Annotated in this window: 222 protein-coding genes and 1 other annotated feature (1 of these 223 cut by a window edge); of the genes, 31 read left to right on the top strand and 191 right to left on the bottom strand. The window is 38.0% G+C overall.

Annotated features, from left to right (window positions below):
- Positions 1–147 precede the first annotated feature (147 nt).
- From tsf to recG, 67 genes are all read right to left on the bottom strand, one after another.
- Positions 148–1,035 carry a translation elongation factor Ts gene (tsf, locus tag JNUCC52_RS08315; protein ID WP_173477735.1) on the bottom strand — a complete coding sequence of 296 codons (888 nt, stop codon included), beginning with the start codon at positions 1,033–1,035 and terminating at the stop codon, positions 148–150.
- A gap of 100 nt (positions 1,036–1,135) precedes the next feature.
- Positions 1,136–1,855 (bottom strand): 30S ribosomal protein S2, encoded by a 720-nt coding sequence (rpsB, locus tag JNUCC52_RS08320; protein WP_024362006.1) that lies wholly within the window; start codon positions 1,853–1,855, stop codon positions 1,136–1,138.
- A gap of 157 nt (positions 1,856–2,012) precedes the next feature.
- Positions 2,013–2,579, bottom strand: a complete 567-nt coding sequence (locus tag JNUCC52_RS08325; RefSeq protein ID WP_173477736.1) for a hypothetical protein — start codon at positions 2,577–2,579, stop codon at positions 2,013–2,015.
- 9 nt (positions 2,580–2,588) lie between these two features.
- A complete protein-coding gene (locus tag JNUCC52_RS08330) occupies positions 2,589–2,897 on the bottom strand; it encodes an RNA polymerase subunit sigma (RefSeq protein WP_337981904.1) in 309 nt (102 codons plus the stop codon).
- Between the two features lie 35 nt (positions 2,898–2,932).
- A complete protein-coding gene (locus JNUCC52_RS08335; RefSeq protein WP_173477738.1) occupies positions 2,933–3,703 on the bottom strand; it encodes a FliA/WhiG family RNA polymerase sigma factor in 771 nt (256 codons plus the stop codon).
- A gap of 363 nt (positions 3,704–4,066) precedes the next feature.
- Positions 4,067–4,438 (bottom strand): hypothetical protein, encoded by a 372-nt coding sequence (locus JNUCC52_RS08340; protein ID WP_173477739.1) that lies wholly within the window; start codon positions 4,436–4,438, stop codon positions 4,067–4,069.
- Complete coding sequence (locus JNUCC52_RS08345) at positions 4,438–4,944, bottom strand: chemotaxis protein CheD (RefSeq protein WP_173477740.1); 507 nt, start codon at positions 4,942–4,944, stop codon at positions 4,438–4,440. The genes JNUCC52_RS08340 and JNUCC52_RS08345 overlap by 1 nt, the downstream gene beginning before the upstream one ends.
- A 3-nt stretch (positions 4,945–4,947) precedes the next feature.
- Positions 4,948–5,580 carry a chemotaxis protein CheC gene (locus JNUCC52_RS08350; protein WP_173477741.1) on the bottom strand — a complete coding sequence of 211 codons (633 nt, stop codon included), beginning with the start codon at positions 5,578–5,580 and terminating at the stop codon, positions 4,948–4,950.
- A 10-nt stretch (positions 5,581–5,590) separates the two neighbouring features.
- Positions 5,591–6,037 (bottom strand): chemotaxis protein CheW, encoded by a 447-nt coding sequence (locus JNUCC52_RS08355; protein ID WP_173477742.1) that lies wholly within the window; start codon positions 6,035–6,037, stop codon positions 5,591–5,593.
- A gap of 27 nt (positions 6,038–6,064) precedes the next feature.
- Positions 6,065–8,134, bottom strand: a complete 2,070-nt coding sequence (locus tag JNUCC52_RS08360) for a chemotaxis protein CheA (protein WP_173477743.1) — start codon at positions 8,132–8,134, stop codon at positions 6,065–6,067.
- 16 nt (positions 8,135–8,150) lie between these two features.
- Positions 8,151–9,305 (bottom strand): protein-glutamate methylesterase/protein-glutamine glutaminase, encoded by a 1,155-nt coding sequence (locus JNUCC52_RS08365; protein WP_337981905.1) that lies wholly within the window; start codon positions 9,303–9,305, stop codon positions 8,151–8,153.
- Positions 9,306–10,181, bottom strand: a complete 876-nt coding sequence (locus JNUCC52_RS08370; protein WP_173477745.1) for a MinD/ParA family protein — start codon at positions 10,179–10,181, stop codon at positions 9,306–9,308.
- Entirely contained in the window at positions 10,178–11,374 is a 1,197-nt protein-coding gene (gene flhF / locus JNUCC52_RS08375) for a flagellar biosynthesis GTPase FlhF (protein ID WP_173477746.1), read from the bottom strand. Before flhF ends, JNUCC52_RS08370 begins: the two co-directional genes overlap by 4 nt.
- Positions 11,371–13,404: a flagellar biosynthesis protein FlhA gene (gene flhA, locus JNUCC52_RS08380; protein WP_173477747.1), complete on the bottom strand. Its 2,034-nt coding sequence runs from the start codon at positions 13,402–13,404 to the stop codon at positions 11,371–11,373. The genes flhF and flhA overlap by 4 nt, the downstream gene beginning before the upstream one ends.
- Positions 13,405–13,428: 24 nt before the next feature.
- Positions 13,429–14,517 (bottom strand): flagellar biosynthesis protein FlhB, encoded by a 1,089-nt coding sequence (gene flhB / locus JNUCC52_RS08385; RefSeq protein ID WP_173477748.1) that lies wholly within the window; start codon positions 14,515–14,517, stop codon positions 13,429–13,431.
- Between the two features lies 1 nt (position 14,518).
- The gene (gene fliR, locus JNUCC52_RS08390; protein ID WP_337981906.1) at positions 14,519–15,295 is read right to left on the bottom strand and encodes a flagellar biosynthetic protein FliR; all 777 of its coding nucleotides are present in this window, start codon (positions 15,293–15,295) and stop codon (positions 14,519–14,521) included.
- 4 nt (positions 15,296–15,299) lie between these two features.
- Positions 15,300–15,569 (bottom strand): flagellar biosynthesis protein FliQ, encoded by a 270-nt coding sequence (gene fliQ / locus JNUCC52_RS08395; RefSeq protein WP_173477750.1) that lies wholly within the window; start codon positions 15,567–15,569, stop codon positions 15,300–15,302.
- A 13-nt stretch (positions 15,570–15,582) separates the two neighbouring features.
- A complete protein-coding gene (gene fliP, locus JNUCC52_RS08400; protein ID WP_173477751.1) occupies positions 15,583–16,248 on the bottom strand; it encodes a flagellar type III secretion system pore protein FliP in 666 nt (221 codons plus the stop codon).
- Positions 16,245–16,916 (bottom strand): flagellar biosynthetic protein FliO, encoded by a 672-nt coding sequence (locus tag JNUCC52_RS08405; protein ID WP_228134387.1) that lies wholly within the window; start codon positions 16,914–16,916, stop codon positions 16,245–16,247. Before JNUCC52_RS08405 ends, fliP begins: the two co-directional genes overlap by 4 nt.
- A 10-nt stretch (positions 16,917–16,926) precedes the next feature.
- Positions 16,927–17,289 carry a response regulator gene (locus JNUCC52_RS08410; protein WP_004269288.1) on the bottom strand — a complete coding sequence of 121 codons (363 nt, stop codon included), beginning with the start codon at positions 17,287–17,289 and terminating at the stop codon, positions 16,927–16,929.
- A gap of 21 nt (positions 17,290–17,310) precedes the next feature.
- Positions 17,311–18,549: a flagellar motor switch phosphatase FliY gene (fliY, locus tag JNUCC52_RS08415; protein ID WP_337981907.1), complete on the bottom strand. Its 1,239-nt coding sequence runs from the start codon at positions 18,547–18,549 to the stop codon at positions 17,311–17,313.
- Positions 18,542–19,537, bottom strand: a complete 996-nt coding sequence (fliM, locus tag JNUCC52_RS08420) for a flagellar motor switch protein FliM (RefSeq protein WP_173477754.1) — start codon at positions 19,535–19,537, stop codon at positions 18,542–18,544. Before fliM ends, fliY begins: the two co-directional genes overlap by 8 nt.
- Positions 19,538–19,570: 33 nt before the next feature.
- Positions 19,571–19,999, bottom strand: coding sequence for a flagellar basal body-associated protein FliL (gene fliL / locus JNUCC52_RS08425; RefSeq protein WP_173477755.1), 429 nt, complete (start codon positions 19,997–19,999; stop codon positions 19,571–19,573).
- The gene (locus tag JNUCC52_RS08430) at positions 19,989–20,210 is read right to left on the bottom strand and encodes a flagellar FlbD family protein (protein ID WP_173477756.1); all 222 of its coding nucleotides are present in this window, start codon (positions 20,208–20,210) and stop codon (positions 19,989–19,991) included. The genes fliL and JNUCC52_RS08430 overlap by 11 nt, the downstream gene beginning before the upstream one ends.
- Before the next feature lie 178 nt (positions 20,211–20,388).
- Complete coding sequence (locus tag JNUCC52_RS08435; protein WP_173477757.1) at positions 20,389–21,336, bottom strand: flagellar hook-basal body complex protein; 948 nt, start codon at positions 21,334–21,336, stop codon at positions 20,389–20,391.
- Positions 21,337–21,423: 87 nt separating this feature from the next.
- Positions 21,424–21,795, bottom strand: coding sequence for a TIGR02530 family flagellar biosynthesis protein (locus JNUCC52_RS08440; RefSeq protein WP_173477758.1), 372 nt, complete (start codon positions 21,793–21,795; stop codon positions 21,424–21,426).
- A gap of 15 nt (positions 21,796–21,810) precedes the next feature.
- Entirely contained in the window at positions 21,811–22,476 is a 666-nt protein-coding gene (gene flgD, locus JNUCC52_RS08445; RefSeq protein WP_337981908.1) for a flagellar hook assembly protein FlgD, read from the bottom strand.
- 2 nt (positions 22,477–22,478) lie between these two features.
- Entirely contained in the window at positions 22,479–23,774 is a 1,296-nt protein-coding gene (locus JNUCC52_RS08450; RefSeq protein WP_337981909.1) for a flagellar hook-length control protein FliK, read from the bottom strand.
- Positions 23,775–23,803: 29 nt separating this feature from the next.
- Positions 23,804–24,412: a MotE family protein gene (locus JNUCC52_RS08455; protein WP_337981910.1), complete on the bottom strand. Its 609-nt coding sequence runs from the start codon at positions 24,410–24,412 to the stop codon at positions 23,804–23,806.
- A gap of 4 nt (positions 24,413–24,416) precedes the next feature.
- Complete coding sequence (fliJ, locus tag JNUCC52_RS08460; protein WP_173477761.1) at positions 24,417–24,866, bottom strand: flagellar export protein FliJ; 450 nt, start codon at positions 24,864–24,866, stop codon at positions 24,417–24,419.
- A gap of 1 nt (position 24,867) precedes the next feature.
- A complete protein-coding gene (gene fliI, locus JNUCC52_RS08465; protein WP_173477762.1) occupies positions 24,868–26,193 on the bottom strand; it encodes a flagellar protein export ATPase FliI in 1,326 nt (441 codons plus the stop codon).
- A 5-nt stretch (positions 26,194–26,198) separates the two neighbouring features.
- Positions 26,199–26,984 (bottom strand): flagellar assembly protein FliH, encoded by a 786-nt coding sequence (fliH, locus tag JNUCC52_RS08470; protein WP_443136912.1) that lies wholly within the window; start codon positions 26,982–26,984, stop codon positions 26,199–26,201.
- Positions 26,977–27,990 (bottom strand): flagellar motor switch protein FliG, encoded by a 1,014-nt coding sequence (gene fliG, locus JNUCC52_RS08475; protein ID WP_173477764.1) that lies wholly within the window; start codon positions 27,988–27,990, stop codon positions 26,977–26,979. The genes fliH and fliG overlap by 8 nt, the downstream gene beginning before the upstream one ends.
- Positions 27,991–28,005: 15 nt before the next feature.
- On the bottom strand, positions 28,006–29,598 hold the full coding sequence (fliF, locus tag JNUCC52_RS08480) for a flagellar basal-body MS-ring/collar protein FliF (RefSeq protein ID WP_173477765.1): 1,593 nt from the start codon (positions 29,596–29,598) through the stop codon (positions 28,006–28,008).
- A 149-nt stretch (positions 29,599–29,747) separates the two neighbouring features.
- Positions 29,748–30,053: a flagellar hook-basal body complex protein FliE gene (gene fliE / locus JNUCC52_RS08485; protein WP_173477766.1), complete on the bottom strand. Its 306-nt coding sequence runs from the start codon at positions 30,051–30,053 to the stop codon at positions 29,748–29,750.
- A 24-nt stretch (positions 30,054–30,077) separates the two neighbouring features.
- Entirely contained in the window at positions 30,078–30,539 is a 462-nt protein-coding gene (gene flgC, locus JNUCC52_RS08490) for a flagellar basal body rod protein FlgC (RefSeq protein ID WP_337981912.1), read from the bottom strand.
- 3 nt (positions 30,540–30,542) lie between these two features.
- Positions 30,543–30,935, bottom strand: a complete 393-nt coding sequence (flgB, locus tag JNUCC52_RS08495; protein ID WP_173477768.1) for a flagellar basal body rod protein FlgB — start codon at positions 30,933–30,935, stop codon at positions 30,543–30,545.
- A gap of 823 nt (positions 30,936–31,758) precedes the next feature.
- Positions 31,759–32,538, bottom strand: a complete 780-nt coding sequence (gene codY, locus JNUCC52_RS08500; RefSeq protein ID WP_024362040.1) for a GTP-sensing pleiotropic transcriptional regulator CodY — start codon at positions 32,536–32,538, stop codon at positions 31,759–31,761.
- Positions 32,539–32,624: 86 nt separating this feature from the next.
- A complete protein-coding gene (hslU, locus tag JNUCC52_RS08505; RefSeq protein ID WP_173477769.1) occupies positions 32,625–34,025 on the bottom strand; it encodes an ATP-dependent protease ATPase subunit HslU in 1,401 nt (466 codons plus the stop codon).
- Positions 34,025–34,570 carry an ATP-dependent protease subunit HslV gene (gene hslV / locus JNUCC52_RS08510; protein WP_024362042.1) on the bottom strand — a complete coding sequence of 182 codons (546 nt, stop codon included), beginning with the start codon at positions 34,568–34,570 and terminating at the stop codon, positions 34,025–34,027. Before hslV ends, hslU begins: the two co-directional genes overlap by 1 nt.
- Positions 34,571–34,592: 22 nt before the next feature.
- Positions 34,593–35,492, bottom strand: coding sequence for a tyrosine recombinase XerC (gene xerC / locus JNUCC52_RS08515; protein ID WP_173477770.1), 900 nt, complete (start codon positions 35,490–35,492; stop codon positions 34,593–34,595).
- 285 nt (positions 35,493–35,777) lie between these two features.
- Complete coding sequence (gene trmFO / locus JNUCC52_RS08520) at positions 35,778–37,091, bottom strand: FADH(2)-oxidizing methylenetetrahydrofolate--tRNA-(uracil(54)-C(5))-methyltransferase TrmFO (protein WP_337981913.1); 1,314 nt, start codon at positions 37,089–37,091, stop codon at positions 35,778–35,780.
- 18 nt (positions 37,092–37,109) lie between these two features.
- Positions 37,110–39,188: a type I DNA topoisomerase gene (topA, locus tag JNUCC52_RS08525; RefSeq protein ID WP_173477772.1), complete on the bottom strand. Its 2,079-nt coding sequence runs from the start codon at positions 39,186–39,188 to the stop codon at positions 37,110–37,112.
- A gap of 91 nt (positions 39,189–39,279) precedes the next feature.
- Positions 39,280–40,176 carry a DNA-processing protein DprA gene (gene dprA / locus JNUCC52_RS08530; protein ID WP_337981914.1) on the bottom strand — a complete coding sequence of 299 codons (897 nt, stop codon included), beginning with the start codon at positions 40,174–40,176 and terminating at the stop codon, positions 39,280–39,282.
- A 253-nt stretch (positions 40,177–40,429) separates the two neighbouring features.
- A complete protein-coding gene (gene sucD / locus JNUCC52_RS08535; RefSeq protein ID WP_173477774.1) occupies positions 40,430–41,332 on the bottom strand; it encodes a succinate--CoA ligase subunit alpha in 903 nt (300 codons plus the stop codon).
- A 17-nt stretch (positions 41,333–41,349) separates the two neighbouring features.
- On the bottom strand, positions 41,350–42,510 hold the full coding sequence (sucC, locus tag JNUCC52_RS08540) for an ADP-forming succinate--CoA ligase subunit beta (protein ID WP_173477775.1): 1,161 nt from the start codon (positions 42,508–42,510) through the stop codon (positions 41,350–41,352).
- 155 nt (positions 42,511–42,665) lie between these two features.
- The gene (locus JNUCC52_RS08545; RefSeq protein WP_173477776.1) at positions 42,666–42,974 is read right to left on the bottom strand and encodes an EscU/YscU/HrcU family type III secretion system export apparatus switch protein; all 309 of its coding nucleotides are present in this window, start codon (positions 42,972–42,974) and stop codon (positions 42,666–42,668) included.
- Positions 42,971–44,866 (bottom strand): TP0910 N-terminal domain-containing protein, encoded by a 1,896-nt coding sequence (locus tag JNUCC52_RS08550; RefSeq protein WP_337981915.1) that lies wholly within the window; start codon positions 44,864–44,866, stop codon positions 42,971–42,973. Before JNUCC52_RS08550 ends, JNUCC52_RS08545 begins: the two co-directional genes overlap by 4 nt.
- Positions 44,867–44,881: 15 nt before the next feature.
- The gene (gene rnhB, locus JNUCC52_RS08555; protein ID WP_337982205.1) at positions 44,882–45,637 is read right to left on the bottom strand and encodes a ribonuclease HII; all 756 of its coding nucleotides are present in this window, start codon (positions 45,635–45,637) and stop codon (positions 44,882–44,884) included.
- Positions 45,638–45,752: 115 nt separating this feature from the next.
- The gene (gene ylqF / locus JNUCC52_RS08560; protein WP_173477779.1) at positions 45,753–46,628 is read right to left on the bottom strand and encodes a ribosome biogenesis GTPase YlqF; all 876 of its coding nucleotides are present in this window, start codon (positions 46,626–46,628) and stop codon (positions 45,753–45,755) included.
- A 137-nt stretch (positions 46,629–46,765) separates the two neighbouring features.
- On the bottom strand, positions 46,766–47,332 hold the full coding sequence (lepB, locus tag JNUCC52_RS08565) for a signal peptidase I (protein WP_173477780.1): 567 nt from the start codon (positions 47,330–47,332) through the stop codon (positions 46,766–46,768).
- A gap of 112 nt (positions 47,333–47,444) precedes the next feature.
- The gene (gene rplS, locus JNUCC52_RS08570; protein WP_139860434.1) at positions 47,445–47,789 is read right to left on the bottom strand and encodes a 50S ribosomal protein L19; all 345 of its coding nucleotides are present in this window, start codon (positions 47,787–47,789) and stop codon (positions 47,445–47,447) included.
- Positions 47,790–47,915: 126 nt separating this feature from the next.
- Positions 47,916–48,644, bottom strand: a complete 729-nt coding sequence (gene trmD, locus JNUCC52_RS08575; RefSeq protein WP_139860438.1) for a tRNA (guanosine(37)-N1)-methyltransferase TrmD — start codon at positions 48,642–48,644, stop codon at positions 47,916–47,918.
- A complete protein-coding gene (rimM, locus tag JNUCC52_RS08580) occupies positions 48,644–49,159 on the bottom strand; it encodes a ribosome maturation factor RimM (RefSeq protein ID WP_139860436.1) in 516 nt (171 codons plus the stop codon). The genes trmD and rimM overlap by 1 nt, the downstream gene beginning before the upstream one ends.
- Before the next feature lie 230 nt (positions 49,160–49,389).
- Positions 49,390–49,623, bottom strand: a complete 234-nt coding sequence (locus JNUCC52_RS08585; protein ID WP_004269410.1) for a KH domain-containing protein — start codon at positions 49,621–49,623, stop codon at positions 49,390–49,392.
- Positions 49,624–49,638: 15 nt separating this feature from the next.
- Positions 49,639–49,911, bottom strand: coding sequence for a 30S ribosomal protein S16 (gene rpsP, locus JNUCC52_RS08590; RefSeq protein WP_024362057.1), 273 nt, complete (start codon positions 49,909–49,911; stop codon positions 49,639–49,641).
- A gap of 94 nt (positions 49,912–50,005) precedes the next feature.
- The gene (gene ffh / locus JNUCC52_RS08595; RefSeq protein ID WP_173477781.1) at positions 50,006–51,364 is read right to left on the bottom strand and encodes a signal recognition particle protein; all 1,359 of its coding nucleotides are present in this window, start codon (positions 51,362–51,364) and stop codon (positions 50,006–50,008) included.
- Between the two features lie 12 nt (positions 51,365–51,376).
- Positions 51,377–51,712, bottom strand: a complete 336-nt coding sequence (locus JNUCC52_RS08600; RefSeq protein WP_173477782.1) for a putative DNA-binding protein — start codon at positions 51,710–51,712, stop codon at positions 51,377–51,379.
- A 197-nt stretch (positions 51,713–51,909) separates the two neighbouring features.
- Positions 51,910–53,157 (bottom strand): signal recognition particle-docking protein FtsY, encoded by a 1,248-nt coding sequence (gene ftsY, locus JNUCC52_RS08605; protein ID WP_337981916.1) that lies wholly within the window; start codon positions 53,155–53,157, stop codon positions 51,910–51,912.
- A complete protein-coding gene (gene smc, locus JNUCC52_RS08610; RefSeq protein WP_337981917.1) occupies positions 53,154–56,735 on the bottom strand; it encodes a chromosome segregation protein SMC in 3,582 nt (1,193 codons plus the stop codon). The genes ftsY and smc overlap by 4 nt, the downstream gene beginning before the upstream one ends.
- 3 nt (positions 56,736–56,738) lie before the next feature.
- Positions 56,739–57,503 (bottom strand): ribonuclease III, encoded by a 765-nt coding sequence (gene rnc / locus JNUCC52_RS08615; protein ID WP_370635700.1) that lies wholly within the window; start codon positions 57,501–57,503, stop codon positions 56,739–56,741.
- Between the two features lie 288 nt (positions 57,504–57,791).
- Positions 57,792–58,028, bottom strand: coding sequence for an acyl carrier protein (acpP, locus tag JNUCC52_RS08620; RefSeq protein WP_024362063.1), 237 nt, complete (start codon positions 58,026–58,028; stop codon positions 57,792–57,794).
- Positions 58,029–58,088: 60 nt separating this feature from the next.
- Positions 58,089–58,835: a 3-oxoacyl-[acyl-carrier-protein] reductase gene (gene fabG / locus JNUCC52_RS08625; RefSeq protein ID WP_173477785.1), complete on the bottom strand. Its 747-nt coding sequence runs from the start codon at positions 58,833–58,835 to the stop codon at positions 58,089–58,091.
- The gene (gene fabD / locus JNUCC52_RS08630; RefSeq protein WP_173477786.1) at positions 58,828–59,781 is read right to left on the bottom strand and encodes an ACP S-malonyltransferase; all 954 of its coding nucleotides are present in this window, start codon (positions 59,779–59,781) and stop codon (positions 58,828–58,830) included. The genes fabG and fabD overlap by 8 nt, the downstream gene beginning before the upstream one ends.
- Before the next feature lie 19 nt (positions 59,782–59,800).
- Positions 59,801–60,793, bottom strand: coding sequence for a phosphate acyltransferase PlsX (plsX, locus tag JNUCC52_RS08635; RefSeq protein WP_173477787.1), 993 nt, complete (start codon positions 60,791–60,793; stop codon positions 59,801–59,803).
- Between the two features lie 2 nt (positions 60,794–60,795).
- A complete protein-coding gene (gene fapR / locus JNUCC52_RS08640) occupies positions 60,796–61,368 on the bottom strand; it encodes a transcription factor FapR (protein ID WP_173477788.1) in 573 nt (190 codons plus the stop codon).
- A 132-nt stretch (positions 61,369–61,500) separates the two neighbouring features.
- Positions 61,501–63,546 carry an ATP-dependent DNA helicase RecG gene (recG, locus tag JNUCC52_RS08645; protein ID WP_337981918.1) on the bottom strand — a complete coding sequence of 682 codons (2,046 nt, stop codon included), beginning with the start codon at positions 63,544–63,546 and terminating at the stop codon, positions 61,501–61,503.
- A 322-nt stretch (positions 63,547–63,868) separates the two neighbouring features.
- Here recG and JNUCC52_RS08650 point away from each other — a divergent pair, with 322 nt between their 5' ends.
- Complete coding sequence (locus JNUCC52_RS08650) at positions 63,869–64,084, top strand: hypothetical protein (protein WP_337981919.1); 216 nt, start codon at positions 63,869–63,871, stop codon at positions 64,082–64,084.
- Between the two features lie 313 nt (positions 64,085–64,397).
- Here JNUCC52_RS08650 and sdaAA read toward each other — a convergent pair whose 3' ends face one another.
- The 8 genes from sdaAA to JNUCC52_RS08690 all read right to left on the bottom strand — a co-directional run bounded on the left by sdaAA (position 64,398) and on the right by JNUCC52_RS08690 (position 73,563).
- A complete protein-coding gene (sdaAA, locus tag JNUCC52_RS08655) occupies positions 64,398–65,318 on the bottom strand; it encodes an L-serine ammonia-lyase, iron-sulfur-dependent, subunit alpha (protein ID WP_173477791.1) in 921 nt (306 codons plus the stop codon).
- 12 nt (positions 65,319–65,330) lie between these two features.
- Entirely contained in the window at positions 65,331–65,993 is a 663-nt protein-coding gene (gene sdaAB / locus JNUCC52_RS08660) for an L-serine ammonia-lyase, iron-sulfur-dependent subunit beta (protein WP_173477792.1), read from the bottom strand.
- Between the two features lie 351 nt (positions 65,994–66,344).
- Positions 66,345–67,994 carry a DAK2 domain-containing protein gene (locus JNUCC52_RS08665; protein WP_173477793.1) on the bottom strand — a complete coding sequence of 550 codons (1,650 nt, stop codon included), beginning with the start codon at positions 67,992–67,994 and terminating at the stop codon, positions 66,345–66,347.
- An 18-nt stretch (positions 67,995–68,012) separates the two neighbouring features.
- Positions 68,013–68,375 carry an Asp23/Gls24 family envelope stress response protein gene (locus JNUCC52_RS08670; protein WP_024362072.1) on the bottom strand — a complete coding sequence of 121 codons (363 nt, stop codon included), beginning with the start codon at positions 68,373–68,375 and terminating at the stop codon, positions 68,013–68,015.
- A 342-nt stretch (positions 68,376–68,717) separates the two neighbouring features.
- Complete coding sequence (locus JNUCC52_RS08675; protein ID WP_337981920.1) at positions 68,718–70,322, bottom strand: M20/M25/M40 family metallo-hydrolase; 1,605 nt, start codon at positions 70,320–70,322, stop codon at positions 68,718–68,720.
- Positions 70,323–70,375: 53 nt separating this feature from the next.
- On the bottom strand, positions 70,376–71,752 hold the full coding sequence (locus JNUCC52_RS08680; protein WP_173477795.1) for an amino acid permease: 1,377 nt from the start codon (positions 71,750–71,752) through the stop codon (positions 70,376–70,378).
- Between the two features lie 158 nt (positions 71,753–71,910).
- A complete protein-coding gene (locus JNUCC52_RS08685) occupies positions 71,911–72,672 on the bottom strand; it encodes a dimethylarginine dimethylaminohydrolase family protein (RefSeq protein ID WP_173477796.1) in 762 nt (253 codons plus the stop codon).
- A gap of 18 nt (positions 72,673–72,690) precedes the next feature.
- Positions 72,691–73,563, bottom strand: a complete 873-nt coding sequence (locus JNUCC52_RS08690; RefSeq protein ID WP_173477797.1) for a dimethylarginine dimethylaminohydrolase family protein — start codon at positions 73,561–73,563, stop codon at positions 72,691–72,693.
- A 203-nt stretch (positions 73,564–73,766) separates the two neighbouring features.
- Between JNUCC52_RS08690 and JNUCC52_RS08695 the strand changes: the two genes are divergently transcribed.
- Together JNUCC52_RS08695 and rpmB are read left to right on the top strand one after the other, a co-directional pair.
- Positions 73,767–74,507 (top strand): IclR family transcriptional regulator, encoded by a 741-nt coding sequence (locus tag JNUCC52_RS08695; protein ID WP_173477798.1) that lies wholly within the window; start codon positions 73,767–73,769, stop codon positions 74,505–74,507.
- A 206-nt stretch (positions 74,508–74,713) separates the two neighbouring features.
- On the top strand, positions 74,714–74,902 hold the full coding sequence (gene rpmB / locus JNUCC52_RS08700; protein ID WP_173477799.1) for a 50S ribosomal protein L28: 189 nt from the start codon (positions 74,714–74,716) through the stop codon (positions 74,900–74,902).
- Between the two features lie 120 nt (positions 74,903–75,022).
- Here the strand turns inward: rpmB and spoVM are convergent, their stop codons facing one another.
- The 15 genes from spoVM to JNUCC52_RS08770 all read right to left on the bottom strand — a co-directional run bounded on the left by spoVM (position 75,023) and on the right by JNUCC52_RS08770 (position 89,455).
- Positions 75,023–75,127: a stage V sporulation protein SpoVM gene (gene spoVM, locus JNUCC52_RS23180; protein WP_103977638.1), complete on the bottom strand. Its 105-nt coding sequence runs from the start codon at positions 75,125–75,127 to the stop codon at positions 75,023–75,025.
- A gap of 18 nt (positions 75,128–75,145) precedes the next feature.
- Complete coding sequence (locus tag JNUCC52_RS08705; RefSeq protein WP_173477800.1) at positions 75,146–75,799, bottom strand: thiamine diphosphokinase; 654 nt, start codon at positions 75,797–75,799, stop codon at positions 75,146–75,148.
- The gene (gene rpe / locus JNUCC52_RS08710) at positions 75,796–76,464 is read right to left on the bottom strand and encodes a ribulose-phosphate 3-epimerase (protein ID WP_337981921.1); all 669 of its coding nucleotides are present in this window, start codon (positions 76,462–76,464) and stop codon (positions 75,796–75,798) included. Before rpe ends, JNUCC52_RS08705 begins: the two co-directional genes overlap by 4 nt.
- Before the next feature lie 2 nt (positions 76,465–76,466).
- Positions 76,467–77,351 (bottom strand): ribosome small subunit-dependent GTPase A, encoded by an 885-nt coding sequence (rsgA, locus tag JNUCC52_RS08715; RefSeq protein ID WP_173477802.1) that lies wholly within the window; start codon positions 77,349–77,351, stop codon positions 76,467–76,469.
- Between the two features lie 11 nt (positions 77,352–77,362).
- On the bottom strand, positions 77,363–79,333 hold the full coding sequence (gene pknB / locus JNUCC52_RS08720) for a Stk1 family PASTA domain-containing Ser/Thr kinase (RefSeq protein ID WP_173477803.1): 1,971 nt from the start codon (positions 79,331–79,333) through the stop codon (positions 77,363–77,365).
- A 2-nt stretch (positions 79,334–79,335) separates the two neighbouring features.
- Positions 79,336–80,085 carry a Stp1/IreP family PP2C-type Ser/Thr phosphatase gene (locus tag JNUCC52_RS08725; protein WP_173477804.1) on the bottom strand — a complete coding sequence of 250 codons (750 nt, stop codon included), beginning with the start codon at positions 80,083–80,085 and terminating at the stop codon, positions 79,336–79,338.
- 6 nt (positions 80,086–80,091) lie between these two features.
- Complete coding sequence (rlmN, locus tag JNUCC52_RS08730; protein WP_173477805.1) at positions 80,092–81,234, bottom strand: dual-specificity RNA methyltransferase RlmN; 1,143 nt, start codon at positions 81,232–81,234, stop codon at positions 80,092–80,094.
- The gene (rsmB, locus tag JNUCC52_RS08735; RefSeq protein WP_173477806.1) at positions 81,234–82,595 is read right to left on the bottom strand and encodes a 16S rRNA (cytosine(967)-C(5))-methyltransferase RsmB; all 1,362 of its coding nucleotides are present in this window, start codon (positions 82,593–82,595) and stop codon (positions 81,234–81,236) included. The genes rlmN and rsmB overlap by 1 nt, the downstream gene beginning before the upstream one ends.
- Positions 82,592–83,533, bottom strand: a complete 942-nt coding sequence (gene fmt, locus JNUCC52_RS08740; RefSeq protein WP_337981922.1) for a methionyl-tRNA formyltransferase — start codon at positions 83,531–83,533, stop codon at positions 82,592–82,594. Before fmt ends, rsmB begins: the two co-directional genes overlap by 4 nt.
- Before the next feature lies 1 nt (position 83,534).
- The gene (def, locus tag JNUCC52_RS08745) at positions 83,535–84,029 is read right to left on the bottom strand and encodes a peptide deformylase (protein ID WP_173477808.1); all 495 of its coding nucleotides are present in this window, start codon (positions 84,027–84,029) and stop codon (positions 83,535–83,537) included.
- A 105-nt stretch (positions 84,030–84,134) separates the two neighbouring features.
- Positions 84,135–86,546 (bottom strand): primosomal protein N', encoded by a 2,412-nt coding sequence (priA, locus tag JNUCC52_RS08750; protein WP_173477809.1) that lies wholly within the window; start codon positions 86,544–86,546, stop codon positions 84,135–84,137.
- Positions 86,543–87,556, bottom strand: coding sequence for a bifunctional phosphopantothenoylcysteine decarboxylase/phosphopantothenate--cysteine ligase CoaBC (gene coaBC / locus JNUCC52_RS08755; protein ID WP_337981923.1), 1,014 nt, complete (start codon positions 87,554–87,556; stop codon positions 86,543–86,545). The genes priA and coaBC overlap by 4 nt, the downstream gene beginning before the upstream one ends.
- 130 nt (positions 87,557–87,686) lie before the next feature.
- A complete protein-coding gene (gene rpoZ, locus JNUCC52_RS08760) occupies positions 87,687–87,914 on the bottom strand; it encodes a DNA-directed RNA polymerase subunit omega (protein WP_173477811.1) in 228 nt (75 codons plus the stop codon).
- Between the two features lie 4 nt (positions 87,915–87,918).
- Positions 87,919–88,536 (bottom strand): guanylate kinase, encoded by a 618-nt coding sequence (gmk, locus tag JNUCC52_RS08765; protein ID WP_173477812.1) that lies wholly within the window; start codon positions 88,534–88,536, stop codon positions 87,919–87,921.
- A 43-nt stretch (positions 88,537–88,579) separates the two neighbouring features.
- On the bottom strand, positions 88,580–89,455 hold the full coding sequence (locus JNUCC52_RS08770) for a YicC/YloC family endoribonuclease (protein ID WP_173477813.1): 876 nt from the start codon (positions 89,453–89,455) through the stop codon (positions 88,580–88,582).
- Between the two features lie 316 nt (positions 89,456–89,771).
- On the opposite strand from JNUCC52_RS08770, the gene JNUCC52_RS08775 reads away from it, so the two are divergent.
- The 7 genes from JNUCC52_RS08775 to JNUCC52_RS08805 all read left to right on the top strand — a co-directional run bounded on the left by JNUCC52_RS08775 (position 89,772) and on the right by JNUCC52_RS08805 (position 99,869).
- Positions 89,772–91,466: an Rqc2 family fibronectin-binding protein gene (locus tag JNUCC52_RS08775; protein WP_337981924.1), complete on the top strand. Its 1,695-nt coding sequence runs from the start codon at positions 89,772–89,774 to the stop codon at positions 91,464–91,466.
- A 251-nt stretch (positions 91,467–91,717) separates the two neighbouring features.
- A complete protein-coding gene (locus JNUCC52_RS08780; protein ID WP_337981925.1) occupies positions 91,718–93,403 on the top strand; it encodes a methyl-accepting chemotaxis protein in 1,686 nt (561 codons plus the stop codon).
- An 833-nt stretch (positions 93,404–94,236) separates the two neighbouring features.
- On the top strand, positions 94,237–95,892 hold the full coding sequence (locus tag JNUCC52_RS08785; protein ID WP_337981926.1) for a peptide ABC transporter substrate-binding protein: 1,656 nt from the start codon (positions 94,237–94,239) through the stop codon (positions 95,890–95,892).
- Positions 95,893–96,031: 139 nt separating this feature from the next.
- Positions 96,032–96,961, top strand: a complete 930-nt coding sequence (locus tag JNUCC52_RS08790) for an ABC transporter permease (protein WP_337981927.1) — start codon at positions 96,032–96,034, stop codon at positions 96,959–96,961.
- Positions 96,961–97,881, top strand: coding sequence for an ABC transporter permease (locus tag JNUCC52_RS08795; RefSeq protein WP_337981928.1), 921 nt, complete (start codon positions 96,961–96,963; stop codon positions 97,879–97,881). Before JNUCC52_RS08790 ends, JNUCC52_RS08795 begins: the two co-directional genes overlap by 1 nt.
- A 13-nt stretch (positions 97,882–97,894) precedes the next feature.
- Positions 97,895–98,950, top strand: a complete 1,056-nt coding sequence (locus JNUCC52_RS08800; RefSeq protein WP_173477818.1) for an ABC transporter ATP-binding protein — start codon at positions 97,895–97,897, stop codon at positions 98,948–98,950.
- On the top strand, positions 98,943–99,869 hold the full coding sequence (locus tag JNUCC52_RS08805; RefSeq protein WP_173477819.1) for an ABC transporter ATP-binding protein: 927 nt from the start codon (positions 98,943–98,945) through the stop codon (positions 99,867–99,869). Before JNUCC52_RS08800 ends, JNUCC52_RS08805 begins: the two co-directional genes overlap by 8 nt.
- Before the next feature lie 97 nt (positions 99,870–99,966).
- Here the strand turns inward: JNUCC52_RS08805 and JNUCC52_RS08810 are convergent, their stop codons facing one another.
- The 25 genes from JNUCC52_RS08810 to JNUCC52_RS08930 form a co-directional block, all read right to left on the bottom strand.
- Complete coding sequence (locus JNUCC52_RS08810; RefSeq protein WP_337981929.1) at positions 99,967–101,772, bottom strand: oligopeptide ABC transporter substrate-binding protein; 1,806 nt, start codon at positions 101,770–101,772, stop codon at positions 99,967–99,969.
- A gap of 69 nt (positions 101,773–101,841) precedes the next feature.
- Positions 101,842–103,653, bottom strand: a complete 1,812-nt coding sequence (locus JNUCC52_RS08815; protein ID WP_337981930.1) for an oligopeptide ABC transporter substrate-binding protein — start codon at positions 103,651–103,653, stop codon at positions 101,842–101,844.
- 17 nt (positions 103,654–103,670) lie between these two features.
- Entirely contained in the window at positions 103,671–104,573 is a 903-nt protein-coding gene (locus JNUCC52_RS08820) for an ABC transporter permease (protein ID WP_173477822.1), read from the bottom strand.
- A 35-nt stretch (positions 104,574–104,608) separates the two neighbouring features.
- Positions 104,609–105,571, bottom strand: coding sequence for an oligopeptide ABC transporter permease (opp4B, locus tag JNUCC52_RS08825; protein WP_173477823.1), 963 nt, complete (start codon positions 105,569–105,571; stop codon positions 104,609–104,611).
- A gap of 1 nt (position 105,572) precedes the next feature.
- Positions 105,573–106,520, bottom strand: coding sequence for an ATP-binding cassette domain-containing protein (locus tag JNUCC52_RS08830; RefSeq protein WP_173477824.1), 948 nt, complete (start codon positions 106,518–106,520; stop codon positions 105,573–105,575).
- The gene (locus tag JNUCC52_RS08835; protein WP_337981931.1) at positions 106,517–107,527 is read right to left on the bottom strand and encodes an ABC transporter ATP-binding protein; all 1,011 of its coding nucleotides are present in this window, start codon (positions 107,525–107,527) and stop codon (positions 106,517–106,519) included. Before JNUCC52_RS08835 ends, JNUCC52_RS08830 begins: the two co-directional genes overlap by 4 nt.
- Positions 107,528–108,999: 1,472 nt before the next feature.
- Positions 109,000–109,908, bottom strand: a complete 909-nt coding sequence (opp4C, locus tag JNUCC52_RS08840; protein ID WP_173477826.1) for an oligopeptide ABC transporter permease — start codon at positions 109,906–109,908, stop codon at positions 109,000–109,002.
- Between the two features lie 13 nt (positions 109,909–109,921).
- On the bottom strand, positions 109,922–110,887 hold the full coding sequence (gene opp4B / locus JNUCC52_RS08845) for an oligopeptide ABC transporter permease (protein WP_173477827.1): 966 nt from the start codon (positions 110,885–110,887) through the stop codon (positions 109,922–109,924).
- A gap of 94 nt (positions 110,888–110,981) precedes the next feature.
- The gene (gene opp4A / locus JNUCC52_RS08850; protein WP_337981932.1) at positions 110,982–112,715 is read right to left on the bottom strand and encodes an oligopeptide ABC transporter substrate-binding protein; all 1,734 of its coding nucleotides are present in this window, start codon (positions 112,713–112,715) and stop codon (positions 110,982–110,984) included.
- Between the two features lie 61 nt (positions 112,716–112,776).
- On the bottom strand, positions 112,777–113,766 hold the full coding sequence (locus JNUCC52_RS08855; protein WP_173477829.1) for an ABC transporter ATP-binding protein: 990 nt from the start codon (positions 113,764–113,766) through the stop codon (positions 112,777–112,779).
- A 9-nt stretch (positions 113,767–113,775) separates the two neighbouring features.
- Positions 113,776–114,774, bottom strand: coding sequence for an ABC transporter ATP-binding protein (locus JNUCC52_RS08860; RefSeq protein ID WP_337981933.1), 999 nt, complete (start codon positions 114,772–114,774; stop codon positions 113,776–113,778).
- Between the two features lie 720 nt (positions 114,775–115,494).
- A complete protein-coding gene (gene pyrE, locus JNUCC52_RS08865; RefSeq protein ID WP_139860207.1) occupies positions 115,495–116,124 on the bottom strand; it encodes an orotate phosphoribosyltransferase in 630 nt (209 codons plus the stop codon).
- Positions 116,121–116,831, bottom strand: coding sequence for an orotidine-5'-phosphate decarboxylase (gene pyrF, locus JNUCC52_RS08870; RefSeq protein WP_337981934.1), 711 nt, complete (start codon positions 116,829–116,831; stop codon positions 116,121–116,123). Before pyrF ends, pyrE begins: the two co-directional genes overlap by 4 nt.
- Complete coding sequence (locus tag JNUCC52_RS08875) at positions 116,831–117,742, bottom strand: dihydroorotate dehydrogenase (RefSeq protein ID WP_139860211.1); 912 nt, start codon at positions 117,740–117,742, stop codon at positions 116,831–116,833. Before JNUCC52_RS08875 ends, pyrF begins: the two co-directional genes overlap by 1 nt.
- Positions 117,739–118,512 (bottom strand): dihydroorotate dehydrogenase electron transfer subunit, encoded by a 774-nt coding sequence (locus tag JNUCC52_RS08880; RefSeq protein WP_139860213.1) that lies wholly within the window; start codon positions 118,510–118,512, stop codon positions 117,739–117,741. The genes JNUCC52_RS08875 and JNUCC52_RS08880 overlap by 4 nt, the downstream gene beginning before the upstream one ends.
- Before the next feature lies 1 nt (position 118,513).
- Complete coding sequence (carB, locus tag JNUCC52_RS08885; RefSeq protein ID WP_173477831.1) at positions 118,514–121,711, bottom strand: carbamoyl-phosphate synthase large subunit; 3,198 nt, start codon at positions 121,709–121,711, stop codon at positions 118,514–118,516.
- Positions 121,704–122,804: a carbamoyl phosphate synthase small subunit gene (locus JNUCC52_RS08890; protein ID WP_337981935.1), complete on the bottom strand. Its 1,101-nt coding sequence runs from the start codon at positions 122,802–122,804 to the stop codon at positions 121,704–121,706. The genes carB and JNUCC52_RS08890 overlap by 8 nt, the downstream gene beginning before the upstream one ends.
- Positions 122,804–124,081, bottom strand: a complete 1,278-nt coding sequence (gene pyrC, locus JNUCC52_RS08895; protein ID WP_337981936.1) for a dihydroorotase — start codon at positions 124,079–124,081, stop codon at positions 122,804–122,806. Before pyrC ends, JNUCC52_RS08890 begins: the two co-directional genes overlap by 1 nt.
- Position 124,082: 1 nt before the next feature.
- A complete protein-coding gene (locus tag JNUCC52_RS08900) occupies positions 124,083–124,961 on the bottom strand; it encodes an aspartate carbamoyltransferase catalytic subunit (protein ID WP_173477834.1) in 879 nt (292 codons plus the stop codon).
- A 207-nt stretch (positions 124,962–125,168) separates the two neighbouring features.
- Positions 125,169–126,479, bottom strand: coding sequence for a solute carrier family 23 protein (locus JNUCC52_RS08905; RefSeq protein ID WP_173477835.1), 1,311 nt, complete (start codon positions 126,477–126,479; stop codon positions 125,169–125,171).
- Between the two features lie 20 nt (positions 126,480–126,499).
- Positions 126,500–127,042 (bottom strand): bifunctional pyr operon transcriptional regulator/uracil phosphoribosyltransferase PyrR, encoded by a 543-nt coding sequence (pyrR, locus tag JNUCC52_RS08910; protein WP_337981937.1) that lies wholly within the window; start codon positions 127,040–127,042, stop codon positions 126,500–126,502.
- A 342-nt stretch (positions 127,043–127,384) separates the two neighbouring features.
- Positions 127,385–128,296: an RluA family pseudouridine synthase gene (locus JNUCC52_RS08915; protein WP_173477837.1), complete on the bottom strand. Its 912-nt coding sequence runs from the start codon at positions 128,294–128,296 to the stop codon at positions 127,385–127,387.
- Positions 128,293–128,772 carry a signal peptidase II gene (gene lspA / locus JNUCC52_RS08920; protein WP_173477838.1) on the bottom strand — a complete coding sequence of 160 codons (480 nt, stop codon included), beginning with the start codon at positions 128,770–128,772 and terminating at the stop codon, positions 128,293–128,295. The genes JNUCC52_RS08915 and lspA overlap by 4 nt, the downstream gene beginning before the upstream one ends.
- A 644-nt stretch (positions 128,773–129,416) precedes the next feature.
- Positions 129,417–130,985, bottom strand: coding sequence for a sodium/solute symporter (locus JNUCC52_RS08925; RefSeq protein WP_173477839.1), 1,569 nt, complete (start codon positions 130,983–130,985; stop codon positions 129,417–129,419).
- 21 nt (positions 130,986–131,006) lie between these two features.
- Positions 131,007–131,336: a DUF485 domain-containing protein gene (locus JNUCC52_RS08930; protein ID WP_337981938.1), complete on the bottom strand. Its 330-nt coding sequence runs from the start codon at positions 131,334–131,336 to the stop codon at positions 131,007–131,009.
- A gap of 245 nt (positions 131,337–131,581) precedes the next feature.
- Here JNUCC52_RS08930 and JNUCC52_RS08935 point away from each other — a divergent pair, with 245 nt between their 5' ends.
- Complete coding sequence (locus JNUCC52_RS08935) at positions 131,582–132,760, top strand: AraC family transcriptional regulator (RefSeq protein ID WP_337981939.1); 1,179 nt, start codon at positions 131,582–131,584, stop codon at positions 132,758–132,760.
- Positions 132,761–132,933: 173 nt separating this feature from the next.
- On the opposite strand, the gene ileS is transcribed toward JNUCC52_RS08935, so the two are convergent.
- From ileS to JNUCC52_RS09090, 31 genes are all read right to left on the bottom strand, one after another.
- Entirely contained in the window at positions 132,934–135,702 is a 2,769-nt protein-coding gene (gene ileS, locus JNUCC52_RS08940; protein ID WP_337981940.1) for an isoleucine--tRNA ligase, read from the bottom strand.
- 198 nt (positions 135,703–135,900) lie between these two features.
- Positions 135,901–136,123, bottom strand: a binding site (T-box leader).
- Between the two features lie 107 nt (positions 136,124–136,230).
- Positions 136,231–136,755 carry a DivIVA domain-containing protein gene (locus JNUCC52_RS08945; RefSeq protein ID WP_173477842.1) on the bottom strand — a complete coding sequence of 175 codons (525 nt, stop codon included), beginning with the start codon at positions 136,753–136,755 and terminating at the stop codon, positions 136,231–136,233.
- A gap of 95 nt (positions 136,756–136,850) precedes the next feature.
- Positions 136,851–137,639 carry a YlmH family RNA-binding protein gene (locus JNUCC52_RS08950; RefSeq protein WP_173477843.1) on the bottom strand — a complete coding sequence of 263 codons (789 nt, stop codon included), beginning with the start codon at positions 137,637–137,639 and terminating at the stop codon, positions 136,851–136,853.
- A gap of 104 nt (positions 137,640–137,743) precedes the next feature.
- Positions 137,744–138,022, bottom strand: coding sequence for a YggT family protein (locus JNUCC52_RS08955; RefSeq protein WP_173477844.1), 279 nt, complete (start codon positions 138,020–138,022; stop codon positions 137,744–137,746).
- A 20-nt stretch (positions 138,023–138,042) separates the two neighbouring features.
- Positions 138,043–138,540, bottom strand: coding sequence for a cell division protein SepF (locus JNUCC52_RS08960; RefSeq protein ID WP_173477845.1), 498 nt, complete (start codon positions 138,538–138,540; stop codon positions 138,043–138,045).
- Positions 138,524–139,228, bottom strand: coding sequence for a YggS family pyridoxal phosphate-dependent enzyme (locus tag JNUCC52_RS08965; protein WP_173477846.1), 705 nt, complete (start codon positions 139,226–139,228; stop codon positions 138,524–138,526). The genes JNUCC52_RS08960 and JNUCC52_RS08965 overlap by 17 nt, the downstream gene beginning before the upstream one ends.
- Positions 139,229–139,398: 170 nt before the next feature.
- The gene (locus tag JNUCC52_RS08970) at positions 139,399–139,635 is read right to left on the bottom strand and encodes a YlmC/YmxH family sporulation protein (protein WP_173477847.1); all 237 of its coding nucleotides are present in this window, start codon (positions 139,633–139,635) and stop codon (positions 139,399–139,401) included.
- 175 nt (positions 139,636–139,810) lie between these two features.
- On the bottom strand, positions 139,811–140,584 hold the full coding sequence (sigG, locus tag JNUCC52_RS08975; RefSeq protein WP_173477848.1) for an RNA polymerase sporulation sigma factor SigG: 774 nt from the start codon (positions 140,582–140,584) through the stop codon (positions 139,811–139,813).
- 114 nt (positions 140,585–140,698) lie between these two features.
- The gene (gene sigE / locus JNUCC52_RS08980; protein ID WP_024362133.1) at positions 140,699–141,406 is read right to left on the bottom strand and encodes an RNA polymerase sporulation sigma factor SigE; all 708 of its coding nucleotides are present in this window, start codon (positions 141,404–141,406) and stop codon (positions 140,699–140,701) included.
- A 13-nt stretch (positions 141,407–141,419) separates the two neighbouring features.
- Positions 141,420–142,253 (bottom strand): sigma-E processing peptidase SpoIIGA, encoded by an 834-nt coding sequence (locus JNUCC52_RS08985; RefSeq protein ID WP_173477849.1) that lies wholly within the window; start codon positions 142,251–142,253, stop codon positions 141,420–141,422.
- 201 nt (positions 142,254–142,454) lie between these two features.
- A complete protein-coding gene (ftsZ, locus tag JNUCC52_RS08990; RefSeq protein WP_173477850.1) occupies positions 142,455–143,624 on the bottom strand; it encodes a cell division protein FtsZ in 1,170 nt (389 codons plus the stop codon).
- 53 nt (positions 143,625–143,677) lie between these two features.
- Positions 143,678–144,961, bottom strand: a complete 1,284-nt coding sequence (gene ftsA / locus JNUCC52_RS08995) for a cell division protein FtsA (RefSeq protein ID WP_173477851.1) — start codon at positions 144,959–144,961, stop codon at positions 143,678–143,680.
- A gap of 95 nt (positions 144,962–145,056) precedes the next feature.
- A complete protein-coding gene (locus JNUCC52_RS09000; RefSeq protein WP_173477852.1) occupies positions 145,057–145,428 on the bottom strand; it encodes a small basic family protein in 372 nt (123 codons plus the stop codon).
- Between the two features lie 3 nt (positions 145,429–145,431).
- A complete protein-coding gene (locus JNUCC52_RS09005) occupies positions 145,432–146,151 on the bottom strand; it encodes a DUF881 domain-containing protein (RefSeq protein WP_337981941.1) in 720 nt (239 codons plus the stop codon).
- 149 nt (positions 146,152–146,300) lie between these two features.
- Positions 146,301–147,029 (bottom strand): DUF881 domain-containing protein, encoded by a 729-nt coding sequence (locus JNUCC52_RS09010; protein WP_173477854.1) that lies wholly within the window; start codon positions 147,027–147,029, stop codon positions 146,301–146,303.
- Positions 147,007–147,861, bottom strand: a complete 855-nt coding sequence (locus JNUCC52_RS09015; protein WP_173477855.1) for a cell division protein FtsQ/DivIB — start codon at positions 147,859–147,861, stop codon at positions 147,007–147,009. Before JNUCC52_RS09015 ends, JNUCC52_RS09010 begins: the two co-directional genes overlap by 23 nt.
- Before the next feature lie 22 nt (positions 147,862–147,883).
- Positions 147,884–148,963, bottom strand: coding sequence for a putative lipid II flippase FtsW (ftsW, locus tag JNUCC52_RS09020; protein ID WP_173477856.1), 1,080 nt, complete (start codon positions 148,961–148,963; stop codon positions 147,884–147,886).
- 40 nt (positions 148,964–149,003) lie between these two features.
- On the bottom strand, positions 149,004–150,353 hold the full coding sequence (gene murD, locus JNUCC52_RS09025) for a UDP-N-acetylmuramoyl-L-alanine--D-glutamate ligase (RefSeq protein WP_173477857.1): 1,350 nt from the start codon (positions 150,351–150,353) through the stop codon (positions 149,004–149,006).
- On the bottom strand, positions 150,350–151,324 hold the full coding sequence (gene mraY, locus JNUCC52_RS09030; protein ID WP_173477858.1) for a phospho-N-acetylmuramoyl-pentapeptide-transferase: 975 nt from the start codon (positions 151,322–151,324) through the stop codon (positions 150,350–150,352). The genes murD and mraY overlap by 4 nt, the downstream gene beginning before the upstream one ends.
- Positions 151,325–151,449: 125 nt before the next feature.
- Positions 151,450–153,366 (bottom strand): stage V sporulation protein D, encoded by a 1,917-nt coding sequence (locus JNUCC52_RS09035; RefSeq protein ID WP_173477859.1) that lies wholly within the window; start codon positions 153,364–153,366, stop codon positions 151,450–151,452.
- A gap of 58 nt (positions 153,367–153,424) precedes the next feature.
- Positions 153,425–155,635 carry a penicillin-binding protein gene (locus tag JNUCC52_RS09040; RefSeq protein WP_337981942.1) on the bottom strand — a complete coding sequence of 737 codons (2,211 nt, stop codon included), beginning with the start codon at positions 155,633–155,635 and terminating at the stop codon, positions 153,425–153,427.
- Positions 155,632–156,000, bottom strand: coding sequence for a cell division protein FtsL (gene ftsL, locus JNUCC52_RS09045; protein ID WP_173477861.1), 369 nt, complete (start codon positions 155,998–156,000; stop codon positions 155,632–155,634). The genes JNUCC52_RS09040 and ftsL overlap by 4 nt, the downstream gene beginning before the upstream one ends.
- Positions 156,001–156,951, bottom strand: a complete 951-nt coding sequence (gene rsmH, locus JNUCC52_RS09050; protein WP_173477862.1) for a 16S rRNA (cytosine(1402)-N(4))-methyltransferase RsmH — start codon at positions 156,949–156,951, stop codon at positions 156,001–156,003.
- A 60-nt stretch (positions 156,952–157,011) separates the two neighbouring features.
- On the bottom strand, positions 157,012–157,443 hold the full coding sequence (mraZ, locus tag JNUCC52_RS09055) for a division/cell wall cluster transcriptional repressor MraZ (RefSeq protein ID WP_139860193.1): 432 nt from the start codon (positions 157,441–157,443) through the stop codon (positions 157,012–157,014).
- Positions 157,444–157,696: 253 nt separating this feature from the next.
- The gene (bshC, locus tag JNUCC52_RS09060) at positions 157,697–159,313 is read right to left on the bottom strand and encodes a bacillithiol biosynthesis cysteine-adding enzyme BshC (protein ID WP_337981943.1); all 1,617 of its coding nucleotides are present in this window, start codon (positions 159,311–159,313) and stop codon (positions 157,697–157,699) included.
- Positions 159,314–159,412: 99 nt separating this feature from the next.
- Complete coding sequence (locus tag JNUCC52_RS09065; RefSeq protein ID WP_139860190.1) at positions 159,413–159,808, bottom strand: DUF3397 domain-containing protein; 396 nt, start codon at positions 159,806–159,808, stop codon at positions 159,413–159,415.
- Complete coding sequence (locus JNUCC52_RS09070; RefSeq protein ID WP_337981944.1) at positions 159,805–160,707, bottom strand: ketopantoate reductase family protein; 903 nt, start codon at positions 160,705–160,707, stop codon at positions 159,805–159,807. The genes JNUCC52_RS09065 and JNUCC52_RS09070 overlap by 4 nt, the downstream gene beginning before the upstream one ends.
- 388 nt (positions 160,708–161,095) lie before the next feature.
- Positions 161,096–161,473 carry a transcriptional regulator gene (locus tag JNUCC52_RS09075; protein ID WP_173477864.1) on the bottom strand — a complete coding sequence of 126 codons (378 nt, stop codon included), beginning with the start codon at positions 161,471–161,473 and terminating at the stop codon, positions 161,096–161,098.
- Positions 161,474–161,583: 110 nt separating this feature from the next.
- On the bottom strand, positions 161,584–162,351 hold the full coding sequence (locus tag JNUCC52_RS09080) for an enoyl-CoA hydratase/isomerase family protein (protein ID WP_337981945.1): 768 nt from the start codon (positions 162,349–162,351) through the stop codon (positions 161,584–161,586).
- A gap of 225 nt (positions 162,352–162,576) precedes the next feature.
- Positions 162,577–162,750 (bottom strand): 50S ribosomal protein L32, encoded by a 174-nt coding sequence (gene rpmF / locus JNUCC52_RS09085; RefSeq protein ID WP_010858320.1) that lies wholly within the window; start codon positions 162,748–162,750, stop codon positions 162,577–162,579.
- 24 nt (positions 162,751–162,774) lie between these two features.
- On the bottom strand, positions 162,775–163,308 hold the full coding sequence (locus JNUCC52_RS09090; protein WP_337981946.1) for a YceD family protein: 534 nt from the start codon (positions 163,306–163,308) through the stop codon (positions 162,775–162,777).
- Between the two features lie 259 nt (positions 163,309–163,567).
- Here JNUCC52_RS09090 and JNUCC52_RS09095 point away from each other — a divergent pair, with 259 nt between their 5' ends.
- Positions 163,568–164,779, top strand: coding sequence for a nucleotidyltransferase (locus tag JNUCC52_RS09095; protein WP_139860424.1), 1,212 nt, complete (start codon positions 163,568–163,570; stop codon positions 164,777–164,779).
- A 145-nt stretch (positions 164,780–164,924) separates the two neighbouring features.
- Here the strand turns inward: JNUCC52_RS09095 and JNUCC52_RS09100 are convergent, their stop codons facing one another.
- The gene (locus JNUCC52_RS09100; RefSeq protein WP_173477866.1) at positions 164,925–165,971 is read right to left on the bottom strand and encodes a SepM family pheromone-processing serine protease; all 1,047 of its coding nucleotides are present in this window, start codon (positions 165,969–165,971) and stop codon (positions 164,925–164,927) included.
- A gap of 42 nt (positions 165,972–166,013) precedes the next feature.
- Here JNUCC52_RS09100 and JNUCC52_RS09105 point away from each other — a divergent pair, with 42 nt between their 5' ends.
- The gene (locus JNUCC52_RS09105; protein WP_173477867.1) at positions 166,014–166,991 is read left to right on the top strand and encodes a hypothetical protein; all 978 of its coding nucleotides are present in this window, start codon (positions 166,014–166,016) and stop codon (positions 166,989–166,991) included.
- Positions 166,992–167,182: 191 nt separating this feature from the next.
- On the opposite strand, the gene coaD is transcribed toward JNUCC52_RS09105, so the two are convergent.
- From coaD to JNUCC52_RS09120, 3 genes are all read right to left on the bottom strand, one after another.
- Positions 167,183–167,671 carry a pantetheine-phosphate adenylyltransferase gene (gene coaD, locus JNUCC52_RS09110; RefSeq protein ID WP_173477868.1) on the bottom strand — a complete coding sequence of 163 codons (489 nt, stop codon included), beginning with the start codon at positions 167,669–167,671 and terminating at the stop codon, positions 167,183–167,185.
- Position 167,672: 1 nt separating this feature from the next.
- Positions 167,673–168,239 carry a 16S rRNA (guanine(966)-N(2))-methyltransferase RsmD gene (rsmD, locus tag JNUCC52_RS09115; RefSeq protein WP_337981947.1) on the bottom strand — a complete coding sequence of 189 codons (567 nt, stop codon included), beginning with the start codon at positions 168,237–168,239 and terminating at the stop codon, positions 167,673–167,675.
- 75 nt (positions 168,240–168,314) lie between these two features.
- Positions 168,315–169,736, bottom strand: coding sequence for an RNA polymerase II (locus JNUCC52_RS09120; protein WP_173477870.1), 1,422 nt, complete (start codon positions 169,734–169,736; stop codon positions 168,315–168,317).
- Between the two features lie 57 nt (positions 169,737–169,793).
- On the opposite strand from JNUCC52_RS09120, the gene JNUCC52_RS09125 reads away from it, so the two are divergent.
- The gene (locus JNUCC52_RS09125) at positions 169,794–170,183 is read left to right on the top strand and encodes a DUF7147 family protein (protein ID WP_173477871.1); all 390 of its coding nucleotides are present in this window, start codon (positions 169,794–169,796) and stop codon (positions 170,181–170,183) included.
- A gap of 2 nt (positions 170,184–170,185) precedes the next feature.
- On the opposite strand, the gene JNUCC52_RS09130 is transcribed toward JNUCC52_RS09125, so the two are convergent.
- Entirely contained in the window at positions 170,186–170,458 is a 273-nt protein-coding gene (locus JNUCC52_RS09130; RefSeq protein WP_173477872.1) for a YlbG family protein, read from the bottom strand.
- A gap of 225 nt (positions 170,459–170,683) precedes the next feature.
- On the opposite strand from JNUCC52_RS09130, the gene JNUCC52_RS09135 reads away from it, so the two are divergent.
- Positions 170,684–171,589 (top strand): glycerophosphodiester phosphodiesterase family protein, encoded by a 906-nt coding sequence (locus tag JNUCC52_RS09135; protein WP_173477873.1) that lies wholly within the window; start codon positions 170,684–170,686, stop codon positions 171,587–171,589.
- A gap of 57 nt (positions 171,590–171,646) precedes the next feature.
- On the opposite strand, the gene JNUCC52_RS09140 is transcribed toward JNUCC52_RS09135, so the two are convergent.
- Together JNUCC52_RS09140 and JNUCC52_RS09145 are read right to left on the bottom strand one after the other, a co-directional pair.
- Entirely contained in the window at positions 171,647–172,702 is a 1,056-nt protein-coding gene (locus JNUCC52_RS09140; RefSeq protein WP_173477874.1) for a tartrate dehydrogenase, read from the bottom strand.
- A gap of 356 nt (positions 172,703–173,058) precedes the next feature.
- Positions 173,059–173,505: a YlbF/YmcA family competence regulator gene (locus tag JNUCC52_RS09145; RefSeq protein ID WP_173477875.1), complete on the bottom strand. Its 447-nt coding sequence runs from the start codon at positions 173,503–173,505 to the stop codon at positions 173,059–173,061.
- An 86-nt stretch (positions 173,506–173,591) separates the two neighbouring features.
- Here JNUCC52_RS09145 and JNUCC52_RS09150 point away from each other — a divergent pair, with 86 nt between their 5' ends.
- The gene (locus JNUCC52_RS09150; protein WP_173477876.1) at positions 173,592–174,095 is read left to right on the top strand and encodes a PaaI family thioesterase; all 504 of its coding nucleotides are present in this window, start codon (positions 173,592–173,594) and stop codon (positions 174,093–174,095) included.
- Here JNUCC52_RS09150 and JNUCC52_RS09155 read toward each other — a convergent pair.
- Positions 174,073–175,542: a UDP-N-acetylmuramoyl-L-alanyl-D-glutamate--2,6-diaminopimelate ligase gene (locus JNUCC52_RS09155; protein ID WP_173477877.1), complete on the bottom strand. Its 1,470-nt coding sequence runs from the start codon at positions 175,540–175,542 to the stop codon at positions 174,073–174,075. The two genes, JNUCC52_RS09150 and JNUCC52_RS09155, sit on opposite strands and share 23 nt — an antisense overlap.
- 378 nt (positions 175,543–175,920) lie before the next feature.
- Positions 175,921–177,045 (bottom strand): CAP domain-containing protein, encoded by a 1,125-nt coding sequence (locus JNUCC52_RS09160; RefSeq protein WP_337981948.1) that lies wholly within the window; start codon positions 177,043–177,045, stop codon positions 175,921–175,923.
- 147 nt (positions 177,046–177,192) lie between these two features.
- Here JNUCC52_RS09160 and JNUCC52_RS09165 point away from each other — a divergent pair, with 147 nt between their 5' ends.
- A complete protein-coding gene (locus tag JNUCC52_RS09165) occupies positions 177,193–177,594 on the top strand; it encodes a YugN family protein (protein ID WP_173477879.1) in 402 nt (133 codons plus the stop codon).
- Positions 177,595–177,794: 200 nt separating this feature from the next.
- On the top strand, positions 177,795–178,868 hold the full coding sequence (gene ytvI, locus JNUCC52_RS09170; protein ID WP_337981949.1) for a sporulation integral membrane protein YtvI: 1,074 nt from the start codon (positions 177,795–177,797) through the stop codon (positions 178,866–178,868).
- Between the two features lie 17 nt (positions 178,869–178,885).
- Here the strand turns inward: ytvI and JNUCC52_RS09175 are convergent, their stop codons facing one another.
- From JNUCC52_RS09175 to cyoE, 7 genes are all read right to left on the bottom strand, one after another.
- Positions 178,886–179,347 (bottom strand): DUF420 domain-containing protein, encoded by a 462-nt coding sequence (locus JNUCC52_RS09175; protein ID WP_173477881.1) that lies wholly within the window; start codon positions 179,345–179,347, stop codon positions 178,886–178,888.
- Positions 179,348–179,382: 35 nt separating this feature from the next.
- Positions 179,383–180,312 carry a cytochrome c oxidase assembly factor CtaG gene (gene ctaG / locus JNUCC52_RS09180; RefSeq protein ID WP_173477882.1) on the bottom strand — a complete coding sequence of 310 codons (930 nt, stop codon included), beginning with the start codon at positions 180,310–180,312 and terminating at the stop codon, positions 179,383–179,385.
- 328 nt (positions 180,313–180,640) lie between these two features.
- Entirely contained in the window at positions 180,641–180,985 is a 345-nt protein-coding gene (locus tag JNUCC52_RS09185; RefSeq protein ID WP_173477883.1) for a cytochrome C oxidase subunit IV family protein, read from the bottom strand.
- Entirely contained in the window at positions 180,985–181,611 is a 627-nt protein-coding gene (locus JNUCC52_RS09190) for a cytochrome c oxidase subunit 3 (RefSeq protein WP_173477884.1), read from the bottom strand. Before JNUCC52_RS09190 ends, JNUCC52_RS09185 begins: the two co-directional genes overlap by 1 nt.
- Complete coding sequence (gene ctaD / locus JNUCC52_RS09195) at positions 181,611–183,494, bottom strand: cytochrome c oxidase subunit I (protein ID WP_173477885.1); 1,884 nt, start codon at positions 183,492–183,494, stop codon at positions 181,611–181,613. The genes JNUCC52_RS09190 and ctaD overlap by 1 nt, the downstream gene beginning before the upstream one ends.
- Before the next feature lie 40 nt (positions 183,495–183,534).
- On the bottom strand, positions 183,535–184,623 hold the full coding sequence (gene coxB / locus JNUCC52_RS09200; protein ID WP_173477886.1) for a cytochrome c oxidase subunit II: 1,089 nt from the start codon (positions 184,621–184,623) through the stop codon (positions 183,535–183,537).
- Between the two features lie 96 nt (positions 184,624–184,719).
- Positions 184,720–185,637 carry a heme o synthase gene (cyoE, locus tag JNUCC52_RS09205; RefSeq protein WP_337981950.1) on the bottom strand — a complete coding sequence of 306 codons (918 nt, stop codon included), beginning with the start codon at positions 185,635–185,637 and terminating at the stop codon, positions 184,720–184,722.
- 336 nt (positions 185,638–185,973) lie between these two features.
- On the opposite strand from cyoE, the gene JNUCC52_RS09210 reads away from it, so the two are divergent.
- Complete coding sequence (locus tag JNUCC52_RS09210) at positions 185,974–186,897, top strand: COX15/CtaA family protein (protein ID WP_173477888.1); 924 nt, start codon at positions 185,974–185,976, stop codon at positions 186,895–186,897.
- Positions 186,898–187,306: 409 nt separating this feature from the next.
- On the opposite strand, the gene pyc is transcribed toward JNUCC52_RS09210, so the two are convergent.
- From pyc to JNUCC52_RS09225, 3 genes are read right to left on the bottom strand one after another with little or no spacing between them, the layout of a single operon-like run.
- Positions 187,307–190,741 carry a pyruvate carboxylase gene (pyc, locus tag JNUCC52_RS09215; RefSeq protein WP_173477889.1) on the bottom strand — a complete coding sequence of 1,145 codons (3,435 nt, stop codon included), beginning with the start codon at positions 190,739–190,741 and terminating at the stop codon, positions 187,307–187,309.
- 16 nt (positions 190,742–190,757) lie between these two features.
- Complete coding sequence (locus JNUCC52_RS09220) at positions 190,758–191,939, bottom strand: FtsW/RodA/SpoVE family cell cycle protein (RefSeq protein WP_173477890.1); 1,182 nt, start codon at positions 191,937–191,939, stop codon at positions 190,758–190,760.
- A gap of 59 nt (positions 191,940–191,998) precedes the next feature.
- Positions 191,999–192,280 carry an Fpa/YlaN family protein gene (locus tag JNUCC52_RS09225; RefSeq protein ID WP_173477891.1) on the bottom strand — a complete coding sequence of 94 codons (282 nt, stop codon included), beginning with the start codon at positions 192,278–192,280 and terminating at the stop codon, positions 191,999–192,001.
- Between the two features lie 182 nt (positions 192,281–192,462).
- On the opposite strand from JNUCC52_RS09225, the gene JNUCC52_RS09230 reads away from it, so the two are divergent.
- The gene (locus tag JNUCC52_RS09230) at positions 192,463–192,963 is read left to right on the top strand and encodes a molybdopterin-binding protein (RefSeq protein ID WP_337981951.1); all 501 of its coding nucleotides are present in this window, start codon (positions 192,463–192,465) and stop codon (positions 192,961–192,963) included.
- 12 nt (positions 192,964–192,975) lie between these two features.
- Positions 192,976–193,179, top strand: a complete 204-nt coding sequence (locus JNUCC52_RS09235; RefSeq protein ID WP_173477893.1) for a YlaI family protein — start codon at positions 192,976–192,978, stop codon at positions 193,177–193,179.
- A 215-nt stretch (positions 193,180–193,394) separates the two neighbouring features.
- On the opposite strand, the gene JNUCC52_RS09240 is transcribed toward JNUCC52_RS09235, so the two are convergent.
- The 5 genes from JNUCC52_RS09240 to typA all read right to left on the bottom strand — a co-directional run bounded on the left by JNUCC52_RS09240 (position 193,395) and on the right by typA (position 198,483).
- Positions 193,395–194,189, bottom strand: a complete 795-nt coding sequence (locus tag JNUCC52_RS09240; protein WP_173477894.1) for an ABC transporter permease — start codon at positions 194,187–194,189, stop codon at positions 193,395–193,397.
- Positions 194,182–194,949 carry an ABC transporter ATP-binding protein gene (locus JNUCC52_RS09245; RefSeq protein ID WP_173477895.1) on the bottom strand — a complete coding sequence of 256 codons (768 nt, stop codon included), beginning with the start codon at positions 194,947–194,949 and terminating at the stop codon, positions 194,182–194,184. Before JNUCC52_RS09245 ends, JNUCC52_RS09240 begins: the two co-directional genes overlap by 8 nt.
- A complete protein-coding gene (locus tag JNUCC52_RS09250; protein WP_173477896.1) occupies positions 194,950–195,942 on the bottom strand; it encodes an ABC transporter substrate-binding protein in 993 nt (330 codons plus the stop codon).
- A 267-nt stretch (positions 195,943–196,209) separates the two neighbouring features.
- On the bottom strand, positions 196,210–196,608 hold the full coding sequence (locus tag JNUCC52_RS09255; RefSeq protein WP_228134385.1) for a YlaH-like family protein: 399 nt from the start codon (positions 196,606–196,608) through the stop codon (positions 196,210–196,212).
- Positions 196,609–196,638: 30 nt separating this feature from the next.
- Positions 196,639–198,483: a translational GTPase TypA gene (gene typA / locus JNUCC52_RS09260; protein WP_173477898.1), complete on the bottom strand. Its 1,845-nt coding sequence runs from the start codon at positions 198,481–198,483 to the stop codon at positions 196,639–196,641.
- Positions 198,484–198,624: 141 nt separating this feature from the next.
- On the opposite strand from typA, the gene JNUCC52_RS09265 reads away from it, so the two are divergent.
- On the top strand, positions 198,625–198,810 hold the full coding sequence (locus JNUCC52_RS09265) for a DUF5325 family protein (protein ID WP_173477899.1): 186 nt from the start codon (positions 198,625–198,627) through the stop codon (positions 198,808–198,810).
- 414 nt (positions 198,811–199,224) lie between these two features.
- On the opposite strand, the gene JNUCC52_RS09270 is transcribed toward JNUCC52_RS09265, so the two are convergent.
- Positions 199,225–200,412, bottom strand: coding sequence for a M20 metallopeptidase family protein (locus tag JNUCC52_RS09270; RefSeq protein ID WP_337981952.1), 1,188 nt, complete (start codon positions 200,410–200,412; stop codon positions 199,225–199,227).
- A gap of 13 nt (positions 200,413–200,425) precedes the next feature.
- A complete protein-coding gene (locus JNUCC52_RS09275; RefSeq protein ID WP_173477901.1) occupies positions 200,426–201,952 on the bottom strand; it encodes an AbgT family transporter in 1,527 nt (508 codons plus the stop codon).
- A 149-nt stretch (positions 201,953–202,101) separates the two neighbouring features.
- On the opposite strand from JNUCC52_RS09275, the gene JNUCC52_RS09280 reads away from it, so the two are divergent.
- Positions 202,102–203,400 (top strand): hypothetical protein, encoded by a 1,299-nt coding sequence (locus tag JNUCC52_RS09280; protein ID WP_337981953.1) that lies wholly within the window; start codon positions 202,102–202,104, stop codon positions 203,398–203,400.
- Positions 203,401–203,453: 53 nt separating this feature from the next.
- Here the strand turns inward: JNUCC52_RS09280 and JNUCC52_RS09285 are convergent, their stop codons facing one another.
- Together JNUCC52_RS09285 and JNUCC52_RS09290 are read right to left on the bottom strand one after the other, a co-directional pair.
- Positions 203,454–204,251 carry an inositol monophosphatase family protein gene (locus tag JNUCC52_RS09285; RefSeq protein WP_173477903.1) on the bottom strand — a complete coding sequence of 266 codons (798 nt, stop codon included), beginning with the start codon at positions 204,249–204,251 and terminating at the stop codon, positions 203,454–203,456.
- A 335-nt stretch (positions 204,252–204,586) separates the two neighbouring features.
- Positions 204,587–204,784, bottom strand: coding sequence for a YkzI domain-containing protein (locus JNUCC52_RS09290; RefSeq protein WP_173477904.1), 198 nt, complete (start codon positions 204,782–204,784; stop codon positions 204,587–204,589).
- Between the two features lie 123 nt (positions 204,785–204,907).
- On the opposite strand from JNUCC52_RS09290, the gene JNUCC52_RS09295 reads away from it, so the two are divergent.
- Positions 204,908–205,534 (top strand): YktB family protein, encoded by a 627-nt coding sequence (locus JNUCC52_RS09295; protein ID WP_173477905.1) that lies wholly within the window; start codon positions 204,908–204,910, stop codon positions 205,532–205,534.
- A gap of 525 nt (positions 205,535–206,059) precedes the next feature.
- Here JNUCC52_RS09295 and JNUCC52_RS09300 read toward each other — a convergent pair.
- Positions 206,060–206,347 (bottom strand): UPF0223 family protein, encoded by a 288-nt coding sequence (locus tag JNUCC52_RS09300; RefSeq protein ID WP_173477906.1) that lies wholly within the window; start codon positions 206,345–206,347, stop codon positions 206,060–206,062.
- Positions 206,348–206,368: 21 nt separating this feature from the next.
- Complete coding sequence (locus JNUCC52_RS09305; protein WP_337981954.1) at positions 206,369–207,328, bottom strand: NAD(P)H-dependent flavin oxidoreductase; 960 nt, start codon at positions 207,326–207,328, stop codon at positions 206,369–206,371.
- A 146-nt stretch (positions 207,329–207,474) separates the two neighbouring features.
- Here JNUCC52_RS09305 and JNUCC52_RS09310 point away from each other — a divergent pair, with 146 nt between their 5' ends.
- Complete coding sequence (locus JNUCC52_RS09310; protein ID WP_173477908.1) at positions 207,475–208,944, top strand: aminotransferase class I/II-fold pyridoxal phosphate-dependent enzyme; 1,470 nt, start codon at positions 207,475–207,477, stop codon at positions 208,942–208,944.
- A 217-nt stretch (positions 208,945–209,161) separates the two neighbouring features.
- On the opposite strand, the gene JNUCC52_RS09315 is transcribed toward JNUCC52_RS09310, so the two are convergent.
- Positions 209,162–209,950, bottom strand: coding sequence for a helix-turn-helix domain-containing protein (locus JNUCC52_RS09315; protein ID WP_337981955.1), 789 nt, complete (start codon positions 209,948–209,950; stop codon positions 209,162–209,164).
- Between the two features lie 190 nt (positions 209,951–210,140).
- On the opposite strand from JNUCC52_RS09315, the gene JNUCC52_RS09320 reads away from it, so the two are divergent.
- Positions 210,141–210,737, top strand: coding sequence for a class I SAM-dependent methyltransferase (locus JNUCC52_RS09320; RefSeq protein ID WP_337981956.1), 597 nt, complete (start codon positions 210,141–210,143; stop codon positions 210,735–210,737).
- Positions 210,738–210,803: 66 nt separating this feature from the next.
- On the opposite strand, the gene JNUCC52_RS09325 is transcribed toward JNUCC52_RS09320, so the two are convergent.
- The 7 genes from JNUCC52_RS09325 to pdhA all read right to left on the bottom strand — a co-directional run bounded on the left by JNUCC52_RS09325 (position 210,804) and on the right by pdhA (position 217,966).
- Positions 210,804–211,481 (bottom strand): LrgB family protein, encoded by a 678-nt coding sequence (locus tag JNUCC52_RS09325; RefSeq protein WP_337981957.1) that lies wholly within the window; start codon positions 211,479–211,481, stop codon positions 210,804–210,806.
- The gene (locus JNUCC52_RS09330; RefSeq protein WP_228134384.1) at positions 211,474–211,917 is read right to left on the bottom strand and encodes a CidA/LrgA family protein; all 444 of its coding nucleotides are present in this window, start codon (positions 211,915–211,917) and stop codon (positions 211,474–211,476) included. The genes JNUCC52_RS09325 and JNUCC52_RS09330 overlap by 8 nt, the downstream gene beginning before the upstream one ends.
- A gap of 232 nt (positions 211,918–212,149) precedes the next feature.
- A complete protein-coding gene (locus JNUCC52_RS09335; protein WP_173477912.1) occupies positions 212,150–212,932 on the bottom strand; it encodes an SDR family NAD(P)-dependent oxidoreductase in 783 nt (260 codons plus the stop codon).
- Positions 212,933–213,055: 123 nt separating this feature from the next.
- A complete protein-coding gene (gene lpdA, locus JNUCC52_RS09340; RefSeq protein WP_337981958.1) occupies positions 213,056–214,471 on the bottom strand; it encodes a dihydrolipoyl dehydrogenase in 1,416 nt (471 codons plus the stop codon).
- A gap of 4 nt (positions 214,472–214,475) precedes the next feature.
- On the bottom strand, positions 214,476–215,822 hold the full coding sequence (locus JNUCC52_RS09345) for a dihydrolipoamide acetyltransferase family protein (protein ID WP_173477914.1): 1,347 nt from the start codon (positions 215,820–215,822) through the stop codon (positions 214,476–214,478).
- A gap of 47 nt (positions 215,823–215,869) precedes the next feature.
- A complete protein-coding gene (locus JNUCC52_RS09350) occupies positions 215,870–216,847 on the bottom strand; it encodes an alpha-ketoacid dehydrogenase subunit beta (RefSeq protein WP_173477915.1) in 978 nt (325 codons plus the stop codon).
- 3 nt (positions 216,848–216,850) lie between these two features.
- Complete coding sequence (pdhA, locus tag JNUCC52_RS09355) at positions 216,851–217,966, bottom strand: pyruvate dehydrogenase (acetyl-transferring) E1 component subunit alpha (RefSeq protein ID WP_173477916.1); 1,116 nt, start codon at positions 217,964–217,966, stop codon at positions 216,851–216,853.
- 395 nt (positions 217,967–218,361) lie between these two features.
- Between pdhA and def (JNUCC52_RS09360) the strand changes: the two genes are divergently transcribed.
- Complete coding sequence (gene def / locus JNUCC52_RS09360; RefSeq protein ID WP_173477917.1) at positions 218,362–218,919, top strand: peptide deformylase; 558 nt, start codon at positions 218,362–218,364, stop codon at positions 218,917–218,919.
- A 232-nt stretch (positions 218,920–219,151) separates the two neighbouring features.
- Here the strand turns inward: def (JNUCC52_RS09360) and phnX are convergent, their stop codons facing one another.
- Genes phnX through JNUCC52_RS09385 form a run of 5 tightly spaced genes read right to left on the bottom strand, consistent with a single transcriptional unit; the run spans position 219,152 to position 224,404 of the window.
- The gene (phnX, locus tag JNUCC52_RS09365; RefSeq protein ID WP_337981959.1) at positions 219,152–219,940 is read right to left on the bottom strand and encodes a phosphonoacetaldehyde hydrolase; all 789 of its coding nucleotides are present in this window, start codon (positions 219,938–219,940) and stop codon (positions 219,152–219,154) included.
- Positions 219,930–221,030 carry a 2-aminoethylphosphonate--pyruvate transaminase gene (locus tag JNUCC52_RS09370; protein WP_337981960.1) on the bottom strand — a complete coding sequence of 367 codons (1,101 nt, stop codon included), beginning with the start codon at positions 221,028–221,030 and terminating at the stop codon, positions 219,930–219,932. Before JNUCC52_RS09370 ends, phnX begins: the two co-directional genes overlap by 11 nt.
- Before the next feature lie 14 nt (positions 221,031–221,044).
- Positions 221,045–222,031 (bottom strand): extracellular solute-binding protein, encoded by a 987-nt coding sequence (locus JNUCC52_RS09375; protein ID WP_337982206.1) that lies wholly within the window; start codon positions 222,029–222,031, stop codon positions 221,045–221,047.
- The gene (locus tag JNUCC52_RS09380; protein WP_337981961.1) at positions 222,031–223,659 is read right to left on the bottom strand and encodes an ABC transporter permease subunit; all 1,629 of its coding nucleotides are present in this window, start codon (positions 223,657–223,659) and stop codon (positions 222,031–222,033) included. Before JNUCC52_RS09380 ends, JNUCC52_RS09375 begins: the two co-directional genes overlap by 1 nt.
- Complete coding sequence (locus tag JNUCC52_RS09385; RefSeq protein WP_337981962.1) at positions 223,652–224,404, bottom strand: ABC transporter ATP-binding protein; 753 nt, start codon at positions 224,402–224,404, stop codon at positions 223,652–223,654. Before JNUCC52_RS09385 ends, JNUCC52_RS09380 begins: the two co-directional genes overlap by 8 nt.
- A gap of 147 nt (positions 224,405–224,551) precedes the next feature.
- Between JNUCC52_RS09385 and JNUCC52_RS09390 the strand changes: the two genes are divergently transcribed.
- The gene (locus tag JNUCC52_RS09390) at positions 224,552–225,310 is read left to right on the top strand and encodes a DeoR/GlpR family DNA-binding transcription regulator (protein ID WP_173477923.1); all 759 of its coding nucleotides are present in this window, start codon (positions 224,552–224,554) and stop codon (positions 225,308–225,310) included.
- A gap of 189 nt (positions 225,311–225,499) precedes the next feature.
- Here the strand turns inward: JNUCC52_RS09390 and JNUCC52_RS09395 are convergent, their stop codons facing one another.
- The gene (locus JNUCC52_RS09395; protein ID WP_337981963.1) at positions 225,500–226,270 is read right to left on the bottom strand and encodes a Cof-type HAD-IIB family hydrolase; all 771 of its coding nucleotides are present in this window, start codon (positions 226,268–226,270) and stop codon (positions 225,500–225,502) included.
- A 437-nt stretch (positions 226,271–226,707) separates the two neighbouring features.
- Here JNUCC52_RS09395 and JNUCC52_RS09400 point away from each other — a divergent pair, with 437 nt between their 5' ends.
- A complete protein-coding gene (locus JNUCC52_RS09400) occupies positions 226,708–226,917 on the top strand; it encodes a DNA-dependent RNA polymerase subunit epsilon (RefSeq protein WP_173477924.1) in 210 nt (69 codons plus the stop codon).
- A gap of 5 nt (positions 226,918–226,922) precedes the next feature.
- Positions 226,923–228,590, top strand: coding sequence for a ribonuclease J1 (gene rnjA / locus JNUCC52_RS09405; RefSeq protein WP_173477925.1), 1,668 nt, complete (start codon positions 226,923–226,925; stop codon positions 228,588–228,590).
- Between the two features lie 350 nt (positions 228,591–228,940).
- Here rnjA and JNUCC52_RS09410 read toward each other — a convergent pair whose 3' ends face one another.
- Complete coding sequence (locus JNUCC52_RS09410) at positions 228,941–229,768, bottom strand: TetR/AcrR family transcriptional regulator (protein ID WP_173477926.1); 828 nt, start codon at positions 229,766–229,768, stop codon at positions 228,941–228,943.
- Between the two features lie 99 nt (positions 229,769–229,867).
- On the opposite strand from JNUCC52_RS09410, the gene JNUCC52_RS09415 reads away from it, so the two are divergent.
- Positions 229,868–230,686: the beginning of an efflux RND transporter permease subunit gene (locus tag JNUCC52_RS09415; protein ID WP_337981964.1), read on the top strand. Its footprint extends 2,271 nt past the window's final position; 819 of the gene's 3,090 nt are visible here — the first part of the coding sequence; it begins with the start codon at positions 229,868–229,870; the stop codon falls past the right edge of the window.

Raw genomic sequence — 230,686 nt, forward strand, 5'->3', positions numbered from 1 at the left:
GTAATAGAAAATTCTTGCGTTTTCTCGCTCTTTTCGGAAAAATAGGGAACACGTTATGTTGTGTTCCCCATTTTTGTCTAGAAAATCTAGTTATTATTTGATTAGGATCAAATGTAAGCCAATCCATCAAGTGAACTAGTCTACAAATTAGTTACCTTTAACTTGGTTCATTACTTCTTCAGCGAAGTTATCTTCACGTTTTTCAATACCTTCACCAACAGCATAACGTACGAAGCCAGTTACAGTACCACCAGTTGTAGCAACGAAGTCACGTACTTTTTGGTCTGAGTTTTTAACGAATGATTGGTCAAGTAAGCAAACGTCTTCGAAGTATTTACCAAGACGACCTTCAACCATTTTTGCAACGATGTTTTCTGGTTTACCTTCGTTAAGAGCTTGTTCAGTTAACACTTTACGCTCACGTTCAACTTCTTCAGCAGAAACTTCTTCACGAGAAACGTAAGTTGGGTTAATAGCTGCGATATGCATAGCGATATCTTTTGCAGCTGCTGCATCTGTAGAACCTTCTAAAGATACTAATACACCAATACGTCCACCCATGTGTAGGTAAGAACCGAATGCATCTGCATCTGTTTTTGTTTTAATTTCGTAACGACGAAGTGTAATTTTTTCACCGATAGTTGCAACTGCTGTTGAAATTTGGTCAGAGATTTTTACACCTTCTGCATTTTCAAGCTCTAAAGCTGCTTCTACTGATGCTGGTTTAGCAGCAAGTAATTGCTCAGCTAAAGAAGAAACTAACACTTGGAATTTATCGTTTTTCGCAACGAAGTCAGTTTCAGCGTTTACTTCAAGAATAATTGCTTCGTTACCTTTTTCTAAAATATAAGTAGTACCTTCTGCAGCGATACGGTCAGCTTTTTTAGCAGCTGAAGAAAGACCTTTTTCACGTAGGAAATCGATTGCAGCTTCTAAGTCACCATCAGTTTGTACTAACGCTTTTTTACAATCCATCATACCAGCGCCAGTTTTTTCGCGTAATTCTTTTACTAATTGTGCAGTAATGTTTGCCATTTAGTGTTGCCTCCTCAAATTGGTTAAACTATTTTAGTGATAGGTTCTAAAAAAGGTGATAAGGGTTCTGAGCCACTTATCACCTTTTTGTAAACGTGAATTACTCAGCAGCAGCTTCTGTAGCTGGAGCTTCTTCTTCACCTTGTTTTGACTCGATTAAAGCGTCAGCCATTTTAGCAGTTAAAAGTTTAACAGCACGAATAGCATCGTCATTAGCAGGGATAACATAGTCGATTTCATCTGGATCACAGTTTGTATCAACAATACCTACTAGAGGGATGTTTAATTTACGAGCTTCTGCAACAGCGATACGTTCTTTGCGTGGGTCAACCACGAACATAACGTCTGGAAGATCGTGCATATCACGGATACCGCCTAAGAATTTAACTAGACGTTCGTGTTCTTTTTTAAGTTGGATTACTTCTTTTTTAGGAAGAACTTCGAAAGTTCCTTCTTCTTCCATTTTTTCGATAGCTTTCATACGTGCAACACGTTTTTGGATTGTACCGAAGTTTGTAAGAGTACCACCTAACCAACGTTGGTTGATGTAGTAGTTGCCTGAACGTTCAGCTTCGTCTTTGATCGCTTCTTGTGCTTGTTTTTTCGTACCAACGAAAAGAACTTTACCACCGTCTTGACCAACTTGACGCATGAAGTCATAAGCTTCCTCTAATTTTTTAACAGTTTTTTGTAAGTCGATGATGTAGATCCCGTTACGTTCAACGAAGATAAATTTCTTCATTTTTGGGTTCCAACGACGAGTTTGGTGACCGAAATGTACACCAGCTTCAAGTAATTGTTTCATAGAAATTACTGACATGTGAATTTCCTCCTAGAATGTTTGGTTTTTTTCCTCCGCATTTATCGTTTGCAACAAGCTACCCTAATCTTAGAGCACCACTTACTACATCAAAATGCGTGTGTAGTAATAACACCATTTGCAACTATATCACAGCTTTATAGCATTCGCAACTGTTTTAACTATGAAATTTCAATAATAGCTCGATTTCTGTCTTCCCTTTTTGAAGCTTTTTCGCAATTTCCTCCGCTGTTTTCCCTTGCTTTGCCATTTGCACAATTTGTTGTTCCAATGTTATCGGTTTTTGTTCTTCCTTTTGTACCGCAACTGGCGTCGAGGCAGTGGCTTGCATCGGTGTCCCTGCTCCTTGTTGTTGGCGTGAGTAAGCGTTTGCTACAATAGTTTTCGGCATTAAAATGCGTGGCTCGCTAACATCCTTTTGTACACTTTCCGCCTGTGTCAAAGGCTGTCCTTGATCTTTTTGCACAGTAAGCGGCTTTTGGTGTTGTCCTGTACCATTTGTTCTTTCGGGCTTTGGTACGACTTGTAACGCTTGAATAAGACGGTTATTTTCATCCTTCATTTCGGTTAAATATAGACTGATGGAGTCATCCATTTCCCGCATTAAACGTTCCTGCTTTTTTTCTAAATCTTTGAATTTCGCTAATTTCGTATTTAATATAATAATGAAATAAAATGATAGTAGCTGCAATACAAAGAGAACGACTATTAGTATGGTTGTCATAGTAAACTCCTATCCACTAAAATCTACGAAATTACCTTTGAAAGGATGCTGAGCTTGTTTTTCTAGTTTTTCGTTAGGATGATTTTTCTTTTTGCGAGTGCCTTTTATATATTCGCCACCCGCTTCTTCCTCTTCACTAATCTCAGCCATCCCTTCTGAAGTATTTACAGCTTTTTGCTTGCGCTCTATTTCCTTTTTTAGCGCTTCATTTGCGTGTGCTTGTTGAGCTAAAGTTTGTTGTTGTGCCTGATCTGCCATTTTACCCGCTTCAAACGTTTTTGGTAGAGCAATTTGTAATTCGACACCTTTTAAACTCATATTATTTCCTCCCTCAACAATACTTTCTAGAATGCTTACGCATTGATAATTTCACTAGATAATAGCTTACGTAACTTAAATAATGCCTTTGAGTGAATTTGTGAAATACGCGATGTCGACAATTCGAGCATTTCTCCAATTTCAGTTAAAGTTAATTCCTCCGTATAAAACAAACTCAGTACGAGCTGTTCTTTGTCGTTTAGCTTTTGTATATTTACCGCTAAATCATCGAGTAATTCTGATTTTATTACGACCTGCTCAGGGGTCTTTGTCGTATCGTCACGAATTACAAAGGACTTTCCCTCAGCTTCCTCCTGGTCTTGTTGCTCATTTATCGATAGTACATTCGAGAAGAAATGCTCCTGTACAGTTTGGTAAATATCATCCACAGGGAGCTCCATATGTTCTGCAAGCTCCTCAGGAGTCACATGACGCATAAATTGTTGCTCTAATTGTTCAATTTTGGCATCCAACTTTTTTGCCTTTTCTCGCGCAGAGCGTGGTAACCAATCTTCTTTCCGTAAGCCATCAATTATTGCGCCTCTCACTCTAAAAGAAGCATATGTATCAAATTTTAAGTCTCGATTTATATCAAATTTATTTAATGCATCAAAAAGACCTAACATACCTAAGCTTGTTAAATCGTCTCGAGATACACTCTTAGGTACACCTGCACCGATGCGTTGTACATGGTAGGTTACAAGAGATGTATATTTTTTTATTAGTAAATCGCCCGCATCTGGATCCCGTTCATTAATCCATCGATTCCACAGCTTTTGTTCATCGTTTAGATTTGGTTGTGTCATAAAATCCACCTCTCTTTTAAAAGCATGTTGCACCTGTTTGAACGGACTTTTGTGGCCCCTGAATGCTCCAAGGCGTGTTTATTGCCGTCGCTGTAGTAAGTGCTTTGCATTATGAAAAAACAGCATGTATATCAAAAGAATCATACTTATCCTATTTTGAGTAGTCTGCTTACAATGACTGACAAACGTAGATACAAACCTATACCATTCTTTCCTTTTATTATAACAAGATTCGACTATAATTTCATATGATTCTCTAACACTATTCTATTATTAACAGCTCTATCATTTTTGGGCATAAGAAAACTGCCCCTAATCATTAGTCTATTGCTAACGTTAGAGGCAGTTCAAAGTGTTTTTGCTTTATGCATTTACTTGTTGTTCATCTTCACGATTCAGCATCGTTCGGACAACTTGTGCAATATCTTCCGTGCTTTCATCTTGAAACTCAACCGTCGAGCTTGTAGAAGCCGTTTCTTCACTTTCCTCGTCCGAGTGGGTAGAACTTTTTTCTTCAAGATCGCTATCCGCTAGTGATTGATCAGCATTGGGCGTAAATAGCACATACGCAATTATAAACCTAACAATGTACATAACAAAAAATACGATAATTGCTACTACAGATGAACCTATGATGATACGCAATGGCGTTAATGGTTGTTGCAACGTCAAAAAGAAATAAATAGAAAAGGCAATTAACGCCCCCCACAGGTTATAAAAGATAGAACCAAACATTATATTTCACTCACTCCTTGGTTAACTGTTCGAATATGTAATATCGACGTAGCAGGATTAAACTCAATAGTTCGACCGCTATTACCGCCTGTATTTTCGGCAATTAAAGGAATTCCATGACGCTTTAATTCAAACTTGACTGCCTCTACATTCCGAGGGCCAATGCGCATTGAATCTTTGTCTGATGTAAATTGAAACATTTGCGCACCCCCAGCTATTTTAGCTTTTAGTTTAAATTTTTGAACACCCTCTAGTTTTAATAAATCTATCATGGCTGCAATGCCTGTATCCGCAAATTTCGCTACGTTTATCGACTCTGATCTCCCAAGACTAGAGTCAGGTAGCATCACATGTATTAAACCAGCTATTTTCTTTGACTCATCGTATAAAATAACGCCTACACAAGAACCAAGCCCTGAGGTTCTAATTGTGTTTGGCAATTTTGCTACATCCATTTGAGCAATTCCCACTTTTATAACTTGACCATTCGTGTTTGTGTTTAGCATAGGCTATGAAACTCCTAATGCTTTAAAAATAGCATCAAAAGAATCAGGATCAGGTAATAAGAAGAAGTGTCCTCTTACGGTTTCATGATCCTCTACACCGTCTTCAAAAATGGATGTATTTATTACGATAACATTATCACTGACATGTGATAATTCAATTAAGCCAATACTGATAATAGCCCCAAACATATCTACACTTAGACCTGGTACAGTAGGATAAATTTTTAAATTTGTAAAATCTGATAAAGCTGATAAATAAGAACCAGATAAAATATTCCCCATTTCCTGCATAGCAGATAAACCTAATTCAGAAACAGGTGTTTTTTTAAAGTCGAATGATTCATCCTGTATTAGACGACGGATAAAACGATTAGCTTGTTCGATAGGAAGAATGAAAAACATGCTCCCTTCAGCATCACCTTCGATGCGTAAAAAAATCCCAACAACGACGTTTTCAGAGCCACCAGCTAGTTCCATCATGTCGTTAAACGACACCATTTCAACCTTTGGTACACGCATATCGATTTTTTTACCAAGCAAATTGGAAAGTGCCGTTGCAGCATGTGCTGCACCAATATTTCCAATTTCTTTTAATACGTCTAAATGTAGTGATGTAATCTTTTGATTAAATGTCATAATCGTATCCCTACTTTAGTGGATTTAATACTTTCTCTAAATGCAATAAAATTAATAATCGCTTGTCGATTTTCGCTACACCTGAAATAAACTCTTCTTCTAGAGATCCTACTACTTCTGGTTGTGGCTCAATAGAGCTCGCTGGAATATCTAACACATCATTAGCTGAATCTACAACAAAGCCTACTTCCATGTCTTCTAATGAAATAATAATAATACGAGTCGTTTCTTCATGGTCAGAAATTGGTAACTCAAAACGTTCCCGTAAATCAATAATCGGCGTTACGACTCCTCGTAAGTTAATAACGCCTTTTACATATTTTTCTGTTTTAGGTACTCGTGTAATATGCATAAGTTTCTCGATACCTTGAACATGTGATACAGGAATCGCATATTCCTTATCTGCTAATTGGAAAACAATCACTTTTATATTTTCTTGTTCAACTGCATTTGTCATGGTTAACACCTCTCTTATTCATTCACCTTATTTAATTAGTGCATTGCAATCTACAATTAAGGCTACTTTACCGTTACCTAAAATTGTTGCACCTGAAATTGCAAAGATATTCGTTAAGTAGTTTCCTAAAGATTTCAGTACAATTTCTTGTTGGCCAATGAATGAATCTACAACTAAACCAGCAAGTTTCTCGCCTTTACGAACAATTACTACTGAATGGAATTCATCATCTTGTAGCTCTTTACGAGGAACCTCAAAGATTTCCTCTAAGAATACAAGTGGTACCACTTTGCCACGGAAGTCGATTACCTTTTGGTTATGAGCATTCATAATATCCGATGAACGGATAATTGAAGTTTCAATGATTGATGAAAGTGGTATTGCATAAATTTCCTTTTCGATTTCTACAAGCATTACCGAAATAATTGATAATGTTAGCGGCAATTGAATAGAGAAAATAGAGCCTACATCTTGTGTAGATTCAATCGAAATGTTTCCACCTAAAGATTCAATCGTTGTTTTTACAACATCCAATCCTACACCACGACCAGATACATCAGAAATAACATCTGCTGTAGAGAAACCTGAGGCTAAAATGAGCTCATTAATTTGATTATCTGTCATTGCAAGTGATTGTTCATGCGTAACGATTCCTTTTGAAATCGCTTTTGACAGCACTTTATCACGATTAATGCCCGCACCGTCATCCTCAATTTCGATAAAGACATAGTTACCGCTATGATAAGCACGTAATACTACTGTACCTTCTTCTGGTTTCCCCTTCGCACGGCGTGCAGTAGGGTTTTCTATACCATGATCGACAGAGTTACGGATTAAGTGCACAAGTGGATCTCCGATTTCGTCGATTACTGTACGATCAAGCTCTGTTTCGGCACCAATAATTTCAAGGTTAATTTTCTTATTAAGGTCACGAGATAGCTGACGAATCATTTTAGGGAAGCGATTGAATACCGTTTCAACAGGTACCATGCGCATCGTTAAAATGATTGTTTGTAAGTCACCCATAACTCGACTCATTCGTTCTACTGTTTCGTTTAGCTCACCATGATTTACTTCTGTCGAAATGGATTGTAGGCGTCCACGATCAATTACGAGCTCTTCAAATAAATTCATTAAAATATCAAGACGTTCGATATTCACACGAATTGTTTTGTTTCCTACAGGTGCATGACTTTTATCAGCTTTTGCAGGTGCTGTAGATTTTGCTGATGCAGGTTTTGCTGTTGTTGCATCTGTTGTTTCGACTGCTTCAACCGTCGCTATGGCAGTAGCTGCAGCTTCTTGGCTTGCCTCATATTGTTGTTTTTCACTGAATTGTATTTGATTAATTGTAGCAACGTTAACTTCCTCAACCTCAGAAACCTTCAGTAACTTCTTCTGCATATCTTCTGCTGATTCTTTTGTTACGAATGCTACATAAAACTGCTGATCGAATTGTTCATCTTCCAGCTTCTCAACGGATGGCGTTGATTTAATTACATCACCATCTTTTTCAAGTATCTCAAACACCATAAATACACGCGCTGCTTTTAATAGACAATCTTCGCGTAGGCTTACTGAAATTTCAAATGCATTAAATCCTTGTTCCGCAGATTGTGTAATAACCGTTTGCTCAAAACTGTCGTATTCTAGCACACTTGATACTTGTTGTTTATCTTCAGTTGCAACAGTTGCTACAACCTCAGGAGCTGCTTCCTCACCAGATTCAATACGCTTCAATTGCGCTACTGTGGAGGATACATCACGTTTACCATCTCCACCATTCGCAATATCCATTACCATTTCTTCTAAATGATCAACAGATTCAAATACGATATCTAAAATTTCTGGTGAAACATGGATCTTTTCATTTCGAATTGCATCTAGCACATTTTCCATTTTATGTGTCAAGTCTGCTAAGTCTTCAAAGCCCATAGTCGCTGACATCCCTTTTAATGTATGCGCTGAACGGAAAATTTCTCCTACGATTGCCAAATCATCAGGGTTTTTTTCTAGTTCTAATAAATGCTCACTACATGCTTGTAAATGCTCTTTACTTTCTTCGATAAACATCTCTAAATATTGATTGACTTCCATTAAGAGGACACCCCTTTTAAGGCAAATATTTCATAATTGTTTGTGCAATATCATCTACATCAGCGACTTCATCGACAAGCTGCGTTTCCACCGCAGCTTTCGGCATACCATACACTATGCAAGTTTCAGCTGACTCTGCAATAGCAATCACATTTCCAGTATTTTTTAAAGCTTTCAGTCCATTTGAACCGTCATAGCCCATACCCGTCATAATGACCGCTACCTTATCAAAATCTTTAAATTGACTTACATCTTCAAACATCACATCTACAGATGGGCGATGGCCAGAACGTGGTGGTTCTTGATTATCTAGAACGATGCCATACGAGATACCTACTTTTCTTAACCTTAAATGGTATCCTCCAGGAGCGATATACGCCACGCCATTTTGTAAAATATCGCCTTGCTCTGCTTCCTTAACTGTAATCTCGCTCAATTGATTTAGACGAGAAGCTAATGATTTAGTAAAACCAGCTGGCATATGTTGGACAATTAAAATCGGCGCTTGAATAGATTTTGGAATTTTTGTAATAACTTCCTGTAGCGCACGTGGTCCACCAGTAGATGTACCAATTAACACTATTTTTTTGCTTACTTTACTCCATTCACTATGAGGCTTCGTCACATGTGTTGCTGTTGAAGTCCCATTAAATGATGGCAATACTTTTCGTTCATTCAATAAATCTTTTCTTATAGTAGACGGTGATACATTTGGTTCTGGTTGTCTTTTACTACTCGAATGTTTTTTAAGTTTAGCAATAGGTACCAACGATGCTTGTTCCACTTTATGGACAAGTTCAGATTGGATTTTATGTAAATCAAGTGAAATTGTGCCGCTAGGCTTTGCAACAAAATCAACTGCTCCATACTCGATTGCAGTTAGTGCATTTTCAGCACCTCTTTGGGTTGTACTTGAAAGCATGACGACAGGCACGGGACAAATTGTCATAATTTCATTTAATGCATCGAGTCCATTCATTTCAGGCATTTCAATATCCATTGTTACGACTGTTGGTTTTAATGTTTGGATTTTCTTTATCGCATCTTTTCCGTTTCTTGCTGTTCCAACTACTTCAACCTTCGAGCTACCAACAAAAAAGTCACTAATTAGCTTTCTCATAAAAGCAGAATCATCGACAACTAACAGCTTGCTTTTATGTAAAAAGTCCAATTAATCACGCCCTTTCGAAAAAATATTTCTAAGTTTTGTTAAGAATTTACTTGCTGACTGTTCATGTGCATGCACTTCCTCCATACGTTGTTCCATAAAACGAGCCACTATCAGTTGAAGTGTCTTAGAAATAAGTGCTTCTGGATATGCGATTGAAAAAGGCACTTGCTCGCGTACAGCTTTACGCACAACAGGATCCTCTGGTAACGAGCCCAATATTGTAACCTCTTTATCAAGAAAACGTTTCATCGTAAGCCTTAAACGTTCAATCGTTTCGACTCCTTCTTCTTTAGAAAAAGCACGATTACAAAGTATATAGAATTGCTTCTCCATATCTCGTACATGAATATATTTCATCATCGAATAGGCATCTGTAATAGAAGTTGGCTCAGCTGTGGTAATGACAATAATTTCATCAATGGATGTCAGTAATTCTAATGACCAACTAGTTGCCCCCGCGCCCATATCAAACAAAATATAGTCGAAGTTTTTTTGGAGTTGTTCAAATGCATGAATTAATCTTTCAAACATCTCATCCGTCCACTCCAGTACACTCGACATACCAGAGCCCCCTGAAATACATTGTAAACCATGTGGACCTTCAAAAATTACCTCATCTAGTAATTTGTTTCCTTCTAAGTAATCTTTTAAACTATAAGAAACATTTTTTCCAATTAGAATATTAATATTTCCCATACCAATATCCATATCTACAATCGCTACTTTTTTGTCCTTACTCGCTAAACTAATTGCAAAGTTCATAGAAAAATTGCTTTTACCAACTCCACCCTTACCGCTCACTACAGCAATGGTTTTGCCTAATTCACCTTGCCGCTTAAGCATTTTCAAGCGTAATGTTTCTGCTTGGTCCCTCATTTTTCTTCACCTTGGAAAAACAAATTAAGCACTGCTTCTAACTCAGCTTCTTCAATATCTTCTGGTACTTCTTGACCATTCGTATAGTAAGCAAGTCCTTTATTATATTTAATCATTAAATTAATCATTGTGCCAATAGAATTTGTTTCATCGATCTTCGTAAAAATAAATTTTTCGATTGGTACGCTTTTAAATTGCTCAATAATATTGGTCATATCCTTCTCTTTTGCTGTCATAGCAAGCACTAGGAAAGATTCCGCCTGATCATCAAACTTAATAAGGCGCTGTAAATCATCTACATACTTTACTTCTTTATAATTGCGTCCAGCGGTATCGATAAAGACTAAATCTAAATGGGACAATCGTTGCACAGCTTGTTCAAAATCCGTCGAGTTATAGGCTATTTCGACAGGTGCTTGCAAAAGACCAGCATACGTTTTTAACTGCTCAATGGCAGCTATTCTGTAAGTATCTGTTGTTATAAAGCCAATTTTTTTCTTTTTTTCTAAAACCGCTCTTGCTGCCATTTTAGCAATTGTCGTTGTTTTGCCGACACCAGTTGGTCCGAGAACATTAATAAATTTACGTTCATACGATAGACCACCAATCGGCAATTCCTCTAGCTCTTTTCGTAACAAGTTTTTTGTAATTAACTTGCATTGTGAAAAATTAATATCTGAGGCTTCTCTAAAATGCGTAAAAAGCTCATCACCAATCGTTGTGATGAGCTCCTCATTTAGCTCTTGCTGTCTTAAGTATTCAATGAAGGGTAAGAGTTCATCCGGATATTGAGCTTGGCTAGCCTTCTTGTGCATTAATTGCATTAACGATTTTAAATCTGCAATTTCCTTCCGCAGTTCTTCAGACATACCTGTCTCATCTTTGGAAGATGGTTCATACTTAGGCTGAGCATGTTGAATTTTAGCTTGCACAGCATTTGTAATCTCTTGTAAACTAGCATTTTCTTTTTTAGCAGGTATTGTAGGCACATTAGCAGGAGCGGGAGCCGTATAACTCGGCTCCATGGAGTCAATCCCTGCAACTACCTCAAAATTTTTCTTCTTTACAAGCCCAAAAAGTTTCTTTGTAACTACTACTTTTGAATTCAAAATGACAGCGTCCTCGCCTAAATCAGCTCGTACTAGCTTCATTGCTTCAGGTATGGAAGATGCATAATATTTTTTCATTTTCACTCAACATTCACCACCCCAACACTTTGAATTTCAATAGAAGCATCTAGTTCATTATAAGATAGCACAGGAATCTGCGGGAAATAACGTTCTGTCAGTTGGCGTAAATACATACGAACGGCTGGAGAACATAGAATAATAGCAGATTGTTCCATAAAGGACACGCGTTCTACCTCAGATGCAATGGTCTCTAAAACAATTTGAGAATCTTGTGGATCCATCGCTAAATAATTTCCATGATCCGTTTGCTGAATACTATCAGCAATCATTTTCTCTACTTTACCCGATACAGTAATGACTTTCAATGACGAGCTGCCACCTACATATTGTGATGTAATCTGACGTGCTAATGATTGACGAACATACTCTGTTAATATATCGGTATCGCTAGTTAATTTTGCATAGTCTGCTAATGTTTCAAAAATAATTGGTAAATTACGTACTGAAACATTTTCTCGAAGAAGCTTGCCCAATACTTTTTGGATTTCACCTGTAGACAATGGAGCAGGTGTCAACTCCTCGACTAAAATTGGATGTGTTTCTCGTAAATGGTCGATTAATTGTTTTGTTTCTTGGCGTCCTAAAAGTTCATGCGCATTCGCTCGAATAATTTCAGTTAAATGAGTTGATACAACACTTGGTGGGTCAACAACTGTATAGCCCGACATTTCAGCGTCTTCTTTTACTTGTTCCGTAATCCATTTTGCAGGTAGACCAAATGATGGCTCAACAGTATCAATACCTTCTATTGAATCGTCATCTCCAGGGCTCATTGCTAAATAATGATCGAGTAAAAGCTCTCCCCGAGCCATTTCATTACCTTTAATTTTAATACGGTATTCATTTGGCTGTAATTGAATATTATCGCGAATACGAACAACTGGTATGACAATACCTAGCTCCAATGCTAGTTGACGACGAATCATAATAACGCGATCCAATAAGTCCCCACCTTGAGCAGCATCTACTAACGGTATTAACCCGTAGCCAAATTCAAATTCAATTGGGTCCACATTTAATAAATTCACAACATTTTCAGGGCTCTTCATGCCGTCTGTTGCCACTTCTTCCTCAATTTCAAGTAACTCTTCCTCATCCTCTGGTTTTTTACGATCCATCATGTAAGCACCTGCAATTAGTGAAATACCGATTGGTAACGTTACCCAGTTAGGAATTGGCGTGAATAAACCTAGTAAAATAATAGTACCCCCAGCAACATAAAGAAGCTTTGCTTGGGCGAATAATTGTCCTGTAATATCTTCTCCTAGACTTCCCTTTGAAGATGCACGCGTTACAACAATCCCTGTTGCTGTTGAAATAAGAAGTGCAGGGATTTGCGATACAATACCATCACCAACAGTAAGCTTAGAGAAATGGGTTGCCGCTTCTGCAAATGGTAAGCCCATTTGTACAACACCAATGATAATACCAAATAATAAGTTGATGATAACCATCACCATAGAGGCGATTGCATCCCCTTTTACGAATTTCGTAGCACCATCCATCGCTCCATAGAAATCCGCTTCACCCGCAACTTTATCACGTCGTTCACGCGCTTCTCGTTCAGAAATAACACCTGCATTTAAGTCTGCATCAATACTCATTTGTTTACCTGGCATCGCATCTAGAGTGAATCGAGCAGCTACCTCTGCAACACGTTCCGCCCCTTTAGTAATAACGATAAACTGAATTAATACAAGAATTAAAAACACTACTAAACCTACGAGAACATTCCCGCCAACTACGAAATCCCCAAAGGTTTCAACAACTGAACCAGCATCTCCATTCGCTAAAATTGCACGCGTTGTGGAAACACTCAATCCAAGTCGAAACAGGGTCAACAGTAATATAACGGAAGGGAATATAGAGAAATCTAATGCTTCCTTCATACTCATTGCTGTTAAAAGTACTATTAATCCTAATGTAATATTAATGACGATTAAGAAACTTAGCATCCACGGAGGAAGAGGGATGATGAGCATCGCAACGATTAAAATAACCGCACCTAAAACCCCTATATCGCGAACCTTCATTTGTGTCCCTCCTACAAAAAAGCTTTAAATTTTCCGCTTAATACGATAAACATAAGCGAGTACTTCTGCTATTGCTTTGAAAAACTCTTCTGGTACTTGATCGCCTATTTCTACCTGATCATACATGGCGCGGGCTAATGGTCTATTTTCTACCATTACGACATCATGTTCTTTAGCAATCAGTTTAATTTTTTGAGCTACAAAGTCTGTTCCCTTTGCCACTATACGTGGGGCATCCATACTTTCCTCATCATACTTCAGAGCGATTGCATAGTGCGTTGGGTTGGTAATAACGACATCTGCGTTCGGAACCTCTGACATCATTCGACGCATCGCCATTTCACGCTGACGTTGTTTGATTTTTGATTTAATGAGCGGATCGCCCTCACTATTTTTATATTCATCTTTAATGTCCTGCTTAGACATTTTAAGATTTTTTTCATACTCATGTTTTTGATACATCCAGTCCAATAAGGATACACATAGTAACACAAGAGAAGCCGCAATTCCCATAATGCCGACTAGTTTGCCAACTGTAATAAGGGTCATCCACGGACTTTTAAAGGATAATGCTAATACTTCATGTAAATTTGACCATATGATAATTGTTGTTACCCCACCAATAAAGGTGATTTTTAATACTGATTTTAAAAGCTCTACTATGGCTTTTACTGAAAAAATTTTCTTTAATCCTTTAATAGGATCCATCTTTTTTAAATCGAATTTCATCGGCTCTAATGTGAATAAAAAACCAAATTGTAGAAAGTTACCCGCCAATGCTCCTACGAAAGCAATCGCCATTATCGGTACGATAACATAAGCCATTTCTACTAATGTTTCGGTAAAGAGATGCATTACACTGTCTATCGTAAGTGTTTCTACACGTATGTTATGGATAAATGTTTGCCTAAAAAAAGATAAAAGCTCGTCTCGCAATGATCCCGCGAAGAAAAAAAGAAAGATAAACACCATGAGCATAACAATCGCACTAGATATGTCCTGACTCTTTACGACCTGCCCTTTTTTTCTAGCATCTTGTCGTTTTTTAGGTGTCGCCTTTTCCGTTTTTTCACCTGCAAAAAACTGTAAATCTAAGTCCAGTAGTAGCAACATGTTATCCACCACCTAATATTGCCATTAAATCGCGCATACCGTAAATCATAATCGTAATCAACTTTTGTATGACTTGTATCATAACCGCCATCATCGTGAATAACACTAAAAAACTAACTCCAATTTTAATGGGAAAACCGACAACAAAGATGTTAAGCTGTGGGACAGTTTTCGCCGTAATCCCTAGTGCTAAATCAACTAAAAACAACGTTGCTACAACAGGTGCTGCCATTTGAAAAGCTATGGCGAAGACTGCAGTAAAGGTTGTTATAACAAACTGGATATAGTCATCTTTCGCGAAATCTGGAAATCCTTGATCTATAGGTAAAAATTGATAACTATAGTAAATTCCATCTAGAATCATATGATGGCCATCTATTGCTAATAGAAATAGTAACGCCAATGTATTAAAAAATTGACCAATAAGTGGACTTTGTGCCCCTGTTTGCGGATCAATAATATTGGCGATGGCAAATCCCATTTGGAAATCGATAAAGCTTCCGGCAATTTGAATTGCCGACATGATGATATAGCCTACTAGACCTAGTAACAATCCAATAAGGGCTTCTTTCATCACTAAAAGTATGTAATCACCATTAAAAAGAAATGGCTCTACGTCGATTGTATAATACATCATCCAAGCTAAAACGAATGCGAGGGCAATACGTACTTGCTGCGGAATCGTTTTATATGAAAAGAAAGGTACTGTAACGAAAAAAGCCGTTACACGCACAAGTACTAATAAGAATACCGTTATTTGGGGGACTAGTTCATTCATGCACTCACCCTATATAACGCGTTAAATTCTCAAAAATATCTCTCGCATAGCTTGTTACTTGAGATAACATCCATGGACCAAAGAAAACGATGCCCACTAATACTGCGACGATTTTTGGAACGAATGCTAATGTTTGCTCTTGAATTGATGTTGTTGCTTGAAATATACTTACCGCTAGACCTGAGATTAAAGCAATTAATAATAGCGGTCCGCTTGTTAGAAGGATAATCATAATGGCACGCTCTGCAATTGAAATAACCATTTCACCTGTCATACTGTATCATCCCCTAAAAACTTTGTAGTAATGATTTCATTACGAGGTACCAGCCATCGACGAGTACAAATAATAAAATCTTAAACGGTAATGAGATCATAACCGGTGGTAACATCATCATCCCCATCGACATCAATGTACTTGCGACAATCATATCGATTACTAGGAATGGAATAAAAATCATAAAACCAATTTGGAAAGCTGTTTTAATTTCGCTTAATGCAAAGGCAGGTACAAGCATAGTTAGAGGAATTTCCTCCACCGATGCTGGTTTTTCTGCTTGATTGTATTGTAAAAACAAATCTAAATCTTTTTGCCTCGTTTGTTTACTCATAAATTCTTTAAAGGGCACACTAGCTTTCTCGTATGCTTCTTCTAGCCCTATTTCTTCAGCGAATAATGGCTGTAATGCCTCTTTATTGACCTCTTGAAAAGTAGGAGCCATGATAAAAAACGTTAAAAACAAAGCAAGACCAACAATAACCTGATTTGGTGGCATTTGTTGTGTCGCTAAAGCTGTACGTACAAACGAGAGCACAATGACAATCCTTGCAAAGGACGTCATTAAAATTAATATGCTCGGTGCAAGTGACAGAACGGTTAATAATAATAGGAGCTTAACAGAGGTTGAGACATTTGTCGGATCGCTGTTGGAAAAATAATTGACTATATCATTCATTTATCATCATTCTCCTTTTGCTTCCATCTCTCTAGTTCTTCACTGCGCTCCTGTTTAATTTCGGAAATTTTCTTTTCAAAAAGTTCACCAAATGAATCTTGGTTTTGAACTTTTGAAGCATTTTGGTTATTTTTTCTCTTAAACTTTGAAAATACTTCTGCTATATAAGGTGATGTTGCCGCATATTCCTGTTTTTCGTTATATAGTGAAAGGAGTGCTTCAACTTCCTGCGGATCGGTAATCTCACGTAAAAGTTGGACATCATCACCGACACCAACTAAATAAAGTGATTTTCCTATTTGCAAAAGTTGAACAGACTTTTGTGCACCTAACGATAAACCGCCTAAATTTTGTACCATTTGATTTCGTTGAAAAGTTAAATTTCTTTTATTAAGAAATTTCATCAACCCATAAAATAAAGCTACAACAAAAATAAGCGCCAAAACCATTTTTATGTATTCCCATGCAGAAACATCTCCAGCTGCTGAAACAACCGTATCTTCCTTCGCAGCTGGATCTGTATTATCCTTACATTCCTCTGGTTTTTTCATACAATACTCAATACTATTTGTATCAGAGTCAGCATAAACAGAAACTGTTGGCGGGTACACAAATAGGAAGGTTAATAGAAATGCGAAAATCATCGTTACACGAAATGATTTTAACATTTGCATGAAATCATCCTAGTGCTTTTTGAATCGCTTCAATTACACGATCTGCTTGGAAAGGCTTAACAATAAAGTCCTTCGCACCAGCTTGAATTGCATCGATTACCATCGCTTGTTGTCCCATTGCTGAACACATGATTACAGTTGCACTTGGATCAGTACCTTTAATAGCTTTAAGAGCTGCAATACCATCCATTTCAGGCATTGTAATATCCATTGTTACTAAATCTGGCTTTAACTCGTTGTATTTTTCAACAGCCTGTAGACCATCGGCAGCTTCTCCTACAACTTCAAATCCGTTTTTCGACAAAATATCCTTGATCATCATGCGCATAAATGCAGCATCGTCTACAATCAAAATTCTTTTAGACATGGTTAACTCCTCCAATTGAAACTATCTTAAATTATTTAAACGCTCTGCTTGACTTAAAACATCTGTAATGCGTACGCCGAAGTTTTCATCGATAACAACAACTTCGCCCTTTGCAATTAAACGACTATTTACTAGAATATCAACTGGTTCCCCTGCTAACTTATCTAATTCAATAATCGATCCACTAGCTAGTTCTAAAATCTCTTTAACAGAACGTTTCGTACGTCCTAACTCTACAGTAACTTGCAATGGAATATCAAGTAGCATATTTAAATTTCTAGCCTCAGATTGAGAGATTACATTTGGATCAAAGCTAGCAAACTGTGCCTGTTGAACATTTACAGGTTGTACTGGTCTTTGTTGCGTATGAATTTGTTGCTGCTCTTGATACATTGGTTGTTGCTGTTCTTGATACATCGGCTGTTGTTGCACTGGCACTGCTGGCTGTTGATATACAGGTTGCTGTGCTGGTGGCGGTGTAGGTTGAACAGGCGGTGGTGCGATAGGCGCTTCTGGAGCAATTGTTGCTGCAACTGGCTCTTCAATCGCCTCTGTTTCTCCTAATAATGACTTAACAATGTTTTGACTAAACTTAAGCGGTAATAATTGCATTAAGTTTGAATCGATTAAATTACCAATTCGAAGTCGGAAAGAAACTTTTACAAGTAAATCATCTTCTGGAATATTATCTCGACCTTCATTTTGAGAAATATTCATTAAGTCAATCGTCGGTGGCGAAATATCCACCTTTTTGTTGAATACTGTCGACATCGATGTAGCAGCTGAACCCATCATTTGGTTCATTGCTTCTTGCACTGCGCTTAGCTGAATTTCGCCTAAGTCAGGTTTAGGATTTAAGCCGTCCCCACCTAACATTAAATCAGCAATAATGGCAGCATCTGATTGTTTAATAACAAGTAAATTCATACCTGTTAAACCGATTGTATATTCAACTTGTACCGCTACATATGGATGAGGAAATTCCTCTTCTAATTTATTGCGGTTAATCATTGAAATACTAGGAGTAGTAATATCTACTTTTTGGCCTAATAATGCAGATAGAGCAGTAGCTGAACTTCCGAAAGATATATTTCCTACTTCACCTAGTGCGTCTTGAGCAAACGAATCAAGGTAATCCTCTACTCGTATTTCATTTGTTTCTTCTTTTGTAGAAGCTTCGCTGTCGTTTATTCTATCCTCCAACGTTTCGCCCCTTAATAACGCTTCAATTTCTTCTTGGGAGAGCATTTCATCACTCATCTTCGTCTCCTCCTTTCAAAGGGTCGATAATCTGGATTGCTAATTTTTTACCCTGTTTACCAGGTTGTACTGTGAATTTAGGCAATGTACCTACTTTCAGCAGTAATGGATCATCAATTTTTTGTTCTAATTGAATAACATCACCAATTTGCATCATTAGGAAGTCTTCAATAGTAATGTCTGTAATACCTAACTCTACTGAAAGAGGTAATCTTGCTTGTTTCACACGTGTTTCGAGCATTTTTGTTTGCTCAGGTGACATCTCTTTCGTATTTGTTTGCATCCAATAACGTACAGATAGATTCGGTACGATTGGCTCCAATACAACATGCGGGATACAAATATTAATCATACCGCTTGTCTCACCAATAATTGTATTCAATGAAATAACGACTACCGTTTCATTTGGTGAAATCATTTGTAAAAATTGAGGATTTACCTCAAGTTCTACTAGAATTGGGTCAATTTCAGCAACATTTTCCCATGCTTCGCGTAAATTGTCGAATGAACGTTCGAAGAGGTTTGTCATAATTTTTGTTTCAATCTCAGTTAAGTTATCAACATTACTATGACTCGCTCCACTACCGCCCATTAAACGATCCAACATCGAATAGGCAATGTTTGGGTTTATTTCCATCAATATATTACCATCAAGTGGTGGCACTTCAAACACATTAATGAGCGTCATATTCGGAATTGAACGAACAAACTCTTCAAAGGGTATTTGGTCTACTGATGCTACTGTAATTTGCACGTAGCTTCTTAACTGTGCAGAAAAGAAGGTCGTTAGTAATCGCGCAAAATTTTCATGTATTCGGGTCAAACTTCGGATTTGATCTTTAGAGAAGCGCAACGCTCGCTTAAAGTCATAAACTTTAACCTTTCGTACCTCGTCCTCTTTCTTCATGTCATCCGCTGACATTTCTCCGGTCGAGATTGCGGAAAGTAGCGCATCTATCTCCGATTGGGATAACACATCTCCTGCCATTTGCCCACCTCCGTTTCAAGCAGTTTCTAATTTTTATTGAAAGATGTAGGAGGTAATATATACTTGTTGAATTTCTCCCTCTTGCATCAATTCATTTAACTGTGTTTTTAATGCCTTTTCAAACATTACTTTTCCTGCCTTGCCATCTAAATCTTTCTGTTCCATTTCTGAAAGCTCTTGAATAATTAAATTATTCGTTTGGAAATCACGCTTCTTTAACTCTTCGGCAGCGTCCTTGCTAGAAGTTTGGATTTTCAGCGTCATGCGCACTACCCTTTTATCAGCAAGATTAGTCATAATTTCAGGAACATCAACAGATGCTTCGACAATATCGTCTATTGATGGTTCAAGTGATGCTGCAGGCTTATTGAATTGGGTAAATAATACAAACGCAATAACTCCAATAAGTATAATCGCCACTAGTACGATGATGATCATCGTTAACACTTTATTATTCTTCATCTTCTTCACCTCGTAGATGCGGGTTTGATAGTACTTGTATATTGTTATAAAAGGCAGTTACCTTTTGTCGCACCTCATCTTCACTCTGTAACACAATAATTTTTGTTCCAGTTGTTAAAGTAATTGTCGTATCTGGAAAAGATTCAACTGTTTCTATGTATAAAGCATTCAGTGTAAATGCTTTGCCATTTAGTCTTGTTAGTTCAATCATTGAAATAGGGCCGGTCTAGCGTGAGAGCCGGCCCGACCCTCCCTCATATTGAAAATTATGTTTTAGAACGCATCCATTGTGGATTCGCTATAATCACACTAGCATACATTGAGAAGTTACATATATTAGCGTGTAAAACTTATATATTCTTGCTTTTATAACTAGAAGAAACTTATTACTAGCGTTTTAAGTTTACTAGTTCTTGTAGTACTTCATCTGAAGTCGTAATAATACGCGTATTCGCTTGGAAACCACGCTGTGCAACAATCATCTCAGTAAATTCTTCTGAAAGATCGACATTGGACATTTCAAGCGCCCCTGCCGTAATTGAACCCATACCAGCAACTGTCGCTACTTGGCCATATGGTTGACCTGAGTTTGCTGTTGCTTGGAAGTAGTTACTTCCTACTTTTTCAAGTCCACCAGCATTCGGGAACTTAACCATGACAATTTGACCTGCATATTGTCTATATCCGTTTGCATCTACATATTCAACCGTTCCGTCTTGACCGATACTTATAGATTTAGCTGTTGTTGGGATTTTGATTGGGTTATTATCTTCAAAAGTAAATGTATCATTTTCCCCTAATAAATCCTCAGTTTCACCATTCAGCGGACTTGCTTCTTTATCTCCCTCAGCATTACTTTCAGTAGAATCTGTTTCATACAATGTATCATTTGCATGACCTACTAAATACTTCCCTTCTGCATTGACTAAATAACCTTCGCTGTCCATGTAGAAATTACCTGCACGTGTATATACAACGTTTGTATAGCCTTCTGCAACGCCATCAGTATTTGATACAGAGTCAGCTACCATAAAGAAGCCTTCACCTTGAACAGCAAGGTCCAATGGGCGATCTGTCGTTTGACGTGAACCAGAACCGTGAACCGTATCAATTGCAGCAAGTGTAGAACCAAGACCTACTTGCAATGGGTTTGTACCACCACGAGTAGTAGTTGCAGCTGAAGCACCTGCGCTTGTTTGAGATAGGATGTCTTTGAAAATAACACGTCCTTTTTTAAATCCATACGTGTTAACATTGGCAATATTATTCCCAATAACATCTAGCTTTGTTTGGAAGTTTTTAAGACCTGAAATACCTGAATACATAGAACGTAACATAAGTTGTCGTTCTCCCTTCATTTTTTGAATTGTGTGCCTCTATCAGTCAGCAACACATAGGCTTCCTTACATAAAGAAGGTCCAGCCTTAAAGCACGATTGTGCCATCAATATTAGTAAACAGTTGTTGTTTTGCTTCCGTGCGATCCATTGCTGTAATGACAGTAGCATTTTTAGCACTGACAATTAGAGCCGCTTGATCCATCAAGACTAATGGTTGTTTGACACCTTTTGAATGTGCCTCAAATACCTTGTCAGATACAACCCGCCATTCCTGTTCAGAAATCGCAATATTACGCTCTTTAATGCGTTCATTTGCATGCTTACTTACTTTTAGCTCCTGTTGATTCGTTGCTTCCTGTAAATGAGCACTAAACGATTGCTGTGTATTAATAGGTGTAGGCTGCGTTTGGCGAATAGTTGGATACAATGGGACACGATGAATCGAAAATTTATCCATCTTTCTCCACCACCTTTATTCGCTTATTACTGTAAATTCTTTCCCTGCAAGTTTTTTACCATTATCTAATTCGTAATAAATATTGCCATCTTTGTTTGATACAGAGACAATTCGTCCTTGCACATCTTGCTCTCCGTCATTGTAAGTGACATTTTTGCCGATTAACTTACTTGCTTGTACAAGAGGCGATTCAGTTGATGTATTACTTTCACCCGTGCTTGTTTCTTTATTACCTAAAATTGCAGAAATGTTTCCAGGATAGATTTCCTTACCATCAGCTAAAATGAATACGGCTTCTCCATCAACAAATTTTAATGATTGGATAACACCCGTACCTTCATTTATAACTGGCTTATTATCTGCATCTACTTCCTCTGTCAGTTCATGCCATTTTACTTCTTTTCCAACAAATGATGTATAGTTCATAAGCTGCGTTTGCTGTTGAGACATCAGTAATGACTCCATAGCCTTCGTCATATTTTGCATTTGCTCTAAAGATGAGAACTGCGCCATTTGTGCAATGAAATCACGGTCATCCATAGGATTTGTTGGATCCTGATGTTGTAATTGTGTAATCAGTAATTTTAAGAATGCATCTTTACCAAGTTCACTATTGCCAGTTTGTTTTGTTGGTGCAGAGTAGTTGGAATAGTAAAGGTCATTTGTAATTTTATCTGCCACGTTTACACCTCCTCATTTTCTAAAAAATCATTAAAGGACAATCCGTCTTCGCTGTCCTCATTTGCTTGTTCTTGCTCTTCTTGCTGTTGTTGTCTAAAGAAGTTATTAAAGAAGTTTTGATCACGTTGTTGTCTATCAGCATCTTGCAATGATTGCGCAATATCTAGTCGATCAACTTGGATGTTTTGCTGGACAAAAGCTTGTTTTAATTGATGCGCTTGACTGTCAAGAAGCTCTCGCCCATGGGCAGTCGAAGCAAGTAAACGAGCTGTTAAAACACCGTCATTTTGTACAAGTTCGATTCGAATGGTACCTAGATTTTCAGGATACAATTTTAACGTTAAACGCGTAATCCCTTGTGCATTTGAAATTTGAGCTTTATTGATGATAGCTTGCATTTCTTTTAGTAAAGCTTCTGATTGTGCGGGTTTAGCCGCCGGTAAAGTAACTTGGAATGTGTCGGCTTTTGTTTGTACTGTATTAGCAGTCACCATTTCATTTGCACTTGTATCCGATTGTTTTGTCACTTGCACTTGCTGAATTACTTGCTGGAAGCCTTGCAACGGTAATGTAACGGTCGTTTTTGTAGTAACTTGCTGTGCAGTTTGAATAGTTTCAACTTGTGTTTGTAACGCTGTTAAAAAATTATTTACGTTTGACAGTGCGTTTTCTTGAGACATCGTTAAATCCGATTTTTGACCAACTAACTGTGCTAATTTTAATACTTGCAGTAGCTTCGTAGCATCTTCTGAAGGTACTTGTCCTTCACCTTGCAACGCCGATACTAACTGCGTCTGTAACAATGGTGCTTGAGCGTCTACTAAAGCTAAAAGCTCCCATACATCGCTCGCTTGCTGCTGATCTTCATCCAACAGTTGCTGAACCAATTTTTGTATTTGCTCTTGATCTACATTCAAAGCAGCCATTAAATGCTCTAAATTTAACATTTCATCCATAGCTACTGCCTTGCCATCTTCCCCCACTTGAAGCATTAATAAGCCTTCATCATGTGGAATTTCTAATAAATCTAGTAATTCTTCAATAGATTGACTATTTAAAACTTTATCTAGCTCAGCTAGCTTATCGTCACCTTGAGAATTATTAGTTTGAGCTGTTTTGTTTTGTTGATTTGTTGAAGCAACAGCTTGTCCAAATACAGAGCCAAATTTAGATATTTTATCATTTGCAGCCCCACTATTTGTTTTCATATCAGACTGACTAGTTGATACAGCTTTTGAAGTATTAGTACTAGCCTTTGGAGCACTTGGAGCACCTATATTCATCATAGCAATGTTCATGTTTTCACCTCCTTTTTAAAAAATGTTTATTATTGTTTCGCCATCATTTCTGTATATTTTGCAGCATCTTGCGGATCCATTTTTTCTAAAATCGCCGCTAACTTATCTGGTTTTAAGCTTGATAAAATACGAAGTGCCTGTGCATCACTCATTTTTATAAGTACAGGCGCTGCCGCTTTCGGAGACATCTTATCAAAAGTAGACAAAATATCATTAAAGTCACGTTTGACCTCATCTTGCTCTCTTTTTAATTTTTCAATTTCAAAGAGTAATCGCTCTTGCTCCGTCAGTAACTTTTCTTTTTCATTTGTAGTTGTATCTAACTTACTTTGCAATTGTGCTATTTCGGCTTCTTTTTCTTGTATTTCTGCCTGTAAGCCTACTACCTTGGAATCATCCATAACAATGGCATCTTTTGCTTGCTGCTCTTCCGATTCAACAAAAGGTAAATTACTTACTGCCTTTTTTCCTAAATCAAAGACGTTCGTATCCATTAACGTTGCCACAACTAGCAATACCGCTACCACGAACATAATAGGTATCAATATCCATATGAAAAACTTTTGGAAACCTCCTGATTTACGTGTTGGCTGTTGTACTTCTAATTCAGTTTTAATACGGCTTTCTCTTTTCGCCATGAAATCACCTGATTTCTTTCTTGAAATACGTAAGTGAAGAAATTTCATCTAAAAATATGCTTTCAATGCGATCTTGTTCTTGTTGAAAAGACTTATAATCATTTTCACGCATTTTTTCAAATTTACGTACTTCCAAGTTTTTTTCTAATAGTTTTTCTTCGTGCCAATTCATTTTCGAACGTGCCTGCACAACCTTTTGTTGCACATCTGCAATTGTTTTTTCAAGGCTATCAATAAAACGAGCATAGTGATGAATTTCCTCTATTGATGACCCTACAACTAAACGTTTCTGCTGAAATTCTATTAAATCTTCTTTCTTTTTCAGCAAGTCATAGAGCTTTGTTGCAACCTCTTCAAAAGAACGAACAGATTCCTTATAGGCAATTTCAGTCTCGTTTTTTTCTTGCTCTCGAATGGTTAATACCTTTTCAAAACGATACATATAACTGACCATCCTACCTGCCACCACCGTTCGATAATGTAATTAACTCATTCTTACTTTCCTCAAGCGTCACCTTATCTAAATATCCTTGCTTTAAATAAGCTGTAATGAGCGGTTCATAATAAATTGCTTCATCAATTTCTTTAGAAGTGCCTCGTTTATATGCTCCGATATTAATTAAATCCTCTGATTTGTCATAAGTATAATAGAGTTCTCGTAAACGCTCAGCAGCCCTTTTGTGCTCTGGCTCTGCCACATGATTCATCAAACGACTGACGCTTTTCAACACATTAATAGCTGGATATTGGCCTTTGTTTGCAAGGTTTCGATCAAGTACAATATGACCATCTAAAATACCGCGAACAGTATCAGCAATAGGCTCGTTCATATCGTCACCATCAACTAATACTGTATAAAAGGCTGTAATTGAGCCTTTTTCATTTGTCCCAGTCCGTTCTAATAACTTTGGTAAAATTGCAAATACAGAAGGTGTATAACCCTTCTGAGCAGGTGGTTCTCCTGTTGCAAGTCCGATTTCACGTTGAGCCATTGCAACACGTGTTACGGAGTCCATCATCAACATCACATTTAAGCCGCGATTTCTAAAGTATTCTGCTATCGCTGTTGCTGTAAATGCTCCTTTAATACGCATAAGTGCAGGTTGATCTGAGGTCGCTGCGACGACAATGGAACGGCTTAAACCTTCAGGTCCTAAATCACGTTCAATAAATTCACGTACCTCACGACCACGCTCTCCGACTAATGCAATAACATTTAAGTCAGCTTGTGTATTACGCGCAATCATACCAAGTAGTGTACTTTTACCGACACCAGAGCCCGCGAAAATACCTACACGCTGTCCATTGCCGACAGTTAGCATCCCATCAATTGCTTTTACACCAACCTCAAGTCTTTCATTTATCGGCGGACGAGTAAGTGGGTTAGGCGGATCTTGCTCAGTCGGTACTGACATTAATCCTTTCGGTAACAAAGTACCATCGATTGGATTCCCCATTGAATCAAGTACTTTACCAATTAGCTCTGGTCCGACTTTGATTTCAAGAGGTGCCCCTGTTCCTTCCACTAAACAGCCAATTGATATTTCACGGAGCGAGGTGAAGGGCATTAGAACTACAATTTCATCTTTAAACCCTACAACCTCTGCTAAAATGATTTGATGTCCGTTTTTCGACGTTTCAACATGAATTTTACATACATCACCGATGGAACTATCAGGACCTTGCGACTCAATCATTAAGCCGACAACTCTCGTTACTCTACCAAACTTTTTAAAAGTTGGTATATTAGGAATTTGTTCGATTAATTGAGCCGTTTTCATCTAGATCATTCCTTACTTTCTAATATTTCATGTAGCTTTATTCTCAATTCATTTAATTGCTCGTCAATACTAACAACAATCCGACCGTGATTTGTTTCTATATAACAATCTGTTTCTTTTTCAAAATCCTCATCTACAAAAATCATAAATGGTACATCTGTTGGGAACATTTCAGCCAATTCATCGCGATTCGATGTAATTAAACCATAATATGTAGGAGAAACGTAGATTTTTATTTCCTTCATCTCTCTCGCTTCTTTAAGCCCTCTTTGAACTATTGATAAAAACAGTTCGTCATTTTGCTCTAATGAAGTCCCAATAATACGTTGTGCAGCAGTTAAGCCTAATTCCAAAATAATCGCTTCTTGGTCATCGATATATTTTTTTGCATTTTCCCCTGCTTGCACGATAATTTCATTCGCTGTTTGAAGGGATTGTGCCATTGCTTCAGTGGCTCTATTTGTACCATCCTCATAACCTTGACCATACCCTTCATCATACGCTTCTTGTACGCGATTAGGGCGTTCTTCTTCCCAGCTTTGTTTCAAATGCTCAATTTCTTGAAAATGCATTTGCTTCTCTTGTTCAAAAGCTTCCCGTTCTGCCTGAATCTTGGCTCTTGCCTCTTCAAGCAATCGATCGCGTTCTGTAAAAACATCTTCCATCGTCATATGATGATGGGATGTTTCATCTGTCTCCATTTCGGGTAATTCAAACATATCACGAATTTGTATCTTCTTTACATTATCGCCATTGGACTGTGTATATACAGAACGGATGATTCTAGACAATGACGTCATCTCCTCCACCACGTGCAATAATAATCTCACCAGCATCTTCTAAGCGGCGAATAACAGCGACAATTCGTGATTGAGCTTCTTCTACGTCACGCAAGCGAACAGGTCCCATAATTTCCATCTCTTCTTTGAAAGTATCGGCCATACGTTGTGACATATTTCGGAAGATAATATCTTTTACTTCTTCGCTGGAAACTTTCATTGAAAGAAGTAAATCTTCGTTTTCGCAATCACGAATAACACGCTGAATTGAACGATTGTCGAGCGTCACGATATCTTCGAATACAAACATGCGTTTTTTGATTTCTTCTGCAAGCTCTGGATCTTGAATTTCGAGCGCATCGAGAATCGTTTTTTCTGTTTGTCGATCAACACCATTTAATACTTCAACGACTGCATCAATACCACCAGTTTCTGTGTAATCTTGCGTAACAGTTGATGATAGTTTGCGTTCCAATACAGATTCAATTTCACTAATTACTTCTGGTGAAGTTGATTCCATCATTGCAATACGTTTAGCAATATCCGCTTGTACTTCTTGCGGTAATGAAGATAAAATAACACCCGCTTGCCCTGCTTCTAAATAAGAAAGAATAAGGGCAATTGTTTGTGGATGTTCATTTTGAATAAAGTTAAATATTTGAGCAGGATCTGCTCTACGTGCAAAATCGAACGGTCGCACTTGTAACGAAGAAGTCAAACGATTAATAATTGTTTGTGCTTGCTCCATACCTAATGCTTTTTCTAAAACCGTCTTCGCGTAACCAATACCACCTTGTGTAATATAATCTTGCGCAAGAGCAATATTGTGGAATTCTTCAATAATTTCTTCTTTAACATTTGCTTCTACTTTTTTAACACTTGAAATTTCTAACGTTAACCGTTCGATTTCTTCCTCAGTTAAATGTTTATAGACAGAAGCTGAAACCTCAGGCCCTAGTGAAATTAACAAGAGAGCGGCCTTTTGTTTTCCGGTTAATTCCTTATCTTTCTTGGACACAGCAGAACCTCCTAGTTAGTCTTCCGCAATCCAACTACGCAGTAACTTTGCAAAATCATCAGGCTTATCTTTCGCCATTTTTTCAAGTTGTTTACGACGCATTGTAGCTTCCGTTTCAATTTCTTCATTAATATCATCGATAATCAATTCTTCTTGTTCTTCTAGGATACTAAGCTCTTCTTCTTCTTTCGCACGTTTACGTGAACGGATGATGAAGAATGCAAGTAATAGAATAACAGCCAGTAAAATGCCTCCGACTACCCAAACCCACCATGGAATGACAGGTGTCTCAGGAGCAGTATCTGCTACTTTACCATTTAAAGGTTGGACTGAAACAGCCACTTTTTCATCAATTTGATCTTGTGTAAGTTCAGCAGCTACATCTTTTGAGATCGTTGTACGAACAATAGTACTTAAAATTTTCTCGATGTCTTGACGAACGCCATCTGGTAGAGATGCTGCGTCTGTAGCCGTTGGTGGCTCTACAATTACTTGGATACCGATATCTTGTATTTTATAAGGTGCCTCTTGAATGTCTTTACGAATGCGGTTGACGTCATTGTTGATTGTTTCTTCCGTACGTTCGTAATCTCCGTCCCCTGAAGTACCTTCATTGTACGTAGTAAAGTTATCTGTTGTTGTTTCAGCTTCAGGTGTGCCTGTTGCTGGGTTGCCAGTACCAGAATATTGCTCTGTAATACGTTGGGCGCTAATCGCAATCCCTTCCATATTCTCTTCATCAACTGGTGTCACTAAATTCTCTTCACGATTTTCCTTTTTAAAGTCAATATCTGTCGTAACAGAAACGATGACTTTATCTTGTCCCATCAAAGTACCTAGCATATTTTGCACTTGACGTTGCAAGTCACGTTCTACCAATTTCTTCATCTGCAATTGGCCTTCAGCTGTTGTTGTAGAAGTGCCATCTGTTGTTGCAGCATTTAAATCAAAGTACTCGGAGTATTGATTAGAGATAACAATGTTATCTGTATTTAAGTTCGGGATACTTTTTGCTACTAAGTTGTACATAGTGGCTATTTGTTGCTCTGTAAATTTATAGCCAGGATCTGTGTTCAATACAATGGATGCAGTTGCATCTTCTTTTACATCCTTTATGAAGACTCCTTCTTCTGGAAGAGTAATCATAACTTTTGCATCTTTAACGCCTTCAAGATTTTTTATTAGCTTAGCAATTTCTGTTTCAGTCGCAGCTTTTTTCAATAAATTAAATTCGTTGTCTGTCATACCGAAACCAGAGCTATTAGCAAATGAGTAATCGATCGTTCCAGTTTGAGGATAACCATCGGATGCTAGCTGCACCAATAATGAATCGACTTGTTCTTCGGGTACTAATATGGACGTTCCTCCTGGAGCAATCTCATATTTTACGCCTTGCGAATCCAAAGCTTCTTTAACTTGGCCGATTTCTCTTGTCGATAAATCTTTATAAAGCGGAACATATGTAGTTTTTGTTGCAAAAAATGTAATGAGCGCTGCAAGTACTATTACACCTACTAAAGAACCTATCATTACTATTTTTTGTGTTTTACTCCGACTTGTCCAAAAATGGCTGGTGTCGTTTTTTATTTTCGTCAATCGTTCATTCATTATGAATCCTCCGGTTATAGTGAATAACCTAGCAATCAATAATTCGCGATAATAGTGGAATCCAATGAAAACAAAAAGTCATAAATATTTTGTCTTCATTGGAAGCCTAACGAAATGAATTGGTGTCTTTCTTCACCAATTCACTCTAATTAGACACTCATTCGCATTATTTCTTGGTAAGCTTCAATCACCTTATTGCGAACTTCAATTGTTGCGTTTAATGTAATGCTCGCCTTTTGAGATGCAATCATTACTTCGTGCAACTCCACATCTTCACCAGTTATTAGCTTTTGTGTAAGATTATCAGAAGTGATTTGCTGATCATTCACTTTCGCTATTGCCTCTTTTAATGAATTCGCAAAGCTTTGCTGGGCTTCGTAAGGTGTTGTATTTAGTTTGTTTGTTTCATTTACAACCTGAGTAGGTGTCATTAGTGAAACGGACGAAATTGCCATTATGTATCATCCTTTCTATTTTTATTATTTACCGATTTCTAACGCTTTTGTCAGCATCGACTTATTTGCATTTAAAACAGTTATGTTCGCCTCATACGAACGAGTGGCAGACATTAAATCTACCATTTCTTTTAATGGGTCAACATTTGGCATGTTGACATAGCCATCTGCATTTGCATCTGGATGTGTAGGATCATACACTAGTTTGAAAGGTGTATCAGTATCTTCTTTAATTTGCGTAACTTTCACACCATTCCCAACACCGCTTTTCGCATTTTTACCAATAGCCACATTTAAAAAGTTTGAAAAGCGTCCTTCTTGCGCAGAAAAAGTAACAGACTTCCGTCGGTATGGCTCCCACTCTCCATTTACTTGTTTACCGCGAGTAGTATCTACGTTTGCCATATTCGAAGAAATAACATCCATTCGTAAACGCTGTGCCGTTAATGCAGAGGCTGTAGTATTCATTCCATGAAAAATAGACATTTATTACTTACCTCCTTTAATAACAGTATTTAGCGTATTTAACTTGCCGTTAACACGATCAATTAACGCATTGTAGTAGATTTGATTTTCTGCCAATTTCGTTTGTTCTGCATCCATATCTACAGCGTTACCGTTATTTCGATATCGTAAGTTTGTAACGTTATTGACACCTGGTGTCGATTGTTTAATTTCGAAATCATAATGTCTATTATCTGTTCGATATGCTGATATAGAAATTTGTTTTTCATTTTCCAACATATCCTTAAAACTTACATTTTTCGCCTTATAATTTGGTGTATCGACATTCGCAATGTTATTTGCGATTGTTTTATGATTCAAAGTTGCATAGGAAAGTCCATTTTCCAGGCTACTAATAGTTCCTCCAAATAAGTTCAAAACCATTCACCTCATTTAATTTCAATCTATGTACTTCTTAATTTATCCAATAATACAATTGTAATTAAGATGATACGTAGTGTCTATTGTCTTTTGTCATTTTTTAATAGTATATACGCCCTATTTTTCATGTTAAACAACCAGGACAAATATGCCCCATCCCTACAGCCACGTGAATTCGTAACGTTTCGTCTTTTTTCTAGTTATTTTACACTATTTCGACAGTGTTTACTGTATTAGTATCAAATATATCCCTTTTTATTACTTCAGAGGGTTGGATTTAAATGACAAATAGGGGTTTTTTGGTAAAATAAAGTTCCTTTTTACTATTCTAGACGTGACAATATAATAAAACTCCCTTTATTTTAGTTGAAGCGTCTATCCCTTTCGACAAAAGGGCTAATCATTTGGATATTTCTTAATGGCAATGATTTTCACTCCAAGTGGACGCATTTTTAAAGGTTTAGTTTCAATCTTGTCTAAAAGCTTTTAGCTTTAGTACCTAAGGGCGTGTGCTTTACACGCAGCATATATAAGCATTTCTCGCTCGTCATAGGTCAATTTTCTAAAGTTTATAGCCCTCAAGTAATAAGAAGTACTTTTTAAAGATTAATTATGTATCATTTTAACTACAAAGCAAGCCCTACCACTTAGTATTTTGTAGAAACAAGACATTGGATATTCACAGAAATGACACAAGTGCCAGTAATGAATAACCTACGCTCGCTCGCACAAAGCAGAGTGGTAGGGCTTGCTATATGAAAAATTTACATCGTATATGCTCACAGAAAAAAAGCTCCCTTAAACAGGGAGCCTTTGTTCATTATTTCATTTTAATTTCAGCAAGTGCGTTTAAGAATTTATCGTTTAATACTTTAATGTAAGTCCCCTTCATACCTAGAGAACGCGATTCAATTACACCTGCAGATTCAAGTTTACGTAATGCATTTACGATCACTGAACGTGTAATTCCTACGCGGTCTGCAATTTTTGAAGCAACTAATAAGCCTTCGTTTCCATCTAGTTCTTCAAAGATGTGTTCAATTGCTTCTAATTCACTATAAGAGAGTGAGTTAATTGCCATTTGTACAACAGCTTTGCTACGTGCTTCTTCTTCAATTTCTTCAGATTTTTCACGTAAAATTTCCATACCTACTACTGTAGCACCATACTCAGCTAAAATTAAATCATCATCCTCAAATTGAGCTGATAAACGAGCTAAAATTAATGTACCTAAACGTTCACCACCACCAACGATTGGTACGATAGTTGTTAAAGCACTTTGGAATAAGTCTTTATTTTCAACAGGGAATGCAGTATGTTCATTGTTAATGTCTAAATTTGAAGACGTTTCAGAAATTGTAAACAAGCTATGTGTATATTCTTCTGGGAATTGACGCTCTTCGAACATTTTTTTCATACGTTCGTTTTCAATTTGTTGGTGAATTGAAATACCTAAAAGTTTCCCTTTACGGCTTACAATATATACGTTGCTATCAATTATATCCCCTAAAGTGTCAGCCATTTCTTTAAAGTTTACTGGCTTACCTGCAGATGCCTGGAGCATTGAGTTAATTTTTCTTGTTTTTTCTAATAAATTCATTATATGTTCCTCCTATAAATTATCCATACCGTATTTAATTAATATTCTAAAGTTTTTTACAATTGAATGGTACTATCAAGCCTTGCCTACAAGATAAACTGTGACAAATCTTTGTTCTTTACAATACCCGCCAATTTTTGGTCAACATAAGCAGCTGTAATTTCAATTTGAGCTGGCGCAATTTCAGACGCTTCAAACGATAATTCTTCTAGCAAGCGTTCTAAAATTGTGTGTAATCGACGTGCCCCGATATTATCTGTTTCTTGATTGACCTCTGTAGCGATTTCTGCAATTCGTTCAATTGAATCTTCTGCAAAATTGATTGCTACACCCTCTGTTTCTAATAACGCTTTATATTGCAAAATAAGCGATTGATCTGGTTCTTTTAAAATACGAACAAAATCTTGCTTCGTTAATTTTTCAAGTTCTACACGAATCGGGAATCGTCCTTGTAACTCTGGAATTAAATCTGACGGTTTAGACATATGGAAAGCTCCAGCAGCAATAAAAAGCATATAGTCTGTTTTAACTGCACCATATTTTGTCGTAACAGTTGAACCTTCTACGATTGGTAAAATATCGCGTTGGACACCCTCACGTGAAACACTAGCAGACGTATTCGTATCTTTGCTCGCGACTTTATCTATTTCATCAATGAAAATAATTCCAGACTGTTCTGCTCTAGCAATAGCTTCTTGTGACACTTCATCTGCGTCAATAAGCTTATTCGCTTCCTCAATGATTAAAATACGACGTGCATCTTTTACTTGGACACGACGCTTTTTCTGCTTTTTAGGCATTAAGCTCGATAACATATCTTGCATACCGTTATTGGCAGACATATCCATTCCCGTACCTTGTAAGGCATCAAAAATCGAAGGATTTTGCTCAGTAACTTCAACAGTAACCCATTCATTTTCTAATTTGCCATTGCGTAAATCAATGGCGATTTGCGCACGCTTTGAGCGTACTTCCGTTTCCTCAGAAGATGTATCATCATGCGTTTGTTGTTCTTTGCCTCCAAATAACATTTCAAACGGATTTTGCATAGCTTGTTTTTTACGTAAAGAAGGGACAAGTAATTTTACAATGGCTTCATTTGCCAACTCTTCCGCTTGTTCCTTCACAGACTCCATCATTTCTTCCTTCACGAGGCGATGAGAAGCCTCCACAACATCGCGGACCATTGACTCAACATCACGTCCAACATAGCCCACTTCTGTAAATTTCGTTGCTTCAACCTTTACGAACGGCGCATTCGTTAGTTTTGCAATTCTCCTTGCAATTTCAGTTTTCCCAACTCCCGTTGGTCCAATCATTAAAATATTTTTAGGAATAACTTCAGCCTTCATTTCATCCGCTAGCAGAGAACGACGATAGCGATTTCGTAGTGCAATAGCTACCGCTCTTTTCGCCTCATTTTGCCCTACGATAAAACGATCCAAATGCTCAGTAATTTGTCTTGGGGTTAAGTTTTGTGGTGTCATTAGTTAAGTGCCTCCACGATAATATTATGGTTTGTAAATACACAAATTTCAGCGGCTGTTTCTAATGCTGCCTCCGCAATCTCACGGGCAGTCATTGTTTCACCTGCATATTTTTTTAGAGCACGACCTGCTGATAATGCATAATTTCCACCAGAACCAATCGCTAATATACCGTCATCAGGTTCTATAACTTCTCCTGTACCAGACACAAGGAGTAGTGTACTTTTATCCATCACAAGTAACATCGCCTCTAATTGACGTAGCATTTTATCACCACGCCATTGTTTTGCTACTTCTACAGCAGCTCGCTGTAAATTCCCATTATATTCGTTTAATTTCGCTTCAAACATTTCAAAAAGTGTAAAAGCATCGGCTACAGAGCCTGCAAAGCCAGCTAGCACCTGCCCATTAAACAGACGTCTGACCTTCCTTGCAGTGCCTTTCATGACAACCGCATTCCCAAGTGTCACTTGACCATCGCCAGCCATAGCGCACCCGCCATTGTGATGTACCGCAAATATCGTAGTCGCATGGATTTGTCCCATTTGCCTTCCTCCTTAGCCTCTATTATGCCCTTGGATGGGCATTCATATATGTTTGACGAAGATGCTCATTTGTTACATGCGTATAAACCTGTGTTGAAGTTAAATGCGCGTGCCCTAGTAACTCCTGCACAGTCCGTAAATCCGCGCCATGATTCAGTAAGTGTGTAGCAAAAGTATGGCGAAGCATATGTGGGTATATTTTCGTATGGAGTGAGGTATTATTAATCATTTCATTTAAAATATGACGTACCCCACGTGGCGTAAGTTCCCCGCCGCGCATATTGACAAATAATTGCTGATGATTTGTTTGTTTCATCAAACGTGGACGAGCCTGCTCTATGTAGTGCTGTATAGCCACACTCGCAAATTGACCAAATGGTATAATGCGTTCTTTTCTTCCTTTACCCATTACTCGAACAATAGAATAACGGAAATCGATATCCGCTACCATAATGGATGTAAGCTCACTCACCCGAATGCCCGTTGCATATAATAACTCTAAAATAGCCATATTGCGCAACGATTTCAAATCATCTCCTACATTCGCTTCAAAAAGCTGCATCAATTCTTCTTCATAGAAAAAACTTGGTAAACGAGATTCTTTTTTCGGATGATAAAGCGATCGAAAAGCACTATCATCCATGCCGTGCTGTTTATTTAGAAAGCGAAAAAAGGAGCGGATTGATGAAATTTTTCTTGATACAGAAGTTCTTGCTTTCTTTTCATCATACAACTTCGTTACATATAGTCGTGCATGTATATACTCAACACTGGCTAAATCATTAACGCCTTCTGCCTGTAAAAACGCTAAAAAATCTAGTAGGTCTGATTCATATTCTCGCACAGTATGAACAGAGAAGTTTTTTTCTACCTGGATGTAAAGCATAAACTGTTCAAGTGCTTCTTGGGACGAAACTAACATGAAAGATTCACCACCAATGAATTATTCGTAACCTTCTCTCATTACTATTACCAACAAATTCAAATGGTAAAACAACTGTTGCCATTTAATTAAATTTGTCGTTAAAGTAATCCTTAAAAAACATACATATTGACACTATACCTATCTTCGTAATATAGCAAGTGAAAATGGTTATATTTTGAGAAAATCACTATACAAAATAATAAAATACGTGTAATCAAGCATTTTGTCTACACAAAAGAAAAAGCCTCTAAGAGTATATCAACTTTTAGAGGCCTTTGGCAATTAAATTGTTTGTGAATTCACAAAATTTCGAATTGTGCTCATTGCACGATTTGCATGCATTTCCGCACGCTCGGGTTTTGAACGACGTCCAGGTGGTAATTCAGGGAATATACCAAAGTTAACGTTCATCGGTTGGAAATTTTTCGATTGTGCTTCTGTTATATAACGCGCCATACTACCTAATGCAGTTTCAAATGGGAAAATAATTGGCTCTTGTCCTAATGCTAAACGTGCCGCATTAATCCCTGCAATTAACCCACTACCTGCAGATTCAACATATCCTTCTACACCAGTCATTTGGCCAGCAAAGAATACATTTTTTTGTTCACGTAACTGATATGTTTTTTCTAGCACTTTCGGTGAATTAATGAAAGTATTTCGGTGCATTACGCCATATCGTACGATTTCAACATTTTCTAGGCCTGGTATTAGTTGCAGCACTTCTTTTTGTGGTCCCCATTTTAAATGAGTTTGGAAGCCGACAATATTATAAAGTGTACCTGCAGCGTCATCTTGGCGCAGTTGTACAACAGCATAAGGTCGTTTTCCTGTTTTCGGATCTTCAAGACCTACTGGCTTCATCGGTCCAAATAACATCGTTTTTTCACCGCGTGCTGCCATTACTTCAATTGGCATACAGCCTTCGAAATAAATTTCTTTTTCAAATTCTTTTAATGGTACAACTTCTGCCTCGATTAATGCTTGGCGGAAACGATCAAATTCTTCCTTTGTCATAGGACAGTTTAGATAAGCAGCTTCCCCTTTGTCATAACGAGATTTTAAATAAACTTTATCCATATCGATGCTATCTTTTTCAATAATTGGAGCTGCTGCATCATAGAAATACAAATAGTCTAGACCTGTTAAACCTTGAATTTTTTCAGCTAATGCTTTTGAAGTTAGTGGACCAGTTGCAATAACTGTAATACCTTCTGGAATTTCAGTAACTTCTTCATGAATTACTTCCACTAAAGGATGATTTTTCACTGCTTCCGTTACATAGCCAGCAAATTCGTGGCGGTCTACTGCAAGTGCTCCACCTGCTGGTACGGAGCAAGCATCCGCCGCTTTTAAAATAACAGAATCCAATAGACGCATTTCTTCTTTAATAACACCAACAGCATTTGTTAATGTATTTGCACGTAGCGAGTTTGAACAAACAAGCTCTGCAAATTTATCAGTATGGTGGGCAGGTGTTTGCTTTACTGGACGCATTTCATAAAGTTTAACTTTTACACCACGCTTAGCGATTTGCCAAGCAGCTTCACTTCCCGCAAGGCCTGCTCCTATTACATTTACAACTTGTTCAGTCATGTTCTTACCATCTTCCTATCATTGAGTTGGTGTCTCTTCATAGTCACATTTCGTACACTGAATTTGCACACCTTTTTTTAATTTTTTCTCTACTAATAATGCACTACATTTCGGACATGGTCTACTAATCGGCTTGTCCCATGAAACAAATTCGCACTCTGGATATTGATTACATCCATAAAACAAGCGCTTAGTTTTACTTTTGCGTTCCACAATTTCGCCCGTTTCACAAGAAGGACATTTAACCCCAATTGGCTTCATAATGGCTTTTGTGTTACGGCAATCTGGGAAGTTCGAGCAAGCCATAAATTTCCCATAACGACCTAGCTTGAATACCATTGGTGAACCACATTTCTCACAATCCTCACCAGCTGGCTCATCTTTAATGACTACTTTCTCCATTTCAGCATCTGCATGCTTAACATGAACCTCGAAGTCTTTATAAAAATCATCGATTACTTCAACCCATTTACGACTACCTTCTTCAACATCATCCAGATCTTGTTCCATTTTTGCTGTAAATTCGATATTTATTATATCAGGGAAAAATTCCAGCATTTGTTGATGGACGATTTCACCAAGCTCTGTCGGCATAAATCTTTTGGCATCGAGCACAACATAGCCACGGCGTTGAATCGTATCAAGAGTCGGTGCGTATGTCGATGGTCGCCCTATTCCTAACTCTTCCATCGTTTTCACAAGTCGCGCCTCAGAATAACGTGGTGGTGGCTGCGTAAAGTGTTGCTTTGGCTCAATTTCAAGTGATTTCACCTGATCGCCAATTTCCATTTCAGGTAGAAGTTTCGTCGTTTCCTCTGTTTGATCATCCGTACCTTCTATATATAGTTTCATAAATCCAGCAAATTTGACTTGTGAGCCATTTGCTCGGAATAAAACATCACCATGTTGAAGGTCTACTGCAACTGTATCTAATACAGCAGGTGCCATTTGACTTGCAATAAAGCGCTCCCAAATCAAACGGTATAAACGTAGTTGATCGCGACTAAGTACTGTTTTTAACTCTTCTGGTGATCTCATCGTACTTGTAGGACGAATTGCTTCATGGGCATCTTGTGCATTGGACGCCTTTTTAACCTGCTTTGTTTCTGTCGAAATATATTCTTTTCCGTACTTTGTCTCAATATACGAAACCGCTTCCGCCTTAGCAGTTTCTGATATACGCGTTGAATCTGTACGCATGTAGGTAATTAAACCGACAGTACCTTCTTTTTTACCAATATCAATACCTTCATACAATTGCTGCGCAAGCATCATCGTTTTTTTCGCACGGAAATTTAGCTTACGCGCTGCTTCTTGTTGTAAAGAAGATGTAGTAAAAGCAGGTGCGGCATTTCGTTTACGCTCTTTTTTCGTCACATTTACGACTTCAAATGCTGTTCCTTTAACATTTTTTAAAATGGACTTTACTTGCTCTTCATTCGTTAATTTTATTTTATCTTTGCCGTTACCGTAGTATAGTGCATCAAATGTCTTCTTGCCCTTTTCAAAAGAACCTTCAATTGTCCAATACTCTTCTGGCTGGAAGTTTTTAATTTCGTTTTCACGGTCAATAATCATACGTAATGCTACGGATTGCACACGCCCCGCAGATAAGCCCTTTTTAACCTTTTTCCAAAGAATTGGGCTTATATTATAGCCTACAAGTCGATCGAGCATACGACGAGTTTGCTGTGCATCTACTAAATCCATATTTATAGCACGAGGATTTTTAAAGGATTCTAAAATTGCATCCTTTGTAATTTCATTGAAAACTACTCGACAATCCGAGTTAATATCAATATTTAATGCAGTCGCAAGGTGCCAAGCAATCGCTTCTCCCTCGCGGTCTGGATCGGCCGCTAGATAGACTTTCTTCACTTTTTTAGCCGCAGACTTAAGTTCCTGTAATACAGGTCCTTTACCACGAATTGTAATATATTTAGGTTCATAATTATTTTCAGTATCTACGCCCATTTGGCTACGTGGTAAGTCACGCACATGCCCGACTGATGCTTTTACTTTGTATTTTTTTCCTAAATAACGTTCAATTGTTTTTGCTTTTGCTGGTGATTCTACAATCACTAAATAATCCGCCATCTATGTCTCCCCCTTAGCGAGGTCTATTGCTAATTTTTTAAGTTACCTGTTGCAAAATGTATAACAGATTTTAAGATAATGCAACTTTTTTTCAATTTTTGCTAGAAAAGAGCGAAAGTGTTTCAACGATTTGGTGACCATCGCACACGGGAATAGCTCCTTCTAAAAGTAATTTATTTGTCCCTTTTGACTGCTCTGCATGAATTGGTCCAGGTACAACAAATACATCTTTTCCTTGCTCTAATGCACATTCTGTCGTAATTAATGTTCCACTTTTTAGTGCCGCTTCCGTAACAACTAAAGCTTGAGACAGCCCACTTATTAATCGGTTACGCATCGGAAATTGCCATTTTGTCGGTTTCATGTAAGGTGGATACTCTGTAATAAGTAAATGGCTCTCTGCCATTTTATTAGCAAGCGCTCGGTTTTCTTTTGGGTATAGAAAATTAAATCCATGCCCAAGCACTGCGATTGTATGGCCTCCAAACTTAATTGCTGCCTCATGAGCCATTGTATCTGCACCTCGTGCAAGCCCACTCACGACCGTGTACTCGTTTTCAACAAGCGAAGGGACGATTATGTCTATTGCAACTTTAGTATAGGCTGTAGCCTTTCTTGAGCCTATAATAGCTATCCGCTTATCTCTTTCCAGCAGGGCGCGTTGACCTTTCACATACAATACAGTAGGTGGACTAGGTATTTCAAATAATTGCGCCGGGAAATATGGGTGATTAAAAGGTATGGGGAAAATATTTGCTTGTGCGTACACCTCTTTGAGTGGCAAGTTCATTACGCGCTGGAAATTTTGAGAAATTTGCAAAGCTTTTTGCCTCGTTATTTGCAAAGTGCTTGCAATCTCGTTAGGGTGTGCTTCTTCTAAATAACTTAATACATCCACCGGGGACAATAACTGTTGAAGTTTTTGGAGTGGTAATGGATATACATAATGCATAGCTAGCAGTCTCTGAGTATCTACTGAGAAAATCATTTAAAAACCTCCTTTATAATAGAAGAAATTAAATGACCGCAAATTCATTTCATCACAAAAAAGTAGAAAACAATGTGTGTATACACTCATATGCACACGAGAGAGCGCCCTGTCTTGCCGCTTCATCTACTCGAATTTTCACACCCGAGTTTCTAGTGTTAAATATTCCAAAAGGGAGGGAACAATTCAAACACTATCATTTAAACAGAGAAAAAGAGAAAAGATGTAGCCACAATGTGCTACATCTTCCATTTTAATGGGTTTTACATTTTTCGTATAGCCCTTTTTCTTTAATTACTTTAATAAGTGTTTCACCGATAACAGATGGCGTTTCAGCTACTTCAATACCAGCTTCGTTCATCGCCTTAATTTTTTCAGCTGCTGTTCCTTTACCACCAGAAATAATGGCACCTGCATGTCCCATACGTTTTCCTGGAGGTGCAGTTTGTCCACCGATAAAGCCAACGACTGGTTTTGTCATATTCGCTTTAATCCATTCCGCTGCTTCTTCTTCAGCCGTACCACCAATTTCCCCAATCATGACAACTGCATATGTGTCAGGGTCATTGTTGAATGCTTCAAGTGCGTCGATAAAGTTAGTCCCATTCACAGGGTCTCCACCGATACCTACAGCTGTTGTTTGGCCAATTCCAGCTTGCGTCAATTGGTGAACCGCTTCATATGTTAATGTTCCTGAACGAGAAACAACCCCAACATGACCTTTCGTATGAATATAACCAGGCATAATACCAATCTTACATTCATCTGCTGTAATAACACCTGGACAGTTTGGTCCAACTAGGCGTGTTTTTTTGCCTTCCATAAAGCGTTTTACCTTAACCATATCAAGGACAGGAATATGCTCTGTAATACAAATTGTTAATTCTAGTTCAGCATCTACAGCTTCTAAAATTGCATCTGCTGCAAAAGGTGCAGGTACATAAATAACTGAAGTCGTCGCACCTGTTGCCGCTACAGCCTCAGCTACAGTATTGAATACAGGTACGCCTTCAATTTCAAGACCTCCCTTTCCAGGTGTTACGCCTGCTACGATTTTTGTACCATAATCAAGCATTTGCTTCGTATGAAATAGCGCCGTTTCGCCTGTAATCCCTTGTACAATTACCTTTGTATCTTTATTAATAAATACAGCCATTGTTCTCCCTGCCTTCCTTAGCCTACTAGTTCCACAATTTTTTGTGCACCGTCAGCCATTGAATCTGCTGCTACGATGTTTAATCCAGATGCATTTAAAATTTCTTTACCAAGCTCTACGTTCGTACCTTCTAAGCGTACTACTAATGGTACAGATAAACCAATTTCTTTGGCTGCAGTTACTACACCATCAGCTATAATGTTACATTTCATAATTCCACCGAAAATATTAACGAAAATACCTTTTACATGTGGATCTGAAAGAATAATTTTGAAAGCTTCCGTTACTTTTTCAGCTGTTGCACCGCCCCCAACATCAAGGAAGTTAGCGGGACTGCCGCCGTAGTAACTAATTGTATCCATCGTTGCCATTGCTAGACCTGCACCATTTACCATACAGCCAATGTTGCCATCTAGAGAGATATAGCTAAGATCGTATTTAGATGCTTCGATTTCTTTTGGATCTTCTTCATCAAAATCGCGTAATTCGACAATATCTTTATGACGGTATAATGCATTTGCGTCAAAATTGAATTTAGCATCTAGTGCCACCACTTCCCCTTGTCCAGTAACAACAAGTGGGTTAATTTCTACAATAGAAGCATCTTTATCGATAAATGCTTGATATAAACCTAACATTAATTTAACAGCTTTACCTACTAGGTTCGCTGGAATATTCATATTAAACGCCATGCGACGTGCTTGGAAGCTTGTTAGTCCGATTACTGGATCTACAACTTCTTTGAAGATTTTTTCAGGATTTGTTTCTGCTACTTCTTCAATATCCATGCCACCTTCTTCTGAACCCATTACAGTTACACGAGATGTAGCGCGGTCTAATACTAAACTTAAATAATACTCTTTTTGAATATCAGAGCCCTCTTCAATATACAAGCGCTTTACTTCTTTTCCTTCTGGACCTGTTTGATGAGTTACTAAAACTTTACCTAATAACTCTTTTGCGTACGTACGCACCTCATCAAGGTTTTTTGCGATTTTGACACCACCCGCTTTACCGCGTCCACCTGCATGAATTTGCGCCTTGACTACAGTAACATTTGAGCCAAGTTCCTTCGCTACCTTCACTGCTTCATCAGGGGAAAAAGCAACTTTTCCATTTGGTACTGCTACACCATATTTTCTCAGAATTTCTTTCCCTTGATATTCATGGATATTCATAATACATCCTCCCATCAAACATTTGCATAAAATTGTTTTACTAACATAATCTATTCTAACGAAAGATTCTGATAAAGTCTACACTTTGTCTTTCGTTCAAAAATTCTCTAATCTTATGACGTTTTCTTCTACTTCGTGTACTAAAACAGAGAATTCTAAATATCAGAATACTTTATTTTTTCTATATTTTTGCTATGTTCTTGGTCTAAATGATATATAAATGCAAAAACTTCTGCCACAGCTTGGTATAATTCTTCAGGTATGGACTCATTTAAATCTAATTGTCCAAGTAATTGGACAAGGTTTGGATCCTCATAAATAGGCACATTATGCTCATTTGCCCGTGCCAATATATTCTCCGCCACCTTGCCTTTACCTTTTGCCACGACAGAGGGGCTATCTAATTGTCCTAGCTTATAAGTTAGAGCAATTGCTTCTTTACGAGTCTTTTTTTCTTCACTCATATGCGGAAATCCACCCCACTATTTTCCTCCTGCTGTTGTACTACAGGGGGTGTTTTTTCTAGTTGGGCTTTTTCAAATTTTTTAATAAAGACTCCTGAAAGCTGATAATTTTTTTTAGCTAGACCTATTTTTAATGCATCTTTTAGTGGATCAGCAAGCGGAATAATATTTGTTTGCTCATTAAATACAGTGACCGTTACGACACGATTTTGAACTTGCATATCAATAACGGTTTCCTTCATTGATTCCATTTGTAAATAAAATAATATACGCGCATAGTTAGCATCAATCTTTCCATCTTCTTTCATTCGCCCATTCCACTGTAATGTCGCATCCATTTTCTTACCGAAAAACTCAAGTGGTACTTGCATCACAAGTTGATGTTGATGACCATTTTCTCCAGACACAAGCTGCATGCCATTCATACGTGTCATTAACATTTCAGCAGCTTCTTTTAGCTGTGGTGTAATTTGCGCCTCCTGAAGCAATGTATGGAGCTGAGGCTTTAATTGGTGTGCAATCGTTTGTAAATCTGCAGATTTACTACTAAGTGCAGCCTCATAGCTAATACCCAGACTTTTCAAAACCGTTTTGAGCGCATGTTCCATTGCCTTACTATCCATCGAATTGCGGACATGTGCATCAGCTTCTGTCAGCAGTTGCTGAATCCCTGGCTGTGGCGTTTCAATACTAGTCTTCACAAGATTGCGCAATAGTGCTTCATTTTGTGCTGGTAAAGTTGTTTGTTGCTTTACCAACGATAATAAATGTTCCTTTACAGAAAGACCATTCGCATCTTGTGTAAATAATCGCTCGGGTATATTTTGAGTAAAAGCTTTGATTAATTGCTCCTGCATTTGCTTTGCAAATATGTCTAATGTTTGTTTATTAATTGGTAGTTGGTTCAATCTATCAATCATTTGGTTAAGTTGTAACTTTTGCTCATTCGTCAATAAACCTTGACTCGCTGTCCAAGCTTTTAGCTGGTCAATAAGCTGGGCTTTATTTTCTGGGTTTGTCGCTAAAATCGTTTGAATTACTTGGCCAGCCTGTTGTTGTTGGCCTTGTTGCACAGATTTTGTATCACTTAATGACGCCCAATTTTGTAAAGTTGCCTGTTGCGGTAAAATCCCTGCTTCCTTTAACAAATTTAATGCTTGTAATCGCTCGCTCACAGATGCAGCATTATTCGTTAAAAGTTGTATTGACTTTGATAGCACTAACGCTCCCGTTTCTGCTTCAAACGGCTTTGCAATCGCTGTCACTTGTTGCATCAAATTTTGCTTCATATTTTCTTGCAATACCGTATCCTTCGCTAATAACTGTGTAAAGGTATCCATAATAGCCGTCATGCCTGATGTTTTTTGCCCACTAACGAGCGCTTGGAACACATCTTGAAGCATCGGCATTTTCAGTTCGACCATTTTTTGTAATGCTTGCAAAGCATCCATCTTTGTCACACCTTCGGGTAATGCCTTCATCCACATCTCTGCCTGTAGGAGCTGCTCCTTAGATATCGGGATTTGCGCCTTTATAAAATGCGCTAATACTTGCTGCATTTCCGTCGTTTTTGGCAAATTCATCGAATCAAGTAGCTGATTTATTTGCTGACTCGCGGAAGTTTCTTGTCCCATTGGTCCTGTAACAACCTTTAACTCTGTTTGTGGACTTGTCCCTGTTACTTGAAAGAAATGTGCATCCCCTGCTTTAAGTGGTACTTCAAGTTTAGCAATGAGTTTTTGATTACCAATCTGAATTTCTGCTGTTTGATCTGGATATAGTTGTTTAATTGTGCCATGAAATACTTGTCCTTGCTTTAACGCAAGTGGTTGATTCGCTTGCATTAAAGTAGTTGATTGCGCTTGTATCGGATTAAACGATGTAGCTGTCATCTAAATACTCCTTTCTCACATGGATTTTATAGGCTCAAATGACTTTCGATGGTGTATTGTTGGTCCGAATGTTTCAAGTGCCTCTAAATGTTGTTTCGTACCGTAACCAGCATGCTGTGCAAAGCCATACATAGGGAAATCTTTATCCAATTGTTCCATATAATCATCCCTAGCCGTTTTTGCTAAAATAGAAGCCGCTGCAATCGCTAAGCTTTTAGCATCTCCTTTAATAATGGAATCCTGAGGAATTGCTATTGGTAATGTCATTGCATCAACTAATACATAATCAGGCATAATAGACAATGATTCCACGCTTGTTTTCATCGATTGCTTCGTCGCTTCGTAAATGTTCAGTTCATCAATGGTTTTTGCTGATTGAAAATGAATAAAATAACTAATAGCATGCTCTTTTACCAATGTTGCAAAGGCATTACGTTTTTCCTTTGTTAATTGCTTCGAATCATTTAATCCAACAAGAGCATCACAGTTTTTTGGCAAAATAACAGCCGCCGTTACAACTGGTCCAGCTAATGGCCCACGTCCAGCTTCATCCACACCTGCAATCAATGCATCTTTGCCACCGTAGCGCTGATCGAAATCTATTTTAGCTTGATGTTCGTCAATTAGTTGTTGTTTTTTGTCCTGACGTTTTTTCCAACTAAGCCACGCTTTCTGCACGCCTGCACGTTCATCATCTGCAACTGCTGTCATCCATTCTTGCCAATCCTCAGCTATTTTTAATGCTGCTGTAATCTCTTTAATCGTTTTCATCATTTTACTCCCTTTTTCTCACTCTATATCCTTTATCGGCAACAACTATTATTTCCTAAAAGAAAAACTGCCATGCTCACGTTTTATTGCGTGAGCATGGCAGTTTTTTTGCACATTATTGCTGTGTTGCTTCTTTTTCAAGCTGTTCGTCAACAAAGTCAAATGTTAGCTTCCCTAAAAGTAACCCACGAATATCTCGAACGATAAGTTGTGCTACTTGATCATAATCGATTTCTCCACCTGCGCCAAAAACACGACGAAGCTTGCCGATATGGTCAAAAGTTTCTACTAAATCCTCATGCATAAATCGGAAACCATAACGTTCCTCCATGCGTGTTGGATAATGCGTCGATAAAAACCGCAATCCGTAAACAGCTAAATCTTCCATATTTGTAATAGTATCTTTAATAGCGCCTGTTAATGCTAGCTTGTAGCCGACTTCTTGATCTTCAAACTTTGGCCATAAAATTCCTGGAGTATCAAGCAATTCTAGTTCCTTGCCGACCTTGATCCACTGTTGGGCCTTCGTTACACCTGGCATATTGCCTGTTTTCGCTATATTTTTCTTCGCTAATCGATTTATAAGTGTTGATTTGCCAACGTTCGGAATCCCTACTATCATTGCACGGATTGCTCTTGGTTTCATTCCACGAGACTTCATGCGGTCAAATTTTTCTTTTAAAATTTCCTGAGCTGCCTTTGTAACGAGTTGCAACCCTTTCCCTTCAAGAGAATTAATGGCCACCGCCTTATGACCATGCTGCGCAAAGTACTCTACCCATTTGCGTGTTTCCTGTTCATCTGCCATATCTGATTTATTTAAAATAAGCAATCGTGGCTTTTGATTGATAACTTCATCAATCATTGGATTTCTAGAAGATAGAGGCAAACGTGCATCAATCAATTCAAAAATAATATCTACTAGCTTTAATTTTTCTGTTACTTCACGGCGGGCCTTCGCCATATGCCCTGGAAACCATTGTATAGTCATTTCTATACCTCCTAAATAAGAAAAGCGCATTCGCCTCCTGTACACGTAATTAACGCGCAGTGCAAATGCTAAAATCGAATAAGATAACTTATGTTCATAGACGTTAAGAAAGGGAGGGTTCGCCTCCCTTTCAAACATTACTTCACAATTTTTATATCGCTATACGGCCAGAAAATAAGGCTCGTATTACCTATTATTTCTTTCTGATCGACGATTCCAATATGACGGCTGTCCTTACTATAACGACGATTATCGCCCATGACAAAAACATAGCCCTCTGGGATTACATCATTAAGTGATACATCAATGTCATTTAACGTAAAATCTTCTGTTAATGTACCCTCTGTAATTTTGGCTTTGTAGGCATCTAAATAAGGCTCGTCTATCGGTTCACCGTTAATGTATAACTGATCATCTTTATATTCTAACGTTTCACCTGGTAACCCAATAACACGTTTAATGTAGTTTTTTTGTTCTGGTGCATGGAACACAACAATATCAAAGCGCTTTGGTTCACCAATTTTATAACCAATTTTATTAACAATCATTCTGTCGCCATCTTCAAGGGTTGGCATCATGGACTCTCCATCAACTGCAATCGGTGTAAATAAAAAATAACGAATAACTGCTGCAATCGCAAATGCAATTAATAGCGCCTTTGTCCATTCCCATAATTCATTCTTTTCTTTCACTTGTTTTTCCATTATGAATTGCCCCCTTGTCTATCCTCATCCTCATTTTAGATGATTATTATTTAAGATGACAAGCAAAAAGAAAAGGAGCTTGCAATACAAGCCCCTCACTTTTAAGTCATAATTATCGAATTTCTTTAATACGAGCAGCTTTACCACGTAGGTTACGTAGGTAGTAAAGTTTAGCACGACGTACTTTACCACGACGTACAACTTCTAAGTTAGCGATTTTTGGTGTGTGTACAGGGAATGTACGTTCAACACCTACACCGTAAGAAATTTTACGAACTGTGAAAGTTTCGCTAATACCGCCACCACGACGTTTGATAACTACACCTTCGTATACTTGGACACGTTCACGTGTACCCTCTACTACTTTCACGTGTACCTTAACAGTATCACCAGGACGGAAAGCAGGTAGATCAGTACGAAGCTGAGCTTTAGTAATTTCTGTAATAATGTTTGACATTGTTTTCTCTCCTTAGACAGATGCTCTTGCACGCAATCTATGCCACAGCGGAACACCGTAATTCAGCACTTCACATAGAAGTACAGAATAGATGTTATCACATATACTGCATGCAAGCAAGTATCTTTATAGTTCTTTTTTAAGTTTTTCTAAATACAATTTTTGCTTGTCTGTTAATGGATAATGCTCGAGTAGATCAGGGCGACGCTCGAATGTTCTTTTTAACGATTGTTCTTCACGCCATTGCTCAATTTTTGCATGATTGCCTGATAATAATACTTCAGGTACTTGCATACCTCGAAATTCAGCAGGTCGCGTATAATGTGGGTGTTCTAACAAACCAGTTGAAAAGGAATCTTGTATATGAGAATCTGCTTGTCCTAAAACACCTGGTAAAAGTCGTACAACGCTATCAATAACCGTCATCGCACCTAACTCTCCACCTGTTAATACAAAGTCTCCAATAGAAATTTCATCGGTCACTAGGTGCTCACGAATGCGTTCATCGTAGCCTTCGTAATGCCCACATAAAAATACTAATTCGCTTTCTTGCGCAAGTTCCTCCGCTTTTTTTTGAGTGAATCGTTCACCTTGCGGACACATTAAAATGATGCGTGGTTTTCTGTCTGCTGTAATCGCCTCCACAGCGCTAAACATCGGTTCTGGCTTCAACACCATCCCTGCACCACCACCATATGGATAATCATCTACTTGTTTATGCTTGTTGCCTGAAAATGCACGAATATCGGAAACTTCTAGCTTTACCGCACCTTTTTCCTGCGCTTTTTTCAGAATCGATGCACCAAACACACCCGAAAACATATCAGGAAATAGACTTAACACATGAATATTCATCATAGCAAGCCTTCCATCACATGAATGACAATTTTCTTTTCTTCCACATCAATATTTTTTACGATGTCTTCGATATAAGGAATGTAGTGTTCTTTTTTAGCACCTTTCACTACCCATACATCGTTTGCGCCTGTTTGTAGAATATCTTTCACTTCACCAATTGTTTCGCCTTCTTCAGATACAACTGTACAGCCAATAATTTCATGGAAGAAAAATTCATTTTCTTGCAATAAATCATCAGTCATTTGATCTTTCGTTATTTTCAGCATGCCTTCTTTGAACGGTTCGACAAAGTTAATATTATCCATGCCCTCAAATGTTAATAAAATAAAGTTTTTATGGCGGCGTACTGATTGAATTGTTACCCACGTTGGCTTTTTATCGTCTTTTTTAAACGCTGCAAGCTTATTTCCAACCGCAAAGCGCTTTTCTTCAAAATCTGTAGTCGATAATATACGTACTTCCCCACGGATACCGTGCGTGTTGACAATACGACCTACATTAAACCATTCCATCCATTTCACCTCTATACCGTTATATATCCGTACTATATAAAAAAAGGAAGGAACCAGCAAGCTCCCCCCTCTTCTATCCAGATTTTACGCTACACATTTACTGACCCCGTCGAATTCTAGCAACGTATGTATGCATACTTGTTAGAATTGTTCAGTGCAAAACGGCGACAAGTTGCATAGTTGCTACATTGTTACCTTCTCGCGTGTAAACGAGCGTGAAAATCTTTTTATTAATCCAATATATCGACGTAAGTCTTTTTTTGATGGTGACTACCTGCCGCTGAATAAACAATTGTACGAATCGCTTTCGCCACTCGCCCTTGTTTGCCTATGACTTTCCCTCGATCCTCTGGATGAACAAAAAGTTTATAAACAATTCGATTTGCATTTTCGTCCGTCTCAATACGAACTTCTTCTGGATAATCGACTAACGGTAAAACGATTGCTTCAATCAGCTGCTTCAAAGACGTCTCCCCCGATTATTTACTGAATTTTTGGTTATGGAATTTTTCCATGATACCTTGTTCTGAGAACAAGTTACGTACTGTATCTGATGGTTTTGCACCGTCAGCTAACCATTTAAGAGCTTTCTCTTCATCAATGTTTACAGTAGCTGGTTGAGTAAGTGGGTTGTAAGTACCAACTGTTTCGATTGAACGACCGTCACGTGGTGAACGAGCGTCTGCAACTACGATACGATAGAAAGGAGATTTTTTAGCTCCCATACGTTTTAAGCGAATTTTAACTGCCATTTTAATAGCACCTCCGAATAAGTTTCACACAAGATAGTATATTATCAATGTTTATGTTGTTTGTAAAGTGTTTTTTCTTAACACCTATAAAATATTATTTAAACAATGAATCAAAGCCTGGTAATTTCATCTTTTTCTTACCTTTACCAGTCGCCATACCTGTCATTTGTTTCATCATTTTTTTCATTTCATCAAATTGTTTTAATAAACGATTTACCTCTTGAATAGACGTACCTGAACCTTTTGCAATACGTTTTTTACGGTTGCCGTTAATAATTTCAGGATTTGTCTTTTCAGCCTTTGTCATCGAGTAAATAATGGCTTCTACACGACCCATTTGCTTATCATCCACTTTGACATTGTCTAAGCCTTTAATTTTGCCTGCACCTGGTAGCATTTTTAATATTTCGTCGAGTGGGCCCATTTTTTTCACTTGCTGTAATTGCTCAACAAAATCATCGAGTGTAAAGCTTTGCGTTTTGAACTTTTCTTCTAGTTCTTTCGCTTTTGCTTCGTCGACGTTTGCCTGCGCCTTTTCAATTAGTGATAAAACATCACCCATTCCTAAAATACGAGATGCCATACGCTCTGGATGGAATGGTTCAAGAGCGTCCATTTTTTCACCCATACCGACAAATTTAATCGGCTTCTGTGTTACAGAACGGATAGATAATGCCGCACCACCACGTGTATCCCCATCAAGCTTAGTTAATACAACACCTGTGATGCCGACTGCCTCATTAAAGCTTTCCGCCACGTTTACGGCGTCCTGACCAGTCATAGCATCTACTACTAGGAATACTTCGTCTGGCTCTTTAAGCGCACGAATATCCTTTAATTCTTGCATTAAATCCTCATCGATATGCAAGCGACCTGCAGTATCAATAATTACGACATCATGATGCTCTTCTTTTGCTAGTTCAATTGCCTGGCGAGCGATTTCAACTGGTGATACGTCTGTGCCTAAAGCAAAAACAGGTAAAGATAGTTGCTTTCCTAATGTTTGTAATTGTTGAACCGCAGCTGGGCGGTAAACGTCAGCAGCAACTAATAATGGTTTACGATTATATTTTTTACGTAAAATATTTGCTAATTTCCCAGAAGTTGTTGTTTTACCCGCACCTTGCAAACCGACCATCATAATGACAGTTGGGGGCTTTGTATTAAATTTAATCGGGCTTTGTTCGCCGCCCATCAGCTCTGTTAATTCGTCTTGAACGATTTTAATGACTTGTTGCCCTGGTGTTAAGCTTTGCATAACATCTACACCGACAGCACGTTCACTTACCTTTTTAACGAATTCTTTGACTACTTTTAAGTTAACATCCGCCTCGATTAAAGCAAATCGGACTTCACGCATCATTTCTTTTACGTCTTGTTCCGATACTTTTCCTTTACCTTTAATCTTTTGGATCGTTCCTTGGAGTCGTTCCGCTAATCCTTCAAAAGCCACTGCTTTCGCCTCCTAATCCCATTCTTTCAACTGCTCAATAAGCGCCAACTGCTCCTCAACCGTCATACTTTTTTCCGTAATCCCAGCTGTAAGTCGCGCAAGCATTTGCGTGCGTTGTTGAAATTTTTCCAGTAAACATAGTTTTTCTTCATATTCTTCAAGCATCGCTTCAGTTCGACGAATATTATCATAAACAGCTTGACGTGAAACCCCATATGATTCAGCGATTTCTCCAAGTGAGTGATCATCTAAATAATAGAGTTCCATATAACTTCTTTGCTTATCTGTTAATAATGCTTGATAAAAGTCGAAGAGAAAGTTCATGCGTGTTGTTTTTTCAAGTAGCATCGAGTTTCTCCCCCCGTTGTTTGTCATTTGTATCATAACGAAAAGCGCCCGTCTGTGTCAAGGTAATCTCCTTGTCTAAAAGCCTTCTATTAGCCGATTTAAGTATTCTTCCATCATTAGCTAGTATTTCTCTTTTAAACACGCATTTCACCTTTATACAGTCGAGCGCTCGTTCTATCCACTACAAATTGCTATTATTATTCTTCGCTATTTTCTAGCTCTTTATCTAAGCCTTCTGCAAACAAGCCATATACATAACGTTCTGCATCAAATGGCTGTAGATCGTCCATCTTTTCACCTAGACCAACGAATTTCACAGGAATATGCAATTTATTTCGAATGGCTAGCACAATACCACCTTTTGCAGTCCCATCAAGTTTCGTCAAGACAATACCCGTTACGTTTGTTACTTCTTTAAACGTTTGTGCCTGCACAAGCGCATTTTGACCAGTAGTCGCATCTAATGCTAACAATACCTCATGTGGCGCATCTGGTATTTCCCGCGAAATAACACGATGTACTTTTTCTAACTCGTTCATTAAGTTCACTTTGTTTTGTAGGCGACCCGCAGTATCACAAATTAAAACGTCCGCTTTACGATTTTTCGCTGCGCGTATTGCATCATACATGACTGCTGCTGGATCCGAGCCTTCAGACTGCTTAATCACTTCACAGCCAACACGGTCTCCCCACACTTGTAATTGATCAATCGCACCTGCACGGAACGTATCTCCCGCTGCTAATACGACCGTTTTTCCTTCTGATTTAAGACGACGTGCCAATTTGCCAATTGTTGTTGTTTTCCCAACACCGTTTACGCCAACAAATAAAATAACAGTTAGCTCACCATTAGGTTGCATATTTAGTTCAATTAAATCTTCTTCACCTTGCTCATAAATTTCCACAAGTTTCTCAGAAATAATGGTTTGGATACCGTTTGTATCTTTAATATTTTTACGTTGAACCTCGAAGCGTAGTTTATCCATAAGTTCCATCACTGTTTCAAAGCCAACGTCTGCTTGTAATAATAAATCTTCTAGCTCTTCAAAGAAATCTTCGTCTACTTTACGATAACGTGCAACTAAATCATTGACCTTAGAAGTAAATGAATTACGTGTTTTTTCAAGACCTGCTTTAAATTTTTGTGTAATGGACCACGCAGAAGGTTTTTTTTCAGATACTACTTCCTCTACAACAGCAATTTCCTGCACTTCTTCCACTTTTTCTTCCTCTACTACATTGGTAGTCTCTACAACAGCAATGTCTTCATTTGTTGATTGCTCTTGCTTTTCTTCTACTTCTACGTTAGATGTTTCAAGTAGAGCAGGTTCTGCTGTGTCTTCATGCTGTAAATCGGCTGATTGCTCTTCGCCTATCGATTCTACTTTTTCTTCTTCTGTTGGATTTCCAACCAACTTATCTTTTAAACGTTTAAAAAAACTCATGCTTGTTCGCTCCTTTGCTCCGCAAGTACGGGTTCATCTTCTAATTTTACTGATACAAGTTTTGATACACCTGATTCCTGCATCGTAATACCATACAGTACGTCAGCCCCCTCCATTGTACCTTTACGATGTGTAATGACAATAAATTGGGTATTGCGACTAAACTTCTTCAAGTATTCGCTGTATCGAACAACATTTGCCTCGTCTAATGCCGCTTCTACTTCATCGAGAATACAGAACGGCACAGGTCTTATATTTAAAATCGAGAATAGTAAAGCAATTGCAGTAAGTGCACGTTCACCACCAGAAAGCAAGCTTAAGTTTTGCAGCTTCTTCCCAGGAGGTTGGGCAACAATTTCAATGCCCGTTTCAAGCATATTGTTTGGATCTAATAATACTAAATCCGCCTGACCACCACCAAATAATTCGCGGAAAACAAGTTTGAATTGCTCTCGAATGGCAAAAAACGTCTCACTAAAGCGCAGTGTCATTTCTTCATCCATTTCTTTAATCGCTTCGTGTAACGTGTCTTGCGCTGCAAGTAAATCTTCACGCTGCTCTGTTAAAAAAGAATGACGCTCTTGGACACGCTCAAATTCATCAATCGCACTTAAATTCACAGGACCTAATTCTTCAATAGATTTTTTCAATAGCTTGACACGACGTCTCATATGCTCTTCATCTTCAATTGATAAAGCGACTTCCATTGCTTCCTCAAACGTTAGTTGATAGTTTTCTTCGAGCTGATCATTATAATTATTCATCTCAAATTCTACGCGGCTTCGCTTCAATTCATTCGCACGTATTGCTTCTATGAAGCCTTTATGTATACGTTGCAATTCCTTTAGCTGCTCTTCTAACGTTGCTAGCTCTTGTTGTTGGGCTGCTTTTTCATCTTTTTTCTGTGAAATTGTAACTTGTAATGTTTCTCTTCTAGCCTTCCACGTAGCAACTTGTGCCTCTACCTCTTCATCACTCAACAATTTTGTCGATTCATCAGATTGAAGCCATATTATTTCCTGAGAAATATTGTCGACTTTTTGTCGAGCTTTGTTTAACTGTAGCGCAAGTTCTGCAGTTGCAATTTGTACTTGGGACATTTGTTCCTGCATTACCGCCAATTGTGAACGTTTTTCAGCAGTTTGTTCACGAAGAACATCCTTTTCCGTTTCACTTTGTAATTTCACTTTACCTAGTTGCTCTACCGTTTCATTAATCTCCACTAACTCTAATGCAAGAGCTGCTAAACGTAGCGTTGCTGCTTCCTTTTGAGCAAGCAGTGATTCTTCACGTGTCTTAACATCCAGCGTTTCATTGGAGGCAAATGACACTCGGGCTGACAAGCTTTTTTCAACAACTTCTAATTCCCGAATACGACTTGCCTGTTGCATCTCTTCTTTACGTAACTGATCGCCTTCAAGTTTTAATTGTTCCAATGTTTCTCGCAACGATGACAATGTTTCCTTTTCCGTTGCTACAGCCTGCTCTGCGCTATAAATCGATGTCTCTAGCGCTTCGAGTTTGGCAATTAAACCATCTAACTCCGCTTTTCTCGTAAATAACGAAGATTGTTGTTTTGCAGCACCACCTGTTAAAGAACCGCCAGCATTAACAATATCTCCTTCGAGTGTTACTACACGATAACGGAAACCACATAAACGTGCTATTTGACTAGCACCTTCTAAATTTGATGCCACGATCACATTGCCAAGTAAATTTTCTACGATAGAGCGATAATTTTCATCAAATGTCACAAGTGCATCTGCCATTTGCACGAATGCAGGATGCTCCGTTGCAAGCTGAATCGAAGATAAATTTATTTTGCGTGATTTCATGACCGTTTTCGGTAAAAATGTCGCTCGGCCAGCTCTTTTTTGTTTTAACCACTTGATGGCCTGTTGAGCGTTCTGTTCATTCGACGTCACAATATGCTGTGATGCAGCACCTAAAGCTGTTTCAATCGCTTGTGAATACTTCCCATCGACCTGAATTAATTCTGCCACTGCACCTTCAATGCCAAATAATTCACCTTTGTCACGAGCTAATAATACTTCTTTAACGCCGTGGAAGAAGCCTGAAAAGTCTGCTTCTAGCTCTGCTAATGTGTCTTTTCTAGCTTTTAACTGTTGCTGATGCTGATAAGCTTTGTATAGCATTTCCTGCTTTTCGTTAAAAGAACTATTCACATTTTTAAATTGAATTTGTAACGCTTCATATTGCTCTAGCTTTTTTTGCAGCTCCGTTGTCGTTGCTATATGTGTACCAACAAGTGACTCTTTCTCTGTGACAACTTCAATAAGCTCTTGCCCAATTTCATCCGTTTGGTCTGTCATACGCGCGGCCATTGCTTTTTGTTGCGATAGTTGTTGATCAATATTTTTTAGTTCATTTTTTACTGTTGCTTCTTCATTTAACGAATCGATATAACGGTTTTTATGCCCTTCAATTTCTTGTTCTATTTCTGTAACCGAACGATTTAATGATTGTTCTAATTGTTTAATAATTTGCTTTAAAGTTGAGACTTCCTGTTGCTTTTCAGTAAACAACTGTTTTTTCTCAAGCTCCTGTGCCGTTAGATCTTCTACTTCACTTTTCGCTTCTTGCAATGATGCATTCAACTGCTGTAATTGATTCGTTGCATTTTGTCGCTTCTCAGCCATTAAAGCTTTACGACCATCCCAACGCTCCATTTCCATTGTGGCATCGACAAGCTCTGATTGTGCCGCATCCAATACAACATCAAGCTCTTTTAAATGTTTACGAATTGCAGCAGATTGGGTTTCAAAAGCTTGAATATTACTAGCATGTTTTTGCTCTGTTTCAGCTAACTGCGTATATTCTTCTTTCAATGCATGCAAAGATTGTGCACAATTTTTTAAATCGTGCACAAGAATCGCAATATCAAAATCTTTTAGCTCCGTGGACATTTGCACATAATCTCTTGCACTAGAAGCTTGTATTTGCAAAGGCTCCAAACGGCTATCTAACTCATGCAAAATATCTAAAACACGGTATAAGTTTTCATCTGTTTCTACAAGTTTATGCTCAGCTTTTTTCTTTCGTAGCTTGTATTTTAATACACCAGCCGCCTCTTCAAATATAGAGCGACGGTCGTCAGGACGGCTATTTAAAATTTCATCGACACGGCCTTGGGAAATTATCGAGAAAGCCTCTTTCCCAAGTCCTGAGTCCATAAACAAGTCCGTAATATCCTTCAGGCGACACTGCTGGTTATTTAATAAATATTCACTATCACCTGAACGGTATACGCGTCTTGTTACGCTTACCTCTGTGTACGAAAAAGCAAGCTGTTCATCAGTATTATCTAAAATTAATGTTACCTCTGCAAAGTTTAGTGGCTTTCGAGAGTCACTCCCAGCAAAAATAACATCTTCCATTTTTGCCCCACGCAACGACTTTGCCGATTGCTCCCCGAGTACCCAACGAATAGCATCAGTTACATTACTTTTCCCACTGCCATTAGGTCCAACAACAGCTGTAACACCTGGTACAAAATCAATACCAATGCGCTCCGCAAAAGATTTAAAGCCAATCACTTCGAGTCGTTTTAGGAACATCTATTAAGCCTCCTCTTTAGCAGAATGCTCACGCATCATACGCATAGCGCATTGTGCTGCTTGTTGTTCAGCTTCTTTTTTCGATTTCCCTCGACCGATACCAAGCTCTTGTCCATTTAATAATACGCTCGATACAAAGGTACGGTTATGCGCTGGGCCCTTTTCATCGATAATCTCATAATGAAGAAGACCGTTGTTTGTTTGCTGTACCATTTCTTGTAACTGGCTTTTAAAATCCATCACATGCGAAAAAGCACCGACTTCTACTTTTGGGAACACGATTCGTTCTAAAAATGTCACGACCGTTTGCAAATCCTGATCTAAATAAAGGGCACCTACAAATGATTCAAAAACATCTGCAAGTAGCGCTGGGCGTTCCCGTCCTCCTGTTAACTCCTCACCTTTTCCAAGCAATACAAAGCGACCAAAGCCCAACTCATTTGCAAAAATAACAAGTGATGGCTCACAAACGATCGATGCGCGGAGTTTTGTTAATTCACCCTCGCTCATATGCGGGTATTTCTCAAAAAGGTATTTAGAAACAGATAGTTCAAGTACTGCGTCACCTAAAAATTCGAGACGCTCATTATCCGTAAACAATTTACGGCGATGCTCATTCACATAAGATGAATGCGTGAATGCTTGATACAATAAATTTTTATTAATAAATGTGATATTTAATTCATGCTGTAACAGCTCGAATTGATTGCGTACCTTTTCAGGAAGTACGCCTGATTTCTGCATATTTCCTTTTCTTCTCATAGCCATTGAACAATCTGCCTTCCTAATAGTTTCTACCGTCTTAGTGTACCTTTTTCAAGGCATTTATGCAAAAGTATTTCGGCTAAAATACAATGTTTTGGAAGTTTTAACGTAATTTTTTTACAAAAATAAAAAAAGGCACGCAAATCGTTCGAAAAACGAACCATTTCGTACCTTTAAAATACATCAAAGCATAAACGATTATGCTTTGATGAAAGTATTCAATGAAATCAGATTTTTATTATGCAATCTTAAAAGGTTGCAATCGAAATCTGTAACATCTGCCAGAGGCGATTAGTTAATTTTACCTTCGATGTATGAAATAGCAGAACCTACTGTTGAGATTTTTTCAGCATCTTCATCAGAAATTTCCATATCGAATTCGTCTTCAAGCTCCATAACAAGCTCAACAACGTCTAATGAGTCAGCACCTAAATCATCACGGAAAGAAGCTTCTAATGTTACTTCACTTTCTTCAACACCTAAACGGTCCACGATTACTTTTGTTACGCGTTCTAATACTGTAGTCAAAACTTTCACCTCCCCTCAAATGATTATACAAAAATTTTATATTTATGCTATAGCATAATATTACATCACCATGCCGCCGTCAATATGTAGCGTTTGACCCGTCATATAGTTTGCTTCATCCGAAGCTAAAAACGCAACGGCTTTTGCAATATCCTCTGGTTGCCCAAGTTTAGCAAGTGGAATTTGCGTAAGCATACCTTGTTTTATCTCTTCTGGAAGCTGTTCAGTCATTTCTGTTTCAATAAAGCCTGGTGCAATTGCATTCACTAAAATATTACGTGATGCAAGTTCCTTAGCAGTTGTTTTTGTTAAGCCAATTACGCCCGCTTTTGCTGCTACATAGTTAGCTTGCCCAGCATTACCTGCTACACCAACGATAGAAGAAATATTAATAATACGTCCTGCACGTTGCTTCATCATTTGACGAGTAACAGCTTTTGTACAAAGGAATACACCTTTTAAGTTAGTATTAAGAACATCGTCCCATTCTTCTTCCTTCATTCGCATTAATAAATTATCGCGTGTAATACCTGCATTATTCACTAAAATATCAAGTGAGCCAAATGTTTTAACTGCAGCATCCATCAGAGCAGTAACTTCTTCTGTTTTTGAAACACTTGCCTGTACTGCAAGCGCCTCACCACCATTTGCTTGAATTGCCGCCACAACTTCTTCCGCTTTTGCTTGTGAGCCACTATAGTTTACAACTACCTTTGCACCTTCATCAGCAAGCTTTAACGCAATTGCACGTCCAATTCCTCGTGAAGCACCTGTTACAACTGCAACTTTCCCTTCTAATTTACGCATTGATTGTCCACTCCTTCGACGCTTCTAATACTGCTTCTAATGAAGCTTCATCATATACACAATACGTTGCCACTGAACGATCTACTTTCTTTACTAAGCCACTTAGCACTTTGCCAGGTCCACACTCGATAAATACATCGACACCTTGCGCAATCATTTCACGTACTGATGCTTCCCATTGTACTGCACTATATACCTGTTCCACTAATTCTTGTTGAATAGCTGGCACATCTGACAATTCTTTAGCTTTAACGTTGCCGATTACTGGAATTTGCGGTGCCGATAAAGTAATATCTGCTAATGTTTCCTGTAATTTACTAGATGAAGGTCGCATTAATTCTGAATGGAAAGGTCCACTTACAACTAATGGAATAGCACGTTTAGCGCCCGCTTCTTTAGCGGCAACTGAAGCCTTGTCAACGCCTTCTTTTGTTCCAGAAATAACGATTTGTCCTGGACAGTTGACGTTTGCAACTTGTACTACATCGCCATCAGCTGTTACTTTTTCAGTCACTTCATGCAATGCATCTAGCTCCATACCAAGAATAGCAGCCATAGCCCCTTGCCCTGCTGGCACAGCTTCGTTCATAAATAAACCTCGTTTATGAACAATTGCAACAGCATCCTCAAACGATAAAACCCCTGCAATAACTAATGCACCATATTCTCCAAGTGAGTGACCAGCTGCAAAATTCGGTGTAATACCTGCAGCGCGTAATTTCTCAGCGACCATAACACCTGTCGTTAATAACGCTGGCTGTGCATGATATGTTAGTGTTAATTCTTCAGCAGGTCCCTCTAGCATTAATTTAGATAAGTCAAAACCAAGTGTTTTATTAGCACTTTCGTAAAAGGCTTTACTTTCTTGTGAGTTGCTTACAAATTCTTGGCCCATACCAACCGCTTGAGAGCCTTGGCCTGGAAATATAAATGCGATTTTCGTCATTTCTTATTAATCCCCTTTGTTAGTCAATTTCTAAGTGACGTACTGTATCTGTTATCGTTGAAATAACCGTATGCTCTACCATCGTATTCGCTTGACGTATTGCACTAAAGATTGCTTTTGCATTCGATGATCCATGCGCTTTAATAACAGGCGCTTGCAAACCAAACAAACCTGCCCCGCCATACTCTGTGTAGTCCATTTTATTTTTCAAGTCACGTAAATTATTCTTCATAAGTGCTGCTGAAATTTTTGTTTTTGTAGAAGACATAAATGCCTCTTTTAACATCTTAAATAATGCGCCTGCTGTTCCCTCAATCGACTTTAGCACCATATTGCCCGTAAATCCATCTGTTACAACAACATCAGCGACCCCATCGAGTAAATCACGCGCTTCGACATTGCCGACAAAATTTAAGTCGGCTTCTTTTAGTAATTCAAAAGCAGCCTTCGTTAAATCATTTCCTTTTTTATCTTCAGTCCCGATATTTAACAATCCAATACGAGGCTTTTGTAGACCGCCTACTTTTTTAGCGTAAATATCACCCATAATTGCATATTGCAGTAAATGCTCTGGTCGTGCGTCCGCATTGGCACCTAGGTCGAGCATTAAAAAGCCTTTACCATCAAGCGTCGGTAATGTCGTTGCTAAAGCTGGTCGCGCAATTCCTTCGATACGACCTACTTTAAACAAACCGCCTGCCATTAGTGCGCCTGTATTGCCAGCTGAAAGGCAAGCGTCTGCTGTACCTTCTTCAACCGCATCCATCATTTTCGCCATTGATGAATCCTTTTTACGTCGTACAGCACGTGCAGGATCATCTGTCCCTTCAACCACTTCTTCACAATGGATAACTGTTAAGCGATCGTGCATTTTTAAAAATGGGTCGAGCTTTTCTTGCTGTCCATATAATTGTATTTCCAAATTTGGAATTTGTTCTAATGCTAATAATGCACCTTCCACTACTGATTTCGGTGCATTGTCGCCACCCATTCCATCAAGTGCTAATTTCATACTTATTCACCCTTACCTTTCGTGCGGTACATATCAAATTCACCAACAAAAACAGTTTCACCATTCACAGTCGATATAATCTCAACTTTTGTACGATGGCGTTCATCATCTCTTCCGACAACGACCGCCTTAGTTATAACACGATTTCCTGCTTTAACAGGTTTCACAAATGTAATATTGGAGTGCACTGTTAAAGCAAGCTCATCATCTATAACCGCTACAGCTAATGAGTTTGCCTGGGCAAATAAATGATGTCCACGCGCGATGCCATTGCGCTGAAATACATGCTCTTCTTTTACATCAAATATAGATATTGCACGATTATCTAGTTCTATATCAATAATTTCACCGATGACTTCATCAATCGGTAATGATTTTACTTCATTTTCATATGTTTTCGAAGCTACATCTTTAATTCGTTCTCGCAATTCTGGAATTGCTAGTTCCATGCGATCTAAACGAATTGTTTGTACACTTACCTGAAACTCCGACGCTAATTGTTCATCTGTGACGAATGGGTTTTCCGCAATCGTTTCAGATAATAATCGCTGTCGCTCTTTTTTCGTTCGTCTCAACGTCATTCGCCACCTTTTGAGTTGTTATTAGCACTTGGTACTAATATCAGTATATAGAGTATAAAAAAAGAATGCAAGACTTGTTTTCAAAAACAAGCACTCGCATTCCTTGTCGTACAACACGTAATTATACTAATCAAAACGTTCACCTTGTAGAACACCAGACTTCTCAAGCATATCACGTAAAAATTGATACGTTTCATCATGCCAAAATGCCTCTGTTTCAATCATTTCAGTTGCATCTTTTCGAGCCGTCTCAAGCGTCCTATAATCATGTACTAAATCCGCAACTTTAAAATCAGGTAAGCCACTTTGCTTCCGTCCAAAGAAATCACCTGGTCCACGTAGCTCTAAATCTTTTTCTGCAAGTCGGAAGCCATCATTTGTTTCAGTCATAGACTGCATCCGCTCTTTACCTTCATCAGATTTAGGATCAGCGATTAACACACAGTAAGATTGGTGCTCACCACGCCCTACACGACCTCGCAGCTGATGTAGCTGTGCTAGTCCAAATCGTTCTGCATCATATACAACCATAAACGTTGCATTCGGCACATTTACTCCGACTTCAACAACAGTCGTAGATACTAAAACTTGTATTTCTCCTTCACTAAAGTCACGCATCACAGCATCTTTTTCATCCGCTGGTAAGCGACCATGCATTAAACCAACTTTATAACGTCCATTAAAATACGATGCGAGCTGCTCATAAATTTCCACTGCGTTTTGGACATCCAATTTATCCGATTCTTCGATTAATGGACAAATAGCATAGGCCTGTCTACCCTCTTGAAGCTCTAGCTCTAATTTGGACAACACAGAACCAAGTTGTTCTTTTTTCATCCAATGTGTTTCAATTTCCTTACGCCCTGCTGGCATTTCATCAATCAACGAAACATCCATTTCGCCAAAGGCTGTAATCGAAAGTGTTCGAGGGATAGGCGTAGCGGTCATAAAGAGCACATCAGGATTTTCCCCTTTATCACGTAAAATTCTCCGTTGTTCTACGCCAAAGCGATGCTGTTCGTCCGTTATAACAAAGCCTAGTCTATTAAAAATTACATCTGGCTGTATAAGTGCATGCGTTCCTATTACAATATCTATTTCACCAGCTGCAAGTGCAGCTAATAATAGACGTCGCTCCTTTGTTTTTGTTGAGCCCGACAATAACGCTACACGGACTCCAAATGGCTCGAACCAAGCAAGTAAGTTTTCCGCATGTTGTTCGGCTAAAATTTCAGTTGGTGCCATTAACGCTCCTTGAAACCCTGCAGTCACAGCGGCATATAAACAAATTGCCGCAACTACCGTTTTTCCCGAACCAACATCCCCTTGTAGCAAACGATTCATCCGATGCGGTTCTTTTAAATCCTTACAAATTTCATTGACAACTCGCTTTTGTGCTCCTGTTAATTCGTATGGAAGTGAAGCGATAAATGCCCGTACCTTTTGCAAGTCAAATTGTATAACTGTCCCCCGTTCATTATCCTTACGTATTTTTCGTAACGCTTGAATACGAAGTTGAAAGTTTAATAATTCTTCATAAGCAAATCGTCTTCTTGCTTGTTTAGCGTGTTCAGCATCTTGCGGAAAATGAATACCTTCAAGACCATCGCGAATTGAGACAAGCTTATAAGCTGCTTGCAAATGTTGCGGAATTGCATCAGGTAATTCTGCGCCAAAATCATCTAACACTTGTCGCATATATTTGCGAAAACGTTTTTGCGGAATTAAACCTTTGAGACTATAAACAGGTTCAAAATCTACTTGGTCTATTTTCGGACCAAATGTGACCGTCGTACCATTAATTACTTGTCTACCTCTATCCCATTTCCCCGTCACTGTCACAATAGTACCTGGTATTAGCTTTTGCTTTAAATAGTTTTGATTGAAAAACACTACCTTCACAAGATGACGGCCAGCGAGTACAGTCACTTGCAAGCGAGATTTATTTCGTCCTAAAAATAACACTGTCGGCTCACGTTCTACTTTACATTCAACAGTAACACGCTCATTATGAGGTGTTTGTGCTAAATCCTTTAAGCGAAAATCCTCATGTCGATGCGGGAAAGTCCACAACAAATCTTGTATCGTCTCAATACCTAATGTTTCTAAATGCGCAGCAGTTTCTTTCCCAACTCCTTTTAATTCAGAGACAGGACTGGTTAATTCAGTCACCTTTCATATCAGCCCCTTCAAATAACGTCCATTCGCATACTGTTGCTGTCATCGAGTACATTCTTAAACTTTTGTTACTCAAAAGAGCCTACCTCCCTTCTATTCAAATCCTCGTTATCTTTTATAGATTGTTAGTATTATATTGCCTATATACAGCACTTCTCTTGTCAACTTTATCATAAAACTTTTAATTCGTGTCGTCCCAATGACTAGGAAATGGCGGTACACTGTCGTTTATTTGAAAATTAAATCATAAATAGTTAATATTGGAAATATAATTAAAAATAGTGCAGGAAATAATTCTAACTACAGGGAGGTTCATATGACTTTGACTATAAAAACGCATCTTAATAGCATTATGTGGCTAGTCGCTATACTTTTGCTCGGCATTTCCTTTTTAGTACATGCAACAAGTTACTTTCATACGAAAGAAATAAATACAGCAAGTTCTCGATGTTATGAAATCGGTGGCGAAGTCATTTTAAAAATTTACAACAATGTCACAAATACATATTATTTTGAATGCAAACGAAAATAACTGTCGATAGCGAACTAAAAAGTCGATTGACTAGGCTTCTATTCGGAGAATTCTTCAGGGTAACCGGCGATTCACGGGCTTCTATCGGCGGTTTCTTCGGGGTTACCGGCGATTCACGGACCTCTATCGGCGGTTTCTTCGGGGTTACCGGCGATTCACGGGCTTCTATCGGCGAATTCTTCGGGGTTACCGGCGATTCACGATGTCCGCCACCAACAGAGTACTCTCTGTTAAATTTTATCTATAACAAAAAAGTGTTAGATTGATTATTGCAATCAATCTAACACTTCCTCTTTTCAATCATTTTTGAGCCTTACTCTACTGCTAATTTTGCTTTTAGTATACTTTGTAGATCACCATTATTAAGAATAGCATTGCTGATTGCTTTACCTGTCGGTGTTGCTGCTAAGCCACCACGTGCTGTTTCCTTTAAATTCGGGCTCATCGACTGACCAATACGATACATCGCACCAATAACTTCATCGCACGGAATACGACTCGTTACACCTGCTAGCGCCATATCTGCTGCAACAAGTGAGTTTGCTGCACCCATCGCATTTCGTTTAACACAAGGCACCTCAACTAATCCAGCTACTGGATCACAAACAAGGCCAAGCATATTTTTCAATGTAATAGCGAATGCTTCTGAACATTGCTGTGGCGTACCACCTGCCATCTCCACGATTGCAGCCGCAGCCATACCAGCAGCTGACCCAACTTCCGCCTGACATCCACCAGCGGCACCTGAAATGGAAGCATTATTTGCTACAACAAAGCCAAATGCACCTGAAGTAAATAAATATCGAATCATTTGTTCACGCGTTGGATTTAGCTTATTTTTCACCGCAAATAAAGTACCTGGCACGACTCCCGCTGAACCCGCTGTAGGCGTTGCACAAATTGTACCCATTGCAGCGTTTACTTCATTCGTTGCTACGGCTTTACTAACAGCATCTAATAATAAATCGCCTGATAGCGATTTACCTTGTGCAATATAATTTTGTATTAGTACGGCGTCTCCACCCGTTAAGCCGGTTACAGACTGCACACCTTTTAAGCCTCGCTCAACCGCTTCCTCCATCACCGTTAAGTTTTGGTCCATCTGTTGCATAATTTCTTCTCGAGTTCGTCCACTTATTAACATTTCCTGCTCAATCATAAGCTCAGAAATTAGCTTTTCTTCCTGTTCTGCTCGTTCCACAAGCTCACGTACATTATGGAATAACACTTCCATAGAGACACCCCCCTAGTTATTAATTCTCGACACTTTCGTAATATGTGGTATTAATGAAATTTGCTGAAGTACTTTTTCCTCAATATTTTGATCAATCTCAATGACCATGAGTGCCGTTAAACCACGTTCAATACGGGAAACCTCCATATGCCCAATATTGACATTGTGCATCGCTAAGCAATTCGCAACATTAGCAATACAGCCAGCACGATCATCGTGAACAACAAGAATGGCTGGCATACCACCTGTTAAACGAAGTTTGAAGCCATTGACCTCGCTTACTTCAATTTTTCCGCCACCAATTGAAATGCCGACAATAGACATTTCTCCTTCATCATCACCAAACACTAGTCTAGCTGTGTTCGGATGCTCTGTATTCGCTGTTTCTGGAATAAACTCATATTCCAATCCAGCTTTTTCTGCATGTTCAAATGCCGTTTTTATTCGTTCATCAAATGTATCAAAATCTAATAAACCACCAATTATCGCTACATCTGTCCCATGCCCTCTATACGTTTCAGCAAATGATCCATAAAGATGAATTTTCACCCATTTCGGTTGTCTACCAAATAAATCTCTTGCTACACGTCCAATACGCGCTGCACCTGCTGTATGAGAAGAAGATGGACCAATCATAACGGGTCCAATAATATCAAAAACCGATGTAAACTTCATACAAGCACACCCCTCTATTCTATTCGTATAATAATTTATAATTTACTTATATCATGCTTGATAGTTACTATAAAAGTAAAGCACTACTTTATCAACTTTCAGAAAATTAACACGACTATAATTTATAACGTATTTATATTATTTCTTCTTTGTCCATTCTATAAACACACTCTTTCCAACATGCTGATATTCCAGTATTTTCAAAACATCTGTCCTCTGTAGAAATACACAAAACTATCTATTTTGTTTCATTCAAGTAATTTTCTACACGTTGTATTCCTTTTACCATAAACAAAAGCAGTACACACATTGTGCACTGCTTCGCCTACTTGTTAACTCAATCACCTTACATTATTCTACCGAAATAATATATGGGTATAATCCTTGTTTACCGTTAAATAACTCCACTTCTACATCTGGATAGTTGTTTTCGATAAATTGGATTAATTCAGAGGCATTTTCTTCAGAAGTATCTGCTCCATAAATAACCGTAACGATTTCAGTATTCGCATCTACTAAATCCGTAATTACTTTCTCAGCAGCATCTTTTAATGCTGGTGTAGATAGCACAATTTTCCCTTCAGCAAGTGCCATAAAATCGTCTTTATGAATTTCTACGCCATCGATAGACGTATCACGCACTGCATAAGTTACTTGGCCTGTTTTTACATGAGCAAATGCTTCTGTCATTGTTGCTTGGTTATTCTCAACAGTCGCTTCTGGATTAAATGAAAGAATGGCTGCCATCCCTTGAGGAATAGTTTTTGTTGCTACAACTGCTGCTTCAATATCCAATAGCTCTACAGCTTGTTCTGCTGCCATTACAATATTTTTATTGTTCGGTAAAATGAGTACTTTTTCTGCGCCAATTTCCTGAACAGCTTTCACAATGTCTTCAGTTGAAGGATTCATCGTTTGGCCGCCTTCAATAACATAAGAAGCGCCGATTGAGCGTAACAATTCAGCTACACCTTCTCCCATTGCAATCGTTACAATGGCATATGGATGCTTCTCAGCTTTTTTCGCTGGAGTAGATGCTTTGTGATCTTCACCCACAATAGCTGAATGTTGCTCGCGCATATTATCAACTTTAATTTTAATAAGACTTCCGTATTTTTGCCCCATCGCTAAAACTGCACCTGGTTGCTCTGAATGAATATGCACTTTAGCAATTTCTTCATCTGAAATAACAAGTAAAGAATCGCCTAGTGGATTTAATTCATTACGGAATTGCTCCTCACTAAATGGCTCTTTTCCTTCTTCCAAACGAACCATAATTTCCGTACAATAGCCAAATTCAATATCAGCTGTATTCATAAAATCTTGTGCTCTATGATGTTCTGCATTAATTAAATCGTCTAATGTTGCATCATTTTTTTTCGGTAAAGGCTCTCCCTTTAAAGAAGCTAAAAAACCTTCATAAACAAATAGCAATCCTTGACCGCCACTATCTACTACACCCACTTCTTTTAAGACAGGTAAAAGGTCAGGTGTACGCTGTAGTGAAGCCTTTGCTTCTTCAGTAAATGCTTCCATTACAGCGATGATATCGTTTTCACTTTCAGCAACTTCAACACCTTTTTTTGCTGCTTCACGCGCAACCGTTAAGATTGTTCCTTCAACTGGCTTCATCACCGCTTTATAAGCAGTATCTACACCAGCTTGAAATGCACCAGCGAAAGCTTTTGCATCAACCGCTGCATCTTTTTCCACAAATTTTCCAAAACCTCGGAAAAGTTGTGATAAAATTACACCCGAATTCCCACGTGCGCCCATTAGTAACCCTTTAGATAAAGCTTGTGCCGTTTTACCAATATGTTCTGATGCTTGTAGTTCCGTTTCTTTTGCACCAGATGTCATCGATAAGTTCATGTTTGTCCCTGTATCCCCATCTGGTACTGGAAATACATTTAAAGAATCTACATAATTTGCATTTTGATATAGGTGATGGGCACCCATTTGCACCATTTCAGCAAATTTTAATCCGTCTAAAGACTGCATTCGATTTTGTTCCTCCTCTTACTCATTCGCTACACGAACGCCCTGCACAAAGATATTGACAGATTTTACGCTCATACCTAATGTTTTATCTACTGTATATTTCACTTTCGATTGTACTTGATAAGCAACTTCCGAAATTTTAGTCCCGTAACTAACAATAATGTACATATCAATATGTAAATCTTCTTCTTGTTGTCGAATTACAACACCTTTTGCAAAGTTCTCTTTACGTAAAATATCAGTTAGACCATCACGAATTTGATGTTTTGATGCCATGCCAACAATACCGTAGCATTCTATAGCAGCGCCACCAGCAATCTGTGCTAGTACATCAGTTGAAATATCAATTTGGCCGAATTCGTTATTTAATTCAATTGACATAGAAATGCCCCCTTGGCTCTTTTTGACTAAATTCTATTGTACCACTTTGGGTATACATTAGGCAACCTAAGTTGCCTTGAAAGCGCTTTGTGTCAACGTTTTTAGCGATTCATTCCAATCTTCATCGTTCACACTATTTGTTTTGAACTTATGTTTATCTACTCTTACCTCTAGCTTTGCCTGAAGTTATTCTGTCGAAACCTATTCAAACTACTATTCATCGAATATCTTTTCCAAGCATAAAAAAAGCTGATGTAATTATACATCAGCTTCAGGCGTAAATTGTTTGAGTGCCTGGCACTGCCATAGGACACCGCCATCTCCGTTTTGTGGATCAAATTATCAATATAAGCTTTTAATTAATGTTTCAATCATAACAGGCATTTCTTTAAATGCGCTATCCACATGTAACCGTTCCGTCTTTTGATGTGCGTCTTTGCCGAATGGGCCAACATTTAGCACGGGTCCTTGCAAGTCAGCCATCGCTTCAAATGGAATACTATACGTCTCACCATAAACAGGCGTGTTTCGCTCAAATGCAGTCCAACCGTTTGAGTCATCTGTGTAATTTACATAACTTAAATCACAAATACCATTGAAATAATGAATTTGCTCAATTTCAATATCAAACGTTTTAGCTGTTTTCTTCATTAATTCGATAGATTCCTTTACTAGCGGATGATCTGATGAATTGATTGCAGGATAATATGGTGGTGCATACAACAGCACAGTTGCTGGTGTTAGCTCCTGACATCGAATCATTAATTGATCGACAATACGAATCGATTTTTCACGATCATCCCACGATGTATTTTCTATAACTTGCTTTTTAATGTGGTTCACTTCTTCAGCACCAAGTTTATTTATGGCATGCTCTAACACTGTTTCGTATCGAAGTACTCTTACTTCACCAACACCTTGCACTTTTTCACGCGCACAAATTTTATTATATTGCGTGTTACAAGCGGCCATTGCCTCCAATGCGACTTGTTCAAAAATTTCCATTACCTCTGTTGCTGTACGCTTCAACAAAAATACATTGTAAAGCGCAGCTGCACGATATGGTGTTTGTGTCGAATACTCCATTTTTAAATCTTTTAATTGTAATGATACAGGGAGTGGTGTGCTTTCGCCTAAATCCGTTTCACTGAACACTGGATTCCATTCCATATGCTGCGTCATATAGGATGCAATATAGTTGGCTGTCATGCCTTTTAACGGTTCACCTACATGCGTTTCTTTCCCATAAAATAAAGCTGCTGGCATAATTTTCCCTATTGTACCCGAATAAATATATTCATTTATATCCGAAGGTCCTTGCGAGAACGATGGCTCACTATTTAAAAATAACTTATAGGTTAACCCATATTGTTCACGTAGTCTGACTAGCTCAACTACTGCTGCACGCATACCAGCTGAGTTCACTTCTTCATCTGGTACCGCTGTTAAAATAAGATTGATAGGCCATTGTTCAATACTTGCTTTCTCTATCAATTGCATATGCAATGCAAGTCCCATTTTCATATCCATTGTTCCACGACCAAATAAATAATTGCCCGATTCTAAATCTATTCTTGCCGCTTCTGGTAAATCTTTTTTATATTTTGGCTCCATTAGTTTGCTCGTTAATTCTTCTGGGCGACAAGCAAATGGCTCAAGCTCTCCATATTCCTCCGTATGAACAGTATCAAAGTGACTAATAAGCACTACCGTTTCTGTTGCCGTCGGATGCTTGTACAATGCTGTTACCGCATGGCGACCTAGCCCTGCATCATGTAGTTCTATATAGTTAGGATTGTCTTGAAAATAAGAAAGCGTTTGCAATGTGTCTCTTAATTTATAGGCAAATTCATTTTCGCCTGGTGTTAATGTTCTGCTTTCCCAGCTAACAATTTCACATAATAATGCCCGAAGATTTTTCGGCGTATTCCATAAATATTTACTCATATTTAAAATCTCCTTTATTCGATAAATGCTTTTCCTATATCAGGAGCATTTCATTATGAATTTATTTTTGCCGTCTCCTCAATTTCTGAAGAAACTGTACTTACTTTACTCAATTTCAGTTTATAAAATAGCAGACAAGCTATAAAGAACCCTATACCGTATAGTAAACCGATTCGTTGAGTTGGATCGAACGCTAAAAACACGAGAATAATGATACAAAAGACAATACAAAATAGTGGAATTAACGGGTATAGTGGCGTTTTAAATTTCAAATCTGCCACATTGCCTCCCCCTTTAACATAACGATATCGGAACATTAATTGGGACATCGCAATACCCATCCAAGAAATCGTTACCGAAATTCCCGCAATCGACATGAGCAACACAAATACTGCATCTGCTTCCATGACACTTGTTAATAAAGATAGCAGCGAGAATAGCATAGTGAAAATAAGCGCATTTAATGGCACCTTGTTTTTTGTTAAACGTCCAAAGTATTTTGGAGCCATTCCTTCTTTTGACATCGACCATAGTAATCGTGTTGATGCATAAAGGCATGAATTTCCTACAGATAATATTGCTGTCAAAATAACGAAGTTCATTATGCCAGCTGCATATGGTACACCAGCAATTTTCATCAATGTTACAAATGGACTTTCCAGTAGCCCAAGCTCAGATGATGGGAAAATCGCAGAAAGCACAATAATTGAAGCAATATAAAATACTATGATTCTAAAAAGGATTGTCCGTATTGCTCTTGGAATGTTTTTCTCTGGATTTTCTGTTTCACCAGCAGCTATACCTACCAGCTCGGAGCCTTGATAAGAGAAAATAACATTCATCATCGTTACAAAAATAATCGCGATACCAGCAGGGAATAATCCTGTCGGTGCTAAATTTGTTAAATGCGGAGCTGGACGATCAGCCAGAGGGATCCAGCCAAATATTGCAGCGGCACCAATAATAATAAAGGCAATTACGGCAACTACTTTAATGCTCGCAAACCAGAACTCTGCCTCTGCAAAACCTTTCGTTGTTAAGGCGTTTAATGTAAACAAAAGCACCATGAAGACCGCACACCATATCCAAATAGGTACATTTGGGAACCAATGTTGCATTAATATCCCTGCTGCGGTAAACTCCACCCCTGCGGTGGCGGCAGAACCTACAAAGTACATCCATCCTAAAGAAAAGCCTGCTGAGGGACTAATAAAACGTGTTGCATATGTTTGGAAAGAGCCTGTTACAGGCATATACACTGCCAATTCTCCTAAACAGTTCATTACCATATATAAAATAAAACCGCCAAACAAATAGCCAATTAATGCGCCACCAGGGCCTGCTTGATTGATTGTATAACCTACATTTAAAAATAACCCTGTCCCAATCACTCCACCTAGTGATAGCATCAATAAATGTCGACTCTTCATAGAGCGTTTCAATACATTATTATGCTGTTGTTCCCCTTTGCTCAAAGTGTTTCCCCATTTCCATATGTTGTCATTATATTAAATATTCAGATATTTAGAGGATTAAAACACCCAATCAATTTTTCCCCTACAAATTGATTGGGCATATATACATTTAATTAAAAACGAAGGGATAAGCAGCTCAAGCCGCCGTCATGTTTTCTAAACTCAGACATTTCAAGTTCAATTGTTTTATAACCTAAATCATTTAATTTACGATTTGTGTCAGGGTAACCTGCTGGAATAATGATATAATCATTTACTTGAATACAGTTCGCTGAATATTCATCTTCTTGTGGAATAACAATTTTCTCATATGATGCAAAAGTAGGGTGATCGATAAACTCTCCTGCAACGACCATACGATTTTGTCCAACGTAAGCGATTCCCGTTTTTAAATGGAAGAATTCTTTTAATGGAATAATCGTAGCTTCATAACCTTCTTTTTCTACGATTTCTTTGAATTGTCGTGCACCTTCCTCGTTTGTACGATCAGAAATACCTACATAAAATTTCTTTTCTGCTTGTAAAACATCCCCACCATCAAGAGTTCCTGGTGCTTCGATATAATAAAGTTTGTCATAGAATTTTTTAACTGCAGGTTCGATATCTTCAATTTCGCGATTGCGTGCATCTGCTCCTGGATTTGTAATAATAGCAAATTCAGAAGTTAGTACTGCCGTATCTTCTACAAAAGTAGCGTCAGGGAATGCTTCATCTGCAGCTAGTTGTGTAACTTCTACGCCACATTTTTTTAAAGCTTCTACATACTGTACGTGCTGTTCAAATAATTTTTCTAAAATAGGTTTTCCTAGATCACTCGTTGTTAAACCGTTTACAAAGCTGTTACCTGGATTTTTCACAATGACATTTTTAAACATTTTTATTCGTCTCCTTTTTTATCCTCTGATTACTGGACAAGTTAGACATGTTGGTCCACCTGTTCCTTTTACTGTGATTTCTTCACCTTTATATTCATAAACAGTTGCGCCTGCATCTAATAACTGTTGTTTTGTAGCTGGATTCCCTTCAGGAATAACGCATACTCTTGGAGCGAGTGCCAAAACATTACAGCCTAGCGTGTCGTATTCATCTTTAGGTACTTCAACGAACTGAATCCCGCGTGCAATAAGAAGCTGACGGAAAAATACGGGCATTAAACGAGAGTGTACTACAGCCAAATCCTTGTCCACCATACTAATAAAGGACATTAAATGTAAGCACTCCGCTTCACCTAAGTCATGCGGTAGCTGTACAACGATAAATTCATCGACAACATCCGCTGTCATCTCTTTAATTTGACGAATGGCTTCATCATTCGTACGGTACCCTCGGCCGACAACAAGTGTACGGTCGTCAAGCCAAACAATATCCCCACCATCTGAAACAGCATCTCCAGTCAATTCTCCAATGATAGGAATCCCTTTACTCTGTAAAAACTCCTTATATACAGTTGCTTCAGGTTGTCTTAATTTCTTTCCAGATTTCAATATGATTGCACCGTGTGGTGTGAATTTAACAGGATCATGTGCATAAAGAGAATCTAACCCTACATCATTTGAAGCTGGTAAATAATCAATTTGTTCAACGTATTTTTCTAGAATTGCTATAAACTCAGCATATTCTGTAAGAGCCACATTATAGTTAGGTTCTGATAAATAGTTGAAAGTTTTCCATTCATCCGTAAGATGCTCTTGGCTTATAAAAGCTTCTTTTGGATGTTTGACAATTACGTGTTTTAAAGGTGCATACATGGATGAACAATAATGCATACCTTTCACCCCTTTTCCGTGTAGTGGAAAACGTTTCCGTTAAGAGGAAAGTTTATATAAAAAATATATGCGTTTTATGTTATACTGTCAATATATTTAGAAAATTTTAATATTAAACTATTTAAAAAGTTCTTACTCACCCAGAAGGAACTAGACGTAAACTGAGAATAAAAATACAATAAGATTAGAGGAGGTGGGACAAAATGCAGTTATTAGAACGAGCAATGACCATTGCTAAAGTGTTAGCTTCAGAAGCAGCAGAAGGCAGTTTGTCTATTTCAGAGCTATCCACCAAATGCGATTTACCACTAAGTACATTACATAGAATTTTAAAAGCGATGATTGCACAAGGAATGATTGAACAAGATGAGCAAACGAAACATTACCGCCTAGGAACGATATGGATGGAATTAGGCTTACAAGTGTATGATACGATGGATTATATAAGCAAAATCAGACCTGAATTAGAGCGCCTAGCTAGAGAAGTCGAGGAAAGTGTTTATTTAAGCAAGCCTGCTGGGTTAGATACTATAATTATCGAAAGAATAGATAGTGCAGCAAATCCAATTCGAATTTATGATCAACTCGGTATTCGCATTCCAATGCATATTGGAGCTGCCAATAAAGCATTGCTAGCCTCCATACCTACTGAACAAGCTAAGGAAATAATAAATCAACTAGTCCCTATTGAAGAGATGGCTGATTTAGAAGGTCAGTTAGAACAAATACGGTTACAAGGCTATGCTATAAGCCACGGTGAACGAACTGCTGGTACTTCCTCAGTCGCTGTAGCTGTTATTAATGGGTTCGGAGAAACTATAGGCGCTGTTAGTATAGGCTTTGTTAGCTTTAACGTTAGCGACGATCATATCAACTTCCTTATCGAAAGTCTTAAAGAAACGGGAAAACGTGTTTCAACGAAGCTTGGCTACCGAGGGAAGTAGTTTATAAAAATGCACTGCACAATGTATCTAGTGACCATTGTCCAGTGTTTTTTCATAGCAGTTTTTTGCCTGTAAAGGTTTTTTTCTTGAAAGGTTATGTGAAAACTGTTGCACTGAACGATTTCGTATGTTAAATTATTATGGTATGTGAAATACCGAACTGAAATAATAATCTTTCAGCATCAACTGTAAGGAGGGAATACAACATGCCAAAACAATGTGTAATCACTGGACGTAAAGCTCGTACTGGTAACAACCGTTCCCACGCTATGAACGCTAACAAACGTACTTGGGGCGCTAACCTTCAAAAAGTTCGTATCCTAGTTAACGGTAAACCAAAACGTGTATGGGTATCTACTCGTGCTTTAAAATCAGGTAAAATCGAGCGCGTTTAATAGCCGCTTCTAAAAAATCGATTTCGCATTAAGCGTAAATCGATTTTTTTCTTTCATTTCTCAAGGCAAACTACCAACCGCCTTTATATAGCTATGAAAAAGTAAAAAATCCGACTGGCATCAGTCGGATTTTTTAGCTTCTTTCTTATCTTTTTTAAATAGGTTAATACACGTACGCGTAATGCTACTAACAAATTTCGGCAGTTGGAACGTATATACTTTCAGGACTCTCTCCCCCTTACGCTAATCTATGCTTCTTATCATTAAACATATGCCTTGCGTGAAGGATATAGACCCTAAAGTGCCTATTATTTCATTACTTGTAAAACGGGTTGAACCTAATGAAATTTCTTCATTCGTCGTTTCATATTTAACATGCCTTAATGTCACACCTTGTATAGGTTGCTCATGCGCAAAAAAGGACAAATAGCGATAGCGATCATCCGCTAGAATTGTGTGAGTGCCTGGCACTAAAAATTGTAACATATTAGCATGATTTATAATTTTCAACACAAGTTGAGGATGTTCTAGCTGCAAACGATATATCGAACGAACAGCTGCCTCATAGTGATCTAAACGACCACCTGTCACACCTGTTAACACAATTTCGTTAGGGGCATAGGTTAATGCCTTTAATAGTGCTAAATCCGTATCCGTTTCATTCTTCTCTTCTTGAAAACGCTGAGCATCATCTGCATGCTCCATAACATATTTGTATTCCTCTTGTGATAACGAGTCAAAATCGCCAACAATGGCATGTGGTGTCATTCCTTGTTCAATTAAATACAGCGCTCCTCGGTCCGCACCGATAAATAAAACATCATTGCGCTTATTATACGGTTCAAAGGAACAAAGCTCCTCTTTCGGACCGCCTGCACAAACGACAACAGTGGTCATTCTTTAATCGCAGCCTCACCAGCAGCTAAAATCTCTTGCAATGCAGCTGTTCGGTCTTCTTTGCTGTATATCGCTGAGCCTGCAACAAATATTGTTGCTCCTGCTTTTGCACAAGGAACGATTGTTTCCGCATTAATACCACCATCGATTTCAATCGCAACGTCTAAGTTTCGTTCTTTAATAATTGTTGATAACGCTTCAATTTTTGGCACAACAGAATGAATGAACTTTTGACCACCAAATCCAGGATTCACTGTCATAAATAACACCATATCAATATCCTCTAAAATATGTTGAATAGATTCACTTGGTGTATGCGGGTTTAAAACGACACCTGGCTTTACACCATAAGAACGAATCAATTGAATAGTACGGTGTAGATGGCGACAAGCTTCTACATGTACTGTAATATAGTCTGCTCCCGCTTTTGCAAATTGTTCAATATATTGATCAGGGTTTTCAATCATTAAATGAACATCTAACGGTAAATCAGTTAAAGGACGAATGGCATCCAACACAATAGAGCCAAATGAAATATTCGGTACAAAATGACCGTCCATCACGTCGATATGAATAAGCTTTGCACCTGCTCGTTCTACGTCCTTCACTTCTTCTCCTAGTTTTGCAAAGTTTGCTGCTAAAATTGATGGTGCTATTTGTATCATGATCAATACCTCGGCTTTCGATCCATAATTTCTTGCATAAATTGTTCGTAATGCTTGTAGCGGTACTCGCGAATTTCTCCCGTTTCGACCGCTGCCTTAACCGCGCATTTAGGTTCCTTCAAGTGCAAGCAGGCTCTGAATTTACAATCTTCAGCAATTCGTGAGATTTCTGGGAAACATGCACCTAGCTCTTCTTTTTCAATTTCATCAAAATCAAATGAGCTAAATCCTGGTGTATCTGCCAATAAACCGTCACAAACTTCTATTAACTCAACATGACGAGTCGTATGCTTGCCTCGTCCTAGGCTTTGCGAGATAATGCCCGTTTTTAAATTTAAATCAGGGATTAACGTATTAAGTAATGTCGACTTGCCAACACCCGATTGCCCAGCAAGCACCGATGTTTTTCCTTTTAAAATTGGCTGAAGTCGGTCCATTAGCTCTTCCTCATCTTTATAAGTTTGAAGCACTGTATAACCCATGTTTTCATAATCTTCGATATAGCCCTGTAATTCCTCACGCTCATTGTCTTCTAATAAATCCATCTTTGTCAGACAAATGATTGGGTGGACATGAAATGACTCTAAAACGACTAGGAAACGATCCAGTAAAATCGTATTAAAGTTAGGCTCCTTGACAGAAAATACTAGAATGCCTTGGTCGATATTGGCAATCGGTGGACGAACAAGTTCATTTTGGCGTTCAAGTATTTTTTGTATTGTACCGTCGGAGCCTTCTGTTTCAAGTGTATACTCAACAAAGTCACCCACAAGTGGGGATTCCCCGCGATTACGAAATACCCCACGTCCTCGACATTGTATGAGCTCTTCGCCATTATAAACATAATAATAGCCACTTAATGCTTTACGAATTTGGCCTTGCGCCATCCAATTCCCCCTTATTTAACATCATCATAATTAAAGCTTTCTGACTCAATAATTTCTGAGTCACGGATTATTTTATAAGCCGCTTCTTCACCTTCTACGATGACAAGCTGTATTTTATATTGTCGGTCACTCGTAATAGTAAATTCATCAAAGGCTTTTACCATTGTATGGGTTTTATCTTGAATTTCAATGCGAATAACTTGCTCGTCGCCTTCTTCTGCAGGCTCATATGGAATTAAAACATTTTTAATAAATGTTTTTACAGGTTTTTCGGCAGGTCCTTTACTTAAAACAACTGCAATTGTATCGCCTTCCATTAAGCTAGTACCAGGTTTTGGCGTTTGTGAAATAACACTACCCGCTGGTACGGTATCGTTGTAATCTTCTCGAACAGTACGCCATTTTAATCCTACTCGATTTACGTAATCATCCATTTGCGCTTTCGTGTAATTTGCCACGCTATCTACTGTAATCATTTTTACACCTTGGCTTATCGTAAATGTAATCGTCGCATCTTTAGCGATGATTTCCGCACCCTCTGCAGGATCTTGTTCAATAATTTGACCTTCAGGCTGTTTGGAATGCACATAATTTTTTTGGATTAAAAGTTTATCTTTTAACAAAGACTCTACTTGACTAATTTGTTGCCCCGTATAGTCTTCGATTTTAATCGTTTCTACACCAATACTGACAATTAGCTCTACTTCAGTTCCTTTTACTCGCTTCGAACCTTTTGCTGGGTCTGTCTCAATAACTTTGTCTTTTTCAACTTCTTCAGAGTTACGCTCTTGTTTTTGTTCAGCTACAACAAAGCCTTGTTCTTGTAATTTTTTTGTCGCTTCTTCAACCGTTAAATTCGCAACACTAGGCACCTCAATTTTTTTCGGGCTAAATAAATCTGTTGCAAATAAAAAGAATAGGAACATGGCAATAACGACTACTAATAGCCCTGCCACATAAACTGGCCACTTTTTCTTTTGTTTAACAGGCGCCGCTTTTTCAACAGGTTTCTTCGCTTCCACTTTAGATGGGGTAATAGCTTCCATTGACCTTGTTTGCGTTAAATCCTCATCTTTGCGTTTTGGCTGTTCCTTTATAATTGGAATGGCTCTTGTGGCATCATTATCAATAGGAATCGTAAACTTTGGTTCATTAATACGTGTTGATGATAACACCGTATCTAAGTCCTCTTGCATTTCTTCTACGGTCGCATATCGATGGGATGCATCTTTGGCAGTAGCCTTTAATACCACATTTTCTAGACTTTGTGGAATTGTACCGTCAAATGCTCGCACAGATGGTGTCTCTGTTTGCAAATGCTTAAGTGCAATGGAAACAGCTGATTCACCTGAAAACGGCAATTCTCCTGTTAGTAATTCATACAACACAATGCCTAGTGCATAAATATCTGATTTATATGTTGCTGTTCCACCACGCGCTTGCTCTGGTGATAAATAATGTACAGTTCCTAGCACAGAATTAGTTTGCGTAAATGATGTTGCACTTAGCGTCATAGCTATTCCAAAATCCGTTATTTTCACATTCCCATCCGCATCCATTAAAATATTTTGCGGTTTAATGTCACGGTGAATAATATGATTTTCATGGGCATTGGCAATTGCTGACGTTAACTGCTTCATAATATGCACACTTCTCGCAGGCGAAATTGGTGCATATTCCTGTATGTACTGCTTTAACGTCTTTCCTTGAACATATTCCATCACAATATAATGCAGATCTCCATCATCACCTACATCATAAATACTTACAATATTCGGATGTGTAAGGCTTGTAACTGAAAGTGCCTCACGTTGAAAACGTCGATGTAATTCATCCTCATTGGTAAAATCATAACGTAATATTTTTATCGCTACGTCCCTATTTAATATCATATCATGCGCCAAGTATACATTGGACATGCCTCCGCCACCAATGAGATCTAAAATTTTATAGCGGTCACTAATTCGTTTTCCTACAAGCATACTTACACCTCCTCATCTTGCCTTGTGAGTAACACGAGGGAGATATTATCTTCTCCCCCGCTTGCATTGGCTAATTCCACAAGTTTTCGTCCTTTTTCTTCAATTAAATCTGGATAGGTAATGATAGATGCCATTTCGTACACTGACAGTTTATTGCTTAAACCGTCTGAGCAAATGAGTAAATACGATTCTGGCGCTAGCTCTACTTCATAAAAGTCTGGCTCAATAGTTTCCTCTGTTCCAACAGCTTTTAAAATGAAATTTTTCTTCGGATGCGTCATTGCTTCCTCTTCGCTAATTTCACCATTTTCAAGTAGAACATTAACATAAGAATGATCTCTTGTTATTTGTTGTGCGCCATCATCAAAGAAATAATACACACGACTATCACCAACATGCGCAATGAAGCAATAATTCCCTTCAATTAACACGGCAATAAACGTCGTACCCATTCCTTTACAGTCTTCGTGTGATAAAGAATAGTCGAATATATTTTTATTCAATTGCTTAACTGCTTGTCGTAACCATTCTTTTTTTGATGTCATAGTTGCAAAATGATGTGTCTCTGCTTGTAAAAAAACGGTCTCCATTTGTTTCATTGCCATATCACTCGCCACATCGCCAGCATTATGTCCACCCATGCCATCCGCTACAAGTGCTAGTGCAAGTCCATCTGGACGTTTAAAAAATGCAGCTCGATCTTCATTAATTGCTCGTTTTAAACCAATATCACTTTCGACTGTGTATTCCATCACTGGTCACCTCGTTTCTTCAGATCTCTCTTTCGCACGTAATTGTCCGCATGCCGCATCGATATCAGACCCTTGCTCTCTACGGATTGTTACGTTTATACCATTTTTCTTTAATGTTTTTTCAAAAGCAAAAATTTTACTACGAGAGGTGCGGATATAATCGCGTTCTGGTACGTAGTTTACAGGAATTAAGTTTACGTGGCATTTAATTCCTTTTATTAGTGCAGAAAGTTCTTCTGCCACTTCTACTGAATCATTTTCACCTGACATTAAACCATACTCAAAACTTACACGTCGGCCCGTTTTTTTCGTATAGTAACGAACTGCTTCCATTAATTCTTCCAATTTGTATGCGCGTGCAATAGGCATCAGTTTTTGACGTGCCTCCTGGTTTGGCGCGTGCAATGATACAGCAAAGTTAATTTGAAGCTGTTCATCTGCAAATTGATAGATTTTAGGTACAATACCCGAAGTTGAGACAGTAATGTGACGTGCCCCAATATTTAAACCTTTTTCATGATTTATGACTTTTAAGAAGCTCATCATGGCATCATAGTTATCGAAAGGCTCACCAATACCCATAATAACGATATGTGACACACGTTGATTTACTTCATCTAAAGCTTGCTGTACTTTTACAACTTGCTCTACAATTTCACCTGCTAATAGATGGCGCTTTAAGCCCCCTAAAGTTGACGCACAAAACGTACAACCAATTCGACAGCCCACTTGTGTCGTGACACATACTGAATTGCCATATTCATGGCGCATTAACACCGTTTCAATTGAGTAACCATCTTGTAGCTGGAATAAAAATTTAATCGTACCATCTTTTGATTCCTGTTTAATGATCGTTGATAGTGTTGTTAATGCAAAACTTGCCTCTAACTTGTCACGCAATGCTTTTGAAAGGTTAGACATGTCTTCAAATGTTTTAACACGTTTATTGTATAACCAGTCAAAAATTTGTGCTGCGCGGAATGGTTTTTCACCATTTTCTTTTAGCCACTCTTCTAATTGATGTGGTTGTAGTGAGTAGATTGATTCTTTTAAATTCGGCTTTTCTTTTTTCGCTCGTCGTACGGGCTTTTCTTCAGCTTCCTCGACTAAGTCATTAATACGTTCATTAAATTGCTCTTGATCCACCATTAGTTGGATTCTCCTTTTTTACGAAAGGCTGCGACGAAGAAACCATCACTGCCGAAGTCTTGTGGAAAGACTTGAAGCATGCCATTTGCTTGCTTTTCCGCTAATTTTGTTGGTAAAGATTCTAGTTGTATCGCTTCCATTTCTGGATGCTCTCTTAAAAAGGCATCAACAGTGCCTTCGTTTTCTTGTTTATCGACTGTACATGTACTATATACAAGCTTGCCTTCTTTTTTCAGTACTTTAGTTGCTGCATCGAGTAGTGCTAATTGGATTTTTTGAAGGTTTTCTAAATCTTCTTCACGCTTCGTATATTTAATATCCGGTTTACGACGCATTACACCTAAACCACTACAAGGCGCATCGACTAACACCGCGTCAAACGATTCTGGTTGTAAAAACTCTGGAGCTTTACGTCCATCAATTGGAGCGGTTTCTACAATATCAAGTCCTAGACGTTCTGTATTATGGTCGATTAAATCTAATTTATGTGGATGCAAATCCGTTGCCAAAATGGAACCTGTATTGTTCATTTTTTCGGCTAAATGTGTTGTTTTGCCACCAGGTGCCGCACACATATCTAAGACGCGCATTCCTGCGGAAGGATTCAAAACATTTGCAGGAATCATAGAACTTTCATCCTGAATAGTAATAAGTCCATCTTGAAATGCCTTTGTACGGGCAGGTTGTCCATTTGTCACATGTAGACATTCTGGCATTAAATCACTTTGCTGTGCAGTTAAGCCTTCAGCTTGTAAGCTTGCAATCGCTTGTTCTATAGTTGCCACTGTCGTATTGACACGAACCGTTTGTACTGGTGGAACGTTATTTTCATGAAGCATTGCAGTAGCTACTTCTACGCCATAATTATTAACAAAACGATCTACCAACCATTGTGGATGACTTGTTTCAATAGCAAGACGTTCTACAGGATTTTTTATTTCCTCTAAAGATCGTACACCCTGACGCAATATAGAACGTAAAATACCATTGACTGTAGAGGCAATTCCTTGGTGTCCACGGCGCTTGGCAATTTCTACCGCCTCGTTCACTGCTGCATGAGGTGGAATACGCGTTAAATAATGCATTTGATATAGTGACAAACGCAACAGCCAACGCACCCAATGATCTAGTTTACCACGAATAAATGGCTCTAAATAGTAGTCGAGGGTCATTTTATATTGAAGCGTACCATACGTAATTTCAGTTAAAAGTGCACGATCCTTCGCTTCAATTTTATGGCGTTTTATCGTTTCATGTAAAAGTAAATTACTATACGCTTGGTTTTTATCTACTGCTAATAGGATAGATAGTGCGGCATCTCGTACATTACCATCCCAAATTACTACGCTTTTTTTACTCATTTAAACTGATCCCCGATCTGTAATTTTGAACCTGTACCTCGCAAATAATCCTCTGCTGTCATACGTTTTTTCCCAGCTGGTTGAATGTCATATAATGAAAGTGCTGTGCCATTTCCAGCCGCAACTTCAAAATGGTCCTTTGCAATTGCTACGACTGTACCAGGTGCAGCATTATGTTTTGCTTGTCCTACTTGTGCCCACCAAATTTTAAAGTTTCCATCTTCAAAAGTTGTATAAGCTACTGGCCAAGGATGAAGTCCTCGCACTTGATTGTATAAAGTCGTTGCATCCTTTGTCCAATCAATTCGTTCTTGCTCGCGCGATATATTGCTCGCAAATGTCACTTGCGTTTCATCTTGTACAGTGCGGTTATTTGTTCTATTTATAATAGAAGGTAGTGTTTCTTTTAACAGATCACAGCCTACAACACTTAGTTTATCAAAGAGGCCACCTGTATGGTCGTCTTCTTCAATAGCTATTGCCTTTTGAGATATAATATCGCCTGCATCTAACTTCTCTGCCATATACATAATCGTTACGCCAGTCTCTTTTTCACCATCTATAATTGCCTGGTGAATAGGAGCTCCTCCACGGTATTTCGGTAAAAGTGATGCATGGACATTAATACAACCAAGTGGTGGGGCATCTAGCAAGTCTTTCGGTAAAATTTGTCCAAATGCTGCTGTAATAACGATATCTGGCTGTAAATCAAGTATTTGCTGTAATTCTTCAGAGCCACGTAGCTTTTCAGGTTGAATAACTGGTAAGCCTAATTCCAAAGCCGCTGCCTTTACAGGTGGCGGTGTTAGTACCCGCTTGCGTCCTACTGGTCGATCTGGTTGTGTCACAACTGCTTTAATATCATAGCCCTCATTGTGAAGCATACGCAAAATTGGCGCGGAGAAATCAGGTGTTCCCATAAAAATAATCGACGTCATTTTATTCCTCCTCTTCTGCGTACATTTCTTCAAGCTCTTCTTCTGTAAGAATACGTTTAATTTTAGAGTCAAACAATATACCATCTAAATGATCAATTTCATGTAAAATTGCTCGTGCTTCAAAGCCACCTGCCTCAAGCTCATAAACACGCCCTTCACGGTCACATGCTTCAATTTTTACATAGTCAGGACGTTCAACTTCTCCATATAGACCTGGGAAACTTAAACACCCTTCGACATCAACTTCTGCACCGTCCGTTTTAATAACAGTAGGATTAATCATCTCTAAAATATCTCTTTCCTCGCCAAGCTCGACAATCGCCACACGCAACCCTACATTTATTTGTGGTGCTGCAATACCTACACCATCATATTCCACCATCGTGTCATATAAATCATCTAGTAATGTAATAATATCTTCATTAATTTCTGTAACTTCCGCACATGGTGTTGATAAAACTTTTGCTGGATGTTCAATCACTTTTTTAATCGCCATTTCTCGTTCCTCATTTCTAATATTTAAGACGTCTACGCCTTTATTGTTATGTCAGGCCAATAACTAATAAACTGAACTTGCATGCAAGCATATCTCATCGCATTCCTATATAGTAGACGGGTCTAAATCAACCGTCATTAATATGCCCTGTTTTATCCATTCTGCTCGATACATTGCAAGCAATCGTTGCAATACAGGTATCAGATTTGGTTCAATTTTATATTTTATCAAACATTGATAGCGATATCTATTTTGGAGACGGCTAATACTTGCAACTGTTGGGCCTATAATAGACACTTGATTTGATAAATTCCCTCGAAGCCAATCCCCAGCTCGCCCAGCATACTCGGCTGCCATCATTACATCTTCATGCGATACTTGTATAAGCGCAACGAAATAGTAAGGTGGGTAGCCTGAACGACGACGTAAAAACATTTCCCGTTCATAAAATGGCTCGTAATCTTGTACTTTAGCTAATTCAATTGCATAATGCTCTGGCGTATACGTTTGAATAACGACCTCACCTGGTTTATCATGGCGTCCTGCCCTACCACTTACCTGTGTAAGTAACTGAAACGTCCGTTCCGCCGCGCGGTAATCTGGTAGATGCAGAGATGTATCAGCACTAAGCACACCAACAAGTGTAATATTAGGAAAATCAAGTCCCTTTGCAATCATTTGCGTACCGAGTAAAATGTCGGCTTGCCCCTCACCAAATGCTTGCAAAATCTCTTCATGTGCCCCTTTGTGCTTTGTAGTGTCCACATCCATTCTTAGCACCCTAGCCTCTGGAAATAGCTTAAAAATTTCTTCTTCCACTTTTTGCGTCCCTGTTCCAAAATACCGTATATGATCACTTTGACATTGCGGACAAATTTGTGGTACATGCTCTTCATACCCACAGTAATGACACTTCAGTTTTTCAGTAGTGCGATGGTAGGTTAGTGAAATATCACAGTTCGGACATTGTACGACAGTACCACAATCACGACATAGCACAAATGACGAATACCCTCTTCGATTTAAAAATAACACCATCTGTTCCCGTCGTTCAAGTCGAGTACGAATCCCTTCAATAAGCAGTTCAGAAAACATAGAGCGGTTTCCTTTTTGAAGTTCTTCTCGCATATCTGCTACATAGACAGTCGGCATCGCCTGGTGTAGTGCACGTTGTTTTAATGTAAGTAGTGTGTAGACACCTTTTTTTGCACGGGCATATGACTCAAGGGCAGGTGTCGCACTACCTAAAATGACAGGACATTGATAATATTGGCTACGCCAAATTGCTACATCTCGCGCATGATAGCGTGGAGAGTCCTCCTGCTTGTAGGTAGATTCATGCTCCTCATCTAAAATGATAAGTCCCAAATTTGTAAAAGGTGCAAAAATAGCTGAACGAGCACCAACTACTACTCTTACTTTACCCTGTTGAATTTTTCGCCATTCATCATACTTCTCACCTACAGATAACCCACTATGCATGACCGCAACCATCTCACCGAAGCGGCTACGGAAGCGTTCTGTCATTTGCGGTGTTAAAGAAATTTCAGGTACTAGCATGATCGCTTCTTTACCTTCATTTAAAACTTTTTGAATCGCCTGTAAGTAGACTTCCGTTTTACCACTGCCTGTTACACCTTGCAATAAAAAAGTTGTAGCGGCATGTGTTTCAAGAGCGTGTGAAATTGCATTTAATGCAACAGCCTGCTCGTCTGTTAATTGTAGTGATTGTGTACGCGCAACTTCATTTGTAAAAGGATCTCGATACACTTCTTCTTGTATAAAGCACGCAGCTCCTTTATCAATGACCGCTTGTAATACAGCAGCAGATACTGCTGTTGCCTCATAAATTTGCTGGGGCGTGAATATTTCTCCAAGATGTGAAGTCATCCATTCAATTAAAGACCGTTGCTTTGCAGCTCTCGATGCTTCTATCAGTGCTTTACTAAGAGCTTGTTCGTCTTCCGCAATTTTGACCATGCGCACTTCTTTCACGTTGCCTTGTTGCTTTACAACATTTTCTATCTTTACGATTTTATCTGCAATCAGTTGTTTTAATAACGGCAATAAGCCCGCACGTTCAAATTCTTTAAAGTTTGCCTTATGGCGTTTTCCAAAAATCTCCTGAACTTCTAATGGCAACGAAGCTTGCTCTACTTGTAATGTCACTATTTTTTCATACTTTGCCCGAAGTGCAGAAGGTAGCATTACTTGTAAAGCATCAATTTCATAACAAATTGTTTCGTTTTTTAACCACTTTGCCATCAACAGCATTTCTTCAGTGAAAACAGGCTCAATATCTAAAATTTGTGCGATTGGCTTTATTTTGTTTTCAGGAACATCTGTATCGTTTTTTAAACCTACAACAAATCCTAGTACATTTCTCGGTCCAAAAGGTACTTTCACACGACAACCTTTTTCTATTACAGCTAACCACTCTTCAGGAACAGCATAGTCAAATGTGCGATCTACATGGTATGTCGAAACATCCACTATAATCTCAGCATATAAACTCATTGCGTCTCACCTTGTAATACAAGCTGCCATAGCTCTTTCGCAAATTGTGCGGCGTCTGAGACATCCAATTCTTCACCATTTACGTTCGCTACATGACTAAAATCAATCCATTCGTTTGATATAACTTGTACAATCGGCTCCCCAACCACTTTTTGTCCAAAAGTTACTGCAGTCGTACCATCAACAGACATGATAGGGGCACTTTCTATAGTTGGTATATTAGCCGCGTGAAGTAAAAATGCCTGTGGATATTGTTTTTTTAATTGTTCGACTTGCGCTATCAGTTCATTAGCATTTGATGCTTCTCCACCTAATAGAATCGCATGTGCTCCAAGTGTTTGTGCCTCGTTCACTAACGCATGTCCAATCCTACCATTTGCATTTGTACTAATGACATGTTGTTGATCGTCCATAGGGATATACCATGCACCCGCTGTAACAAGCACCGTTTTGCCTGCAAGTGGTTTAACCTTGGATGAAAAATAATCTTGCACAAGAGCTGTAATCTTTTCTGGTTCCTCTAAACGACCTTTGCCAACATAGCCACACGCTAAAAAGCCTTCAGACGGTTCAATAAACTGATAGCCATCAGCTGCTAGCTGTGCCAAATTTCGCTTTACTGCTGGATGATCATACATATGAACATTCATCGCTGGCGCAATCCAAACAGGCGCAGTTGCGGCAAGTAAAGTCGTTGTCACCATATCATCAGCAATTCCGTTTGCGAGTTTACCAATGACATTAGCAGTTGCTGGTGCAACTATAATTAAATCTGCCCAATCTGCTAAATCTATATGGGCAATTACCTTTGAATCCTTTTCATCAAAGGTATCGAAATAGACATCATTTTTTGACATGACTTGAAAGCTTAACGGATTAACAAACTGTCGCGCCGATGCTGTCATAATGACCTTTACGTTGGCACCTGCCTGAGATAGTTTACTCACTAGTGCTACAGCTTTATAAACAGCAATACCACCTGATACACAAAGTAAAATATTTTTGTTCATCTACAATGTCGTCCTTTCAAACGATAAGCTCCCAAAGGACAATTCCTCGGGAGCTCTCGGCATTCTTGTATAATCAAAAAATCACTGCAGATTTTAACATTAACTTGGCAAAAGCTTTATACCATCAATGTTAGATTTCGTCTTCGTACACAGCTGACTCATCTTGTGATACTTTCGTAAGTACGCCTGCTGCTACCTCTTCAAGCGCTTTTCCTACATATTTATAGGAAACATATTTGTGCAAGCGCTCAGTACCTTCGATTTCTTGCATTTGACGAGCACGTTTTGATGCTAAACTTACTAAAGAATATTTAGAATCGATCTCTTTTTTTAAGGCATCTACTGATGGGTATAACATTGGTTTATTCTCCTCTCAACATTGACAAATATCTTTTTTCAACACGTTCTCTACGACAATGCTCGGCTTTAATAATCGCATTTATACGATCACAGGCATTCGTCACTTCATCATTTTCAACTACATAATCATATAAGCTCATCATTTCAAGCTCTTCACTTGCAGTTGCGATGCGCTTTGCAATAACATCTGCTGTTTCCGTCCCACGACCAACTAAACGATCTTTTAATTCCGTTAAACTCGGAGGGGCTAAGAAAATAAATAAGGCATCCGGTGCTTTTTTACGAATTTGTGCTGCTCCTTGTACTTCAATCTCCAAAAATACATCACGACCAGCATCAAGTGTTTCATTTACATACGTTATCGGAGTGCCGTAGTAATTTCCTACAAATTCAGCATGTTCTAATAAGCCACCTTGTTCAATTAACGTTTCAAACTCTTCACGCGACTTAAAAAAATAGTCTACACCATCTACTTCACCTTCGCGAGGATTTCGTGTTGTCATTGAGATGGAATACTCATAATTCGTATTCGGTTGAGAAAATAATTCTTTTCGCACTGTCCCTTTTCCTACACCAGATGGGCCAGACAGAACAATTAATAATCCACGTTCTTTTATCATTTATTCTCTATATCTCCCTTAATTTATAACAGATGCAAGCATGTTATTCGATATTTTGAACTTGCTCTCGCATCTTTTCTAAAATTGTTTTTGCCTGAACTACTGCAACGGCTGCTTCTGTCGATTGATTTTTTGAACCTATTGTATTAATTTCGCGATGAATCTCCTGCATTAAAAAGTCTAATTTACGTCCGATTGAAACTGTTTCTAATAGTGTTTCTTCCAGCTGGTTAAAATGACTATCTAATCGATCTAACTCTTCTGTTATGTCCACTCGCTCTGCAAATATTGCTACTTCCGCGAGCAAACGATCTTCTAAGAGCGCTCCATCTGCTATTTCAGCAATTCGTTCTAATAATCGTGTACGATATTTTTCAACAGCAAGTGAGGAATAAGAGCGAATTTGATTCACTTGTTCCATTAACTGTTCTTTATATTGTACAACAACATCTTGCAATTCTTGCCCTTCACGCTCACGCATTTGGATCAACTGTCGAGTAGCTTCTGCTACCGCATGTTCAACTGCCCCCAATAAATCCTCTGGCATTAGTTGCGGTTTTTTCTGTACTAACGCTTGCTCTAGCGCTAGTAGCTCCTGCATTGTCCATTTTTCTTCTAGTGGTACTTTACTTGCTAATTGCTCTTTTGCCTTACGATACGCTTCAATTAATGACCAATTAATTTCAATAGATTGCTCGACGTTTTCTAAATCCTTCACATATACCATCACATCAATTTTCCCACGTGATAAAGCTTGTGAAATCAATTTCTTAGCAAAAATTTCTGCTTCTAGCCATTCTTTTGGAAACTTTGCATGAATTTCTAAAAAACGATGGTTGACCGAGCGTATTTCTACGGTTAACTGAAAGTCTCTTGTTGTTGTGACACCTCTGCCAAAACCAGTCATACTACGCACCAAGGTTCGTCACACCTTTCTTTGCATACTGGGATTATTATAACATAAGCTCCGTCATTTATGACGTCTCTCCACAAAAAATTCGCTAGTGCAAAAATTAATTCTACCACATCTGAAGCTATATTTTAATATTCACCTAAAAAATGCTATGATAAACATACAAAAAATGCATTCATGCGTAAGATGGCTATTTGAACACACCTTAAAATAGGAGAATTCCATCCTATCTGTTCATATACACTGCCAATGCATGTGCAAAGATTACTATTTATATACGAATACACAATGATGCAATAAATCGTTGGAAAGAGGAACTAAAATGGCATTCGATGGCTTATTTACTTATTCAATGACAACAGACCTGCAACAATTAGTAACAGGTCGTATTACTAAAATACATCAACCTAACGCTCAAGAAGTTGTTTTACAAATTCGTGCAAATGGTGGCAACCATAAATTATTGTTTTCTATCCACCCTTCCTATGCACGTGTACATCTTACTGAGCAAACAATAGAAAATCCCTCAGAACCTCCTATGTTTTGTATGTTATTACGTAAACATATAGAAGGTGGTTTTATTTCTTCTATTAAACAGCATGACCTAGATCGCATTATTATAGTAGAAATCCAAAGCAAAAATGAAATTGGCGATCCAATTGTACGAGAATTACACGCAGAGATTATGGGTCGACATAGTAACCTGCTATTAATAGATAAGGAACAAACTAAAATTATCGATAGTTTAAAACATTTATCACCATCGATGAATAGTTTCCGCACTATATTACCAGGGCAGCCTTATATCGCACCACCTGCACAAAATAAATGGCAACCACTAACGGTAACAGATGAGCAGCTAACTGTATTTTTTAATGAGCCGAAAACAGCAAAGGAAGTAGTTTCACAATTTGTTGGCTTTTCGCCATTACATGCCGAGGAGTTATTATTCCGTTTAGCATCTACAGCTAATAAAGTTATATGTTTCAGAGACTTTATGGCTGCCTTTCGTGATGGTGGCACAGAACCGATGTATGTATTTGCTAATAACAAAACCTATTTCTCCCCTATCGCTTTAACCCATTTACAAGGAGAAAAAACCGTTTATCCGAATTTACATGAGCTGCTTGATCGCGTATTTTTCGCGCGCGCGGAGCGAGATCGAGTGAAGCAACAGGCAGGAGATTTAGAACGCTGGCTACAAAATGAAATTGATAAATTGTCATTAAAAATAAAAAAACTGACAAAAGACTATGAACGTGCATCCAAACTAGATCAATTCCAATTGTTTGGGGAACTGCTTATGGCCAATATTTACGCTTTCGAAAAAGGTGTGAAGGAAGTAACAGTAACTAACTATTATAGTGAGTCCGCTGAAGAAATTACGATTCCTGTAAGCGAACGTAAAACACCTATTGAAAATGCGCAAAGTTATTACACAAAATACACAAAAGCTAAAAACGCCCTTATTATGGTACAAGAGCAGCTTGAAAAAACAAAAGAGGAAATAACATATTTTGAAATGCTAGCGCAACAGGTTCAACAGGCATCCCCAGGTGATATAGAAGAAATTCGTGAGGAATTAGCCGAACAAGGCTATTTAAAATTACGTCACGCTAAGAAAAAGAAAAAACAACTAAAGCCTGAGCCAGAACGTTATATATCATCTACAGGGACACCGATTTCAGTAGGAAAAAACAATAAACAAAATGACATGCTAACATTTAAAATTGCGAAGCGGACAGATACATGGCTACATACAAAGGACATACCAGGTTCGCATGTAGTCATTCACGCTACTGAGCCAGATGAAACGACATTGAGAGAAGCCGCAACACTTGCCGCGTATTTCTCCAAAGCTCGCGACTCTTCCTCAGTTCCAGTAGACTATACAGAAATACGTCAAGTCAAAAAGCCAAATGGTGCTAAACCTGGATTTGTTATCTATTTCGAACAAAAAACATTATTTATCGATCCAGAAGAAACTGTCATTTTACAGTTAAAAAAACAGTCTTAAAGATAGGAATACGATGCATTTTGCATCGTATTTTTCTTTTTCTAAAATCCTCCTCCGTAATGTGTACTATAAATAGATAAAAATCCATGACATTTGTGATTTTCACAGACTATGTTCCCTATATCGGTATTTTAAGATTACCACAATGAACATTCTGCACTGTTTCTACCTTCTGTTATTGACTTCTAGCCTCCACGATGTCTTAATTTAACTATAAAAATTTTTCTCAATTCGGAAAGGGCGTATTCACTATGTCTGTAGGCAAAAAGTTAAGCTTCGGTTTTTTCTCGATAATCTTTACCTTATTCCTGTCTTTGCTTATTTTATTTATCCAATTTACTAAAATTGAAAATAAAGTAGAAGAAGCTTTAGAAAAACGTGTCTCTTTAGTTGAACTATCAGATAATATTAAAATTGAATTGGCAATGCAAGGTCTTTTTATTCGTGCAATATTTATAGAAGATACTCCATATAATAAGGAGAGTTTTGAAAAATATGCATTAATGCTTGATGAGCATGTTGACGAAATTACAGAAAAAGCAGATTCACCTGATATGATTGAGTACGCTAAAGAGCTTAATACATATAACAATGATTTTAACAAAGCAGCTGATGCTGTTTTGGCTTTACACGAAGAAGGTAATATAGAAGAAGCTTTAAAAAAAGTAAATGGTGAAGCCCAACAAGCGAACAGAGGACTATCAGATGTCTCTGATAAAATTGTAGACTATCAAAAGAATCAATTAGAAATTATTACCAAGGAATCGAAACAGGCAGTAAAAAATTCTCAAATTATTTCTGTCATTGCAATTATTATCGGTGTAACACTCGGTATCTTCCTTATGTTCTATGTACAACGCAAAATTACTCGTCCTTTAAAATCCGTTGTAGCCGCAGCTAATAATATTGCAAACGGTGAATTATATCACCAAGATATCGCGAATCAATCGAAAGATGAAATTGGCCAACTGGCAATATCTTTTAACACGATGAAAAGCAACGTCCGTAATTTAATGACACATATACAAGAAAACTCTGAACATTTAACAGGTGCAGCTGAGGAGTTAACAGCCTCTACCGAAGAAGTTTCAGCTACAACCGAAGAGGTAACTTCCCGTATTAATGAAACCGCTACTTCAGCCGCAGCTGCAACAATCGCTGCAAAGGAAAGTGCTGCTGCTATGGATGAAACTGCTACAGGTGTACAACGTATTGCTGAAGCAACACAACAACTTCACCAAAATGCTATTGCTACATCGGAAACAGCCAACAGTGGTAACAACATAATAGAAGAAGCTCAACAACAAATGAATGTTATCAATGATTCAACACAACTAATTAACACGCTCGTTCAAAAACTGAGTAAACAATCAGTAGAAATAAGCAATATTACAGAAGTCATAACAACAATTACCGATCAAACAAATTTACTTGCACTTAATGCCGCAATCGAAGCAGCCCGTGCTGGTGAACACGGTAAAGGCTTCGCTGTAGTAGCTGATGAGGTCCGCAAGCTAGCGGAAGAATCAAAACAATCTGCCAATCAAATTGTCGCTTTAACACAAGACATCCAGCAAGATACTAAAAATGTTGAAAAGGCAGTATTTGATGGCCTTCATTCTGTAACAGATGGTGTTAAAATGATAGGAAATGCAGGGCTAGCCTTTGAATCCATCGTACAAGCAATTAATACAATGTCAGATCAAATTGAAGATATTTCTGCAACTTCTGAAGAAATATCCGCTAGCGCTGAACAAGTTGCTGCATCGGTTGCTGAAATTGCTTACGGTGCTTCTGCAAGTGCTGACAATACACAAATTATCGCTGATGCGATGATAGAACAAGCAGCGACAATCCAACAAGTAAACTTAGTTGCAACAGATTTAAGTGAAAAGGCTCTCGATTTACAAGATCAGATTCATCAGTTTAAGTTATAAACTTTAAAGAAGCACTCCAGGCATGAAGTTTGCCTGGGGTGTTTTTATATCTATATATTTATCAATCATTCAGTTATGTAGACGAACATTAAATAAAAAGTTAGTAAAACATCTTTTTTATACAAATTACATATGGCTTTGTAAATTTTTGCTGAAAAATAGAAAAATAAACTTAATATTGATTTCTAAAAGTTCCAAAATCACTCCTTTTCATGTCTGCAGCATCTTTCTAAAGCGTCGTTGTATTATTTTAAAAAAATATTAGACTACTATTTTGCACTCCAATGGTTCTATTTTATCTATTAAATTGCATGCTATTTCATACATATTTCTCTCCTTTTCCCTTTTTTTCTCTCTTAAAGCTAAATACTAGATAAATACAAAACAAAATTTTTATATATCATTTATAGATAGTATTATTCATATTTTTAGATTAGAAATTACAAGAAATTCCCTTATAAAAAATCATATTCACTTAGTTTTACGATGATTTTCTACAAAACTATGTAAATTTCTTAATGTATAACAACCGTGACTTTTGAATCATTTTTTATTCGGTCGTAATATTATCAAAAAAATAGGAATTTTCCGTATAGTAAATCATTTTTTCGATTTTGTTTTATTTTTGATATTTTTAGCTGTTTTAAATCAAATTCTCATTATTTAAACACTTTTTTACACTAAAGTGATAGACCGAAGAAAATTATTATTCTTGTAAATGTCAGATAATACTATATAAATTTGAATCTTTTTTATTTTGTGCACAATGACTTTTTTGGTATATTAAATAGGAGCTTCACAAAAGGCTTAAAAATTGTATAAGGGGGATTCACATGAATAAGAACAAAAAGTTTTTATTACTAACAGTCCTTGCAGTATTTTCACTAGTACTTGCTGCATGTGGCTTCGGTGGAGATTCGTCTGACAAAGCAAAAGACGATAAAAAAGATTCTGGTTCTTCAGAAACAGCTTCTTCAAAAGAGTTGAATGTAGTTGTAGCTTCTGAGCCGCCATCTTTACATCCACAACTTGCAACAGATACAACTTCTGGAGCAATTCTTCAAAATGTATTTGAAGGTTTAATGGTTTTAGACCTTGATGGAAAACCAGCTCCTGGTATGGCAGAAAGCTATACAGAGAGTGAAGATTTATTAACTTACACTTTCAAATTACGTGATGCAAAATGGACAAACGGAGATCCAGTAGTTGCTGGCGACTTCGAATATGCTTGGAAATGGGCTTTAAATCCTGAAAACTTATCAGAGTACGCATCTTTACTTTACCCAATTAAAGGCGCTGAAGCTTATAACTTAGGCGAAGGTTCTGCTGATGATGTTGGTGTTAAAGCTGAAGATGACAAAACTTTAGTTGTAACTTTACAACAACCAACTGCTTACTTCTTAGAGTTAGTTGCATTTAAAACATATGCTCCTTTAAATCAAAAAGTAGTTGAAGGCAATGATAACTGGTACACTGATGCTGGTGAAAACTTCGTAACGAACGGACCATTCACATTAGATACTTGGAAACACAATGATTCAGTAGTATTAAAGAAAAACCCTGAGTATTGGGATGCTTCTAGTGTAGCTCTAGATACTGTAAACATTGGTATGGTTGAAAATGAAGCAACTGCTTCAACAATGTTCAAAACTGGAGAAATCGATTATTTAGGTTCTCCTTATCAAACAGTTTCACTTGATGAAATTGATGGCTTTAAAGCAGACGGTTCATTACAAATCGCTGACTATGCTGGTGTATACTGGTATAAATTCAATACAACAGACAAAATTACTGGAAACGCTAACATCCGTAAAGCGTTAACTTTAGCAATCGATCGTCAAGGCTTAATTGACAACATTACTAAAGGTGAACAAAAACCTGCTTTAGGTATGGTTCCATCTGCAATTAGCGGTTTTGAAGAAGACCGTGGTTACTTCAAAGATAACGATATCGAAGGTGCTAAAGCAGCACTTGAAGCTGGTATGAAAGAACTTGGTATTAAAGATCCAAAAGATCTTAAAATTAATGTTTCATTCAATACAAGTGAAGGACATGCTTCTATTGCTCAATTCATCCAAGAAGGCTGGAGCAAAAACCTTGGTATTACTGTAGGTCTTGATAACTCTGAATGGCAAGTGTATTTAGAAAAACTTAACGTTCTTGACTACCAAGTAGGACGTATGGGTTGGATTGCTGACTACAACGATGCTTATTCATTCCTTGAAATGTATGATACAGCAGCAAATGGTAACAACGATACAGGCTGGGAAAACCCTAAATACAAAGAATTGTTAAAACAATCTATTGCTGAAGGTGATTCTGCTAAACGTTTAGACCTATTAAAACAAGCTGAATCTATCGCAGTTTCTGAATTCCCTGTTGCGCCAATCTACTACTACACTAACCTTTCAGTAGTTGATAAAAAAGTTAAAAACATGGTTCCAGATATTTTAGGTAACATTAAACTTAAATATGTTGATGTGGAATAATTTTCACTACTGAATCTTTTATCTTTTAAGCTCTACAGCGAAGAGCTGCCTCGTGGCCACTTCGGCGCGAGTCAGCTCTTTTTAAAATACGAAGGCATTTATTTGTCAGAAAATTGACAAATAGAAGGAGGAGTTTTATGTGATTAAATATATTTTGAAAAGGCTGATGTATATACTTCTCGCGCTTTTCGTCATCGTAACGGCTACGTTTTTCTTAATGCGTCTTGCTCCAGGTAGTCCTTTTGCAAGTGAACGTAATTTCCCTCCTCAAATTGAGGAAAAGTTAAACGAAACGTATGGATTAAATAACCCTTGGTATATTCAATATAAAGATTATTTAATCGATACGGCCTCATTTAATTTCGGTGAGTCTATGAAGTATAAAGCGCGTTCTACAAATGATATGATTAATGAGAGCTTCCCAGTTTCGTTAACACTTGGGATTGAAGCTATGCTACTGGCGATTGGATTCGGTGTATTAATAGGCGTAGTTTCAGCGCTTTATCATAATAAATGGCCGGATTATTTGGCAACGACCTTTGCGGTGCTCGGTATTTCAGTACCATCATTTATTTTGGCAGGCTTAATGCAGTATTTCTTAGCATTTAAATTAGGCTGGTTCCCTGTTAGTGGATGGAAGGGCTTCATCTATAGTGTTTTACCTGCCCTTGCTATCGCATTCTCACACATGGGCTTTATCGCAAAATTAACACGTTCAAGTATGCTTGAGCAAAATAGCAGTGATTATGTAAAAATGGCACGTGCTAAAGGAATTGGCAAATGGACAATCGTTTTCCGCCATACTTTACGAAATTCCTTACTGCCAGTTCTTACTTACCTTGGACCATTAACAGCTGGTGTTGTAACAGGTAGTTTCATCGTTGAACAAATATTCGCAATCCCTGGTCTAGGTAAACACTTTGTACAAAGTATTACAAACCGTGATTACACAGTTATCATGGGAACGACAGTGTTCTATTCAATCATCCTTTTATTTGCGGTATTAATTGTCGATATTCTATATAGCATTGTTGATCCGCGAATTAAGTTGAAGGGAGCGAAAAAGTAATGACACAGCAACCGATTAACAAAGATATGTTTAAAATTGTCGGTGGAAATCATGAAGCAACAGATAAATTAGCTGATAAATCCGTTTCCTTCTGGAAGGAAGTATTTATTCGCTTTTCACATAATAAAATGGCAATTTTCGGTTTAATTACACTGATTATCGTTATTATCATGGCGATTACTGTTCCAATGCTTTCACAATATAAATATAGCGATCAACTTGGTGTTTACAACAGTCCCCCATCTGCTGATTTTTGGTTTGGGACAGATGATTTAGGTCGTGATATTTTCGTACGTATTTGGGCAGGTGCTCGTATTTCCCTATTCATCGGGATTACAGCGGCTATTATTGACTTAGTGATTGGTGTTCTTTGGGGAAGTATTTCAGGTTTAGCAGGTGGTCGTGTTGATAATATTATGATGCGTATTGCCGACGTATTAACAGCTGTGCCTTACCTTTTAGTTGTAATCGTTTTATTAGTAGTTTTACAACCAGGTTTATTCCCTATGATTATCGCTCTTTCGATTACAGGCTGGATTAGCATGGCTCGTATCGTTCGTGGTGAAGTATTATCCATTAAAAATCAAGAATATGTACTAGCTGCACGTACTTTAGGTGCGAGCACAATGCATTTAATCTTAAAACATTTAATTCCAAATGCACTTGGTGCTATTTTAGTAACAATGACTCTAACAATTCCGTCTGCTATTTTCACTGAGTCATTCTTAAGTTATTTAGGACTTGGTGTTCCTGCTCCGCATGCTTCATGGGGTACAATGGCATCTGAAGGGAATAAAGCTATTACAAATGCTCCTTGGCGTTTAATTTTCCCAGCAGTATTTATCTCGCTAACAATCTTTGCGTTTAACGCTGTTGGTGACGGCTTACGTGATGCACTAGATCCAAAACTACGTAAATAAGGAGGTGGCCGAAATGAGTAAAACAATTTTAGAAGTAAAAGATTTAAAAATTAACTTTAAAACATATGCAGGACTTGTCCATGCTGTGCGTGGTGTAAACTTTGATTTAAAAGAAGGTGAAACACTAGCAATCGTTGGTGAATCTGGCTCTGGTAAGAGTGTTACGAGTAATGCCTTAATGAAATTAATTCCACAGCCACCTGGTATTTATGAGTCAGGACAAATTTTATTTAACGGTCGTGATTTAATTCCACTTACTGATAAAGAAATGTCAAAAGTACGCGGAAATGATATTGCTATGATCTTCCAGGATCCAATGACAAGTTTGAATCCAACTATGAAGGTCGGACGTCAAATAACTGAAGTAATTTTGCAACATAAGAAAGTTTCGAAGGCTGATGCTAAAAATCGCGCAATCGAACTTTTAACGCAAGTAGGTATTCCATTCCCTGAAAAACGTTACAATCAATATCCACATGAGTTTTCAGGCGGGATGCGTCAACGTGTTGTAATCGCTATCGCACTTGCTGCTGATCCTAAGCTGTTAATTGCCGATGAGCCAACAACAGCATTGGACGTAACAATCCAAGCACAAATTTTAGAATTAATGAAAGAAATTCAAAAAAGTTCTAAAACTTCTATCATTTTCATTACGCATGACTTAGGCGTTGTAGCTAACGTGGCAGACCGCGTAGCCGTTATGTATGCTGGTCAAATCGTCGAGTATGGTACAGTAAATGATATTTTCTATAATCCAAAACATCCTTATACATGGGGATTACTTGGTTCTATGCCTGATTTAGATAGTAATGAGGACGAGCTATTACGTACGATTCCTGGTTCACCTCCAGATCTTACTAACCCTCCAAAGGGAGATGCTTTTGCTGCTCGTAACGAATTTGCAATGGCGATTGACTATGAGCAAGAGCCGCCAATGTTCCAAGTAAGCGATACTCACTTTGCAAAAACTTGGTTGTTACATCCTGATGCGCCAAAAATTCCACTTCCAGATGCGGTTGCTAAACGTATTGAGGGCTTTTTAGCGAAGGAGGCAGAATTCAATGACTAAAACAGGTGCAAAAAAAATTCTTGAAATTAAAAACGTAAAGCAATATTTCGGTTCATCAAACAACCCTATTAAAGCTGTTGATGGTATTAGCTTTGATGTTTATGAAGGTGAAACACTTGGACTTGTTGGAGAATCAGGCTGTGGTAAATCGACGACTGGTCGCTCAATCATTCGCCTATATGATATTACAGAGGGTGAAATTATTTTCGACGGTGAAAATGTCCATGGTAAAAAATCGAAGAGCGATTTAAAGAAATTTAATCGTCAAATGCAAATGATTTTCCAAGATCCATACGCATCGTTAAACCCTCGTATGACAGCTGGAGAAATCATTGCAGAAGCTTTCGATATTCATGGTTTATATACGGATAAGAAAGAACGTCGCGAAAAAATCAACCAATTGCTTGAAGCTGTAGGTTTAAACAAAGAGCACGCAAATCGTTACGCACATGAATTCTCAGGTGGTCAACGTCAACGTATTGGTATCGCTCGTGCGCTTAGCTTAGATCCTAAGTTCATCATTGCCGATGAACCAATCTCTGCACTTGACGTATCGATTCAAGCGCAAGTTGTTAACTTATTAAAACAACTACAAAAAGAACGTGGCTTAACATACCTTTTCATTGCCCATGACCTTTCAATGGTTAAATACATCAGTGATCGTATCGCTGTTATGTACCGTGGTAAAATTATGGAAATTGGTAAAGCTGATGATATTTACAATCATCCTGTTCATCCTTATACAAAATCATTATTATCAGCAATTCCGCTTCCAGACCCAATGTCAGAAAAACGCCGTCAACGTATTCCTTACAAGCATACAGAAGTTGATGAAAGCGCAACATATCATGAAGTTGGCGAACAACATTATGTATATGGCACTGCTGACCTTGTGAAAACTTGGGTTGCCAATAAATAATATATGATCCATCCATTGAAAATATGCAATGGATGGATCTTTTTTTGTTGATTCCATTACTTAAATTGTAATATATACTATTTTTACCATTATACACTTATTTTATCGGCGCATCAGCTATTAGTTCAAGATCTTGAATCTCTGTACCCGTTTCACGATCAATATTATAGCTTTTTATGCGTTTATTGATTGCAATCGTTGATGTACTGAATAACATCGGAACAACCATTGCCTTGTCAGCCATATACTCTTGCCAAGCACGGAATGCTTTTGCACGATAAGTTACATCTAATGCTTCTTCTGAATCTATATCATTTAATAGCTTTGTTAAATCATCAGAAACAAAGCGACTAAAGTTAAATGCGGCACCTTTACTATACAATCCCGCTGGCGATGGGTTTGTCCCTGTACTCCACGCACCAATAAACATATCAATTTCAGGATCATCTGCTTGTACTTTATCGTAGAAGTTGTTGAATTCAATTAAACGCCCTGTCGTTAATTGCACATCTAAGCCAACCTCTTTCCAGTTTTGACGATAGTACTCAATGATTGCTTCAGCCGTATCAGAGCCTGACATCGCCGCTAAACGAATGGTAAACTTATTGCCATCTCTATCTTCACGAATACCGTCACCATCTATATCTTTATAGCCTGCTGCATCTAATAATTCTTTCGCTTTTTCAGGATTGTAGTGATAGCCCTCAAGCGCATCATCATAGTATGTTTTAAATGCTGGTGGAATTAATGAATTGGCACGCACGCGTAACCCTTGATAAAATCGATCTGTTACGGTTTCAATATCCATTGCATAGGCAATCGCTTTACGTAAATCAATATCATTCATTTTTGCCTTGTCATCATAAATATTTTCGCCTTTTTCTTTGTCATATTTCCCTAATTTAAAGCCTAAATAGCTGTATGATAATTCTGGACGTCCTAATATCGAAATATTCGATAAATTTTTTATAGAATCATATTGAGTGGCTGGGACTGAAGCGATATCAAATTGTCCTGCTTTCAATGCTTCACTAATAGTTGAAGTTGAAACGACTTGTACAACAAGCTTCTCTATTTTCGGTTTCCCTTTAAAATAGTGCTCATTTGCTACAAACTGCACGGATTCACCATTTACGATTTGGTCAAATTTAAATGGCCCAAGTGTAATCGGATTTTTTCTGACGGCATCCGAAGAAATCAAATCTTTTACGGCAATCGAAGCTAGTTGATGCTTCGGTGCTGCATAGCCCCATAAACCATCACCACCAGAATAAATAGCTGGTGACACTTTCTTTAACGAAATTTCTATCGTTTTATCATCAATCTTTTTAATACCAGAAATTGTAGTAGCTTTGCCATCATGGTATTCTTCTGCGCCTATAATATTTTTGAAGTCATCATCATAACGCACACCTTCATAATCGGGATGACCAATAATTTCATACGGGTAGATTAAATCCTCTGCCGTTAATGGTGTGCCATCCGACCATTTCACATCGCTTTGAATGGTGATTGTTGCCTTTTTATTATCAGTATCCACGTCCAATTTAGCTATTCCTTCATCCGTAAGCAAAAAGTCTCCATCGACCTCAAATAGACCATTTGAAGCATAACCTGTAATGGACCCGTCTGTGGCATCCGCAGATAGCTCAGCAAGGAAAATCCCTTTGAATGGTGAATCTGAGACAAGCCCTACGTGTAATGTACCTCCTTGAATAGCATCTCCCTCATTTGTTACTTCAGTAGGTAGTAAACTTGTATCTATTTTAGTATCTTCTGTTTGAGCTGGCTTATCATCGCTGTCTTTAGAACTGTTGGTCTGCTCTTTATCGGTAGAGTTGCAAGCAGCCAATAGCAACACGAATGCTATCATTACGGATAGTATTGTCCACTCTTTTCTCATCGATATTTCCTCCTCATTTCATCCACTGAATCTCACATCACTTTTAATAGTTTCATCATAAACATGGCTCTATTTAATAGCTGTATCTGCAATAAATTCAACGTTTTGTAGCTCTGTAACATTTCCGTATTGAATAGCATAGTTTTTTATGCGTTTATTGACAGGAATAATTTCAGTACGGAAATACATTGGTATTATCGCTGCCTTTTCATGCATATATTCTTGCCATGCACGGAAAGCTTGGGCACGATAATCTGCATCTAGTGCTTCCTCCGAGTCAATATTATTTAATAATTTTGTCAGCTCTTCTGAGACATAGCGACTGAAGTTAAATGCTGCGCCTTTACTATATAATCCTGCTGGAGATGGGTTTGTTCCAGTTCCCCAAGCCCCCATATACATATCAATTTCAGGATCATCTGCTTCTACCTTATCGTAGAAGTTATTGAATTCAAGTAGACGCCCTGTCGTTAATTGCACATCTAAACCAACCTCTTTCCAGTTTTGACGATAGTACTCAACGATCGCTTCATCCGTATCAGAACCCGCTATCGCCGCTAAACGAATGGTAAACTTATTGCCATCTTTATCTTCACGAATACCGTCACCATCTGTATCTTTATAGCCTGCTGTATCGAGTATTTCTTTCGCTTTTTGCGGATTATAATGATAGCCCTCTAGCGTTTCATCGTAGTAGGACTTAAAAGCTGGCGGGATTAGAGAATTTGCACGCACACGTAGCCCTTGATAAAATTTATCTGTTACAGTTTCAATATCCATTGCATAGGCAATCGCTTTACGTAAGTCAACATCATTCATTTTTGCCTTTTCATCATAAATATTTTCGCCTTTTTCTTTGTCATATTTCCCTAACTTAAAGCCTAGATAGCTATAAGATAATTCAGGTCGCCCTAATATCGAAATATTTGATAAATTTTTTATACTATCATATTGATTGGCTCTGAATTCTGACGTTAAATCAAATTTCCCTGTTTTTAATGCCTCCCCTACTGATGTCGAGGGTACAACTTGCACAACGACTTTATCAATTTTTGGTTTGCCCTTATAGTAGTGTTCGTTTGCTACAAACTGTACAGACTCACCATTGACTATATTGTCAAATTTAAATGGCCCAAGAGTAATTGGATTTTTACGCACGACATCAGAGGAAATTAAATCTTTTACAGCAATCGCTGCAAGTTGATGCTTCGGTGCTGCATAGCCCCATAAACCATCACCACCTGAATAAATAGCAGGTGATACTTTCTTTAACGAAATTTCTATCGTTTTGTCATCAATCTTGTTAATACCAGAAATTGTAGTAGCTTTACCTTCATGGTATTCTTCTGCCCCTACAATATTTTTAAAGTCATCATCATAGCGCACACCTTCATAATCGGGGTGACCGATTATTTCATACGGATAGATTAAATCATCCGCAGTTAGAGGCATGCCGTCCGACCACTTCACATCCCCTTGAATCGTAATCATTACTTTATTATTGTTCGCATCAACATCCAACTTGGCGATGCCTTTATCAGTTATTAAAAAGTCTTCATCTACGACAAATAAACTATTTGTTGCGTAGCCCATAATTTCTGCATCATAAACATCTGCATAAAGCTCCCAGGAGAAAACACCTTTGAATGGCGAATCTGCTACAAGTCCTACTTGTAATGTGCCTCCTTGAATAGTATCCCCATCGTGTGTGACTTCAAATGGAAGAGTATTTGTATCTACTTTGTTATCTTCTGTTTGTGCTGGCTTATCGTTGCTGCCCTCAACTTCATTTGACTGCTCTTTATCATTGCGATTGCAGGCGGTAGCTAATAGCAATATGATTGCCAACGTAATAACATTCATCAACCACTTTTTCCTCATTGTTATTGCCTCCTCTGTTATCCCAATCTTTGTTTTGCATCAGCGGCACGACGGAATGCTTGTCCTATATAATTAATACCGAGCATTAAAACTAAAATTAATAAAGATGCTGGTAGCCAAACCCACCATTTGTCTGCTAAGACGAGCGGATTTCTTGCATAGCTTACTAAAGTTCCTAAACTTGGCGTCGAAGGTGGTAGCCCAAATCCTAAAAATGATAGCCCTGTTTCAATCCCAATATTACCCGCAAGACTTAATGTAAACTCTACTATTAAGATCGAACTTAAATTTGGTAATAGCCCCTTAAACATAATGGCTATATCACTCGTCCCCATTGTTTTAGATGCACTTACATAATCCCGTCGCCCTTCTGATAAAGCTTTACTTCGAATTAACCGTGCAATTCCTATCCATTGAAATGCACTGATAATAATAACGAGCTCAAGAACGCCATATTCTGGAATGATAGAAACAAGGACAATAAAAATCATAAGTGTCGGTAATGTAATAATAAAATCAATTATTCGCATCATCACATTATCCACAATACCGCTGTAATAGCCCATAATAATTCCCATAGCTATGCCTATAATATTGGCTATCACCGTTACCCATATAGCAATTAAAAGCGAATTTTTCGCCCCAATAATTAACTGACCTAGCACATCACGTCCTGCTTCATCTGCTCCAAGAATGTAACCATTAACACCTGGTTCGGTATAGCGTTCTAGCAAATTAATTTTCAATACTTCTTCTTGATTGAGCATCCATGCTGCAATAAAAATCGTTAACATAATAATCGTGACACCAAAAAAGGAAAACATCGCTACTTTATCTTTTTTAAACTCTCGTAAAACGACTTGTATACCTGTCGGCGGAGAGTTTTCCATCATATTCGTCTCGTAAGTTTGTTGCGTCATTCGTATTCACCTCTTCTTACACATTATGTTAGTCGTTAGTCTATACGGATACGAGGATCCACAATGCTCATAATAATGTCCGACAGCAGACTACCTAATAATGCTAAGAAACCATACAGCATGATAAGAGCAGTAATGACACTATAGTCGCGACTCGTTATTGAACTAATAAATAATTCCCCCATACCTGGGTAGCCATAAATAGTTTCTATGAAAATCGAGCCACCTAATAAACCTGTTATTGTAAACCCTAAAAACGCTGCAATAGGAAGAACTGAATTGCGGAAAATATGTCGCGCATATATTCTACGGATTGGAATGCCTTTACTTCGAGCTGTTTTTACATAATCTTGTGTTTTAGCATCAATAATTTCCGAGCGTAAATATTGGATAATCCCTGTAGTACCTAAAATAGCTGCCGTCATAGCAGGCAATAGCAAGTGATATATTTTATTCCAAAAATAGGCCATCGTTCCTGATTCAAGTCCAACATCAACGGTTCCACTCGTTGGGAACCACATGAAGCGATAACCAAAAACGAACAAGAAAACGAGAGATAATACAAAAGTGGGAATTGCGAAGCTAATAAAACTGTATAGGATAATCGATTTATCTAAAAATGTATCTTGCTTACGTCCTGCAAGCATTCCCAATGGTATGGCGAGCAAGTAGACTAGTATGACACTAAGTAATGAAAGCCAAAATGTATTAAGTGCACGCTCACCAATAAGAGTGGACACCGCAATTTTATATGTATAGCTTTGTCCAAAATCACCTTGAAAGGCATTCGTAATCCAGCGATAATATTGAACATACCAAGGATCATAGAAGCCCGCTTGTATGCGTAGTTCCTCAATCCTCGAAGGATCTGTCTCTGGTGTAATTAATCCTGTAAAAGGATCGCCAGGCATTTGTTTTGCCAATATAAATATAATTAAACTTAATATAAACATTTGGGGAATCATTACAATAGTGCGTCTCACAACAGTTTTCCACATTTTAAAATCCCTCCTGCTCAATGTCAGACATCGCTACTTTATGAGTTTCTGAAATGGATTTTAAAGGGTATACTTTACCATTTTCATCATAATAATGATGATGATCTGTGCGATATTTCTCTTCGACTTTTTGCCGAACTTCTTTGCGTGCCATCCTCGTTTCAGGCTCAATATGTGGAATAGCTGACAATAGGCGATTTGTATAAATATGCTGTGGATTTATGTAAATATCCTGACGGGTACCCGTTTCAACAAAGCGCCCTTTGTACATGATTGCAATGTAATCACACATATGTTTTACAACCCCAAGGTCATGAGAAATAAACAAGTAACTTAGCCCATATTCTTGCTGAATATCTTTCATAAAATTTAGCACTTGTGCCTGAACTGATAAATCAAGTGAGGATACAGGCTCATCAGCAATAATCAATTTCGGATTACAAGCAACTGCCCGTGCGATTCCAAGGCGTTGCTTTTGCCCTCCAGAAAATTCATGGGGATACTTTAACAGAACGTCCTCTGACATACCGACAATGGCAAGTAACGCTTTAATGCGCTTGCGTTCCTCCTGATCACTAAGCTTCAAAAAATTACGCATCGGCTCTGCCAGAATATCTAGTACACGCTTTCTTGGATTCATACTTGAGTGAGCGTCTTGGAAAATCATTTGAATATCTCTGTTATATGCCGAATTGCGTTTACGTCTTTTATTGGTAACATCGTGCCCTTCATAAATGATTTGGCCAGACGTTACCTTTTCGAGACCAATGATTGCTTTACCTGTAGTTGATTTACCAGAACCCGATTCACCGACTAAACCATATGTTTTTCCTTTTTCAAACGCCATCGTCACACCGTCAACCGCATACACTTTATCAATGACGGTATTAAAAAAGCCACCTCGTATTGAATAATGGACGTTTAAATCTTTAATGAGCATAAATGTCATACTGTTCCACCCCCTAGTTCCCCTTTAAAACGAAAGTGTTTCCAGCAAGTGCAGCGAACAAAATGCCCAGGTGCAATTTCATGTAATTGGGGGGCACTTTCATGTGCTGATTCATCAATCCACGGTATGCGGGCTGAAAAACGACAGCCTTCACGTGGCAAATGCATGAGCGAAGGCACCATGCCGTGTATTACCTCCAGTCGCTCGTTTTCCTTATGTGTTTGCGGAATGGAATTTAATAAGGAACGGGTATATGGATGTTTGGCATCATTAAACAATACTTGGACGGGCGCCTCTTCAATAACTTGTCCTGCATACATAACAGCTACACGGTCTGCAATTTCTGCAACAACGCCCAAGTCATGTGTAATTAAAATAATGCCCGCTTGTGTCTCATCTTGCAGCGTTTTTAAAAGGTCTAGAATCTGTGCTTGAATCGTTACATCTAAAGCTGTAGTCGGTTCATCAGCAATAATAATGGCTGGTTTACTGGATAGCGCTATCGCAATCATGACACGCTGGCGCATACCACCTGATAATTGATGCGGGAATTGTCTAGCAACCCGTTTAGGATGAGCAATCCCTACTTGCTCAAGCAATTCTAAAACACGTGCTTCACGTTGCTTTTTAGTTAGTGTTGTGTGATAAATAAGACCTTCCGCAATTTGTTCATGAATGCGCATTAATGGGTTTAAAGCTGAAAGAGGATCTTGAAATATAAAGCCAATATCATTGCCTCTTAATTGGTTGAATTGTACTTCACTTAACTTTGTTAAATTTTGTTGATTGTAAAGTATTTCCCCAGTCACTTTTGTATTCCCATCATTATGTAAGCCAACAATAGTTGTGGCTAACGTACTCTTCCCACAGCCCGACTCTCCTACTATCGCTAAAATCTCATTTTTTCTTAGTGAGAGCGAGACATCTTCTACTGCTGCGTGGTATGTGTCTTTAATACGAAAACTCGTTGTTAAATTGTTAATTGTTAATAAGTTATTTGTACACAAACAATCTCCCTCCAACATTCAGTTTTCTGCTAAATGTATTTATCTTTATTTTAAAATTATAATTCCGTTGAATGAACACCTCCCTATTGACACTCACATTATAGATAGAATTATCTGATAATTTATTATAACGCTATTTTATCTAGTACTTATATGCAAAATCAAGCGTTTTTTTCAAATTATTATCATAAAATATAATGTTTCTACCTACTTTTTATCTAGATGAACTTACTATTTCATCTACTAATTTTTATAATTTGTTATATAAATAAAATAAGTGAGTTAATGCCCAATAATTATTTTAAAATAAAATAAAAAAGAGGTTATTAACTTCACATTCAACTTTTTTCAATAATTAATAATAAAATTTGCTCGTAAATAAATTTTATTTATATGTTTTTATTTAAGTATTTTTGCGCTGCTAAATGCTTTGCTTTCATAACTTCTTATTACTTTAAAAAAATTTTGTTTCTACCATTAATTTATATTTATTTTTTTATTTTCCACACAATAATTAGTTTTTTTATTAGCAACCTTTTACATAAAAATAGTTAGTTTCTACGCTTCAAATTCTGCTTCCATGTACAATTTTGATATTTCTTTCTACATGTTGCTTGGTAAAACGGTTTTATTTCTTTTTTCCCAAGGATTACTGCATCGCTGCGGGGGATCAGCTCCTCACCCCGCGGAATTACTCCCTCAACCCGCGGAATCACACCTCGCTCCGCGGTATCAGCACTCGCTTCGCGGGATCAGCCCCTCGCTCTGCGGAATTACTCCCTCAACTCGCGCAATCACACCCTTGCTCTGCGGAATCACACCTCGCTTCGCGGAATCACTCCCTCGTTCCGCGGAATTACTCTCTCGCTTCGCGGAATCAGCCCCTCACTTCGCGGAATTACTTCCTCGCTTCGCGGAATCACATCCTCGCTCCGCGGTATCAGCACTCACCCCATGGAATCAATCCTCTCTTCGCGGAATCACTCTCTCGCTTCGCGGAATCAGCACCTCGTTCCGCGGAATTACACTCTCAACCCGCGGAATTACTCCCTCGCTTCGCGGAATCAACCCCTCGTTTCGCGGAATTAGCCCCTCGCTCCGCGGAATTACACCCTCAACCCGCGGAATCAGCCCCTCGCTCCGCGGAATCACACCCTCAACCCGCGGAATCAGCCCCTCGCTCCGCGGAATCACACCCTCAACCCGCGGAATCACACCTCTTCGCGGAATCAGCTCCTCGCTTCGCGGAATCATTCCCTCGTTCCGCGGAATTACTCCCTCGCTTCGCGGAATCAGCACCTCACCCCGCGGAATTACTCCCTCGCTTCGCGGGATCGCACTCATCCCCTAAAATCAACCTTCGCTTTGCGGGATCATCTCTCGCTCCGCAGAATCCCCCTTCTCCATACCAACAGCAAATGGCACCTATCAAAGTTAAATTGACTTTGATAGGTGCCATTTATTTACCAACATTATCTTCTTGATTTTGGATTCATTGCATCTTTTAGTCCTTCTCCGATAAAATTGATCGATAAAATGACTAATGTAATGGCTGTTGCTGGTGGAATCCAGATCCAAATTTTATCTCTTAGCACGTCTGAGTTTCTAGCCTCGGCTAGCATATTTCCCCAACTTGGTGTATCTGCTGGCACACCGAAGTTTAAGAAGCTTAATGCCGACTCAATAACAATTGTTACCGCCATTAATAATGTAGCTTGTACAATGATTGTAGAAGCGACGTTCGGTAATAAATGTTTCATAATGATTTTCGATGATTTACAGCCGATTGACTGTGCAGCTAAAATGTACTCATTTTCTTTTTCTGCAAGAATTCGACTTCGTACAACACGGGCAACACTACCCCAGCTTAATACGGAAATGACAATGATTAACGTCCATAAGCCTGATACTTTACCAACTAAAATCGTATTTAGCACGATCACAAAAACTAGTAATGGGAACATTAATACAAAGTCAGTGAAACGCATTAAAATTTGATCGATTTTGCCCCCAAAATAACCTGAAATAGACCCTATAGTTGTCCCAATTAAAACAATGAAAAACATACAACCTATACCAACCGTTAAAGAAGATTTACCTGCATAGAGCATTCGTGTAAATACATCACGGCCATTTGTATCGGTTCCAAGCCAATTCTCACTGGAAGGTGGTTGGCTAATTTTCATAAAGTCTACACGCACGATATCTTTTGTCGTAATATATGGTGCTAAAAACGATAGAATAATAACGATTAGTAAAAAAATAAGGCTTATCATAGCTAATTTATTTTTAACGAACTTTCTTCTCGCTATCACCCATGGAGAGGGGCTTTTATTCGGTGTTTTTGATGCAGACGCTTCTTGTTTTGTTATAATCTCCACATTTTTCCCCTCCCTAATCTAGTCTAATTCGCGGATCTACTATACCATACAATAAATCGGCTACTAAATTCCCAAAAAGTGTTAAGAACGAAAGTAACATAGTTATCGACATCATGACCGCATAATCTCTTCTACCAACGGAATCTAAAAATAGTGCGCCTATTCCGGGATAAGTAAAGATGGTTTCTGTTATTACTGCACCGCTTATTAATGTCGCGATGTCAAAACCAAGAAAAGTAATAATCGGAATAATCGAATTTCTTAAAATATGCTTGTTGTAAATTTTTGATTCCTTTGTTCCTTTTGCTCTCGCTGTACGTACGAAATCTTTTCTACTGTTTTCGATAATATCGTTTCGTAAAAATTGCGTATAGGATGCCGTTCCCATTAATCCTAAAACAAGTGCTGGTAATAATACGTGATGGACCCTACTTAAATAGTAAGCAAACGTTCCTTCTTGAAGTCCTACGCCAACTGAGCCGTTGAATGGGAACCACCCTAGTTGGAAAGAGAACACATAAATGGCTACAATACCAGCGACAAACGATGGAATCGCTAAAGCCAAATAATTGTATGAAGCTATTAAATTATCACCAAGTGTATAAGGTTTTCTCCCTGCATACATGCCCATGAAAAAAGCAAATATATACGTAAAAATTAAAGAGGTTACTGCTAAAAATAATGTATTCGGAATTCGTTGTGCAATAACATCTACTGCAGGTTTTTTATAAACTGTTGATTTGCCAAAATCCCCTTGTACAAAATTAGACATCCATCTTCCATATTGCACGATAATTGGATCATTATAGCCTAACTTCTCTCTCATTTCCTCGATGTATTGTGGGTTTGTATTTGAAGGATCAATTTCTCCCGCAAATGGATCTCCTGGCATCATTTTTGCTAAGAAGAACACAACTAACGAAATAAGGAGTAACAATGGAATCATGCCGAGTAATCTTCGAAGTGTGTATTGAAGCATGTGACGTCCCCTTATCAATTAAAATTTACTACTATCAGGCTCCTTAAAAGAGCCCAATAGTAGTAGGTTTCTCAGCCTTTTTTAGGCATTAAATTTACTCGACAATATGCCATTTATAAACGTCTGTTTGGAAACCAACAGCGTTAATATGAACACCTTGTAGTCGGTTGTTAATACCATATAAATCTAGGTTTTCCCATAATGGAAGTGCTGGTAATTCTTCGTTGAAGTACTTTTGCCAATCAACATAAACTTTTTTACGGTAGTCTTTATCAAATGCCGCTTCGCTTAACGCTTCTTTTAATAATTTGTCGTTTTGCTCATCTACATAACGACCGTAGTTCCATTCTGCATCATTTGCCCATAAACCAGATGGATCTGGATCAGAACCCATGCTCCAAGAACCGAAGAATGCCTCTAATGCAGCATCATCATTATCTTTCATTTCATTGTACAAGTTAAACTCTACTAAGCTACCTGTTGCTAATTCCGTTTTTACACCAATATCATTCCAAGATTGGATGATTGCTTGTGAACGACCTTCAAATGCTGCTGGTCCTGCATAGTGTCCAAATGAAATTTTAAATGGTTGGCCTTGTGGATCTTCAACAAATCCATCGCCATCTTTATCCACATAGCCTGCTGTTTTTAATAGTTCTTTTGCTTTATCTACGTTAAAGTCATATGCATTTAAATCTGAAGCATCTGCAGCAGTCCAGAAAGTAACTGGAATAACTGTATTCGCAACTTCAGCTTTTCCTTCTAAGAAAGCATCGATCATTGCTGGACGGTTAAGAGCATATAATAGTGCCTGACGTAATTCTTTTGAATTGAATTTATCAAAATCTGCTACATTTTTAAGAGTAGCTTGATCACGATGACCAAAACGAAGCCCGATATAAGAATAGCTTACACCAGTCGTTTCTTCGATACGTACATTGCTTAATGCTGAAAGCTCTTTCACAGATTGTGGTCTAATATCCATGATGTCGATTTCTCCGTTTTGGAACGCACCCGCAGCTAATGATGGGTCAATAACTTTTACAATAATACCATCAAGCGCTGGTTTCCCTTTCCAGTAATCATCAAAACGCTCTAATTCAGAATACTCGCCGTCCACAACTTTTTTCACTTTAAACGGCCCGTTTCCTACAGGTGTTTCACGCACTTGTTTTGATTCACTTAAATCTTTAACTGCAATGCCTTCATAATGTTTCTTTGGCATTGGATATTGCCAAATGCTCTCTAGATTATTAATTTTCACTTCTTTAAATGTCACTTTAATTGTATAAGGATCAACAACTTCAATTCCTGAAATTGTATCAGCTTTTCCTGCTTTTTTATCTTCTGCCCCTTTTACACCTTCAACATAATTAAAACGAGGACCATCATAATCAGGGTCTGCTAACGTTTCTAATGCAAATACCCAGTCTTCCCCTGTTAATTCATCACCATTGTGCCATTTTACGCCCTTTTCAAAGTTGAATGTATACGTTAATTTATCTTCACTAATATCCCACTTTGCAAGGTTTGGTATATATTCTAACTCATCATTTACATCATAAACGCCATCCATCATGAAGTTTTGAATATATGCATCCACAATACTTCCCGCGAATGCAGGGTCAAATACGCCCTCTGGCGCTTGGTCTGTACCGAATGTTACAACGCCACCTTCTTTAGCATCAGTCGTTGTTGTAACTGGAGTTTCCGTATCCTTTCCTGTATCTTTGTCGTCCGTTTTCGATGAATCATTATTACATGCTGCTAGGAACAATGCCATGACGAGCATAAGTAAAAGTGACCATAATGTTTTAGTCTTTTTCATTTTTTTCCCCCCGATAATTTTTTATTTTGAAAAGCATTTTATCCTTTTTTTTCTTGCCAGCTTAATATAAATGGCAAGCAACTTTGTGATCTGGCTTCACCTCCTTTAATACTGGTTTTGTTAAGGAACATTCCATCATGGCCTTTGGGCATCTTGGATGGAATGGGCATCCTTGCGGAGGATTAGCTGGGCTCGGTACATCGCCCTGTAAAACAATGCGATTGCTTTTTTTCCGAGGATCTGGCACGGGTATTGCTGAAATGAGCGCTTGAGTATATGGATGCAACGGTTCATCATAAATGCTTTCCTTGTTCGCAATTTCAACAATATTGCCTAAATACATCACGCCTATGCGGTCACTCATATGTTTAACAACGCTTAAGTCGTGGGCAATAAATAAAAACGTTAAATCAAACTCATCCTGCAACTCTTTTAGTAGATTCAATACTTGAGATTGTACGGAAACGTCTAAGGCAGAAACTGGTTCATCTGCAATTATTAACTTTGGCTTAAGTGCTAATGCTCTTGCAATACCAATTCGTTGACGTTGACCACCAGAAAATTCATGTGCATATTTATAATACGCGTCCTTCGGCAACCCTACTTTTCTCAATAATTCAATGACTTCTTCTTTTAAAGAATCCAACGATTTGTTGTGGAAATTCATAATAGGCTCAGCTACGATACTGCCAACCATTTGCATTGGATTTAATGAAGCATAAGGATCTTGGAAAACCATTTGGATATCTTTTCTTATTTCTCTTAATGATTTGCCTTGTAATGTCGTAATATCCTGACCATTAAACACGATTTGTCCTTCTGTAGAATCTAACAATCTAATAATCGTTCGGCCAGTTGTTGATTTTCCGCAACCAGACTCACCAACTAACCCTAATGTTTCACCATTTTTAATAGAAAATGATATATTATCTACAGCTTTCACGTGTCCGACTGTTTTTTTGAGAAATCCACCTTTAATCGGGTAATAGGTTTTTAAGTTGTTCACTTCAAGCAAAGTTTCTTTATGTTGTTTGATTGTCGTATCAGTCATGTTGTTACCTCACACCTTCTCTAGGATAGAACCTTCATATAGTAAGCACGAAACCTCATGACCCTCGCCAATATTGACAAGCTGAGGCGTTACCGTACTACATTCTGGTTTCACTGACGGGCATCTATCGGCAAATCGACAGCCGACTGTCGGCATATTTTTTAAAGATGGCACAATACCTTGAATTGTTGTTAGCTCACTAACCTCAATATCAATACGTGGAATGGATGCCATTAATAGCTTTGTATAAGGATGCTTCGGATTATAAAAAAGATTGTCCACATTCGTACGCTCTACAATTTTTCCAGCATACATAATGATGACTTCATCACACATTTCTGCCACTACACCTAAATCATGCGTAATTAAAATAATAGACATATCATTTTCCGCTTGAATTTTTCTTAGCAGTTCAAGTATTTGGGCCTGTACAGTTACATCTAATGCAGTAGTAGGTTCATCAGCAATTAAAAGCTTTGGATGACAAGCGATGGCAATTGCAATCATGACCCTTTGTCGCATCCCACCTGATAGTTGATGTGGATATTCATCCACAATTTTATCTGGTCTTGGTATGCCTACACTTTTTAATAATTCAATTGATTGCTTTCTTGCTTCTGTTTTCGAGATTGGTAGATGGTTTAATAAAATCTCCTCAATCTGATTGCCAATTGTAAATACAGGGTTTAAAGATGTCATAGGCTCTTGGAAGATCATACTAATATCTTTGCCTCGTATTTTATTCATCTCATCACTTTTGTAGCCTTCAATATTTTTGCCTTGAAACTTTATTTCTCCTCCAGTAACTTTGCCAATCCCTTGAGGAAGTAATTGCATGATTGATAGTGACATCACACTTTTCCCACAACCAGATTCCCCTACAATACCTACAATTTGGCCTGGCTTAACGGTAAACGAAACGTTATCAACCGCGTGATATATTTCTCCGTCTATATCAAAACCAGTTTTAAGGTTTTTCACTTCAAGTATTAAATTCATTTCACTCATCACACCTTTTTGTATTTTTTCTAAATAGAAATATGTAGTAATAACTTACGATGACAAACTTTTCTGATTCAATATTCAGAAAAAAGATTCAAAAATTGATTAAACTTATTTCAATATTATTTCTACTCAAATTTTTAATAGTTTTCATCTTATTCAATTAAAAAACATATTAATAAATTTTTTACAGAAGAAACAAAAAAGCATCTAACTATATACTTATGGAATTATCTGAAAATTATTCATATTGCTATTTTATATAGAAATAATGCATTTAATCAAGAGTTTTTTTACAACACTCATAATGTTATATACATAATAAACCATACAACTATTACAAAAAATTATATATTTTTTCTATTCTTTACAAACATATATTTGCTAGCCTTCTTATTTTTTCTATTATCCATCATTTATTTATTATTTAGATATAATAATAATCAATACCCTATTTCATGCTCTCCCTACTTAAAGCATTCTTTTATTTGGTAAACTTGAATATTTTAGGAACAAATCTATAATTCTGTTTATTTACAATATTCAATTATTATCTTTATATAGTTTTTCGGTTTAAAGTATTAACAACAAAAAGCACTTTTTGCTACAGTAAAAAACTATTTTTTTATTAATTTTTCAAAACGTACATCTTCATAAAAAAAACGATCATCGGCTAATCTAACCGTGATCGTTTTTTTAAAGTTCTTCTTATTATTCTATTTAACCTTATAGTTCGCCAGCTTTCAGTTTTGCATGCCAATCTTTTAAAAATGGAATATCTTCCTCTTTAATAGCACCTGATTCGTTCGCTGCTTCAATTAAATAATCAAAGTTTGTTAAAGATACATATTGGATGCCAGCTTCTTCAAATGCTTGCTCAGCACGTGGTAAATTATATGTGTAGACACATACGACACCTAGTACCTCACAACCTGCTGCACGTAAAGCTTCTACTGCTGTAATAGAGGAACCACCTGTTGACACAATATCTTCTACTACAACGACTTTTTGACCCGCTGCGTATTTTCCTTCAATTTGATTGCCACGGCCATGCTCTTTTGCCTTTGAACGGACGTACACCATAGGTAAGTCTAAAATGTCACTTACCCACGCAGCATGTGGGATACCTGCTGTAGCAGTACCCGCTACGATTTCTGTAGCCTCGAAATTTTCTTTAATGATTTTTGCTAAGCCGTTTGCCAATTGCTTACGGATCACTGGATCTGAAATAGTTAAGCGAGTATCACAGTATATCGGTGATTGAATGCCTGATGCCCATGTGAAAAGATCTGTTGGATTTAATTCAACTGCGCCTACCTTTAGCATAGCGTGTGCGATTTCGTTTTGTAATGTCATTTTGTTGCCTCCCATAATTCACTTACGATTTTATATGCTGCCACTGGATCTTGGGCGCCTGTAACGGCACGCCCAACTACGATTAACGAAGATCCATCACGTTTTGCGCCGTCTGGCGTAGCGATACGTTTTTGATCGTGTGCGTCACCACCAGCTAAACGAATACCTGGTGTGACACGTAAGAAGTCCTCACCGCACACTTCGGCGATTGCCTGTGCTTCATGAACCGAGCAGACAACACCATTTAAGCCTGCTTGTTTTGTTAAGCTAGCATAATGTAATACAGATTCTTGTAATGTTAATGCAATTTTTTGCTCTGTTTGCATTTGCGCTTCAGTAGTAGATGTTAATTGAGTCACAGCAATTAACGCTGCACACGCTCGACCCGCTGGTGTACCCGCTTCTAGGCCTTCGAGTGCTGCTTCCATCATTGGGCGACCGCCTGCTGCATGTACATTGACTAAATCTACCCCTAATTTTGCTAAACCTTTCATCGCTGAGCCAACAGTATTTGGAATATCATGTAGCTTTAAATCTAGGAAAATATCGTGACCTAAATCCTTCACTTTACGTACAATATCAGGACCTTCCTGCATATAAAGCTCCATACCAATTTTTACGAAAAGAGGCTCTTGAAAATGTGCTAAAAACTTGAAAACTTCCGCCTCACCTGGGAAATCAAGTGCTAGTATTGGTTTTGTATTCATTAACGATGGCTCCTTCCGATTATGTCCGTAATATGCTCTACGCCTAATGCGTCAAGCTTTGCTGGTAACTCCTCAATGATGTTCGGGCAAACGAAATGGTCTACAAAATTGGCTGTCCCAACTGCGACTGCTGATGCACCTGCTGACATAAAGTCAATAACATCTTGCGCTTCGCTCACTCCGCCCATTCCAATAATCGGAATATTAACGGCTTTATATACCTCATATACCATACGAATGGCAACTGGTTTTACTGCTGGGCCAGATAAGCCTCCTGTACCATTTGCAATAACTGGTTTACCTGTACGCTCATGTAAACGCATGCCGATTAAAGTGTTAATCATCGTAATACCATCCGCTCCGCCTGCTTCCACTGCTTGAGCGATTTCTACGATATTCGTTACGTTTGGTGATAATTTTACGTAAACAGGTACTTCTGAAACAGCTTTTACTGCCGCAACGAGCTCTCGTGCTGTTGCTGGGTCTGTACCGAATTGTATACCCCCACATTTTACATTCGGGCAAGAAATATTCAGTTCTAGCGCTTTTACATTCGGTGCTGCAGAGATGCGACGTGCAACTTCCACATAATCTGCTGTTTCAGTTCCAGCTACATTGGCGATGATTGGCACATCATAGCCTTCTAAAAACTTTAATTCTTCATTCATTACTTTTTCAATACCAGGATTTTGTAAGCCAATGGCATTTAGCATCCCTGCTGCTGTTTCCGCTACACGTGGTGTTGGATTGCCAGGTCTTGTTTCCACTGTTGTTGCTTTAATCATAATAGCGCCAAGCTTCGATAAATCGTATAGCTGTGCATATTCACGACCAAAGCCGAAGCAGCCTGAAGCTGGCATAATTGGATTTTTTAAATTTAAGCCAGGTATTTGGATATTTAAACGACTCATAATGCCACCGTACCTTTCGGGAATACTGGACCGTCAGAGCACACTTTGACATAGTCTTTTTCAATTTGATCTGTTGTCTTGCATACACATGCGAAGCAAGCCCCAATGCCACAACCCATGCGCTCTTCAAAAGATAAGTACCCTTCTTTTTCTGGGTAGAAGCCTTCTAACGCTTTTAGCATTGGTAGAGGACCACAAGAATAGAACACATCAAACTCGGGTGCACGCGTTTCTAACACGTTTGTTACAAAGCCCTTCGTTCCTTTCGATCCATCTACTGTTACGTAATGCGTTTCACCAAGTGCATTAAACTGCTCCTCATAGAAGCAAACATCTTCTGATTGGAAGCCTAATACATGGATTGTTTTCACACCACGAGCATGAAGCTGTTTGGAAAGTTCATGTAAAGGTGGTACACCGATGCCGCCACCAACTAACAATGCAGTCCCACCTGCCTTTACAGCGTCGACTGGGAAGCCATTACCAATTGGGCCAAGGACATTGACTAACTGCCCTTCACGATTTGTTGCTAATACTTGCGTTCCTCGACCTTCCGCACGGTAAATCATTGTAAATTCACTGTTGTCTTTATCTATGTTTGCTATACTGATTGGTCGACGTAAAAGCGGCTCCAATGAATCTGACACCTTTACATGGACAAACTGGCCAGGAGTCATATCCTGAACCAGTTCACCACGAAGTGTCAATTCGAAAATGTTTGTCGCAATTTGCTTTTGAGAGACGACCGTCATTTTCTCTTGACGAATCATATTAATGTACTACCTCCGCTTTTGGCATTTGTTCTGCTGTAAATGTCATTGATTCAATTACACGCAGCATTGCTTCTGCTGTATCTAATGAAGTTAAGCAAGGTACGCCATTTTCTACAGATTCACGACGAATTCGGAATCCATCACGAGCTGGTTGTTTGCCTTTTGTTAATGTGTTGACTACTAACTGTGCTTCACCGTTTTGAATTAAGTCTAATAGCGTTTGGCCTTTTGCACCGATTTTACCTACAACATCTGTACGTACGCCTGCTGCTTCAAATGCTTGTGCTGTACCTTCTGTCGCAACGATGCGGTAGCCAACTGTTGAGAAGCGTTTGGCAAGTGCAATTGCTTCTTCTTTATCCTTATCAGATACAGTGAATAATACTGTGCCTTCTGTGCGAATTTCCATGCCAGCTGCAACTAAGCCTTTGTAAAGGGCTTTTTCTAAAGTGGCATCTTTCCCCATTACTTCCCCTGTTGATTTCATTTCAGGCCCTAATGTAATGTCCACGCGGCGTAATTTTGCGAATGAGAATACTGGTACTTTCACAAACACACCTTTTTGCTCTGCTGCTAAGCCTGTTGGATAGCCTTGTTCTACGATTGATTTACCAAGAATGGCTTTTGTTGCAATGTTTGCCATTGGAATGTTCGTAATTTTACTTAAGAACGGTACTGTACGAGATGAGCGAGGGTTTACCTCAATCACATATACTTCACCATGTGAAATTACATACTGGATGTTCATTAAGCCGATGATACCAAGACCTTTTGCTAGACGCGTAGTATAGTCGACTAACGTATCTTTTTGCGTTTGTGTTAATTTTTGTGGTGGGTATACAGAAATCGAGTCACCAGAGTGTACCCCTGCACGTTCGATATGTTCCATAATACCTGGGATTAATACATTTTCACCGTCACAAATCGCATCTACTTCAATTTCTTGACCTGTTAAGTATCGGTCTACTAAAACTGGGTGATCAGGTGAAGCCTCAACAGCGTTTTCCATATAATGTTGTAATTCTTCTTCGTTATAAACAATTTCCATTGCACGTCCACCTAGTACATACGAAGGGCGTACTAGCACTGGGAAGCCTAAGCGTTCACCAATCGCAAGTGCTTCTTCTGTTGATACAGCCGTTTCACCTGGAGGCTGTGGAATGTCTAATGCATGTAATGCTTGTTCGAATTTATCGCGGTTTTCAGCACGATCGATGTCTTCTAACGATGTACCTAAAATTTTCACACCATTTGCAGCCAATTTATCAGCTAGGTTAATAGCTGTTTGACCACCGAATTGCACAACTACGCCAATTGGTTGTTCTAAATCGATAATGTGCATTACGTCCTCGATCGTTAATGGCTCAAAGTATAATTTATCTGAAATTGAGAAGTCAGTTGATACTGTTTCTGGATTTGAGTTAATAATGATTGCTTCATAGCCTGCTTCTTGGATAGCCCAAACTGAGTGCACTGTAGCGTAATCGAACTCTACCCCTTGACCGATACGGATTGGGCCTGACCCTAATACGATGACAGATGGTTTATCAGACTTGATAGATTCATTTTCTTCCTCATAAGTGCCATAGAAATATGGTGTTTCTGATTCGAACTCTGCTGCACATGTATCCACCATTTTATAGACAGGGACAATGCCATTTTCTTTACGATATGCATAGATTGCTTCTTGCGTTGTGTCCCATAGTTCCGCGACTTTTTTATCCGCAAAGCCTAAACGTTTTGCTGTACGTAATACTTTTTTATCGTTTTTATTGTCAGCAAGTGTTTGCTCCATATCTACGATGTTTTTGAATTTATTTAAGAAGAATAAGTCGATTGCAGACCATTCATGAATTTGCTCGATTGTTACTCCGCGGCGCAATGCTTCTCCGATGAAGAATAAACGCTCATCGCCCGCTTTACGGATGCGTTTTTCAATCCAAGAATCAGAGTTATCTTCAGCATGTTTTAGCTCTAGATGAACTTGACCTGTTTCAAGTGAACGTACAGCTTTTAGCATTGCTTCCTCGAACGTACGACCAAGCGCCATTACTTCCCCAGTAGCCTTCATTTGTGTGCCTAGGTTACGTTTTGCTGATTCGAATTTATCGAATGGCCAGCGTGGAATTTTCGCGACGATGTAGTCTAATGCTGGCTCGAAGCAAGCGTAAGTTGAACCAGTAACTGGATTTTTAATTTCATCTAACGTTAAGCCTACTGCAATTTTTGCTGCTAGCTTCGCAATTGGGTAACCCGTTGCTTTTGAAGCTAATGCAGATGAACGAGATACACGTGGGTTTACTTCGATTACATAGTAGTCGAAGCTATATGGATCAAGGGCTAACTGTACGTTACAGCCACCTTCAATTTTTAGTGCGCGAATAATTTTTAGTGAGATATTACGTAACATTTGGTTTTCGCGGTCAGAAAGTGTTTGTGTTGGTGCTACTACGATTGAATCACCTGTATGAATACCGACTGGATCGACATTTTCCATGTTACAAACAACAATTGCATTGTCAGCTGCATCACGCATTACTTCATATTCAATCTCTTTAAAGCCCGCAATTGATTTTTCAAGTAAACATTGTGTCACTGGCGAATATTTCAAACCTGATGTAACGATTTCTTCTAAGTCTTGATCGTTATAACAAATACCGCCACCTGTACCTCCAAGTGTGAATGCAGGGCGCACGATTACTGGATAACCGATTTTTGCGACAAAGTTTTTCGCTTCATCTAAGTTATGGATAATGTCTGACTCAGGTACTGGTGCACCAAGTTCGTACATTAAGTTACGGAATAAGTCACGGTCTTCTGCTTTATGGATAGCATCAAGTTTTGTACCAAGAATTTCGATATTTAGCTCATTTAAAATTCCTGAGTTGTCTAACTCGATTGCCATATTTAAACCTGTTTGACCACCTAGTGTTGGTAGAATTGCATCTGGACGTTCTTTACGTAAAATGCGTGATACAAATTCTAGTGTGATTGGTTCAATGTATACTTTATCTGCAATTTCAGTATCTGTCATAATTGTTGCAGGGTTTGAGTTTATTAAAATAACGCGGTAGCCTTCTTCTTTTAATGAAAGACAAGCTTGTGTGCCTGCATAGTCAAATTCTGCTGCTTGTCCGATGACGATTGGGCCTGACCCGATTACTAAAATAGTTTCTATATCTGTACGTTTAGGCATGTTGTTTCCCCTTCCCTGCTTCTACTTCCATCATTTCAATGAATTCATCAAATAAGTGGTTTGAATCTTCTGGTCCTGGTGATGCTTCTGGGTGATATTGTACCGTGAAAATCGGATATTTCTTATGACGTACGCCTTCACAAGTACCATCATTTAATGCGATATGTGTTAATTCTAAATCTGTATCTTTTAAAGACTCAATATCGATTGCATAGCCATGGTTTTGAGATGTTAAATCTGTACGACCTGTGCGTAAATCTTTTACTGGATGGTTACCACCACGGTGACCGAATGGTAATTTAAATGCCTTTGCGCCACTTGCTAATGAGAATATTTGGTGCCCTAAGCAAATACCGAACATTGGCACTTTTCCGATTAAATCGCGTACAGTTTCGATACCTTCTGCAACGTCTTCAGGATTCCCTGGACCGTTTGACAGCATAATGCCATCTGGATGCCATGCTAAAATTTCTGCTGCTGGTGTGTTGTAAGGAACAACGAGTACATCGCAATCACGTTTATTTAATTCACGAAGAATACCATGCTTCATACCGTAGTCAATTAATACTACTCGTTTGCCACGACCTGGAGATGGGTATGCAGCCTTTGGCGATACTTCGCGCACATGATGTGTAATGGCTGGTGTCGCTTGTAGTTTTGCAACGGTTTCTTCTACATTCACTTCTTCGTCAGCCGCTGTTAATATCGCTTTAACAGATCCTTTGCTACGAATAATGCGTGTTAATTTACGTGTATCAATACCTTCAATCCCTGGGATATCTTTTGATGTTAAATATTCATCAACTGTTAAATCACATCTGAAGTTTGACGGTGTTTTTGCTAGTTCGCGAACTACAAATCCACGAATTGCAGGTGTAATTGATTCGAAATCATCACGGTTAATACCGTAGTTACCGATAAGTGGGTATGTTAACGTTACGATTTGTCCGTAGAATGAAGGATCTGAAATCGTTTCTTGATAACCTGTCATCCCTGTTGTGAATACGACCTCACCTTGTGAAGCTCGCTCGCTACCGAACGCTGTGCCTGTAAATACTGTGCCATCTTCTAAAATAAGTAAACGTTTTTTCATTACTCTGCCTCCTGGTATACGATATTACCTTCAAAAATAGTTACTACTGGCCAACCTTTCGCAACCCAACCATTGAATGGTGTATTGCGACCTTTTGATACAAAACCTTCTGCATCAATTGTTTGTTCTTTCTTTACATCAATTAAAACCATGTCTGCTGATGCACCCACTTCTAACGTTCCGTATGGTAAGTCAAAAATTTGGGCAGCTTTCACAGTCATCCAATCAATTAATTGCTTTAAAGTCCATTTCCCTGTTTCAACAAATTGTGTATATAACAATGGGAAGGCTGTTTCAAAACCGACGATGCCAAATGGTGCGCCCACCATACCGCAACATTTTTCTTCTATTGTATGTGGTGCATGATCTGTTGCGATGCAGTCGATTGTGCCATCAAGAAGTGCTGCATGTAGAGAATCTTTATCGTCCGCACCGCGTAATGGTGGGTTCATTTTCCAGTTCGCATCATCTGATGGAATATTCATCTCTTCAAGTAATAAGTGGTGTGGACAAACTTCTGCAGTGACGCGAATGCCTGCTGCTTTTGCGTCTCGCACTGAGCGTACAGATTCTTTTGTTGATACGTGACACACATGGTAGCGTGCACCTGCAGCTTCGGCAAGAAGAACATCGCGTGCGATTTGAACAGATTCACAAATGGACGGAATGCCTGGTAGCCCTAGCTCCTTGTTGCGCTTGCCCTCATGCATGACACCATCATAAATTAATGAATTATCTTCACAGTGTGCTACAACAACCATGTCATGCTTTGCTGCATCCTGCATTTGTTCGTACATCGTTGAAGCTAATTGGATTCCTACTCCATCGTCTGAGAAAGCGACAGCACCATGTGCTTTTAATTCCGCGATATCCGTACGAACTTCACCAGAAATGTCTTGTGTTAATGAGCCATATGGCAATACACGAATCACTGCACTTTCTTTTATAAGACCGTTAATTAGTTGCATGTTTTCTACAGTGTCAGGCACTGGTTTTGTATTCGGCATTGCACAAATCGTTGTAAAACCACCTTTAGCTGCTGATGCAGAGCCTGTGGCAATTGTTTCTTTATGTTCAAAACCTGGCTCGCGCAAATGTGTGTGTACATCTACAAAGCCTGGAGCAACAACTAAACCATTTCCTTCGATAATTTCCGCACCAGCTACATCGACCTCTTGTCCAATGGCAGTAATTTTGCCATCGACCATGGCGATATTCACTGTATGCAGTTCACCTTGTTCATTTAACATTTGCACATTTTGAAGTACTTTTGTCATGTTATTCTCTCCCTTGTAAAATTGTTTCGATAATTGCCATGCGTGTATATACACCGTTACGTACTTGCTCAAAAATGCGAGAACGTTCGCATTCAACTAGCTCTGATGCAATTTCTACATCACGGTTAACTGGTGCAGGATGCATAATAATTGCTTTTTCCTTCATTTTCTTCTCACGTTCCACTGTCAATCCGTACTCTTCATGATAGCTTTCTTTTGAGAAGCTTTTATTTACTTTATGACGTTCATGTTGTACACGAAGTAACATAATGACATCGCTTATTTCAATTAAATCATCCCAAGAATGATGTGCATTGAAATCTCCTGCCCATTCTTCGGGGCACAGGAAGTGCACATTTGCTCCTAGTCGTTGTAGCGCCGAAGCATTTGATTTCGCGACACGACTATGCGATATATCTCCCGCGATTGTGATATTTAACCCTTCAAAAGAACCAAACTCTTTTTTTATCGTATACAGATCAAGTAATGATTGTGATGGATGTTGACCAGCGCCATCGCCTGCGTTTATAACTGCAACATGAATGCCTTCTAGTAGCTCGTTATAATACTCATCCTCTTTTGCTCGGATAACGACCGCATCCATGCCAATCATTTCTAATGTTTTGACTGTGTCGTACATCGTTTCACCCTTTGTCACACTTGAAAAGCCTGCGTCAAACGGGATTACAGTACAGCCGACTTTCCGCTCTGCCATCTCAAAGCTCGTTTTCGTTCGGGTACTTGGTTCAAAAAATAAGTTTGCAACGTTGTAAGCACGAGATAACGATGATGTTTCGCCATTTTCAAAAGCCTGCGCACGATGTAAAATGCTGTTAATTTCTTCAGTTGTTAAATGTTCCATTGATAATAAGTTCTTCATCATGTACCTCCATTAGATTGTGTGTCATGAACGTCTATGTATGACGTTCTTCATTATTTAAGTGTCTAAATAATGTAAAAGCCCCGCTGATGTCATCAGCGAGGCATAAGGAGGCGTGACAAACTATAGTAAGCTGTATTGCTTACTGATTGCTTGTCCACAACTTCCCTTTTTTTGCCTCTCTGGACAATTCATTAAAAGGTACTACTATGAATTATTATTTTGATTGTAAGGTACTGGTATATCGGCTTCTTTTTTGCCTGGTAAAACCGCGTTTAGCACAACTCCGATAATGGCTGCTAACGCCATACCTTCTAGACTTAGAGATTCTGTGACGATAAATTTCGCACCGCCGATACCTATTACTAGAATAACAGAGGCAATCACTAGATTGCGGCTGTTCCCAAAATCAACATGGTTATCTACTAGCATACGTAAACCGCTTGAAGCGATAATACCGAACAGCAGAATGGAAACCCCGCCAAGAACAGCTGTTGGAATTGTTGCGATTACTGCCATTGCTTTCCCGAAGAATGACAGGACAATCGCTACCACTGCCGCTCCCGCTATTACGTACACACTGTAAACACGTGTGATTGCAAGAACACCGATGTTTTCGCCGTACGTTGTTTTTGGTGGACCTCCAATGAACGCACTCACTAATGTCCCAAAGCCATCACCTAGTAATGAGCGATGTAAGCCTGGTTCTTTAATATAATCTCGATTTACTACTTTTCCTAGTACAAGCTGGTGACCGATATGCTCTGAAATTGTCACAATGACAATCGGTACCATCGCTAGTAAAATCGTAGATGTAATCGTAAAGTCATAATCTATACCTGGAATGATGAAATGTGGTACTGCAAACATCTTCGCTTCTTTAATCGGCTCGAAGTTGACGATACCAATACAGATTGAGTATACATAGCCTACGATCAGGCCGATTAATATCGGCATTGTACTTAAAATCCCCTTAAAAAAGATTGTAAAAATAATGGCCGTAAATAATGTGACAAGTGCTGCTGAGAAATGCAGTAAGTTATACTCTCCATCAACATTCATCGCCATGCCTACCGCTGTTCCTGATAAGCCAAGGCCGATCACCATAATAACTGGACCAACTACAATTGGAGGAAGAATTTTCATAATCCATTTATAACCGCTCTTCCAAATGATGAGTGACACAATGCCGTAGGTAACACCGACGGCCATCGCCCCTATCATAGCGTTACCTGGATTGACACTTAAGCCATTGTCATCTAAACCGCCTGCAGCAAGTAAAATCGGTGCGATAAAGGCAAACGATGAGCCTAAATATGCTGGTACTTGAAACTTCGTAATTAATAAGAAGAACAATGTGGCAATCCCGCTTGTTAGAAGGGCGATTGCTGGGCTAAGTCCTACTAGCTGTGGTACTAAAATCGTTGACCCGAACATGGCAAACATGTGTTGAAAACTTAATGTCACCAATTGGACTGGAGTCGGTTTATCATTTACATCTAACACTGCCTTTGACATAACGTTTCCTCACTTTATAGTTAGTCTTCTTTATAAATAATGACGCAATCTTCACCATCAACTTCAGTTAAATTAACAACGATCCGCTCTGTGCCAGATGTCGGCACATTTTTTCCAACATAGTCCGCTCGAATTGGCAACTCTCGGTGGCCTCGATCAATCAATACTGCCAGTTGAATTTGGGCTGGTCGTCCTAAGTCCATTATGGCATCTAATGCAGCTCGAACTGTGCGGCCAGTATATAGTACATCATCAATTAAAATTATTTTTTGGTTGGCAACAACATAATTGATATCTACTTGCTCGACATGTGCTTGCTCATTTTCATGCTTTGTCGATAAATCATCTCGGTAAAGTGTAATGTCTAGCTCACCAGTACGAATCGCTTTACCTTCTATTTTTTCGATACGCTCCGCTAAGCGTCTCGCTAGAAAGGCACCGCGCGTTTTTATACCGACTAATATACATTCATCAATGCCTTTATTACGTTCAATTATTTCATGTGCAATACGTGTTAATGCTCTTGTCATCGATGGCCCATCTAATAGCTCATTTTTTGACATGTTTTGTCCTCCTCTCTAGAATCTATTTTCAGTGTTGTCCATAATGCGCAACTTTTATCAAAAAGAATTCCTGATGAAAGCTTTGTAGCACATTCGGATTGTTACGCGATGCTCCCTAAGTCGTTAAGCATCATTGTCAACGGCATAAAAAAACCTCTCGAGGCGAATAGCCTGAGAGGGTTGAGTACGTGTTTAAATAGCATGTCGAAAAAATTTGCAGCACAAATTTTTGCAACACGTTCACATGTACCTTCTCAGCCTCTCTGGACTGCCATTAAAGGTGAATATTAAATTAAAGTCGTTCATTCACTTTCGTTAGTATAGACCTTCTTTAAATATTCGTCAATCCTTATTTCGTAATTCCTCTAATAATTGTACATAATCGACAGGAAGTGGTGCTTCAAACTCCATATATTCACCTGTTGTAGGATGATTAAATCCTAAAATTCCTGCATGTAATACTTGTCCACCAAAATCAATTGTCTTTCTCGGTCCATATTTTGGATCACCGACAAGTGGGAAACCAATATAATTCATATGCACGCGAATTTGGTGTGTACGTCCTGTTTCAAGGCGGCATTCTACAAGTGTGTAATCACCGAAACGTTCAATAACTTGGAAGTGTGTTACCGCATGTTTTCCTTTATCAACAACTGCTTGCTTTTGACGATCCTTTTGATCGCGGCCAATCGGTGCGTCAATCGTCCCTTTATCATGTGCAATATGTCCATGAACAAGAGCTGTATATTTACGCGTTACCGTTTTGTTCACAAGTTGATCGACTAACGATTCATGCGCCACATCGTTTTTCGCTACCATCAGTAAACCTGATGTATCTTTATCAATACGATGTACAATACCTGGGCGCATTACACCATTAATGCCCGATAAATCTTTACACTGATACATTAAACCATTCACAAGTGTACCTGTCATATGACCAGGCGCAGGATGGACAACCATACCCTTTGGTTTGTTGACAACGAGCACATCCGCATCTTCATAAACAATATCAAGTGCTAGGTTTTCAGCGATTACATCTAAAGGTTCTGCCTCTGGCACGATGATTTCTACTACATCGCCTGCTTTTACCTTATATTTCGCTTTTACTGTCTCACCATTTACTTTAACAATTCCTTCTGTAATCCAATTGCTAATTTGTGTACGAGACCATTCTGTTTGTATACTTGAAATCGCTTTGTCAATGCGCTCTCCTTGCTGTTGTTCTTCGATTGTGTATGATACTTGCGTCATTGTTTCACCTGTTTCTTTTCTTTTTTATCTTCGGCGATTAAACCAATCATTAATACGACAACGGCAATTGTTAATGCTGCATCCGCAATATTAAAAATTGGGAAATCGTAATTCATAATAGGGATTAATACGTCGACAAAATCTACTACTTCTCCTCTAAATAAACGATCAATAAAGTTACCAACGGCGCCGCCCAATAACAGCATTAAACCCACTTGGAAAAGAGGCTTGCCCTTTGCTTCTTTATGATAAAAGTAAATGATGGCGCCAATAACAGCAATTGTCACAATGGAAAATAACCACATTTGCCCTTCTAGCATTCCCCAAGCTGCACCTCTATTGCGATGCGATAAAATGCCAAACCATGGATCCCATACGGAAATGCGTTCACCAAACTCCATATTTTTCACAATTAGCCATTTTGTCCATTGATCTAAAATAATCACAAAAGCGGCCAATCCATAATATTTATACACAGCTATTCCTCCGATCACTCAACATCTTACCTATTCTACCATAAGAGCTTATATAGCAATAACTAATATAACATGAAAATATGACGGAAACACAAGGCTGTGGCCCAAAAGCAAAAATCGGCGTGCTTAATCAATCGTTCTGTCAAAAAAATCACATAAACGCCATGCCTTGTCCAAAAAAGTTCAATAAGTTGTCCCCTATTTTGGACGACTTCTACGCAAAATAGGAAGCCGTTGATTGCCGTTCCAGACGCTCCCTTTCCGCAGGCACAGCTCCAACTAATTTTTGCGGCAGAAGCCGCAAAAATGGATTTTCTGCTCGTACTGTTCCCACAGGAGTGTCGCGCCTTCCACTCCAATTAACTAGTATCGCCTGCTCATAAAATAGACTGCTCCTAAAAAATACATGAGGTGATGATAACTCTTTTTGCCTTTCCTCCCAAAAGTATCCGTGTTGGGCTTGCCTCGTGAAAAATATCCAACTTTGCATAGCCCAATAGACGATTGCGGACACATAACTTTAAAAGAAGCATTAATTGATTGACTCAAAATAAAAAGACAGTAGACCAACTCCATCTTCTTTGAGTTGGTCTACTGCCTATTTTTTACAATTTATTACCAAATAGTGAAAGTTGTATCAGGACCTATACCGTTTCAGATTCTTTCGAGTGTACGCGCTTCATAAAATCATTTACATCTGCAGGGACTTTCCGATCTAACAATGACACAATAATGACAGACAGGAAACCTACTGGAACTGTTATAATACCTGGAATTTTAAATTGTAAGAAACTTGGAAGTGTTCCTGGTAAAAAAATCATCCACATGGAGACAACAAGGCCAATCACCAATCCTGCAATAGCCCCTTTTTCAGTCATCCCTCGCCACCAAATTCCTAAGATGAAAATCGGTGTAAATGTACTCGCAGCAACTGTAAATGCTAAAGCGACTAAATGACCGATAGAAGCATCTTTAACAAGTAAACCTAGACCGCCATAAAGAATACCTAAAATAACAATAGCTACTTTTCCAGCAACTACTCGCTGTTTTTGCGTAATATCTTTTTTCATAAAGCTAGCATATAAATCATGTGCTAATGCACCAGAGCTTGTAATAAATAGGCCTGATAAATTAGAGAAGATAGCAGCAAATGCCCCAGCAATAACGAGGCCGAGAAGCCAGTCGCCTCCTAAGGCAAGCGCAGTTGTTGGAATAACCATGTTATTGCCACCAAGTACTAAATCTCTCATTACTTCTTCACTCGCACTACCTGAGATGAAAATAGCACGACCAACAACGCCTAAAAATACTGCTAATAAGAAAAACGTACTGGCAATTCCGATGGCCATTAAAGCGGATTTACGGGCAGCCTTAGCACTTGGATTTGTATAAAAACGCAATAAAATATGCGGTAACCCAATAGTACCTAGCGCTAAACCGATTGTCATACTGATTGTTTGCCAAAACGTTGGGAAATAAAAGCCTGTCCCCGTCCATGCCGCACCATCAAAGTTTACATCACTACCATCCAATGCATAAGGTGATGTACCTGTAATAGGACCGTTAAAAGAATTAATAGCTGCTAAAATTTTATCGTAATGCAAGCCCCCATACATTGCTGCAATAAGCATGACAATGAACGCGCCTAGACGAATCCAAAGCTCTAATGCCTGGTTGATTGTCGTTCCTTTCATTCCGCCTATTCCTACATAGAAAATCATCACTACACATGTAAAGATAATGCCGAATTCATAAGATGTACCAAAAAACATACTTAATATTTGTGCTGCCCCTAATAGCTGTGGAGCCGCATAAAATCCTGAAATCGCTAATACAACAATAACTGCGGCTAAGCGTGCTCGTCTACTATGAAAGCGATAGGCTAAAAAGTCTGCCACTGTAAATGCACCAAAGCGTCTTAATGGGCCCGCAACAAAAATAGCTAGTAAAGTTAAACCGATGGAGAAGCAAAATGCATAATATGCACCATCATAGCCTAACTGAAATGTTAAACCAGCAATTCCTAAAAATGTTGCTGCACTTAAATAGTCTCCCCCAATGGCTGACCCATTCGTAAACCATCCGAAACTCCGTCCCCCAACGAAGAAATCAGATGCCGTTGTATTTTTTTTCGTTAAATACGTAATGTACACAATCGTTCCCATTAGTGCAATGGTCAACAACATCTTTGGTTCTAATAGCGTCTCAATCATTCAACTGCCCCCTTTAATGAACTACTTATTTGACATTTCATATTTTTTCAAACGTTTTTCATATAAAGCCGTATGCACATAAGCAATAACAAAGGCCATCACCATCATGACAATTGTAGTGACAAACCATGTTACAGTCATGCCTCCCCATACTTTCTTAAAGGCAAATTCAGGAGCGAACCAATTCATTACTGGGATACTAAAAATTAAAATAAAGTAAAATACCGTTAAGCTAAAGCCTGTAGTAAACTCATCCTTCATAATTTTATGTGTTGTCGGATCTAACGGTGGCAAATCTCTAACATCCACAGTCCCCGCTTCCACATACTCATAATCATGACTCCCCGCCATAGTACTAACCCCCTTTAGTCTAGGTGAATAATTATCTGAAATTTCAAATTATTATTCACTACAACTATTCTATTCTATTTTTCTAATAATATAGGTACAATATTTTGCTGTATTAGTACAAAATATTGCTATTTTAAGTTAAAATACTTTTATTAAACTTCTTTTTATTTTTGGATTTTAGAAAGGGGCTGTTTAGCATTTTAAACGTCGTATGGTACGTTGAGAATTCAATTGAGAAACAGCAAATGATAGGATGGTTAGAAGAATTCCTCCCGTATACATTTATCGAATGTACACAACCAAGCGCACAAGAGGTGGCAATTTTCGTCTATGAAATTAACCATTTATTTGATTGGGTAAAGGTCAAACGATTAAAGAAAAATTATCCTAATAGTATTATTGTCCCTATTGTTGCAGTACACTTAACCTATTCAGCAGGTATTGCCATTGAATTAAATTTACTAGCACTTCTTATTAAACCTTTGCAAAAACAAAAATTTTTACGAATTGTAAAAAAGCTTTATGCATCCTATAAAGATCAGCAAGCAAGTACCGTTACGATGCTTGAGCTGTCACAACAAATCCCTCACAATCATACATCACCATTTCGCGAAGCTTTTTTGAGACGGCTAATACGGGGAGAAATAAACAGTGAACAGGAAATTGTACAAGCTTCATCGTTTTTATCTTCTGACTGTATTCCAAATATCGTATTTTTAATCCAAGGCTATGTAGATGCTCAACAAAACCGACCGATACTCCATGACGCAAGTAGTGTAATTACCAATATTTTTCGTCAGCATTTTTCGGACAAAGCCCCGCTGTCCTTTTTAAATTTTGAGCGATATTTATTAGTGCTCATGCGGATACCGCAGACGTATACATCATTTAAGCATTGGACAGATGGTGTCACTACTTTAATGACTGTTATCGAACTTTTGAAAAGAGATTATAATATCCACCTTTTTATAGGCATCGGTGGTGTTTTTACGCACGCTATGCAAGTTAAAGAATCTTACAGTCAGGCTAGAAAAGCTCGTAGAAAACCACCTGTAGATAATATTCACATACGATTTTATGAAGATTTAACAAAACATGAACAGCTACAAAAGGCTATTCAATATATTGAGGAGCATTACGATGAGCAGCTAGTTGTTAGTGATGTCGCCAAATCAATTAATTTTAGTCCTACTCACTTTAGTCGCTTATTTAAAAAAGAAACTGGTCGTAATTTTGTTGATTATGTAGCGTTTACTCGCATTATTAAAACACTCCCTTCCTTACGCAAGTTTGACTACACCATTGAAAAAATTTCAGCAAGTTCTGGTTTTAATACACCCAATTATTACAGTCTTACTTTTAAAAAATATGTGGGGATTTCACCAACCGACTACCGCAATACAATTGAAATATTGTTTAAGTAAAGATGATACTGAATGTTTGGTTGCTAAACAGCTTCGTGCAGACTTCCTCGCTTACCTCCCATTCAATGATCCTTTCCACTATCGTACGAAGAAATCGGTATGTTCAAAGCTAGTCAAACATAAAAAAAGAGCAGTCGATTTCATCTCGACTGCTCTTTTTTATTTCATCATTTTTATACGTAATACTTCTCAACAACTTCTGCACAGCGAGCACATACTGTTGGATGTGCATCATTCGCTCCAACTGTTGCCGAAATTGACCAGCAACGCTCACATTTCTCACCTGTTGCTTTTTCAACAACAATTGATACATGTTCTAAAGCTAGTGCTTCAGCAGGAGCTGATTCGATTGGTGCTACCCCAAAATTAGAAACGATTGAAAGCTGTGCAAAATCAATGTTCGCATCATTTAATAATGCTAAAACTTCTGGTTTTGCATAAACTGTTACTTTCGCTTCAAGAGACTTACCAATTGTTTTTGCATTACGTGCTTCTTCTAATGCTTTTAGAATATCATCACGTACATCAATAATTGTTTCCCATTTTTCACGTAACTCATCGAAGTTTGCTTGCTCATCTACTGAAGGGAAGTCCGTTAATTGAACTGATACCTCTTCCACAACACCTTGTGCATGTAAATAAGACCAAACTTCATCCGTTGTATGTGGAATAATTGGTGTCATAATTTTTACTAATGTCATTAATGTATCGTAAATAACTGTTTGCATTGCACGACGATCGTGATTGTCATGACCTTCAATATAAACAACATCTTTAGCGATGTCCAAGTAGAATGAAGATAGTTCTACAGCAACAAAGTTATTAACCGCATGGTAGACAGCAGCAAAATCATAACGATCATAAGCGCTACGCACTGTTTTTAATACATCTTGTAGACGCATGTAAATGTATTGATCCATTTCACGTAAATCAGCATACGCTACACGGTCTTTTAGTGGATTAAAATCAGCTACATTGCCGTGTAAGAAACGGAATGTATTACGGATTTTACGGTACACTTCAGATACTTGCTTTAACATATCCATTGAAATACGAACATCAGCAGTATAATCTACTGAAGCTACCCATAGGCGTAAAATATCTGCACCGTATTGATCCATTACCTTTTGAGGAATAATTACATTTCCTAATGATTTACTCATTTTGCGACCATCGCCATCTAAAACGAAACCATGCGTTAATAGACCTTTATATGGTGCATAGCCATTAATTGCGACAGACGTAATTAATGATGAGTTAAACCAGCCACGGTGTTGGTCAGAGCCTTCTAAGTAAAGATCTGCTGGATATTTCATACCACGTTCTACTAGTACACCTTGGTGAGATGATCCAGAGTCAAACCATACATCCATAATATCGTTTTCTTTTGTGAATTCACCATTTGGACTACCTGGATGTGTAAAGCCTTCTGGTAATAATTCTTTTGCTGTCATTTGGAACCAAATATTTGATCCATGCTCACGGAATAGTGAAGAAATACGCGCAATTGTTTCTGGTGTAATAATTGGCTCACCATTTTCAGCATAGAAAATCGGAATTGGGACACCCCATGCACGTTGACGAGAAATAACCCAGTCTCCACGGTCACGAATCATATTATAAAGACGCGTTTCACCCCAAGCAGGTGTAAATGCTGTTGATTTAACCGCTGCTAATAACTCATCACGGAATGCATCGATTGACGCAAACCATTGTGGTGTTGCACGATAAATAACTGGTTTTTTCGTACGCCAGTCATGTGGGTAAGAGTGCGTAAAGAAGTTTAATTTTTCTAATGCGCCAACTTCTTCTAATTTGGCTGTAACCATTTTATTTGCATCATTGTAGAAGACACCTTCAAAGCCTGGTGCTTCGTCAGTATAACAACCGCTATTATCCACTGGGCTAAGAATTGGTAAACCGTATAACTTACCAATTTGATAGTCATCTTCACCATGTCCAGGAGCTGTATGAACACAACCAGTACCCGCTTCAGCCGTAACGTGCTCACCGACCATGACAAGCGAATCACGGTCATAGAATGGATGTTGTGCTACGATGCGATCTAAAGCTTCCCCTTTTACTTCTTGGATCACTTCGTAAGATTCCCATTCAAGCTCTTTTGCCACTGTTTCAAGTAATTCTTTTGCAATAATGAACTTTTTATCCGCTACTGCTACAACAACATAGATGAATTCTGGATTTAGAGAAATCCCTAAGTTTGCTGGTAATGTCCAAGGCGTAGTAGTCCAAATAATAAATTTCGCATCAGCTGGTACAACACCTTTTGCATCTTTAATCGCAAAGCTTACATAAATAGAAGCTGATTTTACATCCTTATATTCAATTTCAGCCTCTGCTAATGCAGATTCTGAAGATGGTGACCAGTACACTGGTTTTAGGCCTTTATAAATATAGCCTTTTTCAGCCATTTTACCGAACACTTCAATTTGTCGAGCTTCAAATTCTGGTTTTAACGTAATATATGGGTTTTCCCAATCACCGCGAATTCCTAATCGACGGAATTGCTCACGCTGATTGTCGATTTGTTCATATGCATATTTTTCGCAAAGCTCACGGAATTCAGCAATGGACATTTCTTTACGTTTTACACCTTTGTTTGTTAACGCTTGCTCGATTGGTAAACCATGTGTATCCCAGCCAGGAATATAGTTAACATGGAAACCTGTCATTGAACGATGGCGTGTAATCATATCTTTCAGTACTTTGTTTAAGGCATGACCAATATGGATATCACCATTTGCATATGGAGGGCCATCATGTAGAACGTACTCAGGACGACCTGCTGTACGCTCCATTTGTAATTTATTGATGTCCATCTCATTCCATTTTTCTTGCATTTTTGGTTCATTCGCTGGTAAATTTCCACGCATTGGGAAATCCGTTTTTGGCATTAGTAAGGTTTCTTTATATTCAACCATTTGTTAATTCCTCCTTTATTTTTTGCAAACAGAGAACAATTGCTAAGCATTTCATTACATTGGACAAATTGTTGTGAGCACCAAGCAAAAGTAAATATGACACATCTTGTGCCAGTATTTTAAACTGCGCCTTTTTGCTATACTTTCCTAGTGACACGCAAAACAATCCAATAACAACAAAAAAGCCTCTCCATCCCTAAAAGGGACGAGAAGCTTGAACTCGCGGTACCACCCTAGTTGTAGTACATAATTGTACTACCGCTTGAAAGCACGTTAACGTTGTGCGCTCCGAAATAACTTACTTAACGTTCAGTTATTTAGCTCAGAAGTGATTTTCTTTGTTAATTGCTTGTTTGGGCTCCCACTATCCCCAAATCGCTTTACTACACCTAACAAATACTGTCTTCGTCTCTGCCTATATGCATATCTGTTCTTTTTAATTACTATGACAATAGTATATGGAAATCCATGTATGGCGTCAAGTCATATTCATTCAATGACTACTTCACTTTTTCGTCAATGGACCATTTAAATTTCTTCTGATTCTTGTGCATCCTCAACAGAAGACTGAATTTCTGTTAGATCAATATCATATTGCAATAAATGATCCCAGTCGTCTGCATTCAGTAAATCCAATTGTGCTTCGACAAGCATTTTAAAACGATTGCGGAAAACTTTGGACTGCTTTTTCAGCTCATCTATTTCTATTGTTACTTTACGTGCTTTCGTTAACGCCTCATTAATAATACGGTCGGCATTTTTTTCAGCTTCTTTTACAATTAGCTTTGCTTCTTTTTGTGAATTTCTTCGTACTTCATCTGCTGCCTCTTGTGCGACAACAATTGATTTTTGTAATGTTTCCTCTAAAGAATTAAAATGTCTCGCTTGCTCTAAAGCCATTTCTAATTGCTTATCGACATCTTTTTTTTCACGTAGTAATTTTTCATAATCTTTAATGATTTGATCTAAAAATTCATTTACTTCATCTTCAGCATATCCCCTGAAAGATTTTGTAAACTCCTTATTATGTATATCAATAGGTGATAATGGCATACGATCCTTCTCTCCTTTACAAGTACATTCGTAAGTTCTATTATACAATTGTTCTAACAACTTAGCAGTAAAAATAAATAGAAATTACATGTTTTTTAGCCTTTTTGGGTCAAACGACCGATTTGTAAACGAATTTTATCTTTCTTTGTTCGGCCTTCTGTCATTATTATTTTTACGCGACCACTACCTCGTACTGATAAAATATCACCTTCTTGACATTCAAATGCAACACTATCTCGTTCAGTCCAGTTTACACGCACTTTTTTTCCAGTAATAAGTGCTTGTGCTTTTTGACGAGACACTTTTAATACTGTTGCGATAATGACATCTAAACGCATAGAAGAAACGGTATGGGATTCTTCCTGCCAATCGTCTTCATTGTCAATAAGCGCTTGTGACTCTTTAATTGATTCTACGTGTACTTTTATTTTGCCTATCCCTGTTAAATGAAGGCGTACATAGTCTGCTACTTCTTCAGCCACAACAAACTGTACTTGTTGCTCATTCACCCGAATATCTCCGAATTTAGCTCTATCTAATCCTAATGATAATAGAGCACCGAGAACATCTGGATGGCGCAGTTGTACAAATCTTGCAGGATAGTGAATAGTAAATACTGTTAACTGATAATCTTCCGCTTGCGGTTCGAAATATGTCGGGAAAATTAGCATACGTTGACGTTCTGCTTCATGAAACAAGCCATCACTAGTCGTTTGAAGCATATTGTTCTGCGTAATAACAGACTTTACGATAAAGCGCTGCCTTGGATCTAAAAAATCTGTAAGTTTCGGAGCATAGCGATCTTCCACCTCACGTTGCCAGCTTACTACTTGCTCAATAAAAGGCTGCTCATCCTTCCTAAAATGTTGTATTAAATGCTCCATTTATTGTTCACCCCATCTACCTCATCCAATTGAAACTATTAGTTTAGTTAAGTCTAGTATTCCCTTTTTACACAAAAAATCCCCACTAATTGTGAGGATTTTAACTAAAACATAAAGAATATTTTTTGAATCACAATAAAAAGCCCATTTTTAATAAAATTCAACATAAAAATTGCCACGATCGGAGAAATATCAACCATACCAATAGGAGGAATGATCTTTCTGAAAAGCCCTAAATATGGCTCGCATAGTCTTTCAAGAAAACGTCCAATCGCTGAACTTTGGGCGGCTGGTACCCAAGACATTAAAACATATGCTACTAGCATAAATGAGTACACAGTAAACGCTAAATCCACATAATGCAAAATTATATAAAAAGTCATATAAACTACAATCCTCGCTATTAATTATCGTCTAAAATAAAATTTGAAATTTCTCCAGATACTTCTACATTATCTGGTGTGCATAAAAATATATCTTTCCCTATACGCTGAATGTCTCCACCTAGCGCATAGACGGTACCGCTTAAAAAATCAATAATTCGAATACCTTGTTCTCGTTCGATTCGTTGCAGATTAACAATTGTTGCTCGTTTGTTTTTTAAGTTTTCAGCAATATCCTGAGCCTCTGCATAAACTCTCGGTTCTACCAATACAACTTTTGCACCTTTTGTATTCATAGCTGCTTGTAAACTAACAATATTATTATTGGCTGTTGTACTTTGCGGTACAATTTCATGAATCTGTGCCTTACGTTCTTTGATAACCTTTTTAGATGGTTTAGCTGCATGAATCGGTTGTTGTTGCACGGGTTGTTGCTGTTGAATAGGAGCTTGCGTGATTTCTTCTTCTAGTTCTTCTTCAAGATAAAAGAAGTTTTTAATTTTATTTTTCATGCTCATCCTGTTCCCCTCTTTCATTTCCAACAAGAGCCGTTCCGACTCGAACGAATGTAGCTCCTTCCTCTACCGCTATTTCAAAGTCATTAGACATGCCCATTGATAACTCGGTACAAGGCGCGTGTGCGAATCCTCGTTCGGCTATTTGCTGTTGACATTGTTTTAATTGTTTAAAAACAGAGCGAATAATTGATTCGTCCTCTGTATTTGGTGCCATAGTCATTAAACCTACAACTTGAATTTTCGAGAAGTTTTGTAAAGATTCAATAAAAGTTACTGCGTCCTCTGGTGTTAAACCATGTTTTGATTCTTCACCTGACACATTAACTTGTACAAAACATTTTACCTGTTTTGTTGCTCTTTTTTCAATTTCTTCTGCTAAGCTTAGACGATCCAATGAATGTAAGTAATCAATTTCATTAATAACTTGTTTTACTTTTCGCGTTTGTAATGATCCAATATAATGCCAATGTACATTAGCTTGAATGGCTTCAATTTTTTGTTTTAAGCCTTCAGGACGATTTTCACCTAAATGTATAAGCCCTGCATCAATTGCTTCTTGTGTTCTCTCAACGGAAACCTCTTTCGTAACAGCAATAATTTGAACATTAGTTGCCTCACGATTTGAACGCTGTTGTGCTGCTTGTATTTGATTATTAATTTTGTCTAAATTTGTTAAGATTTTCGTCACTTTTTTCCCAACTTTACAACTTAGTTTCCTTTATTGTAACAAGCAACTCTTTATTTATCAATGAATAGCCTGACCTATAAATGCTTATACATTTTCGCTGCTCACACTAAATGAGGGGCTACAGACTTACTGTTCGGAAAATAGGAGCGAGCAGCACAAATGCCATGTTTCTACGATAATGCCTTTACTAGAATGACATCTTTGCCGACTACAAGAACATCCTTCATATACACTTTTCTAATCGATTCTTCGCCTCTGAAGAACCCTAAATATTTTCGAGGCTCTGCAATCATAAACGCCGTTACATAGCCCGTTTCTTTTGATACTTCTGCATCTACAACAAAGCCTAAAAAACGTCCATTCCCTGCTTCTATTACTTCTTTTTGCTGTAACATTGAGAAACGCATTTGTATCCCTCCTACTAAATCAATTACCATTGTGTTTATGTTGAGCTAAAACAATTACAATGCTTTTTGATTAGTTGCAGTATTGCATATAAAAATGTATGACTACAATCTTCATGTTTAGACGAACGCAATGAAGATAAAATGCGCACCGAAGTTTCGGGTGCGCATTGTCTACTTACTTATAATCTTTCTGCATTGTTTCAATGGCATTTTTTTCTAGACGTGAAATTTGCGCTTGAGAAATCCCTAATTCTTTTGCAATTTCAGTTTGTGTCTCACCATAATAAAAACGCTTAGCTACTATCATTTGCTGACGAACATCCAATTTTTGTAAGCTATCCTTTACTGACACGTAGGCAACCCATTGATCTTCCGATACATCATCATCACGTAATTGGTCCATCATATAAACAGCGTCACCACCGTCTGCATAAATGGGCTCTTGTAACGAAACTGGGTCTTGAATGGCATCTAAAGCAAATAATACATCTTCCTTTTTCATGTCAATCATTTCTGCGATTTCTTCAATCGTTGGTTCTCGCAAATTGTCGGTTATCCATTGTTCCTTTGCCTGCATCGCCTTATACGCAATATCTCTAAGAGAACGAGAAACACGTAGTGCATGATGATCACGCAGATGGCGACGAATTTCACCAATGATCATTGGTACAGCATATGTTGAAAATCGTACATTATGCTTCAAATCGAAATGATCAATAGCTTTCATGAGGCCAATACAGCCTACCTGAAATAAATCATCTGCCTGTTCACCCCTGTAGGCAAATCGTCCGACAATACTTAGCACTAACCTTAAATTGCACATTACAAGCTCTTCCCGAATCTCGGTTTCTCCTGCTTGTAATCGAATGAAGAGTTCCTTCATTTCTTCGTGCTTTAAAATTGGCAAAGTCGATGTATCTAAGCCGCAAAGATCTACTTTTGTTCGCATATTCGATTCCTCCGGATGTTATTCTCTGACTAAACCGTTACATCAGTTTGTCCGACAGAATCGAGAATATGCAGAAAAAATGCGTCCAATTTTAGGTAGGATAAATTTCCCTCTCTAAGATATTGGCTGATTCAAATTTTCTCGTAAATCTTGTATAATTTTCTTTTCTAACCTTGAAATATATGATTGCGAAATGCCTAAATGATCTGCTACTTCTTTTTGCGTCATTTCGATTTTACCGTTTAATCCGAAACGACATTCCATAATATATCGTTCACGTGCACCTAATAAATTAATGGCATGGAACATATGCTGACGTTCAATTTTCTTTTCAACATTGTCTAAAATAATATGTTCCTCTGTCCCTAAAATATCAGACAATAATAACTCATTTCCATCTGCATCAGAATTTAGTGGTTCATCTAGTGAAACTTCACCCTTCATGCGACTTGTTTTACGTAAATGCATCAAAATTTCGTTTTCAATACAACGTGATGCATATGTTGCAAGTTTAATATTTTTATCGGTATTGAACGTTTCAATCGCCTTTATTAAACCAATCGAACCAATACTAATTAAATCTTCAATCGGCGTACCCGTATTATCAAAACGTCTAGCAATATAAACAACAAGACGTAAGTTACGTTCAATAAGTGTATCTCTAGCTCGTAAATCTCCGTTCATAAAGGATGCAATGACTGTGACTTCTTCTTCTCGACTTAGTGGCACTGGCAATGAATCATTTCCCCCTATATAGTACGTTTCACGACTCCGAAACTTACCCCATAATTTTTTCAAGCTAGCAAGTAGCCTAAGAAGCAATAGTTCTCCCCCTCTATGAGTTATTTGAAAGCGCTGAAAAATGTAAAATTGCTGCTGTGCTATGCGGAAAATTTTTAGCTTTTTTTGTTAATACGATATATTCATTTGTTTTTACTTGTGATGACTCTCCTTTAATGTGTAATTCATCAAAGCGAAAGCCTAAGACAACGGTTTGTTGTTGCACTGTATTGACATGAATAAATCGAATTAGTCGCTGATAATCTACTGAAAACATCGATACATCGTAAGGATCTGTTTCCTGCCATTGTAATAATGCATCTTGAATTGCTGTTGGTAAATAAGGTCGTAGTGCCGAATACGAAACAAAATGAACAGGTTTTCCTGACAACGGCTCGATACATTGATTCCCTGTATCTACGAATGCCGAAAGTGGGATAACTTTATCAAAAACCTTTAAGGTCGTTTGAAATACAAACTGTCCACTTACACGCTCCAGCTTTACAAATCCCCATTGCTTATAAAATATAAGAAGATTACCAAATGCTAGCAACAAGCAAAGTACAATAAAGTGAATGACAGAAAGATTCTTTAAATACGGTTGTAATGCTGTTAACAGTCCGCCAATAACAATCGTTGCAGTCAGTACAATAGGACCTTGCTTTTGAAAACTTCGAAGTTTAAAGCGAAAAGCTAGACCAATTAGTACAATGAAACTTAGTACAATCGTAAGCAGCATGTGACCACCGATTACAGCTATAAAACTACTAATAATTGAACTCATTAATAATCTCGTACTCTTTACATGTACGCCTGTAACTTTTGCTGTAAACGTCAATATTGCTAAATTATAAAGCGTATTAATGAGCACCAGCCATTCTCCATACATAACAGCCGCCTCCTACTTACAAAGTTAGCATGCCAGCGCCACAAATATTGTCAAACAATCGCATGATTTCCTTAAAATGTTTTGACAAAAAACATCGTTTCCTTACACAAAAAGTGCCTGACACGCAAACAATTCTGAATTGTTTGCGTGTCAGGCACTTAAAAAAACTCGTATTTTACAAATGTAAAATACGAGTTTTGTTTATCCACGATTTTTACGGTTACGTAAAAATGCAGGTACTTCTAGCATATCATCTTGTGCATAATTTTGATGATTTTGACGCTGTGGTTGTTCTTGCTGTACATGTATCTCTTGACGCTGCTCACGAATAGGTGCTTGTTGTTGAGGCGCAGCTTGTCGATTATTATTAATGTTGTTAATGCTTGGTCGAGCATTTCCTCGATGTTGTTGTAACGCTTCTTCTGTGAAGCCAGTCGCAATCACGGTTACGATAATTTCGTCTTTTAAATTCTCGTTAATAACCGAACCGAAAATCATGTTAACTTCTTCATCTGAAGCCGATGCAACGATATCTGCAGCTTCTTGTACTTCAAATAAGCTAAGGTTAGAGCCACCTGTAATGTTCATTAGAACACCTTTAGCGCCATCAATTGAAGATTCAAGTAATGGGCTTGAAATAGCTTTTTTAGCAGCTTCTGCAGCACGATTTTCACCTGTTGCAATACCGATACCCATTAAGGCAGAACCTTTGTTAGACATAATTGTTTTTACGTCGGCAAAGTCTAGGTTAATCAGACCTGGTGTTGCGATTAAATCGGAAATACCTTGTACACCTTGACGTAAAACGTTATCCGCTTCACGGAAAGCTTCAAGCATCGGAGTCGATTTGTCGACAATTTGTAATAGCTTGTCGTTCGGAATGACGATTAATGTATCGACAGCTTCTTTCATACCGCCAATACCACCGATTGCTTGAGTTTGTCGTTTGCGTCCTTCAAAAGTGAATGGACGTGTGACAACACCAACTGTTAGTGAGCCTAAATCACGTGCAATTTGTGCTATAACTGGTGCAGCACCAGTTCCTGTGCCTCCACCCATTCCAGCTGTTACGAATACCATATCCGCACCGCGTAATACTTCTTCTAGTTGTTCACGACTTTCTTCAGCCGCTTTTTTCCCTACTTCTGGATTAGCTCCAGCTCCTAAACCACGCGTAAGTTTTGTACCGATTTGCAGCTTAATTTCTGCTTTCGATAAATTTAAAGCCTGTGAATCTGTGTTCACTGCGATAAAATCAACACCTTGTACACCATGCTCTATCATTCGGTTAACAGCGTTGTTACCGCCACCACCCACACCAATGACTTTTATAACTGCAAGTTGATCAACACTTGTATCAAATTCTAACATTCTTTTTTCCTCCCACGGTAACTCGACTCTGTATCATTCATTACGCATTCAAGTTAATCAAAAAATTTATCAAATAATTTTTTTGCTCTACCGATTACGCTTCCTTTTGATTCTGAAGGTGTAGCATATTCTTGCTTTTTAGATGCTGGTGCTTGAGCACCGACAACCGCATACTCAATAGGCTGCGTATTCGTACCTTTTCCATAAAAATCATCTTCTAGATAGGCGTAACGAATCAGTCCAACTGCCGTCGTAAATGAAGGCTCTCTAACGCCAATATAATCTGGAGTATATATTCTAACACGCGTTTGCAGTATTTGGCGTGCTAATTGAGCTATACCATCTAGCTTTGCCACACCACCTGTTAAAACAACACCACCTGGCAAATCTCGAACGCCTAGACGTGCTAACTCATCAATTACTAGTTCAAATAACTCTTCTAATCTAGCACCAATAATTTCTGATATAAAGCGTTGGCTGTACTGATCCCTTGAATCTGTACCAACAACTGGCACTTCAAAAAGTTCCTCGTCTGAAGCATCATCGTAAAAGGCATGTCCAAATTGGTGTTTAATTTGCTCCGCTTGATCTGTCGGTGTTTTTAAAACAATTGAAATGTCTTTTGTAATATGATCCCCACCTACTGGAATGACCCCAGTATGTGTCAGTAGCCCCTCTTCAAATACCGCAATAGTTGTTGAGCCGCCACCTAATTCAATAAAGGCTGTACCTTGGTTTTTTTCATCTTCCGTTAATGCAAAATAACCAGCCGCAAGTGGTTGTAAATAAATCTCTCTAATGCTTAATCCCGCTTTCTCTACGCAACGAAGTACATTGTGTAACAACGTTTTAGAGGTCGTAATCATTGTCGCATCCATTTCGAGACGAATACCAATCATACCTCGTGGGTCTTTAATTTCGTCTAAATTATCTACTATAAACTGTCTTGGAATGATGTTGACTAATTCACGTTCAGGAGGTATTGACATGACTTGTGCAGATTCTACCACTCTGTCTAAATCATCATCTGTAATTTCTCTATTTTCACTATTTACAGCGACAACACCTTTAACTAGTTGTAACATCGTCTGATTAGCTGGAACGCCTAAAACGACCTCATCGATTTGATAACCTGTCATTCGTTCTGCTTGTTCTACTGCTTTTCGAATAGATTGAACTGTTGCATCAATATCAACAATTGCACCTTTTCGAACCCCATTCGATTTTACATTGCCGACCCCAATTACATGTAATTGTCCGTCGCTCATTTCACCTATTAATACTTTGATAGAAGAAGATCCTATATCGAGTGATATATATAATTCTTGATGATTCAAATTCGCTGCACCTCCTTGAAAATGCTCTTAATTTCATTCTATTGTAAATCTTGCCTAATGTCTAAGCAAATCGAGTATTTTGGTCAATTTTTCTCTCATTCTATGGAAGTTTTTTTCTTATTGTGACGTTTCTCATCTAACCGAGTTAGTAAAATACGCCTAATTATTGCTATGTTTTGGAATAAACGTACTCCAAAGGCGAAAATGGCAGCTAAATACAAGTCCACCCCTAAATTCACCCCTATGAACGCCAATCCTGCCGCAAGAACTATATTAAAAAAGAAACCTGATACAAATACTTTATCGTCATATACTTGTTGTAATTGAGCTCGAATGCCTCCAAATAACGTATCTAATGCAGCCAGCACTGCTATTGACAAATAATTTTCATAGATAGAGGGAATTTGGATATTTGTTAACAAGCCTAGTGCTAGTCCAAATACCAAACCTAAAAATGGTAGCCACATATATTAATCTCCTTTTTTGACCTCTGTTAAATAATCATTCGTCAATGGTTGATCGAATGCCGGTATAGTTAACTGTGCAGTAGGCTCCTCTATCACTAATTTAAAATTATCTAAATAAAATGAATCGATAAATGATGAAGCTTGAATAGAATTATACATTTTTTGTGCTGCCTTAAAAGTGCTTGTCCCAACATAAATTTCGAAGGGTGGTGATGAAAGTGCCACACTATTCACCGTTGTTTTCCCATTGATGTCTCTAATGGCTGATGTATGAACAATGCGATTCCCATCAATGGCAACACTAGCAGCATCATATTTAAATAATTCATTTAGTAATTGGGTAAGTAAATCTGGAGAGATCTCTTTCATTTCATACCCCATTGCAACTAATTCTGGTGCTGGCTCCACTCGGAGTACTACCCCTGGACCTGTAATATCCGTTAAGCCTGCCTGCTGTTTTAATTGATTGACTGTGTCATTTAAAACAACTTGTAAATTAGCTTTTTCAGATTGCTCATAGCGACCCATTACCTCATTAAGTGAGCGAATATCTGCTAATAATGTGGAATGCCTTTGCTTTTCTTCTGCTAATTCCTCTCGTATGGCCCAAATATCTCGTGTATCTCGCTCAGCTGGTTTTTGAATGGTATTGTATTGTACCGCTATCATCAAACCGATAATAAATAGCACGATCGTTATTCGGGTGTACATATTTTTTTTCAAAATAGCCCCTCCTAGACGTATCGCAAACAATTTCTCCTTGATATCGTTAAATTTAGATGTTGAACTGTAATATGAACAATTTTTATCTAGGACATCCGTGGGAGGCTTTACCTAATTTTCATCCCATGTTATTCATGGAATAACAGTCGTTAACTTTCTACTTTTACATTTGGCATTGTTAACTTTTGGTTTTCTTCTAATGACACGACAATATTGTCATTTAACAGTTGATCTACTACGCCACCACTTAAGTTCAGTGAAGCACGGAGTGTTGTTGAATCCCCTATAGCCTCAATTACAAAGGGGGCAGGATGTTGCTTGCCGTCAATTGTAATAACAGGTCCATTACATCTTATATAAGAATTGGCCATGACCCGTTGCCCGTTAATGGCAATCGCCTGTGCTCCAGAAATTTTTAATTCATTCAATAATTTAAACACATGGCTTTCATGGACGATATAATCATTAGGATTTACAGATTTAGGGTCGTAATCACCATCTTGAAGCGTTATACGTATACCCTTTCCTTCTGAACTTAAATCACCTAATAGTAAACGTAAGTCTTCTGCTTCTTGAACTAATTGCTTCGATTCCTTTTCATTCGAGGCGAAATCTTTTTCGTAATTCCGAATCTTTTCTTGTAACTTGTTCGCCTCTTCTGTGAGTTCTTTATTGCGCTCTTGCTGTTCAATCAGCTCCTCACGATACGTATCTTCTTGCTCAAATAGCTCAGTTTTAATGGAGCTAGTTTGTCGATTGTCTTTTGCTTGGTTGTAAGAATAGCCGATGATAAACCCAGTAGTTATACAAACGATGAGGAGCTCAAATTGTTTCCTCGTAAAGAAGTTCCCTTTGCTATTCTGTTTCTTGTTGTTCATCTTCATTCACTTCCTGGTTGGCCGCATTTTCATCAGGGTTGTCCTTTTTTGCATCAGGGTTGTCCTCCATATCAATGCTGACTTTATTGTACTCATCATTAAATGGACGGTAATATGAGCCAACCTCGATGTCGATAACACCCTTTTCTAAATTTGCTATTTGCGCAACAATTGAAGGATAATAATTTAGCTTATCAGCTAATGTTGGAATAACTGCACGAACTTCATAGCCGTCATTCATATAAAGCTTGACCGCATTAGGATTAGCCTCATTACTATTCGTATTTACTTGTGAGATTAAAGCTAATACCTCTGGTTTTAACCGTGCTAATTGTTCTACAAGCTTGTTAATGGTTTTTTCTCCTGTAATGCCCATAAATACAGGTGCATCAATTGGGATATTGTCGCCAGCTTGTTCAAACTTCTTCCCGTTCTCCAACAATGGGTAGTAAGTTCCGTCACCAGCTAGATACGCAACTTTTTTCCATTCCTTAATATCAATCGTGACGCCGCGCAGCCATTTACGCTTGACATGAGCCTCTTGCACCCATTTGTCTTTTAGTAATGCCTGCTCTACATCTTTTACCGTAAAACCCCACATCGACTTTCCTGGTGCAAGGGTACTAGCCTCCAGATAATACTGTTCGTCAGCTAGTTGGGCACCGTTGACCGTAATGCTTTTAATATCACTGTAAGGAGATTGAAAATAAAGGAGTACAGCTAGCACTAAAAAGAAAAGTAATATTAGGACAATGAATTTGCGATTTGTACGCTTTTTTCGTCGCTGTTTTAGCGTAGGAATGCGATCTTCTATATCAATTACTTTCTCCATAAAAAGTACTCCTCCTTTATATTTATTTCGCTAATTGATAAATAATACCTATTATTAACCACATTGTTACTAAAGATGTTCCACCATAGCTAATAAAAGGTAATGTGACACCCGTTACAGGAACCAATCCGATAACGACAGCTATATTTAAAAACGCCTGTACAGTTAACATTGTCACAAGTCCAATAATGGCATAATAGGATGTTCGTGTTTTAGCCTGTACCGCAAATTTATAACCAGCGTATATTGTCAGTACAAATAGTGCTAAAATAACGAGCCCACCTACCAAACCAATTTCTTCTAAAATAATCGCGTAAATAAAATCATTTTGCGGCTCAGGTAAATAAAGAAATTTTTGCCTACTTTGACCAAAGCCATGTCCAAAAATCCCAGCAGGGCCAATTGCCATTAAAGATTGTACAGCTTGAAATCCACTTACTAATGGGTCTGCCCAAGGATCGAGAAACGCTTCAATACGTTTAAGTCGATACGGGGCTGTTGCAATCAACCCAACTAATCCAGCAACTCCAGCTACCATTATCATCGCATAAAGCTTTAATGGATACCCTGCCACAAATAACAATAAAAAAACTGATACTACAAGTATAAATACAGAGCCAAAATCAGGCTGAAGCATTATTAATACAACGGGTAATACCACGATTACAGCATGTCGCCAATTAACGATTGGCGTACCAGTTTTGTGCTGCGCCAATATATGACTGATGTACACTAGCACTGTAATTTTCGTTAGTTCAGCAGGCTGTATCGTTAAAGGGCCTACACCAATCCAGCTTTGAGACCCATTTCGTTCAAGTCCAATGCCTGGTATCAGTACAAGGACTAGTAACACTAACGAAAAAATATACGCCATTTTCCAAAAGGATTGCTCTTTTAATATGTTTAATCGAATGGTAATAAAAAACACTACGATGCCTACCACAAAATACATACTTTGTTTCATATAAAACGGCATCTTTCCACTATAATGAACGGCACTCCAATAGGTACCTGCAGAATAGACGAAAATAATGCCGATTATTGATAGCATCAATGTTGTGACGAGCAATAAATAGCTTTCTTTCCCTCTCAGTAATGCCATCCTTCCACATCAAGTATATTCTAAAATAGTTACAGGCTCATTACAGCTTCATTACAGCATCAATAAAAACATCGCCACGTATTTCAAAGCTGTCATATTGATCCCAACTTGCACAAGCTGGTGATAGTAGAATAATGTCTCCTTCTGCCGACATCGGCGCAGCATAATGAACAGCATCTTCTACATTTTGAGCAATGACCGTTTGCGAAACCCCACAAGACTTAGCGAATTCCACAAAACGTAAGCCCGTTTCACCGAACGCCACAACGCCTTTTACATGCCCCATACAAGGTCGTAGTTCTTCAAAAGAATGTCCGCGGTCTAAACCACCCGCAAGTAAAATTACAGGCGCTTGGAATGCGTCTAAAGCACTTTTTGTTGCTAAGCAATTTGTTGCTTTAGAGTCATTGTATATTTTTCGACCATTCCACTCGCGGACAAATTGTGTACGGTGACGAACACCGCCAAACTTTGCTAAAACTTCTTCCATTTTTGCTTTGTCACAGCCAATTAATATACAAGCTGCTACAGCTGCAAGAATATTTTCTAGATTGTGTTTACCAGGCAGCGCAATATTCGCTCGATCCATAAATGGCTCACCTTGCCAATAGATTGTCGTATCATCAGCGCTAATCCCTTGTTCAGTGCGTCCATTAGAAGAAAAAGGCACTTTTTTTGCATTGGATTTTGCAGCATAACCTACAACAATTGGCTGATCCGCATTATAAATGAAATAATCATTTTCATCCTGATTTCGTGTTACACCAAACTTTGCTTCAGCATAGTTATCAAATGTCCCATGATAATCAAGATGGGCATCATAAAGATTTGTTAAAATAGAAATTTTTGGTTTAAAAGTTTTTGTACCCATAAGCTGGAACGATGAAAGTTCCGTAACGATAACGTTATCTTCTTGTGCCTCTCTTGCTACACCGCAGGCTACTGTGCCGATATTCCCTGCGATTAATGGTTTTTTCGCACCATTTTCTAACATCTCAAAAATTAATGTTGTGGTTGTCGTTTTACCATTAGATCCTGTAATACCTATAAATGGTGCTTCGCTAATTAAATAAGCAAGCTCTATTTCTGTCCAAACAGGTATTTCGCGACTAATTGCATCCGCTACAATTTTATTGCTATAAGGGATACCAGGGTTTTTAACAACTAGCTCAAATCCTTCATCAAGTAAATCCTCTGGATGACGACCACAAATAACCGTAATGCCTTTTTGCAGTAGACCTTGCGCATCAGGGCTTTCATCAAATGGCTTTGAATCATTGACTGTTACAAAGGCGCCAAGCTCATGTAAAATCTCCGCTGCTGCCACACCACTTTTAGCTAGGCCTAAAACAAGGACTTTTTTATGTTGTAAATCTGTATATTCTCTCATAAGAACGCCTCCGATAAGACTGCAATCAATGCTACTGCTAAAGCAGTTGACCAAAATACAAGTACAACTTTCCATTCTGACCAACCTGATAATTCAAAATGATGGTGGATAGGACTCATTTTAAATATCCGTTTTTTACGAATTTTAAAGCTACCCACCTGTAAAATAACAGAAAGTGTTTCGATGACAAACACTAAGCCAACTAATAGTAGTAAAAACTCTTCTTTAACTAATACCGATACCATGGCTAGCGCACCACCTAGTGCAAGTGAGCCAGTATCTCCCATAAATACTTTTGCAGGGTTTGCATTGAAAAGTAAAAATCCTAATAATGCACCTGTTACTGCAAATGTAAATAACGCGATATCTGCTTGACTTTGGAATAGTGCAATAACACCAAATGCCGCAAAAGCAATCGATGCCGTCCCTGCCACAAGACCGTCCAAACCATCTGTTAGGTTGACAGCATTGGAAAACCCAACTAACCAGAAAATCAAAAAGGCTACATAAAATACACCTAGATCAATTGTAAAATCTGTAAAAGGAATGGCTAAAGTTGTATCAAAAGAACTGAAGTGCAATAGGAAGTATGCAAGTATCGCAATAACGATTTGCCCTACTAACTTTTGAATCGATGTTAAACCTAAGTTACGTTTAAAAATGACCTTCAGGCCATCATCTAAAAAGCCAATTAATCCGAAACCTGCAAGTACAAGTAGAAGGACCACCGTTTGCGTTGTTAATAAATCTAAAAAGCTTCCAATCGCCACCGTTGTGAGAATGATGGCTATTAAAAAGATAATGCCGCCCATAGTCGGTGTGCCAGCTTTTTTCATGTGTGATTTTGGTCCTTCTTCACGAATACTTTGCCCAAACTTCAATCGACGAAGAAGCGGAATACTAATTGGTGCCAAGATAACTGTTACTATAAAAGCAATAGCTAAAATGGTAAGTGTTGTTGCGAGTTTCATTGAAAAATCTCCTTTAAATCTTGTTTCACTTTCTTCTTCACGAAAAAAGTACAAACCCTCATATATTTATTACTACCCTTCATAATAATAGTGGTTCTTTCCCTTTTTTTAAAGGTAAAGTTACGTTAGTTCACTAAATATAAATGAATGGTGCCATCTTGCTTGATAACACTATCCACTTCAGGTAATTGACTACCAATTTTAGTCCCTTCCCCATGCCATTCAATGCGGAATGGATAATGTTGCTTGGCAATATCATCCTTCGTTTGTCCTATGAAACTCGGTACTTTCACAGTAAGTGGGTCACCCCAACGATAATCTTTTTCAAGCTGTTCCTTCGATTTTTCAATGCCAACAAATGGTGCTGCATCTTCAATAATTTGGCCGACGATTGGAGCTGCTACAACACCACCAAATTGTGTTGTCTTTTTCGGATTATCCACTGCTACATACACGACAATTTGTGGATTGTCTGCAGGCGCAAATCCTATAAATGATACGATATATTCACCATCTTTATACCGCCCATTTTCAACTTTTTGAGCTGTACCTGTTTTGCCTCCAATACGCAGACCATCTCGATATGCTTGTCGACCTGACCCTTTCGCAACAACCGACTCTAATGCCTCACGTACTTTTGCAGATGTTTCCTCACGAATTACTTGCCTTTTAATAACTGGTTCTGTTTCATTAATCGTTTCCCCAGTATCTGGGTTAAAGATTTTTTTCACAACATATGGCGTATAGAGCTTGCCCCCATTGACGGCTGCAGCTACTGCTTGCACTTGTTGGATTGGTGTAACTGCTACACCTTGACCGAATGAGGTTGTCGCTTGTTCCACAGGGCCAAATGCGTCTTTAGAAAACAATATCCCTGAAGCTTCACCAGCTATGTTGGAACCAGTTTTTTCTCCAAAACCAAAGTCTTTAATATACTGTAATAATTTTTCTCCGCCTAAGCGTTGACCTAATTCAATAAAGCCTGGGTTACAAGAATTTTGTACGACTTCTAAAAATGTTTCATGCCCATGACCTTCACGCTTCCAGCAGCGCAATCTAGCACCTGCAACCATTGTATAACCTTGATCGTAAAATGTATCTTTTTCTAAATCTACCAAGTTCTCTTCTAGAGCGGCACTGAGTGTAATAATTTTGAAAGTTGAACCTGGCTCATATGTCATCCAAACAGGTAAATTTCGGTTATAAATAACAGGCTCGACTAACTGATATTCTGCAGGATGAAAAGTTGGATATGAGGCTAAAGCTAGTATTTCCCCAGTATTTGGATTCATAGCAATCGCCATTGCTTGGTCAGCTTCATAGCGTTCCATTGCTTGTGATAGCTCACGTTCAACAACTTGCTGAACATCTACATCAATTGTTAGCTCTATCGTTGCGCCATCTTCTCCAGCTTTCCATGCACTTGCGACATTTGGTAAGTTATTACCTTTCGCATCTGTGAAAAGCCGTATGGCAGAAGAATTTGCTTGTAACAGCTTGTCGTATTCATATTCTATCCCAGCTAGCCCTTGCGCATCATAACCTGTAAAACCTAAAAAGCGAGATAGTAGCGTACCATACGGATATTCCCTTGAGTAATCTACACCACTATATAGTCCTTCAATTTGCATCCCTTGCAATTCAACAGCCTTCTCATAGGAAATATTTTTCCCTTCAGGCGCTAGCTTTACTAAGTACGCCTTTTTCTGCATCTTTTCCAACAGTTTTTGTTCATCTACTTCAAGTACTTGTGCAATTTTCGCTGCCGCTCCTGCAATATCTTTGCTTTGTGACGGCATAAAATACAGTGTAGGAGCTAGCTTGTTCGTCACAATACTGTTACCATCTCGGTCCGTAATATGTCCGCGTTCATTTGCAAATGGAATTTCACGATCCCAGTTCTCTTCTGCTTTTTGCGTTAACTCTTTTTGGTCAAACACTTGCAAAACAAATAACCGAATGACAATTGCAACCGCTACACACATAAACAAAACATATAAAATACGTAAACGCTTTTTGGAATGGATAGAAATCCACTTCATTCGACATCACACCTTGTTTTTTACAACGTATGAAATAAAGTGGACTTCTATTCAGTGACTATTCATCATCTACTTGTTCAACTTCTCCTTCAGATGGCGCTTCTACGTCTTGTACAAAGCTTTCAGCAGGTGTTTTCAATTTCACTACAATAGGTGAACTATCTGAAATCACCGTACCTGCAGATACACTTTGACTGACTGCAAAGCCCTCTCCAACAACTTCAATCTGAAGACCTGACATTGATTTGAAAACTAATAGATTACGCAACGACCAATCAGTAAAGTTTGGTAGCGCGATATCACCTTCAGTTTTTAAAAATACAAAACTTCCTTTTACAAGCTTTTGTCCACCTTTTGGATATTGCTCTATAATTTTTCCACCAGTCCCGACAATAATAGGATTCAATCCATCATTTGCTAGCTCTACCTGAATAGCTTCTGCATTTTGACCAGTATAATCATTTATATTTACATGATCTACATGCTGTACATCGTCTGGACTAATATTTAAATGTTTTAAACTATTGAGCATAACAGGCTTAAATATTTTTGACACAGGTACCGAGCCCAGTTCCCCTTTAAGCTTTGGTCTATCAACTGAAACATACATAATTAGTTGTGGATCATCATATGGTGCCATTCCTAAAAATGAATACAAGTACTCGTTATTAAGATATCCACCATTTTCTTTAGGAATTTGGGCAGTACCCGTTTTTCCTGCTACTTGATATTCATCGAGTACAAAATCCTTCGCTGTCCCGTATTCTGCCGTTAATGTTGAAGCAAGTATTTCGCGTACTTGTTTCGCTGTATCTGCCGAAACAGGCTGTCCCTTTTCAACAGGCTCATGCTGTTGAATCGTTTCATCCGTTGCTGAATCTACAATTCTATCAATAACATATGGCTGCATCATCTTACCATCATTGGCAATCGCAGTCATCGCTTGTATAAGCTGTATCGGTGTCACTGTTGAACCTTGACCATATGTCGTTGTCACTCGTTGAATAGGATACTTCGATAAAATAGTACCCGTTGCTTCATTCGGTAAATCAATCCCTGTTTTCTTACCAAAACCGAATTTATCTAAATAATCTAAAAATACTTCATCGCCAATGCTTTTTAATAAATTGGCCATCGCTGTATTTGATGAACGTTGAAAACCTTGTAGATAGGAAATCTTACCCCACCCAACTTTATTATGATCTCGAATTGTTCTATCATGCACAGTGTATTGCCCTGACATATACTCATCATATGGCGCCCATTTATCAGTATCGATAGCAGAAGCAAGTGTGAACGTCTTCATCGTTGACCCTGGTTCAATTGTTTCCTCTGTTACGGCATTGAGCCATTTCATATTCGAACTATCTCGTGTATCGGGGTTGAAAGTCGGACGCTGTGACATCGCTAAAATTTTCCCAGTTTTCGGCTCAGCTACTACAACTATCATAGATTCTGGATTATACTCCTGCTCTACTTGCGTCATCGCATCCTCTACGAAACTTTGAATAGTTTTATCAATCGTCAAAAAGATATTATTGCCGTCTTTAGCAGGTGTAACCATTTTTTCACTATTCGGCAATAAATAACTAAAAGCGTCTGTTTGATATTTAACCTTGCCGTTGACACCCGTTAATTCCTTGTCATACGTAAGCTCTAAACCCATTTTCCCTTTCGTCGTTACAGTTCCATCCTTATTATCCTCTTTCAATGCAAAGCCTATTAGATGCGAAGCAAAAATACCGTTTGGATAATAGCGTTTTAAATCGCTAACAAACAAAATTCCAGGTAATTTCAAGTCCTTAATTTTGGTCATTACTTCATGGTTAATGCCCCTGCCCGCAACGCCAAACTCCACCTGATATGGCAGTGTTCCATCACTGCGCAGCTTTGTTAGCCGCTTATAAATATCATCTTTTTCCATCGGTATATATTCTTCTAAAACTTCCGCCGTTTTTTCAGGATCTACAACATGATGTGGATTCTTTTCATCTGTAGTAGCCTTATCGCTGACTACAGCTATCAATCGATAACTGAGAGTATCTTCTGCAATAACTTGTCCATTTCTATCTAATATTTTCCCTCGGTTTGCTGTTATTGCACTTTCCTTGTTATATTTAGCTGCTGCCTTTGCAGCAAGCGCTTGTCCTTCAACTTCACCTGTCGCCTGCAACGTAATCATTCTCGTAAATAATAGAAAAAAGAGCCCTCCATAAAAAACTAGTAATAGAAAGGCTCCCCATTGGAATCGAAATCGCTTTTTTTTCATTCTCCCGGCACTACCTTTACATTTTTCTCATTTTGAGTTAAACCGAGTTCTTTTGCTTTTTTCCATATATTTTCGTATGTAGAAAGTTCACTTACACGAACTGTCAAGTCAACATTCTGTTTTGCAATCTCATCTGCCTCTGCTTCGATTTTTTGAATGTCCATGCTTGTCGTTTGAATTGCTGCTTGGTTGTTCAACACTAGTACTGACAATACAACAATAATGCTTACTAGTGCTAATAGCATCATCTTTTCAAACTTCTGGTTCGTTTTTTTACGACGTATGATAGTGGGTTGTGGACTAGGTGGTGTTAACGGTTGTTGCACATGTTGCTGTTGGTGCTGCCTTACACGAACTGCTGCCATTTACTCACGCCCTTTGTCGTTAATTTTCTCCACCACTCTAAGCTTTGCTGAACGTGCTCGATTGTTTACTGCTAATTCTTCCTCAGAAGGTAGAATCGGCTTTCTAGATACAAGCTTTAAAGTCGGCTTCATGTCATCTGGAATTACCGGTAAATTTGGTGGTAATTCAGGTAAGGATGACGCTTCCTTAAAAATTGTCTTGCATAGGCGGTCTTCCAATGAATGGAATGTAATAACACTAATGCGTCCACCTACGTTAATCATATCAATCGCATCGACTAATGAATCCTCCGCTGCACCTAGCTCATCATTTACAGCAATACGAATTGCTTGGAAGATGCGCTTTGCAGGATGTCCCCCTTTACGGCGAGCCGCTGCTGGTATACCCTCTTTAATTAGTTCCACAAGTTGTCCCGTTGTTTCAATCGGTGCCGTTTTACGAGCCTCTTCGATTTTACGAGCTACTTGCTTAGAAAATTTTTCTTCCCCATAACGGAAGAAAATACGGACTAAATCTTCGTATGCCCATTCATTAACGACATGATACGCTGTAAGCGCAGCCGTCTGGTCCATACGCATATCAAGTGGGGCATCATGATGATAGCTAAAACCACGTTCTGGTGTATCTAATTGTGGAGAAGAAACACCTAAATCATATAAAATGCCATCTACCTCTTGGATACCAAGGGCTAATAGCTCTTCTTTTAAATAGCGGAAATTCGAATGCACAAATGTTACACGCTCTATATAAGGAGCTAAACGAACTTTCGCATTTTCAATGGCCGTTGTGTCTTGATCAAAACAAATTAGACGGCCTTTATCTGATAATTGTTGTACTAAATATTCACTGTGTCCTGCTCCACCAAGCGTACAGTCCACATATACACCATCAGGATCGATGTTCAATCCGTCAACAGTTTCTTTTAATAACACGGTTGTATGATCGAACATACCAATCGCTCCCCTCAGGCCTTTACTTTTTCAACTGACGTTTTCACGTTTAATACAAAGTTAAAAATCAAAGCCAATCATATTTTCTGCAATTTCATTAAAAGATTGTTCAGACTCTGTGAAATAAGTTTCCCAAGCATCTTTTGCCCATATTTCAATTCGATTCGAAACACCTAACACAACACATTCTTTTACTAGATGTGCGTGTTGTACTAACGTCGAAGGAATATTAATACGACCTTGCTTGTCTATTTCTACTTCCGTCGCACCTGAAAAGAAGAACCTTGCAAAAGCACGAGTATCTTTCTTTGTCATTGGTAAACCTTTTAATTTTTCTTCGAGTTTTCGCCATTCATCCATAGGATAGCCAAATAAACAATTATCAAGTCCGCGTGTCACAACAAAGGTTTCACCTAAGGCTTCACGAAATTTTGCGGGTACGATTAATCGTCCTTTTGCGTCAACAGAGTGTTGATATTCTCCCATGAACATGCTAGTCACCCCACTTTATTAAATAATGTACCACATCGCCCCACTTTCCTCCACTTTTTTTAAAAAAAACTTGACATTTTCACCTTTTATGTGTGTTTAGACCTTTAAGCGAAATTTTATTTTGTGCTAAAGGGCATAAAAAAAGAACTACCCTTAGTAGGATAGCTCTCTATTTTCCTGTTAAACCGACAAATTTCTTCAAATCTATAATTCCAACATGCCTTTAATAGTTCTAAAGATACATTTTTTATTCTTATAAATAAAGTAAATAGTGGTGATTTCCAACGCTATATGTTTTCTTGAGCATTTCATCAATTAACGTAGGTCCAAACTCATTGATATATTGATAAGGATTATAAGAACGTTCTTGGAACCCATCATTTGGATATAGCTCATTTTGTAATGTCATAAATTTACGGATAGTCGTCTCATGCTTGCTCAGCACCGTTTGTTCTACCTTTTGTTGCAAATACTCAAACTGCCTCACATGATTTTCTTTATTTTTTTCAAGTATTTTATCTAGCGACATATGTTGTTGCGCGAAATATTGCTCAAGAGTAGCGTATTTTTCTAAAACTAGTTGTTGCATCTCTAGTATTTGACGTTTCGCCTCATCATCTTGAACTTCAGCAATAAATTGCTCCTTCAACGCCGTCGCCTTGCCATCCAATACATCCGTTACTGTTAAATGATATTCACCCAATAGTTGTTCTACATGTCGTGTAACAATCGTAATATTGAGACGTGGTGCAAAAATTGGCATTTGTAAACCTAATATAGAAAAGGCATCCTTTAATGTTGCCCAATATGCAAGCTCACCTGGTCCACCAACAAACGCCAAAACAGGTAACGTCATTTCTTGCATTAATGGACGCGTTACAACATTATTACTTAATTGCTCTGTGTGTTTTTCCGCAATTGTTAATAACTCTTCACGTGAAAGTTTGATATTTGCGGCTAAATTGATAAATTGATCGTGTCGTCTTTCTAGTAAAAAACGTTCTCCATCTTTGACATAGAACAGGTTCGCTGCATCATCAGTTGCTAAAATCGGCTTCCCGTAACCAGCACTTTCCAATACCGCTTCCTTTTCCGTTACTAGTTTTGCAATTTCCTCACTATGGTTGATAAGCTGTACAAAATTATTACGTTCGTAATGACGGAAGTTCACATCTGCCGCATCAATCATGAGCAGCCCTTCTTCTTTAAACAACTCATTCATTAGTCGCGCAAAGAAATCTGTGAATGTTTCACTATTGTTCAATGCCTCCAATAGTTGATTGAACATTTTTTCAGTGTGTGCTGTTTCTCCAAAATCCTTAATGATCGTATTAATTAATTGAACCATCGCTTCTTTGTTTATGCTTGTTGTCGATGCCATTGTTTTTCTTCGCGAACGTTCACCATACGCACGTTTTTTAATATCCATATCATGCATTGTAAATGTATGGTTAATTTCCTCTAAGTCATGATCTTCTCCAGCTATCCAAAAAATAGGCACAACTGGTCGTTGAAGCTTTTCACTTTGTTCTTTTGCTAATGATATAACCGAAATTGCCTTATGAACCGAGTAAAGAGGGCCAGTTAATACACCCGCTTGTTGCCCACCGACAACCGCAACAGCTCCTTGCTCTAGTTGTTGCAAATGCTCATTCGCTTTTTCTGATAAGCCAAGCGGCTCCATAAACTGACGAATTATTGCTGTTAATTCTTTTTGGTCACACGCTCGTTGCTCCAAATATTTCGCCCGCTTTTCAAACGATTTATCATTATACTCATATTCAAAAAACTCATGAATGGCAGTATTTGGCGACCAATAATCTGCTAGCACACGATTTTTCACGGGTACTTGGATTGACTCCAGTTTCATTTAACACAAACTCCTCTACTCACTAAATCATCGTATTCCTTGTAAACATTTTAATGCTATTATTTTAACGCTTCTGTCTCCAACATGAAAAGAAAATGCTTATACAGAGTGTAAATATTCTACAACAGATTGAATCATGCCGACTATACAAATCAAAATATATGCTGCGCTAAGTACTAAAAATAAAAAACGCCAAATTTTCCGCAGTAGCGGCTTTACCTCAATTTCTCTTTTTGTACGCCAGTCTATATATGTAAAAACAATTGCCAGTATTATTGCTAGCATTATTAAAATAGCCCCAACATTCACTCCCCACAGCACTCCAATTGCCAACGGTACTGAAAAAAACAAGCAGAACGTTGTTACATCAGATGCGGCTCCAAAGGCATGGGTACCACGAATATTAACCTTTCGACTAATAACATAGACAATGCCAAATAAAAGAATTGGACAAAAAATAATAACGCTGATGACTATATGTAAAAAATCTTTCAAGATTGCCCACCGCTCTCTTCAAGCGCTAGAACTTGGTGATATAAAGTTCGCAATGTAGGTAATGGGTAACCATTTGCAGCAGCTTTTTGTAAAACTGCCCCAACAATTGTTTCTACCTCACTTTTTCTCCCTTGTATACGATCAGCTAGCATAGATGAGGTATTCGCCGCTGTTTTTTCACACAAAGCGATTACTGCTGAAAACGGAATAGTACTTTCAATGCCTTTAAAAGCCTCTGTTAGCTCTTGATATATGGTATGCATTAACAAGTATGCGTGCTTATTCGTAACTAACTCCCCATTCTTCATTTGCAAAACAGCTGTTATCGGGTTAATCATACAATTGAAAACTGCTTTTTCAAAAAGCATTTGTTCGGCGTTTTCAACCAACTCTATTGGAAATAACGGATTTTTCAAGTGTAGCAACTTTTCAAATACAACACTACTTCCACGCGCTACTCCTATTTTGCACAAACCCACGCCTCTATGTTGAACAGTTGTCAAATCAATAGTTTGCGCACCGAAAGAAACTGAGCAAAATGCAATTGTATTTTGTGGTAAGCGCAATGCCTCATCAAAATGCGCTAGACCATTTTGTACAAACAATACTGGCACTTCCTGAGGGAAACCTAATAATTGTTTATAGATATTTTGTAAATGACCATATTTTACAGCTACTACTATCAAATCTGGTCGAGGGAGCATCTCTAACTCAACGCTAGAAGCAATTTGATGGATTGTCTTTGTACCATCTATATGGACTCTCGTTATATGCTTCAAATTAAGCTCATCGGCTTGTTCTTGTCTTCTTACAACTAACGTCACATCGAAACAAGCCTCTGCTAAGAAACTAGCCATTAGCTGACCGACTGCACCAGCTCCAATAACTACTACATTCACAACGTTCGCCACCTCCACTTAATGTAAAGAGGCTATCTAAACAGTAATAAAAAAACCTTTAAACAGCCTAAACTGAAGTACTAAACAACTTCTCCAGCATTTACTTGTCTCGTTCTACAATACCATAAACACCATTTTCTTTACGCCATAGAAGGAGGTGCCTCAGAAATTCATCTGAGACACCTCCTTTTCAGGTGTTTCTATTATACAAGATTAGCTGGTGTTTATGATACAAGAATGGTTATTTTCATCCAATGTAGGTAAAATGTTGAGTCGACGTTAGCGTTTACATTCTATGACTTCTTTTGCATCATTTTCTTAAAAGACCTTACTCTTTCTTTGAAAAAGAACGTAACGATCTACTTACAATCATTTTCCCTTCGACCCGTTAATCTTTCATTAAAGAATAGCCTTGCTGTAACCACTTCACTAGCTTTTCATGTTCATTTTGTAATTCCCGATGTTTAATCTCAAGACTTTGATAAGCTTCTGTCAATTCATCAAAACTCGTTAACGCTAATTTCAAATGACTTCGCATAGATTGTTGAGGTTGATTGCGAACAGCTAAAAGCGATTGACTATATTGCCCGCGTAACGTCTTGTTCCAACGAAAACCACACGCTTGTTTTGTACGTCCGAGTTCATCCGCAGCCATTTCAAAAGCCTCTAACTGCGTTTTCCCATTTTGCACATTATGCAAGACGATTTCTGCTAATCTTTCATCGTCTTCCTTCGTCCATTGATCTTTTCTTTTTTTCAGTTCCATAATCTATCACCCTCACATTTTTTACTACTATATGCGTTATCAGGCAAAATAGAATCACAGGACGAAAAAAGACAGTGATTATGTTTGAATGTAATCACTGCCACTATACGCTATTTATTGTTCTTTTTAGTTAGAAAATTATTAACTGCCTCATGATGTGCTTCGCTCTCCCACAATTTTGCACATGTGCGAACTTCCTCCATTACACGCTCATACATATTACGTTCACGCCATTTACGAAGTTCAATTTCTTTATATGCCTTGTGCACAGAAGGATGAATTTTACGCATATGTTCAATAAAATCATTTAACGCAAGTTGCTTCGATCCCTCAAATACGCGCATCGCCCAACCAATGTCATATAGTAATTCAGCTGGATATGGCTTTGCATCCACTAGCATCTTCATTGCGCGATCATGACGTAAACCTCGTTCAAATAAGTATGTACCGCCACCCCATCCACTTGTAATTGCTAATGTCCCTTGAATAAAGCCACATTTAGCATGACTCGCCACTAAGCGAAAATCACAAGCAGTCGCTATCTCACAACCTCCACCTACAGCTGTTCCATTGATTAACGCAATCGTCGGTACTGGCAATGTAGCAAGATCATATAAAATCTCACCCATCTTACTTAACATACCAAACGCTTCATCTTCCGTTTCAAGGGAATGAAACTCCGATAAATCGCCACCTGAACAAAAGGATTTTTCCCCCGCTCCTGTCACGACTAAAAAACGTACATCGTCATGATTTTGTATATATGTAATTACTTCCCGAAGACCATTCATTACCTCATCGTTCACAGCGTTACGCTTTTCCTCACGATTTATAGTAAATGTCATAATCCCATCTTGATTGTCAATTATATAAGCCACTACTGTTCCCCCTTAGTCCCCTTCAATTATGTTTAGTGTAATCGGAGCCAACTAAAAACCCCTAAGCCCCCACTGACTACAAGTTAAATAAATTGTATCACACAATTATTATAGTACTATATAACTTTATAATATTTATTAAAAATTCTGTCACTTCACATAAACAAAAAGGCTAGTAAAGAGCCATGGTCTCTCTACTAGCCTTTTAAGTGAGCAAACACTGTATTATTTGCTTACTACTTCTTTACCTTTGTATTGTCCGCAAGCTTTGCAAACACGGTGTGATAATTTTGCTTCACCACAGTTTGGGCAAGCTACCATACCAGGTACAGATAGTTTGAAATGCGTACGACGCTTTCTTTTTGCAGTTTTAGAAGTTCTTCTAAATGGTACAGCCATTGATGGCACCTCCTTACAGATCGTCTATTCGTCTGTTTGATCAAAATACTTAGCTAAATCAGCTAGTCTTGGATCCACTTTTGGTTCGTCAGTTTTTTTGTGAAGTTCCACGTCTTCATCAGTTGCGTAAGACCAGTTTTTACCACCATGCACTTGTCCTTCGGTATTCTCTTTGAATACTTGCATTGGGACCTCAAGAAGAACTAACTCCTCAATAACTGGCTTCATGTCGATAACATCACCATCTATATAGTGAATATCACCGTCATCTTCCCCTCTTTTTTCTTCGTCAATCCAGCTGAACATTTCAACTGTCTCAACGTTGATAGGAAACTCAACATCTTCCCAAGTGCGAGCACACGGGAGTGTTAACGTAGCTGTCACAGTAAGCTGACAAGTCATTTGCGATGCACCGAATGTACATAGCCCTTTTACATGAACGGGCGAAATTGCTCGAATATCCTGGTTTCGCTCCATCACCTCATCCAATTGGACATAGGTATCGATCGGCATTCCGTCTTGACGGTATTTAGATAATTGATGAATTGACCATTTCATTCGTTTAATCACCTCGAGACAACACTGTTGATTATATAATGTGTAAAAATAGATGTCAAGATAATTTCTTGTCACCACTCGAAAACCCACCTATAATTAAGTACATCATAATTATGCTACTTAGCCACAATACACAACCTATACAAAAATTTCAATAGCAATGTGCAAAGAATAGCTAAAGGCACTATAAAACTATTTGTAGCAACCTGATTGGTCAGAAACAAGTAGCACCAAATAGAAATAAAGGGGGTTTTACGTAATGAAAGCAGTTGGTATTGTTGTTGAATATAATCCTTTTCACAATGGACATGCTTATCACTTAGAACAGGCAAAAAAAGTAGCGCAAGCAGATATAGCAATTGCTGTTATGAGCGGTACATTTTTGCAGCGCGGTGAACCTGCCATGGTAGATAAATGGACACGTACAAAAATGGCCCTCGCTAGCGGAGTTGATATTGTAATTGAGCTACCGTATGTCTATAGTACCGCACCCGCTACGGATTTCGCAAAGGGGGCGATTGCATTATTATCGGCAATTCGCTGTGATGCTTTTGCCTTCGGTAGCGAAGATGGCTCAATACAACCCTTTATGAATACGTACCAATTAATTACGAAGCACCGCACCGAATATGACGCACTTATTAAAGAAAGCGTTAAAACAGGTGTTAGCTATCCTAAAAGCTTACATTATGCCTATGAACAGCTTTCACAAAAGTTTCCTGCTACATACATTGACTTAGCACAACCAAACAATATACTAGGCTTCCATTATATTGAAGCGGCTATGACACTAGGGAGTGCTATTAAGCCTTTAACGATTCCACGTATAGCAGCAGGATATCACGACGCTATGCAGGAGGGCGCATCGATTGCAAGTGCCACTGGCATTCGTAAAGCACTTGCTACGACAGGCACATTACAAAGCGTTCGTGATGTACTCCCGCAAGCTTCCTTTCATTATTTGCAAGATTGGTATGAGCAACATAAAAATTTTGCTAGTTGGGAGGCGTTTTGGCCGTTTTTACAGTTTACCCTTATTCGGCATACAGCAAGTGAGCTAACGCGCTATGCAGAAGTAACAGAGGGCATAGAGCACGCACTACTAAAAGCAGCGAAGACGAGTAGCTCATTTAGTAGCTTTATGGAGAAAATAAAATCTAAACGCTATACATGGACACGTCTGCAACGCATGCTGACACATATTTACACTGGTTTTACGAAGGAGCAACTTAAGAGCTTCCAATCCCCTTCTACAATTCGATTACTTGGCATGAGTACGCAAGGACAAGCGTACTTAGGTATGCATAAAAAAGACTTTACATTACCGTTAATAAGTCGCGTTGCTTCTACAAATGATACTATGCTCGCTGTAGATATACACGCTGCTGAAGTATATAACTTTAGTATAGAGCAAGGGTCCCAGAAATCCCCATTACCAAAGGATTTCCAAACGCCACCAATTCGATTTTAGCAAATTAATACGATGCAACGTCTTCACAGCTGATTGAGTTATAGAGCAAACAACTACCTTAATAAACATCCAGCATAGCAAAAAGTGTTAGATTGATGGCCATCAATCTAACACTTTTTCTCTTTAAACAAACACAAATAGGCATTTATTTAGCCTTTAATTGTTTTAAATACGCAATTGCATCATCGACCGTTTTCACAGGTACAATTTTCATTTTTGTACCGATCTCTTTAGCCGTTTTCACTGCCGTTGCATAATTTGATTCTAATTCAGGATACTTCGCTTTCATTTCAGTTGAGATTTCATCATCAGGTGCAAAAAAGATTTCCATGCCATCTCGATCTGCTGCAATGATTTTGTAATCAATACCACCAATTCGCCCAACTGTTCCATCAATAAGCATTTCACCAGTTCCAGCTACTGCATAGCCTTTTGTTAAATCCTCATCCAATAATTGATTTAAAATTTCCAGTGTAAACATAAGACCTGCTGAAGGACCACCAATATCTTCTGTATGCATTGTGACACTTGGATTCGTTTCAATCGACTTACTTTCTGCATAGGTAATACCTAACCCAGCTTTTTTTTGCTCTGTTTGAGGAATTTCTTTCAAAGTAATCGTTTCTTCTTGTTCTTTTTGATTTCGTAATAATTGAATGGTCACTTTGTCACCTATTTGTTTTGTTGACAACAAATCAACAAGCATTTGTTGATTCGAAATATCTGTACCGTCCACTTTTGTTATTTCATCACCAGCTTTTAATAAACCATCTGAGGCGCCACCATCTAAGACATTTAATACAAATACACCATTGAAGTGTATCTTCGTCTCTAACCCAGCTCTTTGAAAGGCCACATATTTTGCATTAAATTGAGAGTCAGACATTAACTTTAACTGTCGGATATTATATTCCTCGTCATCCTCTAATGGATTTCTTACTTGTTGAATATCCATTATTTTTTCATATTTTTGCGTTTTCGCCCATAGATACGAAAACGGTGTGGCTTGCTGCATAGCAACTGTCATTAAACTCATTGAGCCCGCTTCATCCGTATGATTATTAGCAACACTCACAAATTTACTTACATCGTATGCACTTCCAGGCTTCATAATATACGCGTCTAGTCGGTATAGCATTAAAAAACAAAGCGCGACTAAAAACACTGCATAAAAACCAATTTTTTTCTTCATTGAATGGACACCTCCCAAGACGCATGCAAAAACCAGTAGTTCATGTTTTTGCCTTTTTCACATATATTAATTTTAGCATTTGCCTATGTGAATGACAAAAAGTTGAAACGAGATGATCACATGTTTGCGACAATTCAAATAGCGCTCTGCATACTTCTTATCCTATTACTCTTGTTATTCCCACAAACTGCTCATACTGGTACAGATTTAGGATTGAATCTATTTATGGAGGCGTTATTTCCGTATTTACTACCTTATCTTATTTTAACGCAATGGCTACTTCGTTTAACCGCTCCCATGCGCGCAAAAACAAAACGAGTTTCTTTATACGTACAAGCCTACTTAATAAGCGCTCTCGGTGGTTATCCAACAGGAGCTACAACCATTGTGTATCTAAAAAACAGTGGACAATTACACCCTAAAGAGGCAAACTTTTTACTCGCCGTTTGTCATGCACCTAGCCCTCTTTTTGTATTAGGCTTTGTTAGCCTTGATTTATTACACAGTAATACATTTGGTTGGCTGTTTTTATGTTTACTACATAGTTTTAATATTTGTTGCTTAGTAGTCGGTTATTTTTTATTTCGTAAAACCGATCCACCTACTATTTCTATACACAATACCACCTTGTATTCATCCCCATTTTCAGAAAGCATAAAAGAAACAGCACCAACCATTTTGTTAGTTGGAACGACCATTATTTTTTTCACTACGATTCAAACGATTTTACAACAAAGCTTAGATAAAATGTTGCCCAATCTTCCACAATCAGTCGAACATGCTATTGCCGCTATATTAGAAGTAACAAACGGATTAAAAATGACTGTCACAGAATTCGGAGATTTCCAGTACTTATCATTGCTGGTTGTCATTATGCTGACAATGCAAAGCATTAGTATCCATTTACAAATTTTTGTAATTGCAAAATCAGCCAAGCTTTCAGTCAGACCATATATCAAATTTCGCCTTCTTAGCATAATCATTGTGCCTACTATTTATGCTCTTTTTTTCTTAAAATAAAAAGTGCCTGACACTCACACAATTTTGTCTACCAAGACCGTTTGACTCCTGCAAAAAGCACGAAACGTAAGACGCGACAAGGAAGGGTACGGCTTGTCACATGCCCGTAGAAAGTGCCAGGCACTCACACAATTAAAAAAGGACTATAGACAGCACTCGGAATTTTCGAGTTGTCTATAGTCCTCTATTTGTTATTTAGCAAAACCGTATTTTTCTTTTAAAGCTTGTTCCACGCAAGCTGGAACAAGTTCATGCACATTGCCACCATACTTCGCTACTTCTTTCACAATGCTAGAGCTTAAGAACGAATATTGATTTTTTGTCATGATAAAAAATGTTTCAATCGTTTCATCAAGAAAGCGGTTCATTGAAGTAATTTGCATTTCGTATTCAAAATCTGAAACCGCTCGAAGGCCGCGCACAATCGCTTTTGCGTTCTTTTCTTTGGCATAATCAATAAGCAGACCTGAAGAACTCTCAATTCGTACATTCGGCAATTCCTTTGTCACTTCTGCCATTAACGCCATACGTTCCTCTACAGAAAATAACGGATTCTTTGATGAATTGTTTAAAACTGCAACATAGACAATATCAAAAACATCAGCTGCACGCTTAATTATATCTAGGTGACCAAATGTAACAGGATCAAAACTTCCAGGAACAACAGCAATTTTCTCCAACTTACTCTCCCTCTTCCCCAGCACAACGATAGACCGAAATAATCGTTCCGCCATATGTTTCTTGTCTCTGTAATAGAAAAGCACCAAAACTAGTTGGTAATTCTACTTCTTTTGCATGTTCACATAAAATAATACCATTGGGTTGTACTTTATCATGATCGACAAGCACCTGTACTAAATCATAGTATTCTTTATGGTGGTAAGGCGGATCTAAAAATACAAGATTAAACAAAATATCACGCTTTAAGAGCGCTTTCACAGCGCGCTTTGCATCAATACGAAAAAGCTCAGAACAGTTTTCATACCGACACTTCTTAATATTTTCCTGCAATACCTGATATGCTTTAGCGTCCTTTTCAATAAAGATAGCATGTTCTGCACCTCTGCTGAGCGACTCTATTCCTAACCCGCCGCTCCCTGCAAATAAATCTAATGCTGTTCCACCATCAAAAAACGGACCGATTATATTAAATATGGATTCTTTTACTTTGTCTGTTGTAGGTCTTGTTGTACTCCCTGCAACTGCCTTTAACGGCATTCCTTTACGTTCTCCTGCTACTACTCTCATAGATGTATTTCACCGTACTTTCTGTTACAAATAGAAAGCATTTTTGCAGCGAAAGAACTCCTCCGCTGCAAAAAATTATTCTTGTGCTTGTGTTAAAACTTGAATGCGACCATCACTTTTTTGTAGTTCTACTAAAAATAGTCGTTGTAGCCAAGCTTCTTCTACATAATAATGATCAACAATTTTTATAATTGGATCAGAAATTGTGGAATATCTACGTTGATTGAACACGTAGAATCCAGATTCTTTCGGGAAGCGGAATGTTCGATTGTCACTATTTACATAATAACCGTTTTTCCCTTCGCCTGCTGTATATCCTAGGTAAGGTAGTAATGTGTCGGCACTGTATAATACTTGACCTTCATATAAAATAACATGCACATCTTTTTTATGAATGCCATCTACATAAATACTACGCTCATCTTCCATTAATAATGGATACGTACCATTTTCTTGTGCTGCATTTAATTGGAAATAAGAAGTTTTTCCATTCAACACAGTTGAAAGTAGCTTATCCATTGTTTCTGGAGAAATGGATTCTTGTCCTAGGTTATCCATCGCTTCCTGCCATGCTAACTGCTGGCTTGCAGTCATGTAGTCTTTTAATGTCTGCACCATTTCCTTTGTCTTCTCTGAACCAATCGTATCCTTCACTAAATAGGATGCCACAACTTCAGCCAACCATGCTGGTGAATTTTCAAAATTATATTGTGAATGAATTTGCGAAAGGATTACTTCTTGCTCAACTGCTTGTGCTGTGAGCGTTGGTAAAAATAATAAACGTTCGTCATGCTGCGCAACAGGATTTTTCTCTTGTATAATCGCAATATGCTCATCATTTAAAAACTTTAAATTTTCAAGTGACTTTAGGAAATCTTTTGAAATTGCTTGCTGTGCATAAATTGTTAACACAGGTGTTTGCTCTTGCGCTTTTAACTCACCAGCCTGCCAATATAAATCACTCGCTGTACCATTGCCGCTAAACATTGTGTAGTTAACAAGTGATAATTGTTGCTGACCAACTAAAGGTAGACCTGTTATCCATTGTCCAACAGTTTTACTATCTGTTGAAATATGAATGACTGAATATGATACTTCTCCATTCGTTAACGTGGCAAAGATATTTTGAAGCAACATTTTATCTTTTAGGCCACCCTCAATTGGGATTATGTATGAAACAGATTGTGATTTTGTTTCTCCTTTTTCAAAATAGGAGACTTCCTCAGATAAACGATTACAACTATTTTCGTTATCGATAAAACATGTTGGGTTTGTCGCATCTTCAGGCCATTTTATTTTTACCTTTTGATTTGGTAAGTTTTTAAAATGATGACGAATATCTAGACTATTTTCACGATAGACAATCTCAATTTCCTGCGAATAATGGAATGTACCATTTCCTGTCTCTAAATCCGATGAATACGCCTGATATTGGAAAAACAACACACCCGATACAACTAATACTAAAATTGAAAAAAAGCTGACTGCAAATTTCATGTGCTTGACCTCCCGCAGCATGATACTATGTGTATTGGAAAGGATGTGCAATATTAAATGCCACAACAATTTATAGAATTAGGAGAAGGCTATGGCGATGTTTATGAACTACTTGAAATTATTAAAACGAATCAAGGTCGCTTTCACCAAGCCTTTATACTAACATCTACAAAAGAAGATAAAAAGGTAGCTTCTTTAGCTATCGCTTTAAAACCAGTCGGAGACAGTAAATTCATGCCGATTTATATTTGTCGCGAAGGCATTCCATTCAATGAAGAAAAGCCTTCCAAACGTCAAATGATGTTCGAAGAAAGTATTGAACAACTAGGTCGAAAAGCGGTTGTTGTAGAAATAAAGCACTCATCTATATTTTCGGAGCCAAAACTATTTTATCAATACTTAATTGGAATAATGAGACTTCATCACTATATTCCTGCATTAAACTGACGTTATAGCCCCGCTTTATAGTCGTATTCCTTCGCTTTATCTGGCTTTGCATTTTCGAACTCAGTTTTAACGAAGGGACGATAAGATTCTACAACGTCTTTCACAAATGGAAGGCGTTGTAATTTTATTGTCATCATTTCAATGTCCTCTCGATTGCAATATAATACTACATACTTTTGCTTCCGAGAAATGTAATGAACATGACCATATTTTCGAAGTGATTTCGCATGTTTTAATTGATGGACGTAAACGATTAGCCCTTGTCGTTCGTTCATATAGTTTCCCCTCATTTCTTACATAAAAGCATACCATAGACCGGAAAATGATAGCAACAGAGTTTAGCTGACAGAACGCTCATTTTTCCGTTATAATGGAAAAGCATAGCGCGTTTATCGACAGATTTACTTTCTCTCATGCTAGATAAAAGTGCTTTAGCTTGAACATTGCAAGTGAATTCGCCAGCACCTTTTATATTAATTTGATTGTTAAGGAGGACGAATATGGGTAAGAAAACGAAGATAGCTATTGCAATAGCAGCAGCCAGTGCAGCTGCTTGGGCAGGTAGTAAAGCTATTTCCAAACCTCAACAGCGTGAAGGGAAACAAGCATTACAATTTGATCGCCCGATCATTCTCGCACATCGTGGCGGAGCACATTTAGAACCTGAGCATACAATGCTTGCTTTTGAAAAATCTGCACAATTAGGTGTAGATGGCTTTGAAATAGACATTCGCTTAACTAAAGACGAAGAAATTATTGTCTTCCATGATGCTACCGTAGACCGTACGACTGATGGCTATGGATCCGTATCAGAAATGACATTAGCAGAAATAAACGCATTGAATCATGGCTATCAATTTGAAGACTTAGCAGGTGAGTTACCTTATAAGGATAAAAAAGTTGACGTTGTTACACTACGTGAACTACTAGAAAGCTATCCAAATATGTTAATCAATATTGATATTAAAGATGCACCAGATACGTATGAAGGTAGTTTAATGCCTTCAAAACTATGGCGATTAATAGAAGAACTTCATGCAGAGGATCATGTCGTTGTTACTAGCTTTTATGGTGAACAAATTGACCGTTTTAATTTATATGCGCAAAATCAAGTTGCGCTTGGCGCAGGTGAATCAGATGTACGCAAAGCATTTGCTTCATTCTCAAGTCAATTCGGACATTTATATCATCCAAAAGTAGACGTATTTCAAATTCCTCCAAAATCAGGTGTTGTTTCGCTCGATTCACCAAAGTTTATTCAGTTTTTAAATAACTTAAACATCCCTGTCCATTATTGGACAATTAACGATTCTGTAACGATGAGTAAATTAATTAATAACGGTGCAAAAGGAATTATTACCGATCGACCTGATATTGCAGTTGAATTACTACAAGAACATGATTGAAGACATAAAGGTAAGAGCAACTATCGTATATGCTCTTACCTTTATCTTTTAATAATATCATTGAGATAATTGAGCTAAAATTGCATCCGTTACCTCCCTCATTGTAGCAGTTCCCCCTAAATCTCCAGTTTTTATGCCTTGCGCCAATGTCGCCTCCATTGCATTTAACACTTTAGTACCGAGCTCTTGATAACCTAAAAAATCAAGCATCATTTTACCTGTCCATATTTGACCAAGCGGATTAGCAATTCCCTTACCCGCTATATCTGGCGCGGAGCCATGCACAGGTTCAAACATAGAAGGATATTCGCGTTCAATATTTAAATTAGCTGCAGGAGCAATACCGATACTTCCCATTATAGCTCCACCTAAATCTGTTAAAATATCGCCAAATAAATTAGAAGCAACGATTACATCAAAGTTTTCTGGTTTCATCACTAGGAAAGCTGCTAGCGCATCAATATGATTCGTCGCTTGTCCAATCGCTTCATAATCTTTACCGACTTCTTCAAAAACCTCATCCCAAAATGGCATACTGTAAGTTAAACCATTGGATTTTGTTGCACTTGTAACATGCTGACGACGTGTTTTAGCCATATTAAAGGCATAACGCATCGCACGTTCAGTTCCTTTTCTCGTAAAGATGGCGTTTTGTATAGCAATTTCATCCTGGCCGCTATGAATACGACCACCACTCTCCGAATATTCTCCTTCTGAGTTTTCACGTACTACAACAAAGTCAAAGCCATTTGGGTTACGTAATGGCGATGGTAAACCTTGTAGTAGCTTTGCTGGACGTACATTAATAGATTGCTTCATTTCACGGCGAATTTTAATTAGTAATCCCCATAAGGAAATATGGTCTGGTACTAAATTCGGCATTCCGACCGCACCTAAAAAGATTTGGTCATAGCCCTTTAATAGTTCAATCCCATTATCAGGCATCATTTTCCCTGTTTCTAAATAATAATCACAGCCCCAAGGAAATGTTGTCCATTCAAATTGAAAACTTCCATCTAATTGTGCAACCTTGTCTAAAACTTCTATCGCTGCTGGTACTACTTCTTTTCCAATACCGTCCCCTGGAATAACAGCAATTCGATATGTATTCATTTCATTGCCCCCTTTTCCCAACTTTTCTTACATACTTACTATATAATTTTTATTGTAAAAAAAATAGAAGCAGTATCCATTTGATATGCCTCTACCTAGTACATAGAAATATGACACATTGATTTCCGTTCCAGACGCTCTCTTTCCGCAGGCACGGCTTCAACTCATTTTAGCTCTTGCTTTTACTGCAGGAGTGTCGCACCTTTCATTCCAATCAACTAGTAGCATCTACATATAAAATATTTTGCTCCTTCCCTACTTAAAATAAGGTTATGAATTTATACAACAAAAGACACAACACCTCGAGAGGTATTGTGTCTTTACAATGAAGCAGTGTCATTTTGATACGATTTCTATTATGCAGAACAGGAGCATGAGCCACCTGACCCACAACCGCTTCCACATGAAGAATTGGATGCGAAAAACGGATTACTTACTGGTACTTTTACTGCTTCAGAAACAGTTTTCCCAATAAGCAAGCTTATTTCATCTAGTAAATCTTGAAAATCATTTTCAGCTAACTTTAATGCTGAAATCTTTTCATTTAAATCGAGTGAGCGCTTTTGCTGACGAATCGATTTCATAATTGTATGATAATCCGGATGATATTTTCCGAAACGTTGTACATCTTCGTATTGCTCCTTCATGCGACCAAATGCATAAATAGCTTCAACCAGCTCACTATCGCTATAAACGGCATTATACGCTAACCTAAGCGTATTCGCAGGTTCGGAGGAAAGAATCATTTCGCAAAGCGCATCTGCCTCATCTAAAATGATTGCCCATTCAGAGGTTATCATCATTTTAATTCCCCCAATCTAATACCCATCATAACAGATTTTATGGTAATTTTACATTATTGATATTTCTAAATGAAGGAGTTTTAAAATTGGTAACATCATCTAAAGGACAAATTGAAGAATTACTCGCTACTATTTTACAAAATAGTACAGCGGAGGATGAGGAAGTATTATTACACTTGCTAAATGGTATTCACGATAAACAACAAGGTATACATCGCCGTTATATCAATGCTGCTTTACATATGGTAGGCAACTTCGAGCCAGACAGTAGTGAAGTACGGATACCGATTACGCCCGTGATTCACAATACCATTAAAGTTCCGCATGGAGGGATTATTGCGACAATAGCTGATGCCGCAATGGGCGGACTCGCATCGCGTTCTGTTCCAGCAGGCTTTAATGTTGTGACAACAAATATTAACGTGTCCTATATCGCCACTACAACCAATAAAGAGTTAATTGCACGAGGTCGTTTTGTTCATAAAGGACGTCAAACACTTGTAATGGAATGTGACATTGAGGATGAAACTGGTCGTAAACTGGCAATTGCCACCGCTTCGTTCTTCGTTATTCAGCGCCGTCAGTCATAACAGAGAAATAATCTTTAATACATTGTTGATCGGAAAAAGGGAATTTTTGATTTTTTATTTGCTGTGTTTGTTCATGCCCTTTTCCGGCAACAAGCACAATATCTCCTTTTTGCGCTTTAGCCAATGCTTGATGGATCGCAACTTTACGGTCTAAAAAAATTTCATAATATTGCTGTTCTGAAAAACCAGCAATAATACTTTCATTAATTACTATAGGGTCCTCATCTCTTGGATTATCAGTTGTTAAAAAAATAACATCTGCATACTTGCTTGCTACAGCACCCATTGCAAAACGTTTTGCCTTATCTCTATTGCCACCACAACTAAACACAAGGTAGATGGTCTTCTTACTATCAAAGGTTTGTAATACTGCCTGCAATGCCTCTGCCGTATGTGCGTAATCTACATACACTTCAATCCCTAGTGGGTTATCTATGCGCTCTAGTCTACCTTCTGGTAATCTTAGTTCCCACATATGTTCAGCTACTTCATCCATCGAGAAGCCTAAACGCCACACCGCCATGAATGCAGCTACTGCATTTTGCACATGATACTTACCAACAAAAGGTATGGCAATGATGTGCTCAGTCGTTGACGTTTGCAAACATAGTACAGTTTTTCCAATGGTTTCACTCACAATTTGGATATGTAAATCATTGTGATTGTCAAAGCCAAATGAGCAAGATTTTTTCTTGTCGTAAATACCAACGGATCGGCAAAAATTATCGTCTCCGTTTAACACAATTTTTTTAGATAAATCGGCTAACCTTTTTTTAGCACGTTTGTACGCTTCTAGCCCTCCATGGTCTTCTATATGATCCTCTGATAAATTTAGAAATACTCCACAATCAATGTCGCAATGATCAAGTCTATGTTGTTGCAATCCCATTGAGGAAGCTTCTAAAACAACATGTGTAACACCTTGACGAACACATTGTTTTAAAATAGGATGGAGCTCTTTTGCTTGTAATGTTGTTAATTGCTCATATTCTGTTTGTTGTTTTTGCCCATTAACAAAGAAGCCTACTGTTCCAATAACTGCTACATTTTTATGTAAAGCCTTTAGTAATTGGCTTACAAAATGACTTACTGTTGTTTTTCCATTCGTTCCTGTTATGGCAATTACCGACAAAGCTTCAGCTGGAAAAGCAGCTAGCTTTGCGCTTGCATATGATAAAAACAAAGCGGTATTCGGTACCCAAACGAAAGGAATGTTTTGATCGCTGAATGGTATTGCAATACTTTCCTCGGATACGACGGCCGCAGCTCCTCTTGCCAGTGCTTCTTTTACAAAACGACTGCCCGATGTTTTTTTTCCTTTTCGCACAATAAAAATATCTCCAGGTTTCACCGCTTGTGCATAATCCTCTACACCAGTAATGATTGTGCGAATGGATCCACCAGTTACACTACATGGCCAATCTTTCAATAGCTCAGCTAATTGCAATGTCTCATCCTCCTTTCAGTTCTCTATCATATGACGGCTTTTGTAACGGTGTGACGAAAAATGTAGATGCCTCCTCATACCAGTTAAACGGGCTATTTTAAAGGTGGAATCTTGCAATCCATTAACCAGTACAAAAAATATTAGTCGTTCGATTTTGCCGATTTTAAGCACAAAAAAAGATTGTCTTGAATTAATCAAGACAATCTTCTATAAATAAAATTGTTTGAGTGCCTGTCACTTAACATGGGCACTATATCGAAAAAATCCAATTCGCTTTTCAGTAAGCGGCTAACCTCGCTGTCGTACAGTTTGTTGCCTCTTACGTTTTGAGCTGTTCCCGCATAAATTTTTACTTAGTTAACCCTACTGGTAGCGCCGTTAAAATTCAGAATTGTTTGAGTGACTGTCACTCTCAGTTTCTTCTACGGATTCTTCACTATCATCTTTTTCCTTCGATGGCTCCATAAAAATTTGTGTATAGTAATTTAAAAAGACACCTGATCCTACAGCAGTATATTTATCGTTTAAAATCACTTTGCGATGTTCAGGTGAATTTAGCCAGCCATGCATTGCTTCAATCGCATCAAAGTATGCTGTGGCAAGGTTTTCATTCGCATTACTATAAGCAATTTCTTGTGAGTCTAAACGTTTCTTTAAATCTCCATTTGTTGGAGACTCATGACCAGAAAAATTTTGCACCTTCATATCTTCACTGTGCAATTTAGCTACTTCCTCTAATTTTTCATCAAATGCCAACGGCGCTAAATCATGATGAACACGCGTGACATTAATTAAATCATCAAGCTGTGCCGTACTAGCTTCATTGATGTCCTGCTGTAAAAATGAGGAAGGCGGTGTAGGACTAACAAGCTCCCCTTGATAAATCATTTCGTAAGGTTGATGAAGTACGAGCGTCTCGCTATCAGTGAAGCGAACACCTTGTAGTGCACTCGTTTCGCTATCAATATAAAGCTGTGCAAACAGCCCATCAAATTTTATAAGTAGTCTAGTCTGCATATCTTCCTCACTCATAGAGAAAATGAAAATATTCTCCCCGACATTGGCAGCTACTTCATAATCAATAATGGTCATTCGGTAAATATCGTCCCGCTTCTGACCTATTTTAAAAGGTGTAGCATCTAGCTTATCACCCGCTATGTATACTTGTGTCACAACATCATTTTGCACACCTAACATAAAAAATGTTGATACACTTGTTTTATAAACCCACCATTCGTAACCAAACGATGAAGGCTCTTTCCTTGCTGGTTCACCATATTGTTCTAAGACAACTTGTATTCCTTGGCCAATTAATGTCGACATACCACTTTGCGGACGTGTCATCGCTCCAACTTCTGGCTGCTCCAGTTCTGTTTTCGGAATAATATTTGAACTGGCATTTGGCCCTTCTAGCGGCTCATTTTCCTTGGGCGTACTAAAGAACATAAAGCCGATAAACGCAATCGTTGCACAGGCAATTAAAATGCGAAATAAAGCTTTCATACTCGACCCCTTTCTTCCCCATTATTGTAAGTTATTATATCAATTGTAAACGTGTTGACACAATGTTGTCATTGCAACAATGTCAAATATGCTCTATTATAAAAATGAGCGTATACTTTGTACGAAAAGCTAAAGGAGGATTATTAGATGTATTTTGAGAATACTAACCTTGAAAATTTAACAGCTGACCAAGAACTAATTGAAAACATTATGAAAAATAATGGATTAGAATGTGACGGTGCTTGGGATTACGAACGCATGACTTTCGACCGTCGTTTCGATACTCGTGAAGGCCGTTACTACCTACGCGTATTCGCATATGCGCAATCAGGTGATGTTGGTGCACACGATGCTGTCCTTACATTAATGAAACCAGCTCTTGGTAAATACTACTATCCACATGGTGTTGAGTATGGTGACGATGAAGTGTTCCCAGCTCATCTTGTAAAAAAATGTGATGAAATCTTAAAAAAAGTAAGATTAGACTTAGAAGCATTCGTAGTTGAGTCTCCTTCTAACAAAAAAGCGTTGGAAACTGTTAACGCTTAAGCCAATGTCTTTGCATATTAATGACCTAAAACGATGGCATTGATGCTACAATAAGTTCATGTTTACTTGCTGCTAAAATGCAAGCTGTCATAAAAATGTATATGTATGATTATTAAGAAAAGACTGGTGGTCCAGTCTTTTTTATTTTGAGTAAAAAAATTTTTTCTTCTCATACTAACTATATCTTTCAAATGATGTAGGTGAGATACTTGATAGAATTTTTTAAAAGACCCTTTTTTCGCCATCCTATAATCGTTATCGCTATAGGATTAATTTTACTTTGGTTTTTATCCTTATCTTTTCCTATACTTCTTGCCTATGTAACCGCACTATTATTAGAGCCTTTCATTATTCAAATGAGCGAACGCTTTCGAAAAAAGCGTAAAATCATTGTCTCCATTTTTTTAGTTTTCTTTTTTTGTATAACATTACTATTATGTATTCTCATTGGCTATATAAGCTGGAAACAGTTTTCATCATTTATTATTCATATTCCAGATTATCTTAACCAATTGTCAGCACTATGGATTCAAATCCAATCCAAGCTAGCCAATTATACGTACCATTTACCTTTAGATCTTGTGGCACAAATTCAAGTAATGATTGGACGAGGACTATCTTCCATTGAAAAATTTGCACTTTCCTTAACAAATATTAATGATTGGTCGTCGTTACTCTCCTATATACCATCTCTGTTATTTGATATTTTCGTGTATTGGATAGTGCTATATATGCTACTTTTAGATTTACCATCCATCAACCAAAGATTATTGGCACCAATCCCTTTTCATTACCACCAAAAAATCCTTTTTATCGGAGAGCGTGTTAAAGTGGCATTATTCGGCTTTATAAAAGCTCAATTACTTGTTGGAATTTGTATATTTGCAGTCGCCTTAATATCGTTTTTTTTATTAAAAACACCATTTCCCTTTATATTAGCACTTTTAATTGTCGTCTTAGATATTATTCCCTTTTTAGACTCATTTATTTTACTGTTACCTTGGGCAATTTACAAAGCGTTTACTGGTGATTACGTCTTTGCTATTGCCTTAGTTGTGCTGACAGTCATCCTATTTTTAATACGTCGTATGATTGAACCAAAAATTATTGGTGATAAAATTGGTCTTTCTTCGCTCTCCACTTTTATCGCAATGTTTATCGGCTTTAAAATATTTGGTTTTCTCGGTATTTTAATCGGCCCTCTACTCGTTGTCGTTGCTCTTTCTTTATTTAATCAGCCTTCTACAAAAAATCTCCCACCTTCTCAAGAGTAAGGAGGGAGATTTTTATGTTAAAATCCTAAAATCGCTTTAATAACAGACGTTGTTTCGCCTGGCTCAAATAATATATACAGTAACATGTACACCATAACACCTGTTACGGCTACAAAGAACCAAATAATACTTGTAATTGGCCCAATACGCTTATGAAGCTTAATGTTTGTTTTTAAACCTGAAATAATACTAACAAGTCCAAACACAGCTCCAACCGTTGCTAATGTAATGTGGAAAATTAAAAAGAATGTATAGTAAGGTTTTAAATCCTCACCGCCACCAAAAGCTGTATTACCAATAAAGACCGTACGTGAAGCGTAGATGATAAAGAAGCAAAGTGCAGCAACACCAGCAGCTAACATAACCTTTTTATGTGCTTCTACTTTTCCCTTTATAATTAAGCCCCAACCAATTGCTACAAGTACAGCACTTATTACAATAAATGATGTACTAATAGTAGGCAAAATTTGCAATTCCATTCACAAAACCCCTTATACAAAATAAATTTCAATTATTACAGCTGATGTTGATGTTCTCTTTCCCATTTCTGTTGGTGTGCCTTTAATGCATCGGCAGTAATTTTATCAGGGTCCTTTTGCTCAGAACGATACCATTTTGTAAAAATAGCGCCGATTAAAACACCAAAAATAAGCTCTTGTAAGATTTTCATAAGAACACCACCAAGTTGCTGATCCGCAGCAGGCTTCATATCTGTAAATAACTCTGGTCCAGATAAAGACAAGCCCGATAAAGTTGAGGCTGGTACACATAGCTCCATTGCTTTGAGCCAAGCTTCACCACTCGTATATGTTTCATACATAGCGTTAGGCGCAAAAATAATTAATGCACATGCAGGTGTAATTAAAACAGCATTGGCAATAATATACGCTAATTTATGCAAAGGTTTCATTTCATCACTATCTGGTATTTTTTGAATTAGAGGCCAGTACATTAAAACAGAAGAAACAAATAATACAAATGTATAAGTACCATGTAATGTTTCGTTTAATTTAATGTAATCTAATACTGATGGTAAATGGTAGATAGAAAATAAACCTATAAAAACAAATATCGCAACCACTGGTAATGTTAACACTTTAAATAAAGGTTTGACAACAGGCGCTTCAATAGCAACTTTCCACACCCACCATGGAATACCTTTAATTAAGAATATTGGCACAAGCAATAAAAGAATCGCCATTTGGACCATATGCATTGTAAACATAATATGGGCCATTAAATCAATCGGAGAACCTTTAATAATATAAATCGTAATCATTGCCAATACAAAATAAATTGCTTCACTTTTTTTCAATGGCTCACTTACTTTAAAATCTTTACGCCATTTCGTTGTCACTAAAAAGTAGATCGCTGTTATAAAAACGAGAACCCCTATTAAATACGGGCTCCATAAAGCTTGGAAACCAAATATACTAAGTGGCATACAATACGCGCTCCTTTAACTTTTTCCAGCATACATTCCTAACGCCTTAAGCGAGTGATGCATACCAAAATGTTTTACTTATCTTGGATACAAACTTCTACAAAATAAAGTTAAGCCTCTAGCGAATGTCGTGTTTTTTTAGCGTTAGCACAATAAAAACGGGCACAATTAAACAGAGACATAATGAAAACTCAGTACTCCTATTATAAAACGCTTACAGCTATACTGCAATGAACGAACGGTGAACAATTTACCAGCACTACATTGTATTAGCAAAACAAAAAAAAGCACGTCTCCGCGAAGAGCAGAGAACATGCTTTTTTGGTGATTACCACCAAATAATTGTTAAAAATGCTAAGAAGAATGTAAATGCGATTAATATCCCCATCCACATAAAGAATCCAATAACACCACCGAAGTGTGTTTTTTTGTCTTCTAAGTGCATGAAAGCATAAAGTTGAAGAACAACTTGAACGCCTGCAAGCAATAACACAAATGGAGCTATTAAGTATTTAGAAAAACCAGCAGCAACGACAGCGAACGCGATAAACGTTAAGAAAATCATGATCGCAAAGTTGATTACTTGTTTACGCATATGAACGGCATTATGATGACGATCATACTCGAATTGAGCTTGAGACTTAGCAACTACAGGTGTATCGTGTGATGACATTATCCGATCACTCCCATCAAGTATACTACTGTAAAGATAAATACCCAAACAACGTCGATAAAGTGCCAGTATAATGCAGCCACAAAGAATTTAGGCGCATTGTACAAGTTAAGACCACGTTTAGCGTTACGAACAAGTAAAGTCGTAATCCATACTAAACCTAAAGTTACGTGGAAACCGTGTGTACCTACTAGCGTATAGAACGAAGTTGCGAATGCAGATTGGTTAAATGTGAAACCAAGGTGCACATAGTGTTGGAACTCATAAATTTCTAGGGCAAGGAAGCCAAGACCTAAAAGTAATGTAATTGCTAACCAAGTTTGCATACCTTTGTAATTAAAGTTACGCATATGGTAGATTGCATAAACTGATGTCAGTGAAGACGTTAATAGTAACATCGTCATCGCAAATGCTAACGGTAATTCAAATAAACCTTGTGTTGTGAACTCCATGCCAGCTGGCCCTTTGTTCTTAAGTGCTAAGTAAGTCGCAAATAAACTTGCGAAAAGTACAACTTCACAGGCAAGGAAAATCCAGAAACCAACGACTTTATTTTTTCCTTCCATCGTTGCTTGTTCAGGATGATCTGGCCAAGTATGAGGAGTAAATTTAGTATTGATATCCATTATTTATTTCCTCCTTTACCGTAAAGTTGTTCTTCAATTTCAAGAATGTCTTCTTTGTGTAAGTGGAAGCCATGATCGTCCTTAACAGAACGGAAAATCATCGCACCAAATGTAATAACAAGACCAATAATTAAAATGTAAATTGACCATGGTTTATCTGCATCTGGATTATAAAGTGCACCGAATGCTGCGATAAACATACCTAAAGAAATTACAAATGGAATTGCAGAGTTGTTTGGCATATGAATATCACCTAATGGCTCAGCAAATGTAACATCTTTATTACCTTCTTGCTTTTCAATCCACCATGGATCAAGACCACGAACAAGTGGTGTTTGACGGAAGTTATAGAATGGAATTGGTTGTGGAATTGACCATTCTAAAGTACGTCCATCGCCCCATGGATCGCGACCTGCTGGTTTACCTTTGATAGACATTAAGCAGTTAATTACCATTAAGATAACCCCAACACCCATCATCAATGCACCGATTGTAGAAATATAGTTGAACTGATCCCAACCTTGACCTTCCATGTAAGTGAATACGCGACGTGGCATACCCATTAAACCTAAGAAGTGTTGTACGAAGAATGTTAAATGGAATCCGATAAAGAATACCCAGAAAGTCAATTTACCAAGCGCTTCGTTTAACATACGGTTGAAGAAAATAGGCCAGTAGAAGTGCGCTGAACCGAATAGAGCAGTTACGATACCACCAACGATTACGTAGTGGAAGTGAGCAACGATAAAGTAAGAATCGTGTAATTGGTAGTCAAGTGGAGCAGATGCTTGCATTACCCCAGTAACACCACCCGCAACGAATGACGGGATGAAACCAAGTGCATATAGCATTGGTGTTGTAACTTTAATAGATCCGCCCCAAATAGTTAAGATCCAGTTGAATACTTTCATACCTGTTGGAACGGCAATTGCCATTGTTGCAACAGCGAAAATTGCGTTTGCAGTTGGCCCAAGACCAGTTGTGAACATGTGGTGAGCCCAAACCATGAAGCCTAGGAAACCAATTAAAATTGTTGCGAATACCATTGAAGAGTATCCGAATAGACGCTTACGAGAGAATGCTGGGATAATTTCCGAGAATAAACCGAAAGCAGGTAATACTAAAATGTAAACTTCTGGGTGTCCGAAGATCCAGAATAAGTGTTCCCAAATTACTGTGTTACCACCCATTGTATGGTCAAAGAAGTTACCACCGAACATACGGTCAAATAACATCATTAATAAACCAATTGTTAATGGAGGGAATGCGAATAAGATTAACGCACTTGATACTAGAGCCGTCCAAGTGAATAATGGCATACGCATAAATGTCATACCAGGAGCACGCATTGTAATAATCGTTACGATAAAGTTAAGACCTGAAATTAACGTACCCGCCCCTGAAATTTGTAAACCAAGTACATAGAAGTCAATACCATGTCCTGGAGAATATAAAGATAATGATGCATAAGATGTCCAGCCCGCATCAGGTGCGCCACCCATAAAGAATGATAGGTGAAGGAATACTGCACCTAGGAAGAACAACCAGAACCCTAAAGAGTTAAGGAATGGGAATGCAACGTCACGTGCACCAATTTGTAATGGTACAAGCATGTTCATAAATGCGAATAGTAATGGTGTCGCGGCAAGGAATAACATTGTCGTTCCGTGCATCGTTAATAATTCATTGAAAAAACCAGCTGAAACGAAATCGTTATTTGGTTTCATTAACTGAATACGCATTAATAACGCTTCAAAACCAGCGATAGCGAAGAACAATGTACCGGCTAATAAATACATTATTGCTAACTTTTTATGGTCAACAGTTGTAATGTAATCCCAGACAGCTGCTCCAAAGCCCTTTTTCTGTGTATATGAGCTCACAACTTTTACCTCCCTCAAAGTTTGTTACATAAACGAAAAATTATTTCTCTACTGATAAGCCCATGATGTAAGTTGCAAGAGCTTGAATTTCTTCTTCAGATAAATCGCCATAGATAGGTGCAGTACCATCTGGATTCATCATTAAGTTACCTGGTTTATATTCACCTGGGTTTTTAATCCATGCTTGTACGTTTTCTTCAGTATGCTCTAAGAAACCTGCAACACGGTTACGGTCACCAAATGTAGTTAAGTTAGGACCTACTCCACCTGTACCGCCTACGCCTGATACAGCGTGACAAGCTAAACAGCTGTTAGCAAATGTTGCTTCACCAAGATCAGTTGAATCTTTTGAAGCAGTTTGTCCTTCAGTTGCTTTCATACTAGCTACCCAAGCATCAAATGCTTCTGGGCTAACTGTTTTTACTTTAAAGTCCATTAGTGCGTGTGAAGGGCCACATAGCTCAGCACATTTACCATAGAATACGCCATCTTTAAGATCTGCTGATTCTTTATCGAATACTAAATAGAATTTGTTTAAGTTTTCTACGTTCGTATCCATTTTACCGCCAATCGCGGGAATCCAGAATGAGTGCTTAACATCAGCAGCTTTTAAGTTAAAGTAAACTTTTTGACCTGTTGGTACTACTAATTCTTGCGCTGTTACAATCCCTTGGTTAGGATATTCGAACTCCCACCAGTATAATTTTGCCGTTACATTTACTGTTAGGGCCGTTTTGTTACCTTCTGCATCTACTTCATCCATTGCAGCAACATCTGCAAATTTATAAGTAGCAGTAACAACTGGTACAGCTAAAATTAATAATAAAATAATTGGAATAACTGTCCAAATTACTTCAAGTGTGTGACTACCTTCTACTTGCTTAGGAATAACATTTTCGCCTACTTTTGAACGGCGGAATTTTAAGAATGCAAGTAAATAGATTACAGATACTATTACTACAACTAACGTCATAATTCCAGTAGCCAACATTAATAGGTTAAATTGTTCTTTACCTACTTGACCAGATGGTTTTAGTGCAGAAATATATTCTTCACCACAACCCGAAAGGAAAACCATCATCACTGCTAGAAGTGAAAAAAGACGCCACTTTTTAAGCCCTTTCATCATAGCTTAATTAAACCCCTCTTTCTTTGTTGTATTTTCATGTGTACCTAGGACATTGGTTCTATCTATATGAATTCTTGTGAAAGAAAGAATTCCAAATTAGCTGAATACCGCAAATATTATGATAGCCACAAATAGTATGGTCATATGATTCAATGAATAAATAAACATTTTATTTGCCCACTTCATATCGTCTTTTGTGGTAAAGCCCTTTAAAGCTAGTAATAACCAGCCTACGTTCAAAGTAGTCGCAAGCACTAAGAATCCAGTTCCAAGCTCAGGTAAAAGGAACGGTAACGGTAATAATAAAAGAATCCAGAAAAACATTGAGTACTTCGTTCGTTTAAAACCTTTTACAACTGGTAGCATTGGTATATTAGCTGCACGATATTCTTCAGTACGTTTCATAGCAAGCGCATAAAAATGCGGTGGTTGCCATACAAACATGATAAGAAATAGGGCAAGTGCTCCTGGGCCCAGAGTAGGTTCCACTGCTGCAAAACCAATTACTGGTGGAATCGCCCCTGAAATACTTCCAACGATCGTGTTACTAACATGCTTTCTCTTTGACCACATTGAATATAGAACAACATAAGCGAATATTCCAACTAGTCCCCACATGCCGGCCGCAAATGATGCCGTAAATAACAAAATTTCACCTACAATTAAAAATGAGAGGGCAATAGTCAATACAAAGTTCAGCTTAAATCTACCTGTTACTGTCGGTCTTGTCTTTGTGCGTTTCATAATAGGGTCAATATCTCGATCAATGAAATTATTCATTGCACCAGAACCGCCAATAATTAATGCAGCACCAAGCATGATACAAACTAAAACATCAAGCTCTTGCAAGAAATGTCTACCAGTAAATTGAAATGCTAGCCACATCCCTGTAAACGTTGTGACAAGATTCGAGTTGACGATTCCAATTTTTATTAGTGCTAAGAAATCTTTTACAACGGATGAAGTTCCTGGTTTAGTATTTCTAGTAGCTGAAAACGTACGACCGTTTGACATGTTACCTCTCCTTTCATTTTTGTAAGCATATTCCGCTAACAATAACTATAGCGAAATTTGCGATTGATTTCTAGACGTTTAGTGAAATTTAGATGAAGTTGTAAAAATTAGCTTTGTCTAGAAATATAATTAAAAACAACATATCTATAGTAAATCATTTTCCAAATTGAATTGTGAAGGTTAAAGCACGAAATTATGAACAATTTGTGAAATGGAATCAACATCTAAAACTCCCTACTCCTTACAAGTTGTTTTTTAAACGTATTTTAGATATTATCTAGTAGCAGAAACATTACTTTCATGTAATATTGATAGATAAAGTAGGTGACTCATTTTATGCAACACAACAGGTATATGAAGTGGTTTGCTGTTGCCGCTACAGTGGGAATGCTCCTTATTTTACTAGGCGGGGCACTCGTTACTAAAACAGATAGTGGCTTAGGCTGCGGTAGAAACTGGCCAGATTGTAATGGATCTCTTATCCCAAAAGAAATTACAACAGAAGTATTAATCGAATTCTCGCATCGCGTTGTCACAGGAGTCGTATCAATTTCAATTCTTGTCTTAACCATTTGGACATGGCGGAAACTTGGACATATTCGTGAAGTAAAATTTTTAGGCTTTTTATCGATGTTCTTCTTAATCGCACAGGCACTAATTGGAGCAGCTCAAGTACTATGGGGACAAGGAGACTTCATTCTAGCACTTCACTTTGGAATCTCACTTATTTCTTTTGCTGCCGTTCTTATTCTTTCTATGATTGTATTTGAAGTTGATCGAAAGTTTGATGCAGATAACGTATTTATTGGGAAAAAACTACGTTGGCATACAATTGCTGTCACAATTTATTCTTATTTAGTTGTTTATACAGGGGCACTCGTTCGACATACTGATTCTAGTTTAGTATGCCCAGACTGGCCATTTTGCTACAATGAAACACCGTTTGCCTCACCAAACAATATGTACGAATGGGTACAAATGGGACATCGACTTGCAGCTATTATTATTTTCATTTGGATTACATACATAACTTGGCACGTAATAAAAGAATACAAACAACAACGTGTTATTTATTACGGCTGGATTATTGCTTTCATCATCGTTATATTACAAGTTTTAGCTGGTATGTCAGTAGTCCTTACTAGATTGAATTTAACTGTAGCATTATTGCATTCATTGTTCATTTCTCTATTATTTGGTCTCCTTTGTTACATGATTATGCTTGTAGCACGTAGCAATTATAATGAAAAAAATAAGTAACGTTTGGAAAAGGATTCGGCACTGTCGAATCTTTTTTTATTTACCCCACTTCATGCTCTTCTAAAAGAAAGAATTTTCACATGCATGAACTTTGTTAAGAAACAGTTAATTTATATTACTTTTTTGACACTTCATATAAATGGTTCTTAGTCCAGTCCCACTATAAATCCTTTCACAAGAAACTATAAATAATACAACAACAGCATCAACAAACATGAATCTGCTTATACCTTAAGCTAAAAAAAGTGGATTTCTTCATATATAATAGTAAAATCGTTTTTACTATTAAAACGATTTTTATAGTGATTTAGATTATATTTCTTCTTGAGCACTTCCTACTATTCTTTTACATAAAAAAAAGGTTAGTAGTGTGCTATAGGAGCACACTACTAACCTTCTTCTATATTAATTATTCAATTTCAATTAATAAGTCACCTGTTGAAATAGCATCGCCCGCACTTGCATATACCTCTTTTACAACACCGTCTTTTGGCGCTTGTACAGTTGTCTCCATTTTCATGGCTTCGGTAATTAACAAGTGGTCACCACGTTTAACAGGACTACCCTTAGATACTACGACCTTTAAAACAGTACCTGGCATTGTCGCCCCAATTTGATTTGGATTACTTGGGTCAGCCTTTAGTGCTATGCTGCCATCCACTTCTACTGTCATATCTTGAATGACAAGTTCTCGTGATTGACCATTTAGCTCAAAGTACATAACACGTGTACCATCATGCTGTGGCTCACCAATCGATACTAGTTTAATAATTAACGTTTTACCTTTTTCAATCTCTACTTCAATTTCTTCACCTAGCTTTAAACCGTACAAGAACGTAGGTGTGTCTAAAACTGAAATATTACCAAATGACGCTACAGTTTTAGCATACTCTTCAAATACTTTCGGGTACAAAGCATAGGCAAGTAAGTCTTTCTTCGTAACAGGTCGATTTAATTTGTCCGCCAATACTTCCTCTAGCTGTTCAAAGTTCACTGGCTCTAACAGTTCACCTGGACGAACAGTAATTGGTTCGCGCTCTTTCAATACTACTTTTTGAAGCTCCTCGGGGAAGCCGCCATGTGGTTGCCCTATATACCCTTGGAATAATTCAATTACTGAATCTGGGAAATCAATTGTTTGTCCTCTTGATATAACCGTTTCTTCATTCAACTCATTTTGCACCATGAATAATGCCATATCTCCAACTACCTTCGATGACGGCGTTACTTTTACGATGTCTCCAAATAATAAGTTTACACGTGAGTACATCCGTTTTACTTCATCCCATCGATCGCCAAGTCCAACAGCCTTAGCTTGCTGCTGTAGGTTACTGTATTGTCCACCTGGCATTTCATGGACATAAATTTCAGAATGCGGACTAATCATACCGCTCTCGAAATCTTTATAGTATTTACGAACATCCTCCCAATAGTATGAAAGCTTTTCAAGCGATTCAATATCGGCACGAATTTCACGTTGGCTACCCTTCATTGCATAATACAATGAGTTCGCACTTGGCTGTGACGTTAAACCAGCCATTGCACCGAGTGCTGTATCTAAAATATCGACCCCTGCTTCAATCGCTTTTGCATATAAATAAATTCCGTTGCCACTCGTATCATGCGTGTGCAAATGAATAGGTAGGCTTGTCGCTTCTTTTAACTCTGAAATTAGGCGATATGCAGCTTCTGGCTTCAATAGCCCAGCCATATCCTTAATCGCTAAAATATGGGCTCCTGACGCCTCTAGAGACTTCGCCATATCTTTGTAATACTGTACGGAGTATTTCGCACGCCCATCATCTAAAATATCTCCTGTGTAGCAAATTGCAGCTTCAGCAATCTTGCCTGCATCTCTTGCCGCATCAATTGCCACTTCCATACCTTTAATCCAGTTTAAGCTATCGAAAATACGGAATACATCAATGCCTGATGCAGCCGACTCAGCAATAAACTCTCGAATTAAATTATCTGGATAGTTTGTATAACCTACAGCATTCGCCCCGCGCACTAACATTTGGAACAGTACATTAGGTATTTGCGCACGCAGTTTCGCTAAACGCTCCCATGGATCTTCCTTTAAGAAACGATACGCTACGTCAAACGTTGCGCCTCCCCACATTTCAAGTGAGAAGAAGTTATGCATCATACGTGCAGTTTCATCTGCAATTTGGTACATATCTTGAGAACGTACGCGTGTTGCTAGTAAAGATTGATGTGCGTCACGGAATGTTGTATCCGTTAATAGCACATCTTGCTGTGCTAAAATCCATTTTTTCAGCCCATCTGCACCTTGTTCATCTAAAATTTGTTTTGTTCCTGATAGTGGCTGTCCTTTTAAATCTACTAGCGGTTTAATAGGCTGCGCAAAGATTGGCTTGGCCTTATTTTCTACACCAGGGAAACCATTTAACGTCACATTACCAATATAGCTAAGTAGTTTTGTTCCGCGGTCTTGGCGTACTGGGAAGTTAAATAATTCAGGCGTTGTATCGATAAAGCTTGTATCAAATGTGCCTTCGATAAAATTTTTATGAGTTACTACATTATTTAAAAATGGAATATTTGTTTTTACCCCACGAATACGGAATTCTTTTAAGTTCCGATCCATTTTCGCTGCGGCTTCCTTAAACGTCATCCCTGAAGTTGAAATTTTTACGAGCAACGAATCATAGTACGGTGTAACAACGGCCCCTTGGAAGCCATTACCAGCATCTAAACGAACACCGAAACCACCGCTTGAACGATATACCATTAGCTTTCCTGTATCTGGCATAAAGTCATTAGCTGGGTCTTCTGTTGTAACACGCGATTGGATTGCATAACCAATCATCGGAATATCCGCTTGTTGTGGAATATGAATTTCCTCGCTATGCAAGCCGTAGCCTGCCGCTACTTTAATTTGTGCATGTACAATATCGATACCTGTAATCATTTCCGTAATTGTATGTTCTACTTGAATGCGAGGGTTAACCTCGATGAAATAGAAATCATCGCCTGCAACTAAAAACTCGACTGTCCCTGCATTTATGTACGAGACATTTTCCATTAGCTGAACCGCAGCATCACAAATCTTATTTCTTAAATTTTCTGAAATCGAATTTGATGGCGCGATTTCTACCACCTTTTGGTGACGGCGTTGGATTGAGCAATCACGCTCATATAAATGCACAATATTGCCCATTTTATCGCCTATAATTTGTACTTCAATATGCTTTGGTTGGAGAATGCACTTTTCTACATATACGTCATCCGAACCAAACGCTGCCTTTGCCTCTGACTTGGCACGTTCATAAGCGGACGCCACATCTTCCTTTGTTTGTACGACACGCATTCCGCGCCCACCGCCACCTAAGGAAGCCTTGATCATAAGCGGATATCCATATTGCTCACCAAAAGCTTGTACTTCTTCTACAGAAGCAACTGGACCGTCTGTACCTGGAATGACAGGAATATTTGCTTTAATAGCTTGTTCACGTGCTTTTACTTTATCACCAAACATATCTAAATGCTGTGAAGTTGGACCAATGAATAAAATGCCCTCTTCCTCACAACGACGTGCAAAATCCACGTTTTCTGATAAAAAACCATACCCTGGATGAATCGCATCAACGCCTGCATCCTTAGCAATTGCAATGATGCCCTCAATATCTAAATACGCATCGATGGGCTTCTTACCTGCCCCTACTAAATAAGCTTCATCTGCTTTAAAGCGATGGAATGCCCCACTATCTTCTCGTGAATAGATAGCGACAGTGTTAATGTTGAGCTCCGTACACGCACGGAAAATTCGAATTGCAATTTCTCCCCGATTGGCTACAAGGATTTTGTTGATTGATTCCATAGGTATCCCCCTTATGTTATGTTTGTGATTTTTTTCTTTCTACCCTTTCAAACATGGAAACATTGACCAATATCCCCATAGCTAAAGATAGCAAAATTATAGATGTCCCGCCATAACTAATGAAAGGCAGCGTGACACCGGTTAACGGGATTAACCCAGTTACACCCCCAAGATTAATAAACGATTGCCAAGCTATCCAGCTCGCAATACCTGCCGCTATCATTCGTGCTAGCGGATCTTTTGTTCTCAATGCAATTGAAAAACCTTTATATACAATAAATCCCAAACCGCCTAAGACGATTAGCACGCCCCATACACCAAGTTCCTCCATCACTATTGCCATAATAAAGTCGGTTTGAGGTTCAGGTAAATATCCTAATTTTTGAATAGATTGTCCGAGTCCTCGACCTTCTAGACCACCACCACCAATTGCATAATAACTATTGACAACTTGGTGACCTACCCCGTTTTCAAAATCGAACGGATTGAAATATGACTCGATACGTCCTTTACGATTTCCTTTTAATAATTCGCCCTTAAAGAGCCAAAGCATACCAAGAATGGCTGCACCAAATGCACCTAATACGCCAAAAAACTTCCAAAACGTTTTAAAAGGAATACCACTTGCCGCTACAACAGATACTGCAATGCCACATAAAATAATGACAGCACCTAAATCTGTTTCAAATGCCACACCCGCAACAACAAGAATCCAAAGGAAAATCGGATAAAAAATTTCTGTTGGCTGTAGCTTTTCAAATGTATATTTTTGAGATTTTCGATAAAATGCTGCTGCAAAATATAAAATTATAAATAGTTTCGCATATTCAGAAGGCTGGAAATTCCCGAATCCTGGGACATGAATCCAACTTTGAGAGCCTACTTCCTCTGCGCCATTACCTGCTACTTTTACCCATGTAAAGAGAACAATTAATACAATCGTCAGTAACAACATAATATTCTTATTTGCATAATGCTTATAAGGGAAAAATGCTGCTACCAAAAATCCTAAAGACGCGACAGCTAAGTTAATTAATTGTTTTTGATAAAAATAATCAGGCGCTTGTTCTTTTTGGACAATTGCTACCATCATACTTGAACTATATATCATCACTAATCCAAATAAACTTAACAACAAGACAGTAAAAAATAGTGGATAATCAAAATTTTGAGCATATCGTTTTAAGTATTGTTTCATTGGAAAACCTCGTTCTAGTAAAAAAACTCAAATCGCAGCAGCGTTTGAGTTTTTTCTTTTTATTTGTCTGTATACGCGTCATGTAGTACAGAAAGTTCTTTCTCGAGTGAATCGAGAATTGCTTTGCCTTTATCGCGTTCAATAAGTCCAAGCTTCACAGCAAAGTCAATTTCACGTGAAAGGCCGAACATTTGTGTATCTAATACTTCTTCATATAAAGGGCATTGTGGCATCGTTAAATGATCCATTTGTACTCGAATGAGGCGAGCAATTTTATCTGCATCAGCTACTAAAAGCTCCAAAGCCTTCTCTTGAAAGGAAGTTTGTGATTTCGTATCCATGAGGACGCCCCCATTATCTGATATTTCTTCGATTCTATCTTAATAAAGTTTATCTTTTAGTCGATAAAAATGCAAGTGTCTTCGTTGGAAAATAAAGAATCCAAATTATATTTCTTTATTATCTCCTTGTATTAGCGTTATACTAATTCATGGATATACAAGATTTGAGGAGGATTTCTATTATGGAAACAATTATTCCTATCAAGGGTGCAGTTTCGTATCAGCTTACATTAGATCCAACTGTTTGGATTTTTGACGATCGTAAACTAGACTTAAATACGTACTTCCAAGCAAGAGAAGTAGAGGAAGATGCGGATACAAAATATATGCGTGAAGTCGGTGCTCACTGGTCACGTGAAATTATGGAAGGTGCTACTTTCCCACCAACTTTAAAATCAGAACGTAAATTCGATCGTAAAGGGATGGAAACAGGTACTTTCGGTATCGAATTAAGTCATTTCTTGAAAAATGCTGAACTTAAACCAGAGGCGACAAATATCGTCATTGAATGCAAAGACGGTGAAGAACATGCATTTTCAATCGAAGAAGCACAGACATTAATTTTTAAATACAGCCAAGATGGCAAACCTTTAGCTGAAGATGGCCCTGTCCATATATTATTTGGAGACGGCTCGAATGTAGACAACCCTATCAAAAATGTATTAGCCGTTCGTGCGGAATAGGGAGGGAATGCGATGCGCGTAAAATGTGTCATTTGCGATACTATTAACCAGTTAGATGATGATTTACCGTTAGCAAAAAAACTACGAAATCGCCCAATTCATACGTATATGTGCGATACATGTCACGATCGTATTAAAGAAAATACGGTGACACGAATAGAAACAGGGAACTTCCGTTTTTATCGTACCTCACCACAAATGGATAAAGAATTTTAAGCACCACTTGGAGTGCCAGGCACACACACTATTCTGAATTTTGCTAAGTAAAAATTCACGTAGACTCCTGCGGGGACGCACAATACGTTAGACGCAACAATCCGCGCGACAGCGAGGGTTGCGGCTTACGCTGTGCCCGCGGAAAGCGCACGCCTGGAGTGGAAATCCATGCTTTAAAACGCAAAACCTTGTTAAAACAGGTTTTGCGTTTTTATTTATCCATTATTTTTAATAATTACTTTCTCGATTAATTCGACGACTTGATACATGATTGTTGCAAAGAAAGCAATTATGAGCAGTGACATAAGGACAAGATTAAAGTTAAATACTTGGAAGCCATAAATGATTAAATAGCCAAGTCCCTTTGAAGCAACTAAAAACTCACCGACTATAACACCTACCCACGATAATCCAACATTAACTTTTAAAGTTGAAATAATTGTTGGGAAGGATGCAGGCAAAATAACCTCTTTAAAAGTTTGCCACCGCGTCGCACCAAAAGTTTGCAATACCTTACTGTAATTTGGGTCAACACCTTTAAAGGCGGTGTAAACGACAATCGTTGTAATGATGATTGAAATGAGTGCACCCATTGCTATAATCGAAAAATACCCTGGGCCAAGTGCCACAATTAAAATTGGTCCTAGTGCTACTTTCGGCATTGCATTTAAAATAACTAAATAAGGATCAAGTATTTTTGATAGCATCGGTGACCACCATAAAACAGTGGCAATTATAGTTCCTAGTAATGTACCTGCAATAAAACCGATAATTGTTTCCATTAACGTCACACCGACATGTAATGTGAGCGAGCCGTCACTTACTTTTTCAATAAACGTATGCCAAACATTTGTGGGCGAGCTAAAGATTAAACGATCGATCCATTCAAGCCTTGATAGTAACTCCCACCCTCCAAAAAAGGCGATTAAAATAATAATTTGATATAATCGAACATAGCGTTTTTCCTTTTTTAGCAATTGTTGATACTGTTTAAACAATGTGTTATCCAAGGCTCTCCAGCTCCTTCCAAATCGTTTGGAATACTTCTGAATACGCTGGATGCTGCCTTACATCGAAAGGAGATAGCTGTTGTAACGCAGAAGGTATTTCAAACACTTTGTGTAACGTACCAGGATTGGCTGAGAAGAGAAAAACTCGTTCACTCATCGCAATTGCCTCACCAATATCATGTGTGACAAGAATTGCGGTTTTTTGATAGGCCTTTAATGTTTCGACGACTAAGTCCTCAAGCTTTAATTTCGATTGATAATCAAGTGCTGAGAACGGCTCATCTAGCAGTAAAATTTTCGGATTTACTGCCAAAGTCCTTGCTAGTGCAACGCGTTGACGCATTCCTCCTGACAATTCTCTCGGGTAATAACTTCCAACATGCGGTAAACCCACTTCTTGTAAGAGCGCATTTGCAGTTACTTTATGCGTCTTATTATCTCGCTGCATTATTTTTAATCCAATTGTGACATTATCCTCAATCGTTTTCCAAGGAAATAAGTAATCCTGTTGAAGCATATAGCCAATAAGCGATTGATTGTGTGGTGCAATGATTTCCCCATCAATAAACACCTTGCCTTCTGTTGCAGGAAACAACCCAGCAATAATAGACAATAGAGTTGTTTTCCCACAGCCACTTGGCCCTATAAAGGAAACAAACTCACCTTCGCGAATATCTAGGTTAATGTCACGTAAAACTTCCTTCGCCTGCGTACTGGAGAAATAACTATGGTGAATATGTTCTAGTTTTAAAAACTCCATTTACTCCGCAGCCTTTTTTGCAAACTTCGTATTCACAAGGTCTTCATATTTTACTCGTTGAGGAAGTTCACCTGCTTCCTCCATAATAGTTTGTAAATTATCCCACTCTTCCTCATCCAATATTGGATCTGTTGCGTAGGAACCTTGTGATTTATAGCGTTCTACTACTGTTTCAATTAAAGATACATCTACATTCTCAAAATACGGTTGAATTATTTTCGCAACTTCTGCTGAACTTTTTTCCTGTACAAAATCTTGTGCTTTTTTTAGTGCATTTGTAAAGCCTTGCACTGTTTTAGCATCATCCTTTAAGTAGCTACTTTTTGCCATGAAGGATGTATATGGTAAATGACCCGATTCAGTACCAAATGAAGCTACAATATAGCCTTTACCTTCTTTTTCAAAAACACTTGCTGTCGGTTCAAATAGCTGTACATAGTCCCCTGTTCCTGACGCAAAGGCTGTAGCAATATTGGCAAAATCAATATTTTGAATCAGCGTCAAATCTTTTGTAGGATCAATACTATGCTTTTTCAGGACAAATTCACCTGCCATTTGTGGCATTCCACCTTTACGCTGCCCTAAAAATGTGGATCCTTTTAAATCCTCCCATGAAAAATTGTCCATCTTTTCACGTGCTACTAAAAATGTGCCATCTGTCTGTGTTAATTGCGCAAAATTTTGAATCGGATCATTGGCACCTTGCGCAGTGACATATATGGATGTCTCAGAGCCAACCAAGGCAATATCAATACCATCAGAAAGTAACGCAGTCATCGTTTTATCTCCACCTGCAATCGTTTGTAGCTCTACAGAAAGCCCCTCTTCCTCAAAGAACCCTTTTTCAAGTGCTACATATTGCGGAGCATAGAAAATCGAGCGCGTCACTTCTCCGACTTTTACTTTTTCTAGCTCAGCTTTATTACACGCTGCCAACGAAAGGAGCAACAAAGCAATACCACTAACTAACAAACCTTTTTTAAGCCAACGCATTCCATTTCCTCCTTGATTTGATAAATAGCCTATCGAGACTAACTTATTCACACACAAAGATTTCGGTGCCTACGATGTTTCATAAAAAAGTAATGGGAAATAAATCCTTTTCTAATGCAATATAATGAGGTATTTTTTCAAGCAGAATATTTGTCCATTTTTTTGAATCTAGCAAACAAAAATGAACTATTTTATTTAAGAGAGAAAAAAAAACAGCCTTAGCAAATGAATGCTAAGACTGTTTACGGTAAAGGAGCCAAGCTACTATTATTGATTGGCAGCTTGTTGCTCTTCTCTTTTTTCTCGCCACATACGTGTTTTGTATACAATTAAAATTAACGCCGCTACGATGAGGCCTTCAACCATTGGTAGGAATAACGCGAAAAATGTCAACATAATACATCCCAAAAATAGGAACACATAAATGACAATATTTTGAGATAGCTTTAACTTTTTTGCAAAGCCTAATTTATAGACAATTGCAGAAAGTGCAAACACTAGAAAGAATACAACATAGCCTGCAACTTCATAGCTTGGTAAATTTTCGTATAAAAATCTAGTTATACCAGCCATTCTTTCATAAACTTTTGTTGTTTCCTCTGCATTCACAGGTGTAGCAACTTGAATAACATTTAGTTCACCCAATAAAGCGGACTTTATATCCAAGACTCCTCTTCCTTTCATTTCAGCGGAAAATTATTGTTCAGCGTTTTTTAATTTTTTCGCTGCTTTCTCACGTTCGTTTTTATCTAGAATTTTTTTACGAAGACGAATAGATTCTGGAGTGATTTCTAAGTACTCATCATCACCTAAGTATTCTAGAGCTTCTTCTAGAGATAAAATACGTGGTTTTTTAATAACATTCGTTTGGTCTTTATTTGCTGAACGGATGTTAGTTTTTTGTTTCATTTTTGTAATATTTACAGTGATATCAGCGTCACGAGTATTTTCTCCAACAATCATACCTTCGTAAATATCTGTACCTGGCTCTAAGAATAGTGTACCACGGTCTTCAATTTGCATCATACCATAAGTTGTCGATTTACCAGTTTCCATTGAAACGAGTACGCCTTGGTGACGACCACCAATTTTTCCTGGTAATAATGGTTGGTAGCAATCAAACGTATGGTTGATAATACCGAAACCTTTTGTCATCGACATGAACTCAGTTGTATAACCGATTAAACCACGAGCTGGTACTAAGAACGTTAAACGAACTTGACCACTGCCGTTGTTCACCATATCAAGCATTTCACCTTTACGTGTACCAATAGATTCAATAATAGAACCAACATTTTCTTCAGGTACATCGATTTGCACGCGTTCGAATGGTTCGCATTTCACGCCATCGATTTCGCGCACGATTACTTGTGGTTTTGATACTTGTAATTCAAAACCTTCACGACGCATGTTTTCAATTAGGATCGATAAGTGAAGCTCACCACGACCTGAAACTGTCCAAGCATCAGGAGAATCAGTATCTTCAACGCGTAAAGATACGTCTGTTTGTAATTGAGCACGTAAACGTTCTTCTACTTTACGAGAAGTAACCCATTTCCCTTCGCGACCTGCGAATGGAGAGTTGTTTACTAAGAAAGTCATTTGTAGAGTTGGCTCATCGATACGTAAAGGTGTTAGTGCCTCTTGGTGTTCAACAGGACATACTGTTTCACCTACGTTAATATCTTCCATCCCTGAAACGGCGATTAAGTCACCAGCTTTTGCTGTCTCAACTTCTTCACGTTTTAGACCGAAGAAACCAAAGATTTTTGTTACACGGAAGTTTTTCACTGTACCGTCTAATTTCATCAGCGCAACTTGTTGACCTACTGAAATTGTTCCGCGGAATACACGACCAATTCCGATACGTCCAACGAAGTCATTATAGTCAAGTAAAGCTACTTGGAATTGTAATGGTTCTTCTGAGTTATCAACTGGTGCTGGGATAGCCTCAATGATTTTTTCAAATAGACATTTCATATTTTCTTCTTGTTTAGATGGATCAGCGTCTAACGAAGCTGTACCATTTACACCTGAAGCATAAACAACTGGGAAGTCTAATTGATCATCATCTGCACCTAGCTCGATGAATAATTCAAGCACTTCATCTACTACTTCTAGTGGGCGAGCTGAATCTTTGTCCACTTTGTTAACTACAACGATTGGTGTTAAGCGTTGTTCTAATGCTTTTTTTAGTACGAAACGTGTTTGTGGCATACAACCCTCATACGCATCGACAACTAGTAAAACGCCGTCTACCATTTTTAAAATACGTTCTACCTCACCACCGAAGTCGGCGTGTCCAGGCGTATCAAGGATGTTGATACGAGTTCCTTCATAGTTTACTGCTGTATTTTTAGCTAAAATCGTAATACCGCGTTCACGTTCAATATCATTAGAGTCCATTGCACGTTCTTCAACACGTTCGTTTGAACGGAATGTACCAGATTGTTTTAATAATTGGTCGACTAAAGTAGTTTTACCATGGTCAACGTGGGCGATAATTGCGATATTGCGAAGATCTTGACGTAAGTTTGTCATTATTCCACTCCATATTCTTTTTTCGAATGTTTAACTGTGATATTATAGCACAAGAAGGATGTAAATGTCCTTATTAGAATTTCTCTCATTCTAAAAAAATATTTTCAATCACAAATTTATTATAAATTAGGGGGCTCGGTTATGAATCGTGGAAAAATCGTAATGGCCATTTATGCACTAGCAGCTGTACTAGCAATGTGTTCTATCGGGTATTCAGTAGCGGCAAGTAATATATTCGGCGTATTAGCAGGCATTATAGCTACTTGTGTCATTTTCATGACAGCTTTTAAAATGAAGCGTAAACTGCGAGAACAAGGCTTACTTTAATGCTAGTATTTACTTTCTAACAACATTTATGTGTCTAACATGACATAGTATCTCAGAAGGAGCTGTCCATTTATTGGATAGCTCCTTCTATTTTGTAAACAAAAGATGCGGGGACATAACTTATTGATGTTAGAAACAATCGCAAAGATGTTCTTAAATTTTTGCTATGCCGTTGATGCCCGCTTCTGAACGGGCACTTTTCGGCGAGCACACCGTAAGCGGCAATCCTCACAACGCACAGTATGCCCGCAACTACCATCAACAAGCGAATTTATTTTTGGCATAAGAAAGCAATATTTATAGCAAAAAAGTGTTAGATTGATGGCCATCAATCTAACACTTTTACTTCCTCATTTCTTTCCCAAATTATATTGCTCATCAAATGGGCTGTTAAATCCTTAGCCTATTCGTTTTTTAATTTTCTAGGTAATCTAAAGTTGCTTGACCTAAAACATTCGCCGCAATGCGCAGTGAGCGTTCATCAATATCGAATTTCGGATGATGATGTGGATATACTTCCTCCCATTCAGGATTTTTTGCTCCTGTAAAGAAAAATGCCCCTGGAATTTCCTCTAAGTAGTAAGCAAAATCTTCACCACCCATAGTTGGTTCAACAAAATCAACTGATACTACATCCGTTACCTTTCTTGCAGATGCCATTACATGTTCTGTTTCTGCAGCATGATTCACAACTGGTGGGTAACCACGGCGAAACTCATATTCATAGTCTGCCTTTGTTAAATAACAAGTTGCCTTTAATAGCTCCTCAATTTCACGTTCTAGTAAATTGCGTTCTTCCTCATGGAACGTTCGTACAGTTCCTTTCATGTAGACTTGGTCTGCAATAACATTAAAAGGATTCAATGCCTCAATATGACCAACCGATACGACCGCTGGACGCAAAGGATTAATACGACGTGCTACAAGTTGCTGTAAGTTTGTAATAAATTGCGCTGCAAGCAAGATTGAATCCTTCGTATCACTCGGATTTGAGCCATGCCCACCCTTTCCTTTAATCTTAATATAAATGCCATCTGCCGCAGCCATAAATGGTCCGATAGCGGTCTGCACTTTACCAAGATCTGTTGGTGCCCATAAATGTGTACCAAAAATAACATCCACGCCTTCTAAACAGCCATCAGCAATCATTGATTTCGCTCCACCTGGTGCAAGTTCTTCTGCATGTTGATGAATAAAAACAATTGTCCCAGCTAAGTTGTCCTTCATTTGATTAAATGCCTTCGCTAAAATTAATAATGAAGCTGTATGACCATCATGGCCACAAGCATGCATACGCCCTTTTATTGTTGATTGGAAAGGCAAACCTGTTTCTTCTGTAATTGCTAAAGCGTCAAAGTCTGCTCGTAATGCCACCGTTTTCCCTGGCTTAGCTCCAACTAACGTTGCCACAACACCATTACCACCCACACCTTCACGAACCTCATGCCCTAATGCGCGATGAAATGCCGCAATAGTTTTCGGTGTTTCAACTTCCTCAAAGGAAAGTTCTGGATTTTCATGAAAATGACGACGTAGCTGAATCATTTCCTCTTCATATTGTTTTAATAAATCAACTAACTGCTCTTGTTGTAAAACTGTCATAGTTCAACACTCCTTATTTTAAGTAGATATAATCTCCAGGTCCAAGCGGTAAACCAAGCAAGAACCAAATGGCAAACAGTATAATCCAACCGATTGCAAAGAACACAGAAAACGGTAGTAAAGCTGAAATTAGTGTACCGATACCGATATTTTTATCGTAGCGTTTAGCAAACGACAGTAAAATGGCGAAATACGGAAGCATCGGTGTAATTGGATTTGTAATTGAGTCTCCTACACGATACGCCATTTGCGTTACGGCTGGAGAATAACCTAAGTAAAGGAACATTGGGACGAAAATTGGCGCAAGTAATGCCCATTTCGCAGAAGCACTTGCGATCAATAAGTTGACGAATGCACAAATTAAAACAAACCCAATCATCATTGGTAAACCTGTAAAATTTAATGCTTGTAAAAGCTCTGCCCCTTTAATGGCTAAAATAGCACCAATATTACTCCAGTTAAAAAAGGCAATCATTTGTGAAGCAGCAAATGCTAAAACAATGAAGGGAGCCATATCCGCAATTGATTTAAAAATCTTCTCGGCAACTTCCTTATCATTTTTCACTACTTTTGCCGCAATCCCATAGGCAAGACCAGGTAAAAGGAAGAAGAATAACATAATCGGTACAATACCTGACATAAACGGAGAATTTAAAAAGCCTCCTGTTTCAGGATCACGTAAAAGACCATTCGATGGAATGACCATAAATGCAATGACAACAATATAAATGACTGTTACTATACCTGCCCATAGTAAACCACGTTTTTCTAAAGCTGTTAGTGGCTCTAACTTTTCAACCTTGCCTTCAAATATGCCAAAGCGAGGTTCAGTAAACTTTTTCGCAACCCATGTACCAATGACGATTAATAAAAACGTCGACGCAATTAAGAAGTAATAGTTCATCGTTGCTCGTCCAGTATATTCTGGGTTGGCAATATGCGCTGCGGATTCAGTAATTCCTAATAATAAGACATCTAGAGAACTAATTAAAATATTGGCACTAAAGCCCCCAGCTACGGCTGCATATGTAATAATTAAACCAGCAAGTGGATTTCGGCCAATGCTCATAAAAATCATTGCTGCAATCGGTGGTAAAATGATGAATGCTGCATCAGCAGCTAGATTACCGACTAAACCTGTGAAAATAATAAATGGCACAATTAATTTTGTTGGAGCTGACATGACAAGCTTTTTCATAACGGCTGAAATAAGTCCTGTTTGCTCTGCTAAACCAATACCAATCATCGTCACGATTACTAATCCTAAAGGAGCAAAGCCTGTAAATGTCGATACCATTTGCGTTAATATTAAGATAAGACCTTCTTGACTCAGTAGATTTTTTACTTGGATAACATCTTCAGTGCCTGGTTGAACCGCTGAAATACCAAACATTGATAGGATCCATGATAAAACAAGCACTATACCTGCTAAAATAATAAATAGTGTAATAGGATCAGGTAGTTTATTACCTGCCCTTTCAATACTATCTAACATTTTATCAATCCAAGATTTCTTTAATGTGTCTGATTTTTTTTGCATAAATCCCTCTCCTTCTATTGTTTAAAATTCGACTTATGCTATTCAATCAAACACCATTTTAAGACATTGATAGCATGTGTCCTTAATACAAAGAAACCATATTTTTAGAATATTTTCAATATTTAATTTTAAATTAAGGAGATAATACTATGTATAAAATTAATGTTTTCACTGCTAAATTGTCCCTCTCATGGGTAGAGCAACTCGAAAAAATTAAGCCCGCTTTTTGCGAATTTCATTATCATTCCTACACTGATTCTGAGCATCTATACACTCTGTTAGAGCAACATTTAATAGCGGGCGACGGTGCACTTTTTAGCGGGCAAATTCCCTATTTTTTTACGCAAACACATTTTCCAAACATGGCTATACCTATGCTCTATTTCGATATTTCAGAACGTGATTTTTACCGTACCTTAACAGAATTATTTTATGAGAATAAAATTGCTATGAATCGGATTGCCATTGATTTTTGTTATGAGGAAAACGATTACCTCGGCATTCATGAATGGTCACTAGGAAGACAACCTTATCTTTTTAGTCAAACAATGAATGAGTATGCAAACAATGATATTGTTGATAAAGTGGCGAACTGGCACATTCAATTACATCGCGATAATAAAGTAGATTTAAGTTTTACTCGTATTGCAGAGATGCGAGAGCGATTAGCACACCAAAATATACCATTTATCGCTTTTCATCCATCGCTTCATGCCATGCAATTAACATTGGATCAGTTGGTGAATCAGCTACACCTTCGTCAACTTGAGCTAAATAAAGTAGTCGTTGTACATATTGTAATTCCGATAGATAAATCCAATATAGATGAATTGGAGTATCGGCAAATCGCTTTATATAAAGCCATTTTAGATTTTAAACAATTATATGCCAGCACCTTTATCGTGCATCGGGAAGCATCCTATATCGCGATTATTACAACATATCAGCAATTTTTAATGACAACCAATGAGTATACACATTGTCAACTCGTAGATTTTTTAGATGATAAATTACTATTCCCCGTAAAAATAGGATGGGGAATTGGTAACTCTCTAACAGAAAGTCAGAAATTTGCAAAAAAGGCTGCAACACTCTGTTCTTCAAAGGAAACACAGGGCTATATTATAGAAAATGCAAAAGAAATTGGTCCGTTACTGTATGGAGCATTACTACAGTTTGATAACGAAAAACAGCAGCGCTTAAATAAATTAAGCGCTGCCTATGATATCCCTTTACTGCAATTGCAAAAAATTGAGGCTGTTATAGAAAGATTAGCAACAACTATTGTTAATGGAGAACTGTTGAGCACACATTTAGGCATTACCGTGCGTTCTGCAAACCGCATTTTAAAACAGCTACACGAAAAAAATTTAGCGGTAGAATTGCCAAGTACTACTTCCACCAATCGTGGACGTCCGAAAAAATATTATCAACTCAATTTATATTAGCATCAACAAAAAACTGTTTAGGAAAAAATTCCTAAACAGTTTTTATGTAAAAGCTACAAATCATAAGGGACAATATATTTTTTTAATAATTCCTGATGGATAGCAGGGTTAGCAATTATAAACGTATCCTGATGTAAGAAATCAAAGCCTTCCCCATGTAGGTTTGTTGCGATAGCTCCAACTTCCTGAGCAATAATCATTCCTCCAGCGATGTCCCAAGGAGATAATCGCATGGACACATAAGCATCTAGCTTCCCACTGACAACAAAGGCTATTTCCATTGCAGCAGAACCATATGAACGCGTCCCTCGCACTTTACGAACTAATTCAATTACTTTTTCATGATGTATATGTCGATTTGGCGCTACCCAATGAGCATTAATGCCAATAACAGATTCTTCAATGTTTACAGGCTGTAACTTGCGCAATGGTGATGCATTATACCAAGCTCCCTCTCCTGCAACAGCATTGAATAAATCTTCACGCATTACATCATATATGTAACCAAGTTTCCCTATGCCATCAATAAATATCCCAATAGAAATCATAAAGTGACGATGTTGCTTCACAAAATTCATCGTTCCATCAATCGGATCAATAATCCATACAACACCATCTAATGATTCGACTTTTTCACCCATTCCCTCTTCACCTAAAATTTTATGGGTAGGGTCAAAAGCTTTAATTTGTTCAATAAAAAATAATTCAGTTTCTCGGTCTATATTTGTAACAAGGTCATTCGCATTCGATTTTGTCTCGATCACTAGATTATACGAAAATGCATTCCGTATACGTTTACCTGCTTCTACGATGATACTTTTCGCATATTGATCGATTTGCTTTAAATCCATAAAAACCCACCCCTCGAATATAGAAAACATTCACACTCGTGCACACACGCATTTACTAGTACTTGGCCTACGAGCGACAATGTTGCTGTTCGCTACGCAGTACTACATTTCCCCGTTTCTAGTCATCAAAAAGGTAAACCCTTATCCGAAAAGAGAGCGTGAGTTATGTATTATATTACACCTTTCAGCACATTTATTGTGCAATGACACTCACTAAAAAATGAAAACAATAAATTCTAATATGATATATTGTCTATTTTAACCTTTATAATAACAAAAATCACCTGCTGTCAGAATATTCAGCAAGTGATTTTTATATGGGGGTTAATTTTTTTTTACGCATAGGCGTGCAAACTTTCCAGCTCCATCTGTATTTCGGCTAGACGCTTTTTACTTTTTGCTATTTCACCCTCATCTTTCTCATTCATTGCAGAAAACAATGAGGCTAATTCATAATCAATTTCTAATTGCAGGATGCGTTCATATTGCTTTTCAATGTCAACTTTACGTATAATTTTTACGACTTGTTTCATAAAAGTCACTTCCCTTTTTTATTTTTTTACAAAACCTTATAGGATTCGATAAAGTTCTTGTTATAAGATTTTTTCCCATTTTTTTAATAAAATAAACCTTATAATCGAAAGGAGTTACTAAAAATGTCTACCTTAAAATGGACTAATAAAGATTTTAATGTTTTTCAAATAAACGGTTTAGAACAACGGATGGATGCCTTAAATTCCTGTGTACGACCAAAATTCAATAAACTAGGAGAAAACTTCTCCGCCTTCTTTTCCAGCCACCTAGGTGAAGAATTTTATCCCCATGTAGCAAAACACGCCCGCAGAACGGTTAATCCACCAAATGACAGTTGGGTTGCATTCGCTCCTTATAAAAGAGGTTATAAAGCGTTGCCTCACTTTCAGATTGGTCTTTGGAGCACACATTTATTCATCGTCTTGGCTATTATTTATGAAGCACCGCAAAAAAATTTAATGGCAGAGCGTTTACTAGCCAATAAATCCTTGCTACAACAGCTTCCGGAAGATTTTATTGTTTCTGGGGATCATATGTCACCTGCTGCCATTTCCTTACAAGATGCGAAAGAAGAAAAACTAGAAGAAATGCTTATACGTTTGCGTGATGTGAAAAAAGGGGAATTTCTCATTGGTCGTCATATTCCAAAAGAGGAAGCTGTAAACATGTCCTTTAAACAGTTCCAACAATTAACAGAAGATACATTCCAAACATTACTTCCTATTTATAAAATTATTCAAGGAAAATAAATTTGTGAAGATTCATCATGAAAATGTGGAATAAAAATCTTACTTGAATATTACTTCTTCGAAAGATCTTGAAACCCGAATTTTATAAGGTTTTACACATTTGGACGAGGTCTTAATGTAGGTCTTTTGAGGAATTGCACAGAACATCTTAAAGGTGTATTGTCGACGCTTATTGAGGGTATGATAACTTTTATACTCAACTTTTTAATTCGTTTTTGAAGTGTTGGCGAAGTTGTTTCACCAACGTTAACGAACATTTTGTTACAGAAATCGATATTGCTGTAGTTTATGCAAATTATCGTTAATTAACACTATATTACACTAAGTAATTTAATAAATTTTTTTAATAGGCAATGGAAACTCCGCTGTGCTTTCTGTAGGATTTGTCTATGCAGACAGTATTTTGTTTGTTGTTTTATCGTTTCGAATGATTTCTACAGAAAGCTTTGCGGTATTTTCACATAATTAAAAAGGCATGCAAGGAAATTTCCTAACACACCTTTTCACTTTAAACTGTGACGAATTTTAACGTCGTTGCTTTGGAACAACTTTAATCATCGTTCCATCAGCTGCCTCTTTTGCTTGTTTCACAACTGGGTAGCTAACATAGCCACTAGCCTCTTCAAATTCACGGAAAATTGTTTTTTCCTCCGCTTGTGAAGGAACAATTTCTTTAAAGCGACGATATTTAGCCATCATCACTTCACGTTTGATGCCCTTTTCATAAGCAAGTTCGATGCCTTCAAAAAATTTAACAACATCGACAATCTCTTCAGTCGACCAATCGATTGAAAACGGATAAGAATATTCCATTTGGACATGACCACCTTTACATTACTGTCCCCATTTTACCCGGATACTTTCTGCTTCTGCAACCATTCGTGTAATGAGCTCGTCCACTGTAGGAATATCTTGAATCATTCCTGTAACTTGTCCTGCCCAACCTATGCCCGCATCTTTTTCTCCGTCATAAATAAAACGCTTATTAGCACTGCCACTAATATAATCTTTCAATGCCTCATAAGTAGGTGTTTCACGTTCTATTTCTAAAATTTTCTCTGTGAAATGACTACGTAACGCTCGAGCAGGTGCCCCGATGGAACGCTTTATAACAGTTGTATCTGCCTCAGAACTATTAAGTAATGCCTCTTTATATGCTTGTGATGCATCGACACACTCTTTAGTCGCAATAAAGCGCGTACCCATTTCAATACCTTCTGCACCAAGTGCATGTGCAGCCATCCAACCACGACCGTCTCCAATACCACCAGACGCAATAACAGGGATTTTCACACTATCTACAACTTGTGGTACAAGTACCATCGTTCCGACATCATCACGGCCAAGATGTCCACCACCTTCTTGTCCAACGACCATTACCGCATCCGCACCTAGCTCTTCGGCTTTCTGGGCTTGCCTACGCGCTGCTACAAGGACAAGTTTTTTAATATTTGTTCCTGCAAGTAAATCAAATATCGGTGCTGGATTTCCACCAGTCATTGTGACAACAGGTACCTCTTCTTCTACAGCTACTCGCACCATCTCCTCATAGCCTGTGCCATGCATACCGATTGCAAAATTCACACCAAATGGTTTATCAGTTAATGTTCTTACTTTATGGATTTCCGCACGCAATAAGTCTGGGTCTCGCAAGCTCATAGCCGTTATTTGCCCTAGTCCGCCAGCATTCGACACCGCTGCTGCTAAATCTGCATAAGCTAAATAGGCTAATCCCCCTTGAATTATTGGATATTTTATCTTTAAAAGTTCGGTGATACGTGTCTCCCAAATCATCAAATCTCCCCTTTCGTACCATACTATCTTCTCGTAATCTTGAAAAAATCCCTTTATTTTTTTAATTAAAGTCTATTTTTTCATGTCGTTAGGTGCTATAATTCATTTGTTTTCTTAGATATTATAAAAGTGAGGTGGTACCTGCGTTGTCACAATTAGAGACTCCATTGTTCGACGTATTACTAAAACATCGGAACAGACATCCAATTCAGTTCCATATTCCAGGCCATAAGAAAGGGCACGGTATGGATCCTGCTTTCCGAGAATTCGTCGGCGACAACGTTTTATCAATCGATTTAATTAACATTGCTCCACTAGACGACTTACATTCACCAAAAGGTGCAATCAAGGATGCACAAGCCCTTGCTGCAGAAGCCTTTGGTGCTGATCATACATTCTTTTCCGTTCAAGGTACTAGTGGCGCCATTATGACGATGATTCTGACCGTCGTCGGTCCAGGTGATAAAATTCTAGTACCACGGAATGTTCATAAATCCATTATGTCAGCGATTGTTTTCGCTGGTGCCATTCCTATTTTTATTCATCCTGAGGTAGATAGTGAATATGGCATTTCTCATGGTATTTCAGCAGAAGCTGTTGAAAAGGCATTAAATGCATACCCAGACGCAAAGGCTGTTCTTGTCATTAATCCAACATATTACGGCTTCTCAGCGGATTTAAAACGCATTGTCGAAATTGTCCATCGTCGTAATATACCAGTCGTTGTCGATGAAGCTCATGGTGTTCATATAAAATTCCATGACGAGCTTCCCTATTCAGCAATGGAGGCTGGCGCAGATATGGCTGCAACAAGCGTACATAAGCTTGGAGGCTCTATGACGCAAACTTCAATTTTAAATGTACGTGAAGGGTTAGTTTCTGCCAAACGTGTACAGGCTGTCTTTTCAATGCTGACAACAACGTCAACGTCCTATCCTTTACTTGCGTCACTTGACACAGCTCGTCGTCAGCTAGCTATTCATGGCTATGATTTAATCGACGATGCACTGCGTTTAGCAAAAGATGCACGTAAACGCATTAACCAAATTGCACATTTAAAATGTGCAGGTAAGGAAAAGCTTCACTCATCTGCAACATATGATATGGACCCATTGAAGCTGTTAATTAGTGTAAAGGACTTAGGTATTTCAGGTCACCAAGCTGAGGAGTGGCTTCGTCATAACGCAAATATCGAAGTGGAATTATCAGACTTATATAACATTTTATGTTTAGTGACATTAGCAGATACGAAAAAAGAAATTAATCTTCTGATCAATGCACTAGGTCGTATGTCAAAAGCTTTTGATTCAGAAGCTGCCATTACTGAAGCGGTTGTCAATGTTCCTGAAATTCCAGCACTTGCAATGTCACCTCGTGATGCATTTTATGCAGATACAGAGGTAGTCCCTCTTGCAGAGGCAGATAATTGCATTTGCGCTGAATTCATAATGGTTTATCCACCTGGAATTCCAATTTTTATTCCCGGGGAAATAATTACGCAAGAAAATATTCATTACATTCAAATGAATATTGAAGCTGGTTTACCAGTTCAAGGACCAGAAGATACAACATTAAAAACGATTCGTGTTATTAAAGAACGTAGAGCAATTATTTAACAATGCAACGCTACCTCTTCTGAATGCTAGTATTCAGTGATTTCCGTCACATATTGCGCTGTCCACTCGGTACACTGTAAGCTGCAAACTTGAGCAGGAGAGGCAGTACTACTTCTATCAATAAATAAAAATAAAAGGTATCAAGTTAAACTCCTTGATACCTTTTATCCACTATTCGAGCACCTCATTATGTCTACTAAACTTATTCAACTAATGATTAAAAGTTATTTAACTTTTTTCTTAATTTATTTAATACTGTATTATTTAAGCGTTGAATATGTTCCTTATTTTTTACTAATATTCTATAAGAATCTATTACTGACACTGTACGGATGAACAGGTACACCCCAACTGCAATAAATGCAATAAGTAATGGATAATAAGGCATTAACACGAATGCTGCTACAATTTCTTTTTTTACTAATAAAAATGAAATACCACCTGCTACAATTAAGCATAAGCCTACTACCATAATTGCTGTATTCTTTCTCTTCACTTCTTCGTACCTATTGCTCAATTCTGTTAAGTAATTATGGTCAAATATTAATACTTCTCTTTTCAGAATAGAATAACGATCTTCCTCTATAAAGCCTGCTGCAATCGACCCAATTCCAAAAACAACAATAATAGTAATGAAAATAGTATAAATTAATGGATCTTGTTTAAAAAGGAAATAAGGGATAGTAGATGCGATAAGCAAACTAAATCCTATAGCAAAATACTTAGAAATTTTACGTTGTGATAAGACATATCCTTCCGCCATTTCTTTACTGACATAATAACTATGTTCATCTTCATGACTATGTTCAACAGTATCTTTTAACAAGTAATCTATTGACACTTCAAAAACATTGCCAAGCATTAAGAGTTTCTCGGTTTCAGGAAAACCTTGATCATTTTCCCACTTACTTATAGCTTGCCTAGTAGTATTTAATTTTTCAGCTAGTGCTTCTTGCGATAAACCTTTTTCTTTTCTTAGTTTAAAAAGTTTTTCACTAAATTTCATATATGGACTCCCCTTTCTGTTATTAAGTAAATTTTATTAAAACATTTCCTTTAATTCCATATTTCAGGGAGTGCACTTTGTCAATTTCAAGTTGCAACTGTGTTATTTGGCGCAATTTCTATTTTACGAAGCGAAAAATTAGATTAAGTATTGGTCAATACTTACAATATTTAAAAAGGGAGTGAATTGAATGAATACATGGGATGAACGTTTTAAATCAGCGGAATATATTTATGGTGAACAACCAAATGCATTTATAGAAAACTATGTAGATAATTTAAAGGGGTATGTAAATGTAGCAGCATATGCTGAAGGCGAAGGTAGAAATGCGGTTTTTTTAGCATCTAAAGGGCATACAGTTACTGCATTCGATTACGCTAAAAGCGGTCTTGAGAAAACAGCACAGCTAGCAAGAAAGCATTGTGTTACAGTTAATACTCAACTTGTTGATTTACTGCAAGATGAATTACCAATCGAAAAATTTGACGCTGCGGTCATGGTTTTTGGTCATTTTCCTCAAGAACAGCAGCAAGCCGTTTTTAATCGTATTGTCCATTCTGTTAAACCTGGTGGTCGTATAATGATGGAATTATATTCCATATACCAACTACCCTATGCCACAGGTGGCCCACAAAATATAAATTTACTATATAATCCTATTTCTGTTCTTACTTGGTGTCAGCCCTATAAAATCATTCATTTTTTTACAGGCGAACAAATACGAAATGAAGGTAGCTTACACACTGGACTTGCGCATACCATTCAATTAATCATTGAAAAAAGTTAGACAAGCTACACTTTGAAAAGACCACACCCCTTTACAAGCGCGTTTTATCTTGTAAAGGGCATTTTATTACATAAATAGATAAACAAAGAGCGGACATAGAAACGCCCCTATAATTGCTGTAAGCCCCATAGAAAGCGAGCCAACCGATAATTCTTGTTCACCATACTCTCGCAGTTTTACAAGCCCTACACCATGCGAAGCGCTTCCTATCGCTACACCTCTACTAACAGCAGAATCAATTTTTCCATATTTGATAACTAATGGCCCAATAATAGCTCCAACAAAACCTGCAATCATTACAAAAACCGCCGTTAAAGGAGGAATTCCACCAATTGTTTCACTTACTTGCATACCTACTGGTGTTGTTAACGACTTAGGCAAGGCTGTCAGCATCCAACTCTCCTTTACACCGATCCATTTTAGCATGATAAAAATTGTAAGCAATCCTGTAACCATTGCTAGCATTATCCCTGAAAGAATTGAGTATTTATATTTCATAATAATAGCTCTTTGATTATAAAGTGGATATGCGAGTGCCACAACAGCTGGACCGAGCATTTTTTGCAGCCATTCCCCACCTACCATATAGGTTGAATACGGAATTTGAAAGACGACTAAAATAACGGCGCTGACAATCGTTGTTGTCACTAATGGAATCATAATAGGATGCGGGAACCGTTGATAAAGCTTCGTAAATAAAACGAACAGCCCTATCGTACCAAGTACAACTATAAGTTCAATCAACAGATAATTCTCCCTTCCCCTCTTCAACATTTACTTCTTTTTCTTTTTTCGCTAATTCTCGTTTTTCAATTTGTTGGGTCAACACGCCTGTTACATAAATGGCAATTAATGTGCTAGCAATTACAGCTAAAATAATGAACAGCCCAGTTGTGGACATTAATTCTGGATAATCAATAATACCAACCGTTGCTGGAATAAAAAATAATGTTAAAATGCCAATTAAAAAACTAGCACCATCTTGAATGTATTCTACTTTAATTATTTTAAAATTGAGTAAAAGTGCTAATAACAGTAATCCAATTACACTTCCAGGAAGCGGAATGTGCAAATACGAAACAATGCCCACACCAATGTAATAAAAAATATTGAGGATTGCAATTTGGACAATAATACGGACAGCACGCATTAAAATCATTGTAAATTTTTCGTTCAACATTTCTCCTCTTTTCACCCCCTATTACGCTTATTCTACAACTGCAGGAATTTTCTGTCTATTATAATTTTAGAAAAACAATAGAAAAAAGAGTCAACCTAAAACTTAATAGGTTGCTCCTTTTCATGCAATAACCTCTTAATAGCGCAAACTTTCTCCAATATTTTATGGAAAATAAAAGGAAGAAAAACGTCAATACTTTAGTGTGTTTTGCTTATCAGTTTTTGTCGGTAAACTATAAGGCGTGTCCTGAACCACCGTCTATATTAACAGCAGTACCCGTCACATAACTCGCTGCATCTGAAACTAAAAAAGTTATGACATTTGCCGCCTCTTGGGTTTCTCCTACACGGCCAAGCGGAATCGTTTGACCGACTTTTTGCGAATAGTCTTCCCACGATAGCTCTGGAGCATCTTTTTTCCATCGCTGTTCAATTTGATCACTTCGAATTAAACCAATACAGACCGAATTCACACGGATATTATCTTTCCCTAAGTCCTTGCTCATCGCCTTCGTTAACGCTAGTCCAGCCGCACGACTCACCGTTGTAGGAAGGGAACTTGCAGGAGGCGTTTTAGCCATTACAGCCGTTACATTAACAATTGCTCCACCGCCAACCTTTCGCATATGGGGCACTGCATATTTGGAACAGTTAATCGCACCGAATACTTTTAAATCAATATCAGCTTGCCACACTTCACTGCTAACCGTTTCAAATGGATTGGCTGACGCTGTACCCGCATTATTAATAACAATATCAATACGCCCAAAATGCTCTACTGTACGCTCTATAAGTCTCTTACAATCTTTTTCCTTTGTGATATCTGTCGGAACAATTAACACTTCCTCGCCCGTTTCGTTTTTAATGCATCCAGCGGCTACTTGTAGCTGTTTTTCGCCGCGTGCACTAATAACTACCTTCGCGCCTTCTTTCACTAGCTGCATCGCCGTATAATAGCCAATACCTTTACTTGAACCAGTAATAATCGCCACTTTTCCCTTTAAGCCTAATTCCATTTCGTCCCACCCCTATTTTTTCGAATAGTCTTTCAATAGTTTTACTGTATCAAAGTTACTAAAATTATACAAAAAAACGACTATAAAGCGTTTGTGCTTTATAGTCGTGTTATATGTGTTAAATTATTTTTTAGCTACAATATGGATTGGGTTGCCTAGTAATACTTCAGCAGCTTCCATTGTAATTTCACCTAAAGTTGGGTGAGCATGAATTGTTAACGCGATATCTTCAGCAGTCATGCCGCCTTCGATTGCTAAGCCCATTTCAGCGATCATATCAGATGCACCAGCACCTACGATTTGAGCACCAATTAATAAGCCATCTTCTTTACGCGCAACTAGTTTCACAAAGCCTTCTGTTTGGTTCAATGCAAGTGCACGACCATTTGCTGCGAATGGGAATTTCGCTGCAGTATATTCAATACCTTCAGCTTTAGCTTGATCTTCGTTGTAGCCAACTGTCGCCATTTCTGGATCAGTGAAGCATACAGCAGGAACAGCTAAATAGTCTACGATTGATTTTTCGCCAGCGATTGCTTCAGCAGCAACTTTACCTTCATAAGAAGCTTTATGTGCAAGCTGTGGTCCCGCTACGATATCACCAATTGCATAAATGTTTGGAATGTTTGTACGGCATTGTTTGTCAACATTAATTAGACCACGTTCGCCGAATTCAATTCCAACACCTTCAAGACCCATTTCATCTGTATTTGGACGACGACCAACAGTTACTAATACATAATCAGCTTCGACTTTTTTCTCTTCTCCGCCAACTTCATATGTTACAACTACGCCGTTTTCTGTTTCTTCTACGCCTTTTGCAGATGCGTTTACTTCAATTTCAACGCCTTTCTTTTTAAGGCCTTTTTTAACGATTTGCGTCATTTGTTTTTCGAAACCAGCTAAAATGTCTTTGCCACCTTCGATAATCGTTACTTGTGAACCTAGGTTTGCATAAGCTGAACCTAGCTCTGTACCGATGTAGCCTCCGCCGATAACCACTAATTTACCAGGTACTTCTTGTAAAGAAAGTGCGCCAGTAGAGTTTAGGACACGCTCAGAGAATTTAAAAGTTGGAATTTCAACTGGACGAGAACCTGTTGCGATAATCACATTGTTAAATGTGTAAGTTTGAGCAGATTCACCATTGATGATACGCACTGAATGAGCGTCAACGAAATATGCTTCACCTTGTACGATTTCAACTTTATTACCTTTAAGTAAGCCTTCAACACCGCCAGTTAATTTCTTAACAACGCTGTCTTTAAAAGCTTGCGCTTTTGAAAAGTCTAGTTTCACATCAGAAGCGATGATACCCATGTCATCTGAATGTTTAGCATGCTCAAAGCGGTGACCAACTGAAATTAATGCTTTTGACGGAATACAACCTACGTTTAAGCACACACCACCAAGTACATTTTTTTCAACGATTGTTACTTTTTGGCCAGTTTGAGCTGCACGAATTGCTGCTACATATCCTCCAGGACCTGAACCAATGACAAGAGTATCTGTTTCGATTGGGAAATCTCCTACTACCATTTTGTTACGCCTCCATTAATAATAATTCTGGCTCACTTAACAAACGCTTTAAGTGATTTAAAGCATTTTGCGCAGTGGCTCCATCGATCATGCGATGATCAAAGCTCAATGATAATGCTAACACAGGTGCAGCTACAATTTCACCATTTTTTATTACAGGTTTTTCTGCAATTCGACCAATACCTAAAATTGCTACTTCAGGATGGTTAATTACTGGAGTAAACCATTGACCACCTGCAGAACCGATATTCGTAATAGACATTGATGCACCTTTCATTTCATGTGGCGCAAGTTTTCCATCACGTGCTTTTGTTGCTAAGTCATTAATTTCATTTGAAACTGCAAATACAGATTTGCGATCTGCATGCTTAATAACTGGAACTAGTAAGCCTTTTTCAGTATCTGCTGCAATACCAATATTGTAGTAATGCTTTTGAACGATTTCTTGTGTTGCATCATCTAATGAGCGGTTAAATTCTGGGAATTCACGCAATGTTGAAATAAGTGCTTTCACTACATATGGTAAATACGTTAATTTAACGCCTTTTTCAGCAGCGATATCTTTGAATTTTTTGCGATGTGCTACAAGAGCTGTTACATCAACTTCATCCATTAGTGTAACGTGTGGCGCTGTTTGTTTTGAATGTACCATCGCTTTAGCAATCGCTTTACGAATGCCAGACATTTTTTCACGTGTTTCTGGGAAGTCGCCTTCAAGAACAACAGGCGCAGATGGTGCAGCTTCTTGTTGAACAACTGCTTCTTCATTTGCAACTGGTGCTTCTTCAGCCTGCACTGCTCCGCCGCCATTTAAGAAATTCTCAATATCTTCTTTTAAAATACGACCATTTTTGCCAGTACCCGCTACTTCATGAATATTGACATCATTATCGCGAGCAAATTTACGAACTGAAGGCATTGCAATAACGCGTTTAGTACTATCCGCTGATTCTTGCTTTACCGCTACCTCTGCTGTTGCTGGAGCTGCTGGCGCTTCTTCTTTAGCAGCAGGTTCTTTAGCTACATCTTGACCAGCTTCAGCAGTTGACTGAACTTGTGCCTCTGTCTTCGCTTCCGCATGATCGTCACCTTTTAGCTTCATATCTTCATATCCAGGAGCATCTAAACGGATTAATACATCGCCAACAACAGCTACTGTACCTTCTGCTACTAATACTTCCTCTACTTTACCTTCAACAGGTGAAGGAATTTCTACGACTGCTTTATCATTTTGTACTTCACAAAGGATATCGTCTTCTTTTACTGTATCTCCAGCTTTAACGAACCATTTTACAATTTCGCCTTCGTGAATACCCTCGCCGATATCCGGTAATCTGAATTCAAATGCCATGTGTACCCATCCTTTCTCTTTGCTCTTCTTCAAATATGCAAGCTACATTAGAATGTTAAAACTTTTTTCGCTGTTTCCATTACATCTTTAAAATTCGGTAACCAAACACCTTCAGCTTGTGGGAATGGGTACACTGTATCTGGTGCTGCTACACGAAGAACAGGAGCTTCTAAGCTCAAAATAGCACGTTCTGTAATTTCAGCGACAACATTCGCAGCAATCCCTGCTTGTTTTTGTGCCTCTTGAACAACGATTGCTCGGCCTGTTTTCTCAACTGACGCAATGATTGTTTCAATATCAATTGGTTGAATTGTACGTAAATCAATAACTTCTACAGAATGGCCTTCTTTTTCTAGTTCTTCTGCTGCTTTTAAGCTTTCGTGTACCATTAAGCCATAAGCAACAATCGTTAAATCTTTACCTTCTCGTTTTACATCAGCTTTACCTAGTGGAATTTCGTATGCTTCCTCAGGTACTTCTTCACGGAATGAACGGTATAATTTTAAATGCTCTAAGAAAATGACTGGATTATCATTTCGAATAGAAGAAATGAGTAGCCCTTTCGCATCGTAAGGTGTTGAAGGAACAACCACTGTTAAACCTGGTTGAGCCGTCATTAAACTTTCTAAGCTGTCTGAGTGCATTTCTGGTGTATGCACACCACCACCGAATGGAGAACGAATTGTTACAGGTGCATTGTACACACCACCGCTACGGTAGCTTAAACGTGCTAATTGCCCACTGATAGAATCCATTACCTCATAGACAAAGCCGAAAAATTGAATTTCTGGAACTGGACGGAATCCTTGAAGAGAAAGACCAATCGCTAACCCACCAATACCTGACTCTGCTAATGGTGTATCGAATACTCGGTCAACACCAAATTCTTTTTGTAGGCCTTCAGTTGCACGGAAAACCCCACCATTGACGCCTATATCTTCCCCGAATAAAAGAACGTTTTCATCATTCTTTAATTCTGTGCGAAGAGCATCTGTAATTGCTTGAATCATCGTCATTTGTGCCATAGGTTATTTCGACTCCTTCTCTTTGTAGATTTCATACTGTTCTTTTAAATTAGATGGCATTTCGCCTTTATACATATTTTCCATTAACTCTGTTACTTTTTGCTTTGGAGCAGCATCGGCCTTTTTAATAGCCTCTTTAATTTCTTCTTTCGCGCGCTCGATAACAGCCTCTTCTTTTTGCTCATCCCATAAACCTTTACCCTCTAAGTATTTACGGAAACGAACTAGTGGATCTTTTAGAGCCCATTCGTTATCTGTATCAGATGTACGGTAACGTGTTGGGTCATCCCCAGCCATTGTATGTGGGCCATAACGGTAACACATTGTTTCGATGAACGTTGGACCCTCACCATTAATTGCGCGTTCACGTGCATCACGTGTTGCAACATAAACTGCAAGCGCATCCATACCATCCACTAAAACACTTGGAATACCTGCTGCAATACCTTTTTGTGCAATTGTTTTTGCTGCCGTTTGCAATTCACGTGGTGTAGAAATCGCGAATTGGTTATTTTGAACGATGAAAATCGCAGGCGCTTTAAATGCTCCAGCAAAGTTTAAACCTTCGTAGAAATCACCTTGTGATGACCCACCATCACCTGTATAAGTAATTGCTACTGCTTTTTTACCTCGTTTTTTAATACCAAGTGCCACCCCTGCCGCTTGGATATATTGAGCACCGATAATGATTTGTGGTGCTAGTACGTTTACACCTTCAGGAACTTGATTCCCCAAGAAGTGACCACGTGAGAATAAAAATGCTTTATCTAAAGGTAGACCATGCCACACAATTTGTGGAACATCACGGTAACCTGGTAAAATCCAATCTTCTTTTTCTAATGCGAAATGAGAAGCAAGTTGTGATGCTTCCTGACCTGCTGTTGGTGCGTAGAAGCCTAAGCGACCTTGACGGTTAAGAGAAATGGAACGTTGATCTAAAATACGTGTATAAACCATACGCGTCATTAATTCAACTAGCTCTTCATCTGATAATTTCGGATCTGCCTCTTCATTTATAATTTCGCCTTCTTCGTTCAAAATTTGAAACATTTCAAACTTTTCTTCGATTTCAGCTAGCGTTTGTTGTGGATCAAAAATATTATTGTTTTTCTTGCTCATTTGTCACATCTCCCTTTCAACTGTATTAAAATAAATCACTTTTTAACTAGTACAACTTATTCTTAGCACTCAGTATACTGAATAAAATACTGTCGGTCAATCATATATTACGCCTGATACTAAAGAATTTTTCTACAAAAACGATTATTATAAACTGTTCCATACTGTATTACTAACTAAGTAAATCTGTATTACAACAACATTCATCAAGCGCACAAACATTACGTTTCAATACATAATTACCAATAGTAGAATACCCCAGTTCTCTATAATCTAATAGCAACATAAAATATTTTTAAGTTTATTCAAATAAAGTCTTTTTTCATGTGCATGTTTCGATGCGTGATGTATACTTATAAGTAAGGTAATACAAAGATTGAAAGGAAGATTTACTCATGATTTTAATGGATGATATAATTCGCGAAGGCCATCCGACTCTCCGCACAAAAACAATAGACGTTCAATTCCCTTTAACTGATGAAATAAAACAACTGGCTACAGATATGCTTCAATTTTTAATTAATAGCCAAGATCCAGAAATGGCTGATAAGTATGACTTACGTAGTGGCATCGGTTTAGCCGCTAATCAAGTAAACAGCCTACATCGAATGTTTGCTCTTCATTTAAAAGATGACCAAGGCGAACAACTTAGCTTTGTTGCTATCAATCCTAAAATCGTCAGCCACTCTGTTGAAAATACCTATTTGCCGACTGGTGAGGGCTGCTTATCTGTTGATCGTAATGTACCTGGTTACGTGCCTCGTCATGCACGCATTACAGTGAAATTTAAAACAATCGACGGTGAAGAGAAAAAAATGCGTCTGTCAGGCTTGCCAGCTATTGCATTCCAGCATGAATTAGACCATTTAAACGGCGTCATGTTTTATGATCGTATTAACGAAAAAAATCCATTCGCAGAAATTCCAAACGCTGTACCGTACGAACGAGACTAAGATAGTGGCTATTGGTTGATGTCCGCTACGGCGGACCCTTTCCGCGGGCACACCGTAAGCCGCAACCCTCGCTAACGCGCGGGATTGTTGCGTCTTACATTGTGTGTTGTTCCCGCGGGAGTCGCCGCCTCCGCTACCATCAACTATTGCTCTCTGCAAAGTTTTATTTATTGCAAAAAGTGTTAGATTGATGACAGTCAATCTAACACTTTTTCGCTTTAAGAGCTTTATTTTAAACTAATCGTGCATTAATTGTTTTAATTAGTGCAGGCAGTTCTTGCATTGTTTGAATGGTATAATGCGCACCTGCTTGTTCAAAAACAGCTTTTGTTCTTTCGATAGCATCCGCTCGCTCTTCAGCAGATAAACGCATAAACTCCTGTTCTGTTAAACCCATTTCTGAACTACCGATGATGACACCTACAGCCCAAACCCCTGCATTTAATGCCTCTTGCATATCCGAAGTAGTATCCCCTACTTTTACTACTTTTTTCGTTGCTTGAATGCCAAGTTCCTCGATATTTCTAAAAATCATATAAGGATACGGACGCCCTTTATCTCCTACATCAGTTGGTGTCACTAAATAATCAGGCTTATATCCTTTTTCCGCAGCGTGATGCGTCACTACTTCCATCATTGATTTCGTATAGCCTGTTGTAGAGCCGATACGTATGCCAGCTTGTCTTAACTGTTGAACCGTTTCTCTTACATGCGGAATGGGATCTGTGAACAATGCTAGCGATGCCATTAACTTTGTTTCAAATTGAGCATATAAAGCTTGTACATCCTGCTCTGTATATGCACGTCCATATACTTGTTCCCAAGCCTCACTTATTCTTGCCATTTCAAGCATCGTTCGAATATGATCAATTTTCAACATCCCCATCGGTTTACGCGCTTCTTCCAGCGTTACAGTTACACCTGCTTCTTCAAAAATTGTGAGAAAAACATTTACTGGAGCAAAACATCCGAAATCAACCGCCGTACCTGCCCAATCTAAAATCACTGCTTCAATTTTCATTATTTTTCACCGCCATATAGTTTTCAATAACATTGCATAATGTATGAATATCTTCCTCATGAACATCCCCTATATTACCAATTCGGAATGTATCAACATCAGTTAGCTTTCCTGGATAGATGACAAAGCCTGCTTGTTTCATCTCTTGATAGAAATGCTCGAAAGAAAATGCTGCAGATGGATATAAAAATGTTGTAATAATTGGCGATTGAATTTCCACAGAAATATAAGCCTCAAACCCGCATTTCGATAATCTTTCACGCAACATTTTATTGTTTTTTGCATAGCGATTGTAGCGCGCCTCAATACCGCCTTCTTCAGCTAGTTCCTCCAACGCCTTCGCAAATGCCGCAACAACGTGTGTCGGTGATGTAAAACGCCATTTCCCATCCACTTTCATCACTTGCCATTGACTGTATAAATCTAATGCAACACTTTTGGCTATTCCTTTACATTTTTCTAATGCTTCAATTTTTGCAATAACAAATCCAAAACCTGGAACGCCTTGAATACATTTATTTGCACTACTGATTAAAAAGTCAATATGTCCGTTTGACAAATCCATCGGCACACCACCAAAGCTACTCATCGCATCTACAATAAACGTTTTATTAAACGATTGAACAACTTCTCCTATTTCATTAATCGGATTTAATATTCCCGTTGTCGTCTCACAATGCACAACCGCTACATGTGTAATGCTTTCATCGTTTTCTAAAATAGTTCGCACTTCTAAAGGCGATGGTTGCTCATTATTCGGCACACAATAAACGACATGCTGTAACTGAAGGGCTTTCGCCATTTCTACTATACGTTCTCCATAAGCACCATTCGTTATAATAAGGACTTTATCAAGGTCATAAATAGTCGTTGTTAGGACCGATTCCACAACAAAGCTACCACTACCTTGCATGAGTACTGCTGAATACATTGTTTCATCCACTTGTGCGAGTTCTACGAGCTTTTTACGTATTGTTTGTGTTACTTGCTTATAGTCGTCATCCCATGTACAACGATCCATTAACATTTCCTTTTTGACTGCTTCCGTTGTAGTTAATGGACCTGGTGTTAATAATTTGTAGTTATTCATGTCTTTATGCTCCTTTATTGTTGTGCTTCTTTAAAGAATGCTTGATGTTTTTCTAATAAATCGACAGTTAACGTCGTATCCCACTTTTTCAAGTACTGCGGAACATATTCATCTTCGACTTGCTCACCTTCGTAAAGCGCTACAGGATATTGCTTTAATAAATCTGTTCGTGCCTCTGTTGCAATTACTTTTGCGATTTCAATTGCCATTGCTTCATCGCCTTCTTTATCTACAACAGCAACAGATTCCGTTAACGTAAAGTTGCCTTCAGTTGGATCAATATAGTCAATAGGTAAGCCCTCATTTTTTGCATCAATTGCTTGTATCCGTAAACCAAATCCTGCAGCCACTTCACCTGTCTTCACCTTTTTAATAGGTCCAGAACCTGAGCTTTCAATATGTGGACCAGCATTTTTAATTAAATCCGCTAATACTTGCTTCCCTTCTTTTTCTCCATATTCGTTCATAATCGCTTGAACTAATAACCACCCTGTAGATGAATCTAAAATATTTGGAAATGACACTAAATCTTTAAACTCTGGGTTCGTTAAATCCTTTATTGTTTTCGGCACAGGTAGCCCTTTTTGTGCCAATAAATCAGTATTGATAAAAATTGATCCTACGTTTCCTAAAATCGGTAATGCGTAGGTTGATCCACCGTCGTCTAATGGCTTTAAGTCAGATGTTAGGTCAACAAACATGGATTTAGATGTTTGCGCACTTTCAATAAAATAAGAAGCCATCGTTACAACATCCGCTTCAATATCAGTACCTTCTGCCATCATTTTCCCACCTAATTCAGATGTGCCAAACGATTGGATGATATATTTGCCTTCATAACCTTTCTTATCTAATGTCGCTTGCATTACCTCAATAGCTTCATCATCCGCATTTGAATAAATGATGACTTGTTTGTTTGCATCAGCCTCCGCACTGCCACACGCAGCCAATACAATTGCAGAACTAACACTACCTAACATCATGATTCTTGACTTTTTCATCATTCCATCTCCTTACCCTTTTCTTTAGTTGTTGTTATATAATCACAACCTAATTTCACAATGAGGTTAGTGCATAAAATAAAAATGGAGAGAACAAAAATATCTGTATACTTCGCAAAATGCTGAAGCTCTTTAATACGTGTGGAGACAAGCATTGTTTTCGTACTGACAAGGAAAATTACCCCACTTACCGTCACCATGGCATTTAAAAAGTAATAGCTAAACATTTGAAAAATAGTTGGACGGATATTCGGCAAAATAACGCGTACCACCGTTTGAATCCAGGAGTCTTTCAACAATTCCCCCGTTACTTCCCAAGTCGGGTCCATTTTTTGCAAGGAGTTTTTCGCCATCAAATACGGTGTTGTGAAAAAATGAACGACTGTATAGGCAACAATAATAAAGAAGGTTCCTTTTAGCGTGCTTCCATTAAAGAAAAACAAATAAGAAAGACCAAGAACCATTCCTGGCACAGTGTTCGTAACCATCGACATAATATCTATCGTTTTCCTTCCTTTCAGTGGTGTTCTGACATTGAGAAGAGCTGAAACAAATGCTATACAAACACCTAATACGGCTGTAAAGAAGGCAACAATTAGTGAATTAAAATAAACTCTCGTTAAATTCTTTTCTGCTAAAACATTTTGAATATGTTCCAATGTGAAACTAAAGTCATATGGATATCCCTTTGTAAATGGCACAATGAACATTGTCGAGAAGATGATTAAAATTGAACTCACACATGCTAGTGAAAAAACTGTAAGTACACGATCTCGCAGACGATGTACGACTAGCTCACTTTGGCTAGCATGCTTATATTGAAAATTAAATCGATCTAGCAAACTTAGCATCACGATACCAAGTACTGCAGGCACAAGCATCAATACAGAAATCACTGCCCCTTGCTCAAATCGCACAATAGAGCCAAGCATTGCTTGGTAAAGCTCAGTAGCAATAACTTTATAGCTCCCTCCTACCGATGCGGGTATTCCAAAGTCGGTAAAGCTTAAAATAAACGTTAAAATAAAAGCGCCACCAATTGTTCCTATCATTGGACGAAGCACGGTATGGTAAAATCGTCGTGACGGTTTATCATGCATCAGCATAGAAACGAGTAAAAACCGTTTATCGATATACTGCATCGAATTTTGCATTAAAATAAAGGCAACTGGTAATGTGTAAAGCACATATCCAATCAACAATCCATTAAATCCATAAATGCTCACAATAGGCTGTCCGACTAATTTAGTAATAATGCCTTGATTACCAAATGTATAAATTAATACAAAACCATAGGTGATTGTCGGCAACAGCATCGGTAATGTAATCCCTACGTGTACAAGTTTTTTAACAGACCGATTCATCGTCGTAAAATGTAATGCATAAGCCAATACAAACGCTAAACAGGTTGTAATAATTGCAGCTACGATTGACACTTGAAAACTATTGAGAAATGCTTCACGTATTTCAACGCTCTGTAATGCTTCTACATAGTTTTGTAACGTTATGCTATTGCCTTTTTTCAAGGACTGCCAAAACATATAAAGCAATGGCACAATTAAAAAGAAGAGAAAAAACAAGGCAATGGGCATAAACAAAATTTTCACCATTTTTTTCGTTTTAAGCATAGGATTCTCCAAACAGTTGGTAGATGTTATGACGTTTAATGTGAAGCTGCCTTAAGATAAAATCTTCGATAAATTGATTTTTTGGCGATTTTAAAATTTCATGAGGTGTACCATATTGTGAAACAGTTCCCTCATTAATAATGAGTACTTTATCTGATAACGTAAGCGCCTCTTCAGGATCATGGGTCACGATAATAGTTGTTAGATTAAACTGTCGTGCAATCGATTTAATGCGTTCTTTAATTGATTCCTTAATTACTCCATCCAGCGCACTTAATGGTTCGTCTAGTAATAATATTTTCGGTTGCATTACAAGGGTTCTAGCTATTGATACACGTTGCTTCTGCCCACCTGATAATTCGTGAATCTTCTTATGTAAATGTGGGGCAAGTTCTAAAAAATCAACATACTCTTGTATCTCGCTTTTTGTCATTTGCTGTTTTTTATTTTTTAAACCATATACGATATTGTCGTAGGCATTTAAATGTGGGAACAACGCGAAATCTTGGAAAACGATATTAAATCCTCGTGCCTGCATCGATTGTTTCGATATATCTTGTCTATTGTAAAAAAGTTGTCCTTCCGTTTGTTCTGTAAGACCTAGAACAATGTTGAGTAATGTTGTTTTGCCACAACCACTCGGTCCCAATAAAGAAACTATTTCTCCAGAGCCAATCGTTAAATTTATATCATTTAATACTTTTTTATTTTTATAGCTTTTTGAAATATTTCTTAGTTCCAACAAATCGCTCACTCCTTTTGAGTTGTTACTCACAGTATAGAGGCAATTTGTAAAGGGAAAATACATATTTGTGTAAATGTTGAGTAAATTTTGACCAACTGTTGACAAAGTCTTTACTACTTTGAGTAAATAACAAATAGAGGTGATTGAATGTACACATTAGAAAGGCAGCAACAAATTTTGCAATATGTGCGCAATAATAAGGTAGTGAAATTAGTGACCTTAACAAAAGAATTCAATGTATCAATGGAAACTATCCGTAGAGATATTCAACTACTTGTGCAAGAGAAGAAAATCGAGAAGTTTTATGGAGGCGTAAAATATATTGAACCTGTCGAAGGATTAATAGACAATCGATTAACGCAGCAACTAACAGAAAAAATTGCCATCGCAAAAGCTTGCGCATCTTTAGTAGAGGATGGTGATTGTATATTTATTGATAGCGGCACAACAACCTATCAGATGACGCCATTTCTTTTAGGAAAGGAAAAACTAACGGTTGTTACAAATTCTCTACCTGTGGCATTTGATTTAATTGGCTCTAATATTGAAGTCATGATTATCGGCGGGAAGATACGACATTCAGAAAAGTCGGTCACTTCAAATGATTTTCTTTTCCGATTTGAGCATTTGAATATTAATAAGGCGTTTATATGTGCAAGCGGGGTAACGCTAGAAAAGGGTATATCCGATTTCAGTGTAGAAGAGGCGATGACGAGGAAACAGCTCATTAATATATCGCAAACAGTCTATGTTGCAACAGATTCTTCTAAATTTAATAAAGATGTTGCAATTCAAGTGTGTCCGTTAAATCAGGTCGATATGATTATTACGGATAACACGCTCTCGAAAGAAACGGTAGTGAAATATAGCGAAGCAGGAATTGAGCTAAAAGTCGTTGCTATTTAACGCAACAAGCTCCTAAAGTAAAAACCCACGTTATTTCTGCGGGCACAACGGAAGCTATAACCCTCGCTGTCGAGTGGCCTGTTGCTTCTTACATTACGTGTGTTCCCGCAGGGGTTTCCGTGGGTTTTTTACCTATTTAGCCCTACTAGCAGTGCCATAAAAATTCAGAATTGTTTGGGTGACTGGCACTTAGATAATCTTCAGATAGCGCATCGCTTTCGCAAGTCCGTCCGCATCTACATGATCTGTAATATGTGAAGCAACTGCCTTGACTCTTTCATGACCATTTCCCATCGCTACGCCTGTGCCAACAGCCTCTAACATTTCGATATCATTAATCCCATCACCAAAAGCAAAGGCATCTTCTAACGTGAGCCCCATTTTTGCAAGCACTTTTTCTATCCCCGCAGCCTTCGAGCCTCCTTTAGGTAAAATATCACATGAATATGGATGCCAACGTACAAACTGAACATTCGGAAAGGCTTCCTCATATAAATGTTCATCTTTCTCTTCCATGAAAATCAGTGTTTGATAAACATCGTTCTGCATATAATAAGATGAGTCTAGTTCTGGATATGGATATTTTAAAGTTTCGAGACTTTCAGATACCATGTTATGTTCTCCAACTGACGCAATCATGCGCTTGTCGTCTAAAAAAACAACTGGTTCATTACGCGCTTCACCAAAGGCAATAATTTTCGCTAACTCATCTCTGTCAACACCATTTGTATAGACAACCTCACCACGATAAACAACGTACTGTCCATTGAAGGTCACATACGTATTTATATCAAGTTCTTCTAACAATGATTGAATCATAAACGGTGCACGTCCAGTGGCGATTGCAATCTCATAGCCTTTACGACGAGCCTCTAATAACGCTTCCTTTGCCGAAGCTGGCAATATTTTTTCACTGTTATAAAGTGTTCCATCAACATCAAAAAATAAAATTTTATTCATTCTATAATTCCTTTCTTTATGTAATATATTGCAAAGGCAAAATACTTTACACAGGTATCGTTTTTAATTATAATGATCCTAAGGAGTGATGTGCCATGCTGAAGAAACTAAAGCAAAAATTGTTGAAGCAACTTCGCGGCGTACTCGGAAAAAAATCAATTGCCTAACATTTGCCCTTCATTATTTGAAGGGCTTTTCTTTATTTTAGAGTAGCCGCGTGATAATATAAAGGAAATGCATTTATTTGACTATGCGCAACCACTGTCTCACTGCCTTATGAAAAGTGCAAGATTAAAGTATTGAGATACAAGAAATTCAAACGCTCATTTCTTTATTAGTTTGAAGTATACTAGAAATTCGCGGTTTTTTCTTGTAGTACGTGTGTGGTAATAGCCAAATCTGCAATAATAATGTACGCAATTAAAGGAGAGCAAACTATGATTTACAAAGTTTATTATCAAGAAAAAGCAAATGAGATTCCAGTTCGCGAAAACACTAAAAGTCTATACCTTGAAGCTGCTTCAGAACGTGAAGTACGTCAAAAGTTACAAGACCGTCATTACAACATTGAGTTCATCCAACTGCTTGAAGGTAACTATTTAGACTACGAACAAGCAAGCCCGAACTTCGTCTTGGAGGAAATTTAACAAACATGAAGTTTGTTAAAAATGACCAAGCAGCTGTTTTCGCGCTCGGCGGACTGGGCGAAATCGGCAAAAACACTTACGGCGTTCAATTTCAAGATGAAATCATCTTAATTGACGCCGGAATAAAATTTCCAGAAGACGATTTACTCGGAATCGACTATGTTATTCCTGATTACACGTATTTAGTACGAAACGTCGATAAAATTAAAGGGTTATTTATAACACACGGACACGAAGACCATATTGGTGGTATCCCTTATTTACTACGTCAAGTGAATGTTCCCGTTTATGGTGGTAAGCTTGCACTTGGCTTATTGCGCAACAAACTTGAAGAACATGGTTTACTACGTACAACTAAACTAATCGAAATTAAAGAAGATGATGTTATTAAATTTAGAAAAACATCTGTAAGCTTCTTTAGAACAACGCATAGTATTCCAGATGCTTATGGTATCGTCGTAAAAACACCTCCTGGCAATATCGTGCATACAGGTGACTTTAAATTCGACTTTACTCCAGTAGGCGAGCCAGCAAACTTAACAAAAATGGCCGAAATCGGTCGTGACGGTGTGCTGTGCCTACTATCTGATAGTACGAATGCTGAAAAACCAAATTTCACAATGTCTGAACGTACAGTTGGGAAAAGTATTGACGAAATCTTCCGCAAGGTTGATAGTCGTATTATTTTCGCAACATTCGCATCAAATATTCACCGTTTGCAACAAGCAACAGATGCAGCCATAAAATACGGACGCAAAATCGCCGTATTCGGTCGATCTATGGATAATGCCATTACAATCGGTCGTGAACTTGGTTATATCAACGCACCAAAAGATACATTTATTGATGCCCAAAGCATTAACCGTTTACCTGCCAACGAAGTGATGATTTTATGTACAGGCTCTCAAGGTGAACCAATGGCTGCTCTATCTCGCATTGCCAACGGTACACACCGTCAAATTCAAATCCAGCCTGGGGACACAGTTGTCTTCTCTTCTTCACCTGTACCAGGTAATACAGTTAGCGTAAATAAAATCATTAATTTACTTTTCCGTGCTGGCGCTGAAGTTATTCACGGTGCATTAAATAATATCCATACATCTGGTCATGGATCACAAGAAGAACAAAAGCTAATGCTTCGATTAATGAAACCAAAATTCTTTATGCCTATTCACGGTGAATTCCGTATGTTAAAAATGCATACACATTTAGCAGAAGATTGTGATGTGCCACTTGAAAATACTTTCGTAATGGAAAATGGTGATGTACTTGCATTAAGTGCAAATGAAGCACATGTTGCAGGTCGTATCCCTTCTGGCGATGTATATATTGATGGTAACGGCATTGGAGATATTGGTAATATCGTACTGCGCGACCGCCGTATACTTTCCGAAGAAGGTTTAGTAATAGTGGTTGTAAGCGTAGATATGGAAAACCAAAAAATTGTTTCTGGTCCTGATATTATTTCACGTGGATTTGTTTATATGCGTGAATCAGGTACGATGATTAATGAAGCACAAAAAATGCTGAACCGTCATCTTAACGAAACCATTCAAAGCAAAACGCCACAATGGACTGAGCTTAAAAATGAAATTACAGACGTTTTAGGGCCTTACTTATTCGAGAAAACTAAACGTCGTCCGATGATTTTACCGATTATTATGGAAGTATAATCTTTTAAATTAGAAAGCTACGCATTATTTGCGTAGCTTTTTCTGTTTATACACTTTATTTTATTTCCATAATATTATAGAGTTGCAGTATGTAGTTAGACGCCGTTCAATTAGGTTACCGATACTCAATGACTTATCCTTCCAACTAGTTACGCGAAGAGGCTTTTTTGAACGATTTCAAATTTAATGAAATAAATTACTAAAATATTGAAACCTCCTTTAACAACGAACGTATATAGTATTAGAATATGCTTCCTTCCCCATTAAAAACGAAATATCTTGTTCAATCCATAAAAAAGAGAATTGCTCACTATTACTTCTTGTGAACAATTCTAATTCAATGTGTACAATTAGAAATATTTATCTAATACATATGCGATCCATTGACACCCTGGTTGTAGGCGAATATTTTCAATTAGACCTTTAATAATCGGTTTACTGTATGTTTGGTGTTCTACTTGACTTTTTAATAGCTCTAATGATTCTCGCTCAATAGATGGCTCTAAGTTCTGGATGTTTTGTTCGATTAACTGCAATAAGGATTGTTGCGTGACTTCCTCTTCACAAGGTCTTGCGACTATTTGTGCGAGTTCCTCTGTAATAAAAGGAATTGTCGTATGACGAGCAATAATATCTGTCTTTTCGGCTAATGATTTTGCCAATTGATCTAAATCAAGCGGCAAATTTGAGAACATAAACAGCTCGGCATAGCCTTTCACAAATCCTTTTACACAATACATAACATCATATATCGTCTCTTGTAGCTCTTCTCGATAAAGCTCTTCAAGCATCTGGACGATAAACTTCGACATATCCGCTTCATAAGCACTTACTTTATGAAACAGCTCTTTTTTTGTAAGAAAAACTTTTTCATTAAAAAACACACGCGAAGAAGCTGAATGTTTTTTAAACGCTTGAAAAATACCTTTATAAAAATCTACCAATACTACATCTTTGTTGTTCATGTTTCTGACTACTTGGTCAATATCCGCTATAAATTGCTGTAGGAAGTAGTCAACCATTGAAAAAAGTAATTCATCTTTTGTTTTAAAAGACAAATAAAATGCCCCTTTAGAAATCCCACAGCGCTCTGTAATTTGCTGCACAGACGTTGCTTCAAAGCCTTGTTCAGAAAACAGTTCTAATGCTTTCTCCATAATCAGTTGCTTTTTTGACATATTTTTAAATCTCTCCTAATGCATTTCATTGACAAATGACCGATTAGTCATTATTATAAATAATTGAATCTAGTAAGTCAATAAAGGGTAGGTGTGAAGGTGAAAGGTTTAGTTAATTTTGTATTGAAGAACAAATTGGCAGTGTGGTTATTAACAATTATCATCACTGTCTCTGGTATTTATTCAGGTACAAGAATGAAAATGGAATCAATCCCTGATATATCGATTCCATACTTAATTGTAATGGGCGTTTATCCAGGTGCAACGCCTGAACAAGTCATGAATGAACTTTCCATTCCATTTGAAAAATCAATCGAAAGTTTAGAGGATGTTAAGGCAGTTTACTCTACTTCTTCATCCAACATTGCACAAGTTCAAGTTGAATATGACTATGGCATTGATATGGATGAAAAAAAACGCCAGTTAGAGTCAGCTTTAGATAATGTGAAACTTCCTGAAGGTGCACAAGAACCTACAATTATGGCGATTAGCATGAACATGATGCCTGTTGTCGCATTATCAGTAAGTAGCTCTAAGGAAGATATCGTTGATCTGACATCAACAGTAGAAGATATATTACTTCCTAAAATCGAAAAAATCGACGGTGTTGCTTCTGCAACTATTACTGGTCAACATATTGAACAAGTTTCGTTTAAATATGACGAAGAAAAAATGGCTGCTCTCGGCTTAACTGAGGATACTGTCAAACAAATGATCCAAGCAAGTGATATGTCTCTATCACTCGGTTTATATCAATTTACGGTTGGTGAACAAGCGGTTTCCGTAGATGGTAAAGTTAAATCTGTTGATGAATTAAAAGATTTATTGATACCAGTCACACCTTCAGCAACACAACCTTCTCCATTCGTTCGCTTAGGTGATATTGCAACGATTGAAGTTGAAGGTAAAGTACAATCT

Origin of the sequence: Lysinibacillus sp. JNUCC-52, assembly GCF_015999545.1 — a bacterium.
In the GTDB taxonomy this organism is placed as follows: Bacteria; Bacillota; Bacilli; order Bacillales_A; family Planococcaceae; genus Lysinibacillus.

Coding starts and splice junctions, on each gene's coding strand:
- tsf (WP_173477735.1), bottom strand. CDS start 1,035: ATGGCAAACATTACTGCACAATTAGTAAAAGAATTACGCGAAAAAACT.
- rpsB (WP_024362006.1), bottom strand. CDS start 1,855: ATGTCAGTAATTTCTATGAAACAATTACTTGAAGCTGGTGTACATTTC.
- JNUCC52_RS08325 (WP_173477736.1), bottom strand. CDS start 2,579: ATGACAACCATACTAATAGTCGTTCTCTTTGTATTGCAGCTACTATCA.
- JNUCC52_RS08330 (WP_337981904.1), bottom strand. CDS start 2,897: ATGAGTTTAAAAGGTGTCGAATTACAAATTGCTCTACCAAAAACGTTT.
- JNUCC52_RS08335 (WP_173477738.1), bottom strand. CDS start 3,703: ATGACACAACCAAATCTAAACGATGAACAAAAGCTGTGGAATCGATGG.
- JNUCC52_RS08340 (WP_173477739.1), bottom strand. CDS start 4,438: ATGTTTGGTTCTATCTTTTATAACCTGTGGGGGGCGTTAATTGCCTTT.
- JNUCC52_RS08345 (WP_173477740.1), bottom strand. CDS start 4,944: ATGCTAAACACAAACACGAATGGTCAAGTTATAAAAGTGGGAATTGCT.
- JNUCC52_RS08350 (WP_173477741.1), bottom strand. CDS start 5,580: ATGACATTTAATCAAAAGATTACATCACTACATTTAGACGTATTAAAA.
- JNUCC52_RS08355 (WP_173477742.1), bottom strand. CDS start 6,037: ATGACAAATGCAGTTGAACAAGAAAATATAAAAGTGATTGTTTTCCAA.
- JNUCC52_RS08360 (WP_173477743.1), bottom strand. CDS start 8,134: ATGGAAGTCAATCAATATTTAGAGATGTTTATCGAAGAAAGTAAAGAG.
- JNUCC52_RS08370 (WP_173477745.1), bottom strand. CDS start 10,181: ATGAGGGACCAAGCAGAAACATTACGCTTGAAAATGCTTAAGCGGCAA.
- flhA (WP_173477747.1), bottom strand. CDS start 13,404: ATGAAGGTTCGCGATATAGGGGTTTTAGGTGCGGTTATTTTAATCGTT.
- flhB (WP_173477748.1), bottom strand. CDS start 14,517: ATGTTGCTACTACTGGACTTAGATTTACAGTTTTTTGCAGGTGAAAAA.
- fliR (WP_337981906.1), bottom strand. CDS start 15,295: ATGAATGAACTAGTCCCCCAAATAACGGTATTCTTATTAGTACTTGTG.
- fliQ (WP_173477750.1), bottom strand. CDS start 15,569: ATGACAGGTGAAATGGTTATTTCAATTGCAGAGCGTGCCATTATGATT.
- fliP (WP_173477751.1), bottom strand. CDS start 16,248: ATGAATGATATAGTCAATTATTTTTCCAACAGCGATCCGACAAATGTC.
- JNUCC52_RS08405 (WP_228134387.1), bottom strand. CDS start 16,916: ATGTTAAAATCATTTCGTGTAACGATGATTTTCGCATTTCTATTAACC.
- JNUCC52_RS08410 (WP_004269288.1), bottom strand. CDS start 17,289: ATGTCTAAAAGAATTTTGATTGTAGACGATGCTGCATTTATGCGCATG.
- fliY (WP_337981907.1), bottom strand. CDS start 18,549: ATGAGTGATGAAATGCTCTCCCAAGAAGAAATTGAAGCGTTATTAAGG.
- fliM (WP_173477754.1), bottom strand. CDS start 19,537: ATGGCAGGAGATGTGTTATCCCAATCGGAGATAGATGCGCTACTTTCC.
- fliL (WP_173477755.1), bottom strand. CDS start 19,999: ATGAAGAATAATAAAGTGTTAACGATGATCATCATCGTACTAGTGGCG.
- JNUCC52_RS08430 (WP_173477756.1), bottom strand. CDS start 20,210: ATGATTGAACTAACAAGACTAAATGGCAAAGCATTTACACTGAATGCT.
- JNUCC52_RS08435 (WP_173477757.1), bottom strand. CDS start 21,336: ATGTTACGTTCTATGTATTCAGGTATTTCAGGTCTTAAAAACTTCCAA.
- JNUCC52_RS08440 (WP_173477758.1), bottom strand. CDS start 21,795: ATGGATAAATTTTCGATTCATCGTGTCCCATTGTATCCAACTATTCGC.
- JNUCC52_RS08450 (WP_337981909.1), bottom strand. CDS start 23,774: ATGAACATTGCTATGATGAATATAGGTGCTCCAAGTGCTCCAAAGGCT.
- JNUCC52_RS08455 (WP_337981910.1), bottom strand. CDS start 24,412: ATGGCGAAAAGAGAAAGCCGTATTAAAACTGAATTAGAAGTACAACAG.
- fliJ (WP_173477761.1), bottom strand. CDS start 24,866: ATGGTCAGTTATATGTATCGTTTTGAAAAGGTATTAACCATTCGAGAG.
- fliI (WP_173477762.1), bottom strand. CDS start 26,193: ATGAAAACGGCTCAATTAATCGAACAAATTCCTAATATACCAACTTTT.
- fliF (WP_173477765.1), bottom strand. CDS start 29,598: ATGAATGAACGATTGACGAAAATAAAAAACGACACCAGCCATTTTTGG.
- fliE (WP_173477766.1), bottom strand. CDS start 30,053: ATGGCAATTTCGTCCGTTTCACTAATGACACCTACTCAGGTTGTAAAT.
- flgC (WP_337981912.1), bottom strand. CDS start 30,539: ATGTCTATTTTTCATGGAATGAATACTACAGCCTCTGCATTAACGGCA.
- codY (WP_024362040.1), bottom strand. CDS start 32,538: ATGAATTTATTAGAAAAAACAAGAAAAATTAACTCAATGCTCCAGGCA.
- hslU (WP_173477769.1), bottom strand. CDS start 34,025: ATGACACCACAAAACTTAACCCCAAGACAAATTACTGAGCATTTGGAT.
- hslV (WP_024362042.1), bottom strand. CDS start 34,570: ATGGGACAAATCCATGCGACTACGATATTTGCGGTACATCACAATGGC.
- xerC (WP_173477770.1), bottom strand. CDS start 35,492: ATGTTAGTTTCGTCCCAAGAAGCACTTGAACAGTTTATGCTTTACATC.
- trmFO (WP_337981913.1), bottom strand. CDS start 37,091: ATGACTGAACAAGTTGTAAATGTAATAGGAGCAGGCCTTGCGGGAAGT.
- topA (WP_173477772.1), bottom strand. CDS start 39,188: ATGGCGGATTATTTAGTGATTGTAGAATCACCAGCAAAAGCAAAAACA.
- dprA (WP_337981914.1), bottom strand. CDS start 40,176: ATGATTTTCTCAGTAGATACTCAGAGACTGCTAGCTATGCATTATGTA.
- sucD (WP_173477774.1), bottom strand. CDS start 41,332: ATGGCTGTATTTATTAATAAAGATACAAAGGTAATTGTACAAGGGATT.
- sucC (WP_173477775.1), bottom strand. CDS start 42,510: ATGAATATCCATGAATATCAAGGGAAAGAAATTCTGAGAAAATATGGT.
- JNUCC52_RS08545 (WP_173477776.1), bottom strand. CDS start 42,974: ATGAGTGAAGAAAAAAAGACTCGTAAAGAAGCAATTGCTCTAACTTAT.
- JNUCC52_RS08550 (WP_337981915.1), bottom strand. CDS start 44,866: ATGACAGCTACATCGTTTAATCCGATACAAGCGCAATCAACTACTTTA.
- rnhB (WP_337982205.1), bottom strand. CDS start 45,637: ATGAAAACGATTAAAGAGATTACAGCAGCATTAAAAATAGCTGAGGAT.
- ylqF (WP_173477779.1), bottom strand. CDS start 46,628: ATGACTATACAATGGTTTCCAGGGCATATGGCGAAGGCCCGCCGTGAA.
- lepB (WP_173477780.1), bottom strand. CDS start 47,332: ATGGAAAAACAAGTGAAAGAAAAGAATGAATTATGGGAATGGACAAAG.
- rplS (WP_139860434.1), bottom strand. CDS start 47,789: ATGTCAAACATTATTACAGAAATTACTAAAGCTCAGCTTCGTACTGAT.
- trmD (WP_139860438.1), bottom strand. CDS start 48,644: ATGAATATTCATGTGTTAAGTCTATTTCCTGATATGTTTTCGGGTGTG.
- rimM (WP_139860436.1), bottom strand. CDS start 49,159: ATGGAATGGTTTAATGTAGGTCGTATTGTCAACACGCACGGTATCCGT.
- rpsP (WP_024362057.1), bottom strand. CDS start 49,911: ATGGCAGTTAAAATTCGCTTAAAACGTATGGGAGCTAAAAAATCTCCT.
- JNUCC52_RS08600 (WP_173477782.1), bottom strand. CDS start 51,712: ATGCTACTTGAAAAAACAACACGCATGAACTTTCTCTTCGACTTTTAT.
- ftsY (WP_337981916.1), bottom strand. CDS start 53,157: ATGAGTTTTTTTAAACGTTTAAAAGATAAGTTGGTTGGAAATCCAACA.
- smc (WP_337981917.1), bottom strand. CDS start 56,735: ATGTTCCTAAAACGACTCGAAGTGATTGGCTTTAAATCTTTTGCGGAG.
- rnc (WP_370635700.1), bottom strand. CDS start 57,503: ATGGCTATGAGAAGAAAAGGAAATATGCAGAAATCAGGCGTACTTCCT.
- fabG (WP_173477785.1), bottom strand. CDS start 58,835: ATGCGTAAATTAGAAGGGAAAGTTGCAGTTGTAACAGGTGCTTCACGA.
- fabD (WP_173477786.1), bottom strand. CDS start 59,781: ATGACGAAAATCGCATTTATATTTCCAGGCCAAGGCTCTCAAGCGGTT.
- plsX (WP_173477787.1), bottom strand. CDS start 60,793: ATGAAATTAGCACTTGATGGAATGGGTGGCGACAATGCACCGAAATCA.
- JNUCC52_RS08650 (WP_337981919.1), top strand. CDS start 63,869: ATGACTTTGACTATAAAAACGCATCTTAATAGCATTATGTGGCTAGTC.
- sdaAA (WP_173477791.1), bottom strand. CDS start 65,318: ATGGAAGTGTTATTCCATAATGTACGTGAGCTTGTGGAACGAGCAGAA.
- sdaAB (WP_173477792.1), bottom strand. CDS start 65,993: ATGAAGTTTACATCGGTTTTTGATATTATTGGACCCGTTATGATTGGT.
- JNUCC52_RS08665 (WP_173477793.1), bottom strand. CDS start 67,994: ATGCAGTCTTTAGACGGATTAAAATTTGCTGAAATGGTGCAAATGGGT.
- JNUCC52_RS08670 (WP_024362072.1), bottom strand. CDS start 68,375: ATGTCAATTGAATTAAATAACGAATTCGGCCAAATTGATATTTCAACT.
- JNUCC52_RS08675 (WP_337981920.1), bottom strand. CDS start 70,322: ATGAGTAAATATTTATGGAATACGCCGAAAAATCTTCGGGCATTATTA.
- JNUCC52_RS08680 (WP_173477795.1), bottom strand. CDS start 71,752: ATGAAGAGTCGACATTTATTGATGCTATCACTAGGTGGAGTGATTGGG.
- JNUCC52_RS08685 (WP_173477796.1), bottom strand. CDS start 72,672: ATGTTTAAAAATGTCATTGTGAAAAATCCAGGTAACAGCTTTGTAAAC.
- JNUCC52_RS08690 (WP_173477797.1), bottom strand. CDS start 73,563: ATGCATTATTGTTCATCCATGTATGCACCTTTAAAACACGTAATTGTC.
- JNUCC52_RS08695 (WP_173477798.1), top strand. CDS start 73,767: ATGCAGTTATTAGAACGAGCAATGACCATTGCTAAAGTGTTAGCTTCA.
- rpmB (WP_173477799.1), top strand. CDS start 74,714: ATGCCAAAACAATGTGTAATCACTGGACGTAAAGCTCGTACTGGTAAC.
- JNUCC52_RS08705 (WP_173477800.1), bottom strand. CDS start 75,799: ATGACCACTGTTGTCGTTTGTGCAGGCGGTCCGAAAGAGGAGCTTTGT.
- rpe (WP_337981921.1), bottom strand. CDS start 76,464: ATGATACAAATAGCACCATCAATTTTAGCAGCAAACTTTGCAAAACTA.
- rsgA (WP_173477802.1), bottom strand. CDS start 77,351: ATGGCGCAAGGCCAAATTCGTAAAGCATTAAGTGGCTATTATTATGTT.
- pknB (WP_173477803.1), bottom strand. CDS start 79,333: ATGCTTGTAGGAAAACGAATTAGTGACCGCTATAAAATTTTAGATCTC.
- JNUCC52_RS08725 (WP_173477804.1), bottom strand. CDS start 80,085: ATGGAATACACAGTCGAAAGTGATATTGGTTTAAAACGAGCAATTAAT.
- rlmN (WP_173477805.1), bottom strand. CDS start 81,234: ATGGTGGATCAAGAGCAATTTAATGAACGTATTAATGACTTAGTCGAG.
- rsmB (WP_173477806.1), bottom strand. CDS start 82,595: ATGAGTAAAAAAAGCGTAGTAATTTGGGATGGTAATGTACGAGATGCC.
- fmt (WP_337981922.1), bottom strand. CDS start 83,533: ATGACGTCGATTATTTTTATGGGAACACCTGATTTCTCCGCGCCAATT.
- def (WP_173477808.1), bottom strand. CDS start 84,029: ATGGCGATTAAAAAAGTGATTGAACATCCAGCAAAAGTTTTATCAACA.
- priA (WP_173477809.1), bottom strand. CDS start 86,546: ATGAGTTTATATGCTGAGATTATAGTGGATGTTTCGACATACCATGTA.
- coaBC (WP_337981923.1), bottom strand. CDS start 87,556: ATGAACAAAAATATTTTACTTTGTGTATCAGGTGGTATTGCTGTTTAT.
- rpoZ (WP_173477811.1), bottom strand. CDS start 87,914: ATGTTATACCCATCAGTAGATGCCTTAAAAAAAGAGATCGATTCTAAA.
- gmk (WP_173477812.1), bottom strand. CDS start 88,536: ATGATAAAAGAACGTGGATTATTAATTGTTCTGTCTGGCCCATCTGGT.
- JNUCC52_RS08775 (WP_337981924.1), top strand. CDS start 89,772: ATGGCATTCGATGGCTTATTTACTTATTCAATGACAACAGACCTGCAA.
- JNUCC52_RS08780 (WP_337981925.1), top strand. CDS start 91,718: ATGTCTGTAGGCAAAAAGTTAAGCTTCGGTTTTTTCTCGATAATCTTT.
- JNUCC52_RS08785 (WP_337981926.1), top strand. CDS start 94,237: ATGAATAAGAACAAAAAGTTTTTATTACTAACAGTCCTTGCAGTATTT.
- JNUCC52_RS08795 (WP_337981928.1), top strand. CDS start 96,961: ATGACACAGCAACCGATTAACAAAGATATGTTTAAAATTGTCGGTGGA.
- JNUCC52_RS08800 (WP_173477818.1), top strand. CDS start 97,895: ATGAGTAAAACAATTTTAGAAGTAAAAGATTTAAAAATTAACTTTAAA.
- JNUCC52_RS08805 (WP_173477819.1), top strand. CDS start 98,943: ATGACTAAAACAGGTGCAAAAAAAATTCTTGAAATTAAAAACGTAAAG.
- JNUCC52_RS08810 (WP_337981929.1), bottom strand. CDS start 101,772: ATGAGAAAAGAGTGGACAATACTATCCGTAATGATAGCATTCGTGTTG.
- JNUCC52_RS08815 (WP_337981930.1), bottom strand. CDS start 103,653: ATGAGGAAAAAGTGGTTGATGAATGTTATTACGTTGGCAATCATATTG.
- JNUCC52_RS08820 (WP_173477822.1), bottom strand. CDS start 104,573: ATGACGCAACAAACTTACGAGACGAATATGATGGAAAACTCTCCGCCG.
- opp4B (WP_173477823.1), bottom strand. CDS start 105,571: ATGTGGAAAACTGTTGTGAGACGCACTATTGTAATGATTCCCCAAATG.
- JNUCC52_RS08830 (WP_173477824.1), bottom strand. CDS start 106,520: ATGACATTTATGCTCATTAAAGATTTAAACGTCCATTATTCAATACGA.
- opp4B (WP_173477827.1), bottom strand. CDS start 110,887: ATGCTTCAATACACACTTCGAAGATTACTCGGCATGATTCCATTGTTA.
- opp4A (WP_337981932.1), bottom strand. CDS start 112,715: ATGAAAAAGACTAAAACATTATGGTCACTTTTACTTATGCTCGTCATG.
- JNUCC52_RS08855 (WP_173477829.1), bottom strand. CDS start 113,766: ATGACTGATACGACAATCAAACAACATAAAGAAACTTTGCTTGAAGTG.
- JNUCC52_RS08860 (WP_337981933.1), bottom strand. CDS start 114,774: ATGAGTGAAATGAATTTAATACTTGAAGTGAAAAACCTTAAAACTGGT.
- pyrE (WP_139860207.1), bottom strand. CDS start 116,124: ATGACATTACAAAACGAAATCGCACACGCTATGCTAAAGGTAGGCGCA.
- pyrF (WP_337981934.1), bottom strand. CDS start 116,831: ATGAATACAAAACCAATACTAGCACTTGATTTCCCAGGTGAGGCGGAA.
- JNUCC52_RS08875 (WP_139860211.1), bottom strand. CDS start 117,742: ATGAGTCGTTTAAATATCCAAATACCTGGCTTAAATTTAAAAAATCCA.
- JNUCC52_RS08880 (WP_139860213.1), bottom strand. CDS start 118,512: ATGATTCGTCAAGAGAAAATGACGGTCGTCTCTCAAAAGCAAATTGCG.
- carB (WP_173477831.1), bottom strand. CDS start 121,711: ATGCCTAAACGTACAGATATAGAAACTATTTTAGTAATCGGGTCAGGC.
- JNUCC52_RS08890 (WP_337981935.1), bottom strand. CDS start 122,804: ATGAAAAAACGTTTACTTATTTTAGAAGATGGCACAGTATTTACAGGC.
- pyrC (WP_337981936.1), bottom strand. CDS start 124,081: ATGACAAAAGTACTTCAAAATGTGCAAATGTTAAATGAACAAGGTGAA.
- JNUCC52_RS08900 (WP_173477834.1), bottom strand. CDS start 124,961: ATGAAGAACTTATTATCAATGGAACATTTAACAACTGAAGAAATTAAC.
- JNUCC52_RS08905 (WP_173477835.1), bottom strand. CDS start 126,479: ATGTCAAAGGCAGTGTTAGATGTAAATGATAAACCGACTCCAGTCCAA.
- pyrR (WP_337981937.1), bottom strand. CDS start 127,042: ATGTCAAAAAATGAGCTATTAGATGGGCCATCGATGACAAGAGCATTA.
- JNUCC52_RS08915 (WP_173477837.1), bottom strand. CDS start 128,296: ATGACGCAAGTATCATACACAATCGAAGAACAACAGCAAGGAGAGCGC.
- JNUCC52_RS08925 (WP_173477839.1), bottom strand. CDS start 130,985: ATGATTGAGACGCTATTAGAACCAAAGATGTTGTTGACCATTGCACTA.
- JNUCC52_RS08930 (WP_337981938.1), bottom strand. CDS start 131,336: ATGGCGGGGAGTCATGATTATGAGTATGTGGAAGCGGGGACTGTGGAT.
- JNUCC52_RS08935 (WP_337981939.1), top strand. CDS start 131,582: ATGATAGGATGGTTAGAAGAATTCCTCCCGTATACATTTATCGAATGT.
- ileS (WP_337981940.1), bottom strand. CDS start 135,702: ATGGTTGAATATAAAGAAACCTTACTAATGCCAAAAACGGATTTCCCA.
- JNUCC52_RS08945 (WP_173477842.1), bottom strand. CDS start 136,755: ATGCCATTATCACCTATTGATATACATAATAAGGAGTTTACAAAATCT.
- JNUCC52_RS08950 (WP_173477843.1), bottom strand. CDS start 137,639: ATGGAGCATTTAATACAACATTTTAGGAAGGATGAGCAGCCTTTTATT.
- JNUCC52_RS08955 (WP_173477844.1), bottom strand. CDS start 138,022: ATGACTTTTTATATAATTTTGCATTATGTGGATTTAGCGTTTACTGTG.
- JNUCC52_RS08960 (WP_173477845.1), bottom strand. CDS start 138,540: ATGAGCATGAAAAATAAAATTAAAAACTTCTTTTATCTTGAAGAAGAA.
- JNUCC52_RS08970 (WP_173477847.1), bottom strand. CDS start 139,635: ATGCGTTTCTCAATGTTACAGCAAAAAGAAGTAATAGAAGCAGGGAAT.
- sigG (WP_173477848.1), bottom strand. CDS start 140,584: ATGCGAACAAAAGTAGATCTTTGCGGCTTAGATACATCGACTTTGCCA.
- JNUCC52_RS08985 (WP_173477849.1), bottom strand. CDS start 142,253: ATGTATGGAGAATGGCTGGTGCTCATTAATACGCTTTATAATTTAGCA.
- ftsZ (WP_173477850.1), bottom strand. CDS start 143,624: ATGTTAGAATTTGATACAAGTGTTGATCAACTTGCAGTTATAAAAGTC.
- JNUCC52_RS09000 (WP_173477852.1), bottom strand. CDS start 145,428: ATGTGGCTACCATTTTTAGGTTTGGTATTTGGACTAGCACTAGGCTTG.
- JNUCC52_RS09010 (WP_173477854.1), bottom strand. CDS start 147,029: ATGAACAACAAGAAACAGAATAGCAAAGGGAACTTCTTTACGAGGAAA.
- JNUCC52_RS09015 (WP_173477855.1), bottom strand. CDS start 147,861: ATGGAGAAAGTAATTGATATAGAAGATCGCATTCCTACGCTAAAACAG.
- ftsW (WP_173477856.1), bottom strand. CDS start 148,963: ATGGCATTACTGAGAGGGAAAGAAAGCTATTTATTGCTCGTCACAACA.
- murD (WP_173477857.1), bottom strand. CDS start 150,353: ATGAGAGAATATACAGATTTACAACATAAAAAAGTCCTTGTTTTAGGC.
- mraY (WP_173477858.1), bottom strand. CDS start 151,324: ATGAAACTCGCAACAACACTTACCATTTTAGCTATTGCTTTTATAGTA.
- JNUCC52_RS09035 (WP_173477859.1), bottom strand. CDS start 153,366: ATGAAGTGGATTTCTATCCATTCCAAAAAGCGTTTACGTATTTTATAT.
- JNUCC52_RS09040 (WP_337981942.1), bottom strand. CDS start 155,635: ATGAAAAAAAAGCGATTTCGATTCCAATGGGGAGCCTTTCTATTACTA.
- ftsL (WP_173477861.1), bottom strand. CDS start 156,000: ATGGCAGCAGTTCGTGTAAGGCAGCACCAACAGCAACATGTGCAACAA.
- rsmH (WP_173477862.1), bottom strand. CDS start 156,951: ATGTTCGATCATACAACCGTGTTATTAAAAGAAACTGTTGACGGATTG.
- mraZ (WP_139860193.1), bottom strand. CDS start 157,443: ATGTTCATGGGAGAATATCAACACTCTGTTGACGCAAAAGGACGATTA.
- bshC (WP_337981943.1), bottom strand. CDS start 159,313: ATGAAACTGGAGTCAATCCAAGTACCCGTGAAAAATCGTGTGCTAGCA.
- JNUCC52_RS09075 (WP_173477864.1), bottom strand. CDS start 161,473: ATGGAACTGAAAAAAAGAAAAGATCAATGGACGAAGGAAGACGATGAA.
- rpmF (WP_010858320.1), bottom strand. CDS start 162,750: ATGGCTGTACCATTTAGAAGAACTTCTAAAACTGCAAAAAGAAAGCGT.
- JNUCC52_RS09090 (WP_337981946.1), bottom strand. CDS start 163,308: ATGAAATGGTCAATTCATCAATTATCTAAATACCGTCAAGACGGAATG.
- JNUCC52_RS09095 (WP_139860424.1), top strand. CDS start 163,568: ATGAAAGCAGTTGGTATTGTTGTTGAATATAATCCTTTTCACAATGGA.
- JNUCC52_RS09100 (WP_173477866.1), bottom strand. CDS start 165,971: ATGAAGAAAAAAATTGGTTTTTATGCAGTGTTTTTAGTCGCGCTTTGT.
- JNUCC52_RS09105 (WP_173477867.1), top strand. CDS start 166,014: ATGTTTTTGCCTTTTTCACATATATTAATTTTAGCATTTGCCTATGTG.
- rsmD (WP_337981947.1), bottom strand. CDS start 168,239: ATGAGAGTAGTAGCAGGAGAACGTAAAGGAATGCCGTTAAAGGCAGTT.
- JNUCC52_RS09120 (WP_173477870.1), bottom strand. CDS start 169,736: ATGAAATTTGCAGTCAGCTTTTTTTCAATTTTAGTATTAGTTGTATCG.
- JNUCC52_RS09125 (WP_173477871.1), top strand. CDS start 169,794: ATGCCACAACAATTTATAGAATTAGGAGAAGGCTATGGCGATGTTTAT.
- JNUCC52_RS09130 (WP_173477872.1), bottom strand. CDS start 170,458: ATGAACGAACGACAAGGGCTAATCGTTTACGTCCATCAATTAAAACAT.
- JNUCC52_RS09135 (WP_173477873.1), top strand. CDS start 170,684: ATGGGTAAGAAAACGAAGATAGCTATTGCAATAGCAGCAGCCAGTGCA.
- JNUCC52_RS09140 (WP_173477874.1), bottom strand. CDS start 172,702: ATGAATACATATCGAATTGCTGTTATTCCAGGGGACGGTATTGGAAAA.
- JNUCC52_RS09145 (WP_173477875.1), bottom strand. CDS start 173,505: ATGATGATAACCTCTGAATGGGCAATCATTTTAGATGAGGCAGATGCG.
- JNUCC52_RS09160 (WP_337981948.1), bottom strand. CDS start 177,045: ATGAAAGCTTTATTTCGCATTTTAATTGCCTGTGCAACGATTGCGTTT.
- JNUCC52_RS09165 (WP_173477879.1), top strand. CDS start 177,193: ATGTATTTTGAGAATACTAACCTTGAAAATTTAACAGCTGACCAAGAA.
- JNUCC52_RS09175 (WP_173477881.1), bottom strand. CDS start 179,347: ATGGAATTGCAAATTTTGCCTACTATTAGTACATCATTTATTGTAATA.
- ctaG (WP_173477882.1), bottom strand. CDS start 180,312: ATGCCACTTAGTATATTTGGTTTCCAAGCTTTATGGAGCCCGTATTTA.
- JNUCC52_RS09185 (WP_173477883.1), bottom strand. CDS start 180,985: ATGTCATCACACGATACACCTGTAGTTGCTAAGTCTCAAGCTCAATTC.
- JNUCC52_RS09190 (WP_173477884.1), bottom strand. CDS start 181,611: ATGGATATCAATACTAAATTTACTCCTCATACTTGGCCAGATCATCCT.
- coxB (WP_173477886.1), bottom strand. CDS start 184,623: ATGATGAAAGGGCTTAAAAAGTGGCGTCTTTTTTCACTTCTAGCAGTG.
- cyoE (WP_337981950.1), bottom strand. CDS start 185,637: ATGTCAAACGGTCGTACGTTTTCAGCTACTAGAAATACTAAACCAGGA.
- JNUCC52_RS09210 (WP_173477888.1), top strand. CDS start 185,974: ATGCAACACAACAGGTATATGAAGTGGTTTGCTGTTGCCGCTACAGTG.
- pyc (WP_173477889.1), bottom strand. CDS start 190,741: ATGGAATCAATCAACAAAATCCTTGTAGCCAATCGGGGAGAAATTGCA.
- JNUCC52_RS09220 (WP_173477890.1), bottom strand. CDS start 191,939: ATGAAACAATACTTAAAACGATATGCTCAAAATTTTGATTATCCACTA.
- JNUCC52_RS09225 (WP_173477891.1), bottom strand. CDS start 192,280: ATGGATACGAAATCACAAACTTCCTTTCAAGAGAAGGCTTTGGAGCTT.
- JNUCC52_RS09230 (WP_337981951.1), top strand. CDS start 192,463: ATGGAAACAATTATTCCTATCAAGGGTGCAGTTTCGTATCAGCTTACA.
- JNUCC52_RS09235 (WP_173477893.1), top strand. CDS start 192,976: ATGCGCGTAAAATGTGTCATTTGCGATACTATTAACCAGTTAGATGAT.
- JNUCC52_RS09245 (WP_173477895.1), bottom strand. CDS start 194,949: ATGGAGTTTTTAAAACTAGAACATATTCACCATAGTTATTTCTCCAGT.
- JNUCC52_RS09250 (WP_173477896.1), bottom strand. CDS start 195,942: ATGCGTTGGCTTAAAAAAGGTTTGTTAGTTAGTGGTATTGCTTTGTTG.
- typA (WP_173477898.1), bottom strand. CDS start 198,483: ATGACAAACTTACGTCAAGATCTTCGCAATATCGCAATTATCGCCCAC.
- JNUCC52_RS09265 (WP_173477899.1), top strand. CDS start 198,625: ATGAATCGTGGAAAAATCGTAATGGCCATTTATGCACTAGCAGCTGTA.
- JNUCC52_RS09270 (WP_337981952.1), bottom strand. CDS start 200,412: ATGACAGTTTTACAACAAGAGCAGTTAGTTGATTTATTAAAACAATAT.
- JNUCC52_RS09275 (WP_173477901.1), bottom strand. CDS start 201,952: ATGCAAAAAAAATCAGACACATTAAAGAAATCTTGGATTGATAAAATG.
- JNUCC52_RS09280 (WP_337981953.1), top strand. CDS start 202,102: ATGTATAAAATTAATGTTTTCACTGCTAAATTGTCCCTCTCATGGGTA.
- JNUCC52_RS09285 (WP_173477903.1), bottom strand. CDS start 204,251: ATGGATTTAAAGCAAATCGATCAATATGCGAAAAGTATCATCGTAGAA.
- JNUCC52_RS09290 (WP_173477904.1), bottom strand. CDS start 204,784: ATGAAACAAGTCGTAAAAATTATACGTAAAGTTGACATTGAAAAGCAA.
- JNUCC52_RS09295 (WP_173477905.1), top strand. CDS start 204,908: ATGTCTACCTTAAAATGGACTAATAAAGATTTTAATGTTTTTCAAATA.
- JNUCC52_RS09300 (WP_173477906.1), bottom strand. CDS start 206,347: ATGGAATATTCTTATCCGTTTTCAATCGATTGGTCGACTGAAGAGATT.
- JNUCC52_RS09305 (WP_337981954.1), bottom strand. CDS start 207,328: ATGATTTGGGAGACACGTATCACCGAACTTTTAAAGATAAAATATCCA.
- JNUCC52_RS09315 (WP_337981955.1), bottom strand. CDS start 209,950: ATGAAATTTAGTGAAAAACTTTTTAAACTAAGAAAAGAAAAAGGTTTA.
- JNUCC52_RS09320 (WP_337981956.1), top strand. CDS start 210,141: ATGAATACATGGGATGAACGTTTTAAATCAGCGGAATATATTTATGGT.
- JNUCC52_RS09330 (WP_228134384.1), bottom strand. CDS start 211,917: ATGTTGAACGAAAAATTTACAATGATTTTAATGCGTGCTGTCCGTATT.
- JNUCC52_RS09335 (WP_173477912.1), bottom strand. CDS start 212,932: ATGGAATTAGGCTTAAAGGGAAAAGTGGCGATTATTACTGGTTCAAGT.
- lpdA (WP_337981958.1), bottom strand. CDS start 214,471: ATGGTAGTAGGAGATTTCCCAATCGAAACAGATACTCTTGTCATTGGT.
- JNUCC52_RS09345 (WP_173477914.1), bottom strand. CDS start 215,822: ATGGCATTTGAATTCAGATTACCGGATATCGGCGAGGGTATTCACGAA.
- JNUCC52_RS09350 (WP_173477915.1), bottom strand. CDS start 216,847: ATGGCACAAATGACGATGATTCAAGCAATTACAGATGCTCTTCGCACA.
- pdhA (WP_173477916.1), bottom strand. CDS start 217,966: ATGAGCAAGAAAAACAATAATATTTTTGATCCACAACAAACGCTAGCT.
- def (WP_173477917.1), top strand. CDS start 218,362: ATGATTTTAATGGATGATATAATTCGCGAAGGCCATCCGACTCTCCGC.
- phnX (WP_337981959.1), bottom strand. CDS start 219,940: ATGAAAATTGAAGCAGTGATTTTAGATTGGGCAGGTACGGCGGTTGAT.
- JNUCC52_RS09370 (WP_337981960.1), bottom strand. CDS start 221,030: ATGAATAACTACAAATTATTAACACCAGGTCCATTAACTACAACGGAA.
- JNUCC52_RS09375 (WP_337982206.1), bottom strand. CDS start 222,031: ATGAAAAAGTCAAGAATCATGATGTTAGGTAGTGTTAGTTCTGCAATT.
- JNUCC52_RS09380 (WP_337981961.1), bottom strand. CDS start 223,659: ATGCTTAAAACGAAAAAAATGGTGAAAATTTTGTTTATGCCCATTGCC.
- JNUCC52_RS09390 (WP_173477923.1), top strand. CDS start 224,552: ATGTACACATTAGAAAGGCAGCAACAAATTTTGCAATATGTGCGCAAT.
- JNUCC52_RS09395 (WP_337981963.1), bottom strand. CDS start 226,270: ATGAATAAAATTTTATTTTTTGATGTTGATGGAACACTTTATAACAGT.
- JNUCC52_RS09400 (WP_173477924.1), top strand. CDS start 226,708: ATGATTTACAAAGTTTATTATCAAGAAAAAGCAAATGAGATTCCAGTT.
- rnjA (WP_173477925.1), top strand. CDS start 226,923: ATGAAGTTTGTTAAAAATGACCAAGCAGCTGTTTTCGCGCTCGGCGGA.
- JNUCC52_RS09410 (WP_173477926.1), bottom strand. CDS start 229,768: ATGTCAAAAAAGCAACTGATTATGGAGAAAGCATTAGAACTGTTTTCT.